The organism is Winogradskyella maritima, assembly GCF_042650215.1.
Classification (GTDB): Bacteria; Bacteroidota; Bacteroidia; order Flavobacteriales; family Flavobacteriaceae; genus Winogradskyella; species Winogradskyella maritima.
Window position 1 is genome coordinate 461,374 of sequence record NZ_JBHSAT010000004.1, and the last position, 230,686, is coordinate 692,059.

The following is a 230,686-nucleotide window of genomic DNA, read 5'->3' on the forward strand; positions in this document are numbered from 1 at the left end:
CACCGGTATTGCCGGATAAGGCAATGACTTCTCCAGCTTTTACTAAATCGCCTTGGCTTTTGGTGATGGCACCGTTGTGTTTGTATACCGAAATCAGCTCATTGGCATGTTCTAAAATCACCACAAAGCCTGTTTCTAAAGTCCACTCGGCAAAAATTACGGTTCCGTCAGCAGTAGCTTTCACGGGAGTTTCTTCTGCCAAAACCACGTCTACGGCGTAGTGCTTGTCTTTAATGCTGTAGCCTTCAGAAATAATACCATTGACAGGTGGAAACAAAACAAAACTTGACAGGTCATTTTCCGACGCAAATAGGTTATACTTATCTTCTTTGCTGACTTTTTCGCGTAAAAGGGAGTCCTGTTCGTTAGGAACAATATCATCTAAATCGCCTTCATTCCTTGATGCGTTTGCAATAGAATCTCGATTTAATTCAATTTCTGAAACATCACCTGTCAACACTTTTCTAATCGAGGCATAGTAGCGTTCATTAACTAAAATTTCCTGCTGTAGTGAATCCGTTTTGTAATTCAACTCAGTCGCCTTCTTCTTCAAAGCTGTTGAAGAATAACCAGGAATATATTCTCGCAAAGGCGTAAAGGCAATTAGAAAAATAGTGCCAACAATCAGGAAAATTGAAGTCAGGGAGGTCAAAACAAATACGTTGAGGCGCGTTAATTTAATTGTAAAGCGTTCTTCAAAAGTGTCTTCATTGAGAATGACCAAGCGGTACTTGTGCAGTAATTTCTTAGCAATTCTCTTTTTCTTTTTTTTCTGTTCTGCCATGTCGAACAAATTTAAATAAAAATTCTGCTCTGATGCTTAACACGAAAGTGATAATCCATAATATTACATGTAGAAACAGAATCCATCCCGACACTTCGGTACAGAGACACAATATTTAATGTGAGTAAAGCCTAAAGTTGCCTCTAGAACGCAATTATTTAAGTTTAATTACTAAATTTGCCCTCTAAACCTAATGTTATGATTTTAAGTACAATTCCTTTATGGATTGGATGGCCACAGGTAGTGTTGATTGCTGTGGTAGTGTTATTATTGTTCGGAGGTCGTAAAATCCCTGAACTTATGAGAGGTCTTGGTAGCGGATTAAAGGAATTTAAAGATGCTTCAAAAGACGAAAATTCTGAAAAAGAAAAGAACTAAAAACCAGTTCTCAAACCCATAAAAAAGCCTCGCAATGCGAGGCTTTTTGTTTACTTTATATTAATGGACCTTATAATGGCCTCCAATTCAAAAATATATTTTCGTTTGTCTAGTCGTGGTGCATAAACATAACCTTCAGCGACAAGCCAACGCTTGTTGACTTCGTCTTTAATAGCGTAGTTTACAAATGGGCCCGCCATATAAGCGCCTTCGATACGCCACATACCACGAGTTTCAATGGTTTCTTTGTTATCAATGCTGGTTTTAAATTGCGAGGGCGCATAATCTTGTTGTGTTGTCATGACGATACCATCTTCTCCTGGAATTTTTGTTGCTGATATCTCGTCCCTTAAGGTTACAACATCAACAATAGTGCTATCGCCCATGCTGATACGCTCTAGTGGCACTTCATAAAACATTAGCGCCATGTTTTCATTACTGCTGAGGTTTTTACGCACCCAGAAAAACTTGTCGTCGTTAATGGCGATTCTGTAGGCCGAAGGAATATCAATGGTAAAACCAAGTGCAGACTCCATTTCCTCGTCTTTCAATAAGGATTTATTGATGCGTCTTAATTTCTCTTTGACCTCTTCTTTTTTGAAAGCGTCAATGATTCTAGCTGAATTCTCATTCAATTGGTCAATGATATCTTGGTCAGTTTTGCCTTTTACTTCGACAACGGTTTGAGGCTTAGCATACACATCTCTGTAAATGGCAACGCCAGATGAATCAGTTTTTTCAACCTTTAAAACCAATCGGCTTCGTCTTGCAAATCCTGTAAATACCTGTGTTGGGATTTGACGTAAATTGAATTGTGGTTCATCTTGAGGCAAACCTAAAACGGGAGCTGTCAACACCTCACGAATACCCTCACCTACACGGTCATTCCACAATAAATTATCGGCAACGACCGACACATTGTTAAGGTTTCCGTTTGAAGCTGAAAGGTATTTTTGATTGTCCTTGGTGCCCTCACAAGATGATAAAATAAGGCAAAGACAGAATAAAGAAAATAGATATTTCATTTTAAAAAGGTGGTTTTTTATTATTTTGAAACGATTAGTTTCATACCAATTTTTAGCTTGTTACTGCTAATATCGTTCCAATCTTTAATATTCTGAACAGAAACACCCGAAAATTTTTGCGCAATACTCCATAGCGAATCGCCTTTAGAAACGGTGTAGGTTTTTTTGCCTTCGGTGTTGACTACCGTTTTTGTTGTTTTGTTTGAAGCGCTCGCAGAAGCCACAGGGTTTCTTGGATAGATGGTAAGACGTTGTCCTATCTTGAGGTTATTGCTTCGTAAACCATTCCAACGTTTAATATTACTCACACGAACACCATATTTTCTTGCAATCTTCCCCAAATAGTCACCGCTTCTAACACTGTATCTAATTTTACTGTCATTTTCAATGAGCTGAGGCAAGGGTTTTTCGCGTTTATCCAATTCAGCTTTCGCGAAAGCGTAAATCTCTTTTTCGTTGTTGACAAAACGACCAATGGCGTAACGCGGTAGTCTTAACGTGTAGTTTTCACCTTCTACTACCGGGATAATATCCAATTTATACGAAGGATTAAGATATTGTAGTTCCTCAATTTTAAGGTCGGTCACTTCGGCTACTTGGTCTAGAGTAATCATCTGCTTTACCCTTACCGTATCGGTTTCCACATATTGATATTTTGGTCGCTCGGGTTTAAAACCGTGTTCTTCGGCAAATTCAAAAATATACATCGTGGCCAAAAACGCTGGTACATATCCCGCGGTTTCACGAGGTAAATTAGCTCTAATATTCCAGTAATTTTTATAACCACCTGAACGTCTTATAGCTTTATTGACGTTGCCCGGACCAGAATTATAGGCTGCCAAAGCCAAGTCCCAATCCCCAAAAATGCGATATAAACTTGCCAAATATTTCGCCGCCGCTTCCGTGGATTTAATGGGGTCACGACGTTCGTCCACATAGCTACTTACGTCTAAACCAAATTGCTTTCCTGTAGCAAACATAAACTGCCAAAGTCCAGTGGCGCCTACCCTAGAACGCGCTCTTGGTTTTAATGCTGACTCCACAATGGCAAGGTATTTTATCTCAAGAGGGATGTTGTAGTTGTCTAATTCTCGCTCAAACATGGGAAAATAGTAGTGACTCAAACCCATTAAGCGTTCCATGGAGGAGCGCCTGTTTTTTAAATAATTCTTGATAACACTTTCTAAAGACGGATTATATTCTACATTGAAAGGTGTACGTGCATTAAGCCGTTTTAAGCGTGCCTTTAAGGTATCTGTGGGTAACTCTGAATAATCTACCGGTGTGTATTTGAGCTCTGTCACTGACTTGTAAATGGTGTCGTACAAGGAACCGCTATACAATTCTGTCAGCCATTTTTCATCAATTTTTGCCGCCAATTCCATGTCTTCAAACGAACGGATGATGAGGCTATCGACCTGCTCTGGTTTAATATTGGCTTTTACCATTTTTTGCCCATCAATAATCGTGTCAACCACAACTTTGTTAGACGTACTGTCTTTCGCAACCTGAGACCAACTCAGATTTAAAATAGACAGCATTAAAATGGTGAATTTCAATTTCATTATAAATAGGATATCATTATAAAAACGCTTTTGAAAGCGTCATCGTATGTTATTGCATAATCGCCGCGATACCTGGCAGGGTCTTTCCTTCTAAGCTTTCTAGCATGGCGCCTCCTCCTGTACTAACATAACTTACTTTATCTTCAAATCCAAATTGTTTTACAGCTGCAACGGAATCGCCTCCCCCAACGAGTGAAAACGCACCATTTTTAGTCGCCTCGGCAATGGAGTCTCCTAGTGCGATGGTGCCTTCAGAAAAATTCTCTAATTCAAAAACACCGAGCGGTCCGTTCCAAAGTATGGTTTTGCATTGTTGCACCACTGCATCAAAATTCTTTAACGACTCTGGTCCGGCATCCAAGCCTTGCCAGCCATCTGGAATTTGACGAACATCGCAAACCTGCATATTAGCATCGTTACTAAACGCATCTGCCGCAACAACATCAACTGGCAAATGAATATGTACGTTCTTTTTCTTAGCCTTCTCCCAGATCTCCAAAGCGAGTTCCATTTTATCATCCTCGCAAATTGAATCACCGATTAAACCTCCCATAGCTTTAATAAACGTGAAGGTCATTCCACCACCAATAATCAGATGGTCTACCTTATCTAGGATATTTTCAATCACAGTAATTTTTGAAGACACTTTTGCGCCGCCCAATACGGCTAAAACAGGAGATTCGCCATCTTCCATCACTTTTTTAATGCTTTCTATTTCCTTGGCCAACATCAATCCGAAACACTTGTTTTCTGGGAAAAAATCAGCAACAATAGTTGTAGAAGCGTGTGCTCTGTGCGCCGTTCCGAAGGCATCATTGACATAAATGTCTCCTAAACGCGAAAGTTTCTCTGCAAAATCTCGGTTGCCTTCGGTTTCTTCATTATAGAATCTTAAGTTCTCCAGCAGTAGGATTTCCCCTGGTTTTAAGTTTTCGGCTTTCTCTTCTGTGTTATCGCCAACGCAATCTTCAGCAAATTTCACTTCTACTCCCATAGAATCTTCGAGTTGATTAATGATGTGCTTAAGGGAAAATTCCTCTTGTTTCCCTTTGGGTCTACCTAAATGCGACATAAGTATACAGCTCCCACCATCTTCAAGTATTTTAATTATGGTAGGTTTTGCGGCCTCGATTCTAGTCGCATCGGTAACGTTGAAATCATCGTCTAGGGGCACATTAAAATCAACTCGGATTAAGGCTTTTTTATCTTTAAAATTATAGTCGTTTATAGTCTTCATTTGGATTATTTTGAAGAACAAATATAAAGATTCAAAAGCATAAAAAATTTACATAGTTTTGCCACATGCTGTTTAAGGACATCCTTGGTCAAAACCATATAAAACATCATCTTACAACAAGCGTTGATGCAGGACGTATTCCGCACGCACAATTGTTTGTTGGCCCAGAGGGTTCGGGGACTTTGCCCATGGCCATTGCCTATGCACAGTATATTCTATGTGGCAATACCAATGCTGAAAATACTGGTGGTAATGAAGCGTGCAATTTAAAGTTTAACAAATTGGCGCATCCCGATTTGCACTTTGCATTCCCTGTCTTTAAAAATGACAAAGTCAAAAAGCATCCTGTTTCCAGCTTATTTTTGGAAGAATGGCGACAGCTTTTAGACCAACAGCCTTATGGCAATCTGTTTGATTGGTACCGTATTTTGGGGGTTGACAATAAGCAAGGGCAAATCGGCGTGGATGAGGCGCATGATATCGTAAAATCCTTGGCCTTAAAGGCCTTTGACGGTGGTCATAAAGTGATGATTATTTGGATGGCCGAGAAGATGAATACTCAAGCTGCCAACAAGCTTTTAAAGCTGATTGAAGAACCGCCAGAAAAAACTGTTTTTATATTAATTGCTGAGGACGAAGAGCAAATTATCAATACCATTCGCTCACGTTGCCAAATTTTACATTTTCCACCCTTAGCTGAAGATGCTATTTCTGAAGCCTTAGTGGCCAAATATCATATCGATGCGCGTGTGGCACAAAAAATTGCGATTCAAGCTAATGGAAATTTTAATAAGGCTTGCGATTTAGTGTATCAAGACAGCGAAGATATTCAGTTTGAAAAATGGTTTGTCTTCTGGATTCGTTCCGCATTTAAAGCTAAGGGCAATAAAGCGGCAATTCACGACTTAATCTCATGGTCGGAAGAAATTGCAAAGACTGGGCGAGAAACCCAAAAGCAATTTCTTCATTTTTGCATTGATTACTTTAGACAAGCGATGCTTTTGAATTATAAAGCGAATTCCCTAGTGTATTTAGAACCAAAATCCGATGATTTTAAACTTGAAAAGTTTGCACCTTTTGTTCATGATTCTAACATCATGGATATTTCTGAAGCCTTGCAAGACGCCATTTACCATATAGAACGTAACGGTAATTCTAAAATAATTCTAACCGATTTGTCGATTAAATTAACGCGTTTGTTGCACAAAAAAAGCCAAGCAAACGCTTGACTTTTAATAAGTTGCGTTTTAAATTGATTATTCAGACTTTTTAAGGTCCTTGTTAATCGCTTCAATTACTTCTTTGGTAATATCCTTGGCTTCTTCGCCATATATTACACTTCCGGCTTGGTTCTTTCCTAGAATAAAACTGTAACCATTGGCCTTTCCATAGTCGCCAACCAATTTATTCATTTTAACCAAAACAGAGTCCATTTCTTCATTGAAAGCCCCTGTCATAGATTGTTGCTCCATTTGCACACGTTGCTCTAAAATCTGACGCTTCTGCCCTAATTCGGCATAACGTTGCTGTGCTTTCTTTTGTGACATCTTTTGAGATTCCAACTGAAAAGCCTGTGTCTCCAATTGAAAATCTTTGCTAAGACTGTCGATACGTTTTTTGAATTTATCATCGATACCTTTGTATTTGGCCTCAACATCAATTTTTAGTTGAAACTTTTCAATGACCTCGCCGTTATCTATAAATCCGATTTTTTGAGGTTCTTGACAAGACGAAACTAAAAGCACTAGCGCTAAAATTTTAAATATTTTTTTCATGATTCATTTTTAATGTAAGACTGCAAAAGTAAAAAAGAAGGTGACTAAATGAATATAATTTACCTGTATAGCGAAAATTAATAATTCTGTAATTTTATATTGTAAACACCTATTACAATCAGCGCTTTTTGGCGGGTTAAAGCGCCTTTTGAAAAGTCACGCCCATAAATTCCCTTTGTAAACACAAGAAATGCTCTTAAAACGGCTTATTTTAAGTTTTCGATGTTTTTAAGCACATATATGAGGCTCGATGCTTCTTTTGAACGTATGGCCTTCCAATTTGAACAAAGACCGACCCAAAACCCGTTAATGAAATTCATTTTGCCTGTTTTATATTTTTCAGAAAGAAGGCTGACATAAAATGCATCAAACCACATGGGTTTGGTTTTGATGACTTTTATATCAACTTGCTGGAACAATTTTGAAATTCCTTCTTGTGAAAAGTGCCAAAGATGCCTGGGTACATCATAAGCCGCCCAAAACTGTTTGTAATATCTTGCATCATAGCTCTGATAATTTGGAACAGCTACGACCACTCGTCCATTTGGTTTTAACAACTGTTGTATCACTTTTGCATGATTATCTAAGTTTGGTAAATGTTCCAAGACATGCCAAAGCGTAATGACGTCAAAACTGTGTTTTGGTAGATTAAGTAATTCCGTAGTATGAAAAATTTCTGGGCTTTTCGTTTTTGTTTTGGCTAAAGTCCTTGCGTTTTGGTCGGGCTCTATTCCGGTTATTGTCCAGCCGTTTTTTTTACAGATTTGAAGAAAGTCACCTGTGCCACATCCAATATCCAAAAGTGTTTTTGATTCCGTTCTAAAAGAATTAATCAAACGCAATTTCTGATTTAACGCTACGGATTTAATTTGATGGTAAACCTTTTCGAAAAGGTTTCGCCTCCCGTCCGTGTGAGAAATGTAGTCTTCGCTTTGATAATATTTAGGAAGACTTTCCAGAGAGGGTTGCGGTGAAGTTTCCAAACGACACATTCCTTCGTTGTGGATTAGCTCAAAAGATTCACCAGAAACAGAGTGGTCTTTAAGCTGAATAAAAACAGAATTATGGTCGGGATTTGTATTCAATATTTTGTTCGTTCCACGTGGAACATTTTTGTTTGTAAAACAGGTTTAGCGTCCTAAGTAGACTAACAAAACAGAAATATCGGCTGGCGAAACACCACTTATCCGTGATGCTTGAGACACCGTTACGGGTTGTATTTTATTCAACTTACCGCGTGCTTCAAGACTCATCGACTTTAGTTTTGAATAATCAAAATCAGCAGGAATCTTAACGTTTTCTAGACGTGTTAACTTGTCTGCATTGTTCTTTTCCTTTTCGATATACCCTGAATATTTAACTTGAATTTCAGATTGCTCCAAAACCTCAGCGTCTAAGTCGTTGGATTGTACAAACTGCTCCACGCTCTCAACTTTACGCATATCGTCCATCGTTACATTAGGTCTCGCAAACAATTTAAACATCTTATCCTGTTGTTTTACGAGTGCCGAATTTTTGGTCTCAAGAATGGGGTTTATCTCCTCTGGTGTAACGCTGGTATCTTTAAAAAATTGAACAAAAGCTTCGGACTTAGACTGCTTTTCTTCCATGCGTCTCAACCGTGTTACGGAAGCTAAACCTAATTTATAACCTTTCGGGGTTAATCGAAAATCGGCGTTATCTTGTCGCAACAAGGTTCTATATTCAGCTCGAGATGTAAACATGCGATAAGGTTCTTCCGTTCCCTTAGTGATTAAATCATCTATCAAAACACCAATATAAGCTTCGTCTCGCTGTAGAGTGAACGCTTCTTTCTCTTGTACTTTTAAACTGGCATTTATTCCCGCCATCAAGCCTTGAGACGCCGCTTCTTCATAACCTGTTGTGCCATTAATCTGACCAGCAAAATAAAGGCCATCGACCAATTTGGTTTCGAGCGTATGCTTTAATTGCGTTGGTGGGAAATAATCATATTCAATGGCATAGCCTGGTCTGAAAAACTTCACATTTTCAAAACCTGCTACAGAACGTAATGCTTTAAATTGAACATCCTCAGGAAGCGAAGTTGAGAATCCGTTGACATAAACCTCTACGGTATTCCAACCTTCAGGCTCAACGAAAAGTTGATGCCTATCCTTATCCGCAAAGCGATTGATTTTATCTTCAATTGAAGGGCAATACCTCGGCCCAACACTTTTAATTCGTCCATTAAACATTGGGGAGCGATCGAAGCCTTCTCGCAATAAATCATGCACCTCCGTACTTGTATAAGTCATGTGGCAAGACCGCTGATTCTTTAAGGGTGAGGTTATGTCTAAATAAGAGAACTTTTCGGGTCGCGCATCACCAGGTTGTTCCGTCATTTTTGAATAATCAAGTGAGCGACCATCGACACGAGGTGGTGTTCCTGTTTTCATTCGGCCCGACTCAAATCCTAATTCACGAAGCTCTTCTGTAATTCCTGTCGCCGCTCTTTCACCTGCTCTTCCACCACCAAAGTTTTTGTCACCAATATGAATCAATCCATTTAAAAATGTTCCATTGGTCAACACTACAGATTTCGCTTTAACCTCAATTCCCAATGACGTTTTTACACCGACAACCTTATCCCTTTCTATAATTAATCCCGAAACCATTTCTTGGTAGAAGTCTAGGTTTGGGGTGCCCTCTAAAAGCAATCGCCAATCCTCAGCAAAACGCATTCGGTCACTTTGAACTCTTGGGCTCCACATTGCGGGACCCTTAGATTTGTTAAGCATCTTGAATTGAATCGCAGAGGTGTCTGAAACAATACCACTGTAACCGCCAAGCGCATCAATCTCTCGCACAATTTGGCCCTTTGCAATACCACCCATAGCCGGGTTGCAGGACATTTGTGCAATATTCTGAAGATTCATAGTAATCAACAAGGTTTTACTGCCCATGTTCGCGGCAGCGGCGGCGGCTTCACTACCAGCGTGACCCGCGCCAACGACTATAACATCATACACCTCGTTAAACATATCAAAAATATTCAGTGTTCCACGTGGAACAAATTAAAAGTTTGCAAATATACGCTGAATTAAAGATAATTACGAACGCTTAGCCAAGTAGAAATCTTCCTTTGATCGCATTGCTTTTTCTTCATCTTCAGACTTATCCTTGTAACCACAAAAATGAAGTATACCGTGAATGATAACCCGCGCCATTTCATTAGTAAATTCCGTGGCGAATGTTTCTGCATTTTCTTTTACGCGATCCACTGAAACATAAATATCACCGTGTAGTTCTTTTCCTGCCGAATAATCAAAACTAATAATATCCGTAAGGGTGTCATGATTCAAAAATTCAACGTTGATTTTATGCAGATAGTCATCCGAACAGAAGATATAATTGATTTCCCCCTCCTTAAGGTTTTCACTCAAAATGGTTTCAGAAATCCAATCAGACACTTGCTTTTCGTTGTCTAAATTAAATGGTATTTCGTAATGGAAATTAATCATCCTTCTTTTTAAAATAGTCCTGCACTTTCTTCTTGTAGCGCTCGCGCAAAGGTAAGGCTTGTCTATTTAAAATCTCTGTAGTATTAAAATAGGATTTTGCTGTTGGAATTTGGCTTCCGTTGGTAGAATTATAGTTTTTTCTGTTGGTTTTCGATTCGCGCTTATCGTCTTGGCCTTGTGTAAAGTTCGCTTCATTCAACTTCAGTAACTGATGCTGTAAATCCATCATTTTTTGAAGGGTTTGGTTGGTGAAACCTTGGTTGATTAAATCGAGCTCCACCTCTTCCATTTTCTGAATTAAATCACCCACATTGCCTTTACTTCCTTCTTTTCCAATCTTATCCTGTAAAGCTTGGCGCAACTGCTGTTGCTGTTGATAAATCTTATACAGTTCTCCATTTAACTCTTCATTACCGCCTTCACCATAACCATTTTTTTCACCGTCTTTACCATCTTGTTTTCCATCTTTTCCGTCACCTTCGCCCTCGCCATTTCCTTCTCCATTCTGCTGGCCAGATTGCCCTTCTCCCTGCTGTTTTCCATTTTGTCCCTGCTGACCGTTTTGACCATCTTTACCCTGTTGGCCTTTTTCGCCTTGTTCACCTTCTTTGCCCTCTTTGCCCTTTTCACCAGGCATTTCTCCAGGTTGTTCTCCCGGCTTCTCTCCGGGTTTTTCGCCTTCCTCGCCCTCTTGTCCCTCTTGACTTTTCTTGACAGCCTCCTCCATTTTTTTGTTTAGCTCTTCCTGCGTCATAATGATATCTGGCAACTGCATGTCACCCTCTCCTCTCTGTCCTGGTTGCATGTTCATGGACATTTCCATGTTATCCAGCGTGTTGCTTAAGAAATCTGCAAGCTCGTTGGTTGCTGTAATCGTATATTGTTGCGCCGCCGTACCTTGGTAAAGGCGATTCTCAGCCAATTGCTCTAAAGCTTTATCTATATTAAAATAAACCTCCGTTATTTGCTTGTTGACATTCTCAGACAGTTTGGGATTGCGCAAAGACAACGCAAATAGGCTGTCATCGATATGTTCAAAATGCTCTCTTAACGTGTTTTGACGAATAACAAATTTGCCAAACTGATTATGGCCGATATCGATATCCTTAAATTGGTCCATCAAACCTTCTTGGTCAAAGGAAAACCGAATAAGGTTATCTAAAATTTGACGCAACATTTCAGCATCTTCTTGCATTTGGGAGCCTCCGCCTCCACCGCCACCAGATTCCATCATTTTTTTGAACTCCTGGCTCATTTGCTTCATTTTCTTTGAGGCATTCTGTTGCTTTTGCTGTGCGTTCTGCTCTTGCTTTTGGCCCTCTTGCTGTTCTTCTGGTTCCGGGCTATTTTGCTTCTCTTGCTTTTCTTTTAATGATTCTTTAGCTTCCTTCTGATCCTTTTTAATGCTTTCTTCTAACGACTTGTCGCTTGGCACGTCTAAAGGCTTTCTTAGTTTGCGATTCTCGCTCTTAAGCTCCTCTATGGCTTTCTGTATGTCTTCAAACTTTTTATTGAGTTCTTCTTGTTGCTTCTCGGTATTCTCGTCGCCTTTCTTTTTTGATAATTCTTCCTGCTCCTTGGCTAGCTCTTCAAGCTGATTGGTGATTTTTTCAGCCTTCTTAGTCACATAAAAACGCTTGGTCAACTCCAACAGTTGTTCCATACTGCGCTTTTTATTTTTATTCTGTTTGGCCAATTCTTCCAGCTTTTGCGAAAATTCTTCCTTGCTGATTTTATCACGAAGTTTCTCTAACTCCTCCAACAATTTTTCGTCCTTCTTTAGCTGTTCCTCATTATCCTTTAATCGCTCTTTGAGGTCTTCCTTAAATTGGTCCTTTTCTTCCTTTTCATTTTGAAATTCTTCCAAGTTCTCCTGCAACTTCTTGTTGAAATTCTTCATCAACTGCTCCTGTTGCTTCTGGCGCTTTAAGAAGTCTTCAAACTTCTTTTTGTCATTAAAATTTAAGGCTTCTTTTTCCTTTTGAGTCTTGGATAACTCTTGAAGGTTTTTGTCTTGCTCCTGAAGTTTTTCAAAGGTTTCGTTAATCCCCTCAATCGTTTCGTTTTGCTCCTGAAGTTGCTTCTCCTCCGTCTCCTCTTGCGTTAGCTTTCGATAGCCAAAAACAGAACTTTTTATGCGCTTGTAATTATGAACGGCGTCGTTATCGAACACTTCAAAATACAATTCGTAAGACACCCCGTCCTTAAGGTTCAACTGGTCTGGAAATGCCGATACAAACTCGACAAACGTAAACTTAGATGTGGTAATTGGTTCTACCACCCTCTGGTCTTCCTTACCCACCGGATAATAGACCAGATTCACTTTGCTGATACCATAATCATCACTTGCCTGACCGTAGAAATACAGGGACTGATTGTCTAGCGAATCCTTTTGCATTTTTAAATCCAGCTCTGGGTAAGCGTCTTTCACGACATTCAATGAAAAGGCCAGGTTTTCGTAATCTTTTAAGTTGGAATTGCTTGTCGCCAGGTTGTAATTGTAGTTTTTATAGATACGTTTTGAAGCCGTGTATTTAGCTTGGTCTTCCGTCTGAAAGCCAATCGTGTCTTCGGCATAGATGCGAACGTCGGTCGTGGATTTTGTATTGACTTCCCAACGGACTTTGGTGCCTTCAGGTATAGTCGCACTTCCTGAACTTTTTAGTGTCTCGTCTATTTTTCTGGTATGTGACGGGTAATCCAAAACCATATCAAAGCTCAATAAGGTCGGCACATCAGTCACTTCTAAGGTGTATTCTTTTGAAGTAATGCCGTTTGCCGTGAGAGAAAAGGTAATGGCCTCCGACGGACGCTCAAAAACATACTGAAATTCGCCTTGAACAATCTGTTGTAGATAAAAATTCTGGTCGTTGAATTGAATCATGGCATTCTCTGGAATCACTGTCCCGGCTGTTTTTGCCAATAGCCTGAAATCTTTGTTTTCAATGGCTTGTAAGTTATCGTTCAATACAAAAAACAGGAACGGTGCTGGTGGTTCATAAGCCGTTTTGTAATTCACAACACGTTCATAGCTATCGCTAAACCAATCAATCTTCCCCGAAACAAAAGAGAGTAAAATAATAGCCACAGGAATGGCGGCATACTTCAGATATTTAATATTCGACTTGAAATTTACAGCCATCTGAAACGGAACCGGCGACAGCTCTTGCGACTTCTGTTCTATTGAGGCTAACAGCAAATCCGACTGACGCTTGCTTTGGTTTAGCTGAAGTACGTTCAATAATTTATCATTAACCTGAGGAAAATGGCCGCCTATGATTTGCGAGGCTTTTTCATTATTGATGCCTTCCCTTAAATTGAATAATTTCAGCAGCGGAAAAGCAATAAATCTTATGAAGAGTCCTAGTTCTACAGCAATGAACGTCCAAAAAAGGATGGTTCTTAGTGTAGGACCCAACCATAGGAAATACTCAATCAACAAGGTGAAAATGAGATACAGCAAGCCAATGGCAAAAAATAATATGACGCCCTTAAGTAATTCATTGACGTAAAATTTACGGATAAACTGCTCTAACTTAGACTGTATAGTTTTAAAATTGCTCATGGATATCTCTAGAACTCACTAATCTACAATATATTTTGTTTTACAATTTGTTAAAATTGGCAAGATTCTGTTAATTTAGTACGTTTTCACTGAGAATGAGCCGAAAATTGAGCAACTTCCCTACATCTACAAACCGTAAACTCTAGAGCGATATGAGAATACCATTAATTAGCTTACTCGTCCTTGTTTCAAGTTTTGTTTTAGGGCAAGATAAAAGTCCTGAAATATGGACTGAAAATGATAACGCTCAATACGCTAAACTAAAAGGGCTAGCAAATTACATATATAAAAAAGAGCGTGCTCAAATTTCAAGGGACACACTTTTCACAAACTATGTCTATTTTGAAAATGTCTTAAATGATACTGACACTGAAAGAAAAGAAAGACGTGTTATCGCTTTCGACACGCTTTTTTGTTTTTTTAAAAAAACCGTCGACAGCATTGGGTTAAGGAATCTTGAAGCAAAACCCGTCAGATTTTATAAAAACCATAAAATATATGAACCCTTCGATGCGGAAAAATCTAAACAAAAGACTTTGGCCGGAGAAAAAATGTATGCAAAGCATGATAATGTTTTTGCCTATTACCGTAAGGAAGACCCTAAAGAACCTTTAGGCGTTCTATTATTTGAGCCTGATACTGACAAATTAGCAGCATGGATTATGTTAAGCCAAGGGGGTTATCGATACTTTTTGACGTTCAACTTGTTGTAAATAATGACAAAAAACACCTACTAAATGAAAGATTTAAAATACTTAGCGGCCTTTTCCATTCCTATCGTCGCTATTTTGGGTTTAAGTTTGAAAGGACCTTTTGCTTGGGCAACAGTTGTCTTTGCATTTGGCGTTATTCCTATTCTAGAATTGATTTTTCCCGTAGATACAGAGAATCTGGACGCTGAAGAAGTGTCTTCAAAATTGAAAAAGCGAGTGTTTGATTGGTTGCTGTATCTAAATCTACCATTGGTTTACGGCGTTTTAATATACGGATTGTATGTAGTGTTTAGTTCAGACTTGAGTATGCCTGAATTTATCGGTTTTGTGTTTTCCGTCGGTATCGTTTTGGGGGTTAACGGCATCAATGTGGCACACGAACTGGGCCATCGTCAAACTACCAACGAACGTTTTTTAGGAAAGGCTTTGCTCCTGCCTTCGTTCTACATGCACTTTTATATTGAACATAATTTTGGTCATCACTTACACGCCGCAACACCAGAAGACCCAGCAACGGCACGTTATAATCAATCCGTCTATTCCTTTTGGGTGACATCTACGTTTCGGCAATATCGTAATGCGTGGAAGCTCCAAACTAAATTATTGAAATCTCAAAACCATGGTTTTTTCAGTTTTAAAAATGATATGCTCTGGTATTCTGTTTTTCAAACAACCTATCTGGCTGTGATTTTTATAGTCTTAGGACCAAAATCGTTGCTTTTTGCTGTGCTTTCAGGTTTTGTTGGGTTCTTGTTATTAGAAACCGTAAATTATATTGAGCATTATGGATTGCTTCGTCATAAAACCAAATCGGGGCGTTACGAGCGTGTCCGCGAGATGCATAGCTGGAACTCAAATCACGTCATCGGGCGCATTGTTCTCTATGAATTGACCCGTCATAGCGACCACCATTATAAGTCTTCCAAAAAATATCAGGTTTTGGATTGCCATGATGAAAGTCCGCAAATGCCTTATGGTTATCCGACATCTATGGTTATTTCGCTTTTGCCTCCGCTTTGGTTTAAGATTATGAATAAGCGAGTTCCGGAGAGCATGATTACTTCGAGAGATTAGAAATAAGATGTTAGACTACTTAGTTTTTGGTGTGAGGCAACGCGCTGCTTCTTATCGCTTATTTCTTGATTCTTCCTTTTGATGGATTATCTTTGCGGGAGATTCTGAAACAATCTTGATGCTTCGGACCCAGAAACCAAAAATCAGTCATTTTCCATGTCAAAAAACATTCGTGTACGATTTGCGCCAAGTCCAACAGGACCTTTACATATCGGCGGTGTAAGAACCGCTCTATTCAACTATTTATTTGCTAAAAAACACGGTGGGGCTTTTATTTTAAGGATTGAGGATACCGACCAAAATCGCTATGTTGAAGGTGCTGAAGATTATATTGTCAAAGCTTTGGATTGGTGTGGGATGACTTTTGAAGAATCACCTGAAAAAGGAGGCCAATACGGTCCTTACCGTCAAAGTGAGCGAAAGCATTTATATAAAGCCTACGCCGATGAATTGGTTGCTTCAGGGAGAGCGTATTACGCCTTTGACACTTCTGAAGCTTTAGGCGCAGAACGAAAAAACCACGAAGCCGAAGGGAAAACCTTTATCTATAATTGGCATAATCGTGAGAAAGGACGGCTGGTCAATTCTTTGGTGCTTTCAGAAGACGAAACACAAGTAAAATTGGATGCTGGCGAAGATTATGTCATTCGTTTTAAGTCCCCTCAAGACGAAACACTTCAGTTAAAGGATATTATCCGTGGAGACATCAGTATAGACACCAATATTTTGGACGACAAGGTGCTGTTTAAAAGTGACGGTATGCCAACTTATCATTTGGCCAACATTGTGGACGACCATTTAATGGAAATCACGCATGTCATTCGTGGTGAAGAGTGGTTGCCAAGTTTGGCCCTGCACCAACAACTATATGATGCCTTTGGTTGGCAAGCTCCTGAATTTGCGCATTTACCACTCATCCTTAAACCAACCGGAAAAGGAAAGCTCAGTAAACGTGATGGCGACAAATTAGGTTTCCCAGTATTTCCTTTAGAATGGAAAGACCCTAAAACGGGTGATATTGCCCGTGGTTATAAAGAGGATGGTTACTTCTCGGGTGCTGTAGTGAATTTCTTGGCCTTTTTGGGCTGGAATCCAGGAACTGAACAAGAGTTGTTCTCTATGGAGGAATTAATCAATGCCTTCGATTTAAACCGTGTGAATAAAGCTGGTGCACGCTTCGACCCTGATAAAACTAAGTGGTTTAACCACCAATACATGCAACAGCAGTTGGATTTGGAATTGGCTAAGGCGTTTCAACCTATTTTAAATCAAAAATTAAACGTTATTGCGAGTAGAACGAAGCAATCTGTTTCTAATGATGAGATTGCCACGTCACGCGAAAATGGCGTGACTCGCAATGACAGTGCTATTGACATTAATTACGTTTCTTTGGTTGTTGAGCTAATAAAAGAACGTGCCACCTTTGTCAGTGACTTTTGGGATTTAAGCCATTTCTTTTTTGAAGCGCCTTCAACTTATGATGAAAAAGCGTTCAAAAAAGCCATAAAAGAAGATACACTTGATCTTTTATCAACTGTAAAAAACTTAATTTCTGAAGTTGATGATTTTACCGTAGAAGCCCTTCAAACTAAAATAAAAGGCTGGATAACGGATAATGGTATTGGCTTCGGAAAAGTAATGATGCCATTACGAATCGCCCTAGTTGGCGCCTTACAAGGTCCGGATGTGTTTGATATTATGTATTTAATCGGAAAGGCAGAAGCCCTAAAACGATTGGATGCGCTTTTGGCTAAACTCTAAAAGGAGACCATAAGGGAGAAGACCAACATACTGATATTCCCTTTAAAATTGTTGTCGTTCTCAACATTCAAATCCTGCTTATTCAGTTTATTTAGAGTGTTGGTAAAGCCGTAAATATACTGGGCACGAACCTTAAAATTGTCGATCCCCGCGGTAAGACCAACAGTTCCGTTGATGTTAAATTGGTTAATGTCCAAAATATCATCGGCGCGCAATGCCGTGTAGCCGTCAATAATATAGCTTTCCTGGCTTTCGTCCACCAATTGCATATTTCCGTTGTACTGAATCATAGGGCCTAAGTCCGCGGTCAAGTATTTTCCAGCTAGTTTCACATGCATCACAAGTGCGGCCTGGGCCATAAAAAGTTTGTACTCTACAAATTCTGAAGGTCCAATAGCAGGGGTTGCCGCGACATCAAACTTGTTTTCGGACAACTGAATGTTATAGCTCAAATTATAAAACTTGTGGGGTAAATCAACGGTTGCCGCCATACCGCCTAAAAAGCCATTATTGCTTTGGGTGGTGAAATTATCCGTCTTTAAATCAAACTGGGTTAAACCCCCGTAAATACCAATGCCGTTCTGGATATTATAGCGCTGTGCGTGGCTTGTTGTAACAAAAAGACTAGTTAGTGCTACTAATAAATAAAGTTGCTTAAGTTTCATCGGTTGTGCTTTGAGTCGAAAACAAACCTAAGTAAAAAAAATTAATCGGGTTAACACGATTGGTTTTTCGTCGAGAAACCTAAATAATAGCGTAACTTTATAACTCAATTTATAACCATTAATTCTAACATTTATGCCGTATTTGTATATCCCTTTTGTGTTTCTTGGAATAATCATTCTACTGTCTTCCTTTTTTATAGTTAAACAACAGAGCGCGGCCATTATTGAGCGCTTTGGAAGATTCCATAGTATAAGGCAATCTGGGCTTCAGATGAAGATTCCATTAATTGACCGTGTAGCAGGCCGTTTAAGCCTTAAGATCCAGCAATTGGATGTTATTATTGAAACCAAAACCCTAGATGATGTGTTTGTACGCCTTAAAGTTTCCGTGCAATACAAAGTCATTAAAGAAAAAGTTTATGACGCTTTTTATAAGCTCGATTATCCGCACGACCAGATTACTTCTTATGTTTTTGATGTGGTCCGTGCCGAAGTCCCAAAAATGAAATTGGATGATGTCTTTGTGAAAAAAGATGACATCGCTTTAGCGGTTAAAGCTGAATTGAATGACGCTATGTCTGACTATGGTTTTGACATCATTAAAACATTGGTAACAGATATAGATCCAGATGCTCAGGTAAAACAAGCCATGAACAGAATTAATGCTTCTGAGCGTGAAAAAATCGCCGCTCAGTTTGAAGGTGATGCTCAACGTATTCTTATTGTTGAAAAAGCTAAAGCCGAAGCTGAAAGCAAGCGCTTACAGGGACAAGGTATTGCCGACCAGCGTCGTGAAATTGCTCGTGGTTTAGAGGAGTCTGTAGAAGTTCTAAACCGTGTCGGTATCAACTCTCAGGAAGCTTCTGCCCTTATCGTTGTAACCCAACATTATGACACGTTGCAGTCGCTCGGTGAAGAAACTAATAGCAATCTTATTTTATTACCAAACGCTCCACAAGCCGGAAGCAACATGTTGAATGAAATGGTCGCTAGTTTTACGGCAAGTAATCAAATTGGTGAAGCCATGAAAGAAGCGAAGAAGAAAAACGGAAACAAAGATTCTTAACTTTTCTAAAATAAAAAACTTATAGATTTTAAGTTCTGTGATTTTTATTCAAAATTAAAGCCCGAAAAACATATTGGTTTTCGGGCTTTTATAATTCTATCCTTTAGAACTACACCCAACCGCCAACAATAGCGCCCATAATGGCTAGGCTTAACGTCCAGTAACCTACATTTATAAAAATGTGTTTCCAGCTTTGGCGTTCAAACAATCCGTTGATGGCAAATAGTGGTAATACCATAAAAATACCGGCCATAGCGCCATGCAATGCACCATGTTTAAAGGTTCTATATGCATTTCCGTAATCCGCTAAGAAAGCTTCATATGAGGGCTTAGCCAACTCTACTTCCGCCCCGACCATACCTAAAGCACCTAATTGGTGTATGACCAAAAACTGTGTAAAAAACGCTAATAAAAGAGACATTAAAATAGAAACTCCAAAAATAACGGCCATATTACCGCCTTTCATTTTTTCTTCGGTCATACCCGATTCGCGCATCCAAGCATTCCCAAAAAGCATGGGATTATACCATAAAAAACCTAAAACAATAGGTACAATTGCGGCAACCAAAATTGCCATAACATTAATTTCCATGTGACTTTATTTATTAGTTAGTATGAAATAAATGTACAAAAAACCCTGTAATAGTGTTAATTACAGGGTCCAATTTTGATATTCTAAAAGTGTTCAAATAGCTTTTGCTTCTTCAGAAAGCAAGACGTTTTCATCTAAAACCACATCGTTTATAAACGCGTTGATTTTGTCATTTCGCTCCAGTCCATTTTTAAGCAATACTTTCAGGGTTAAAAGCGTAGCGATACGTGTACCTGATTTTTTGGCTGATGTTCCAAATAAGGGCTCTAAATCTTCGTAAGAGACTTTTTCTGCTAATCCTAAAATGTCTGATTTGGTTTTTTCGCGTTTAGCATCGGGTAGGTTTGTATACTTTTTTCCCAATTGTTTGATAACTTCTATAGCAGGGCGCTCTTTTTGAGACTGTTGTTTTTGCTGTTGCTGTTGTTGGGGTTTTGGCTTTTGCTTGGCCCAACTATCACGCAAACCAACAGTTTTATTGAATACTAAGTTTTCGGCTGTGGAGTCGTCATCAACATTATAATAACCTAAACGTTGAAACTGAAACCGCTCCCCTACCTTTGCTTCTTTTAAACTCGGTTCCACATAACCCGTGGATACTTTTAGCGAATTAGGATTAATGAACTCCATAAAATCTTTATCCTTATGGCTGTCTGGCGCTTCGTCCATAAACAATCTATCGTAACTTCTAATTTCTGCGGGAATCGCATGAGTCACAGACACCCAATGCAAAGTTCCTTTGACTTTACGTTTACTGGCTTCCGTACCGCTACCGCTTAAGGTTTCTGGGTCGTAAGTACAATGAATTTCAGAAATTAAGCCATAGGCATCTTTTACCACGCTTTCTGCTTTGATGAAATACGCATTTTTCAATCGGACTTCCTGGCCTAAAGTTAATCTGAAAAACTTGTTCCCAGCTTCTTCCTTAAAGTCTTCGCGTTCAATATAAAGTTCTCTTGAAAACGGTACTTTTCGATATCCAGCAGAATCATCTTCGGGATTATTCTCAGCGTCCAACCATTCTTCTTTTCCTTCAGGATAATTGGTAATAATCACTTTTACAGGATTAACCACAGCCATCACGCGTTCCGCCGTTTTATTTAAATCTTCACGGATACAGAATTCCAATAAGGATACATCGATAACATTTTCGCGCTTAGCAACCCCTACTTTATCAATAAACATTCGGATGGATGCTGGTGTATAGCCACGTCTTCTTAAGCCCGAAATCGTTGGCATCCTTGGGTCATCCCAGCCTGTTACAATACCTTCTTCCACTAAACGCAATAGTTTCCGTTTGCTCATTATGGTGTAACTTAAATTTAAACGTGCAAACTCGCGTTGTTTGGGTAGCATCGGAAGTTTATCCTTGGCATAATCGTAAACATTTTCCTTAAACCAATCGTAGAGCTTACGGTGTGGCTTAAACTCCAATGAACATAAGGAATGTGAAATCTGCTCAATGTAATCGCTTTCGCCGTGCGTCCAATCGTACATAGGATAAATGCACCACTCATCACCCGTTCTGTGATGATGCGCATAGAGAATGCGGTACATAATTGGGTCACGCATCAGCATATTAGGGTCTTCCATATCTATTTTAGCCCGAAGCACATGCTCGCCTTGCTTAAACCTTCCCTCCTTCATGCCTTGAAAAAGCTCAAGATTTTCTTCAATAGTTCTATCTCTGTATGGCGAATTGGTCCCGACTTGTGTCGGCGTTCCTTTTTGTTCGGCCATCGCCTCAGAAGGTTGGCTGTCGACATAGGCCAAACCTTCTTTTATCATTAAAACCGCCCAATCATAAAGCGTTTGAAAGTAATCTGAAGAATACAATTCATTCGCCCATTCATAGCCCAACCACGCAATATCGCGCTTAATAGCATCCACATATTCTTGCTCTTCCTTGGCGGGATTGGTATCATCAAACCGAAGATTCACTGGGGCATCATACTTCTCACCTAGCCCGAAACTAATCCCAATAGCCTTGGTGTGACCAATATGTAAATAACCGTTGGGCTCTGGTGGAAATCGGAAGCGGAGCTTATCCTTTTCCAATCCATTTTGAAGGTCTTCTTCTATGATATGCTCAATAAAATTGAGTGATTTTGTATCGTCTGACATGGTATGTTTACTGCATTTTATAGCGCTGTAAAATTACGTAAAATTGTAACATTTACAGTGTTTTCACTACCTATAGATTGAATATAAAACCATACAACTGATGAATTATCAATGCCCAAAATGCAGTAATACCACTTATGAAGTTGGACAAATGCGAGCTACCGGAGGTACATTATCTAAGATTTTTGATGTTCAGAATAAAAAATTTACGTCGGTGACCTGTAAAAAATGCACCTATACTGAATTTTATAAAACGAAAACGAGCGCTATTAGTAACGTCTTTGATTTTTTTACGAGTTAAAATAAAATTCAAGTATCTGTCTTCTCGAGCGGAGTTGAGAGGTTTTGGTTAAATTTTTTTAGGTCTCGACTCCGCTCGACCCGACAGTGGTTTTATCTCTTTAATAAAAGTGAATTAAAAACTACCTTTGCTAAATGGGACAGATTAAACTCGAAAACATTAGGGTATTTGCTAATCATGGCTGTTTACCTGAAGAAACCAAAATAGGAAGCGACTACCGTGTGGACTTAAAAGTGACTACCGATTTAAAGCCTTCGGCCTTGTCCGATGCTCTCAATGATACTGTCGATTACGTCTTTCTAAATAAGGTTGTCCGTGATGAAATGGCTATTCCTGCAAAACTGCTGGAAACTGTAGCCCAACGTATTTTAGATAACGTGATGAATGGCGCACCAACTGTATCTAAAGCTTCGATTTGGGTTAGTAAAATAAATCCGCCAATTGGTGGCGATGTGGCACAAGTTACCATTAAAATGACTCAATCTCGAAAAAACAATAGCTAAGGCGTGTAAAAACTATATAATTTTTATATTTGCCCAAGCAATACGGTGTCGTGGCCGAGTGGCTAGGCAGTGGTCTGCAACACCATCTACAGCGGTTCGAATCCGCTCGACACCTCAAGAGAGAGATACTGAAAAGTATCTCTTTTTTATTTATAATTTTTATAAAAATTAATTAAAACATACACACCATCTACAGCGATTCTCCCGATTACTATCGGGGGCGCGACACCTCAAGAGAGATACTGAAAAGCATTTCTTTTTTTATTTTTAAATTTTGGAAAAATTTAGATTAAGACAAGTGGTTCGAATCCTATTGAAACTCTGAACCCTCTAGGTTTACTTATGTATATTTAATTCTAATTTTTAGAAATAATAATTAAAAATACCAGCACCATCTACTGCGGTTCTCCCGATTGCTATCGGGAGCGCAACACCTCAAGAGAGATACTGAAAAGTATCTCTTTTTTATTTATACTTTTTATAAAAAATTAATTAAATATTTCAACACCATCTACTGCGATTCTCCCGATTACTATCGGGGGCGCGAAACCTCAAGTTAAAAGATATCTTTAGTCATACACGAAGGACTTTTTTGTTTTTAAATTTTAAGAAAATTTAGATTTATACCTCAATTAATAATCTATTCATAAATTAGTATCAATCCCTTAGCTTGTACAATGAAAAACTTTGTAAAAACTATACTTCTGTCTTTAATCTTAACTTCTTGTGGTCAAGAGATAGACCTTGATAAAGAAAATAAAACTGAGTTAGGTTTTAATCAACTACCAGAAGAATTAAAAGAAATTTATAGTACAAAATTTAGTCTAAGACGCGATACAGTTGACTACTATATTTATTCGCTTGACACCGATTATGAACTATCACATTATTGGTCTGGAATGAACAATGACCTTATTTCAAAAGGCTTTAATCATCATTTTACCATTAATCAAAAAGAATTCAAATTAGGAGCTAATCAAGGAGACCCTTTTGTATTGAAGGATAAAAAGCTCTATTACACAACCGAATTAAACTTGGATTCTATAAATTTTACTAATGCAACATATATTGTAATCGACTTAAAGAATCATTTAGAGTAGACTTTAAATTAATCTCGAATATTTGGAACAGCATAACAAGTGTTGTAAATATTAAAACAAAAAGTCATTACGAGGACCCCGACACTTCGGGGGACGTAGTAATCTGTTAGATAGTATCTTGAATTCAAAAGATTGCCACATCACGCTTTGGCGCGATTCGCAATGACATATTTTTAATACTCGAAAATACAAATTGAAACGTCATTACGAGGACGCCGACACTTCGGGGAACGTGGTAATCTGTTAGATAGTATCTTGAATTCAAAAGATTGCCACATCACGCTTTAACGCGATTCGCAATGACATATTTTTAATACTAATAAACATAAATTGGAACGCCATTACGAGGAGTATAGCGACGTGGTAATCTCTTCAAATAAGTAACTTATAGTCTAAAGATTGCCACAACCGACGATAAATGTCGGTTTCGCAATGACTAAAATAAATTAGGTTTTAACGCACCTCAACAGAATCCTTTGGTAATGGGTTTATGCGGTCTATTTGTTCCTTGCTTTTCTCGTAGATTTCTGGAAAGAGGCCTTCGGTCAATAGGATAACACCGAATATCAATATAGCGATAGACACTATTTTTTTAGTTTTAAAAATGCGTCTCGGCGTAAGTTTACTTCTCAAGCGTTTTGCTAGAGCAATTTTAATCAAATCACATACAAAATAGGTAACTAGCATGGATATGATGAAAATCAATACACCATTTTCAGAAGATGTTAAAGACGTTCCGATAACAATAAAACCAAGCCATCCAAGAAGAACACCGATATTAATGAAGTTTAATAAAAAGCCTTTAATAAATAACTTTCCGTAATCTTTTTGAAGTTCAACTTTGTGATATTCTCTGACAATTGCTCGGAAGGATTTACGGGTTTTAATAAAGGATATCAAGCCATAGACAATCAGCAACATGCCTCCAAAAATGAGGAAACTAGGGTCGTCCTTCACTTTATCAATAATACTATTGGTGCTGTAAAAGGCAACGGCTATAAAGATAATATCAGCCAAAATCACACCTAAATCAAAAATAACAGCTGATGTAAATCCTTTGGTGGCGCTGGTTTCTAACAATACAAAAAATACCGGCCCAATAGTGAAGGCAAGAATTATCCCGAAGGGAATGGCCGATAAAATATCATCTAACATGTAAGAAAAGCGGTTTCAAACAAATGTAAGAAAAGTGTGAGGATAACGGAAAACACCGTCTATTTAAAAACGATGATTCTTCGACTGAACATCCATTTCATGTGGTATTCAGTGCCCGATTGTTTTTTTACAACTTGTCGTTTTGGTGTAAATACAAAAGCACTGAACACAATCATTAAAGTTCGGATTAGGTCCATCTCAGCTGGAACATGTTTTTCTAAAATCAAGCTAAAAACTACAAGGCTAATTGCAAAACTAACAATACTTAAGACAATAGATTTTGAATTTGCCGTCATCCCTACACTTGCACTTTTACTGCTGTTCCTGTAACCGACGCTGTTATAGAGCCTGACGTTGATATTTCTACATCAACTGAAATCCCAACAACGGCATTAGCCTTAAGTTCTGAAGCGTGTTGCTTTAGTTCTTGAAAGGCTTGCTCCTTCAATACCTTTACCTCGTCAGACAAGGCGGAATAAAACTTTTTCATATTGAAGGTCATGGCACCTTTCTGATAGTTCATGCTTACGCCTGAAACAATCCCTAAATAGTCGATGATAGGATGGCCTTCAATTGAATTGGTCGTTGTTAAAATCATAAAGACTTCGCTTTTAAATGCGCTTGCCAAAGCTCGTGTGGATTATTAACGGATAGTTCCGTATGTCCACAAGAGCCACAGATGTCTGCTTTTAACTGGCCTCTTTCAAATTTATTAAAAAAGGTTTTATCCGTAGTTTTAATTCTAACAGATAGGTCTTTTTGAGCGTTTCCATGACCAAAATCCACAATTTTGGTATTGTGAATGATTTTATTGGAACCACATTTTGAACAGGTTTCGGATTTCATATCTGATGGTTTTAATGATTAGTAGGGAAATCACCTCACCTGTTACATATTTGATTTAAAAGATTTTGAATCAATCCAGATACTTCGGGACAGAATGATAAAAATTATGGCTTTCCAATTAAATGAAAATCGAGATGTTTTTTGACTAAATCGGTATCCTTCACTTTAACCAAAACCTCATCACCCAACTGATACATTTTGTTGGATTTTTTTCCAATCAAAGCATAATGGTCTTCATCAAAATAGTAATGGTCGTCCTTCATATCCCTAACACTGACCATACCTTCGCATTTATTCGAAATGATTTCCACATAAATTCCCCAATCGGTAACACCTGAAATAACACCCAAAAATTCTTCGTCTTCATGGTCTTGCATAAAGCGAATTTGCATGTATTTAATAGAATCACGCTCAGCTTTGGTCGCTAAATATTCCATGTTACTGGAGTGTTGGCATTTAACTTCGTATTCTTCTTCATTCGCAGACTTTCCACCATCTAAATAACGTTGTAATAAACGATGCGCCATCACATCCGGGTAACGACGAATTGGTGAGGTAAAATGGCTATAATAATCGAAGGCTAAACCGTAATGTCCAATATTGTTAGTCGTGTATTCTGCCTTACTCATTGTTCGGATGGTTAAAGTATCCACCAAGTTTTGCTCTTTTTTTCCTTGAACATCCTTTAATAAGTTATTCAAAGAGTTTGAGACGGAGTTTCTATCCTTAAAGTTGAGCTTATACCCAAATCGACTGACAACGTTCTGTAGAGACGCTAATTTGGCTTCGTCTGGCTCATCGTGCACTCGGTAGATAAATGTTTTCTTTGGATTTTGCTTCCCGACAAATTCTGATACTTTTCGATTGGCCAATAACATGAATTCTTCAATCAATTTATTAGCATCCTTACTGGTTTTGAAAAACACACCTACTGGATTGGCCTCTTCATCCAAATCGAATTTAACTTCAACCTTATCGAACGAAATGGCTCCAGAACGCATGCGCTTACTTCGCATTTTTTTGGCGAGTCGGTCTAGGACCATGACGGCTTCTGCGATTTCTGGTGTGGTTTTATAGAGTTTTCCAGTTAGGGAGACTTCGGCGGGAATTGACGTTTCAAGTGATGAGATTCCTGCCTTTGCAGGAATGACAAACTTGGGGTTATTCTCTATTATCGCTTGTGCTTCTTCGTAGGCAAATCGCGCATCAGAATAGGTTACAGTTCTACCAAACCATTGATGTTTAATTTCGCACTTATCATTCATTTTAAAGACAGCAGAGAAGGTATATTTCTCTTCGTGAGGTCTTAAGGAACAAGCGCCGTTAGATAAAATTTCTGGCAACATTGGTACAACTCTATCGACTAAATATACCGACGTGGCACGCTCATAAGCTTCATCATCTAAAACCGTATCAGGTTGTAAATAGTGAGATACATCGGCGATATGGATTCCTATTTCGTAAAGGCCATTTTCCAAGACTTTAAATGATAAAGCATCATCAAAATCCTTGGCGTCTTTTGGGTCGATGGTGAAGGTTAAATCCTTTCGCATGTCACGTCGCTTAGCGATTTCTTCAGAAGTTATCGACGTATCTAATTGATTGGCAAACTCTTCAACCTCATGAGGAAACTCTGCTGGTAAGCCGTAGTCCGCCAATATTGCATGGATTTCCGTACTGTGTTCACCTGGTTTTCCAAGAATTTTAGTCACTTTTCCGTAAGGTGAATCGGCTTTTTCTGGCCAATCTTCCAAAGTGACTAGGACTTTATCACCGTCTTCAGCTTTTAAGGTTTTGTTGATGGGTACAAAAATATCGGTATGCATCTTCGTGTTATCCACAACCACAAAAGCATAGCTTTTATGAATTTGAATCACGCCAACATAATCGCTCTTTGCTCGTTTTAAGATTTTAGTTACTTCACCTTCGAGCTTACCGCGTTTTCGCCTTTTGTAGGCATAAAATTCTACTTCATCACCGTGAAGCGCTTTGTTCATATTATTGGAAGTGATGTAAACATCATCTTCAAAATCATCGGAAATAATATAGCCCGAACCACGGGATGCCATATCTACTCTACCAGTGTAATATTCTGCAGTAACAATGGCTTTGTATTTACCGCGCTCTACTTCTTCAATCTCTTGCTTTGCCTTTAAACGCTGGAGTGTTTTAATTATCTGATTGCGACTGCTCGCATCATTAACGCCTAATTTTGAAGCAATTTGTTTATAGTTGAAGCTTTGGTTTCGTTCTTGTTTTAGTAGGCTTAAAATAGTATTGGTAAGGTTAGAAATCTTGTTTGGTGATTTCTTTTTTTTCTTTCTTGTCATGTGTATTTGTAATCATTCATCATCCTGTTTTCTATAAGTTTAAATGCAACAGGAATTCATTTAATCGACTCAGTAAAAGTGAAGTCTGTACTACTGAGTACTCTACAAATTTACGTTTAATAAATTTAAGAGCATCATTTCAAGGTTAAATTCAGATTAAAAAACAGTTATCCACATTTATAACATATATATCTTTTTTCTTTTTAAAATTTAAAATAAAAATGATGGTTATTATAGTCTGTTCATAACAGGGATAACTTTTTTAGGAAGGGCTTGTGGATATGACTTAGCTGTTTCTATCAACAGGTTATACACTTTTTAAATCCTTTGTTTTAAATGGATTACGTAGTTCTACACACAGGTGTTGATAACCTGAATTAACGACTAAATTTTAATAAGTAAATCTGAATTTTGTGTTAGTAGCTTCTACATTTGGTCTGAAAACTTATCCAGAAAAAGAGACTAACTTTTTTGGTGGTCTGATTGTTATTTTGGTTTGGAAAATTTTATGGATAAATCTAATTTTTCTTCTCAGAAGTTGTGAACAGATATTAACAAGTGATGAGTAGGCTTACTAACGGGTTTAAATATTTGTAACTTTACAAAGTGTAAATAATAGAAATAAGATTTCCGCTATTACGGAAGCAATTAAAAAACTAAATAGATGACTATCTCCATCGGAAACGACCACGCCGGACCAGACTATAAACAAGCTATTGTAAATCATCTCGAAGCTAAAGGCATCACGGTTAACAACTACGGTACCGACACTTTAGATAGTGTAGATTATCCTGATTTTGTACATCCTGTAGCCAAGGATGTTAATGATGGGAGAGTCAATTTTGGCATATTAATCTGCGGGAGTGCCAACGGTGTGGCTATGACAGCAAATAAATATCCTAATGTACGTGCTGGTATTTGTTGGATGAATGAAATCACAGAGCTTACGAGACAGCATAATAATGCAAATATAATTTGTATCCCGGCCCGATATACGGCAATTCCGCAAGCTATAAAGATGGTAGATACGTTTTTGAATACTCAATTTGAAGGCGGACGCCACCAAAAGCGTGTGGATAAGATTCCGATGTCTTGTTAATTTTTAGAAACTAACTAAACTATAAGTATTGGGCCATAACCATTCACATCATCACCATCATTCCCATAAAAATGTGAACGGGCGGAATCTGCTGATTTCTATATTTCTGAATATTCTAATTACGGTTGCTCAAGTTATTGGTGGTATAATTTCGGGGAGTTTAGCTTTATTGAGTGATGCGCTTCATAATTTTAGTGATGTACTCTCATTGATTGTTAGTTACATCGCTAATAAACTAGCGGGAAAAGAAGCTTCATTTCGTAAAACCTTTGGTTATAAACGAGCCGAAATCTTGGCCGCTTTTATCAATGCATCGACCTTAATAATTGTTGCTGTACTATTGATTGTAGAAGCGATTGAACGTTTTCAAAATCCACCAAAAATTGAATCTGGTTTAGTGATTTGGTTGTCTATTATTGCCATAGCGGGTAACGGATTTAGCGTCTTGTTATTAAAGGCGAATGCCAACGATAACATGAATATGAAAAGTGCATATCTACATTTACTAACAGATATGATGGCAAGCGTCGCGGTATTAATTGGAGGTTTAATTATGAAGTATTATCAAATCTATTGGGTAGACGCCGGACTGACTTTAGCCATTGCACTTTACCTAATAGTAATGGGTTATGGGTTGTTACGCGATTCTTACCGTGTGCTGATGCTCTTTACGCCCGAAGATTTAAATCTCGAAGAGGTTGTTGCTGATATTCAAACCGTTGAAAAGGTGGCTAATGTTCATCATGTTCATATTTGGCAATTGAATGAAGAGGAAATTCATTTTGAAGCACATATCGATTTCACGGAAGACATTTCCCTATCAGAGTTTGATATGATTCTAAATAAAATTGAAGACCTCATTTTCCATAAGTACGACATTAACCACATTAACATTCAACCCGAGTTTAATAAGGATGATGCTAAGGATGTGATAGTTCAGGATTAAAACACTTATAATTAACTTCGCTTGGTATTTTAGTTAAAAGCATTCACTTTATTTTCAATTCTCTTCAAGAATACATTAGTAATAATTGTAACTCGTGGATTGTCCCCTTGAGGGGACTTTAGGGGTGTAAAAAAATCATTGTATTTTTACTTTGAAATTATCCTTATGCTCACTATAACCACAAAACCCTTTAAAGCCTTAACTACACAGGAACTTTACGACTTACTTCAACTCCGCTCAGAAGTCTTTGTTGTAGAACAAGATTGCGTCTATCAAGATTTAGATGGAAAAGACCGTAAAGCACTGCACGTCCTAGGTTATAAAGACAGTGAACTTGTAGCTTACACACGATTATTTAATGCAGGCGATTATTTTGAAGAAGCCAGTATCGGTAGAGTAGTGGTGCGCCAAACGGAACGCCAACACAAATACGGTTATGATATCATGAAGGCTTCAATCGACGCCATTAAGTTGAATCACAATACTAGCGTTATCCGAATTTCAGCACAATGCTATCTTATAAAATTCTACAATAATCTAGGCTTTGAAGAAGTAGGAGAGGAGTACTTAGAGGATGGTATTCCACATGTTAATATGGTATTTAACGGATTAAACTAAAATAATATATTTAGTCTATTTTTTATTAATGCCAGTAACTCGTATTTCTACGCGTCGATCTAATTCTGGCCGACCTCCAAGAGGATAACGCCTTCTTAAACCAATAAACTTCATCCTGTCTGGATCAATTCCTTTGTCCACCAAATAATTATAAACATAACGAGCTCTGGCGTGAGAAAGATTTCTTATTTCAGTTTTTCTATCTATAGCATCTCGTTCTCCGCTCGTACAACAAACATGACCCTCTATACTAAAGCGAATTTCTTTCCGCTCAATCAATATTTCTGCAATGTCATCCAAAACTGGCTTAGAACGCTCCATGAGATAACTGTAACCGGTTTGGAAAAGTAGATTTTCAATTAAAATCTTATCACCAACTTCTAAATTTCCCCTGAGTCTATCGGTTGTTGTATTACGTTTCTCGACTTTAGGTCGCGGTGGAAAAACGGGCTTAACTATAATTTCTACTTTACGGTTTAAGCCTCTAATTTTATTGATTTCATCTTCTTTGACTATATTTAAAAGTATTTCGCCCCTACCATCAGTATTAGTAATTAAGGATTCATTAATCTCATTATTGGTAAATACTTCCTTTATGGCATCCGCTCTTTTTTGGGAGAGTTTCAAATTGTAAGAATCACTTCCACGGTCATCACAAAAACCATAAATCGAAATTTTTTCAATATCCTGAATCGCTTCAATCTCTTGTAAAAACTGTAGTAATCGGTACTGTTCGGTTTCAGGAATATCGTACTTATCCGTTTCAAAATAAACGACATGTTTCATCTCCTGTTGGGCAACGGAGAGTTGAAAAAAGCAAAGAAAACCAAGTAGCAACGATTTCATGCTTTTAGCTTTAGGGTTAGTGCTACGTCATTTAGAGGGATAGATGGACGTTGCTGTTACAGCTATAAGTTGCTACAATATATACAAATAACTGACCTAATTGAGAATTTTACGATATTCTGTAGGATTTCCTAGAACATCGAGCGCTTTTCTTATCTCAGGGTTGTTGCTTTTGTAATAATCGTACAAACCTTCACTATAGAAATAACGCTTAATAATTTCATCTGTTATAAGCGAAGACAGTTTTTCCTTATTGGCATCAATAGCTGAAGATTTATAATTTTCTAAGGCCGAAACTAAACTATTGTATTCTGAATTAATAGCGCCGTTCAATTCCTCTTCTTTTGCAACGTTTAGAGCTTCATTAAATGCCGTTTCTGTCTTTGTTTCGAAGCTGAAATTATTTGTGCTCAAAAACGATTTGAAAGCTTTAAAGTCCGCATCAGAAAGTTTAAAGCTGTTTAAGTCCGAAACCTGATTCTTGTAATAATAATCGGTTGAAAAATTGAAGATGAGGTTTTCGTTTTCAATCGCTTTTGAAATAGGTGTTTGCTTGGCGCTAGCGATTTCAATATCGGGTTGAACGCCTCCGCCATCAAAAACCGAACGTCCATTCCGGGTTTTAAATTCGTTGTAATTCTCTCTTTTGGTGCGCGTGGCTTTACCTTTTTCATCCCGATTCCAATAATCCAATGCCTGAATACAGCGACCCGAAGGTGTGTAGTAGCGAGAAATGGTAATCTTCATCTGCGTTCCGTAGGTCAATGGTTTTGGACGTTGTACCAAGCCTTTCCCGAAACTACGAGCTCCGACCACAACCCCGCGGTCCATGTCTTGTAAGGCTCCCGAAACAATCTCACTTGCCGAAGCACTTTTACCGTCAATTAGAACAACCACTGGGATTTCTGTGTCAATAGCATTACGCTTGGTATAATAGGTTCTATTATATTTTTTGACACGTGATTTGGTTGTAACTACCAATTGGTCTTTTGGCACAAAGATATTCACGATGTTAACCGCCTCGCTGAGCAAACCACCAGGGTTTCCCCTTAAATCTAAAATTATTTTTTCCGCACCCTGGGCTTTCAAAGAATTTAGCGCACTAATGGTTTCAGAAGAGGCTTTTCGAGTAAATTTTCGTAAAACAATATATCCCGTATCATCACCAATCATCGAAAAATGTGGTACGGCGTCAATGTCTAGAGACTCTCGTGTAATCTTAGCGGTATTGGTTTTCCCTTGGCGCTTATAGGTAACGTTAACTTCGGTCCCCGCCGCACCTTGCAGTAAATTACCCGCATCCTCCTTAAAATCGGCAACCACAACATTGTCCACTTTTATGATTTCGTCACCCGCTTTCATACCCGCTTTGTCCGCCGCATAACCTTTATAAGGCTCTACAATAACGAGTTTGTCTTTTAGTGTTAATACTTTGGCGCCAATCCCCGTGTAATCGCCCGCATTGTTTAAACGTGATGTTTGTACGTCTTGTTCGTTATAAAAGCGTGTGTAGGGGTCTAAATCGTCCATCATGCTTTTAATTGCGGTGTCCATCAATTCCGCCGGATTGGTATCATCCACATAATTAATGTTCAGTTCCTTAAACATGGTGGTGAATATTTCAATCTGCTTTGCGATTTCAAAGAAGTCGTTTTTATAGGCAGACGCACTTAGAAAAAGCACAATTGCCAAAACAGGAACTATGATTTTCGTTCTTAAAATTTGCTTCAATTTCATGATTTGTTACGTTTTTTTAGCCATCGCCTCAAGAGCCAGGCGCCGAGAATTAATAATAAAATAAATGGCCAGATGTATAATATGCCCAGGAAAAACATGGAAATACCATCAAAACCAGAGCTAATGGCTTTCCACATTTTAGACCCGTAAGATTGTGTGACGCCAGTTTCCGTAGTAACCTTATAAAATTCAATGGTCAGGGTACTTAGTGACACTTTATTTTGAAGGTAATTCAATCGTCCTTGCTTGGCTTCAATATCTTCTCTAATGCTTGAAAGTTCTCGCTCAATTTCCAGAATTTCCTTAACATTTTTAGCTTTTGAAAGCAATTGTAAATAGCGTTCTTCAAGCGTACGTTTGGCTTTTAAACGTGCTTCCAAATCGATAAATTCCTCGGTAACATCTCGAGAGGTGATGCGTTTTGAATCGAAATACTCTACATTATCGTCAATAGCATCAATGGTACTTTCAAAATTTGTGGTAGGAATACGCGCCACAATACGCCTTGAAACGCGATTATACCCTTTGTTTGAAGAATCATCTTGAATATAGCCTTTGTTTGAGGAAATCGCGGAAACCACCGCCTTGTGCGATTCCTCTAAATCCTGGGTTTCAAAACTTAAAAACGATTCTTTTATGAGTTTTTGTTCTTGAACCTCAGCATCGTCCGATTGTGGTTGCACTTTGAAACTCTCTGCAACTTCCATATCTAAGGCTACAGCATCCATTTCAGAAACAGCATAGGATTCATTGCCAGAATCATTAGAACAAGCCAAAGGAATCGCCAAAATATAAAGGGCTAACAAATATTTCATATCTACTATTTTGAAATTGCCTTTTCAAACTTCCCAAACAACTTTTGAGTTGCTTTTTCTACGGTTTCATAATCAGGCATCGTGTTACCAATGTACAAAATCATAAACGCAAATTGCTCGTCCTTAGTGTTAATTTGGGGTTTATTTAACCTATAGGCCTCACGTAATAAACGCTTTATGCGATTGCGGTCAACCGCTTTTTTGAAATAGCGCTTACTCACAGAAACTCCTGTTTTGACTGGTGAGTTGTCTTCAAATTCAGTTTTAAGATAAACTAAACGCAAAGGATAGGCCGCTACCGATTGCCCTTCTGTAAAGAGCTGGTCAATGGTACGCTTGCTTTTAAGCTTTTCTTGTTTTGGATATTTAAATGACATCAGACGAAAAAACCTCGCCATACGTGACGAGGTTTTAAAAATAAGATTTAAATCCTATTTACAACTTGTTATTATCTCTATTGATATCTGCCATGAGTTGCGAAGGGTCTATTTCTACACTTGAAACAGCTTTACCAGCATCAAAACTGTAGGTTGGATAGGCCCAAGCCCAATCATCAACAATAGTTGCTGGGGTTGGTTTTTCGCCACGCATCATCTGTAGAGGAATATAAAAATCCTTAGTAGAACCATCAGTGTAGGTCACCGTGACATCTAATGGCATTGGCATTAATCCAATTCGCTCTAAAGTAACTGAGTTGCCATCAACACTTTTAACACCATAATCAATAGTGTTTGTGGTTTGGGCAAAATCAATAAGGTACCAATCTAATTCAAAATTTGTGATTCGCTCGGCCGTTCTTACGATATCCATTGGTTTAGGATGCTTAAATGCGAAATCATTAAAATACTTTTTAATGGTTTTGTCTAAATTTTCCTCACCGATAATGTAACCTAGTTGTGCCATGAACACAGCACCTTTACTATATGCGGCCGCACCATAGGCGCCATTTAAAGCGTATCGGTCTGCATGTGTTGTTAAGGGTTGCTCAAAACCAGATTTTGCTAAGCCAATATAACCACGATAAGAGCCTGCAAACGGATTATCGGCATTACGCCCAGTGACTTTATTCATGGCTCTAGCTGATATATAACTTGTAAAACCTTCATCTAACCACTCGTGTTTGGCTTCGTTGGTGGCCAATAAAAATTGAAACCAGGTATGTGCCAACTCGTGCGATGTAACACCCAAGAGACTACCAAAACTACGCTCTCCTGTGATTAATGTAGACATGGCATATTCCATACCGCCATCACCACCTTGGATTACCGAGTATTGCTCGTAAGGATATTTACCAATATTTTCAGAGAAAAACTGCATTAATTCTACGGTTTTTGGCTGAAGATCTTTCCAGTTTTTCTTTTGTTCGTCGGTTAAGGTATTCTGATAGTAAAAATGAAGCATTGGCCCATTAGGTACCTGCATGGTATCGTGAATATAATCTGGATCCGCGGCCCAGGTAAAATCGTGTACATTCGGTGCCACAAAATGAAGCATCTTTTTGTTTCCAGAGACTTTTGGTTCGCCTTGAAGATAACCTGTGCCTCCAACAACATAGTCTTTGTGTATGTTTAATTTAACATCAAAATCACCCCAAACCCCATGAAACTCACGTCCAATGTAAGGGTCTGCATGCCAGCCTTCATCATCGTACTCCGCTAACTTAGGGTACCATTGTGTCATACTCAAGGAAACACCTTCCTTATTGTTGCGACCAGAACGTCTAATTTGAACTGGCACTTGTGCGTCCCATTCCATATCAAAGGTTACTTTTTCGCCTGGTTGAATCGGTTTTGCCAATTCAACTTCTAGAACGGTTCCTACAGTTTCGTGATTTAAAGTTGTTCCGTTTTGCTTCAAGGAATTCACTTTGATATAACCAATCTCGTTAGGCTGTAATTTACTGATACGATCTCCCACTCTAGCATCTGGGTCTTGGATGGTTCTTGATCGCACATCCATTTCACTACCTGGTTGAAATGCATTGAAATATAAATGATAATAAACACGATAGAGTACGTCAGGCGAATTATTGGTGTACACCAAATTCTGTTTGCCCTTGTATTGATAGGTGTCCACATCCATATCAATTTCCATTTTGTAGTCTACGCGTTGTAGCCAATCACAATCAGCCGATGCCATTACTGGTGGTGGTGGAGGTGGCGGTGGAACGTCTGATGGGGTTTGGGCCGCTGAGCCACATGACCAAAATAGACCTAAGCTCAAGAGAGCGACATATACTTTTTTCATACTGTAAATTTATAATTTAGACGCCATAACTAGCGCGTTGTAGGCATTTGCAATTTTTCCTGATTTTGAAAGTTCTGAGAATGGTCTAACATCTGAAGCGTCACCACCTACAATAACTTTAGTGCTTAAAGGTATTCCTGAGTCTAAAATAACCGCCTTGACTTGCTTTGCAGAAAGGTTAGGATATTGAGAACGAATCAATGCAGCTAAACCAGCAACTGCAGGAGCCGCCATTGACGTCCCGCTATTTTTTTCATACTCATTCTCTGGGACTGTAGAGTAAATTTGTCCTCCTGGCGCGTAGATGTCTACATTTTTCTTCCCGTAGTTAGAAAAACTAGCTACCACTTTACTACCGTATTTTGGAGATAACGCACCAACGGAAATGTAAGTATCTGAAACTTCAGCGCCGTTAAGGTTATCTGCCGGATAATTAGGCTCCACGTCAATATCTTTACTGTCGTTACCAGCTGCGTGAACAAAAACCACATCTTTTGAAGCCGCATATTTAATGGCATCTCTTACCCACTCACTTCTAGGGGAGAAAGATTTTCCGAAACTTCCATTTATTACTTTGGCGCCGTTGTCGACCGCGTAACGTATTGCTAAAGCCACATCTTTATCATATTCATCACCATTTGGTACGGTTCTAATGGACATGATTTCCACATTATTGGCCACACCGTTAGCACCTTTGCCGTTATTTCGTTCTGCGGCAATAATTCCCGCAACATGTGTTCCGTGAGCTTCGGAAGCTTTTACAGGAGAGACATTGCCATTTCCATAACCAGTATCCGTGATGTCATTAATATCGTCACCTGTTTTTCTTCCTGAAAACTCCTTATTTAAATTAAAATTTAAACGTTCGTTAATGCTTTCTAGAGCGTCATTAATTTCTTCAACTGCAGAACTCATGGATTCAATGCCGTTGGCTTGTACGTTTTGAGCCAAGCCTTTTGCTTGTAACAAAGCTTGATTTTCAGTTTTTATGGCACTAACCTCATCAAAGGTGTAATCGCTTTTACCTAAGTGAGCGGTCAGCGTTTCGTGAGCACCTTTTACTGCCTGAAAGATTTGCTCATACTGCGTTTTACGCCCTAACCACACCTGATATTGCTCATCATATTCCCTTTGAGCACTAGCGTACAAAGGATTATTGGTGTCGCCACTAGCAATTATTCTTACATATTCCAACTGTTCATCATAACCATCACCGAGAAAATTCCAGCCATGGATATCATCCACATAACCATTGTTATCGTCGTCTTTTCCGTTGTTTGGGATTTCATCTTTGTTGGTCCAAATTACGCCGTCTAGGTCTTCATGATCAATATCAATTCCTGAATCAATTACCGCAACAATAACCTTGGTTCCTTTTTTGTTTTTTATTAATTCAGAATAAGCTCTGTCTACACTCATTCCCGGAATAGTGTCTTTTACTAAGTCTAAATGTCCCCAGTTTTTTGCTTCAGCGTCACTTAAGTCAGAAACTTTTAAGGGAAGCGTGTCTATATTCTCTATCGGCGTAGAAATAATAGGCGCTGGACTTCCACAGCCCACAGCTAGTAACGTTCCTGCTACTAGTCCAAAAATCATTTTTTTATTCATTTTCATAAATTCGAAGGTTAAAATATATCATCACAGCGGAAGGTCTCGTTTAATCTCACGCCTTTCTCTGTGTGTTTTACGGTTATTATTTCATTATGAGCATCGTGTTCCAAAAAGAGATACAGATTATCGTCTGCAGCTTTTTTCAAAAACAGCTCTTTTTCATCGAGTGTAAGTAAGGGCCTTGTATCATAACCCATTACAAAAGGTATGGACAAATGTCCGGCAGTTGGCAAAAGGTCTGCCATAAAGCAAAAGGTTTTACCCTTATAGTCAATCATTGGAATCATTTGCTTGTCTGTGTGGCCATTGGCAAAGAAAATATTGAAGCCCAATTCGGAATTATTCAAAAAATGACCATCTGGCAAGCCCGTAAATTTTAATTGTCCCGAGTCTTCCATGGGTAGAATATTCTCTTTTAAAAAAGAAGCCTTTTCACGCTTATTAGGGTTTGTCGCCCACGCCCAATGATCCATATTAGTCCAAAAGTGGGCGTTTTTAAATGCGGGTTCATAGCCTGTTTGGTCTTTATTCCACTGAACACTACCACCACAATGGTCAAAATGCAAATGTGTCATAAACACATCGGTAATATCGTCACGGTGAAACCCATGGGCAGCCAAGGATTTGCCTAGCGTGTGGTCGCCCCACAAATGGTAATAGCCAAAAAACTTATCACTTTGCTTATTGCCCATACCTGTATCAATAAGAATCAGCCGATTTTCATCCTCAACCAACAAGCATCTTGCCGCAATATCTATCATATTATTGCTATCCGCAGGATTGGTTCGTTGCCATAAAGATTTTGGCACAACGCCAAACATGGCTCCGCCGTCTAGCTTAAAATGTCCTGCTTGTATGGGGTATAATTGCATAGGTCACGCAAATTAACAAATATCAAGGATTTGATTGAGGCTATTTAGAATTAATTAAGATGGATAAATTGTTGTTTAATGACCTCTTAATTTTTACCGAGCGCTTATATATGATTCAGAAATTAGTATTTTCACGCTAAATAAATCAGCGATGTTAGAACTAGGAGGCATAATTATTTTGGGGATTTTAGCACAATGGGTGGCTTGGAAGTTTAAGATTCCGGCGATTTTACCTTTGATTTTAATCGGACTGCTTGTTGGCCCAATTGCTGCTGAATTTTTAAGTGATGACGGTACCAAGTGGATTGAACCCATTTGGAATGGGGAAGAAGGATTATTCCCAGGGGAGAGTCTGTTCTATTTTGTCTCCCTGGCTATTAGTATTATTCTTTTTGAAGGTGGCTTGACCCTAAAAATGGGAGAAATAAAGAATGTTGGTCCCGTTATTACAAAGCTTATATCTATTGGCGCTTTAGTTACTTTCATTGGCGCTGCTGTTGCCGAACACTTTATATATGGACTGTCTTGGGAAGTGTCTTTCCTGTTTTCGGGATTGATTATTGTAACAGGACCAACGGTGATTACCCCGATCCTTAGAAATATTCCATTGAAGAAAGATGTCTCTGCCGTTCTTAAATGGGAAGGTATACTCATAGACCCTATCGGCGCTTTGGTAGCGGTATTGGTCTTTGAGTTTATCAGTGTTGATGCCGGTAGTGAGTTTACTAAAACCGCATTAATTGAGTTCGGAAAGATTGTGCTTTTTGGAGCAACCTTCGGTTTTACCTTTGCCCATGGCTTAAATTTCATTCTGAACAAAAAATTGGTGCCACACTATCTTATGAATGTGTTTACCTTGGCTATTGTTCTTGGTGTTTTTGTTTTGTCTGAAAACTTTGCACACGAGTCTGGCTTATTGGCTGTAGTGGTTATGGGAATGGTTATGGGGAACTCCAATTCGCCTTATCTAAAAGACATCCTATATTTTAAAGAATCGCTCAGTGTTTTACTGATTTCCATACTTTTTATACTATTGGCCGCCAACATTAATATGGCTGAGTTGTATTCGATTTATAACTGGAAAACGGCCGCTTTATTCGCCGTAATCGTCTTTATTGTTAGGCCTTTGGGCGTTTTTTTAAGTACTATGGGTTCATCCTTAAAACTCAATGAAAAACTGTTTATCAGTTGGGTAGGCCCTCGTGGTATTGTTGCCGCTGGTATCGCGTCTTTATTTGGGTTGAAGTTGGTCAAAGAAGGTGTTCCAGATGCTGAATTTATTACACCCTTGGTGTTTGTGGTTGTTTTAGGCACTGTATTATTGAATGCGACGACAGCCAGAATGTTCGCCAAACTCGTTGGTGTATTCTTGGATAAATCGGACGGTATTTTAATCGTCGGAGCGTCAAAACTATCACGTTTATTAGGACATTATCTTGAAACAAACGGTCGCCATGTAGTGCTCATCGACAGCAATCAGACGAATATCGAAAAAGCCAAAGAACTCGGTCTTGAGGCGATAACAACCAATATTTATTCAGACAATCTTATCGATAATATCGAATTAAATGACGTCGGATTTTTGATGGCCTTGACCGGAAATTCAGAAATCAATAAATACGCCATTAATAAGTACGGCAAACAATTTGGAGAAAACGGATCGTATCGACTGATAACCTCAACCGAAATGCGTGACGAAAATGACAACCCAAGAGAAGGCTTGTTCTCCCATACAGATGATTACAGCGCTTTATCGGGCTTAGTGCGTAAATATCCTAGCATACAAGAAATTAAGCTAAGAGACCGCGATCATTATAATCAGCTCATTCAGATTACCAATGAGGACAAGGATATTGTTCCTGTGTTCCTCCGTGATCCCGATGGTGAGTTTAGAATTATCACCAGCTTTAGCGTGGATATGGAATTAGAGTTTGAGCAGTCGAGCCTCGTGTACCTAGGTAAGCCTTTTGATGTAGAGACTATGGCAGCAAAGGATGCACTAACAGCACCGCAAAACGAAAATGCCGAGGACAATACAGAAAGCAGAGAGGACTAAGGCTTAGTTTTTCGATGCCTTTCGTAGGCTTCGATCGCGTCAAGATAGTTTTGTGCACCTTGCATGCTTAAATCGTGAATAAATCCATCTAAGTCTGGGTGATTTTTTTCAATAAATTGAACCAGTGAATCCACACGTTGACCCCAAAGAGGCCAATCGGCAGTTGGGCAATCCAACTCTTTTATTTTTGAAATTTTCCCGTCCACAAACGAAAACTCATAGCTACAAGACATCGCATTGTTTTGAAGAAATTTAATCTTCATGGAGTTTAAAGAGACTTTCGCAATACGTTTTTTATGTTGAACTGTAATGGAATTCAATTTATATTTCGGTTGAAATACGGAATCCCACTTAAATTGTTTGTAATAACTTTCAGGATTAAAAGGCATCACATTATCTCCCGAAATCAGAGTAACACTGTCAGCTAAAACAGCTTTAATTTTTGAATAATCCCCGTCTTGAAACCCGCTGTAGTAACGTTTTATCTGCTGTGTTTCTGAATCCGTTGAGATACATGAAACAGCTAACAATAAACCCAAACCTAAAAGCAGTCGCTTCATGGGTCTTAATCATTCAACTTTAAAACAGCCATAAACGCTTGTTGCGGTATTTCTACATTACCGACTTGGCGCATACGTTTCTTACCTTTTTTCTGCTTCTCCAATAGTTTTCGCTTACGCGAAATATCACCACCATAACATTTGGCTGTAACATCCTTACGTAACGCTTTAATGGTTTCTCGTGCAATGATTTTTGCACCAATGGCGGCTTGCACTGGGATATCAAATTGTTGTCTCGGAATAAGCTCCTTTAATTTTTCGGTCATTTTCTTCCCAATCGTATACGCATTGTCTGCATGGACTAAAGCAGAAAGGGCATCAACTGTTTGAGCATTTAAAAGAATATCCACTCGTACTAATTTCGATGCACGCAAACCAATTGGCGCATAATCAAAAGAAGCATAACCTTTTGATACGGTTTTTAATCGGTCGTAAAAATCGAAGACGATTTCCGCCAATGGCATATCAAAACTTAATTCTACACGCTCGGTCGTCAAATACGTTTGGTTCGTAATCTGGCCGCGCTTTTCTATACAGAGGCTCATTACGTTACCAACAAAGTCAGACTTCGTAATAATTGTTGCTTTGATGTAAGGCTCCTCAACACGATTTAAGGTAGAAGGCTCAGGCAAATCCGATGGATTGTTTACAATCACAACTTCATCTGGATTTTTATTGGTAAAGGCGTGATAACTTACGTTAGGTACCGTGGTAATCACGGTCATATCAAACTCACGTTCCAAACGTTCTTGGATGATTTCCAAATGCAACATACCTAAGAACCCACAACGGAAGCCAAAACCTAAAGCGGCAGAACTTTCTGGTAGAAAAACCAATGACGCATCGTTCAGCTGTAATTTTTCCATGGAAGCTCTAAGCTCTTCGTAATCCTCGGTGTCCACGGGATAAATTCCTGCAAAAACCATAGGCTTTACGTCTTCAAACCCTTCAATAGCATTGGTGGTTGGGTTTTTGGCATCGGTAATGGTATCGCCAACCTTAACTTCTTTGGCTTCTTTTATTCCTGTGATCACATAGCCTACATCACCAGCTTTTATTTCTTTTCTTGGGAATTGCTTTAATTTAAGTGTCCCAATTTCATCAGCGAAGTAATTCTTTCCTGTGGCGATGAATTTTATGTTTTGGCCTTTGGTGATTTTACCGTTTAAGACTCTAAAGTAGGTTTCAACACCTCTAAATGGGTTATAAACCGAATCAAAAATCAAAGCTTGTAACGGCTCGTCCACATTACCTTTTGGCGCGGGAATCCTATCTATAATAGCGTCTAAAATATCCTGAATACCTAAACCGGTTTTTGCGCTTGCAGGAATCACTTCCGACGCATCGCAACCTAATAAATCTACGATATCGTCCGTCACTTCTTCAGGACTAGCACTTGGCAAATCGATTTTATTAAGAACCGGAATGATTTCCAAGTCATTCTCCAGAGCCAGATATAAATTAGAAATCGTCTGCGCCTGAATACTTTGCGCCGCATCCACAATCAGCAAAGCGCCTTCACAAGCAACAATAGAACGCGATACTTCGTAGGAGAAATCCACGTGACCTGGCGTGTCAATTAAATTCAAGATATACGGCTCCCCATTGTGTACATATTCCATTTGTATGGCATGCGATTTAATGGTAATACCACGCTCACGCTCCAAATCCATATTGTCTAGCAACTGGTCCTGTTTCTCGCGATCGGTGACCGATCCTGTAAAATCCAACAAGCGATCCGCAAGGGTACTTTTACCATGATCAATATGCGCAATAATGCAAAAATTACGAATGTTCTTCATAAGTGGGTTCTAAGCCGTTTCAATTTGCAAATATACGTGAATTTAAGCCGTTTTATAACTTAAAAAACCCTGATATTATGTGCTCAACCTTACGGTTTTTCCATAATAAGAAGTAAAAAACTATTTATATATTGCGGACAAACCCTAAAGTCTTGATTACATTTAAGCACATACTGTGCGTCTTTTTTTGTTTTTGTAGCTGGAACGCGCTTTCTCAGGAATATAAAATCTCGGGCAAAGTCGTCGATCAGAATAACAGCCCAATTTCTTTTGCCAATGTTTTAATCTTAAATTCTGAAGACGACAGCTTCGTAAGCGGCACAAGTACAAGTGATGATGGTGAGTTTGTGTTTGAAGCGATTGCAGAAGGTCAATACAAATTGAAGGTTACCTTCATTGGCTTTAAAACTGTGGAGCAAGACTTAAATCTCGTTGCCGACGCCAATCTTGAAACCATTATACTCATAGAAGATTCTGAAACCTTAGGGGAAGTCAGTGTCATTGCCAGAAAACCTAAGGTAACCCGAAAAGCGGATCGCCTAACCTTTAACATCGCAAATACAGCATTAACGGAAGGTAGTACGCTTCAGGTTTTGCGAAGTACACCTGGCGTTATTGTTACCGACGGAAGCATCAATATTAAAAGTTCGCCGGCAGTTATCTACATTAACGAGCGCCGTGTACAATTGACCATGCCAGAAGTGATTCAATTACTGGAAAGTGCACCCGCCAATAGTATAAAATCCGTGGACGTGATTACCAATCCACCCGCAAGTTACGATGCGGATAGCGGTGCAGTCATCAACATTACTATGGATAAAAACCTGATTGCAGGTTACAGAGGAAGTATTGCAACGAGCTACACACAAGGAGTGTATCCGCGCTATGATATAGGGACTAGTCATTTCTTTAAAAACGATAAGATTGATTTAAACATCAATTATAATTTCAACAAGCAGAAGATTAATAGAGATGATGTTGACCAAATCAATTACTTGAATGACAACCTAACTTTAGACGAAATTTGGACCTCTGATGTAGATAGAACGACACGCTCTGAAACGCATAATTTGAGTCTTAACCTAGATGTAGACTTAAGCGACAAAACCGTTTTGAGTCTCAATTCTACAGGACTTTATACGCCAAAATTCAACTATAGCATTTTTAACAATACAGTGATTAAAGACGCCAATGGTGATTTTAATTCACGATTTACGGCAGACAATTTGTCTACCGACGATAAGTATAATGTTGGGACAGATATCGGGTTGCGCCATGAATTTAAAGATGCGTCTTCGTTAAATATCTCAGGGCATTACACTACTTATAATTACGAACGCAACCAAGGTGTGATCAGTAACTTCTTTGACGAAAACAATACGTTCGAGGGCGATTCAGAATTTAGAACGCTTGCTGAGCAGGCCACAGAAATCCTCAACGGTAAGGTGGATTACAGCCTACCCATGAGCGAATCAGCTTCTTTAGAAACTGGACTGAAGTATAGTAATGTTACCACTCAAAGTTCTATAGAACGCTTGGATGTCATCAATGGTCAAGAACAAATTAACCAAGCCAATAGCAATGCCTTTGATTATGGTGAAAAAGTGTTTGCTGGCTACATCAATTATACCAAATCTTGGGATAAATGGGATTTAACTTTAGGTCTCAGGGCGGAGCAAACCAATGTAGAAGGGTTTTCGGAAACTCTAAGCCAGACCAATACACAAGACTATTTAGAATGGTTTCCAAACCTTAGTCTTACGCATGCCGTGAGCGATAACACGAGTCTCTACGTTAATTATAAACGTAGCATTACAAGACCTAATTATACTGACCTTAATCCGTTTACGTTTTTTTTAAACGAAAATACGGTGGTTGAAGGCAATCCAAACCTAAATCCGACATTTATGGATCACGTCATATTGGGTTCGAGCGCCGGGAACTTTACGTTTGAATTTTATTATATCAATAATGATGGCGCCATCGCGGAGCTACCTATACAAGACAATCAGACCAATATCATTAGCTACACTCCTGTAAACCTCAATAAGGTTGTGGATTATGGCTTTGATGTATCTTATTATTACGGCGCAGACCGATGGACATTGTATTTATTGAATTCTGTCTTCAATATAACTGAGGAAGTCGACTTCGGCAGAGGATTCACTGAACAGAGCCAATGGTCTAACCTTACAATTTTATCGAACTCGTTCTCTTTTCTGAAGGACAGAAGCTTAAAAACCAATTTATCACTAACCTATTTCCAGGAGAATCAACAAGGGTTGTCCACTATTTCAGGTCGAGTGTGGTCAGATTTCAGTATAAGTAAAACGATCTTTGACAAAAAAGGAATTCTATCCTTGTCTTTCGGAGACATATTCAATAAGAACGATTACACGTTACGCTACAATTATTTAGACCAAAGCGGTCGGAGAGCCACTGACATAGACAATCGTTTCGTAAAACTAGGCTTCCGTTATAAATTTGGAAACACAGGGTTAAATACAAACGAACGCGGTACAGATGCTGAAGAGCGCGAGCGAATTAAAGACCTCTCCAACTAGTCGGGTGCATTCCGCAATAATTAAGAATGTTCTCTTTGGAATTTATATCAGGATTACGCTAATCTTGCCATTCTGCAATAAATAGGTTCGTGTCCCTTCCGCCACCGTTGTTTCGGTTAGACGAGAATGCTAAGTATTTACCATCATTTGAAAAGACCGGAAAGGCATCGAAGGTTTCTCCGTGAGTCACACGGGTTAAATTTTTACCATCAATATCTATCAAGTATAAGTTGAAAGGAAAACCGCGTTCCGCTTCAAAATTTGAAGAGAATAAGATTTTCTCGCCACTTGGATGAAAAAACGGACTCCAGTTGGCATTGCCTAATTCCGTTAATTGTCTTAAGCCAGACCCATCAGCGTTACAGATGTACAATTCCATTTCTGTTGGTTCTACCAAACCTTCAGCCAAAAGCGCTTTGTAATCTGTAATTTCTTTTTCCGTTTTTGGGCGCGATGACCTAAAAATGAGTTTTGTGCCGTCTGGCGAAAAGAATGCACCACCATCATAACCTAATTCGTTGGTAATTTGCTTTACATCACTGCCGTCAATGTTCATAGTGTATAATTCTAAGTCACCACTTCGGGTTGATGTGAATACTATTTTATCACCCTTTGGAGAAACTGTTGGTTCGGCATCGTAGCCAATTTCATTGGTAAGTTGCTTTACAATATTACCTTCTAAATCCGCTACAAAAATGTCATAACTGTCATAAATCGGCCAGATGTATTTTCCGTTTTTTCGTAATGGTGTGTCTGGGCATTTCTCATCACCCAAATGTGTTGAGGCATAAATAATATGTTTATTGTCTGGCAAAAAATAGGCGCAAGTGGTACGGCCTTTTCCTGTGCTAATCATAGGAGGTGTTTTGTCTTTAAAAGTTTCGTCGACATCCATTAAAAACATTTGGTCGCAACCAACGCCCCAAGCCGTGTTGTTAGATTGAAACACTAACTGTTTATCATCAAAACTCCAGTAGGCTTCGGCATTATCACCACCAAAGGTGACTTGTCTTATGGATTTAAAATGGGTTTCTTCAGGATAAATAAGCGAATCCTTTTCAACAATTTCCGAAGTAATTTCGTTGCCGTCAACCGCTTTTTTCTCATCCTTACAAGATGACATAAGAAACATGCATAATAGAATTCCAAAGATTGATTTCATAAGAGTACAATTATAAGAACTAGTGATTTATACCTAATTTTGGCAAAAATAAGTGTTAGAAATGAGAACCCTATTTCTTTTAGTGATTTTTGGCTTGGTTTTGTCTTGTAAAAACGAAGCTCCTGTTTATGAAAATAATATAAAATCGGACGTCGCTTTTTTAGCCAATGATGATTTAGAAGGACGCCAAACCGGAACGGATGGTGCAGAAAAAGCATCAGACTACATAGCTGAGCGTTTTAAAGCCATTGGATTGCTACCAAAAGGCACCGATGGCTTTTTACAAGCCTTCTCCTTTAAACCGAAAACTGACCCGCACAAAGAAGTTGAATTCACCGTGAATAGCGATAGTACCGTAACCGGAAAAAATGTCATTGGCTTTATTGATAATCAAGCTCAAAACACCATCGTTATCGGTGCGCATTACGACCATCTAGGTTATGGTGGTGAAGACTCATTATACATAGAAAACGATAAAGCCGTGCATAATGGTGCCGACGATAATGCGAGCGGTGTTGCCGTAATGCTCGATTTGGCTTCAAAATTAAACACCACTTCTGAAGAGGACCCATTAGCAAATAACAACTACTTATTTATTGCCTTTTCAGGCGAAGAAATGGGTTTGCTAGGGTCTAATTATTTTTCGAAAAACCCAACGATTCCGGCAGAAACTATTAACTATATGATTAATATGGATATGGTTGGAAGACTAAAAGAAGACCAAACGCTGGCGGTTTACGGTTTAGGTACGTCGCCGATATTGAAACAGACCATCAAATCGAATAACGATAAATTCAGGATTATTGAAAACGAAAGTGGTGTTGGTCCATCGGACCATACTTCGTTTTATCTGATTGATGTTCCGGTGTTGCACTTCTTTACGGGTCAGCATACGGATTATCACAAACCAGGAGACGATTCTGAAAAATTGAATTACGAAGGGATGGATTTGATTTCGGATTACATATTCAACATTATTTCAGACTTGGACAACAACGGAAAACTCCCGTTTAGAACCACTAAAAACGAAAGCGACGAAGTACCACGATTTAAAGTGGGGCTTGGTGTTGTGCCAGATTATATGTTCTCAGGAAAAGGGATGCGCATCGATGGGACAAGAGAAGACACACCAGCCTTTGAAGCAGGCTTGCAAAAAGGCGACGTTGTTGTAAAATTGGGCGATAGTACAGTCACAGACATGATGAGTTATATGCGTGCTTTGTCTGCATTTAATGAAGGCGATACAGCCGAAATTTCAGTAAAACGAAACGATTCCTTAATCAACACTAAGGTGAAGTTTTAGTAACATAACTTGAAGCTTTCAAAATATAATATCCACCTCTTTATATCAGCAATCATTGTGCTTTACGCAGGGATTTGCTATGGGTTTTTCCCAGATGTATTCTTGAAAATTCATCCGTCGACTGCGGATGAGTTTAATTTTCAAAAAGCCATTATGATGCTCTATCTGGGTTTTGCTTCGATTTGGCTTTTGGGCTTATTGAACGCTAGTTATTTAAAAACCGCAATGCTAAGCCAAGTCGTTTTTATGCTGGCTTTGGCACTTGGTCGGATGATGAGTATGGCTTTAGATGGAATACCTTCAAATTTTTATCTATATGGCGTTTTGGGAGAGTTGTTTTTGGGAGTTTATGGGGTTTGGGCGCTTATTACTAATCACGAACAGAATTAATTATACCCATTGCTTGGCCGAAATAATTTTCAAACAGATCGGCCCTTGCCATAAAACTATAGGATCTAAGAACTGAATTCTTTTTAGAGATAAATTCAACCTTTTTATATTTGTTGTTATTATAGTTTAAAAATATTTCATACTCGATCTTGTAAATAAATCGAGGATTATCTATAGTTTTTGAAATTAAGTAGTTTTTTTTGACCTCATGAGGTCTCAAGATATTGGCGTGGCTAACCAATATTTTTTCAATATTCTTTTCCTTGTAGACAGCACTTAATCTATTTGGATATACCACAATTTGATTGACACCAGTACTATCGAGGCGCTTTGAATCAATTGGCTTAATCAAAATATAGCCATAAAATTTTATCACTTTCCAAGTTTCGGGATGGCTAAATTGTAGCCCAGAGCCTTTAAAAGTTTTTATTTTAGCTTGCGAGTGAGAGAGGCTAAAAGAAATAATAAGAAAAAGGACAAGAATATATTTCACAGGTCTAAAGTATGAGATTAACTTTCAATTACCTAAAAAACCCTAATTTTGCACCAAATTTCAACACGTGGTTAAGATTGGCGACATAGAATTGGGGGACTTTCCACTGCTTTTGGCACCGATGGAGGATGTCAGTGACCCACCGTTTAGAGCCTTGTGCAAAGAACAGGGTGCGGATGTGGTGTACACGGAATTTGTCTCTAGTGAAGGCCTTATCCGTAATGCGGTCAAAAGCGTTATGAAGCTCGATATCTATGAGAAAGAGCGTCCTGTTGGTATTCAGATTTTTGGTGCCAATATGGAGAGCATGTTGCAGACCATTGATATTGTTGAAAAATCCAATCCAGATATCATCGACATTAACTTTGGTTGCCCTGTGAAAAAAGTAGTGAGCAAAGGTGCCGGCGCCGGAATCCTCAAAGACATTTGTCTTATGGAACAGCTCACAGCCGAAATGGTAAAGCGTACTAAGTTACCTGTAACCGTAAAAACCAGACTGGGCTGGGACCATGACTCTATAAAAATTGTTGAGGTAGCAGAGCGCTTACAGGATGTTGGCTGTAAAGCCATCGCCATCCACGGGAGAACACGAGCCCAAATGTACAAGGGTAATGCGGATTGGAAACCGATTGCAGAGGTTAAGAACAATCCGAGGATGCACATTCCTGTATTCGGGAATGGTGATGTCAATACACCAGAGCGTGCAGTAGAAATGCGCGATAGTTATGGACTTGATGGCGCGATGATTGGTAGAGCCACTATTGGAAATCCATGGTTTTTTAAACAAGTAAAGCATTTCTTTAAAACAGGTGAGCATTTAGAACCGATTTCCATGCCCGAACGTGTTGAAGCGGCGAGACGTCATTTAGAAATGTCCATTGCATGGAAGGGCGAACAACTCGGTGTTTTTGAAACCCGAAGACATTACACCAATTACTTTAAAGGCATTCCCAACTTTAAGGAATACCGCATGAAAATGGTCACAAGCGACGACTCCAAAGATGTATTTGCGGCTTTTGACGAGGTCTTGGAAAAGTTTGGGGATTACGCGTTCGCCTAGGTTTTGATCAAGTCTTTGGTAATTCGTTGGCTTGCAATTTTTGAAGCAATTATCCCCAGAAGAACAATGGTAAAAAGGACGATTATCAAATTAATAATTTCAATTTTCACAGGGTAGGCCAAAGAGGCCGTTAGCATAATCGGTTCAAACATTTGTTGTACCCAAACAATGAGCAAGCCCAATAACAACCCGACGATGCCGCTTAAAACAACCATTAGACTGCCTTGTAAGAAGAAAACCCGCTTAATAGATGTGGTTTCAGCCCCCAAGTTAAAGAGTGTATTTAGTGATGCTTTTTTATCTAAAATCATCATGATGATGGCGCCTATAACATTAAACAGCGCAATAATAATCACTAAGGTGAAGATGAGATAAATCGCTAAATTCTCTGTGTTCAACATTTTGAATAGCGCATCGTTCAATTGTTCTCTATTTTTTATGACGAATTTTCCACCAAAGGCCGTGTTGATTTGCTCTCTTATCTCTGATTCGTCAGCACCTGCGTTTAGTTTTAATTCTATGGCACTGAATTCATTAGTATCAAAACCGACCAATCGCCTTGCAAGGCTAATGTCTGAAAAGACATATTCGTTATTTAATTCTTCATTGATTTCAAACAGCCCTACATTGGTGACCACCGACGAATTATAAACGCTTTTTGCTGAGGTAATTTGCCCTTTTCCCGGTTTGGGAACATAGATCGTCAAAGGCGCCATAAAGTCAAAAACGCCAAAAGAGAGATCGTTGCTGATGCCCCAACCAGATACCACATCATTACTTCTGGGACGTATCCAATTTCCGCTAGTGACCATGGAATCGATATAAACGACAGACTGATAATTTTGGTCAACACCTTTTAAAGTAGCTAGTGTGTTTTTGTTTTCAGACCTAAGGACAACGCGTTCTTCGATGTTTTTTGAAAGGTTCGATATGCCTTCAATTTGAAGTAATTTCAAATTATCCGCATCCGTCCACATAAAGGATTTACCCTCTGAAGGCAATAGTTTTAAATCGGGATCCACAAAGCTTGAAAACTGAAGGCTAAAATCCTTCAAACCGGAAAAAACAGATAACACAATAAATAGTGCGGCGGATGCTACAATAACACCTCCAGAAGCAATCAGGGTCATAATATTTATGGCATTATTGCTACTTTTCGAAAAAAGATACCGCTTAGCGATGTAGAGTGAGATGTTCATGACTGCAATTCCGAAGTAAAAATAAGGATTTTAAACAGCCATGGAGACTTTAAAATGAGTTTAGGATTTTTTTCGCTTGTCCAGAAGGTCAGGATTTTCAAGCGGATTCTCTTCGCCCCTTAAGGAGCGCTCGATGTTGTCGATATACTCAAGGGAATCGTCGATAAAGAATTCGAGATTAGGCATACGACGCAATTGATGACGTGTGCGTTGAGCCAGTTCATGACGAATTAAAGGCGTGTTAGAGCGAATGCCATCTAACAAGGGTTTTGCTTCTTTATTCGGAAATATGGAAAGATACACCTTGGCGATAGATAAATCTACCGTGACATTAACCTTAGACACTGATATAATAACGCCACGCATACCACCATCTGTAGCGGAACGCTGTAATACATCCACCAAATCTTGCTGAAGGATGCCTGCTATTTTTTTCTGTCTATTACTTTCCATTTTGCAAAAGTAGGCCATATTTCACTATTATCTTACTTTTGATGAAGATTTTAGACCATTACTAATGAAAGAGAAACCATCACATTTAACCAAAATAGAGCACATTGGCATTGCCGTAAAAGATATTGAAGCGTCTAATGTCGTTTTTAAAGCGATGCTGGGCGAAGCACATTATAAAATTGAAGAGGTTGAAAGCGAAGGGGTAACCACATCGTTTTTTCAAAGTGGCCCTAATAAAATAGAGTTGTTGCAAGCGACTAGAGATGATAGTCCTATTGCGAAGTTTATTGAAAAACGCGGGGAAGGCATTCATCACATTGCCTTTGCGGTTAATGATATTGAAAGCGAAATAGAACGTCTTAAAAACGAAGGTTTTAAGATGATACATGATGTGCCCAAAAAAGGTGCTGATAATAAACTCATTGCCTTCTTGCATCCTAAGTCTAGCAACGGTGTTTTGGTGGAATTATGCCAAGACATAAGCGATTAAATGCTTGTGGAGTTTTAAAATAAATATTAATATTGCAGACTGTTTAATCACAAAAGGTACTGTGATTATACTGGTCCTATAGCTCATCCCGAAGCGTCGGGAGGTTAGAGCACCAGAAACTCTCGGTTTTTTTGAGAAGCACAGTAAATATTGGTCCTATAGCTCAGTTGGTTAGAGCACCTGACTCATAATCAGGTGGTCCATGGTTCGAGTCCATGTGGGACCACAAAGAGGAACTTCAAAAGAGTTCCTCTTTTTTTGTTTTAAGCCCTTTTGCGTATTGAAAACCTTGTGATAACATTTCCTATTTTATCACATCTTTTTTATTAGACTTTTTATCTTGCAGAGGCTAACCAGAGCAACCGAATTCTGTGCAAAACATAAACGATTTATTAGAACACGTAGACGATTTAAATTTGAATATTGAAAACATTCAAAAGGAGAATCTGCAACAGGCAATCTTTTCACACTACTTGCACAATCACAGTAATGGCGTGTCATTGGCATACAAAGATGGTGCGTTCAATTATGTTGAAGACTTATTACAGGATAAAAACAGGGACAGAGAGATTTCTGAAGAGATGGCCAAATCAACTCTAAGCCACATTCTAAAATCGTATAAATCTGAAGTACCTTTTCCAGCACCAAAAAAACCAACCTTCAAGTTTATAGATTTATTTGCCGGGATAGGAGGCTTCCGCTTGGCGCTTCAAAATCTAAAAGGCAAGTGCGTATATACCAGCGAGTGGAACACTAATGCGCAATATACCTACAAGGCCAATTTTGGGGAGATTCCGTTTGGAGATATTACGGAGAAAAAGGTAAAAGGGTTTATCCCAGAGAAATTTGATGTTTTGTGTGCCGGATTTCCTTGCCAGGCTTTTTCAATTGCTGGCTATCGTAAAGGGTTTTCGGATACGAGAGGCACACTTTTTTTTGATGTGGAGCAAATCATTGCCAAGCACAGGCCAAAGGTTGTATTTTTAGAAAATGTAAAGAATTTAGTGTCACATGACAAAGGAAATACCTTCAAGATTATTTTGGAGATTTTAGAGCAAAAACTAGGGTACAAAGTCTTTCATAAAGTGCTAAATTCCATGACGCATGCTAATGTACCTCAAAACAGAGAGCGAATATTTATTGTGGCTTTTGATCCTGATCAAGTGCCGAATTACAGTAGCTTCAAATTTCCTGAAAAGGTAAAATTAACCAAGACTATTCATGATTTCATCGACTATGAAAAACAGGAAGACCGCTACTATTATTCTAAAGATCACAAGTACTATCCGGAATTAGATAAAACCATGACCAATCCAGATACCATGTACCAATGGCGAAGGGTTTACGTGCGCGAAAACAAAAGTAATGTGTGTCCAACACTCACTGCAAATATGGGAACCGGTGGTCATAATGTGCCTTTGATTAGAGATACTTTCGGTATACGAAAACTTACCCCAAAAGAGTGTTTTGCTTTACAGGGATATCCAATGGATAGCTATGTGCTTCCTTCATTAGCAAATAGTAAATTGTATATGCAAGCGGGTAATTCTGTAACGACAACACTAATTCAACGCATTGGCAAAGAGATCTTAAACGTGTTGTAATTTGAAACCACTGACCTACAAAGCGCCAAACACTTATGTTATAAATAGCAAAAGAGCATTTTTGGGAAATGGGATTTTAAAGGCGTCGTCCATAAAAAATGCTTTTGAATTTGCTTATGAGATGACGTTCGGCAAGGGTCATCACCGCGATTATCGCAGTGGCGGGCAAAGCAAAAGACGACAGGGTGAATTGTTTAGCAATGTCTTTCAAGGGAAATTGGCAGAAGAAGCATTGTATCATTTTCTGATACCACAAGGCGTTACTATTTCCGAAATTGATTATCGTGTCATGGGAAAATCTGCTTGGGACGACAGTGATTTTGTAGTCAATAATAAATATATCAATGTGAAGTCCGCGGCGTTTTTTTCAAACTTATTACTGCTTGAAGAAAAGGATTGGAACAAAGAAGGGCAGTACATTCCAAATCTTGAAAACGGTTCAAAAGCCCAATACGACATTTTTGTTTTGATCCGTTTAAAACCGGACATCAAAGGTCTGTTACGCAGGGAGAAACTGATGTTTTCGGGCCGTATTGAGAAGGAAAAATTAAAACACTTTGTCAATGCTGAAATGTGGCACTATGATATCCCTGGTTTTATGACGCATTCAGACTTTGTGAACAATGTAATAGCAAAAAATCAAAGTCTGCCACAGAACGCCATGTTGAATGGTAAAATAAAAATGGACGCTTCAAATTATTATGTGCAGTGTGGTGAATTGAGGAAACTAGAAGAGCTGTATAAATTTCTGTAAGCGATCAGTCTTCTATCTGTTGCAAATGCTGAAACCCTACAAATTCCATCAACTCATCAGTGGAAGACGTCTCAACCAAAGTCTCTACCAAATGCTCATTTACAACAGTCTTGGGTGCGTAACCGCAGAGCAAAAATGTTAGGCTATCTTTTTGGATGATAAAATATATAGGATTATTAACCTCTTTGACTTTTACCATCGGTAATTGCCCAAACTCAAAGACGTTGATATCAATGCGCTGACCATCTACTTTAATGTAAGGCAAAAAATCCTTTAGATTGGCATTGTTGAAATCAAAAGGGCTTACCTTTAAATGTTTTTGAAGCGCCATAAGCCCGCCAATGTTTCTCATGGTTTTTTCAAAAAAAGCTTGACCTTCAAAGCGGTCGCGCAACTGATTTAAATTATCATGGCCCAAGTGTGATATGGCAGAATCCCTAATTAGGATTTCGTCATTTTTTGTAAATCGTATCTGTGGATAAGACCGCAACGACTCACCAAGGTGCCTTAAAAATAATTTCATTGAAAAGATTTACGCACAAATCTAACAATTAAAAGAAAATTATGGATTTTTGTTTTTTGGTGTGGAAACCAAACCATTATAAATTACGTTAGTTATATATATGGATGTTTATGATATGTTAATAGTTTTTTTATTAGGACTATAAAAACAGATTGTAATTCAATATTTTTGATGGGATTAATTTTAAAAGAAAATAACGGGATTTAAAAGAATAAAGAAAAAAGCTACATAATTACGCTATTAACACAATATTAGTGTATTTAAACGATAAAACCACACCTTTTAAAGATGCTTTTCATCGAGTTTATTTGGCTGGCATACTTTTTTTAATACTTTTACCGTTAATTATAATCATATAATGACAGTTGCCTCAATACTAGTTACTATGATCACCCTATTTCAGGGAGGCGGACCTTGTGGACCTACAGGCCCAAACCCTCCTTGTTGCAACAATAATCCACCTTGTGGTGGTGGACCGCCACCGCCGCCGGGTTTAGATATAGATATGTATGTTTATGTATTATTTGCGGTTGCTTTGGCTTACGGCTTTTTTACCTTTAAAAAGCTATCCAAAAGAGAATTAATGTCTTAAGTCGTTAAGACGTTTCACATATTTTCCAATAACATCAAATTCCAAGTTTACCTCCGAGCCTTCATTAAGTTGGTGAAATGTTGTGTGCTCATAAGTATATGGTATTATGGCGACTGAAAAGCTGTCTTTTTCAGAATTTACAACGGTTAAGCTTACGCCGTTAAGGGTTATCGAACCTTTTTCAATAGTGACGTTATTTAAAGAAGAGTCATACTCAAACGTAAAAACCCAGCTTCCATTTTCATCCTTAACAGAAACACATCGGCCTGTTTGGTCAACGTGACCTTGAACAATGTGACCATCGAGACGGTCACCCAATTTCATAGCGCGTTCCAAATTGACTTTATCGCCAACAGTCCAATGTTTTAGAGCGGTTTTATCTAGAGTTTCCTTAATTGCCGTTACGACATAGACATCATTTTCAATGGCTACAACAGTAAGGCAAACACCATTATGAGCTACGCTTTGGTCTATTTTTAATTCTGAAGTAATATTGCTTTTAACTGTAATATGAAGGTTGCTTTCTTCATTTTTAAGTTGAACAATTTCTCCTAAATCTTCAATAATACCCGTAAACATAGGTTCTCATTTTAATGGTTAAATTTGTGGGATAAATTTACGGACAAAAGCTTGCTTTAGATTAAGCGCCTGTAAATAATTTTTGATTTCATATGGATTTTTTTAGGCGTTCTATGTGACTCTCAAGAAAAATTAAAAAACAACTCATGAAAAACGAAGAGAAAATACGTGTAGGGATTTCAATAGGAGATCTCAATGGCATTGGTTCAGAAATTGTAATCAAAACCTTTGAGGATCCACGTATGCTAGAGCTTTGTACGCCAGTTATTTTTGCTTCTACAAGAGTCATGAATTTCTACCGTAAGCACTTTTCAAGTAAAATAAATTTCCACGAAGCCAAGTCTTTGGACAAAATTGCACACGGAAAAGTCAACGTTGTTAACGCATGGCAAGACAACGTGAAAATTGAATTTGGCACAGAAGACAAAACCATTGGTGAGTACTCCATTAAGTCTTTAGAGGCCGCTACCGATGCGCTTAAAAAAGAGTTTATTGACGTGTTGGTTACGGCACCGATTCACAAGCACAACATCCAGTCAGACACCTTTAAATTCCCTGGACATACCGATTATTTAGCACAACAGTTAGAAGGAAATAGCCTAATGTTTATGGTTACCGATACTTTGAAAGTGGGACTATTGACAGACCACGTGCCTGTAAAGGATGTGCCCAGCCATATTACCAAGGATTTAATAAAACAAAAGATTGAAACCGTTTCAAAATCCTTGAAGCAAGACTTCGCGGTTAGCAAACCCAAGATTGCAGTATTGGCTATTAATCCACATGCAGGAGACAATGGCGTAATCGGTAATGAAGACGATACTATTTTAAAACCAACACTAGAAGAACTTAATGGCAAAGGACAAATTGTTATGGGGCCGTATTCCGCAGATAGTTTCTTTGGCTCAAAAAATTACAAAAACTTTGATGCAGTTGTCGCGTCTTATCACGACCAAGGTTTAATTCCGTTTAAGACTATCGCGTTTGGGTCTGGTGTCAATTTTACTGCGGGACTGTCGCGAGTGAGAACTTCTCCCGACCATGGTACGGCCTTTGAAATTGCGGGAAAAGGTGAAGCAGACGCGAGTTCATTTCTACAAGCAGTATATATGGCAATTAAGATTTTTAGGAATCGTTCTGAGTATCTGCATTATTCAAAAAATCCGCTTCGGAAGGCATCAAAATAACGGAGTCGCATTTATCAACATTTTTTGTTCATATCTACTTTTAAATCAATTAAAAAGTTCTATATTTGCACGCTCAAAATATGTGTGGGATGAAAACAATGAAGGCATATACAATTCAATTTGTAGGGCTAAAGTTAGGAAAGCATAATTTTGATTATCAGATTGACAATTCGTTCTTTGACCATTTTGAATATGATGAATTTAATGCAGTAAATATTAATGTCAACCTTCTTTTACAAAAGAAAACGACACTGATGGAGTTGCATTTTAAGGCCAAAGGCACGGTAAACGTTAATTGTGATGTCACTAATGAGCCTTTTGACCAACCGATAGAAGACGCATTTTCATTGGTGGTTAAATTTGGAGAGGAATACAATGATGAGAATGAAGAGATTTTAATCATTCCTAATGGCGAATACGAAATCAATGTGGCTCAATATATATATGAGCTTATTGTTTTAGCCTTGCCGGCAAAGAAAATTCATCCAGGTATTGAAGACGGCACATTGCAGTCTGACATCCTTGAAAAATTGGAAGAACTAAGTCCGAGTGCGTCGGATGATAAGAATAAAGAAGAAGATATAGACCCTCGTTGGGATAAATTAAAAAACCTATTAACGGATAAATAACATTTAAGATGGCACATCCAAAGCGTAAAATATCAAAAACAAGAAGAGACAAGAGAAGAACGCATTACAAAGCAACTGTTCCTCAAATAGCAACTTGCCCAACAACTGGTGAGCCACACTTGTACCATAGAGCACACTGGCACGAAGGGAAGTTATACTACAGAGGTCAGGTTTTAATCGACAATTCTTCTGAAGAAAACGTAGCATAAGTATTATGCACGCATACAATAAAACGCTCAGCTTTGAGCGTTTTTTTTGTTTAAATCCATCAAATCAGGCAATTTCTACTTAATTTCGCATAATTATTTGCCGAAAAATGCACGAAAACATACAAAACATATTGATTTTGAATGGTTTTCGATATTTTTAATCCATATAAAAGCTAATAATGAGTAAAATCACAGCGGCAATTACAGCTGTAGGCGGTTATGTTCCGGAGTATGTTCTTTCGAACAAAATCCTAGAAACTATGGTTGATACCAATGATGAATGGATTACCACAAGAACCGGAATTAAGGAACGCCGTATTCTCAAAGAACCAGGAGAGGGCACTTCATTTTTAGCTATCAAAGCAGCCGAAGATTTAATTGCCAAACGCGGTATTGACCCAAAAGACATTGAGCTAGTTATTGTTGCTACGGCGACGCCAGATATGAAGGCAGCCTCCACAGCAGCCTATACAGCAACTAAAATTGGAGCGGTCAATGCGTTTTCTTACGATTTAGAAGCAGCTTGTTCTAGCTTTCTTTTTGGGATGTCAACAGCCTCAGCTTTTATAGAGTCTGGTAAATATAAAAATGTTCTTTTAATCGGAGCTGATAAAAACTCGTCTTTTATCAATTATAAAGACAGAGCAACTTGTATTATTTTCGGTGATGGCGCCGGTGCCGTTTTGTTTGAACCTAATAAAGATGGCTTAGGTCTTCAAGATGAAATATTACGAAGTAACGGTGATGGACGTGAGTTTTTACAAGCAACCTACGGAGGATCTTCAAACCCAATAACGGCGGACACCTTTGAAGAAGGTTCGCATTACGTTTTTCAAGACGGAAAAACGGTTTTCAAGAATGCCGTTTTCAATATGGCCGATGTCTCTGAACGTATTTTAAAACGAAACAATCTAACAAACGAAGATATTTCTTGGCTAGTAGCACACCAAGCTAACAAACGTATTATTGATGCGACGGCTAACCGCATCAATTTGCATGAAGATAAAGTGATGATGAATATTGAAAAATATGGCAATACCACATCAGCAACTTTACCCTTATTGCTTAATGATTATGAATCTCAGCTTAAAAAAGGAGATAAGTTAATCTTTGCCGCTTTTGGAGGCGGGTTTACATGGGGTTCTATTTATTTTAAGTGGGCTTATGACGGCTCAAACAACTAACTAAAAACTTTTGAAAATTATGGATATTAAAGAAATTCAAAACTTAATAAAATTTGTGGCCAAGTCTGGCGCGAGTGAAGTTAAGTTAGAAATGGATGACGTTAAAATTACCATTAAAACGGGTTCTGATAACGAAACCACTATCTTACAGCAGATGCCAATGGCACAACAGCCAATGATGCAAGCACCAGCACCTGCAGCTCCGGCTGCGCCAGCTCCAGCAGCGCCTCAAGCTACAGAACCAGCGGCTGATGAAAATTCAAAATATATAACTATTAAGTCACCAATCATCGGTACTTTCTATCGTAAGCCGTCTCCAGACAAACCCGTTTTTGTTGAGGTTGGTTCAGAAATTAAAGAAGGTGATGTGCTTTGTGTTATTGAAGCCATGAAGTTATTCAACGAAATAGAATCTGAAGTCTCAGGAAAAATCGTTAAGGTTTTAGTCGACGATTCATCTCCAGTTGAGTTTGACCAGCCACTTTTCTTAGTTGACCCATCGTAATGTAAATCCCAATTTTCAATTTCCAAATTCCAACCAGATTAATTTTGGAATTTAGTTGTTGAATATTGAAAATTTGAAGAATTTATGTTTAAAAAAATATTAGTTGCCAATCGTGGTGAGATTGCTCTTAGAGTCATCAGAACCTGCAAAGAAATGGGCATAAAAACCGTAGCAGTATACTCTACTGCAGATGCGGATAGCTTACACGTAAAGTTTGCTGATGAAGCGGTTTGCATAGGACCTGCTCCGAGTAGTGAATCGTATTTAAAAGTGGCCAATATCATTGCCGCAGCAGAAATAACGAATGCAGATGCTATTCATCCAGGCTATGGTTTCCTATCGGAGAACGCTAAGTTTTCTAAAATCTGTGAAGAACACGATATTAAATTTATCGGCGCTTCTCCTGAGATGATCGATAAAATGGGAGATAAGGCCAATGCCAAAGCGACCATGAAAGCGGCTGGAGTACCATGTGTGCCAGGTAGCGATGGCGTTATTACTGATTTTAAGCAGTGCGAGAAAGTGGCCAAAGAAACGGGTTACCCAGTGATGCTTAAAGCCTCTGCCGGTGGTGGTGGAAAAGGTATGCGTGCTGTATGGAAACCTGAAAACCTAAAAGATGCATGGGATTCTGCCAGACAAGAATCTAAAGCAGCTTTCGGCAATGACGACATGTACATGGAAAAACTGATTGAAGAACCGCGCCATATTGAAATTCAAGTGGTTGGTGATTCTTCAGGAAAAGCTTGTCATTTATCTGAGCGTGACTGTTCCGTACAACGCCGTCACCAAAAATTAACTGAGGAAGTACCTTCTCCGTTTATGACGGATGAGCTTCGTGATAAAATGGGTAAAGCGGCCGTAAAAGCAGCAGAATACATCAATTACGAAGGCGCAGGAACCGTAGAATTCTTGGTGGACAAACATCGAAATTTTTATTTTATGGAGATGAATACACGTATACAGGTTGAGCACCCAATTACTGAACAGGTGATTGATTTCGATTTGATTCGTGAGCAAATCCTAGTTGCTGCAGGCGTTAAGATTTCAGGTAAAAATTATACCCCAAACCTAAATTCTATTGAGTGTAGAATCAACGCTGAAGACCCCTATAATGATTTTAGACCTTCACCAGGAAAAATCACCGTATTGCATGCACCAGGCGGACACGGTGTGCGTTTAGACACGCATGTTTATGCAGGATACAGTATTCCACCAAATTATGATTCTATGATTGCCAAGTTGATTACAACAGCGCAAACCAGGGAAGAGGCTATAAATAAAATGAAGCGTGCCTTGGATGAATTCGTGATAGAAGGTATCAAAACCACAATTCCATTCCACAGACAATTGATGGACCATCCGGATTATGTGTCTGGAAACTACACCACCAAGTTTATGGAAGATTTTAAAATGGAAAAACCACAAGATTAGTTATATAAAGACCGTTTCAATTGAAACGGTCTTTTTAATTTGTAGCATGAATTTATCCTACTGGGAACAGAAAAGCTATATCTCCAATATCGATTTTACCATTGTTGGTAGTGGCATTGTTGGGCTGAACTGCGCACTTCAGCTTAAGACAAAATACCCCAAAGCAAAAATCCTGATTTTGGAACGCGGTATTTTACCACAAGGTGCAAGTACCAAGAACGCAGGTTTTGCTTGCTTTGGAAGTGTTAGCGAAATTTTGTCCGATTTAGAATCACATTCTGAAACAGAAGTGCTACAATTGGTAAAGCAACGTATTGATGGCCTAAATCTATTACGAAACACTTTAGGTGATACTCAAATGAACTTTCAAAACCACGGCGGTTTTGAGTTGTTTAAAAGCTCTGATGCTGAATTATACCAAAAGTGTCTAAATAAATACGAAGACATCAATAAACTGCTAAACCCCATTTTTAAAGCTGATGTTTTTAGTCTTCAGGATAATCCATTTGGTTTTCAGAATATAAAACCTAAGGTGCTATTTAATCAGTTTGAAGGTCAAATAGATACGGGAAAAATGATGCAGGCCTTAGTAAATTTGGTTCAGTCTAAAGGCATACAGATTTTGAATAACATAGCGCTTGAATCTTATTCCGAAGATCAAAATTCAGTCAAACTGAAAACAAACCATTTCGAATTTACAACCCGAAAACTTTTTATTGCAACCAACGGTTTCGCTTCAAAACTAATTGACGAAAATGTAAAACCAGCTAGGGCACAAGTGCTGATTACCAAACCAATTAAAAACCTAAAAGTCAAGGGAACGTTTCATTTGGACGAAGGCTATTATTACTTCCGGAATATCGATGATAGAATTCTCCTCGGTGGTGGTAGAAACCTAGATTTTAAGGGCGAAGAGACGATGGTTATGTCACAAACGGAAGAAATTCAGAATGCTTTGGAGGCCTTGCTTAATAAAACAATTTTACCAAACACAAATATTGAAATAGACCAACGTTGGTCAGGCATTATGGGTGTTGGCGCACAGAAAAAACCAGTGATTAAAGCCCTGAGCGAGAAGGTGTTTTGTGGTGTTAGATTGGGCGGTATGGGCATAGCGATTGGCAGTAGTGTCGGGCAATCTTTGGCAAATTTGGTTGAATGACAGTAAAGGAAAAATTATATCAGTTATGTGTAGAGGCTTTGGAGATGCGTCTAAAAACCATCAAATCCAAAGTAGAGGATATTCAGCAAAGTCTTACATCGGAAACAAAAAGTACCGCTGGCGATAAGCATGAAACCGGTAGAGCCATGCTTCAATTAGAGCGCGAAAAAGCCGGTCAACAATTGAGCGAACTCCAGAAATTGCAAAACACCCTCTCTCGCATAAACCCAAAATCAACACATGAGATTGTGGCTTTGGGAACCATTGTTCAAACTACTAATGCGTATTACTTTATATCCATCAGTGTTGGAGAACTATCTTGCGACGGACAATTGGTTTACGCCATCTCTGCAAACACGCCAATGGCTAAGGTTCTCTTTGGTAAATGTGTCGGAGACACTGTAACGTTTAGAAATGACACTTTTGAAATCATAAGCCTCCATTAATAACCTCAATTCCGTTATTATTTCCTCACAACTCTACGTAACTTCATCATTTAAATGAGACGAAGAGCATCAAGGCGCAAAAGCAAATAGTAATTATCGGTGGCGGTTTAGCTGGTTTAACAAGCGCTTTGCACTTGGCTAATACTGGCGTTTCGGATATTTTGCTTATGGAAAAAATCAGCTACCCTAATCATAAGGTCTGTGGCGAATATGTTTCTAACGAAGTTTTGCCCTATTTAAAATCATTCGGATTTAATCCGTTTGATTTCGGCGCAAAAGATATTTCTAAGTTTGAATTAACCACGCACAACAACAAGACCATAACCGCACAATTACCTTTAGGGGGCTTTGGGATGAGTCGTTACGAGCTCGATTTTCAACTCTATAAACTCGTGATAAAAGCTGGAGTGGAAGTGCTTCAAGATGTAGTTGAAAATGTTGAATATGAAGATGATTATTTCAAAATTAAAACGCAGAAGAATGGAGTTGTAACATCTCATTTGGTTATCGGTGCTTATGGAAAACGCTCTAGCTTGGATGTAAAGTTTCAGCGAAAATTCATTCAAAAAAAATCGCCATATCTAGCTGTTAAGACACATGTCGCAGGAGATTTCCCCGAAGATAAAGTAGCGCTTCATAATTTTGAAGGCGGTTATTGCGGGGTTTCAAAAGTGGAAAACAACCATATTAATTTGTGCTACATCACGTCGTTTGAAGCCTTCAAAAAATTCAAGACTATTGAAGATTTTCAAGAGCAAGTACTGTTTAAAAACAAGGAATTGAACGCCCTGTTTTCAGAATCAAAACCTCAGTTTGAAAACCCATTGACTATTAGTCAGATTTCGTTCGAAACCAAACCAACCATTGAAAACCATATGTTGATGTGTGGCGACACCGCAGGGATGATTCACCCGCTTTGTGGCAATGGTATGGGTATGGCAATTAGAAGCGCACAATTAGCCTCTAGCGTAATTATTGATTATCTTCAAGGAAAAATTAAAACCCGAAAGCAACTAGAAAATACCTACAGCAAAGCATGGAAGCAACAATTTTCATTTCGGCTAAACGTGGGGCATGGTATAGCCTACCTATTTCGCCAAAATTGGTTGGCCCCTAAGCTATTGTTGGTGTTGCGCTGGTTTCCATTTCTGTTGCCAAAAATTATAAGAATGACGCATGGGTCCATAATGAGACCTGTGAGGTTTTCAGAACCAATTATGTCTGACATTAAAGAATAGATATGCTCATAGACACCTCATACCGAAGTAACGAAACCGAAATTATGGATGACTTTTCCATGAAAGGTGATGTGTTGCGCGACACGTTGGATAAGCTAGGGCAAATCAATAAATGGCTAGGAGGTAATCGCATTACCTTAGATGGCTTAAAGCAACTTTTAAAAGGCCAGCCTAAAGACAACACGTATACGATTGTAGATTTGGGATGCGGTCATGGAGATATCCTTAGATTGATTGCAGATTACGGGCGAAAGAAGGACTATAAGTTTCAATTAATAGGAATTGACGCCAACCAAGACGCTATTGACTATGCATCTGAACTGTCAACAGAGTATCCTGAAATCACTTTTAAAAACAAGGATATTTTCTCAGAGTCTTTTAAAGAATTGAGATATGATATCGCTCTAGCGACCTTGTTTCTACATCATTTTGAGACAGCGGATTTAAAAAAACTATCGAAACAATTAGCCAACAGTGCGGTATTGGGCGTAGTCGTTAATGACTTGCACAGAAGTAAGATAGCTTATGTTTTATTTAAGTTGTTGGGGCTAACTATTTCAAACGAAATGATTAAACAAGATGGATTAACCTCAATTTTGCGAGCATTTAAACGTGAAGATTTAGAGCAATTATCCAAACAGATAGATTCAGAATCACAAATCCGCTGGAAATGGGCATTCCGATATCAGTGGTTGATTTGGAGTTAAATTTTAATACCTCTAGTGTCCCCTCGAGCGGACTTTAGGGGTGTTTTTGATAATACAAATATTAATTAATAAGACTGTTGCTCCCGAAGCTTCGGGGCGCAGGAAATACATATGGCAGTACGCATCACATCAGTAGCCAAACAGCTACCAAAACATACAAGAGAAACAAAGGACATATTGCCGTTTGTTGAGTTTTGGCTTCAAGGTCAAGAAGAACGCTTTAAGCGTAAAGTGCTGAAGATTTTTGAGAATGCCGCAGTGGACAGGCGCTATTCCATTATGGATGCGGAAGAGGTTTTTCTAAAGACGTCGTTTGAAGAAAAAAATGACATCTATATCAGGGAAAGCATTAAGCTGGCAGAAAAAAGTTTGATTAAAGCTTTAGACAAAGCCAATCTGAAACCAACGGATATAGATTACATAATTACGGTAAGTTGCACAGGAATCATGATTCCTTCGCTAGACGCATATTTAATCAATAGCTTAAAGATGAAGCAAGATGTCGTCAGACTTCCAGTGACTGAAATGGGATGCGCAGCAGGAGTTTCAGGAATTATTTATGCGAAAAATTTTTTAAAGGCAAACCTAAATAAGCGGGCGGCGGTTATTGCTGTTGAATCGCCCACAGCCACATTTCAGCTAGACGATTATTCCATGGTGAATATTGTGAGTGCAGCCATTTTTGGGGACGGATGCGCCAGTGTTATTTTGTCCTCGCATGAAGATGAGTCTGGACCGGAAATCAAAGACGAAGCCATGTATCATTTTTATGACGCGAATCACATGATGGGGTTTAAACTGAGAAACACTGGCCTGCAAATGGTGCTAGACCAATCGGTACCACAGACTATTGCGGATCATTTTCCAAAAATCATTCATCCATTTTTGGAAAAAAATGATTTGACTATAGAAGACATAGACCATTTGGTATTTCATCCAGGAGGCAAAAAAATTGTACAGACGGTGGAAGATTTGTTCGGGGATTTAGGGAAAAATATAGACGACACCAAAGAAGTTTTACGCTTGTACGGTAACATGAGTAGCGCAACAGTCTTATACGTTTTAGAACGTTTTATAGATAAAGATTTGCCAAAAGGAGACAAAGGGATTATGCTGAGTTTTGGACCAGGCTTTTCCGCACAACGCATATTGTTGGAATGGTAACAACATTAGTCTTGTCATGCTGTCCCGAAATGTCGGGATCGTTTCAGCATCTTATAATTAGAACGTAAATGATAAAAGAATTTCAAAATAAAAATCAATGGGCGCTCATCCTTGGCGGAAGCTCTGGTTTAGGCTTGGCAACAGCAAAAAAGCTAGCCAGGCACGGGATGAATATTTGCATTATTCACCGCAATCCTAGACTGCAAGAAGAAGCCATTCAATCCGAATTTGAGATTATAAAACAAGAAGGCATACGGTTTAAATCCTTTAACGTTGACGCTTTTAAATCTGAAAAACGAGAAGCCATCATCAATGAGTTAAAATCTGAATTTGGAGACCAACATAAAATAAAAACATTAGTTCACAGCGTTGCCAAAGGCAATTTGAAACCTATGACCTCAGAAAGCAAGCCTGAATTAAAATATGATGATTTCGTTTTAACTATAAGCGCTATGGGCATCAGTTTATACGATTGGACAAAAGCAATTTTTGACGCCAACTTTTTTGCATCCGACACAAGAATCATAAGCTTTACAAGTGAAGGCAATTCAAAAGCATGGCAAAACTATGCGGCGGTTTCAGCAGCAAAAGTTACGCTTGAGGCAATTACAAGAAATATCGCACTAGAATTTGCGCCTTTTGGAATAAAGGCAAATTGTATACAAGCAGGTGTTACGGATACCTCATCATTACGTCTGATTCCGGGTAGCGACAAAATTATTGAACACACCTTAAAACGAAACCCAAACCATCGGTTAACACAGCCTGAGGACATTGCCAATGCCGTTTATTTGTTGTGTAAAAATGAAGCGGCTTGGATTACCGGAGCTTTAATCCCTGTGGATGGCGGAGAGCATTTATCGTAAAACAACCAATGTCTGTAATTCCTGCGAAAGCAGGAATCCATTTTTGAAGAAGACTTATGAATACAAACGAAATCATAGCATTATTACCCTACGAAAAACCATTTCTATTCGTAGACGGCATTGACACCATTTCAGAAGACAGTATCACGGGATATTACACCTTTAATAAAGACGAATCATTCTATAAAGGCCATTTTAAAAATAATCCTGTTACGCCTGGCGTCATCCTCACCGAGTGTATGGCACAAATCGGGTTGGTTTGTTTGGGTATTTATCTCTTGAAGGATGATCTCAAAGAAGACATTAATCCTCAAATCGCATTGACCTCCCATCAAATGGATTTCTACTTGCCTGTACTACCTGAAGAAAAAGTAATGGTGGTTTCCGAAAAGGAGGTTTTTCGATTCAATAAGTTAAAATGCAAAGTCAAAATGCGGAATGAAGAAGGCAAGTTGGTGGCACGAGGATTCATTTCAGGAATGTTTAAAGTCTAAAGTAAAGTATGTCAGAACAAAGAGTCGTCATTACGGGATTAGGCGTTGTTGCACCAAACGGTGTTGGCAATTCGGAATTTACTGAAGCCCTCAAACAAGGCAAATCAGGCATACGTTTTTATCAAGAATTGAAGGATTTAAACTTCTCCTGTCAAATAGGAGGAATTCCCGAAGTCACGGACGACCTCAAATCAAACTATTTTACTGATTTACAATTGCGAGGCTTCAATAGCTCTGGGATTCTATATGGATGTATGGCGGGAATTGATGCCTGGAAAGACGCAGGATTTGATATGAATCCCCACAGCGAATTAGATTACGAAACAGGTCTCATTTTTGGCACGGGAACATCAGGTGTTGAAAAATTCAGGGAAGCAATTTACAAGCTAGATGATGGCCGGGTAAAGCGTTTGGGAAGCACAGTAGTTGTTCAGACCATGACCAGTGGTGTGAGCGCTTTTCTATCTGGCATGTTGGGACTGGGAAATCAAGTGACCACGAACTCATCGGCATGCTCAACAGGTACGGAAGCCCTGATTATGGGTTTTGACCGCATTCAATCTGGTAAAGCCAAGCGTATGTTAGTGGGGAGTTGTAGTGACCATGGCCCATATATTTGGGGCGGATTTGATGCCATGCGAGTAATGACCTATAAACATAATAATTCACCTCAGGAGGCTTCACGCCCTATGAGTGAAAGTGCTTCGGGTTTTGTGCCAGGAAGTGGTTCGGGAGCGCTAGTTATTGAAACTTTGGAAAGCGCATCAGAGCGTGGTGCAAAAATCTATGCTGAGGTGTTGGGTGGTGAAGTCAATTCTGGTGGGCAACGCCAAGGCGGTACTTTGACAGCGCCAAATGCAGAGGCCGTGATACGGTGTATTTCTAAAGCCTTAGAAAATTCGGGCATTAGCGCTTCTAAAATTGATGTAATTAACGGTCACCTTACAGCCACCTCAAAAGACGCCTTAGAAATTGAAAACTGGACCAAAGCTTTGGGTAGAAAAGGCGATGATTTCCCGTACATCAATTCTACAAAATCAATGACAGGCCATTGTCTGGCGGCGGCAGGTGCTATAGAGTGTGTTGCTTCGGTTATTCAATTACACAAGCAATTTGTAGCCCCGAGTATCAATTGTGACGACATTCACCCAGATATTGAAGCCCAAATAGATAAACGTAAAATTCCAATCATAGCAAAAGCGCTTAATTTCAATACAATGGCTAAGGCGAGTTTCGGATTTGGAGATGTCAACGCCTGTGTCATTTTAAAAACATTTAAACCTTAACTTTACCCTTAAAAATCGCTCATGACGAACGAAGACCTTATTGCCAAACTTAAAACCATAGTAGCGCCTTATATCCAAGATGAAGAGGCGTTTGCAAACCTCAACGAAGACACAGATTTTGTCAACGACCTTAAAATCAATTCGGCGAATCTGGTAGATATCATTCTCGATATTGAAGACGAGTTCGATATTAGATTGGAGAACGAAGACATGGAAAAAATGCTCGATGTAAAATCAGCCATGGCCATCGTAAATTCTAAAATTGAAGCCTAATGATTGGTAACGATATTGTGGACCTAAAACTCGCACAATCGCAATCCAATTGGAAACGGCCTCGATATCTCGATAAAATTTTCACACGAAAAGAACAAGGTTATATTACTAATTCCACCGAAAAAGAACAAATGGTTTGGCGCCTGTGGAGCATGAAGGAGTCAGCGTATAAATTATACACACAGTGTTATCCAAGTCGCTTTTATAATCCGAAACGTTTTGAATGTTATATTGAAAAGCAGTCAGGAACAGTAAAATTCAAAGATTTTGAATGCTATGTAAATTCGAAAATTACAGAAGATTATGTCTTGTCTGAAGCGTCGTTTGAAAAGAAATCAATGACATCGAAAGTTCTTCAGTTTGAAAACGAATCTGTAAAAACCAAAAGCAGAATTTTGAAAGCTAAGGTTTTAAAATCGGTAACTCAGGCACATTCAATTCCAAAAAAACAATTCGAAATTTTGAAGGACAACTTTGGAATTCCATCTATAGATCTAGGAACCCATAAATTGAATTTGAGCCTTTCGCACCATGGGCGTTTTGGTGCTTATGTGATTGGAAATAGTGTCATTCCTAGGCAGATAGAAACCTTATGAGTCTCGCAAGGTTTTAAAACCTGGCGGGTATAGAATTTAGTATCCAGAAAAAAAGCATGAAAACACTTAAACCCATAGTAGCATTTATTATAAGATTCAGGTTAGCTATTATTACTATCCTAGCCATTGCTATGGGATTTTCTGGTTATCAAACGCTGAATAAACTGAGCGTAGATAATTCCCTCAGCATATGGTTTTTAGAAGACGACCCAAGTTACAAGGCGTATATCGATTTTCAGGAACGCTTTGGGTCCGACGAAATTTTTGTGGTTATGCTTCCATCGGAAAACGCCCTTTCAGAAAAAGCTGTAAATAAACTCAAAAAGCTTCACAAGGACATGGATGCCTTGCATTATGTAGAGACCACGTTTAGTTTGGCGAAGGCGAAATACCCTATTTACGCGAATAATTCCATTCGATTTGATGACCTCTACAATCCTAAACGAAGCGAAAAAGGGATGAAAAATCTCTTTTCAAAATTACCGAACATTACCGCACAATTGGTTACCCACGATAATAAAAACCTACTTTTTTATATTCAGATGAAACCAACGCCAATCATAGAGCAAGAGCGCCAGGCCATTGCGGCAGAAGTAAAGTCGATTATCGATAAATCCTATTCAAACTACTACCTCACGGGTCCGCCCGTTCTCAATGAGGCGTATAGTAAAGGCATTTATAAAGAGAGTTTAACCTTTGGGATTTTAACGGTTCTAGTGATTACATTGTTGTTGCTGTTTCTTTTACCGAGTAGAAAATATCTTCTCATTGCTTTGCTATCGGTAGCCGTGCCAGTGAGCTTACTTTTTGGGTTAATTACGTCGCTTGGTTTTGCCTTGAATATGATTTCGATGCTTATCCCCACGATACTGTTGGTGTATAGTGTTAGTGACGCAGTGCATGTCATAAATATTTACCATAGAGAAGGGCTTTCACAAAGTAATGAACTCTCTAAAATTGATTTGATTACACTAGCTATTCGCAAAAGTCTAACACCTTGCTTTTATACTACATTGACCACATTTGTTGGTTATTTTGCGTTGTACATTTCTCCATTGCCTGCCTTTAAAAACATGGGCATTTTCACCTGTATCGGCTTAATATTTAGCTTTTTCCTGGTCTACGTGATTACAATCATTGGCTTTAGCTTTATCAGTTTGAATTTTGAAAAATCCAAACCTATCCTTCAACTTAAGACCATTTCACAAACCAAATTCGTTAATTGGTTAAACGCATTCACATCACGCTATAAAACCTCGTTGATTGTTGGGTTCACGGCTTTGCTTTTATTTGGTATTTATTCTGTTTTTCAAGTTAAGATTGACACTAATTCTAGAGACCTTCTTGCCGAAGGAAAAGCCAAGGACGATTTGAGGGCGGTAGAAACCCAGCTTGGTGGTAGTAATAGACTTCAAGTTAATATTACAGCTAAAAATGGCACGGTCTTGAGTAAAGAGGCGATAAAGCAGATTGAAGCTTTTCAAACTCAATTGGAGGAAAATCCGTTGATTTCAAACCCTGTTTCTATCATCTCCATTAAATCGTTTTTGGAACAGCGCACTCCGGTGTTGTTTCAATCTAACGTCTCGGAGGCGGAAATTAAAAGCACCTTGGCCGAAGTGGACGCCAGTGACAATAGCTTCTTTAAATTATTATCTGAAGACACGTCCTCAGCGGGCGTCACCATGACCCTGATGGAAATGCGTACTTCGGAATTGGAGCAGGTTCTCGAAGATATCGAAACTGCGTTTCAATCTACATTCAACGCGGAAAAGTATAGCTTAAAAATCAACGGTTTTGCAGTCGTTTTTGCGCAGTTGAATAATTTTATTTTGGAAACCCAATTCAAGTCGTTCTTTGCGGCCTTTTTTGTGGCCTTTTTGTGTCTTTGGATTTTCATTAAAAATCTGAGAACAACCTTACTTGTGCTTATTCCTAATATTTTGCCTTTAGCAATTCTGGCAATTTTTATGAGTCTATTGGATATTCCCTTAGATGTAACCACAGCCATGATTACACCGATCATGCTGGGGATTGCTATGGACGATACAATTCACTTGGTTCATAAATATAGGCGCAGTAAATATATTTCGGGAACGCCTGAAGAGCGAATGAACAATGCCATGCATTACACCGGTGGCGCTTTAATCTCTACAACCATTGCCTTAGTCGGCGGTTTTTTAATTATCGCATCGAGTGCCGTACCATCGGTTAGAGATTTCGGATTACTGTGTGCCGTAACTGTAGCGATTGCCTTGATTACGGACATCTTTTATTTGCCGGCTTTGTTGAAGCGGTTTGATAAATAATGTTAGTAAGAGAAATAGTGTAGAGAATTGATTTCAAGACAATCTGAGTGTTCCACAATGCGCATTTCATTATTAACATCCAATTCAACCAACCAACCCCGACCATTAAAATAACAGCCCTTTACCACACCCTGCATGTTTGAAGACTCCACAATCTTTAACTGATGGGCATAGTAAATCTCGCCGTCAATGACATTAAATTCCTCAAAAAAGGCAGCAATTTTTGGATGTTTAGGAGACTGATACAGCTGTTGCGGCGTGTCTTGTCTTAGAACGGTTTGATTATGCAACACCAAAACCTCATCAGCAAAACCAAGCACATCATTGCGGTCATGTGTGGCGACGATACAGGCAATGTTTTTGGATTTCAGAAAGTTGAAAATGCTTCGCCGGAGTGACTGTTTTTTAAAATTATCGATATGACTGAAGGGTTCATCGAGGAGTAGGATTTCGGGTTGTTTGGCTAGGGCACGTGCCAGAGCCACACGTTGTTTTTGACCACCGCTTAGGTTTTTAACTTTGGTCTGTGCAAATTCTTCGAGCTCTACAACTTTTATAAGTTCATGGGCGCGCTCTAAGCGTTCTTCAGGATAAAAACGAGACAGGTGTTTGGCGATGTTGTCTTCAACTGAAATAAAGGGCATCAAATCGAATTCTTGAGTGACGTACTTCATAAAGTCATAGCCCACAACGAGGTTATGACTTGGCCCGAGGATTTCGGTGTCTCTCCAAAATACTTGCCCTTTGTTGGCGTCCAATTCGCCATAAATTAACTTCAGAAGTGTACTTTTTCCCGAGCCACTTTCGCCAATGATGGACATATGCCGCCTCGCTTTCAAATTGAAATTAATAGACTTTAGGATTTCGGTTTTCCCGTAACTAAAATGAAGGTTGTCGACACGAAGCATAATTCAAAAATAACAAGACCTCTCTGGTTATAAAAACAAGAGAGGTCTAAAGTCTAAAATAATAATCGCGTAACCCTCAAAATTAATAGCTAGACTTTATTCTTTAATGATTTTTTTTAAGACTTTACCATTAGATGTATTTATTTCTAATACGTATGTGCCAGGGGAGAGTTTATTTAAATTTAGGTTTGATTTTTTACTATGCAATACTTTTTGGCCCAAACTATTAAAGATGTTAATACCTTCTAATTCTAGACCAATGGGTAAGGAAATCGTTTGAACGTCTTTGGTGGGATTAGGATAGATTCTTACTGTTTCTAACAAGAAACTATTTATGTCTAATGTGGGTTGGGGAAGATCAAAAACACGAGCGTGGCCTTGAAATGAACCAGAACCAGAATTTTGAATGGCACCAATAATTATCCGCTCACCATCAGATGACATTTCAAGGTATTGCCCGAAAAAGTCTTCTGGAGCTTCACCATCGATATAAGTACCGACTTGTGTCCAACTGTTATTTTGAAAATCATATATAGTTACACGACCAGACGCATCTCCTAAGCTGTCATTGAATGGTGCACCAATAGCTATTCGGTTACCGCTGTCAGATAAACTAAGGGCTTCCCCAAATAAATCTGATGCAAGTTCTCCATCTATATCTTGACCTAATTGAACCCAATTATTAGACTGCAATTTAAAAACCCTAACGTGCCCTGCGTTTGAACCATTACCATCATTGCGATTTGCGCCTATAGCAACAATATTACCATTAGCTGAAAGGCTCAATGAGAAACCTGACTGATCTTGTTCTCCTTCTCCATTAATACTGCCACCTAATTGTATCCAATCATTGTCATGAAACTCAAAAACCCTAACTTGACCAGAATTGGACCCGTTAGTATCATTGTTGATAGCACTAGCTGCGACACGGGAACCATCGGACGAAATAGAGACCGACCAACCGAAAAAATCAAGCGTAGCTTGCCCATCAATATCTGCTCCTAGCTGCACCCAATTATTGGATTGTAATTCGTAAATTCTAATTTGACCCGAGCGATCCCCATTTCCGTCGTTTTGCCTTGCTCCTATAGCTACGCGATTACCATCCCCCGAAATACTCACGGCTTCGCCAGAATCATCCCCTGAAGATTCGCCATCGATATCTTGTCCTATCTGCACCCAAGTGTTGGTCTGTAGCTCATAAACCCTCACGTGTCCAGCGCTTGTACCAGAACTACTGTTTTGAGGGGCGCCAATAGCAATTCTGTTTCCATTATGAGATAGACTCAAAGCTGTTCCAGACAAATCATTACTCGCTTCGCCGTCTATATCTTGCCCCATTTGCACCCAATTGCCGGATTGAAGTTCATAAACTCTAACGTGCCCCGCATTGAAACCTGTACCATCGTTTCTTGAGGCACCCACGGCAATTCGATTGCCATCTCCTGAAATGGAACATACTCCTGATCTATCTCCGTCGAACTCTCCATCAATATCGCTTCCAATTTGAGTTTGGTTAAAACCTATTAAAGGAATTAATATAAAAAGTAAACATATTTTCATAGTGAGGGGATTTATAAATCTTGTGATATTGAGACTACGTCACCATTAGCATCAAGTATAATTTTTATAGCCTCATACTGCACTATTTCATTACCAAGCATGCTATACTCATACCCTCTAATTTGAGCATAAAGGATTCTTTTAGTGTCCTCATAAGGATGCTTGTGGTGAGTGACGAAGCGATATTCAAATCCGTTGTCAAATCCGCTAGGTTGTTTTTCTTTTAGATAGTTGTTTATTTCTGTATCAATGGTTTGCCAGTTCAGCAAATAGGCGTTGTCGTACTCTTCGGTATATATAGGAATAGATTCTAGTTTTACCTCTTCTATATGCAGAATATCTTTTGTTGAAATTCTGTTGCTTAAACCGTAAACAGGTATAAGGTCCTCTTTTTCTGAGTCTTTTGGCATAATCACGGCATAATCGTTGAGTTGTAAACGGTGATAGCCATTGTTCAACCAGGTAAAAACGACGGTGTTAGACCTTGTAAAATCGAGCTTATGGTCTCCATCAAAAGAGACGGTATCATGAAACCCATCATTATCCCTGTAGCCAACTACTGGGTGTCCGTTGTTATCAATCATTAGGTAGGTATATCCCTTTGGGGAATTACCTAGCATTACCATAATTGGCCAGCCTTCTTTAGCCTTAAAACTCTCTTGCTCAACGCTAAAGGTCATTTCAAAACGGAAGGCGTTGGTTAAATTTTGCCCCGTGAGGTCTACTGGTAAGTTGGCGAGCCACAGATTGGTACCGCAATCTGTGGCACCTGTTAAGGTAAATGATTTTTTATTAAAGCCTCCACATCCTTTGAGCATGGGGAAGTGACGATGGTGGTAAAATTTTGTCGCATCTAAGGTTTCATTATGCATATATGTAATAGGGATGCGAAGCGCTTCTGTCTCTGTGTCTTCTATAGTGTTTAAAAGCGTAATGAAAAAATCATGTTCTTGGCTGTTGGCGCATAAGAATGTACAGAAGATTAGAATGTAAGTGTATATGGTTTTCATAACAATTATTTTAGAAACAATTTTTTAGATTAGTTGTTGCGTGGTTAGTCGCGCTTAAAAAAGGTGGTATCAACGATATTAATTCCATTCTTCTTTGTATAACTTGACGCTAGAAATAGTCATATGCTCCATTTTTAATTAAACCTTTTGATGGGTATATTTATTTAGGAACATACTTAATAAATTTTCTTAGCATATCTTGTTTGTCCGAATTTATATGGTCATACACGCTAGTTGTTACATCAAAACTTTCAAAATTTTCTATAGTGATAGTTCTTATTTTGCCCTTACAATATGCAGTAGATTCAGAATAAAGCCCATATCCTTTAGCCTTTCCCATAACATCGTCTGCTGTATTTCCAAGAAAAACAACGCCTCTACTATTTGCATTTGAATTTTTTAGCAGTTTGAAGTTCTCCCTATCATACTCATATAGCCAGTTAAGAAATTGTGTTTCTAAAGAAAATTTTATGATGTTTTTATTACCATCCAATGAAATTGGCACAGGTTGACTTACCAGATTTATGACACCGTTTTCACAGGTCAATGCACCGTTTGTAGTGAATGATACGACTGCATAACCGGTATTTTCCTGGGTAAACAGTGAAGTTGAAACAGTAAAAATGAGTAAGGTTACTAAAATCTTTGTTGTTTTCATTTTATTTAGATTAATTGTTTTTAAACCTATACCAAGCCCAAACCTGAGCCAAGATTGTTTTTTAAAATTTTTCTCCACTTGCTTCTCGTTCTTTCTTTCTTTTTTCTGTTGCTAGATAGGCAAGGTGTTTGAAGGCTTTATTTAATCTATCCTTCAAGTCTGCATCATCAAAACCAGTAATTTTGAAGCTTTTTAACTTTTCATCGTGTGTAAAGTCCATATTTCCTGAAACGTTATTTTTCCCATTAATCGTGACCAATTGGCTTTTTCTGAAATGTAAATACATCCATTTTGAACTAACTAAATCTGTAAGGTTATAATTTAATTGAGTTCTATAAATCTTATGCGTCCTGTCATATCCGTATTTAAAAGATTCTTTACTATACTGATTAATTGTAATTTTAAGCAGGTCATTATTTATGCTGACATTAAAATTGTTAATCTTGTAAGTATTGTTCATCGCATTTAATTCCAATAAAGAAGCTTTCGCTATATATTTATCAATAAATGCAACTGTTTCCTCCCAAGTAGCATGGTTCTGTTTTTCCTGGGGAAAAACTGTTAAACTTGTTAGTATCACATATATAACTACGAAGGCTTTTTTCATTAAAATCAGATTTTAAGGATGTTTATGTTATTATTTAAAGAAAATAAAAATGCTTTAACAAGCGTTGATGAATTTAAATTTGCATTATTTGTTTAGTCAATAAACTTTTTAGATAATACTATACACTTATTATATAATTTTTTTCCTCCATAGCAATCCCCGTTTTTAAAATGCTGTAAATATTGTCTTTTATGGGGTATTACTATTTTAGTTTTTATAGTTTCTATTGGTTCTCCATTACATTTATCTGTGATTAGTTTGTACTCAATAATTACTTTTTTATTGTGTTTATTAACAGCAAACCAAGCGATTCTCCCATCATAATCTTGTTTTTCTATTCCTGCACTGGCTTGTCCTAAACATGTAAAAACTGTCATTAGAAATAAAAGTGTTAGTGTGTTTTTCATCTTGTTTTATTTAGGTAACAGATATTTTTTAATCGCATAAATATTTAAAGTCATCAATTTTAGTATTGGACTTATATAATTTCATGGTTTCTCTTCTTGATTTTACGGCATCCGCCTCGCTAAATGTCCAACTGTTGTATACCTTTCCTTCAACTTTGTAGATGATACCATTGTATTCTGCCTTTATGTAGTCATTGAATTGATTGCTAATACCATATTCAGACCTGGGGTCTTCCATATCGCATTTAGATTTTGGGATAAACAAAACTGGTGTAATGTACACGTGTTTATAGTCTTTATCAAGACTGGCATAAGCGTAGTAATAATAACCGTCTGCTGTTTCTTTGTTTGTATTTTTGGTAGTGTAAGATAAGCTAATGGCTACCGTTAAAAGGATTAATAGGTGTTTCATAATATGTTTGGTTTTAAAATTTATCTCCGCTTGCTTCTCGTTCTTGTTTTCTTTTCTCTGTTGCTAGGTAGGCAAGGTGTTTAAAAGCCTTAATTAGACGTGGCACTAGTTCTGAATCTTCATGAAAAGTGATACGAAAAGAATCATACATTTCGTTTTGCCATCCTTCTTCTATCTTGCCCTTATTATAATAATTCGTTTTCTCATAAAATTTAATAGGAATTTTTTTCGACAACTTCAACGTTAGACCATTAGAACCCAAATTCTCTGCTGCAGTTAGAAATTTAAAAGGGAAAATACCATCTTCTAATTGATAATACCTTTTGTAGTAAGCATTAGTTCCTCCACTCATGGACCAAGTGTCATAATGTCTGTCTAAAATTAGGCTAGGATTACCGTAAGGAATACCAGTAGACCAGATAATCAACCTTCCATTTTTGAGATATTTCTCATCTAACCCATAAAAATATACGCTTTCGATTTGGTAAATGTATTTTTGAAGAAACTCTATCGTCTCCTCCCAGGTCGGATTATTTTGTTTGTCTTGGGCAAAAAGTGAGTTTGAAATCACAAGGAAGAGTGTAATGGTTAAAATTTTTATTTTTTTCATTTTATTTAGTTTTAAATATTTATAAATCTATGCCTAAACCAAACCCAATCCACGGTTGGTTTTTAAAGTTCCATCCATCTGCTTGGTACTAATACGGAAGTGCTTAGAGAAATCTGTCTTTTGTGCATAAACAAGCGAGAAGCTGAAAGCAGATATGAAAATCAGATTTTTTTTCATCATGATAAATTTGGACTCTGGCAATATAGAGTAATGTGACTATGCCGCTCAATACCCAAAAGTGGGTATTTTACAAGAAGCCGTCCGCATAGTCTCTCCAGTCTTGTGAGTTATTAATATTCAGTTTTTTAATTATTGATTTTCGATGCGTTGCTACCGTGTTTTCAGACAAAAACAAATCCTCTGCAATTTGTTTTGTTGTCTTTCCTCTACAGATGTCCTTAAGGACTTCAAGCTCACGCAGCGTCAAGTCATCGAATTGGGATTTCCGCTCCATTCTAAATACAAATTGGGATTTCAGCTTGTCTAAATGCCTTATGGCGTGCGGTAAATGTTTGTGATCTACCTGCAGCGTAATTTCGGTTTTGTCAATGGTTCTGTTTACGGAGTAATTGGGGCTGATTATCGTATCTTTTTCTTTCTCTGAATTTATGTATTGTATCGCTTTGTCTTTGCTGAGAAAGTAACGCGGTTGCAATACGGAATTGACTTCATTAAAGGAATCAATAATTGAAAGGTGGGCGTGCTGCGCTTTAGGTATGGTAAAGGCTAGTTTCCGTAATCCGGCTTTGTATTGAGGCACCAATATGTGTTTTTCAATCCAGAAGTAAAGGTCTTCTGGAATTTCTAAATCAAAATGTTCCTGTAACCAAAGTACGCCTCTGGGCTTAATCTGCTTAAAGTATTGTAGGAAAATGTTTAGCTCCTCTTTAAAAATGCTTTCAGTCAATGGTGTTTTGGTCCACTCTTGAACCATAATATCATTGTCTTGCACTATAGATAGAAACTCTGATTTGTATTTGGGGATCATTGTTGTCAATTGATTTGTTAAAAGTAGAGCGTGCGGTTTGTCAAAAAGCCATACTTTAGTGTGGTTTTTTAAAATAAATGAAGCGACTCCTATTTCTAAACCTACTGTTATTATGTGTTTATTCTTGCTCAAAGAAAAGCATTGACGACTACGACATACAGCAACACGCTTTTTTACTTAATAGTAAGGAAGAGATTACAGATAAGGATGTGGCCTTCAGACTTCTTAAAGACGGAAAATTTAATATAAGTACGGGTAAGAAGGTTTACCATAGTTTCGAAAAGAACAAAACCGTTTGGCTCTATATAAAATTGCCCAAAGAACTAGAAAACACTCATTACTTTACAATTTGGCATCAGTATTTTAATTCTTCTCAGGCCTTCATGATAGAGAAGGACTCGCTTATTGATTTGTATAGATATAACAGATACGAACGTAATTTTAACGATCATATTAATTTTCGTTTGCCTACGTGGCGTATTGAAAAAGGGACAAATTTGGGCTTGCTCATAAAGCTGAATAACAGTGTTTCTCTTTTCACCTTCAAATTCTTATTTCTAGGAGAATATCAATTTGTAGAATTTTTGAAGCAAGATGCCTACACAACATCTAGTCTCACAATGTTTCTGATGATACTTTTGGCCATAAACCTACTTATATTCTTCAACGAAAATCGCCAAAGCTACTTTTGGTACGGTTTGCTTATTCTATGTTCAATCATAGATCTATTGGCTTATAAGGATGTAGGCGCTAAATATTTTTGGGGTAATACTTACTTCTTTGTGGTTTATTTTAAAAGCCTTATTCAGGTCATAGGGATTACTAGTCTAGTTCTCTTTCTTTTAAAATTTTACGGGAAAAAGAAAATGCCAAATTATGTTGTGCTATCTCTAAAGACAGTCATTGTCATCAATTGTAGTCTTATTGTTTTGTTTATGGTAACATATTTTGACTTTGAAGTAAACAACCTTAAGGTTTATACATGGATTATTTTAAGCTTGGAGTTGATCTTTCTTGTTGTTATGCATATTTTATTATCATTTAAAAATAGAGTTCCGAAATACCTCACCTTAGCTTTTATTGCCCCATTATTTATCTATCAATTAAGAAATTTCTATAATCCTAGCGTGGATATGTCCATTTCCTACGGTCTTTTGATCGACTCAGCTCAGTACGTGGCAACGTCTATTGAGCTTTTCATAATAACGTATTACATACTTTCTGAAATTCTGAGAAAGAAGAAGTTGGCGGAAGTTCTTCAGGTACAGAATTTACAACTACAATCAGATTTTTCAAACAAAACACTACTTATACAACAGCAAGAGAGAAACACCATGCTGAATAATGTACATGATACATTTGGCGGTTATTTGGAAGCTATTAGATTAAGATTAAACCAAAAAACGCAACGAAGCTCGGAAAAAATAGAGGAGATCATTACCATGTTCTATAAAGATTACCGAACCTTGCTCAACAATCTGTATGCGCCTAAAATAAATGCGGAAAATCTCAATGCGAATCTTACAGAACTATCTGAGAAACTCAGTGCTATCACGGATATTGATATCAATAGTAATTTTGCCATAGAGAATAAAAAATTGCCTCAGCCTTTTAGCTATCAAATCTATCTCATCATTTCTGAATTGTTAACCAATGCTATTAAACATGCTCAAGCCACAGAAATAAGCTTGCTGATGCAAAATACCAATTCAACCGAAATAGAAATCAGTGTTAGAGATAATGGCGTCGGTTTTGAGATTAAGGAAAAGAGAAGTAATTCCTACGGATTAAGCGGAATAAAAAAAAGAGTTCATAATTTAAATGGCGAATTTGAAATTAGTTCATCAAAAAAAACAGGAACACTAGTAACAATTAAAATACCTATTGATGAAGTTGATTAAAATTATGGTAGCAGATGATAATAGGCTTTTTTGTGAGGCTCTAAGTGAAAGCTTAAATCAGTATGAAGAAATGTCTGTTATATGTCAATGCTATACTATTGAGGCGTTATTGGAGCGGTGCTCAACCAGCTCATTTGACGTCCTTATTCTCGATGTCAATTTTAAAGGCAAAAGCGCCTTAGACTATATTTCAGAAATGAAGAGTAGTGCTTTTTCGTTTTCTATAATTGCCCTAAGCTCGATGAATCGAAGCTATTTTAAAAATGTCGCACTTCAAAAAGGGGTTGATGTTTTTTTGGGAAAGGACAGTTCTCTTTCACTTATCAAATCAACCATTATAGATTGTTATAATTTTAAAAATAAGGTTTTAGGCAATGGGAGCACTTCAAAAATAAGAGTTAATAATATGGTCTTCACCCAACGAAAACTTGATTTGCTTCAGGCTTTCTATACACACGCAGACAAAAATGATGATGAGTTAGCTGAGGCTTTAAACGTGTCTTTAAATACCATTAAAAGCCATAAGCGAGAACTATTTGATATCACGGACACCAAAAATATTAAAGAGCTGATCCGTTTTGGAATTGACAGCGGTTTAATTCTTACGAATTAGGGGTAATTGTTTAGAACCAAATAGAAATATATTAGTTCATTTAAACAAGAGAATAAAGAGAAAACCCACTTAGTTAAGTGGGTTTTCAGTTTTCTATTAAGATTGTGGGTTGTTAATCTTTAACCTTCTCATTGGTCTTGCTCGGAAGAACATCAAAGCCCATATTATATAAAGTAAAGCCATAGATATCTGCAAACTGCTCTATAGTTTTACTTACTGGAGTTCCGGCGCCGTGACCCGCATCGGTCTCAATACGGATAAGCGTTGGATTGCCTCCTGCTTGTTTACTTTGTAGTTCAGCGGCAAATTTAAAACTATGTGCCGGCACAACACGGTCATCGTGGTCACCTGTTGTGACTAAAGTTGCTGGATATTCAACACCTTTTTTGACGTTATGTACCGGAGAATAGCCCTTAAGGTAATTGAACATTTCCTTACTGTCTTCAGCTGTACCGTAGTCGTAGGCCCAACCAGCTCCTGCAGTGAATGTATGGTAACGCAACATATCCAATACGCCAACTGCTGGTAGAGCTACTTTCATAAGGTCTGGACGTTGGGTCATAGTGGCACCGACTAACAAACCTCCGTTTGAACCACCACGTATAGCGAGATAATCGGATGAGGTATAATTTTCTGAAATAAGATATTCGGCTGCAGCAATAAAATCATCAAACACGTTCTGTTTCTTCATTTGGGTACCCGCATCGTGCCATGCTTTTCCGTATTCGCCACCACCTCTAAGATTGGCCACGGCATAGATACCGCCTTGCTCCATCCAAACGGCGTTCGTGATACTAAATCCAGGCGTGAGTGAGATATTGAAACCACCATATCCGTAAAGAATAGTCGGGTTTTTACCATTCAGTTCAATTCCTTTTTTGTGCGTGATTATCATCGGTACCTTTGTTCCGTCTTTAGACGTGTAAAACACCTGAGTGCTTTCGTAATTGTCTGGATTGAAATCGATATCTGGCTTTCTGAATAATTCTGAAGTACCTTCAGCAATATTGTATTTATATATACTTCCTGGAGTTACATAATTAGTAAATGAATAATACAACTCTTTGTCATCATCCTCAGCGCCGAAACCTCCAGCTGAACCAACACCTGGCAGTTTTACTTCGCGGACTAATTTTCCGTCGTAATCATATTGAAGGACTTTTGAAACCGCATCGACCATATAGGTTGCAAAGAAATAACTACCACCAGTTGACGGGCTAAGGACGTTTTCGGTTTCAGGAATAAAATCCACCCAATTTTCAGGTTGAGGGTTCGATGCATCTACGGTCACCACCTTTTGATTTGGTGCTCCAAGATTGGTCATTATGTAGAGTTTAGACCCAACGTTTTCAATGATGTTTGAATCACTGTCCGTGTGGTCTAAAATGGTCACAAAATCGGAGTTAGGCTTCGTTAAATCTTTAATCAATAGCTTATTTCCCGAGGTAGACACACGAGGTGTAATAATGAGATAGCGATTGTCTTCCGTAACACCACCATAGATGTAGCGGTGTTTTTGTTCTGGCGTGCCTCCGTAAATTAATTCATCATTAGATTGTTTTGTACCTAATTTGTGGTAGTACACTTTATGTTGGTCGGTCTTTGCTGATAATTCACTGCCTTTAGGTTTGTCGTAGCTGGAGTAGTAGAACCCTTCATTTTTATACCACGACATACCACTGAATTTTACATCGACCAAGGTGTCTTCGACAAGTTCTCTCGTTTCTGTATCCATAACGAGGATTTTTCGCCAATCGCTACCGCCTTCAGAAATGGCATAAGCCAATAATTTTCCATTTTTAGAAAAACTTGCGCCTCCCAAAGAAATGGTACCGTCTTCCTTAAATGTGTTAGGGTCTAAAAATACTTCAGCAGTACTTGGGTCGTCACCCGATTTATAGCGATAAATCACATACTGATTTTGAAGACCATCATTTTTATAATAATAGGTATAATCCCCTTCTTTAAATGGCGCTCCGATTTTTTCGTAGTTCCATAATTTTGATAGACGGTCTTTTAACTCGTCTCGATAAGGGATATTAGCTAAATAGTCTTGAGTTACGGCATTTTGTCGCTTAACCCAATCTTCAGTTTCAGCACTTCTGTCATCCTCTAACCAACGATAAGGGTCTTTTACCTCAGTCCCGAAGTATGTATTTACTGTATCTACCGTGGCAGTTTCAGGATAAGACATAACTATGGGTTCTCTTTGGTTTTCAGGTTCGTTCTTACAAGACATAAGCAATACGAGCACTAATAGTGCTACAAGTAAATTTTTCATTTTTGGTTCGGTTTAAAATCCTCTAAAATTAACCAAAAAAGCACCCTTGGATGAGTCAAGCGTGCTTTTTTAAGATATTTTTTAGAATTGAAATGCTTTAAACCAGATTGTGATTTACCAAATACTCAGCAATTTGAACCGTATTGGTAGCGGCGCCTTTTCTTAAATTGTCACTAACAATCCACATATTTAACGTATTGGGTTGGGAGCCATCTCGTCGTAGTCGTCCAACAAACACATCATCTTTACCGTTGGCGTACATTGGCATCGGATAGGTATTGGACTCTAAATTATCTTGAACAGTAACACCGTCGGTTTCTCTGAGTAATGTTCTAATAGTCGCTAAATCAAAATCGTTTTCAAACTCTACGTTCACAGCCTCACTGTGACCGCCCGCGGTTGGGATTCTTACTGCTGTTGCCGTAACAGCAATTGTTCGGTCATCTAGAATCTTTTGTGTTTCGCGCACAAGTTTCATTTCCTCTTTGGTGTAGCCGTTCTCTTCAAACACATCACAATGTGGAATGGCATTTTTTGCAATAGGATATGGATAAGCCATTTCGCCTTTAACGCCTGCAATTTCATTTTCCAATTGTTCAACGGCTTTTACACCTGTACCCGAAACAGATTGATAGGTAGACACTACAATCCGTTTGATTTTATATTTACGATGCAATGGGGCCAAAGCCATGACCATTTGAATAGTAGAGCAATTAGGATTGGCAATAATCTTGTCGTTTTTTGTTAATTCCGAAGCATTAATTTCTGGAACCACTAATTTTTTACCGTGGTCCATACGCCAAGCTGAGGAATTGTCAATTACCGTAGTCCCAGCTTCGGCAAACTTTGGCGCCCATTCTAACGACGTGTTTCCTCCAGCTGAAAACAAAGCAATGTCTGGTTTCTGTTTAATAGCATCGGGAATGCTAATGACATCAATAGGTTGTCCTTTAAATTGCATCTGTTTCCCAACAGAACGCTCTGAGGCAACCAATAATAATTCATTAAGTGGAAAATTGCGTTCTTCCAGTACTTTAAGCATAACGCCACCTACTAAACCCGTGGCACCAACGACGGCTATTTTCATGTCATTTTTTGTTTTAAAGTGTAAAAATATAGTTTTGATTATCGATTTGTTTGTTCTTTTAAAAATTATAACAAAAAAGACCCTGACTGTTAAGTCAGGGTTTGATTAAACATGTAGTGTAGCGGTTGCTAAACTCTATTATTTTTTCAGGGAATCCCTGATTTCTTGCAATAATTCAATTTCTGTTGGTCCTGCAGGAGCTTCTGGAGCTGGCTCTTCTTTCTTCTTCATGCGGTTAACGCCTTTTACGACCATAAACATAACGAATGCTACGATGATAAAATCCAACACGTTGGTTAAAAACTCTCCGTATAAAAGAGCAACTTCTCCAACGGTCTCACCGGCTTCGTTTACTGTGCCTTCTTCCATAATGTATTTCATGTCTTTGAAATCTGTATCGAACAGCAATCCAATAAGAGGAGAGACTATTCCTCCTGTAAATGAAGCGACCACCTTATTAAACGCGGCGCCCATTACAAAACCGACAGCGATGTCGACAAGATTGCCCTTCATGGCAAACTCTTTAAATTCTTTAAGCATAATTTTACGGGTTTTGTTAGTTAATGGTGTTCAATTTAGTTAAAATTTTAACACAATTGATTGAAATTAACATTTTACCTCGAGAAATTAATGGAGAAAGGTTCTCTTAACACGCTGAGAAATCGCTGTAAGAATTTCGTAAGAAATGGTATTTGCAGTTGAGGCAAACTCAGAAGCAGTATGGTTGGCATTAAAAACAATGACTTCATCACCTTCTGTACAGTCAATACCTGTAACATTGACCATAATCATATCCATACACACATTCCCGATAATTGGAGCACTTTTTCCTTGTATAAAAACGGCTCCTTTTTCTAATCCAAATTGCCTTGAAATACCATCAGCATGGCCAATTGGAATGGTCGCTGTTTTCTCATAGCCATTTGAGGTGTAAGCACGATTATACCCAACAGACTCCTCAGGCTCAATCTTATGAATTTGCGAAATCACAGACTTTAAGGTTGCTATTGGTTTTAGTTCTGTATTGTATTCCGGAGCATTGCCAAAACCATATAAACCAATCCCACAACGCACCATGTCAAAATGGGCTTCAGGATAATTGAGAACGCCAGATGTGTTGCACAAATGTCTCCAAAGCGTATGGCCTAATTTTGAAGACAAATCATCGGCTATTGCTGTGAAATTTTTGATTTGGGTTTTGGTAAAATCGATTTCAGTTAAATCTTCACTTGCGGCCAAATGCGAAAAGACAGAAATTGCTTTTACAGCCTTTGTTGCCTTTAAATGTTCCGAAATATAATCGGTATCAGATTCCCAAAAGCCTAATCGATTTAAGCCCGTATTAAATTTTATATGAACTGGATAATTGGTTTGATTTTCCGCATCAGCAACGGCTATAAATTCTTTTAAAATCTTGGCATTGTAAAGACTTGGCTCTAGACAACGTTCAATCAATGTTTTAAAATTTACGGGCTGAGGATGCAGAACTAAAATGGGTTTTGTAATACCAGAGTCTCGTAAAACAACACCTTCATTAACGTAGGCTACGGCAAAGTAATCGACATCCAAATCCTGAAGCTTTTTTGCCACAGTAGCTGAATCACTTCCATAGGCAAAAGCCTTAACGACAGCTAAAAACTTCGTGTTCGGCTTAAGTTTAGATTTTAAAAAATGGTAGTTGTGCTCAAGTGCTTTGAGGTCAATTTCCAATACAGTTTCCTTCGCCTTAGGCATTGGTTTTCTTTTCGTCTTTGGTTACTTCCTGCGCGTCATTGACTTTCATATTACGCAGTTTTTCACGCAACATGCTTTTGTAAAAAGCGGCACGGCTTAGAGGTTCATATTCATCAACTTCACCCAACAAAACAAGGTCGTCACTTTGGGCTTTTCTGTAACTGTATTGCGCTAAATTTCCAGTCTTGGTACAAATGGCGTGGACTTTGGTCACGTACTCGGCAGTAGCCATGAGATTTGGCATGGGCCCAAAAGGATTGCCTTTAAAATCCATGTCCAATCCAGCAACAATAACACGTACGCCTTTATTGGCTAGGTCATTGCATACACGTACTATTTCATCATCAAAAAACTGAGCCTCATCAATACCAACAACATCACAGCCATCGGCAAGGATAGGAATATTGTCGGCGGCAGGCACTGGCGTAGACCTAATCTCATTGGCGTCGTGAGAAATGACCATCTCTTCATCATAACGTGTATCTACCGCGGGCTTAAAGATTTCAACTTTCTGACGCGCAAATTTTGCCCGCTTCAATCGACGAATTAATTCTTCGGTTTTACCAGAGAACATGGAGCCACAGATGACTTCAATCCAACCAAATTGTTCTTTATGATTTACCGTATTTTCAAGAAACATTTCGTAATTTTAGCACTAAATGGGTGTTGTTTTTCGTTTGCATAAAGGTGGGTCAAATTTATTAAATATCAAAAGTAAATCCGACGAAACCAAAGCATAAATTTAAAACGAACGAGACATCAAATCAGATATAAAAATGAAAAAGAAATTAGAATCAGAATTAGTCAGTATTGCACATAGGATTCTAAAGTTGAAAGGCCGAGAAGATGTTGACCGCATGCATGAGGAAGTTGCCAAATTGTACGAGAAACTGACGGTACTAAAGTTTGCACAAGAGAATTTTGAAGACGACATGCCAACCATTGGCAACGACTCGTCATTCTTTGATATGCTAGACACGGCTTTTAACAACAAAGTCAGTGATAATATCACGGTAGACGACCGTACCTATATTAATATGGACGAGTCTGAAAACGAAGAAATCATTGAGCCTTTGATGGAAAAAATAAAGGATATGGTGGCGCAAATGCCTGAGGAATCCCAAGCCGTCGACCATTTGGTAGAGACGGCCGTTTCTGAAGAAAAGCCAAACGAAATTCAGTTTGAACATCTTACACAAGACTTCGCCAATATTCCAGAATTTGAACCGATAGAGGATGCCATCAAACGTAAAAAGGAAAAAAAGGCAAAATCATTAAATGATAAACTGAAAGGTAAAGGTCTTCAAATTGGTTTGAATGATAAATTAGCCTTTATCAAACATCTTTTCGATGGAAAAAGCGAAGATTATGACCGTGTTATTGGGCAAATCAACACATCGAGTTCGTCTGAAGAGGCTGTTAATTTTATCAATCAAATGGTAAAACCAGAGTACAATAACTGGGATGACAAAGCCGTCTACGAGGAGCGGTTTATGGAAATCGTTGAGAATAAATTCAACTAAACAAAGTTTATGACCTTTAAAAAAGTGTTGTACTGGGCAAGTACCACGGTGCTTTGTGGCATTATGCTTTATTCGGCCTACATGTATTTTAGCAATACAGACATGGTCAAGGGCTTTTTTAAGGGTTTCAATTATCCCGAATATATTGTTATTCCACTGGCCGTTGCCAAAGTTTTAGGCGTTATTATGGTTTTATGGCGCGGGAGCAAATGGCTGACTGAATGGGCTTATGCGGGTTTCTTTTTCGACTTGGTGCTGGCAACCATGGCACATTACCATGCCGGGCATAACCTTGTTGACTTTTCGCTTTATGGACTTGTTGCACTTTTCCCATCTTACTTTTTGGGTAAATATTTTAGAGACCCCGTATAACTATGTCAAAACTCTACCTCGTACCGACACCTATCGGAAACCTTGGCGACATGACCTTTAGAGCTGTAGAGGTTCTAAAAGATGTAGACCTTATTTTGGCCGAAGACACACGAACGTCGGGCAAGCTTTTAAAGCATTTTGAAATCGCTACCCAAATGCAAAGTCACCACATGCACAACGAGCATAAAACGGTGCAAGGCCTTATCAATAAATTAAAATCAGGAATGAGTATTGCCGTGATTAGTGATGCAGGAACGCCGGCCATTTCAGACCCTGGATTTTTATTGACGCGCGCCTGTTTAGAAGCAGATATTGAAGTGGAATGTTTGCCTGGAGCTACAGCTTTTGTCCCGGCTTTGGTCAATTCTGGATTACCAAATGATAAATTTGTGTTCGAAGGATTTCTGCCCGTAAAAAAGGGGCGTCAAACAAGATTAACGCTTTTGTCTGAAGAAAATAGAACCATGATTTTCTACGAAAGTCCTCATAAATTAGTCAAAACCTTAGGTCACTTTTGCGAGTATTTCGGCGAAGACCGTTTGGTCTCGGTGTCTCGCGAACTGACCAAACTGTTTGAAGAAACCGTTAGGGGAACAGCCAAAGAAGTACTCGACTATTACACCAACAAACCTCCAAAAGGCGAGATTGTCATTGTCGTCGCCGGAAAAAAATAACATCATGTTAAAGCAATTCTCTTTTCTTATTCTATTGGTATCTTTAATAAGTTCGTGCCAGATTCAGAAACAAAAAAACACCAATTATTCTGAGGTAATGAACGAACAATTCACGGGCGACTTGGCCTATGAAACCACTGCCTTTGTCGAGCAATTTTGGCGTGTCGTCGGTAACGAAGGCTTCAATAAAAGCATCTATTTTGTTGAAGATAAACTGAAAGAAGCTGGCTATGCTTTGGAAAGCGAAGCCAAGCCCGAAGACCGATTTACCTACCGCATTGAGAAGCGACCACTAGAACGTCCAACATGGGAATCTGTCAATGCATCGGTGACCATCATCGGCGATACAAAAACACTGCTAAAGCATGACACCAATCGCAACATGATTGCGCTGAATTCGTTCAGCACACCAGCGGAAGGCATTACAGCTGAAGTCGTTTATATTGACAATCCACGCAATATTTCAAAGGTGGATGTCGAAGGCAAAATAGTGTTTGTGGAAAGCAGTCCGGGTCGCGTCTTTAATTCGGCTGTTGTCGAAGGTGGCGCTTTGGGAATTCTCTCGTACAGCAATCCCGATTATCTAAAGCCAGACATCAACGTAACGTCCATTCAGTTTCGGTCCATTCCTTATAATGAAGAGGTCAAAGGCTGGGGAATCGCCCTGTCTTACGAAGCTAAAGAAGCATTAAAAAAGGCCTTAGACGCTGGTAAAGTTGAAGTTAAAGTGAATATAGAAACCAAAATCTATGAGTCTGAAGAATTGACGATTGTTGCCGATATTAAAGGTTCAAAAATACCAGAAGAACGTTTGGTATTTAGCGCACATGTTCAAGAGCCTGGTGCCAATGATAATGCATCTGGCGTTGGTGTGGCTTTGGAAATGGCCAAGCTTTCTGCAGAACTGATTAAAAATGAAACTTTTGATATCGACCGTACGCTAACCTTTTTATGGGGCGATGAAATCATTTCTACCAAGCGTTATGTCGAAGAAGATTCCCTTCGCGCCAAAAACATCAAATGGGGCATCAGTCTAGATATGGTGGGCGAAAACACCGAACTGACGGGCGGAAGTTTTCTTATTGAAAAAATGCCTGACCCAAGCGCCATTTGGACGCGAGGCAATGACAAACATACAGAATGGGGAGGCAGTAAAATGAGCCTTGATGATATGACACCACATTATCTGAATGATTTTTTAATTGGGAAGTTCAAAGCCCAAGGTGCTCGTGCCAAATGGGAAGTAAATGTGAATCCGTTTGAAGGTGGTAGCGACCACGTTCCATTTTTGCGCAATGGCATTCCGAGTGTATTGTTTTGGCATTTTACGGACCAATTTTACCATACCGATAATGACCGTATTGATAAGGTGTCGCAAACCACCCTGAAAAATGTCGGCACTGCAGGATTGGCGTCAGCTTTTTCGCTGTTGAATGCGGATGAAAACACCGCCAAAACCGTTATACTTAATATTGAAAAAGTGGCTAAGGAACGTCTCGATGAAGAGTTAAAGCAAGGGCAAATCGCACTGACTAATGGCGAAGCATTATCGCTTCAAATTGAAATCCTTCAAACGTGGGAGAACTGGTATATCGACGCTTTGAAAACTACTGAAGATATGGTTGAAAATCCTGAAACGCTTTCAGATGCCATTCAAAATTCTGAAACCGTCATCAAAACGCATACAAAGGAACTTATTGAAACCCTAAAATCGCGATAAACCATGAAACCAAAGCACTACGACGTTTTTGTTATCGGTTCTGGCATTGCGGGGCAAACCACTGCAGAATATTGTGCTAAGCATGGGAAATCGGTTGCAGTAGCCGATGACAGGGAATTTGGCGGGACTTGCGCGAATAGGGGTTGTGACCCCAAAAAAGTATTGATGCAATTTGCGGACATCTGTCATCACATCGACAATTTACAAGGCTTGGGTATTGACGAAAAGCCTAAAATTAATTGGAAAGATGTTCAGAAATTTAAAAAGCAATTCACGCAAGATGTTCCTGTCAATACTGAAAAAAATCTGAAAACCATAGGCATAGATTTGTACCATCAATCCCCGAAGTTTATTGATGAAAACACGATTGAAGTTGAAGGAGAAAGAGTGACGGCAGACTATTTTGTAATAGCCACTGGCCGTGTTCCTCGACTCCTTCATTTTAAAGGCGCTCAGTTTTTAGGCACCAGCGATGACGTCCTTAATTTGAAGAAAGTCCCAAAATCAGCCGTATTCATTGGCTCGGGATATGTGGGGATGGAAATGGCGTATTTGTTGTCTAGTTTGGGCTCTAAAGTAACTGTGATTGACCAAGGCACTCACGCGCTTTCGCAATTCGATGCTTTTTTAACGGAGAAGTTGGTTAAGAGTTTAGAACAACGAGGCATCACTTTCATATTTGAAGCGCAAGTTGAAAATATTGAATCCCTACGAAAAAATTTAAAAGTCACTTATATATCGAAAGGAGAAGAACACAGCATCAAAGCACGAAAGGTATTCAATTCTGCAGGTCGTATTCCGGCGACGGAGCGCCTTCAAATCAATAATGCCAATATAGATGCAAATGGCGATGGGATTGCGGTAAATTCCTTTCTACAAAGCGTGTCCAATCCTAAAGTCTATGCCTGTGGTGACGTGGCGAGTTTTGGTGTGCCATTAACACCGTTATCTGGGTTGCAGGGCCATATTGTGGGAAAAAATATAGTTGAAGGCAATACCAAAGAAACCAAGGACAGATTGGTACCATCGGTTGTTTTTACCCAGCCGAATATTGCTATGGTTGGCCTATCGGAAGACGAAGCTAAAAGTCGCTATAAAAATATAAAGGTCTATAAAGGCGATGCTTCAGACTGGTTCAGTTCCAAAAAAATAAACGAAGATACCTACGCCTATATAATCATAACTAATGCACGAACGGAAGAGATTGTAGGCGGACAATTACTAAGTTCTCATGGAAATGAAACCATTAATTTACTGAGCCTGGCCATTCATCAAGGCTTAACGGTTTCAGAGTTTCAAAGTCTAATTTTTACCTATCCTTCTTTTACAAACGACCTTAAATACATGCTCAGCGATTAGTGGGTTTATTTGAAGACATCCGCGCTTGTGACATTTGCTCGAAGGACTTGCCCCTTGGTCCAGAGCCCATAGTGGCATTCAGCCCAAAAAGCAAAATAGTATTGGCGAGTCAAGCACCCGGTCGCTTAGCTCACTTGGCCAATGTTGCCTGGAAAGACCCAAGTGGTAAGCAATTACGACGATGGCTGGGCGTCACTGAAGACCAATTTTATAACACGGATAACTTTGCGATTTTACCCATGGGATTCTGCTATCCCGGTAAGGCTAAGACAGGTGACTTGCCTCCTCGAAAAGAATGTGCTCCGCAATGGCACGCCAAAATTTGGGAGCAACTGAAAAATGTAGAACTTATTTTACTTATTGGCGCTTATTCTCAACAGTATTATCTAGGAAAAGACGCAAGGCCAACGCTCACCGAAACCGTAAGTAATTACCAAGATTATTTGCCTAAGTATTTCCCCATGCCACATCCCTCACCGACTAATCGCTTTTGGAAGGCCAAAAACTCTTGGTTTGAGGAATTGGTGGTGCCGGAGCTTCAAGAGATAATTAAAACGATAATATAAAAACCTCACCATCTCTGGCAAGGTTTAATCTAATCCATCTAAAAATCTAGAAGTCTAACTCATCTAATACTTCGACCCATCATGCTTTCCAACCTCAAAACCGTGCTTTCCTAAATACTGGTTACCACTTTCAATGGCACCTTCTTCCATGGTGGTTCCCATAGAATCGTTCCAACGGTTAAGATATCCGAATAACGAGATAACACCGAGCATTTCTACAATTTCACCTTCGTTCCAATGTTTGTATAATTCGTTTTTGATATCAGCATCTACTGCATTTGGGACTTGACTGGCGGCCAAACTGAAATCCAAAGCAGCGCGTTCTGCGTCCGAAAACGAAGGATGTGTTCTGTATTCCCAAATATTGTCTAGTTGTTCCTGCTCGGCGCCATAACGCTCTGCCGCCCTAATGGCATGTGCTTGGCAATAACGGCATCCAGTAGCGTTGCTACTTACCCAAGCAATCATACGTTTTAAGGCTGAGGTTACACGACCTTCATTAGCCATTACCGCCTTATTTAAATTGATAAATGCTTTTGAAATCGCTGGGCGCCTTTGCATCGTCAATACAGAATTTGGGCAAAACCCTAAGGTTTCATTAAAGAATTCTGCCAATTCCTTGGTTTCTAAGTCGTGTTCAGGGGATAGCGGAGTAACTAGTGCCATATGTTGTGTTTTTAATAGTATTTTTGAAAGGACAAGATAACATTAAAGTTCAAAACATGGCAGATAAAATCACGACACACTGGAAAGGTGGCTTAACCTTTGAATCTGACAATCCCAGTGGAAAGACCGTAAAGATGGACACTGATATCGAAGGACAGACGCAACGTTTTGGACTCAGTCCCAAAGCCATGATGCTGTCTTCTTTGGCAGGTTGTTCGGCATTAGATGTGATTTCAATTTTAGATAAAATGAAATCAAAAATTGAGGACTTTAAGATTGAAGTCTCAGGCGAACTCACTGATGAACACCCAAGATTCTACCATACTGTTAAGGTAGATTACCATTTTTATGGAGCTGAAGATGAAATAAAGTGCAAGCGTGCCGTTCAATTATCCATTGACAAATATTGTGGCGTCATGGAAATGTTTAGACGTTTTACAGACCTTGAAACAGCCAATCACTTTCATTAAGAAATGATAAAGGGGATAACCCTCTGATTTTAAAAAAGTCTTCCCCAATCGGGAAGGCTTTTTTTATAGCATGACTTGTCAAAAAACCTTTAAAATTAGCCTAGGATACAAAGGTTTATCAAACATAATGCTGTTGAGCGTCATAAATAATATGCCTCAAATAACTGAAAATCAAATAAATAAAAACAAATATCAGCTATTGAATCTAGCGATACGGAAAAACATAAGCTGAAAGAGCTTTAGACAACCATTAATTTTAACAAGATTTTTTTCTAACAAACCATATGGGAAACCTCAATAAATATAGTAAAACCGTAACCCAAGACCCTACCCAACCAGCAGCGCAAGCCATGTTGCATGCGATTGGACTAACCAAGGAAGACTTTTTTAAGCCTATTGTTGGTATTGCCAGCACAGGTTATGAGGGTAATCCCTGTAACATGCATCTCAATGATTTGGCCAAGCTAGTAAAGGAAGGCACTAAGAATGAAGATGTAGTTGGCTTAATTTTCAACACCATTGGAGTTAGTGATGGAATTTCTATGGGAACACCAGGGATGCGCTATTCATTGCCATCTCGAGATATTATTGCAGACTCCATGGAAACCGTTGTACAAGCAATGAGTTATGATGGTTTGGTAACGGTTGTGGGCTGTGATAAAAACATGCCTGGTGCGTTAATGGCTATGATTCGTTTAGATCGGCCGTCAATTTTAGTTTATGGCGGCACAATAGATTCTGGGTGTCATAATGGAAAAAAGTTAGATGTGGTTTCGGCCTTTGAAGCTTGGGGAAGTAAGGTTGCGGGCACTATAAAAGAGCAAGAGTATCAGAGTATTGTTGAGAAAGCCTGTCCAGGAGCAGGTGCTTGTGGCGGTATGTATACAGCTAATACCATGGCATCGGCAATTGAAGCTTTAGGCATGACATTACCCTATAATTCGTCTAATCCTGCCTTGAGTGAGGAGAAGAAACAAGAGTCAGTGAATGCTGGTGAAGCACTGAAAACATTATTGGAAAGAGATATTAAACCTTCAGATATCATTACTCGTAAGTCACTAGAAAACGCTATTCGTTTAGTCACTATTTTAGGTGGATCTACCAATGCCGTGTTACACTTTTTGGCCATTGCTAGGGCAGCACAAATTGACTTTACGCTAAAGGATTTTCAAAAGATTAGTGATAGCACCCCGTTTTTAGCAGACTTAAAACCTAGTGGTAAGTACCTGATGGAAGATGTTCATGCCGTTGGTGGAATACCCGCAGTATTAAAATATCTTCTCAAAAAAGGCCTAATTCATGGAGATTGTCTTACCGTAACCGGGAAAACCATGGCAGAAAATCTATTGGACGTTCCCGATTTGTCGGAAGGCCAAGATGTGATAAAGCCAATAGAGAAACCCATAAAAATCTCAGGGCATTTAAGAATGCTCTATGGCAATTTGGCTTCAGAAGGCAGTGTTGCAAAAATAACAGGCAAAGAAGGCTTAAGCTTTAAAGGAAAAGCAAAAGTGTTTGAAGGTGAATACGCAGCAAATGACGGCATCCGTGAAGGCAAAGTACAAAAAGGCGACGTAGTGGTAATTCGCTACGAAGGCCCGAAAGGTGGACCAGGTATGCCCGAAATGCTTAAACCAACAGCAGCAATTATAGGCGCTGGATTGGGAAAAGATGTAGCCTTAATTACCGATGGAAGATTTTCAGGTGGCACTCACGGTTTTGTGGTTGGGCATATTACACCAGAAGCTCAAGAAGGCGGAAACATAGCATTGGTTAAGGATGGTGATGTTATTACCATAGATGCGGAAACCAATACCATTTCATTGGAAGTGTCCAACGAAGAACTTCAAAATAGAAGAAAAACATGGACGGCACCAAAGCTAAAGTTTGAGCGAGGTGTTCTCTACAAATACGCAAAAACAGTATCCTCAGCCTCAAAAGGCTGTGTAACGGATGAATTTTAAAAACAAGGCTTATGAAAGTAACTCAAACCATTTTAAAATCGCAAACCACGACCCTGAAAACAGAGCGTATTTCAGGGAGTGAAGCCATTATTAAATGTTTGTTGGCAGAGGATGTCGATATTTTGTACGGCTATCCCGGTGGCGCAATTATGCCTGTTTACGATGAACTTTACAAGTATCAAGATAAGATTCATCACGTGCTAACGCGGCACGAACAAGGTGCAACACATGCGGCTCAAGGTTATGCGCGTATTTCTGGACGAACGGGAGTTGCCATTGCTACCTCAGGTCCAGGCGCCACAAATTTCATTACGGGTATAGCTGATGCCCAAATAGATTCTACGCCAATGGTCTGTATCACTGGGCAAGTCGGATCCCATTTGTTGGGAACAGATGCTTTTCAAGAAACAGATATTGTGGGGATTTCTACGCCCGTCACAAAATGGAATCATCAAATCACCAAGGCTTCTGAAATTCCCGAGGTTTTTGCAAAGGCTTTTTACATTGCCAAAAGCGGTCGGCCAGGACCTGTTTTAATTGATGTGACTAAAGATGCACAGCTCGAAGAGTTCGATTTTTCATACCAAAAGTGTACCGGGATTAGAAGCTATAACCCTGTTCCAAAATTAGATGTTTCAAAATTGAAAACAGCTGCAGAACTTATCAATTCGGCTCAAAAACCGTTAGTGGTTTGGGGACAAGGAGTCATTTTAGGAAATGCTGAAGAAGAGTTTAAAGCGGTCATTGAAAAAGCAGGAATACCTTCAGCCTGGACTATACTCGGCGCATCTGCAATACCGTCATCACACCCGCTTAATGTTGGTATGGTCGGTATGCACGGCAACTATGCGCCAAATGTGTTGACCAATGAGTGTGATGTTTTGATTGCTATCGGTATGCGATTTGACGACCGGGTTACTGGGAATCTAGAAAGTTATGCAAAACAGGCAAAAATTATTCATTTTGAAATTGACCCTGCCGAAGTCGATAAAAACGTAAAGACTGATGTTGCCGTTTTGGGAGACGCCAAAGAAAGCCTCAAATCGTTGTTACCGCTTTTAAAGGCGAATAGCCACAACGCGTGGCATGAAAAATTTAAAGCCTATTATAAAATAGAGTTTGAAAAAGTTATAAAAAATGACATCCACCCGGTTAAAGAAGGTTTAACTATGGGTGAAATTTTAAAAGAAATAAATACCCAAACAAATGGAGAAGCAGCGATTGTAAGTGACGTTGGGCAACACCAAATGATTGCTTGTCGATATGCGGATTTCAATACTACCAAAAGTAATATTACTTCAGGTGGTCTAGGCACTATGGGTTTTGCCTTACCCGCGGCCATTGGTGCTAAAATGGCAGCACCAGATCGTGAGGTTATTGCAATCATTGGTGATGGAGGCTACCAAATGACTATTCAAGAATTGGGAACTATTTTTCAACAGCAGGTTCCCTTAAAAATCGTGGTATTGAATAACGAATTCTTAGGCATGGTACGCCAATGGCAACAACTGTTTTTTGATAAACGATATGCGTCAACCGAAATGGTCAACCCAGATTTCGTCGCCATCGCAAAAGGCTATCACATTAATGCAAATAAGGTTACCAAACGACATGAGTTAAAAGATGCCATTAAAGAGATGGTCGCTTCCAAAAGTGCATATTTCCTAGAAGTATGTGTAGAAAAAGAAGACTGCGTTTTTCCAATGATTGCTAGTGGAGCCAGCGTTTCAGACATCAGATTAGAATAACTAAAGCCGAAAATAATGACTACAGATAAACAAGTATTTACCGTTTCGGTTTACACTGAAAACAACATAGGATTGCTAAACCGTATTTCGGCAATTTTTCAAAGAAGACACATCAACATTGAAAGTATAAACTCTTCCGTTTCAGAAATCGAAGGCGTTTCAAAATTCACCATATTGGTCAATGTTCCTGAAGACCAAATGAAAAAAATCATTGGTCAGATTGAAAAGCAAGTCGAGGTTATAAAAGCCTACTATCATTCTGAAGACGATACCATTTATCAAGAGTCGGGGTTATTCAAGATTAAATCCGATTTATTGTTTGAAGAGCGACAAATTCAAAATATAATAAAGGAAAGCAACGCTAGAATTGTGACAGTAAACAAGGAATTCTTTGTGCTAGAAAAATCCGGAAGAACCCAAGAAATAGAATTACTATATAGAGAATTAGCTGCTTTTGGCATTATGCAATTTACCCGTTCTGGTCGCATTGCCGTGACTAAAGATGAGATGAAAATATCAACATTGCTAGAAGCATTTCAAAATTAAAACAAACAAATCATGTCTAATTATTTTAATACGTTACCCTTAAGAGAACAGTTGGAACAACTCGGAAAATGCCGTTTTATGAAAGCCGACGAGTTTAAAGACGGTGTCAATGCTCTTAAAGGAAAGAAAATTGTCATTGTTGGTTGTGGCGCACAAGGTCTAAACCAAGGCTTAAATATGCGCGATTCTGGCTTGGACATTTCCTACACCTTAAGACAGGCTGCGATAGATGAAAAGCGCGATTCTTATAAAAATGCAACCACCAACGGATTTAATGTTGGCACCTATGAAGAACTCATTCCTTCGGCGGATGTCGTCTTAAACCTAACGCCAGACAAACAACACACCAATGTGGTTAAGGCGATTATGCCATTGATGAAAAAAGGGGCTACACTCAGCTATTCCCATGGATTCAATATCGTGGAGGAAGGCAACAAAATCCGAGAAGATATTACAGTGATAATGGTGGCGCCAAAATGTCCAGGAACGGAGGTCCGCGAAGAGTTTAAACGTGGTTTTGGTGTACCAACCCTAACAGCGGTACATCCAGAAAATGACCCCGAAGGTAAAGGATGGGCACAGGCAAAAGCCTATGCCGCAGCAACTGGTGGCCACCGTGCTGGGGTTTTAGAATCTTCATTTATTGCTGAGGTTAAATCTGATTTAATGGGAGAGCAAACCATTTTATGTGGCTTGTTACAAACCGGAGCTATTTTATCGTTTGACAAAATGGTAGAAGAAGGGACAGAGCCTGGTTATGCCGCAAAATTGATTCAATTTGGTTGGGAAACTATCACTGAAGCCTTAAAACATGGAGGTATTACAAACATGATGGATCGTTTGTCCAATCCTGCTAAAATTAAAGCATTTCAATTATCGGAAGAATTAAAAGAAATAATGCGCCCATTATTTAATAAGCATATGGATGATATCATCTCTGGTCATTTTTCTAAAACCATGATGGAAGATTGGGCAAATGATGATGTTAACTTATTAAAATGGAGAGCGGCAACCGGCGAGACGGCTTTTGAAAAAACAGCTTTAACAACTGACCATATTTCTGAACAAGAGTATTTCGATAATGGCTTGTTGCTTGTTGCTTTTGTAAAATCGGGCGTAGAACTTGCTTTTGAAACTATGGTAAGCGCAGGGATTATTGAAGACTCTGCTTATTATGAATCCTTGCACGAGTTGCCATTGATAGCAAATACCATTGCGAGAAAAAAATTATTTGAAATGAACCGCGTGATTTCTGACACGGCAGAATACGGTTGTTATTTATTTGATCATGCTTGCAAACCGTTACTTACAGAATTTATGAAAACCGTTGACACCTCTGTCATCGGGAAACCATTTTCAGGTACAACAGGTGTTGATAACATTGAACTTATAGCCGTTAATGATGCAATTAGAAACCATCCTATTGAGAGTGTTGGGAAACGTCTGCGAGCTGCAATGAAAGCAATGAAAGTCATTAAAAGCAAGCCAACTGAAGAAACAGTTTTAGCCTAATCTGTCATTACCATGCAGGTAGGGATCCACATTACAAATGATATTTCCGCTTTTGTGGGAAACACCATGGAAAATATAACAACTACATATAAGCCAACATTAAAAGCCATTGAATCTGTGGCACAAAAACTAAAAGGTATTGCATCTGTTACCCCTTTGATTAAAAATTCTCAGTATTCAAAAAAGTTTGGCGCTAACATCTTTTTTAAAAGAGAGGATTTGCAAGAAGTCCGCTCCTATAAAATCAGAGGCGCTTATAATAAAATCTCGTCGTTAAGTGCTTCTCAAATTGAGAATGAGATTGTTTGTGCAAGTGCTGGCAATCATGCACAGGGTGTTGCACTATCATGTAAACTCTTAAAGATAAAAGGAACCATCTTTATGCCTTCGCCAACACCAAATCAAAAGATTGATCAGGTAAAAATGTTTGGCGAAGACTATATAGATGTGGTATTGATAGGAGACACGTTTGATGACGCGTACCATGCCGCAATGACAGAATGTGAGCGCCTTAACAAAACGTTTATTCACCCTTTTGATGATGAAAAAGTAATAGAAGGTCAAGCCACAGTTGGCTTAGAAATTATAGAACAAGCTAAATCGTATCCAATACACTATGTGTTTGTCCCTATTGGCGGCGGCGGCTTACTTGCAGGTCTCTCTAGTGTTTTTAAAACATTATCACCTCAAACTAAAATTATTGGTGTTGAGCCTAAAGGCGCTCCATCAATGTTGACCTCTATTAAGAACAATAAAAACACAACATTAAAATCAATAGAAAATTTTGTAGATGGCGCAGCTGTAAAACGTGTTGGAGACTTAAATTTTGCCATTTGTAAAGAAACATTAGATGAGGTTGTTACTGTTGATGAGGGTAAAATTTGTCAAACCATATTAGACTTATATAATAAAGATGCCATTGTGGTAGAACCGGCTGGCGCCTTAAGTCTTTCCGCCTTGGAGCAGTTTTCTGATGAAATTAAAGACAAGAATGTAGTATGCGTAATTAGTGGTAGTAATAATGATATTACGCGTACGCCGGAGATTAAAGAACGTGCACTTTTATATGCAAATCTTAAGCATTATTTTATAATAAAATTCCCGCAGCGTGCTGGTGCATTGAGGGAATTTGTTGCTGAAATTTTAGGCCCAACGGATGATATCACTCATTTTCAGTATACCAAGAAGGTCAACCGAGAAAATGACGTCGCCGTTGTTGGACTAGAACTTAAATCCCCAAAGGATTTAGAACCTTTAATAACTAAAATGAAGCTTCACAATTTTTATGGAGATTATCTAAATAACAAACCTGATTTATTTCAGTTTTTAGTGTAGGTTTTCAACACTATATTGAATCACGTATGAAAATAGCAATTATTGGAGCAGGTAATTTAGGCATTTCTATTGCCAAAGGCATTTTGAAGAATAGTATTGCCTCATCTCTGTATTTAACGAAACGTCATGTAGATTCACTTGAGGCTTTTAATGTTGAGGAATTTGTGGTTATTACCAAGGACAATAAACTAGCTATTGAAAATTCTGATGTTGTAATTTTCGCCGTTCAACCCAATCATTTGGAAGCAATTTTTATTGAAAACAAGCCATTTTTTAAGGATAAGCACATACTCATTTCTACCGTAACAGGATTTTCAATTCAAAATATTACTGAGATTTTGGGTTCTTCAAACGGTGTTGTTAGGGCAATGCCCAATACAGCTATTGCAGTCGGGAAATCCATGACTTGTATCAGTACAATGGACGGTGAACACACCAAATTAAAAAGTGCTGTAAAAATCTTTAGCGTATTGGGACAGGTTTTGGTTATTCCAGAGCACTTAATGCAAGCAGCAACGGTTGTCTGCGCAAGTGGTATAGCGTTTTGGATGCGTATGATAAGAGCTTCGACTCAAGCGGCAATTCAATTAGGATTTGATGCAAAGGAAGCACAGCAATTAGCCATGTATACTGCAGAAGGTGCTGCACATCTACTAATTGCTACAGGGAATCATCCCGAAGAAGAGATAGATAAGGTTACCACTCCAAAAGGGTGTACTATTGAAGGCTTAAACGAGATGGAACACCAAGGTTTAAGCTCATCGGTCATTAAAGGCATGATGGCATCTTATCATAAAATTGATGGTATTAAAGATATGCCTTAGAGACCAACTAAATCTCCATCTTCATTTTTAGTGGCCAAATCAGATTTACCCATTAAATAAATATCTGCTTGCCTCGCTGCTTCTCTCCCCTCAGATATGGCCCAAACAATTAAGGATTGCCCTCTACGCATATCTCCGGCAGTAAAAATATTAGGAATATTGGTTTGGTATGTTGCATTAGTAGCTTTGTAATTTGAACGCCCATCTTTTTCAATTCCTAATAGGTCTGCTAAATTATTTTCTGGCCCTGTAAATCCTAAAGCAAGCAAGGCTAAATCGCATGGCCATGTTTTTTCTGTTCCAGCGATTTCTATCAATTTTGGGCGTTCTCCAGGTATCATTTTCCACTCCACATTCACCGTTTGTAAAGCAATAAGTTTTCCATCTTCATCGGTAACAAACTCTTTTGTATTTATCAGCCAATTCCGCTCTACACCCTCTTTATGAGAGGACGAAGTTTTTAACTGTAATGGCCAATAGGGCCAAGGTGTGGTTGGCGAACGATGCCCAGGAGGCTTTGGCATAATTTCAAAATTAACCACAGATGTTGCCCCTTGTCTGTTAGCAGTTCCAATACAATCTGATCCCGTATCACCACCACCAATAACAATAACATTTTTGTCGGTTGCCAGGATTTGATCTTTTATATCTTGTCCAAATACAACCTTGGTTTGCTGCGTTAAAAAATCCATGGCTTGCACTACACCATCGGCATTAATTCCTGGTATTGGCAAACTTCGTTTTTCTGTAGCCCCGCCACAAAGAACTATGGCATCAAAAGCGTTTAATTCTTCAACATTATAATTTACCCCAACATTTACATTAGTTTTAAACTCAATACCTTCAGCCTCTAAGATGGCGAGACGTCGGTCTATAATGTTTTTTTCAAGCTTAAAATTAGGAATACCATATCGTAAAAGTCCGCCAATAGCATCATCTCGTTCAAAAACTGTAACAGTATGGCCCGATCTATTTAATTGTTGTGCTGCCGCCAAGCCTGCCGGCCCAGAACCAACCACCGCAATGGTTTTTCCAGTTCTAACTTTAGGGGGTTGTGGTTTAATCCAGCCTTCTTTAAAGGCGCGCTCTACAATATTTTTTTCAATATTTTCAATAGACACAGGATCTTCGATAATGCCTAGGACACAAGCTTGCTCGCAAGGCGCCGGACATAATCGTCCAGTAAATTCCGGGAAATTATTGGTGGAATGTAAAATCCAAGATGCTTTTTGCCATTCGCCTTGGTGAACCATATGGTTAAAGTCTGGAATTAAATTGCCCAAAGGACACCCGCTATGACAAAATGGAATACCACAATCCATACAACGAGAGCCTTGTTTAACGAGCTCTTTATCTGTTAACGGCTTTGTAAATTCTTTATAATGTTTTACACGATCCTCTACTGGCGCGTAGATTTCATCTTTTCTTTTAAATTCCTTAAATCCTGTGGTTTTCCCCATAATACCTATACTGTTTCTAATGCTTCTACCATTGCTTCCTCGGTCTCCAAACGTTTTAATGCCCGCTTGTATTCTGTAGGCATAACCTTTACAAAATGACTCAAACTTGTTTTCCAGTCTGCTAATAATTGACGGCCTTTTTGGCTGTTTGTGTATTTGAGGTGATTTTCAATTAGTGCTTTTAAATCTAGAATATCACCCTTTTCTAGAGTTTCAAATTCAATAGTTTCTGTATTGCATAAGCCGTTTACAAAGGTGTTATCTGGGTCATAGACATAGGCGATACCCCCGCTCATTCCGGCCGCAAAATTCCGCCCTGTTTTACCTAGAACAACAACTTTTCCACCAGTCATATACTCACAACAATGATCACCAACGCCCTCAACAACCGCTATAGCTCCTGAATTTCTAACGGCGAAACGCTCACCAGCAATTCCGTTGATATAAGCTTGTCCGTTAACCGCTCCAAAAAGGCAAACATTCCCAACAATGATATTATCCTCGGCAAGGAAATTTGCTTTTTCTGGTTTTTTTACAATTATTTTGGCTCCTGATAAGCCTTTGCCTAGATAATCATTACTGTTGCCTTCGAGCGTAAAACGTAAACCTGGGGCCCCAAATGCACCAAAGCTTTGCCCGCCAGAACCCTCAAAATTGATGTTTAAAGTATCTTCGGGTAAGCCTAAATGACCATATATTTTTGAAATTTCATTGCTAACAATGGCGCCAACCGTTCTATTGGTGTTTTTTATTGGGTAAGATAAATTCATCTGCTCTTTTCGGTATAAAGCGCGATGAGAATCTTTAAGAATTTTGAAATCCAAAACACCATCAAGATTGTGATTTTGCCTCTCAATATTTCTTACAGTCATTTGATTATAGTTGACTGGTTTGTGTAAAATAGCAGATAGATCCAAGCCTTTAGCTTTGTAATGCTTTATAGCTTTATTTGCGTTAATCTTGTGGGTCTGCCCAACCATTTCGGACAGGGTTCTAAACCCTAGTTCTGCCATAATACCACGTAATTCTTCAGCCACATAATAGAAGAAGTTGATGACGTGCTCTGGAGTACCTTTAAAATTTTTGCGAAGCTCTTTGTCTTGCGTTGCAATACCAACAGGGCAAGTGTTTAAATGACATTTGCGCATCATAATACAACCAGAAGCGACTAAAGGAGCTGTTGCAAAACCAAATTCTTCTGCACCTAATAATGCGGCAATGGCCACGTCTCTTCCGGTTTTTAATTGCCCATCACACTCAATGACAATTCTACTTCTTAAATTATTGAGTACTAGAGTTTGTTGGGCTTCGGCCAATCCAAGCTCCCATGGTAGGCCTGCATGTTTTAATGATGTTAAAGGTGATGCTCCAGTACCACCGTCATAACCAGAAATTAAAACGACATCTGCTTTGGCTTTAGCAACTCCAGCTGCTATGGTGCCAACGCCGACCTCTGATACTAATTTCACATTTATTCTAGCCTCTCTATTGGCATTTTTTAAATCATAAATTAACTGTGCTAAATCTTCAATAGAGTAAATGTCGTGATGAGGAGGCGGTGATATTAAACCTACAAAAGGTGTAGAGTTTCTGGCCGCAGCAATCCAAGGCAATACTTTTTCTCCAGGCAACTGACCACCTTCACCAGGTTTGGCACCTTGGGCCATTTTTATTTGAATTTCTTTAGCATTAGTGAGGTAATGAGAGGTTACACCAAATCGGCCAGATGCCACTTGTTTTATTGCTGAGTTGCGACTATCTCCATTAGCGTCTGGTTGAAAACGATTTCTATCTTCTCCGCCTTCACCCGAGTTGGATTTACCTCCAATTCTATTCATAGCAATAGCAAGATTCTCATGAGCTTCACGAGAAATTGAACCATAAGACATGGCGCCCGTTTTAAAACGTTTTACAATTTCGGTCCATGGTTCTACCTCTTCAATTGGGATCGGATCAATATTATTAAATTCGAATAAGCCTCGAATAGTCATCAAATTTTCGGACTGTTCGTTAATGGCTTTGGCATAGACATCATAACTTGCTTGGTCGCTCAATCTTACAGCTTGCTGTAATTTTGCTACCGTAGTGGGGTTAAACAAATGGCGCTCTCCATTACGTCTCCAACGGTATTCACCACCAATATTTAAGCCCAAACGCTTATCAATGAGTTTATCTGGGTAAGCGTAAGAATAGCGCTTATCTATTTCTTTTTCAATTTCATATAAGCCAATACCTTCAATTCTAGATGTGGTGTAAGGAAAGTATTTTTCAACAAATTGAGAGTTAAATCCAACGATTTCAAAAATTTGAGACCCTCTGTAAGAATGCAAGGTGGAGATGCCTATTTTATTCATTACTTTTAAAATACCCTTGCCTATAGCCTTATTGAAATTGTTTACAGCTTTTTGCTCGTCCATGTCAGTTATGAATCCTTCTTTTACCTGCATCCTAATAATTTCATTAACCATATAAGGATTTACAGCACTGACGCAATAACCAAATAAGGTGGCAAAATGATGCGGTTCACGCGGTTCTGCAGACTCTATGATAATATCAAAATAGGAGCGTTTGCGTAAACGATTAAGTTGATGATTCACGTAAGAACAAGCAAGTAGAGGTGGTATAGGGGCTTTGTCTTTACTAACTCCACGGTCCGATAAAATTATGATATTGGTCTTTCTTTCTAAAGCCTTTTCAATTTGAAGCACGATGCTATCTAAAGCATCTTCAAGACCATTAAGCCCTTTGGTTTTAGGGTAGAGCATTTCAATAGTTTCTGCCTTAAAGCTTTCTACGGTAATGTTTCTAATTTTTTCTAAATCATCATTAGAAATAACGGGGTTTTGAATTTTTAGTTTTCTACATTGCCGCTCTGTTATGCTAAATATATTTCTGTCTTTACCCAACGACAAACTAATGTCGGTGACAAGCTCTTCTCTAATACCGTCTAAAGGCGGATTAGTCACTTGCGCAAATAGCTGTTTAAAGTAACTAGATATCAATTGAGGCTTATCTGATAAAACCGCAAGAGGCGTATCTATACCCATGGAGCCTAAGGCCTCCTTAGCATTTTGTGCCATTGGGGTTATGACTTCCTGTATATCTTCAAACGTATAGTTAAATAATCGCTGTCTTGTTTTTATGTCTAACGTTTCTACCGGACAACTTGTTCCGGTATAAGGAATGTCCTTGAGATGTAACCGTGTTTTATTTAGCCAATCTTGATAGGGTCTTTCTTTTACAATTTTGCTCTTAATTTCTTCATCATTAATAATTCTTCCCTGGTTCATATCTACCAGAAACATTTTTCCTGGTTCTAAACGCCCATGACGTTCTACATCTTCGGGGGCAATATCTATAACTCCAATTTCGGAAGACATAATAAGTTTTCCGCTTTTGGTAACCGTATATCTAGAGGGGCGCAATCCATTTCTATCGAGTAAAGCACCAATATAATTTCCGTCGGTAAAAGGCACAGAGGCGGGACCGTCCCACGGCTCCATTATACAAGCATTATACTCGTAAAACGCTTTACGTTCTGGAGACATGGTTTTATGTTTTTCCCAAGCTTCTGGGATCATCATCATCATAATTTCTGGTAAGGACCGGCCCGTATGTGTAAGTAATTCTACAACCATATCCATAGATGCTGAGTCTGACTTACCTGGTAAAATTATTGGGAATAATTTATCTATCTGTGGTCCAAAGACATCACTTTTCATAATCTCTTCTCTTACACGCATTCGGCTTACATTTCCTCGTAGGGTGTTTATTTCTCCGTTTTGACACATAAATCGAAAGGGTTGTGCTAATTCCCAAGTAGGCATAGTATTGGTTGAGAAACGTTGATGAACCAAGGCAAGACGGGTTACTAAATCTTCTTCTTGTAAATCCTTATAATATGGCCCTATATCCTCAGGCATTATAATACCTTTATAGATTAAGGTAGTAGTAGATAAACTACTTACATAGAAATATGAGCTTTGAGACATTTTAGACTTCCGTATGGTGTGCTCCGTAATTTTACGTGCCGCATAAAGCTTTGCATTAAAAACTTCCTCTGAGATTTCATTGGATTTGCCTATAAACACTTGCTCTATATTAGGCTCTGAGGCTAAGGCAATTTCTCCCAATTGGGTTGAATCTACAGGGACTTCTCTCCAACCAATTACAGAGAGACCTTGAGCTTTAATTTCAGTTTCAAAAGTTGATTTGCAGAAGATATACTGATTTCTGTTTTTGGGCAAAAACACCATGCCAACGGCATACTTACCTTCAACTGGCACATCAAACCCGCAAACACGTTTAAAATAGGCGTGAGGTATATCTATTAAAATTCCGGCACCATCTCCAGTTTTTCCATCAGAACTTACGCCGCCTCTGTGTTTTAATTTCACAAGAATTTCTAGAGCGTCGTGAATGATTTGATTGGTCTTTTCGCCCTTGAGATTACATATAAATCCGGCGCCACAATTTTCATGTTCAAATTCTGGTAAATAAAGGCCTTGTTTCTTCAACATAAATCAGAAATTTTATGGGCTTTCACACCCTATAATTAGCCTAATATAGAAGCAACAACTCGATTAAAAAAAAAGTAAAATCACTTTTTCCATATCTATAATTAAGTGCTTGTTAAATGAATATTTGATAAAATTATTGAGATATAATATGAAATAAGCAAATAAAGATATTTCAGTAATAATAGCTATTCGTTGCGAAAACGTTTTCGAAAAACGCCTATTTGTAATAATTAGTTATCAAAAATTGAAAAATGATGATTTTTTTAAAATTCCAATTATCAACATCTTAAAAAAAATGCAAATAATTAATTAACCCCTATTTTTTTAGGGTTAAAAATTTAAAAACAATAAAAATAAAACATTAACCCCTATAATTTTTGGGGTTAATAATTTTAAAAATAGATTTGATGATGAATTAACGTAACAAATTTAATTATGAAAAAACTTTTAACCCTATTGATGTTTTTTATGGCCATCAGTTTATATGCCCAAGAAGAACAGAAAAAGAAATCATTTAATTTTAGCGGTAGTATAGACGCCTATTATAGAGCTAATATTACTGCACCTAATGATGAAAATGCAATTGCTCCAGGATCATCATTTGCCAATTTACCAGGTTTTGCTCTGGGTATGGTCAATTTAATTGTATCGCATGAGGGTGAAAAAGTAGGCTTTGTTGCAGATTTAGTGTTTGGGCCAAGAGGAACCGATGCCACGTTTGCATCTCCAATGTATCCTATAGGTGATGAAGAAATTGGTACAGGCAATATCATCAACCAATTATATGCCTATTGGAATGTAAGTGAAAATGTAAAATTAACCTTGGGTAACTTTAATACCTTTTTAGGCTACGAGGTGATCTCGCCACTAGCCAATTTCAATTATAGTACTTCTTACCTATTCTCTTACGGGCCATTTAGCCATACTGGTTTAAAAGCAGACTTTGCATTATCTGAAGATTTCAGCCTAATGTTAGGCGTATTTAATGACACAGACCTCACTGAATTCAACCCTACAGGAGATTATGCCGCTGGCGCACAGTTAGGCTATAAAGGTCAATTTTTAAATTTACTTTACGACCCGTCTTTCTTTGAAATTGATTTCACAGGCGGATTTGATTTGTCTGATACATTTTACTTAGGAATAAATGCCGCCTATTTAGACCTAGAAGATGATACTGGAGGATTTTTAGGAGTAGCGCTTTACCCGCAATATACAGTCTCAGATACTTTTGCCCTTGGACTAAGAGGGGAATACTTCGCTGAAGACGGAAATTTTGGCGCCATAGGTTCTGGTGTAGAAGACACTAGTGTCTTTACAGCAACACTTACTGGTAACTTTACCATTGCGGAGGACTTATTAATTAAACCAGAGCTACGATTAGATAGCGCCTCTGACGATGCATTTATTGATCACGATCTGGTAGCAACTAAAAGCTTAGCGTCTTTTCTGGTTGCCGCAGTTTATAAATTTTAACTAACACTAAATACAATGAAAAAAGTTGAAGCAATTATTAGAAAATCCAAGTTTTCTAATGTGAAAAGAGCATTACATGAAGTCGGTGTAAACTTCTTCTCTTATTGGGATGTCACAGGACTTGGAAATGAAAAGGAAGGCCACGTATATAGAGGTGTTTCTTACAGCACAAGTGATATACAGAGAAGATATCTATCTATCGTTGTCAATGATGATTTCGAAGATATCACGGTAAAAACTATTATAGAGTCTGCATCTACTGGTGATGTAGGCGATGGTAAAATCTTTGTATCAAATATCGATGAAGTCTACAGAATTCGAACAGGTGAAAAAGGAGGACAAACTTTAAAATAAAACTAATGGAATTACTTACTACAAATAATGTATGGATGATGATCTGTACGGCACTCGTTTTCTTTATGCATTTAGGATTTGCATTTTTGGAAATTGGCCTTACACGCCAAAAAAATACAATTAACATATTATTTAAAAATATTTTTATTATCAGTGTAGGCTTACTGCTTTATTGCCTAGTTGGATTTAATTTAATGTATCCTGGAGAGTTCAATGGATTCTTAGGTTTTGCAGGCTTTGGATTAGATGCACCTTTAACTGACTCGGGTACTTTAGATTTAGCCTATAACGAAGGTTACACCTATTGGACAGATTTCTTGTTTCAAGGGATGTTCGCAGCAACAGCGGCCACTATTGTATCTGGTGCAGTTGCAGAACGAATGAAAATTGGACCATTTATGGTATTTACCCTAATCTATGTAGGGTTTATATACCCAATTGCTGGGTCATGGAAATGGGGAGGTGGATTTTTACAAACTTTAGAAACACCTTTTTATGATTTTGCAGGTTCTACTTTAGTACATTCTGTTGGTGGTTGGGCGGCCTTGGTAGCTGTATGCTTATTAGGGGCTAGAATCGGCAAATTTAAAAATGGTAAACTCTATGCAATACCAGGCCACAACATTCCATTAGCGACTGCCGGAGTTATTATCCTATGGTTAGGATGGTTTGGATTTAATGGAGGCTCAGTATTATCTGCAGATCCCGAATTAACATCACTAACTTTAGTAACGACATGCTTGGCCGCTGCCTCCGGAGGTGTTGTTGCCGCATTAGTCTCTGCAATAAAATATAAAAATTTAGATTTAACCATGTTCCTTAATGGTATATTAGGAGGCTTAGTGGGTATTACAGCTGGTGCAGACCAAATGAGCCCTACAGACGCTATCATTATAGGTGCTATTGCTGGCGCGATTATTGTATTTGCGGTTTCATTAATTGACCGATTAAAATTAGATGACCCTGTTGGGGCTATTGCTGTACATTTAGTTTGTGGTATTTGGGGAACTCTTGCCGTAGGTCTCTTCGGAAAACTTGCCGGAGGAGCACAAGTTTTAAGTCAACTCATTGGCGTTGTCTCTTATGCGGCAATTAGTTTTATTTCTGCTTTCATAATTCTATCCATTTTGAAGAAAACCGTGGGAATCAGAGTATCTGAACGTGAAGAGCTTGAAGGATTAGATGCCCATGAACATGGCATGGACGCATACCCAGACTTTAGATTAAATGAGCAATAATAATAAAGTATTGTTTTAATGGATTATCCTTAATTAGATAAGTTGTTTATTGAAGAAAACCTTCTATGTAATGAGCATAGAAGGTTTTTGGGTTTTAAGAATAAATAAAGACTTATCTGGTTTTCTAAATTAGAAGGGTTAGCCGTTTTAATAAAAACCTCATAAGTCACTAATTTTTTAATTATGATTTAAATCTGTGAAGCTAGGCTCTAAATTTCATAAATATGTTCCATTGTAATTTTAAATTATTAGCTATATATTGATAATAATTTTAAATTACTATAGTGTTAATAGTTTAAATTATGAAAAAATACATTTTTAGTTCAGTTTTTGCATTTATAATTTCTGCTTTTTCCTACTCTCAAAGCTCGTCTTCAACGTACAACGTTGATGATGTTTTTGAAATAGGAAACGTTAAAGACAACAATTACAAATACATTAATTTTCCAAAAGCAAATTTTATAATTAAGAAAGGAGGAATTGTTAATTATGACAACCTAAAGGGCAGTAAAGTCGTTATAACATCTATCGAAAAAAAGGAAAACGGCAAACAAGTGGCAACAATAAAACTTACAGATTCAAGACGGTTTTTTAATAGCCACAAATATGTTACCGTTGATATTGATAAAGCAATAGAGAATAAAGAGTTATATTTTTTAAACAAAAACCTCTAAGCAATTATTTAGAGGTTTTTATTGATATACAATTTGTTTTTATTACAAAGTTGCATCTTTATATTACGGTCTATGCCGAGTTTCTACTGGCATTAATATTCCCAAATAAGGAACGGGTGACCATCTTTTCAAAAATGGCAATTTGTTCTTTATCTTTAGGGTGTTCCTTTTCCAAAGCTTGAATTTTCTTTAAAGCATACTGTTGAATGGTCAGTAATGGTAAGACAATTTGCTCTCTCACGTGTATAGACGCTTTTGAAACCGGTTCATCCTGCATTAAGTTTTCAAATCCAGTCAGTTTTAAGATAAGGCGTTTACTTCTCTCGTATTCAGCATGGATCAATTGCCAAAACTCTCCGTATTCTTCATCTTCGGACATATAACGTGTTAAATCAAAAAATGATTTAGACAGAGACATCATACTATTGGCGATGAGTGTTCTGAAAAACCGGGATGATTGAAACAACTGTTGTACGTCTTCAAATTTATTGTGGTCTTCATAATACTGTAACGCCGTACCCACTCCAAAAAAACCAGGAACATTCTGTTTTAATTGGCTCCAAGATCCTACAAACGGAATTGCCCTTAAGTCTGAAAATACTAAGCCATCAGATTTGCCGCGCTTGGATGGGCGGCTTCCAATATTCGTTTTAGCATAATACTTTAGGGTACTCATGTGCTCTAAATAAGAAAGAAATTTTGGATGGCTTTTAAAGTCTACGTAGGCTTTATAGCTGATGTTTGCCAAATCATTCATTACTTTTCTATCACTCTCCGTTATGCTTAACGCATTAGTGTTTAAATGATTTGAAATACCAGAACTGATTAACTGTTCCATATTATATCTGGATGAGTCTACAGTTCCAAAATTAGAACTGATGGTCTGGCCTTGTATGGTGAGTTGTATTTCTTTGTCTTCAATCTGTGGGCCTAACGAGGCATAAAATTGATGTGTTTTGCCACCACCACGGGCTGGTGGGCCGCCACGTCCATCAAAGAAGATTACTTCTATGCCGTTGGCTCTAGACAATTTGGTCAGTGCTTCCTTGGCTTTATAAATTGCCCAATTGGCCATGAGATATCCTCCATCTTTTGTGCCGTCACTAAAGCCCAGCATTATGGTTTGCTTATTGTCGCGACGTTGCAAGTGTTGTCTGTAGTTAGGATTAGCATACAATTCGCCCATCACTTTTGGTGAGGCTTCTAAATCTGTAACCGTTTCAAACAATGGTACGACGTCTGCAGTCAGTTCATCATTAAATGCTATGATTTTGAGCATAGCGTACAACTGAAGCACATTTAGCGTGGATTGGTTGTTACTTATGATGTAACGATTACAAGCAATTTCGCCATTTTTTTGTTGAATGGATTTCATGGCTTTTACGGTATCAATCATTTTAACTGCATCCTCATTTTTAAAGGTAATACCCGAAATTGTACCCGAAATTTCGGATAAATGCTTGCATTGTTCCTTTATAGTGAGCTGAAAGAAATCTTCGGGAAATAAGTCGCTTCCGTTATCAATCAATTCCTTTACTAAAGCAGTGAACATAGCGTCATGAACACGGCTGTCTTGCCTAATGTCCAAGCTAGCGAAGTGATATCCAAACAACGTAGTTTTGTTGATTAGCGAGGTCACATTATCCACAAACAAAGACTGATGCTCACGTATAAGCGTTTCTCTTATACCCATAAGTTCAGACCTAAAGTCGTCAAGCGATAAATGATCTGAGCGGTCTGGGTTTAGAAGGGCGTCAACAAGTTTTTCGTTTAGTTCTGCTACACGATGTTCTATACCTTTAAAAGTGAGTCGTCTTTTGAGGTATTTGATGTCCGCAATGTAGTTTTTAAGGATAGCCTCTTTAAGTTTTTGTGCCACATCAAGGGTAATCTGAGAAGTAACAAACGGGTTTCCGTCCCGATCACCACCTGGCCAAAACCCAACGTTTATAATAGGGTTTGAGGTATTTTTTTCATCAAAAATATTGTATTGTACATAGTCGTAAATACTTCCGAAAGACTTATAAAACACATTCTTTAGATACCAAATAAGGTTGACAGCTTCATCGTAAGGCGTCGGTTTCTTTTCCTTAAAAAATGGTGTTTTACCTAGTTGACCAAGTAGACTTCGGATCTCAATAAGGTTATCTTCCTTTATGGCTTTGGCCAAATCGGTTATGATGCCCAATACTGAGCCTGGATAAAATTGCGTGGGGTGCGCCGTTAATACAATTCTTACCTTAAAGGCTTCAAGATATTCCTGTAAAAGGTGTTTTTTATTTTCGGCTTGAGCGCTTTCTTTCAGGTTCCTTAAGGTTCCGATACCTTCCATATTATTCACGATGGAAAAGGCGGCATCTTCAACAGCATCAAACAAAACCACCTGACGTTCTATATATTGAATAAACCGAAACAACAGATTAATCTGGCTTTGGGATGAGCGTCTTGCCTGATATTTTTTGAAAAAAGTATCGACGATGGTTGTTGGGTCATCGTTATTATCAAATCCTTTTTTACAGGTTTCATAAAACAAAGGCAATAAGGCCACGGTTTTTGAAAGCGAATCAAAAGGCAAGGTCATAAATATACTATTGTATATCTGATATTTTGAAAGAACGTTTTGATTAAAACGTTTCAGTTTGGGTTCTTGGGACATGACTTATATGATTGTGGATTGCCCCAAATGTATATTAATAAAATTATGATTGGTGTCTTTTGGGTTGTAAATGAAGTCTTCTATAAAATCGCCAACATTAGATGTTGTAATAGAGTTAGATTCTGGATTGATATCTGGGGTTGTAATTTTCAGTTTTAAGGCTTTTTCTACCCCAAGACGAATTAATTCGGCCTCATTGTTAAGCCCAAAGTGTTCTAAGAGCATGGCCGCCGATAAAATCGAGGCAATGGGATTGGCAATACCTTTTCCTGTTGCCTGTGGGAACGAGCCATGGATAGGCTCAAACAAGGCGTGTTTAGCGCCTACTGATGCTGATGCCAATAATCCGATTGATCCCCCAATGACACTGGCTTCATCACTGATAATGTCCCCAAATAGATTTTCTGTAAGGATGACATCAAACTGCTTAGGGTTAAGAATGAGTTGCATGGCGGCATTGTCTACAAATAAAAAGTCTAATTCAACATCCGGGTAGTCTTTTGAAATTTCAGTAACAACACGTCTCCAAAGTCTTGAGCTTTCAAGCACGTTAGCCTTATCTACCAAAGTGACTTTATTCTTACGACTTTGGGCAGCTTCAAAGGCCAATACGGCTATACGTTCAATTTCCTTCTTGGAATATTCACACAAATCTGAAGCAATTTCTCCGTCATCGCTGAGGTATTTTTTTCCGAAGTAGATGCCTCCGGTTAATTCACGATAAATGCAAATATCCGTTCCTTTAATGATGTGTCTCTTTAAAGGTGATTTATCTAGCAGCGCATCATAAGCCTTCACAGGTCTAATATTAGCATAAAGCCCTAGTTCTTTCCTAAGTTTTAGTAAACCTTGTTCTGGTCTTACCTTAGCATTAGGATCGTTGTCGTACTTAGGATGGCCAATGGCGCCAAATAATATGGCATCACTTTTTTTACATAGCTCAACAGTTGCGTAAGGTAACGGGTTATTGTATTTTTCAATAGCAACAGCTCCGACATCAGCATATACAAATTGAAAATGATGATTAAACTCAGTAGCGATAGATTTTAATGCCTTTACGGCTTGACCTGTAACTTCAGGGCCGATTCCATCACCAGGTAAAACAGCTATTTTTAGTTTCATTTAGTTTAAGCTTAATAGTTTCGAGCTTCGAAAGCTTCAATCAGTGGTTTATTATTAATAAGATAGTCGATATCATCATAGCCATTGATAAGGCAAGTCTTTTTATAGGCATCGATATCAAAATGTTCGTTTAGGTTTGAATTAACTAGTGCTATGGTCTGTTCTTCTAGGTTAACCTCTATTTCGGTTTCGGGATACGCTTCAATTGTTTGAAAAAGAATATTTAGAAAGTTCTCCGAAACTTGAACAGGAAGCAATCCGTTATTTAAGGCATTACCCTTAAAAATATCAGCAAAAAAGCTAGAAACCACAACCTTAAAACCATAGCCGGCAAGAGCCCAAGCCGCATGTTCCCTGCTTGAACCACAGCCGAAATTATTGCCAGCTACAAGGATTTCACCTGAAAACTTTGAATTGTTCAATACAAAATCTGCGTTTAGACTTCCGTTTTTATGGTAACGCCAATCTCTGAAGACGTTGTCACCAAACCCTTTCTTGTTCGTTGCTTTTAAAAAGCGCGCCGGAATGATTTGGTCGGTATCCACATTCTCAATATTCACGGGAATGGCTCTGGATGTTATGGTGTTAAATTTTTCCATTGAGTTTTATAAGATAAAAGTATCAGTTACGATTTTAGACTGCCAAAGGTTCTAAGGCGACTTTTTCTTTGGTCACATCAACAATTTTACCGGCAATTGCAGATGCTGCAGCAACTAAAGGGCTGGCTAAAATAGTTCGTGCGCCTTGGCCTTGACGGCCTTCAAAGTTTCTGTTTGAGGTTGAGACACAATAGGCACCTTCAGGAATTTTGTCATCATTCATAGCTAAACAGGCAGAACAGCCTGGTTGCCGAAGTTCAAAGCCCGCATCATTAAAAACGGTTTTTAATCCTTCTGCAATAATCTGCTTTTCAACTTGTTTACTTCCTGGTACCAGCCAAGCAGTAACGTGAGCTGCTTTTTGTTTGCCTTTTATGTAATCGGCGGCAATTCTAAAATCTTCAATCCTAGAATTGGTGCAACTACCAATAAAAACATAATCAATGGGTTTGTTGATTAGCCTTTCTCCGGCTTCAAAATTCATGTAGTTTAATGCCTTGTTAAAAGAGTTGCCTCTTTCCATAGGAATATGCCCAGAAATTTTAATTCCCATACCTGGATTGGTACCATAGGTTATCATCGGTTCTATGTCTTCTGCATCAAAGTGGTATTCTTTATCAAATACGGCATTGTCATCCGTGGGTAAGGTTTTCCATTTGGCGACTTTCTTTTTAAAGCCATCACCTTTTGGGGCAAATTTCCGCCCCTTCAAATAATTAAAAGTGGTTTCATCCGGGGCAATTATACCGCCACGCGCGCCCATTTCAATGCTCATATTACAAACCGTCATACGGCCTTCCATACTCATGTCTTCAAACACATTACCTGCATATTCGCAAAAATAACCCGTGCCAGCATTGGTGCCTATTTTTGATATGATATACAAAATAACATCCTTGGGAAGCACACCCTTCTTTAATTTTCCATTTACCGTCACCCTCAAACTTTTTGGCTTGGTTAAGAGAAGGCATTGACTGGCAAAAACCTGGGCGACCTGGCTGGTGCCAATACCAAAAGCAATGGCTCCGAAAGCACCATGGGTGGAGGTATGACTGTCGCCACAGACCATGGTTAATCCGGGCTGGGTAATACCTAATTCTGGAGCCATTACATGCACAATTCCATTGTATTTATGACCTAATTCATAAAGCTTAATATTATTTTTATTACAGTTTTTTGAAAGCTGTTCTAACTGAAGTTTGGAGAGCGCATCCTTTATGGGTTGATCTTGATTTAATGTTGGCGTATTGTGGTCGGCCGTAGCAATAATTTGCTTGGGTCTGAACACAGGGATACCGCGTTGCTCTAATTCATTAAAAGCTTGCGGGCTGGTGACCTCGTGAATGAGGTGTTTGTCTATGTATAAAATCTGTGGACCATTTTTAATAGTGCTCACCACGTGGGCGTCCCAAACTTTGTCAAATAATGTTTTTGGTTTCATCTAGGCGCTGATTTCATTATAAATTTTACTAGTCTCAATGATTTGGTGAATGTCATTGTCATTAACTTCTTTCTTTTTATCTGCGAAATCGAGGAATTTGGCATAGACTTCATCCAACTGCAGTTTGGTTAAATCATATCCTACTTTTTTAGAACGATAGGCCAAAGCCGCCCGACCACTGCGTGCCGTTAAAACGATAGCAGACTCTGTAACCCCAACATCCTTAGGATCAATAATTTCATATGTCTCTCTATTTTTTATAACACCATCTTGGTGGATACCAGAGCTATGTGCAAAGGCATTGGCACCTACAATAGCTTTATTGGGTTGAGTAAAAATGCCCATATTATCACTAACTAATTGACTTATGCCGTAAAGCATGGATGTATTAATGGCGGTGTCTAATTTTAAATCCGGATGTTGTTTTAAAACCATGACTACTTCTTCTAATGCAGTGTTGCCTGCACGCTCACCGATGCCGTTTATAGTACACTCAATCTGTCTGGCACCGTTAATTGCGCCAGCAATAGAGTTGGCTGTGGCCAAGCCAAGGTCGTTATGGCAATGCACGGAAAGAATAGCCTTGTCAATACCATTTACATTTTCCTTTAGGTATTTTATTTTTTCGCCATATTCATGTGGCAAGCAATAGCCCGTAGTATCTGGAATATTTAATACGGTGGCTCCTGCTTTAATTGCGGTTTCACAGACTCGAGCTAAAAATTCATTATCTGTACGACCTGCATCCTCGGCATAAAACTCTACGTCTTCAACAAAGGATTTGGCATACTTTACGGCGTCATAAGCACGCTCTAGAATAGCACCTTGCGTGGATTGAAATTTGTGAACGATGTGAAAATCTGAAGTCCCTATACCAGTATGAATACGTGGCCTAACGGCATATTGCAATGCTTCTGAAGCGACTCTAATGTCCTTTTGCAAGGAACGGGTTAGTCCACAAACTGTCGCATTTTTGACTAATTTTGAAATAGCCTCGACCGATTTGAAATCTCCTGGACTAGAAACAGGAAACCCAGCTTCTATAACATCTACGCCCAATGCATCTAGTTGCTCAGCAATAACCAGTTTTTGTTCTGTATTTAATTTACAGCCTGGCACCTGCTCGCCATCACGAAGCGTTGTATCGAAGATTTGAATTCTGTTATCTGACATTTTTGAAAATAAAGGTTTCTATTTCTTACGAATTTATACCTTGGTATTATCTAAATCCATTCAAAGCGATTTGATTTTACGATGTTCAAAATCGAATAAGGATTTTACAAAACTGATTTACAGGATGTTAAACTTATTTTTTGGTGATAACTAAGACACATAAAGACCATTTATTCTCTTTGGTAAAATCCTTGACCAAGTCCGAAAAGCGCCAATTCAAGTTGTACGTGGGCCGTCTCGATGTTAATTCTGATTCAAAATTTTTGAATTTATTCAACCTTCTAGATAAGTCAAAAACCTATAATGAAAGGGACATTCTAAAATCGGGATTCATAAAAAAGCAACAGTTGGCTAATGTTAAAGCCCATTTGTACAAGCAGATTTTAATCAGTTTAAAATTGAATCCGTCCCATCACAATGTGCGTTCACAGATTAGGGAACAATTAGATTTTGCATCAATTTTATACCATAAAGGACTGTACAAGCAGAGTTTAAAGATTTTAGACAAAGCTAAGGGCGTTGCTATAATCAACGAAGAAAAAAACATGGCTTTTGAGATTGTGGAGTTAGAGAAGGTTATTGAGTCACAGTACATTACCCATAGTGTATCTACCCGTGCCGATGAATTGGCTAGAGAAGCGAAACAGCTCAGCCAGGAAAATGTAATCACTAGTAGATTATCTAACTTATCCCTGCAATTGTACAGTTACATCCTAAAATCTGGATACATAAAAGATGAGGCAGAAAGTGCTAAAATTAAGAGCTTTTTTGAGAGCCATCTGCCCGAATTCGATATTTCTAAAGCAGGGTTTAGAGAAAAGTTTTGGTACTTCAAGGCACACGTGTGGTATAGCTTTTTGATGCAAGACTTTTTGAGTTGTTACAAGTTTGCTTCAAAATGGGTAGACTTGTTTCATGAAAGCGAAGCCATGATTCAGTTAAACCCTGTATTTTTCTTAAAAGGGAATAACTATCTATTGGAGTCCTTGTTTTTTCTTCAGGATAAAAAACGGTTTGATTTGCATTACCAGACGTTTGAGAATACGTTGGCCTCCAAAAGCTTTCCGAAAGATGAAAATGTTACCACACTGTCATTTCTGTATCTTAATTTTCATAAAATAAATGCCCATTTTATAGATGGTAGTTTTTCTGAAGGCATATATCTTATCCCTAAGATTGAAGACGCTTTAAAAGCCCACAACACCTATATTACTGAGCATCATAAAATGGTGTTTTATTATAAGTTTGCCAGCCTTCATTTTGGCGCCGGAAACAATAAAAAAACAATTTTTTATCTCGATAAAATCATTTCGAACAAAGCCATAATAATTAGGGAAGACCTGCTTTGCTTTTCACGCGTGCTCAATTTGGTGGCTCATTATGAAGCCGGAATTGATTATCATTTGGAAAGTCTTTTAAAAAGCACCTATAAATTCCTTATTAAAATGAATGATTTGCACAAAGTTCAAAAGGAAATGATTGCTTTTATTCGAAGGCTTCAAGATATTTACCCACATCAATTAAAGAGCGCCTTTAAAGATTTGCACGAGCGTTTAAAGGCTTATGAACATCATCCATACGAGCGACGCGCCTTTCTCTATTTGGACATTTTGTCTTGGTTAGAAAGTAAAATCGAAAATAAATCGGTACAAGAAATAATTCAATCTAAATTTGAAGCAAGGCAAAATTAGAACACTATGCGTTGGACCTTAAAATCAAAACCCAATCCTGAAACTGTAAGCGCCATAAAAAATGCGCTTAATGTCGATGCTATTGTGGCCACGCTTTTAGTGCAACGTGGTATTGATACGTACGAGAAAGCCAAGACCTTTTTTAGACCTAGTTTTGAGCATTTGCACGACCCATTTTTGATGAAGGATATGGATAAAGCCGTCTCCCGTATTGAAAGCGCCATTGCCAATAACGAAAATATTTTGGTTTATGGCGATTATGATGTGGACGGAACAACGTCTGTAGCCCTGATGTCTTCCTATTTAAAAACGAAAATACAACAAGTTGCCACGTACATTCCAGATCGCTATGATGAAGGTTATGGGATTTCGTACAAAGGCATAGACTTTGCGCACGATAATGATTTTACACTGATAATAGCCTTGGATTGTGGCGTAAAAGCGATTGAAAAAGTAGCGTATGCCAAGGAAAAAGGTATTGATTTTATCATTTGTGACCATCACCGACCTGGAGAAACTATGCCTGATGCAGTTGCTGTTTTAGACCCTAAACGCTCTGATTGCAATTATCCATTTAAAGAACTCTGTGGTTGTGGGGTTGGCTTTAAATTGATATCTGCATTGGCGCAAAAAGATGGTCAGACGCCTGAAGATTTGATGGAGTATTTGGATTTAGTTGCGACAGCCATAGGAGCAGATATTGTGCCTATTGTTGATGAGAATCGGGCTTTGGCGTATTTGGGGCTTCAAGTGATTAATACTAATCCCAGAGCTGGGATGAAAGCCATTATAGCTGAAGTCAAAAAAGATGAATTAACCATCACGGATGTGGTGTTTATCATTGCTCCACGAATCAATGCCGCAGGTCGCATGAAACATGGTAATCATGCAGTAAGTCTACTCACTGAAACGGATTTTAATATGGCTGCGCAATATGCCGTTGATATAGATGAATTTAACACAGACCGACGAGAAACGGACAAACGCATTACCGAAGAGGCTTTAGCACTTATTGAAAAGAATAATGAGCAAGAAGGCTATACAACTGTGGTGTATCAAGAGGATTGGCACAAAGGTGTTATTGGTATTGTCGCTTCCCGATTGATTGAAACTTACTATCGCCCCACATTGGTGTTTACTAAAAGTGGTGATAAGCTAGCGGCCTCTGCACGGTCTGTATCAGGATTTGATGTGTATAATGCTCTTGAAGAATGTTCAGACTATATTGAACAGTTTGGTGGGCATAAATATGCTGCCGGATTGACCTTATTACCTGAAAATTATGAAAAATTCAAAGCCAAGTTTGAAGCGGTAGTCGCCAATAGCATAGATCCTAAACTGCTGACACCAGAATTGAAGATTGATGCTGAAATTGGTTTGAATCAAATAGATCAAAGACTGTATAGAATACTCAGTCAGTTTGCTCCATTTGGTCCAGGGAATATGTCGCCTGTATTTATGTCATCCAACTTAAGGGATACAGGCTACGGCAAATGTGTTGGCGAGGATGATAAACATTTACGGTTAACAGCAACCCAAAAAGGACTAGGCAAAATAGTTGCAATAGGTTTCGGGTTGGGCGATAAATGCGATTTAATTACGAATGGAAAATCATTTTCTGCCGCTTATAGTATTGACGAAAACCATTGGAATGGTAATGTAAGCCTTCAACTTAAATTGAAGGATATAAAATAAAAATAAGACCTGTCAGGTTTCCAAAACCTGACAGGTCTGAAAATTAAACCTGTGAGTAAAACCGACCCATACCAAGCCTTACGCCACAAAGAATTCAACATTTTTTTATTGGCGCGCTTTGCTTTAGTATTTGGTTGGTCCATGCAGTTTGTTGTTATAGAATGGCAGGTATATGCCATGACTAACGATGAATTAAGTCTCGGAATTATTGGGCTATGTGAGTTTGTCCCCGCCTTTCTTCTAGCGCCGTTTGCTGGTCATATCGTTGATAAAAAAGAAAAACGAAACTTGTTTGTGCTCTGTATCGCTCTATTTTCTTTGATAAGTTTCGGGCTGTATTGGCTGACGTCTGAAACCATTGAGTTGCAGTGGAAAACCAACCGAATTTTATACTGTATTTATGGGTTGATCTTTTTTGGAGGTGTACTGCGTGCTTTTTTCGGACCAACCATATTTTCATTAATTGCACTAATTGTTCCTAAAAAGGCTTATCCCAATGCAGCCACATGGAGTAGTAGTACTTGGAAAGGTGCAAGCGTGTTTGGTGCACTTTGCGGGGGATTTTTAATTGCTTGGATTGGGGCGCATCATACATTAGGCATCATTTTCGCTTTGGTAATGTTAGCCTTGTTCTTAGTGTTTTTCATTTCCAAAAAACCAATACTGAACAAGCGCATCGGAGAATCTGTTGGCGATAGTTTAAAAGCAGGTTTGCGATTTGTCTTTAATGACAAAGTGATTTTAGGCGCTTTAACTCTGGACATGATTGCCGTTTTGTTTGGAGGTGCTGTTGCTATTTTTGCTGTCTTTGCCAAAGATGTTTTAGATGCAGGGCCTAAAGGCTTCGGATTGCTGAATGCGGCGCTTTCAACAGGAAGCATTGTTGCCATGCTTGCAACAACTTATCTTCCGATTACAAAAAGTACGGGAAAAAAGCTATTGATTTCCGTATTTGGGTTTGGCCTCTTTATGATCGTTTTTGGCGCTTCAAAATTATTATGGCTGAGTGTTTTGGCCTTGTTCTTTTCAGGAGTGTTTGATGGTATTTCAATGGTAGTGCGTCAAACCATTTTGCAGATTAAAACACCAGATGAAATGCGTGGCCGTGTTGGTGCTGTTAATTCTATGTTTGTAGGGTCGTCTAACGAATTGGGTGCCCTAGAAAGTGGCATTGCTGCCAAGATTTTTGGGGCGCCTTTAGCCGTTATGTTGGGCGGTACGGTAACACTAATTGTTGTTGGGGTAATTGGTATTAAAAACACAGCGTTAAGGGAACTCGATTTAACCAAAGATGTTAAAGAACATCAGGCGTCTCCTTCAGAATAAGTTTTCAATTCTAATGTTTTCCCATCGAATTCGCCATAGGTGAAATACTGAATCCAGTCGCCGAGATTTACGTATTTTGAACGCTCGTTCAATTGAATTTCTAATGGTAAATGGCGATGGCCAAATACAAAATAATCCCGATGCTGTTGTTCTAGTTTTCGTTTGGAGTATTGAGCTAACCATTCGTTGTCTTCACCAAGAAATTTAGCATCGTCATCGCCCGAAATCATTTTGTTCTTTACAGAAAAGTACTGTGCAATACGCATTCCAATATCAGGATGCCCCCATCGGAACAACCAGTTGAAAAACGGACTTTTGAAGACCTTTTTCATACGTTTGTAACCTTTGTCATGTGGTCCCAAGCCATCACCGTGTCCTATAAAAAAAGAAGTGCTCCCTGAGATGAAATCTTTTGGGCCGTGATAAACAGGAATGCCTAACTCTTCTTCAAAATAACCATTCATCCATAAATCGTGATTACCAACAAAATAGTGGATGGGAATACCTGAATCAGCAATTTCGGCAAGTTTACCTAATGTACGTGTAAAGCCTTTTGGAACAACGGTTTTATATTCAAACCAAAAATCGAACAAATCGCCTAGAAGAAATATAGCTGCTGCATCTTTTTTGATCTCGTCCAACCAAGCCACGAATTTTTTTTCGCGCGGTAGCGAAGCCTTAAAATCTGGAGCGCCTAAATGATTGTCAGATGCAAAATAAATTTTCTTGCCTTCAGGAATTGTTATGTGTGTGGCTTCAATCATTATCACTGGCAAACCATTCTGCGAATGATGTTGCGGTCTCTTGAAGTTTTAAGGAGTGAAGGTAAATATTAGCTGGTAGGTGTTTCTTGATTTTTTTAGCAAAGTCAATGACCATCATTTCGCTAGTCGGCTGGTAATCTACCAAAAGAACGTTGTGTCCGCGGTCCTGGAGTTCCTTGGCAAGTTGAACATGGGGTGTATTTTTATTGAAAACCGTAGCGTGGTCAAAGACATCTACAATTTCTTGTTTTACGATTTTCTTTAAATCTCCAAAGTCTATGACCATTCCAAACTTTACGTTAGTGATATCGTTGATAGGTGTTCCGATAACAGTAACATCTAGGCGGTAACTGTGTCCGTGGACGTTTTTGCATTTACCGTCATAACCGTAAAGGGCGTGGCCAGTTTCAAATGAAAACTGCTTTGTAATCCTAATGTTACTCATTAACGTCTGCGATTTCGATTTACAAAATACACGACAATCAAGACGATTGCCAAGACTAAAAACAACATGTTATCCATAATCCAAATAATTGAAACGTTAGTTACTGCCGTAAATTTAAGGGTTTTGGGCTAGTGGTCGGAAGGTTTTGTAAAATTTTATAAGCAAAGGCACGCCTCGCGCAACAATCCAGAGAGTGAACGCGATGAAGATGCCGTAAAGTTGTAGCTCAAGACTATCTAGCCAGAGCAACAAGGGCACAAAAACCAAAAAGGTAGCGCCCAATAGTATGTTACGCAGGTATTTCATCCAGCCTAGACCTTTAAACATACCATCAAAAATAAAGGCGATAGCACAGAGGGGTTGCATGGCTAAGACAATCCAGAAGATATCATAAAAGGCGTTTAAGACTTCGGGTTCGTTAGTGAAAATTCGGCCTATAGGATAGTAAAATAGTGCGCCAACCAAGGCCATAAGTAATCCTGAAATCACGCCAAATTTTATTAACTTTTTGCTAAGTTTTATTAATTCTGAATACGATTTGGCACCATACAACCGACCTGACAAAATGTTTCCCGCACTGGCATAACCATCAATTAAAAAGGCGCCAAAGAACCACAGATTTATTGCGATAGTATAAGCGGCGATGTAGACCGTTCCGTAGTCGGTGGCATAACTTGTCGCAAAATACAAGGTTGTATTTAAAGCCAATGTTCTAACAAAGAGATTTAAAATCATTAATGAAAAACGCTTGATTTCCTTGTTAAACGGAAATGAGACAATGACTGGAATATCCGTTTTTTTCAAAATATAATAGAGCGATAAAAGCGCCATTAAAAGTTGGGCAAATACGCTGGCATAAGCTGCACCTTTTATGTTCATGGGGTCGATATAGCCTTCAATACCATAGACCAGAATGACATCTAAAATAATATTGGCCACAGCCCCGATGATAGCAATAATCATGGGGTGAAAGGTGTTCTGTAAACCTCTAAACGTTCCGAAAACGGCTATGGTAAATAAGGTAAATGGAAATCCAAACACCCTAATTTTATAATAGTCATTACAATAAGCAAGTGTGGTGCCTTCAGCATTGTAAAAGCCAAAAATCTGTTCCGAAAATGGATAGGTTAATAGAATGATAAGGACACTTAAGCTGGTTATTAAAAAAATAGCTTGGCTTGGTAAGTTTTTCACTGCTTCTAATTTTCCAGCGCCGAGGTATTGTGAAATAATGGATGAAATTGCGCTTCGGGTTTGGCCCAATACCCAAATCAGCATCGATAAAAAGGTGCTGACTATACCAACAGCGGCCAAAGATTCTGTGGCATTAAAGTCTATATTTCCAACGATGGCGGCGTCAGTTAAGGATAAAATAGGCTCTGAAATTCCAGAAATCAAAGCAGGAATGGCCAATTTGTTAATCTGCTTTGTGCTTAAGATAGTCATAAAACCAATTCGTAACAGTAGAATGGATGTTCACTCTGTTTCGGGAAATAGATATTCCCCAATCGCTGATATCCGCGATGTTCATAGAACTTTTGATTTCTTGTATTTTGAGAAAAAGTATCGAGACGAACAGAATCAAAAAAATGCTTTTCAGCATACGCTTCAGCAAAATTCATAAGTTGTTGCGCGTAGCCTTGACCTTGATAATTAGGATGAACGGCTAGACGATGGATATACAGATTTTTGTCATTGGGAGTTAACCATTGTATGGGAATGTACTCATCATCCATATGGGTGGAGCAGACTAAAGTACCTATAATCTGTTCTTTGTTTAAAAGTACATAGAGTTCTGAGCGTTCCACATCGTTTTCAAAAGCAGACCGGCTTGGGTAATGTTCGTTCCATTGAAATATGCCCTTGCTTATCATGTGTTTAGCACAAGCCTTGGTCAGTTCTAAGATGGGTTCGATATCGGCTTGGTTGGCCTTTCGTATCATTAAATAATCGTACTTTTGCCACCAAAGTTAGACCTTAATTTCGGAATTATGAAAAATATACTCGTTCCTGTTGGCTCCTCAAAAAATGCACAAAGTCATTTGCAATATGCTATTGATTTTGCTTCAGAATTTGATGCTAAAGTTTATGTGGTTCAGATTTACAATGTGTACACCAAAGCGGGTACCATGATAAAAGTTGACCATATTTTGGAGCGTGAAAGCCAGAGCTTTTTAGACGGCCACGTTGCTTCCGTAGACAAAAAAGGCGTTGAGGTGATTACTAGAGTCTTTAAAGGGAAATTGATTGACACCTTAGAGCTAGCCTGCAAAGCATTGGATATTGATTTAATTGTGCTCGAACCGAGAACCAATTCCATTAAGGATGAAGTTTATCTCGGAAAAACGTCTGGAAAAATCGTGAAGCAAACGCAAATCCCAGCATTGATTGTTCCAGAAAATTATAGTTTCAAACCGATTGAATCTATTTTAATGGCCGTTAAATCAGCCATCATCAAAAAGGACAATGCTTTAAATCCGTTGTTATCCATCAGGTCTAGATTTAATTCAACATTGAATTTATTATTGGTAAAAACACCGTTTTATAATGAAGGTGATTTTGATATAGATGATGCTTTAAAGAGTTCAGTTTCTGACACAAAAATTACGGAGAACGCAACGACCTTTCAAGGGTTGTTGGAACATAAAATAAGTTTTGACCCAGGTTTAATTTGTGTAGTGAGACGCCAGCGTGGGTTTTTCACCAAACTTTGGGAAGACAACACCATTCTAAAAAAAGATTTTCACAGCTCTACTTTACCGGTTTTGGTATTGCGAGGTTTAAAATAGATAGTATATTTACGACTGAATTTTGGGGATGTAGCTCAGTTGGCTAGAGTGCTTGACTGGCAGTCAAGAGGTCACGGGTTCGAATCCCGTCTTCTCCACAAAAAATCCGCTATAAGCAATTATGGCGGATTTTATATTTAATAAAACTCTGAAAATCAATAGATTAAATCGTAACTTATTGATTTACAGTTTTTTTCTTATGTTAGCAGTCCCAAATCTAGACTAACCATGAAGCTTATACTTCTAATCACCTACGTATTAGCGGGTAATTTGCTGGCACAAAATGAAGCTTTTGACCCCGAAAAAAGTAAGGGCCAACTGTACGAGTATGCCCAATATGTTAATACAGGAAATCATCAGTATTCTATTGATGATATTCGCTCTAATTCCATACTTGAATTTAAAGAACTTAATTCCGAAAACCACAGTTTCGGCTTTACGTCGGATGAGTATTGGGTGACTTTCCAACTTAAAAATAGTTCTAACGAAAAGTCGACATATTATCTCGAAACAGCCAGACCAATTACCGATGTCGTAGATTTATTTCAGATTAATGGCGCCAAAATTGAGCGTTTTAGAAGTGGTGACCAAATTGATTTTGAAGACCGCCAAGTTCAACAGCGACAGACGGTCTTTAAGTTAGAGTTGCCTGCAAATTCTACACTGCAATTTTACATTAATACCACAAGTGACGGCGAAACTATCAATATGCCGTTGACCTTATATTCGCAAGATGAGTTTCTCAACGTCAATTACAAGCAACAGCTATTTATGGGCTTGTTCTACGGTTTACTGTTTTTGGCAGGGCTTATTTACCTGTTTTTCTATAGTAGTTTACGCGAAAAAACCTTTTTGTATTATTCGCTTTATGTGTTTTCCATCGGATTTATGCAATCTGCCTTAGACGGATATATCTATCAGTATTTTTTACCAAGTGGCGGGTTTTTAAATAGTAGAATGGTATTGATTACGGCCTTGAGTTCCAATTTTTTCTTACTGAAGTATTGCGAATATTTCCTGAAAATAAATGTGCAGTTAAAGTCCTTTAAAAAAGGCTATAACATTGCCTATGGTATCATAGCTGTACTGTTTGCTATGGTGTTTATTAGCCCAAGAACCTTAGAATTAACCTATCCTATAAGCAATGTCAATGGGCTATTTAGCCTGGTTTTAATTTTAGCATCTTTATTTACGTTGCGCTTTAAGAAAATTGAAATAGACCGGTATTTCTCCATCGGAATTTTCTTTTTGGTTGTGGGGCTTCTCGGGTTTGTTTTAAATAACCTAAGTGTTATCCCAAACAATTTTTACACTTTGAACAGCGCCAAATTTGGCTCGGGCTTTGAGGTTATTTTCCTATCCTTATCGATGACGAATTTAATTCGAAAACTGCGAGAGAATCACGAGCACTCACAAGAATTGGCACTTCAAAAGTCTGAAGAAATCAGTGAAATGAAGACCTTTTTTATGTCTAACATCAGTCACGAGTTTAGAACGCCAATTAATGCCATTATGGGTATTGTCCAAGCCGAAATAGGAAATTCCAATAACTCATTAGAACAACGCAAACAATACGAAATCATTAAAAATGCTTCGGTAAGTCTCTTAAGTAACGTCAATGATGTTTTGGATTTTGAGCGGATTGAAAAGAACCAATTGGAGCTCAATAAGAGCTATTTTAATCCATCAATTTTACTGAACCAAATCAGTAATAATTGGAAAACAGAAGCCCAAAATAAAGGTCTGAATTATTCATTTGAAATGGACCATGAAATCCCAACGTCTATTTATGGTGACCCTGATAGGTTTATTCAAATCATCAATAACATCCTGGCGAACGCCGTAAAATTCACTAATGAAGGTTCGGTAAAATTCAAACTAAAATGTTTGATTCAACCAGATGAGATGTGCCGATTTTCGTTTCAGGTTTCCGATACGGGTATTGGTATGGACGAGGAGAGTAAGAAGACTTTGTTTGAAAGTTTCAACCAAATGCGCCATAACCATAAGCGAAATTTTGGAGGTATCGGCCTAGGATTGACTATTGTTAAACATCTTATTTTCTTGTTTGACGGCCAACTTAAAATCGATAGTGAAATAGGTAAAGGCACAGATGTGTTTATTGACATCCCGATGAAATACAAGAAAAAAGAAGTAACAGCGCCACAAGAAGTCAATAATGAACAGGCATATCATATCTTGGTTGTGGAGGACAACAAGATGAATCAATTGGTAATGCGTAAGATGCTAGGGAGCGTGCCTAATGTTACTTTTGTTGTCGTAAATAATGGACAAGAGGCTTTAGATGCCCTTAAAACCGAAGTTTATGACGTTATTCTTATGGATTTGCAGATGCCAATAATGGACGGCTACGAAGCTACTGAAAAAATTAGAAGCGGTTTCCTTGGTGCGGATATTGAAAACCTGCCGATTATCGCTGTTACGGCCGATGCCATGCAAGAAACCAAGCAACGCGTGTTTGAGTTGGGTATGAATGATTATCTGACTAAGCCAGTAGACAAGGCACTTTTATTCGAAAAAATCCATCAAACAAAGTATAAGTCTAAACTTCAGATTGCTTAAGAAAGTGTGTGATTTCTTCACATACGGTTTTGAGTTCAGGCGATAAATCATCCGATTCCCAAGGCTGTTTTGTGTTGAACACATGGTCAGCATTTTCAATGATTACCAGTTTACTATCTGGTTTCCATTCATATAAGTTCAAAGCTTCATCCATTGAAATAGATGTGTCTTTATTGCCATGAATGATTAGCGTTGGAATCGTCAACCGTTTTACAGCAGATTCAATATGAAGGCGTTCTTCATTCGCTTTAAAATCCTCGTAAAATTGAAAATAATGTGGCATATCTTGGTTTGTTCGCCCATTTCTCACATATTTTACGCCATCTTTTTGCCAACGTTCCAAGTCGCCGATGGTTGAAGAGCGCTTTCCGAAATTACAAACGCTGGCGAGCGTAATTACACGTTTTATTCTAGAATCTTCTGAAGCATGAAGCAGTACTATTCCACCACCACGACTGTGACCAATGGTAGAAATCTGACTAACATCAATATGATTGTCATGCTTGAATTCATTTTGAACCCAATCCACAACACCGTGCAAATCCTCTAACTCTTTGGTGTAATTATTATTCCCAAAAGCCTCTAAATCCGGAAAGTCAATCGGGTTTTCCATTGTTCCGCCATTGTGTGAAAAATTGAATTTTATAACACAAAACCCTGCATTAGCAATAGCATCCGCCATGAGATTCCAAGCACCCCAATCTTTGTAGCCTTTATAACCGTGACAAAAAATGACTATGGGTTGCGTTTCGGATTCATTATGCCTTAGGTCAATTAAAATGGGCTTTTTATTCGGACGTTCAAGAATGTGTTCTATAAATATCATCGGTCGAGTTCTTTTTCAATAAAATCAATGTTAGGATTACAGATTTCTGAAATCAAAGTTTTAAGTTGAATCGTGAATCGGTCTAAGATAGCTTCAGAAATTTCGGTTTGCGTATTTCCTTTTTCAGACTTGTCGGTAAATTTTAAGAATCCTGATTTCAAGTTTTTAAATGAAATAATACCGCCTTCAACCGGGAGCGTTAATCGATTGGCGTTTTTCATCATCAGCGCATAACTCAAGACCTGAAAGGATTTGCTGTACTTGTCGTAATCCGTAATGAGCGCGTCCCAATCTGCAACGGTTACTTTGGCTTGGTCGACTCTACCCGATTTGTAGTCGATAATTCTGGTTATTCCATTTAGCTTATCGATTCGGTCCACTTTCCCTGTTAAGTAAACAGGAAAATCAAGATGTTCAATATCTATTTTTATACGTTCTTCGGTTTCAATGGCAACGATTTCGATGACATTACCCTTTTTAAGGAGGTCCAATTCCTGTTCTAAAAAATTCGACACGTAACGCTTAGCAATTTCATAGATGATAAGGTTCTTTCCGTACTTTATAGCTTGAAGATTGTAAAGCTGTTCAAAATGAAATTTCACTTTAGAATCCAAGCGTTTTTTAAAGTCCTTGATATGGTCTTCGCTAAGAAGTTCACCTTCTAATGGCTTATAAAAATCTTCGAGTGTATTGTGAATCACAGACCCCAAAGTATTTGAAGCGACGGTTTCTTCAACCTCGTTCATGTCTGAAACACCTAATATTTTCTGATGATAAAAATCAATCGGATTACGGATGTAATTAGTCAGCGACGAGGATGAAAACCCTTTTTCAGCAATGGCTTTTAAACTGGTTATGACCGCTTCGGTTTTTTGAATTTGTTTTAATTCAGAAACGGATTGCGGTACAGGAACGATGGTGTTTTTCAGTTTCACATCATGAATACCTTCCAAGCTCAACTGTTTTACAAAACGGCTCGGTTCGCCACCTTTTAAAACATCTGGCTCAGTATTATAAAGAATGTAGATGTTTTTGGCGCGTTGTAAGAGCCTATAAAAGTGATAGGTGTAGACCGCATCTTTTTCTTTATAGGTCGGTAGGGCATTTTCTAATTTTACATCGTATGGAATAAACGAATTCTGACTTTTCCCTGCTGGAAGTAAGCCTTCATTAACGGATGTAATGATGAGGTTTTCGAAGTCGAGTACGCGAGTTTCCAGCATACCCATAATCTGTAGGCCCTGAAACGGTTCTCCAATAAAATCTAAGGTTTCAGAATTCAACAATTCATTAAAAATAAGCTGTAAACTCTTTAGGTCTTTTAGGTAGGGATAAGTCTTGTTGAGGTTTGAAAGCTCGTTAAAAAGCGTGTAAAATCTATAGCAATATTCCAACGGAAGACGGTCTTCTTTGGATTCTTCATTAAGCGAGGCCTTTAGCGTATAGATAAGCGATAAAACGTTTTCTAAAGCAGTGCCTGTTTGGTTGTTCCAATCGCCGAATAGAAGTTTGAGAAGTGTTTTATCAGCTTTGTTCTGGCTGAGAATATCTCCAATGCTTAATCGTGTTAAGTTGTTTTTATAGATATAGGATTTTAGTGCGTGCTGTCCAACAAGAAGGCGTTGTATGGACTCGTGCGAAATAATATCAATAACATCTTTGTAATAGATGCTTTCTGAACGGTTGCTTTGTAAGCTAAAAAGTTTGTGAAACAAACTGGCCAAAGGGGTTGCGCGTAAAGGAAATCCCATAGTGACATTGGCGGATTTCACTTCTTTAGGTATAGAGTTTAAAACTGGAATCAACAAGCTTTCCTCGCCTAGCACAACGGCTGTGTTGGCAAGTGTTTTGTGTTTTAAGGTCAGGACTTTTAATAGTTGCCCTACCTGTTTGGCCTGCCCGATAGATTTGGCGCAACCAATGATTTCTATATGTTTTTGGTGACTATAGTATTGTGATTTCCAATGAAAGGGATTTTCGTCAAAATAGGACCAAGACTTAAGGTGTCCCCTGATGAAATATCCTGCATCATGAATTTCATTCTCTAAAAAATGGGCGTCAACATCCCAATAAATATTTGCAGAATCTGACTTTAGAAGATGCTGTATGATTTGAGATTCAGCGGTATTTAAGGCATTAAATCCTAAGAAAATATGATGGCTTTTTGTGCCTTCAGAATACGACTTCAAATTTGAAACAGCTTCTCGATACATTAAGCCTTGATAAGCAACACCTTTTTCAATAAGCGTATCTTTTAGTGAATTATAATAGGTTTTGAGGTTGGCCCAAAAGGAGAGATATCGTGCTATAAGTTGAGTTCTGTTATCTTCATTGGCCCAATGTGATTTCAGTTCTTGAATGTCCTTTAGATAGTCAAAAATTTGATTAGATTCTATAAGATACCGGTCTATCTCATTAAAATCCTGAATGATAATCTGTGCCCATTTTGCAAAGCTTTCAAACGATTCAACATCTTTTTGGGGCGTGACCTTAAGATAGACCTTATAGAACTCAAAAAGAAGTTCTGTATTTGAAATTGGGTTTAGTTCCGATAGTTGTTCCACAAACTCTTCAATACTTAAAATTAAAGGTGAAAATGTGGTTTCAGTAACGGATTCGGCTAAGCTTTTTTTTAGTTGGGTTCCAGCACGTTTACTAGGGAGCACAAAAATGAGATTTTTAAAATCAAAGGATTTTGATAGTACTGATTTTAAGACCTCATCTATGAATGTTTGCATTGTATAAAAATAAAAAACGCTTCGGATTCCCGAAGCGTTTTTCTTAATCTATATGAGTTAGTTACAACTTATTCTTTTACCAAGTTGATTTCTACACGTCTGTTTTGAGCTCTACCAGCTGCAGTGTTATTAGAAGCGATTGGACGCTCTTCACCGAAACCTCTAGAGTTTAATCTAAATGGATCTACACCGTTAGCAGTTAAATAATCTTTAACAGAAGCTGCTCTTCTATCAGATAAGCCCATGTTGTAAGAATCAGAACCTCTACTATCAGTATGACCTTCTACTTGGAATTTCGCAGATGGGTACTCGTTTAAGATTTTGATAATATCATTAAGTGTTTGTGCAGACTCAGGCTTGATTGTTGCTTTAGCAGTATCAAATAAGATTGTTCTTGCATATTCATTCAATTGATCTTGTACTTCTTGAGTAACGATTTCTGGACATCCGTTATTTGCAGCTGTACCAGCTTCGTTAGGACATTCATCATCTTTGTCTAATATCCCGTCACCATCAGAATCTGGCCAAGGACATCCATTGTTAGCAGCAGGTCCTGCTTCGTTTGGACACTTGTCGTCACCATCAGCAACACCATCGCCGTCAGCATCTGGACAACCCATTAAAGATTTTAAACCTGTAACAGTAGGACATTTATCGTCCTTATCCATTACACCATCACCGTCAGTATCTGGGCAACCGTTAAATTCAGCTAAACCTGGAGTATTTGGACAATCGTCTTTAGAATCTTGGATTCCATCGCCGTCTGTATCAGGACATCCGTTAAATGCTTCTAATCCAGCAACTTCTGGACATGCATCATCTTGATCGTAAATGCCGTCGCCGTCAGTGTCTTTTCCACCGAATTTAAATGTCACACCAGCAGAATGTTGAAAATGTTTTGGCAAATAATCCTCAAATGAATGTTTGTATGCAGATTGTAAATCAATAGCAACTTTTTCACTAACCCAAAATCTAAGACCCAGAGTTCCGTTTAAAGTACCTGCGCCAATATTATCAACCCAGGTATAACCACCACCGACTCCTAAATATGGGTCGAAGACATTCGAGTTAAGCAAATTTTGGAAACTATAACTCACTGCCCCATCAACTGCGTAATAAGTTAAATCATCAACTCGATTAACAGTTTCTTCACCAGTCAAAGGATTTCTGTTTTCACCAAATTTGTCTATACGATTTAATGATCCTGCGGCAGTAAAAGTAAATCCGTCACTTAAATAACGAGAGACCGCTAGCCTAGAGACGAATGGAAGAAAATTCCAGTGATCGTTTGCATTAAAAAATTCATCGAAGTAATCACCCTGTGGAAGATCTTCACCTACAGGATAAACGTCTACGGCATTTACACCAAGACTAACCGCCCAAGGGTTGTTTGCATCCTGAGCATTTGCAGTAGTAAAGCTTAATGCTAACAATGCTACAAATAATAATCTGCTAAGATTTTTCATATTCTAATTAATTTTGATTTTAAGTGTTAATTAAAGACAAATGTAAGTTGTTAAATATTATTAACAAAGATAATTTCGCAAAAAAAATGAAATAAGGTACTATTTTTGGGCATTGAGCACAATTATGTCTAACTGATTATTTCTAGAATTCGCCCAACTTTAACAAAAGCATGTATAGCTTTATCTAAATGTTCTTTATCGTGCGCTGCTGATAATTGTACTCTTATTCTTGCTTTTTCTTTAGGTACAACAGGAAAGAAGAATCCGATGACATAGATGCCTTCTTCCAATAACATATTCGCCATTGTCTGGGAAAGTTTGGCATCATATAGCATAACAGGCACAATCGCCGAGTCGCCATCAATGATGTCAAATCCAGCATCTTTCATGCCTTGCTTAAAGTAATTTGTGTTTTCTTCCAATTTATCTCTTAATGAGGTATCGTTTGAAAGCATATCAAACACCTTTAGCGAAGCACCAACAATAGCAGGGGCCAATGAATTCGAGAATAAATAAGGTCTAGAACGCTGTCTTAAAATCTCAATGATTTCTTTTTTAGCCGTGGTATAGCCACCCATAGCTCCACCCATGGCCTTACCAAGTGTTCCGGTAATGATATCTATTCGGCCTAATACACCTTTTGCTTCCAAAGTTCCGATACCAGTCTCTCCAATAAATCCTGTAGCATGGCATTCGTCTATCATTACCATAGCATCATATTTATCGGCCAAGTCGCAAATGTCATCTAAGGGCGCTACTAATCCGTCCATGGAAAAAACACCATCGGTAACAATTATTTTATGACGGGCACCATTTTTATTGGCTTCTTGTAGTTGCACCTCCAAATCAGCCATATTATTATTTTTATAACGATAACGAGCCGCCTTGCATAAGCGCACACCGTCAATTATTGAAGCATGATTTAAAGAATCTGAAATTATAGCATCTTCTTTCCCAAGCAAAGGTTCAAAAACACCACCATTGGCGTCAAAGGCTGCGGCATATAGAATAGTGTCTTCTGTGCCATAGAAGTCGGCAATCTTTTGTTCCAATTGTTTATGGATATCTTGAGTTCCACAAATAAACCGCACGGACGACATCCCAAAACCATGTGTTTCCATAGTATCTTGAGCGGCTTTTATCACGTCTGGATGCGAAGAAAGCCCCAAATAATTGTTAGCACAAAAGTTAAGTACTTTTTCCCCTGTAGAAAGTGTAATTTCAGCACCCTGAGGGGATGTTATAATGCGCTCTTCCTTAAAAAGCCCCGCCTCTTTGATATCTTGAATTTCGTTTTGTAAATGTTGTTTTATAGAACCGTACATAGTGTGTTTTAATGTGATTTCACAAAGTTAGCATTAAAAGTGCACAATCTCAATCTCATCGGAGACATAGACTAAAATTTTATGTTTTACCGAATAACCCATTTTTTCAATTGTAGTAGTGTAGGCGTCTAATTGCGATTTGTGCTCCACCTTATCTTGACCTGTTTTATAATCGATGAGTACGGCTTCCTTGCTAGAGATAACCAAACGGTCGGGTCGTAGAATGATACCATCTTCTGAAAAGATATCACGTTCATTATAAATATCGTAATCTTTTGAAAAATAGGACGACAAATCAGGATGCGTAATAATTTTTTTTAATGTTAATTTGAAAGTATCGCTATCTTCAGACTTAAACTCACCTTTATTCAAAAATTTTTGAATCGTTTTATCCAAGTCCTCTATGGTAACAATTTCAGCCATCATATCATGGATAAGTGTTCCATAGGCTTTTGCTTCTTGTTGTTCAGAATCCCATAATCGGCCTGCATTGGTGGCGATATCCAGCTTATGGTCCGCTTTATTTGAAGAGACAAACTCATCAAGTAAAACTGTATTTGAAACCTCTTCTTTATAGTCTGAAACTTTGGTGCTATCCCCAAAAGTGTAGTTCATTTGGCTATCATTCCACAAACCAGAATGCTGTAAAAACCGAATCAACCATCCTGAATACGATTTATCGCTAACCACGCCTTTTGAAGACACATCATGCTTTGCCAACACATAAAGTTGTTCCACAGCTCTGGTCAAAGTGACATATAGCAGATTGATACTATCCAACCGCAATTCTGCCTGACGTCGGTCATATATCGCTTTTCCGATGTCGCCAAAGCTTTCAAAATCTTTGTTGAGATTCAGGAGAAATTCATCAAATCCGCAATAGGTTTCTGCATCTAAAGGATGCCACGCTTTGGCTTCAATGTCTTCGTATATATTCTGATTGGCAAACGGAAAAATCACAACAGGGAACTCCAAACCCTTGGATTTGTGGATGGTCATAATTCGTACTGCATCCTGGTTTTCTGGAGACACAATGCTCGCCGAATCCTTCTGCTCATCGTAGTAGTCCAAAAAGTCATTAAGCGTGGATAATTGCTTTTGGTTGAATTCTAGAACCATTTCCAGAATGCCCTGAACGTAAGCATCAGCTTTTTCCATAAACCCGAAAGCCCTTAGAATGGCTTCAGAAAGTTCGAATAAATTAGTTTGCAATAACGCTTCAAACGACAGGTGAATGTTGTGTTCTTTCAGTAATTCGAATATGTGATTCGTATCTGAATCAACAATGATTTTCAAAAATTGATGCTTGTTTTCAATTTTAAAACTATCAGCCAAAAAGTAAGCGAGCTGTAATTTGTGGTTTGGTTCTTCGGGTTGATTTAAAAACCGTAAAAATGCAATCAGAAACTGAACACTCTTGGCGTTGGATAGCAACAACGTTTCAGATGAAATTATCGGAATGTCATTAGCACTCAAATGCTCGGCAATGGCAACACCTTCTTTCTTTTTTCGGATTAAAACACAAATGTCACCAAGTTTGAAACCTTTGTCTTGGCAGTCGTCAATAATCTCTAAAACCCGAACGGGGTTGACTTCAAATTCTTCGGTTTTGTCAGCAAAGTCCAAAAATTCCAAAGCGACAAAACCCTCTTTTTCAATCCTCTTCTGTTGCTTGGCTTTGCGGTAAAGATTGGCGTAGGAGTCCGTTTCAAAAAAATGCTGAGCTAAAAATGAAAACAAGTCGTTATTGAAGTCTACAACGGCTTTAAAACTTCTATAGTTGGTATCTAAAGGCTCCAACTCTGGCATAACCTGAAACGGTTGTGCAGTACCATCTATGATATCCATAAATTGTTCGGCCTTTCCACCTCGCCAACGATAAATGGATTGTTTGGCATCACCCAAAAGCATAGTGCTTCCGTAGGTTGAGGAAATAGCGTTGTCTAGCAAGGGCACCAAATTTTGCCACTGGCTGACAGAAGTATCCTGAAATTCATCAATAAAATAATGACGAAATTTTTCACCTAAACGCTCATAAATAAACGGAGTCGGCTGGTCTTTGATTTCATTGCCGATAAGTGTATTAAATTCTGAAATAAGGATTTTATTCTCGTCGAGTTTTATGAGTTCCACTTCGTTCTGAATGGCGCTCAACACAGAGAGCGGAACGATATTTTTGTAAATCGCTTTTTGAAATTTTAATTGAGACACATCTTGTTTTGTCTGCTCAAAAGCAGAAATTAAATCTTCGGCAATGGCATCGATACTGGCCTTTGTGTCTTCGGACTTTGAAGCGGGATATAATGACTTCTCTCTTAAACTCAATGCCCAGCCTGCTTCATAATTTATGGTGAGGATTAATTGGCTTAGTTTCAAAAAATAGTTGGGCAAATAAGCGCGAGAGCCTCCTGCAAAATCTTCAAACTGTAAATCTGCTGAAGCTATTTTTTCTAATGCACTTTCAGCAGTTTTAATAATTTCAGATTCTAGCGACTTGGTTTGCTTGATGATTTCAGACTTTAGACAATCAAAATCAGCGAGCGATTTGTCTTTTAAGGCTTTGACCGATTCTTGCGAATTGGCATCTATAAGTAGTTTTGCAATTTTATTGAAGTCGTAGCTAATGTCCCAACTTTTGTCGTCATCCGCTTTTTCAATGGCAAAGGCAACAAGTAGGTTAGTGAGTTTTTGGTCCGTTCCGGCTTTGGCAATGAGATTATCAACAGCCTTGTTGAGCAGGTCATCGACTTTAGTTTCTACTTCAAAATTAACAGGTAATTTAAGGTCGTATGCAAACGTGCGAATTACCCGATGCGTAAACCCATCGATGGTAGAAATATCGAAACCACCATAATTATGTAAAATATAGTAAAGTGTGTCTTTGGCTCTTTTTTTTAATTCGCTGTGCGAAATATTGAGTGTTTCGCTTAACTCCGAGAACATGGGGTGCGGTTCTGAACCAATTTCAAATTTTGAAAAAAGGCTCAGCATATCAATGATTCTGGTTTTCATTTCCCCAACCGCCTTGTGGGTAAATGTAATGGCCAGCATATGCTTAAACGTGTTGGGGTTGGTGGATTCTAAAATTCTTCTAAGATAAGAACGCGCTAAGGTGTAGGTTTTTCCGCTTCCGGCGGAAGCATCATAGATTTTGAAAGCAGAAGATGAGCTCAAAAGATAAAATTTATAGCAAAATAGGGAATCTTAATATTTTATTTAGATAATACAGAGGTCAAAATCGTAAATTTGAAAGAATTGAAATATTAACCAGCAAAACATAATCATTATGGCTTTTGAATTACCAGAATTAAAATATGCATACGATGCACTAGAACCACATATTGATGCGAGAACGATGGAAATCCATCATTCTAAACATCATAATGGGTATACTACAAAATTAAATGCGGCGCTTGAAGGGACAGACCATGAAGGTAAAACCATTGAAAATATCTTGATGAATCTAGATATGGACAATAAAGCTATTAGAAATAACGGTGGTGGTTTTTATAACCACAGCTTATTTTGGGAGGTTATGAATCCTGAGGATAGAGGTTACTTGTCTGGCGAGTTAAAGGATGCCATTGAAGCCAAGTTTGGCTCAAAAGAAGCTTTTATGGATGCGTTTAGCAAAGCGGCTGCAACACAGTTTGGTTCTGGTTGGGCTTGGCTGTGCGTACACGAAGGTGGCAAAGTTGAAGTTTGTGCGACACCTAACCAAGATAACCCAATGATGCCAGGTGTTGGTTGCGGTGGGACACCAATCTTAGGAATTGACGTATGGGAGCATGCGTATTACCTAAATTACCAAAACAGACGTCCAGATTATATTGATGCATTTTTTAAAGTCATCAATTGGAATGAAGTAGAAAGACGCTACGCAGAGGCGAAATAAGAGAACTTACAATTCCTGCATGGTTTTAAAAACCATGTAGGTCTATTTTAGAATATTAAATCCAAGTCTAAAAGCTTGGATTTTTTTATATAGTAATATGAAGTGTAATGATTATTGTAAAGAAGCTGAATGGTTGTTTGTGGAGACATCCGCCTTTAGAATAGATTCCCATATTCATGGGAATAAAATGAAAAAGGATGAACAGAAGTTCACCCTTTTTGCCCCAAATCTACCATAAACTTAACCTACTTATGTTATGGTAAGCGCAAATATACGCACTGCATATCTATATTTGAAACATTTTTAGACAAACTGCTTAGAAATCAGCCTAAGAGAGAAAATCTTTCGTTAAACCTATTATATTACACTTAATCCTGAAAAATTATTATAATAAAGGCTTCTCTTTGAAAACCAATAAATTGATAAGTAATAAAAATAAAAAAAGGTGATCGAAAGATCACCTTTTTTTGCCCCAAATCTACCATGAACTTAACCTACTTATGTTATGGTGGCTCTAAAGTAATTTTAATTGTTGGATACAGATCCAATTATTAGACGAACGGCAAAATTTTAAGCTAAAATGTTAAAAATCTTCGATAAATTAACAAATAACGATCAATAGGCTCGCTCGTTAACCCCTTCATAGAAATTAATAAATGCTTTATTGACAACTCTGTTTCCTCCATTTGTAGGATAATTTCCTGTAAAATACCAATCGCCTAAATTCTTAGGACACGCTTTATGAAGATTTTTAACCGGTTGAAAAATTATTTTTACTTCAGCATTAACATCTTCATCACTTAGTAATTCTGAAATCTTCTCAGAAATTTGCTCATCAGTAAATGGCGCGTAAATCTCTTTAACGAAGTTTTTCACGTCTACATCTTTGAGCTCAAGCTGAGATTTACACTTTTTATACACGTCATTAACAATATGGTATTGGTCATTCTCTTTTAAGAGCGCCAATGCGGCCTGAAAGGCCACTAACGTTTCTAAATTAGCCATATCTATACCGTAACAATCCGGATAACGAATTTGTGGCGCAGAGGATACAACAACAATCTTTTTAGGTTTTAAACGGTCCATCATTTTAATGATACTCTTTTTCAGTGTCGTTCCACGTACAATACTATCATCTATAATGACGAGATTGTCCTTTGGTTTAATAACTCCGTAAGTCACATCATAAACGTGGGCAACCAAATCATCCCTGCTGCTATCCTCAGTAATGAACGTTCTTAGCTTAACATCTTTGATTGCTATTTTTTCAATACGCGGGCGTTCTTCCAAGATTTCAGTAACACGTTCTGATGATAGTTTGCCTTCGCCAGCTAAAATAGCTTTTGTTTTTCGCTCGTTGAGGTATTCTTCTACGGTTTCAATCATGCCGTAAAACGAAGTTTCAGCTGTATTGGGAATATACGAGAACACCGAATTTGCCGTATCATTATCAATGGCTTTCAGTACTTCTGGCATAAGCAATCGCCCGAGCATCTTACGTTCTTGATAGATTTCAGCATCACTACCCCGAGAGAAATAAATACGTTCAAAAGAACAGGCTTTCCGTTCTAAGGGTTCAAGGATTTTCTTAATGGATGTCTCTCCAGATTTTTTAGTGATTATGGCATGTCCGGGCTCTAACTCCTGTACTTCGTCAAAATCAACATTAAAAACCGTTTGAATCACAGGGCGCTCAGAAGCCACAACAACAACTTCATCATCTTTATAATAGTATGCAGGCCGTATTCCCGCAGGATCACGTAATACAAAAGAATCTCCGTGACCCAATAAACCAGCCATGGCATAACCACCATCCCAATTCTTAGCTGCCTTTCTCAAAATTTTTGCAACGTTAAGACGTTCTGCAATAAGTGGTGAACATTCGCTTTTGCTGTAACCTTCTTTTTTTAAGTCTTTATATATTTTCCGAACGGCATCATCCAAAAAATGACCAATCTTCTCCATAATGGTAATCGTGTCCGCCTTCTCTTTTGGATGTTGACCAAGCCTTATGAGGTTTTCAAACAGTTCGTTTACATTGGTCATGTTAAAATTACCTGCAACAATAAGATTACGATGCATCCAATTGTTCTGTCTTAAAAACGGATGTACACTCTCTACGCTATTCTTTCCGAAGGTGCCATAACGCACATGGCCCAAAAACAGTTCACCTATATATGGGATATTCTTTTTCTGTGCTTCAACATCATGTTGATATTCAGGATGCATGGTCAACTCCTCGTTGATGCGCTCATTGATTTGAGCAAAAATGTCTTGTATGGGTTGTTGCGCAATTGACCGTACTCGGCTGATATAACGTTCGCCAGGATGCGTATCTAATTTAATACTTGCAAAACCAGCACCATCCTGTCCACGGTTATGCTGTTTCTCCATCATGAGGTACATTTTGTTTACACCGTAAAATGCACTGCCATATTTTTCTTTATAATACTCTAGCGGTTTTAGTAATCTAATAAGTGCAATACCACACTCATGTTTTAAAGCGTCACTCATTGTTGTGTTGTGCGTATAATGTTCTAATAAAAATAAAAAACGCGCTCGATAAGGAGCGCGCTTGTTGCTATGTTAATTCAATTTCAAATTGTGTTAGTTGTTTAAAAGCATGCAAACGCTTTCGGACGTCGTCTGCTTTTAAATTGACCATCCGCTCTGTCCCAAATTTCTCCACACAGAATGATGCCAGTGCAGAGCCGTAGATAACGGCTTTCTTCATGTTTTCAAAAGAGTAGTCTTCGGTTTTAGCTAAAAACCCTGCAAAGCCACCCGCAAACGTATCGCCAGCACCTGTTGGGTCAAAAACCTCTTCTAACGGTAAGGCTGGCGCATAAAACATATGCTCATCATGAAACAGTAACGCACCATGCTCTCCTTTTTTAATTACTACATATTGTGGCCCCATGGTATGGATTTTCCGTGCGGCGGCAACTAAAGAATATTCTCCAGACAACTGTCTTGCTTCTTCATCATTGATAGTAATAACATCGATATGCTTCATAACAGTATACAAATCGTCCAAGGCGCAATCCATCCAAAAATTCATGGTATCCAAAATGGCCAATTTTGGCTTTTTGTTCATTTGCTTTAACACGCTCAATTGTGTCATTGGATGAAGGTTGCCCAACATTACAACTTCTGCATCTTTATAAGATTCTGGAACAACAGGATTAAAATGTTCTAAGACATTTAGTTCTGTCACTAAAGTGTCACGAGAATTCATGTCATTATGGTATTTACCACTCCAAAAGAAAGTTTTACCATCTTGAACGATTTCAATACCAGAAGTATCAACATTTCTGTCGGATAAAAGGTCTAGATAATCTTGAGGAAAGTCGCCTCCAACGACTGAAACTACAGCTGAATCTACATTGAATTGAGAAGCGGCCAAACCTATAAAGGTTCCAGCGCCACCTAAAATCTTGTCGGTTTTGCCGAAAGGCGTTTCAATTGCATCAAAAGCCACGGTTCCAACAATCACTAATTTGCTCATAAATATCTTTGCAATTAAGGGGCAAATTTACGTAAAATTAATTCCTAAAAGAAAGGTATGTGAAATTGTAAATATGAATATTATTTGCGCCCAAAATCCGCAGGGATTTCACCCCAGACTTTGGTTTCCCATTTGACGATTGTGGTTTTGTAAGTGTTGGTGTTTAACCAATCCACTGCCCGTTTTACCAAATCAAAAACAGGTTTGTTCTTTTCGTTGAGTTGCAACTTGGTATTACAGTTTTTTTTACGAACCCAGCTCATTGCGGTTTTAGAGTCGGTATAAATAATACGGTTGCTATTATTCTTTTTTAAGAAAGCTAAGGCATGCACTATGGCCAAAAACTCACCGATGTTGTTGGTGCCTTCTTCAAATGGGCCTTGAATAAAGAGTTGTTTTTTGCTTTTTGTGTCAACGCCACGGTATTCCATTTTACCGGGATTACCAGATGAGGCAGCGTCTACGGAAATGGAGTTGTAATTTGGTTGCCCAATTTTCTTTAGTTGTGCTTCAGAGAGTTCGCTTTTAAAGGTTTTGGATTTGCCGATATAGTCTTTGTAATTGCCTTTCAGCGCTTTTTTAGCGGCATCAAAAGTGACGAAAGATTTGTACTGTGCCCCATCAAAACCTTTAATCTGCGCTTTACAATCGTCCCAGGTTTCAAAGACGCCTGTGTGATGGCCTTTCCAAACGGTGTAGTATTTCTTTTTCTTTGTCATACCTGCGAAGGCAGGTATCTCTATCTGCCTTTATACTAAATTTGAATTTAATTATTTTGAGTTTAGTATATCATCCACAACCTTCGGAAAATGCTTCATCTCCAACTCATGAATCTTCTTTGCCACATCATCAGCGGAATCGGTAGGTAAAACCTTGCATTTTGCTTGGAAAATAATGGCACCTTCATCATATTTTTCGTTGACATAATGAATAGTGATACCAGTTTCGGGCTCATTGTTTTCAACAACCGCATTGTGAACATGCATCCCATACATGCCTTTACCACCATATTTTGGTAACAGTGCTGGGTGAATATTGATGACCTTATTTTCAAAATGTTTCAAAATAAATTCTGGGAATTTCCATAGAAATCCAGCGAGGATAATCAAATCGGGATTAGTGACTTTAAGGATATTCAATACATCATCAGATTTTGAAAATGCTTGCCGGTTAAAGGATAAGGCACTCACAGTCAAAATTTTACATCGATCCAGAACTTTGGCATAAGGATTGTTAGTCAACACCTGAACAACGGAAGCGCTGTCACTGTTGTGAAAAAACTTAATTAAATTTTCAGCATTTGTTCCAGACCCGGACGCAAAGATTACAATACGCTTCATTTACAGTTATAAAGGTTCCCGTTTTCCAAACAAAAAAAAGAATAATAAATTACAATTAGAGTACAATTGAGATTTAGTTGAAGCAATAAGGTTTTATTAAACCACATTTTAACGCTAAATCTACATTTTAAAATAAAATATTTTATTTTTGCCTTCTAATTAAAACTTAAAATTAAAAGATTATGTCAGACATTGCATCAAGAGTAAAAGCGATTATCGTAGACAAATTGGGCGTTGATGAAAACGAAGTTGTAACTGAAGCGAGCTTTACTAATGATTTAGGAGCAGACTCATTAGATACAGTGGAGTTAATTATGGAGTTCGAAAAAGAATTCGATATTCAAATCCCAGACGATCAAGCTGAAAACATTGCAACAGTTGGTCAAGCAGTTTCTTATATAGAAGAAGCAAAATAAGACACAGGTTTTTATGGAATTAAAGCGAGTTGTAGTAACAGGTCTTGGCGCACTTACTCCTATAGGCAATACCAAAGATGAATATTGGGATGGTCTTGTAAATGGAAAAAGCGGTGCTGCGCCTATTACCTATTTTGATGCTGAAAAGTTCAAAACACAGTTTGCTTGTGAGATTAAAAACTTTGAAGTCACAGACTTTATAGATAGGAAACTATCAAATAGAATGGATAAATTTTCGCAATATGCTATGGTAGCTTCGGATGAAGCTATCATAGATGCGAAATTAGACGTTGACAGCCTTAATAAATTAAGGGTTGGCGTTATTTGGGGAGCCGGTATCGGTGGCTTGGAGACCTTTCAAGATGAAGTGCTCAATTACGCCAAGGGTGACGGCACACCTCGATTTAACCCATTCTTTATTCCTAAAATGATTGCAGATATTGCACCAGGTAATATTTCCATTAAATATGGATTTATGGGGCCAAACTATACTACGGTTTCGGCTTGTGCCTCTTCTGCAAATTCCATGATAGATGCATTAAACACCATTCGCCTTGGCCATTGTGATGTTATTATTACTGGTGGAAGTGAAGCTGCCGTGACCATTGCTGGTATGGGTGGATTTAATGCTATGCACGCTATGTCAACTAGAAATGAAAGTCCTGAAACAGCATCGAGACCTTTTGATGCTAACAGAGACGGTTTTGTTCTAGGAGAAGGCGCAGGCGCTATTGTTTTGGAAGAATACGAACACGCCAAAGCACGAGGCGCTAAAATTTACGCTGAGGTTGTTGGTGGTGGATTATCTTCGGATGCCTACCATATGACGGCACCACATCCTGATGGGATTGGTGTTATGGCCGTAATGCGTAATTGTTTGGAAAACGCAGGTCTTAAGCCAGAAGACGTTGACCATATAAACACACACGGTACGTCAACACCTTTGGGTGACGTTGCCGAATTGAAAGCGATTTCTGAAGTATTTGGTGAACATGCCAAAAACATCAGTATTAATTCTACAAAATCCATGACCGGACACCTATTGGGTGCTGCCGGAGCGGTTGAAGCAATCGCTTCTATCTTAGCTATGGAAAACGGAATTGTACCACCAACTATTAATCACGAAACCGTGGATGAGAATATTGACCCAGAGTTGAATTTGGTGCTCAATACGCCAGAAAAACGCAAAATCAATGTTGCCATGAGTAACACCTTTGGTTTCGGTGGTCATAATGCTTGTGTACTTTTCAAAAAACTAGATTAAATCCATAAAATATGGGTTTTATCAGCAATATTCTTAAGTCTCGATCTCCTGAAGATGGAGATTTTTTTTTAAAGCTAAAAGACGTTTTAGGCTACACTCCTAAAAATAAATCACTTTACCTTAAAGCCTTTACACATCGTTCCATGAACCTTAGGGATAAGAAAGGCAATTCCATTAATTACGAACGTTTAGAATTTGTAGGTGATGCTATGTTAGGTGCTGTTATTGCGTCACATTTATTCAGTGAAGTGCCTCAGGGTGACGAAGGTTATCTTACTAAAATGCGTTCTAAAGTGGTAAGTCGGGAGCATCTCAATGAGCTCGGAAAAGACTTGGGCTTAATTGATTTGGTGATTAGTCGCATACCCAAATCTAACTTTGGCAATAATATTCACGGCAATTTGTTTGAGTCCTTGGTCGGAGCCATTTATTTGGATAAAGGCTTTAAAACCTGCGAACGGTTCATCTATAATAATGTCATCAATCCATACGTAGACATTGAAAAGCTTGAAGGTAAAGTCATTAGTTATAAAAGTTTACTAATTGAATGGTGCCAGAAGGAAAAAAATTCGTTTGATTATGATGTTTATGAAGACACGGGAAAAGACGAGTTAAAGCACTTTTCCGTAAAGCTGAGTATTAATGAAAAAGTGGTGTCCAAAGCAAGGGCAACCTCCAAAAAGAAAGCTGAGGAAAAGGCGTCTAAGCGTGCATTTTTTGCCTTTCAAAAGCAAATGACGAAGCTGATTTAACCTCCGCTTTCTGTCTTTTTAAATTATTTCCCCAACTAAAACGTTTTCGTAATATATTGAAGTTAAGTTTCATATAAACTTCATCTTTAAACATCTTTTAAATGCTATATTTACTTTTGAAATAGTTGTAAATATGGCAATGCACAAGCTATTAATGGATGATTTTTACGACGCTACCTACACGTTGTTTGCCGTGCATTGTCGATTGGAAGATTACAGATTAGCCTATCTTTTAAACAGACATTTGGATTTAAAATTAAAGCGAAAACCTCAAGATTTGGACTTTAATTATTTCTCTACCTACCCGATTTACGAATGGGATAATGCCCAAGAATATATGACTTGGAATTTAGTGTCTAATGTGTGTAAAAAGGAAGAAGCGAGTTTGTATAGTACGGGAGTTTTGTTTGGTGAGGAAGACCGAACAATTAAAACCTATAATCTTATTTCAGAATTTAAGCGTGTTGACTTTTTCATTAAAATCTCTAGTGAAGCAAAGGCAGTTAATGAGAAATTAATTCTGAATAAATTACAAGCCATTCCCCAAATCATCACAAGTTACGAAGTAGACCTTGCGTCTATAAAACATAAAGAATATTTAATTTTTTAAGACTTATGGTCAATAAAAAAACAAAAATAGTTGCGACACTCGGTCCTGCAACGAGCACCAAGGAAACGCTGAAAGCCATGTTGGAAGAAGGCGCAAATGTCTTTAGAATCAACTTCTCACATGCGGATTATGAAGGCGTTAAGGAACGAATTAAAATGATTCGTGAATTGAATGAAGAGCTTGACTACAATGCCTCAATCTTAGCTGATTTACAAGGCCCAAAATTGAGGGTTGGGATGATGAAGGGTGATGTTATTGTTAACGAAGGTGATGAAATTATCTTCGCTACCGGAAAACGTTTCACGGGAACAAAAGACCGTGTCTACATGACCTATGACAACTTTCCACAAGATGCCAAAAAAGGAGAACGTATTCTTTTGGATGACGGGAAGCTGATTTTTGAAGTCGTTTCTTCCGATAAAAAATCTGAAGTCAAAGCAAAGGTCATTCAAGGTGGGCCATTAAAATCTAAGAAAGGCGTTAACCTCCCAAACACCAATATTTCACAACCTGCATTGACTGAAAAAGATATTGAAGACGCCCTCTTTGCAATTGAACAACAAGTCGATTGGATTGCTTTGTCGTTTGTGAGACACGCTGAAGATTTAATGCAATTGGAAAAAATCATTAGCGAAAATAGCGATCACAAAATTCCAATTATTGCCAAGATTGAGAAACCCGAAGCTGTAGCGAATATTGATAAGATTGTAGCGTATTGTGATGGTTTAATGGTAGCTCGTGGCGATTTGGGTGTGGAGATTCCAGCGGAAGAAGTGCCTCTGATTCAGAAGCAATTGGTCCATCGTGCCAAGCGTGCTCGTATTCCTGTTATTATTGCCACACAGATGATGGAAACCATGATTACAAGTTTAACACCAACACGAGCAGAAGTTAATGACGTTGCTAATTCCGTGATGGATGGCGCTGATGCCGTGATGCTTTCTGGAGAAACCTCTGTGGGGCAGTATCCGGTGCAAGTGATTCGTCAAATGGCTAATATTATTAGAAGTGTTGAAGATTCTTCGTTAATTGAAGTGCCGCATGAACCACCACATATTAGAACCAAGCGCTACATTACAAAATCCATTTGTTATCATGCGGCAACCATGGCCAATGAAATCAATGCCAAGGCCATTTCAACATTGACCAATAGTGGCTATACAGCGTTTCAAATTTCGGCATGGCGACCGTCATCACATATTTTGGTATTTACATCTAATCGACGGATTTTAACCCAATTGAGTTTGCTGTGGGGTGTTAGAGCCTTTTACTATGACAAATTTGTAAGCACCGACGAAACGATTGAAGATGTTAATGCCATAGCTTGCAAACGTGGCTACCTCGAAGTGGGTGATATGCTCATCAGTTTGGCGGCTATGCCAATACAAGCTAAAGGGATGGTTAATACCTTACGTGTTACTGAGATTGAGAGTTGTAATTTTTAAAGTGCGTCTAAAACCCTCTTAAAGTCTGTTTTATAGATTTTACTTGAGCCATCATCATAACGGTTAATGATTCTAAGCAGCTCTTCAGTATTTTGAAATCCAGAGTCTGGCCCTTCAACCCAGACCGTCTACTTGTAAAATATAAGGTGTTTGTTTCTGTATTAACAAAAGGACAATAATCCGTGTTTTCAGAATTTAAAGGTATACCAAGGTTTTTGGCCTTCTGCCAAATACCATTTTTCTTTTCGCTGATATAAATGTCACCAGCACCGATACCGTCGGGTCGTCGCCACCCGCCAAATAAAATATAAGACTCATCGGGTGATACATAGGCATTAAATTCCGCACCTTTAGTATTGATGGAATCACTGAGCTGTTTTGGGGTTTCATACCTGTTACCATTCCATGTACTCACAAATATGTCATCACCAGGACCGGTTTCTTCTGTAATAGCGGTAAAGTATAGACTTTTAGATAAGGTTATTGCGGGATAAAATTCATCTGCTTTTGTGTTTACTGGTGTACCAACATTAACGGGTTGACTCCATTCTTCCATAACAGATGAACGTTCTACATACCAAATGTCAAAATCTTTAATGTTAGAACTATCTTTTGAAACAGGACGATTTGATGAAAAATATAAACGTAAGTAATCGGGTGAAAAGAAAGGTTCTAAATCCGAATAACGTCCTGAAAAGGAAGCCATTTCTGGTGAAGACCAGCCGTTTTCAGATTTGGACAACTTCATAATAACTGATATTTCATTTAAAGGCGACTGTAAGGTAAAATAAGCTTCGTCTTCTACACCATTTATAGTAAAATCTCGAATACTTTTAAATTTTGAAAGTATTTCAGGAATGACGGGTTGAATCGTATCTTGAGAATAATCAACTGAAGCTGTTTTGGATGTGTTTGCCGATTCTTTTCCGTCCTGGCAAGAAACAACACAGAGCATAATTAAAGCAAGTTGAAAAAATTTCATGATGTATGTTTAATTGATGAATACACTAAAAGTAATAAAATAAGTCCTTGAATCAGAACGTTTAAAACTCAAACCGCAACTGAACACTAACATCTTTCGGTGGTAACTCCTCTTTTTTAAGACGGTCTTCCGTATTGAGATTAGACATGGAAATCCCAAGCAAGCGCACCGAATTTTTCAAGTTGTCTTGGTAAAGTAGCTCCTTGGCGGTTTCTAAAATCACAGAAGCGTCGCTCAAAAAATAAGGCAGGGTTTTGCTTCGGGTTTGAAGTGTAAAGTCACTGTATTTAATCTTAAGCGTTACCGTTTTTCCGGCCACGTTACTTTTGGTTAAACGTCGCGACACTTCTTCTGCAATATGCTCTAGTTTTTCTAGCATAAAAATTTCAGAAGATAGATTTTCACTAAAAGTACGCTCGGCTGCTAAAGATTTTCGGATGCGATTGGGTTTTACTTCAGACGTATGAATACCTCGTACGACATGATAATAATAGCGCCCCGACTTCCCAAATTTGTCATCCAAAAACTCAATCGGTTTTGCTTTTAAATCCTTACCTGTGAAAATACCAAGTTGATACATTTTTTCGGCGGTCACCTTTCCGACACCATAGAATTTTCGAATATCCAAGTCTTCTAAAAACTGTAAAACGTCTTCAGGGTTTACGGTTTTTTGTCCATTCGGTTTGTTGTAATCACTGGCCACCTTGGCTATGAATTTATTGACGGAAATTCCAGCGGAAGCTGTTAAGCCCGTTTCTTCAAAAATACGCCGTCTTATGTCTTTTGCGATGAGTGATGCACTAGGATGGCCCTTTTTATTTTGTGTAACATCCAGATAGGCTTCGTCTAAAGAAAGAGGCTCTACCAAATCGGTGTAGTCTAGGAAAATACTTCGGATTTTATTCGAAATTTCCCGATACCGATCAAAGCGAGTTTTAACAAAAATGAGTTCTGGACATAGCTTTTCGGCCAAGCGACCAGACATTGCACTTTTCACGCCAAATTTACGGGCTTCATAACTCGCCGCACTAATGACACCACGTTTGCCACCACCGCCAACAGCAATCGGTTTTCCCTTTAACTCTGGGTCGTCCAACTGCTCCACAGAGGCATAAAAGGCATCCATATCTACATGGATTATTTTTCGGATTGGAAGTAGCTCGTCCATCATTCAAATTTACCATATCTTTGGTAAAGCCAATCGCACTATGGGAAAAACAGCCATTATTTTAGGGTCAACAGGATTAACTGGTGGGATACTTTTAGAGAAGTTATTGGAAGACGTCCGCTATTCTGAAATCAAAGTCTTTAACAGAAATTCAGTCGGAAAATCACACCCCAGATTGAAAGAATATATCGTTGATTTAATACAATTTGACACCTTTGCTCCCAACTTTAAAGCCGATGAGGTGTTTTGTTGTATTGGCACGACTTTGAAGAAAACGCCGGACAAGGAACTCTATCGAAGAATTGATTATGGCATTCCTGTTGAAGCCGCAAAGACCGCTAAGGCGAATATTGTTTCTAAATTCTTGGTGATGTCATCTATGGGTGCAAATCCAAATAGTTCTGTCTTTTATAACAAAACGAAGGGTGAGATGGAGCGTGATGTCTTGGCTCAGAATATTGAAAACACCTACGTGCTTCAACCCTCATTAATTGGTGGTAAGCGTGACGAAAAGCGAACTGGAGAGTACATCGGAAAACTCTTTATGAGCATTATCAATCCTTTGCTTTTTGGACCTTTAAAGAAATATCAATCTATTAAACCTGAAACCATTGCAAACGCCATGTTGTTTTTGGCAAATTCTGAAGAGCCTTCAGGACGTTACGAGTCTGATCAATTAAAAACCTTTGGAAACTAATGGCGGTTGAAATAGAACGAAAATTTTTGGTTAAGTCCGAAGCCTTTAAACAAGATGCTTTGACAAGTTATAGTATAAAACAAGGCTTTTTAAACCGGGATCCAGAACGGACGGTACGTGTGCGACTGAAAAGAGGCAAAGGCTTTCTAACTATAAAAGGAAAGTCTACAGATGGTGGCCTCTCACGTTTTGAATGGGAAACCGAAATCAATCCAAAAGATGCCGAAGCCTTACTTCAACGATGCGAAAAAGGCATTATTTACAAAACCAGATACGAACTAAAATCAGGACATCATATTTTTGAAGTCGATGTCTTCCATGGGGAAAATGAAGGTTTGGTTGTAGCGGAAATAGAGTTACAGTCTGCGGACGAAGCATTTATAAAACCAGAGTGGTTGGGTGAGGAAGTGACTGGTGATAAGCGGTATTACAATTCGTATTTGAGTCAGTACCCGTTTAAAGATTGGTGATTAAAAAAACCGAGGGGACTTAATCCGGCGATCTTTCGGTTTTGTAAGGAAGCGATAGGTCACAAATATTTCATGAGAGGACGGCGCAAATGGTCGTAATCTCGAAGTGATGGCATCATAAGCGTATCCAATTTTTAAATCAATGGTTATTGCAAAATTGACTAGTGCGGATACTGAGTCATCATAACGATAACTAGCGCCAAGTTCTAGTTTTTCGTAAAATAGGGCATTCAAGTTGATATCAAAAGAGGTGGATGCATTAAATGCAGATTTCACTAAAAACGATGGTTTTAATTTTAGGGTTTTAGTAAGTTCAAACACATAGCCACCGGTAATGAATAAATGTTGCCGTTCCGTTCCCAACTGACTGCCGTTGGCATTGAGATGCACGGACTCCAAAAGGTTAGGAATTGAAACACCGAGATAATAGCTATCCGAATATAAGAATGCTCCAGCACCCAAATTAGGGGTTGTGCTATTTACATTTTCAGAAAAAAATGGGTCGTTAGGGTCAAAAACCGTGAGGTTATTAAGACCAATATCATGAAACGTTGCACCCACTTTAAAACCCAAGCCCAAATGGTGCGTATCATCCAGCTTCAATTGATACGCAATATCCGCATAGAGATTGGTTTCTTTAACCGGGCCGAGTTCATCGGCAATTAAGGAGAGGCCCAAACCGAGATGTCCACCTAATTTAGAATGCCCGAACAGTGTTGCCGTTTCTGGAGCTCCATCAAATCCTGTCCATTGGTTTCGGTATAATAGACCCAAAGAAATCCCCTCGTCGCTACCAGCATAGGCAGGATTCAATACCGCCATATTGTACATGTATTGGGTATACTGTGGATCTTGTTGACCTTGAAGTGTCATTACGCCAAATAAAAATACAATGAGGCAATAACATTTCATATTCAGGATGTAATGTCTAGTTTAAGATATACAGGAAAATGATCACTATACCCACCCTTGTAGCGCTTTCCTGCATAGGTTCTAAAGGGTTCGCCCTTGTATTTCCCTTGGTATTGCGTCAAAAATTTTGAATCGAAAATAGCGGCTTTTTCAAAGTCTATGTCTGATTCTGGACTAAACACCGAATTTGAAATTAATACTTGGTCAAAGAGATTCCATTCAAAATAATGCGTATTACTGCCTTTGTCTTTAGTCCAAATGGTTTTAAACGGATTGTAAAGTTGGGATTGCAACTCTAGGGATTTCAAACTATTGGAATCTGGATTATCATTAAAATCACCCATTACTACAACTGTTGCTTTGGGGTCTTCATCTTTCAGGTTGCGAATAATAGAATTAACCACATCTGCGGCGCCCAAACGTTTGTATTCCGTGGCTTCGGTACCTTCTCGGCGAGAGGACCAATGGTTAACAATGACATGAAGCGGTTTGCCTTCCAATTCTCCCGAAACCAAAAGAATATCCCTGGTGTAGTCTCTTAAACCTTCAGGATTTACCAAGAATACATTAAAGGTTTCAGAATGGGTGACGGTAAACTTGGTTTGGTCATAAATCAATGCGACATCTATACCGCGCTCGTCCGACGAATCGTAATGGACAATACCATAATTATACTCTTTGAGATGTTGACTATTCACTAAATCTTCAACGACCTTATAATTTTCCACCTCTGCCAGCCCAACGATTGCAGGATGTCCATCTTCAATAGATTCCCCAATCTGCGCAATAACCAATCCCAATTTTCGTAGTTTGTTTTGATAGCGTTTCTCTGTCCAACGTTTTTGTGAATTAGGCAGAAAATCATCATCATTGGTTAAGGGGTCGTTTTCTATATCGAAAAGATTTTCAATATTATAAAAAGCTATGGTATGCTCCATAAGGTCGGTGTTAAGGATAAATATAAGATTTATACAGTTAACCGACCGTTTGCAATTCACTAACTTTGCGCTTTAATTCAGTTCATGCTAGAGAAAAAAGATATTAGTTTAGAGAAGGTCGTTTTGGTAGGGATTATCAACCAACAACAAGACGAAGAAACGTCCAAGGAATATTTGGACGAGCTTGAATTTTTAACCTACACAGCGGGTGGCGAAGTTGTAAAACGCTACACCCAAAAATTGGATATGCCCAACTCTAAAACATTTATCGGAAGCGGTAAAATGAATGAAGTCATGGAGTTTGTTAAGGAGCATGACGTTGGCACCGTGATTTTTGATGATGAATTATCCCCAGCCCAAGAACGAAACATCAGTAAAATCCTTAACTGTAAGATATTAGATAGAACCAATCTTATACTCGATATTTTTGCACAACGCGCCCAAACTAGTTATGCACGTACCCAAGTAGAATTGGCGCAGTGCGAATATTTACTACCACGATTGAAGGGTATGTGGACGCATTTGGAACGTCAAAAAGGGGGCATCGGGATGCGTGGACCAGGGGAAACAGAGATTGAAACCGACAGACGTATTGTCCGTGATAAGATTGCCTTGCTCAAGGCCAAGATAAAAACCATTGACAAGCAAATGGCCGTGCAACGGGGTAACCGAGGTAAATTGGTGCGTGTTGCTTTGGTCGGTTATACTAATGTGGGGAAGTCGACCTTGATGAATGTCATTTCAAAAAGTGATGTTTTTGCAGAAAATAAGTTGTTCGCCACGCTTGATACCACTGTTCGTAAAGTGGTTATTGGCAACCTGCCTTTTTTGGTCAGTGATACCGTAGGGTTTATTCGGAAGTTGCCGACGCAGTTGGTAGAATCCTTCAAAAGTACATTAGATGAGGTTAGGGAGGCTGATTTGTTGTTGCACGTCGTAGATATTTCACATTCTAATTTCGAAGAACATATCGATTCGGTTAATCAGATTTTAGATGATATCGAAAGCAAAGACAAGCCAACCATAATGGTCTTTAATAAAATTGATGCTTACCAACCTGAACCTTATGATGATGATGACCTGATTGAAGAACGTTCAGAAATCCATTATTCTATAGAAGAGTGGAAACGTACTTGGATGAGCCGTATTGGCGATAATGCCCTATTTATTTCGGCATTGAATAAAGAAAACATGGAAGATTTTAGAAAACGGGTTTATAAAGAAGTTAGGGAAATCCATGTGACACGCTTTCCATACAATGAATTTCTGTATCCCGATGTTGAAGATATTGAATAATAGAAATGAGTAAATTTCAGCCCTATATTAATAAGATTAAGCCCATCTTTAGCAAATTCGAACGCGGTATAGCTAAAGCCCATATTTTAACCCGAAAGCGTTGGATTAAATGGCCTTTGATTTTGGGATGTATGGTCGTATTATTCTTTACAGGACTCTATTTCAGTATATTTTTTGGTGCTTTTGGGCATGTTCCAAGTTCTGAGGAATTGCGCGATATCAGAAACGAACAATCTACCCAAGTTCTAGATAGAAACGGACAACTCATCGGTAAGTTCTATATCTATGACCGACAACCTTCAGAATTTAAGGATTTTCCAAAACATTTAGTTGACGCCTTGGTTTCGACGGAAGATACACGATTTTTTGAGCACAGAGGGATTGATAATGTGAGTTTAGCGAGGGTTTTTGTCAAAACGATTTTAATGCAAGACAAATCGTCTGGAGGAGGAAGTACAATTACGCTTCAACTCGCTAAAAATCTCTACGGACGAAAGCATTATCCAGTATTGGGCATTGTGGTTAATAAATTTAAGGAAGCCATTATTGCGAATCGTTTAGAGCGAAATTATACTAAGGAAGAGATTTTAGAAATGTATCTGAATACAGTGCCATTTCCAGATAATACCTTCGGGATTGAAAGTGCCTCAAGACGGTTTTTTAATAAATCGGTTTCAGACTTAACTGTCGACGAATCTGCATTACTGATAGGTAGTTTAAAGGCCAATACCTATTACAACCCTAGAACCAATACGGAGCGAAGCGTGGAACGCCGTAACGTGGTTTTAAGTCAAATGGCGAAGTACAACTACATTCCATCAGATTCTTTAGAATCTTACATGGCCAGAGAACCTCAGTTCAATTTTAGGTCTTTTAACCAGAATGACGGTATTGCCCCTTATTTTAGACAACATGTAAAGCGCGAATTGGCCTCGATTTTAGACACCTTAAAATCCCCAACAGGGCGACCATACGATTTATATAAAGACGGTCTCATTGTACATACGACTCTAGATTACACCATGCAGAGTTATGCCGAAGCCTCAATGGAAGAGCACTTATCTAAACTTCAAAAAGATTTTGAACGCTCCTACGGTAAATGGGCGCCTTGGTTTAGAGATAAAAAATTATTAGAGCCACTGATAAAAATTATGCCTCAGTACAAGATGTATAAAGAACGTGGCTTAAGCGAAGAACAAATCAAGGATTCCTTAAACGTAAAACGAGACATTCAACTGTGGTCTTGGGAGAATGATACCATAAGAAAAGCAAGTGCCATGGATAGTCTGCGTAATTACCTAAAGTTATTGAACACAGGCATGGTTTCTATTGAGCCCTCTTCGGGCGCCATTAGAAGCTACATCGGTGGGATAAATTACAATTATTTTAAGTACGACCATGTTTCCCAGGCTGAACGTCAAGTAGGTTCTACATTTAAACCTATTGTTTATACTACAGCGATTGAAAGTGGTATGGACCCCTGTAACTATTACGAGGCAAAACCCGTGAAATATCCAGAGTATAATAATTGGATGCCAAAAAATTCTGGTGGTATGGGAGAGGAGGAAGATTCATTGTCTGAATATAGTTTGAAGTACGCACTGAGTCGCTCCGTAAATACGGTAGCCGTGAAATTAATCAATGATGTAGGGATAACAAGGTCTATAGAACAGGCGAATACTATGGGAATTAGCAAGGCCATCCCCAAAGAGCCTTCAATTGCTTTAGGAACGGCTCAAATCACCATGTTAGACATGGCCAAAGCCTACACCACTTACGTTAACAATGGTAAGTTTGTACAGCCCTACAGCATTAGCAAAATATTAGATAGGCGCGGTAATGTTTTGGTGTCCATTGAAGCCAAGCAGAGTAAAAAACCTGCGTTTAGGGAATATACGCGCCAAGTGATGCTAGAAATGATGAAAGAAACTGTAAATAGTGGCACGGCATCTCGCTTACGTTATACTTATGGTGTTAGAAATGATGTTGCAGGAAAAACAGGAACAACCCAAGACAACAAGGATGGCTGGTTTGTCGGGTTAACTCCCTCTTTGGTAACATTAACTTGGGTGGGGAACGACAATCATGCCATCGGTTTTCGTTCAACGAGTCAAGGACAAGGGGCAAATTCGGCTTTACCTATGTTTGCTAAATTTTATCAAAAATTGAATAATGATAAAAACTACGACAGTATCACCTCTGCAAAATTTGATTCCCCTTGGAAGCAAGTCCGAGAGGATTTAGAATGTGCCAACGTTATTAGACCTTTACCAGAAAACTTCTTCGATAAGATTTTTGGTAGAAAAACACCGAGATACGAAGAGCTTGAAGATGAAAGCAAATAAAAAAACCAACAATCTTTCAACTGTTGGTTTTCGTACTAAAATATAATGTTTCTCTAGAAATTATAACTCAATCCTAAAGTCCAGTAGGTTTGAAGGTCATTATCCACATTGTCAAACGTAGCATCAGTATCGCCTAAAGTATTGATTGCGTAGTCTAAAGCTTCCTGTTTATTGTTTCTTAAACCAAAATCGAATCCAACACCAATAGCTTTCCAAAGTTTGTAACTGAATGAATTAATCCATGTCCAGTTAGACAAGTCGGAAGATTCATAACTCTGAAACAAAGAAAGGTTTGATTTAAAATTAATCTTGCCTAATTGTCTCGTGTAATCTGCCACAACTTTAGCACCCAAGGACGACTCAAAAATGGCATCGTTTTCAGCAAATACAAAGTTGTAGTTTAATGGGTGAATAACCACAACCAAATTATTGGTCGGTGTCCAAGTAAAACCAACACCAACGTCGAGGTAACCTGGGTTATTAAAGTTGTTAAGGATTGTTGTACGGTATTCTACCAAACCTGAAGCGGCCCATTTTTCGTTTAGTCGTCTTCCGTATAAGGAGGTTAAATTAAAAACATCTGTGGTTGGTTGAAAACTGTCGTCATCATCTGGGTTGTCCTTGTCATCTAGCTTTACCCAATTGAGATTAAGATTTAAAGCATTTCTCCAAAAATACTTGTCTTCAATTTTATTGGCAAAACCATTGAGCGTAAAGCCAATATTACCAGAGCTGTTGTTTGGTGCGCCCTGCGCATACCAATTATTGAAGTTTGAAATACTTCCGCCAATAACCCCAAAGGCACCAGTGCGCCAACCGGGAAGGGCATCAATTTGTGCTTGAAGTGCATTGGCCTCCGCTTGATACTTGTCGGCTTCGGCTTGTTTTTCAGCTTTTTGAGCTTCGAGTTCTTCTTTGGTCTGTGCAAACGAGAGACTAGTCACAACAAAAAAGAAACACAGTAATAGACTTAATTTTTTCATGTGATTAATGATTATAAGTTTTAAAATGTATGGATTGGTAACTGTTTTAGTTGCGTAAATTTATAAAAAGGAATTTAATTACTTGGCTCTCTTGTAAAGTGGCACAGAAGAACAGGCCTCCCCAAACATTATGGAACGGGCAATAGGCCTCAGTTTTGTAGTAAGTAATAACATGGCGTTTAATGGAATGGGTTTATTAGAACACCCCTTTATAATCACGGGAGCATCTTGATAAGCTTCGAGATTTAAATCTGCTATGACGTCTGAAAAAATCAGGGATTCTAAAGTCTCCAAATCACCAAAGACCACTTTTTTGGCGAAAGGTTCTAGTGCAATACTAACGAGCATAAACGCCCAATCTGGCACTATGGCGTCGGAAGAACAGTGTAAGGTTACGTAAGCATCTTTATATTGTGACCAATCGTGCCCAGAGACATGAGCTCTGAAGTCTTTTTCGCGTAAAACCAATTCCTGAAATAGCCAATCCTTGAGGTCAAAAACAATGCGTTTTCCTTCAGGATATACCTGCTCCAAATCAATAACCTTGAGCTTGCTATTGGCGACTCTATTCACAATTTCTTCTGCCATATTACAGCATGCCTAATTCTAATTTGGCTTCTTCGCTCATCAGGTCTTGCGTCCAAGGTGGGTCAAACGTTATTTCTACCTCAGCATCCTTAACGTCTTTTAGGGACTTGACCTTTTCTTCAACTTCCAAAGGCAAAGTTTCTGCAACCGGACAGTTAGGTGTGGTTAAAGTCATCAGGATTTTTACATCGTAGTCCTCGTTGACAAATACGTCGTAAATCAGGCCCAATTCGTAAATATCTACAGGGATTTCTGGGTCGTAAATGGTTTTTATAACATTTACTATTTTTTCACCTAATGCGTTTATATCTATTGTGGTATCGCTCATTAATTCAATTGTGTTTGGTATGCAATGGCATACATTTTTAGTTGTTTTATCATACTCACCAAGCCATTGGCTCTAGTGGGTGACAAGTGTTCTTTTAATCCGATTTCATCAATGAAAGCCGTGTCTGCTTCTAAGATGTCTTTGGGGTGCTGGTTAGAAAATACACGGATGAGAATTGCAATGATGCCCTTTGTAATTATAGCGTCACTATCTGCAGTAAATTTAACTTTGTCATCGTCCATTTCTGCATGCACCCAAACCTTGCTCTGGCATCCTTTAATGATGTTGTCTTCGGTTTTGTATTGTTCTTCAATCAAAGGCAAAGACTTGCCTAAATCTATCATATATTGGTAGCGGTCTTCCCAGTTATCAAACATGGAAAACTCGTCAATTATTTCATTTTGTATGGCTTCAATTGTCATGCTTCAAAATTTCTGCAAAGTTACGAATCTCTAGTCTTTTGTCGCCGTTTCCTTAAGACTTAACACTTTATTCACTAAGTCTTCAATCATGGCTGGTGGATGGCCATGGTCAAAGGTTGGTGTTTCAATAGATTTCCCGTCGCGTTCTAATTTTAAGGTTGCCATTGGAGCCCCGTCGTAAAGGCGTTTGTCAGTAGGTGCTTTGAGTTGTGATAATTTTTCTAAATTAAGTTGTGATACCAATTGTTGTAGACGTTGCCATTCTGCCTCTGGTAGTGCTGATGCTTTAGAATTGCTTTCATCTCTTCCAGAAACTTTAATAGTTTCATTGGTTATGGTCACTGCTTCATACATTCCCCGACTTTGCATTGTATAATTAATAATCAGGTTATCCATCTGTTCAATTTTTGAAGACGCTTTAACTTCGTCATTTAATTGTTCTTTTTTATTGGAATCACACTCCTTAACAACAAGCATTAAGGCAAAAAGGCTAAATAGAAATTTCATGATAAATGGCTTTTAGTAAAGATATTACAATTTGAAGACTATCATGTATAATGCCATAAACAAAAAAAGAGCGCCATTTGGCGCTCTTATTCTTAATTTTATTTTTTTCTTAATTAATTTAAGTAAGATGCTCTTGGAGAGGTACTGGTTTGGAAAAGAGCACGCATTCTGTTACGTTGACCATCTGTAAACATATACATGCACGCATCGTTGACGTAATCCATGTAATTCATAGTCATGTCAGGAGTCTTACAGTTAACCGTTGGATAGCTTGGGCAACCATAGTTTGGTCCGTCGGAAGATGGTGTGTCAGCAACAAAATCATCTTGACGACATCTTCCATCGCCCCAAATGTGACGTAGGTTTAGCCAGTGACCAATTTCATGAGTCATGGTTCTTCCAAGACCGAAGTTACCTCCAGTATTTCCAAAATAAGCTGGGTCTACAACAACCCCGTCTGTTGAAGAATTTCCTCCTGGGAATTGGGCATAGCCAAGAATACCACCGCCTATTGGACAAATCCACATAGTTAAGCGGTTAGCATTTGGTCGTGGATACGCAGATTTAACAGCGTTGTTAGTTCCCCAAGATGTTCTAGGGTCATCATATCTGTAAACGTCTCTCAATGTGAAAGAGAAGCCAGCATCAGTAGCGTCATTAGCAAATGTAGTGCCGCTTGGCAACTGATTTACGTTTGTGTCTCTAAAATCCGCGTTTAAAGTCGCCATCTGAGAATTAACTTGTTGAGACGACACAGAACTAGAATTTGGAGCAACTATGATAATATCTACGTCAATATTAATAACTCCTAGGTTGTCTGCGATTGGTTGCACATCGACATCGTCGCCACCAGAACCGCCATCACCACCTCCAGGGCCACCTGGTCCGCCACCGTTACCACCTTTAGGCTTAGCAGTTGCCATAAAACGACGAGATTGCTCTTCAATCTCAAACATCTTTTTGTAAAGACCTGGATTCTCATTCAATTGACGATTAAGAACATCCATAGATGCACAATTTTTTCCAGAAACAGCTGCTCTAGACGTAGAACCGTTTTCTCCAGCTTCTGTGTAGAGGTAAAAGTCGCTCATGTCCACTTTTGCTTGCTCTTCTTGTAACTCATTGTTGTCATTGTTACAACCTGTGAAAAGTAGCGCCATCACTGCCATTCCTAATAGGGATTTTTTCATTTTATATTGTCTTTTGGGTTAAAATTCCGTCGAATATATAATAAATTTTAAAATATTTTAAGAAAATCTTAACTATTACGGAAATTTTTCGATGAACTGTATAAACACAAAAAAAGCCTGTAAGAATATTCTCTTTCAGGCTTTTTTGATTTTTGAATTATGCAAGAATTAACTCAACATGAGAATCGATTTTTTGAGTGATGCCACAAATTGGTCGATTTCCTCTTTCGTATTGTAGAACATAAACGACGCTCTAATGGTACCAGGGATTTTAAAGAAATCCATAATCGGTTGAGCGCAGTGATGTCCTGTCCGCACGGCAATACCCATTTTATCGAGTAGGGTGCCAATATCGTATGGATGTATATTTCTGACATTAAAGGAAATAACAGACGTTTTATGGGTTAACTCTTTTGGGCCATAGATTTTAAGACCTTCAATCTCCAGAAGTTGTTCTGTGGCGTAGTGGAGTAGTTCGTTTTCGTAATTGGCGATGTTATCAAAGCCGATAGAATTCATATAATCTATAGCGGCGCCAAAAGCAATACCACCACAGACGTTTGGTGTACCAGCTTCAAACTTATGTGGTAGGCCGGCATAGGTTGTCTTTTCAAAAGATACTTGGTCTATCATTTCACCACCACCACGGTAAGGTTCCATTTTGTTGAGCCATTCTTCCTTTCCGTAAAGCATCCCGACACCCGTAGGGCCACAAATTTTATGGGCTGAGCAAACGTAGAAGTCGACATCTAAATCTTGTACATCTGGTTTTATGTGCGGACAAGACTGGGCTCCATCAATTAGGACAGCGGCGCCAACCTTATGGGCTTTGTCAATAATGGTCTTAATGGGGTTGATAGTTCCCAATGCATTGGAAATATGATTGACAAACACCAACTTGGTTTTATTGCTCAAGAGATTATCTAACTCATCGATAAGGAGTTCACCATTTTCATCCATTGGTAGCACCTTCAAGCGTGCTCCCGTTCGTTCACAAAGCATTTGCCAAGGCACAATATTGCTATGGTGTTCTAGGGCAGAAACGATGATTTCGTCTTCCGATTCTAATATTGAAGAAAAACCATTTGCGACTAAATTGATGCTGTCGGTAGTACCGGAAGTGAAAATAATTTCGTGGGATTTCTTCGCATTAAAATGCGCTCTAATTTTCTCACGTGCTTGCTCGTAAGCATCCGTTGCCTCTTGACTCAGACTATGCACACCGCGATGGATATTAGCGTTGTAATTGCTGTAATAATCTACAATAACATCAATCACCTGTTGTGGTGTTTGCGAGGTTGCGGCGTTGTCTAAATAAATGAGCGGTCTGCCGTTGACTTCGCGTTGAAGTATGGGGAAATCTTTGCGTATGTTGTCTACGTTAAACATTAAAGATTAAACCCAATATTTACACCTAACTTGTTAGCGATTAGCTTAGTAATACGTTGTTTGATTTCAGGAATTTTTACCGAGTTCAAAACATTGTTACTAAAGGCATACATCAGTAAACCTCTAGCTTCGTTTTCTGGAATACCGCGAGAACGCAAATAAAACATGGCGCTTTCGTCCAATTGGCCAATGGTACAACCATGAGAGCATTTTACGTCGTCCGCAAAAATTTCAAGTTGAGGTTTGGTGTTGATAGTTGCTTTGTCGCTAATTAAAATATTATTGTTGGCCTGAAACGCATTGGTTTTCTGCGCTTCTTTTTCAACCACCACTTTTCCATTGAAAACACCAGTTGAATTACCGGAGAAAATACCTTTATAATCTTGATGGCTTTCACAATTAGGCTCAATATGATGCACCAAGGTGTTGTGGTCTACATGTTGCTTATCGCCAATAATGGTAATACCTTTCATGGTAGAGTCTATGCGCTCACCGTTTTGGTAGAAATTCAGATTGTTTCTCGTCAGCTTTCCACCAAATGAAAAGGTGTGAACTTTTGCTAAACTTTCATCTTTTTGATTAATAAAGGTACTATCAATCAAGGATGCTGATTGTCGGTCATTCTGAATTTTATAATAATCCACAATAGCGCGTTTCTCCGCAAAAATCTCAGTCACACAGTTGGTTAAAACCGGATTATCCGTTAAACTCTGATGACGCTCAATAATCTGAACATGCGAATTCTCCTCAACCACCACTAAATTTCGAGGCTGTAACATCAAGGCAGACTCGTTTCCTGTTGAGAAATGAATGATTTGAATTGGCTTATCCACCAATTTATTCTTCGGGATATGGATGTAAGCGCCTTCTTGTGAAAATGCTGTATTTAAGGAGCTTATACTGTTTTTCGATGCAATTTTATTGAAATAATTATCAATAATCGGGCGGTATTTATCCTTGCTCAAAGCCGAAGACATCAAACAAACATCAATACCATCATGTGTGGTTTGCGATAAGTGCGACGAGTACTTTCCATCAATGAAAATAATCTTGTACGCATCAATATCGTGAATGAAATAACGCTTTACATCTTTGTAATCCAATGCTTCTTCGTGCTTAGGAAACACGCTGAAATCATTTTTCAATATAGCATTTAGCGATGTGTATTTCCAAGCCTCTTCCTTTTTTGTAGGGAAGCCTTCGTTTTCAAAGGTCTTAATCGCTTCGGAACGTATATCGTGAATAGGCGCATGTACATCTACCGTTTCTTCAAACGCTAAAAATGAGGCGACTAGTTTTTCTTTTAAATCCATGTTTTTGTTATTCCTGCGAAGGCAGGAATCTTTTTAAATTTTACATAATGTTCATGAGATTCCTGCCTGCGCAGGAATGACAGTCTATTACGCTTCAACTTCTTCTTTAATCCAATCGTAACCCTTGGCTTCTAGTTCGTGGGCCAATTCTTTTGTTCCTGATTTTACGATTTTTCCGTTGTACAAAACGTGTACGTAATCTGGAACAATATGGTCTAACAAACGCTGGTAGTGTGTAATAACGACCACAGCATTGTCTTTGCTTTTTAGTTTATTGACACCGCTAGCTACAATACGAAGGGCATCAATATCCAAACCTGAATCGGTTTCATCTAAAATCGCCAATTTCGGTTCTAGCATGGCCATTTGGAAAATCTCATTACGCTTCTTTTCCCCACCTGAAAAACCTTCATTGATTGAACGTGATAAAAACTTACGGTCAATCTCCAACATCTCAGATTTTTCACGAATCATTTTTAGCATTTCATTCGCTGGCATATCTTCCAAACCTTTAGCCTTACGGGTTTCGTTGATGGCTGTTTTCATAAAGTTGGTCACAGAAACCCCAGGGATTTCTACCGGATATTGAAAGGATAAAAAGATACCTTTGTGAGCGCGTTCTTCCGGGCCAAGCTCATCAATGTCTTCGCCTTCTAAAAGAATTTCGCCTTCTTCAACTTCATACTCTTCCTTCCCTGCAATAACAGAGGCCAAGGTACTTTTACCAGAGCCGTTCGGGCCCATGATGGCATGGACTTCCCCAGCTTTAACCTCAAGGTTAATCCCATTTAAAATACTTTTACCTTCTACGCTAGCGTGCAGATTTTTTATCTTTAACATAGTCTTAGTTTTCTAATTTTATAACATCATCCTGATTAGGATTCGGTGCTTCTACTTTTAAAATTTCTTTAATTTCAACTCTAAATGGCCAGCCTTCTTCACCTTCGGGTTTGGCAAACTTTTTCACACGTACCATAACTGGCACCATATCCGTAGCTTCTTTTTTAAAGGCTTTAGCTTTCTCATCTAATTTGTGCATGTTCTGGTCGATGACGACACCATAAATGTCGTTTGCTGTTTGCAAAACAGCGGCGTCAGCAAAATAGACAAACTCACCTTTCATAGTAATCAGCCCATCGTTTTGGTCGTAGGATGCTGTTGCTTCTCCTTCTTCTAAATTGGCTTCGGATTTAGGTTCATTTTTACAACCTAAACAAACAATAGCTAAAAAGCTAAATACAAATAGTCTCTTTATCATCTTAATCTAAATATGCAGGATATTTTGGTAATCTATTAAAGTCTTTTACGCTATGTTGAATGTAAACATCAGCATTGTTTTCTTTGGCAAAAGCTTCAAATTTCTCCATGCTTTTCAAGGTCATATCCACATCAAAATTGAAACTTGGAACGCCTCTGCTTTCACGGTTTTCTTCAAAATGGTATAAATCGCCAGTCAATAAAACATTACCAGAATTTTCTAATTTTAAGAATAAGACTTGATGTCCTGGTGTGTGGCCTGGCATGGATTTAATCATAACCGTTCCATCTCCGAAAACGTCAAAATCGCCGTTTAGTTTTTCAACCTTGGTTAGCGGTGCAATGGATGGGTAATTATCGCCTTTTTTCTGTTCTTCGCTTGTAATAAAATCATACTCCGTTTCTTGAACCAACCAAATAGCATTCGCAAATTTTGAAGCAGACCCCGTATGGTCAAAATGGGTGTGAGACACAGCAATAAAATCAAAATCGTTTGGCGTTAAATTCAATTGGGACAGTTGTGATACAACAGAATCCTTACGTGATACGGTAAATGCACCATCTGGTGTCGTATAAGGGTCTTGACCAACTAAACCTTCCGCTAAACCAGCATCCCATAACAGTCGTCCTTTAGGGTGTTCAATGATATAAAAGGCATCTGCGAAGGTTTTGCTTTGACCGGTATACGTTGTGTCTTGTGAAAATATTTCGAGCATATTGGCTTGTACGGTTCCTCCGTCTAAGGTGTATAATTTTACGCCTTCTTTCTTGGTTTCTTCTACGGTTTCGGTTTCTGAGTTTTCAGATTTGTCGTTTTTACATGAAGTAAACGTGAAGCCTAAAATTGCGAATAATAAAATGAGTTTTTTCATAATGAATAGTTTGTTGGTTAACCTACTGAGCCTTCCAATGAAATTTCCAATAGCTTTTGAGCTTCTACAGCAAATTCCATCGGTAATTTATTCAATACTTCTTTTGAAAAACCGTTGACGATTAAAGCAATGGCTTTCTCGGTATCAATACCACGTTGGTTACAATAGAAAATTTGGTCTTCCCCAATTTTACTGGTTGTGGCTTCGTGCTCTATTTGTGCGGTTTTGTTCTTTGCTTCAATATATGGGAAGGTGTGTGCGCCACATTCGTTACCCATCAATAAGCTATCACATTGTGAAAAATTTCGTGCGTTTTCGGCTCTGGAATTTATCTGAACCAAACCGCGATAGGAGTTTTGTGATTTTCCAGCAGAAATACCTTTAGATATAATTGTTGACTTGGTATTTTTCCCCAAGTGAATCATCTTCGTTCCTGTATCGGCTTGCTGATAGTTGTTGGTTACGGCAATAGAATAAAATTCCCCAACCGAGTTATCCCCTTTTAAAACGCATGATGGATATTTCCACGTAACCGCACTTCCGGTTTCTACTTGTGTCCACGAAATCTTGGCGTTGGTTTCACACAAACCTCGTTTGGTCACAAAATTGTAAACACCACCTTTACCTTCGGCATTTCCAGGATACCAGTTTTGGACGGTTGAATATTTAATTTCCGCATCATCCATGGCAATGAGCTCCACCACAGCGGCGTGTAATTGATTTTCGTCACGGCTCGGTGCTGTACAGCCTTCCAAGTATGATACATAAGACCCTTCATCTGCGATGACCAGTGTACGTTCAAATTGGCCCGTGCCTGCTTGGTTAATTCTAAAATATGTTGATAATTCCATAGGGCATCTTACGCCTTTAGGAATGTAACAGAAAGAGCCATCACTAAATACTGCCGAATTAAGAGCGGCGTAGTAATTGTCTTTTTGCGGAACGACGGTCCCCAGGTGTTTCTTTACAAGTTCCGGGTATTCCTTAATGGCTTCTGAGATACTCATAAAAATAATACCTTTTTCAGCCAAGGTCTTTTTGAATGTAGTAGCTACAGAAACTGAATCTACGACAACATCCATAGCAACACCAGCTAATTTCTTTTGTTCGTCTAGCGAAATACCCAACTTTTCAAAAGTGGCTAAAAGCTCCGGGTCAACCTCGTCAATACTATCGTACTTAGGTTTGCTGTTTGGTGCCGAATAGTAGGAGATGGCCTGGAAATCGGGCTTTTGATAGTTGACGTTTGCCCAGTCTGGCTCTACCATATCTTGCCAAATTTTAAAGGCTTCCAATCGCCATTCGGTCATCCATTCGGGCTCTTCCTTCTTCTTGGAAATCGCTCTTACAATATCTTCGTTAAGACCAACGGGGAAGGTGTCAGATTCAATATCTGTATAAAAACCATATTCGTATTCCTTGGTTTTTAATTCTTCCCGTAAATCGTCTTCGGTATACTTACTCATAGTTGAGTTTTAAATGTTATAATGAAAAAGACTCGCCACAACCACAAGTACGGTTGGCGTTTGGGTTGTTAAATACAAACCCGGTTCCGTTGAGTCCTCCAGAATATTCTAATGTGGTTCCTATTAAGTACAAGAAACTCTTTTTGTCGACGATGATTTTTACTTCATTGTCTTCAAAAACCTTATCGCCATCGATTTGTGATTTATCGAACTTCAAATCATACGATAAGCCAGAACACCCACCGCTCTTTACGCCTACGCGAACGTAGTCCGTTGTTGGGTCAAAGCCATCGTCTTTCATGAGTTCCACAACCTTGTTCTTGGCAGTGTCAGAAACTTTAATCATATACGTTAAATAGATTAGTTCTAAATAAAACGCAAATATACGATATAACTAGGCTTTAGCAATATTTACTAACATTATATTAGGATATACTTTGATAGGATTTGCCTATGAATTTGAAGATGTAGAACTACTAAATTGGAATGTTTATTTAAGTGCCAATCTCTTATTTAAAACGAATAACTGTTTCAAGGTATTTTGAAGTCTAAGGTTTGAAGACGCTTCTGTTTCAAAATCACCATTATCATCCAAATTGGTCTTGGTTTTGCAGTGTTTGCAAATGAGCAAGGCTTGTCCTCTTTCAGTTTCAAACTTGAAATAATTATGACCAAAAACAAGGCATGACAAGTCCGTGTTGGTTGAAGGTTGCATAGTTTGCTATTCAAAGATTTAGGGACGAACAATATAGACATCTAATTCAATCACTTGGTTAAAAAGCATATTTTTTCGATGAAATACACTTTTCTTTAAGATTTAAATCAGTTTGAAGGGTTTTTCAAATCTAATCGTTCTTATAAATCTTGAAGAAATATCACATTTAGGCCGGTCTCATGACTTAATCCGACAGGTTGCATATTCCTGGGGATTCAAATAAGAAAATTTGCTAATTCTGAAAATCTGGATTATCCATAAAGGACTGGTCATTCAAAGTCAGCAAAAAGGCTAGTAAATCGGCCTTGTCCTGGTCTGATAATTGTACGCCACCTTCGTCCACTTTCTTCATCAGCGGGTCAATTGTTGCTGAGGGCTGAAGACCTTCACTGTAATGGTTAATGACCTCTTCCAATGTGGCAAAACGCCCGTCATGCATGTACGGCGCCGTGAATGATAGATTTCTTAATGACGGTGAACGGAACTTACCACTGTCAGCAGGGTCGCCAGTTACAGCGCCCAAGCCTAAGTCCGTGAATTCTGAATCTAAGCCATTGTTATGAAAGGCATTGTCCGTCCATAGAGGATTGTTGGGACTTCCATGGCAATGAAAACAGTCGCCACGGGCTTCATCCATAAAAACATTTAACCCGTTCTGTTCTTGCGGGGTCAATTCTTCTTGACCAAGGGTTACTCTATCAAACTTTGAATTTGCAGAAATCAAGGTGCGCTCGAATTGCGCTATAGCCTTTGTGACTAATTCTGTCGTGATTGTTGATGTTGAAAAAGCGCCTTCAAATAAGTCCGGGTATTCTGAATGATTTTGAAGTCTTACCACAACATCTTCCCAATTACTATGCATTTCAACAGGGTTTTGTACGGGTTCCAAAGCCTGACGTTCTAAGCTCAGTTCCTTGCCATCCCAAGCAAAGCGTTCAGAGAAATTCCAAGCGAGATTAAACAGAGGCATGGAGTTTCTTGAACCAAGTGTTCCGTTAACGCCAGCGCTAAACTGTGCATTATCGGTAAAGGATTTTCTAGGGACATGGCACCTTGCACATGCAACGGAATTATCTGAGGAGAGAATTCGGTCAAAAAAGAGACGTTTTCCTAAGGCAACACCTTCAACGGTTTGTGGGTTATCATTGGGAATCAGTGGCGCCAAAAGATTGTCAGAAAAAATTTGAGGGACTTGTAATTCTAATGCTGTAGGGCCAACAGGTTGAACAGGCTCATAGCCTTCGTCCTTGCTGGAGCAAGAGGACAGAACTAGCAGTAAAATAAAAATACTATGTAACCGCCAGTTTTTCATGAGCTATTGTGTTACGGTTCCTAAACTAAACACGTTTCGCCCGTTTTCAGATATCACAATCTGTGCTGAGCTATTGGGCATTAAAACCGTATTCAGACTATTTAAATCCCAAGTATTAGGACTTTTAAACCACTCGGCGATATTCATTTCAACAGTTAGTGAAGCATCGTCAGTAAGGCTAATGGCGCCTAAATTGACTGTAAAAAATGTGTCTTGAGGAAAGGTTGGATTCATTCCAGGATTGTCTACAGCACGAATGGCATGATAATTAAAGCCTTGTTCTTCAGAATTACTGTTAAGGAATTTCCCGTCAAATTGCATGTAGTGGTAACCGCCACCCAACATATCCGGCACGTTGAATGAGGCCAAATTTAAATCCACATAGTTTTCAGCGTTGTCTTCGTTGTCAAATCCAAAATTGAAAGAAACATTGGTGTAATTGCCTTTAAGAACAGCTTCAGGAAGTGTTAAACTAAGGCTATTTTCGATAGATAAGTCAATGAGTTGATGAATATCGAAGGTTAGAAATTCGTTATTGCTATTCGAAAACCTGATGTCCGACACCAAATACCGCAGGCGTTCAATACTCAACATCTCGCCGTTGGCATTGGCGAATTTAATGGTGCTAAAATCAGCATCAGTTACCGTTTCTCCATCCCAATTGTGCGTAAAATTGAGAGTGACCATAGCATCTGTTGAAACGGTATCGTCTTCGTCCGTACCACAGGTATATAAAAGAAGCGCTATAATTAAAACGGGGGCAAATCTTGACATTAGTTCTGTAGTTTTATAAGGAGTAGGTCTGTAAATCCTTTATTCTCTAAGATGTCTTCATCATTGCTTGTGGTATCTCCAACCGCAATGATATTACCATCATTTAATTCTGTAACGCCGTAGGCAAAGTCAATATTGCTACCACCAACGGATGTTTCCCAATGAAGCTCTCCGTTTGAATTCACTTTTAAAACCCAGGCATCATTCTGTCCTTTATTATCCGATACATCGCCGTCACTGCTTCTTGAGCTTCCGGCCAATAAAAAGCCATTGTTTTGAGTTTTATAAATGGCTCTAGCGACATCAAAATCGGTGCCTCCAATATTTTTTTCCCAAAGTAATTCTCCTTCTGGAGCTATTTTAATAAGCCATAAATCGGCACCGCCATTGTTATTGGATATGTCGTTGGAGTTGCTTCTGGTATCGCCGGCAATGATAAAATTTCCATCTCCAGAGGCGACTATGGCTCTTGCTTCATCAATCTCAGAACCGCCAAAGGATTTTTCCCAGATAAGATTTCCTGTTGAAGAAATTCTTATAATCCAAAAATCGTAGGTTCCAAGGTTTGAAGAAATATCGGTGTCTTCGCTATCAGAGCCACCTGCGATAATATACCCACCATCGTCTGTTTGTACAACGCCTTCAGGAGTATCCGTGAAATTACCTCCATAATACTGGCTCCATTCTAAGTCGCCAGAAGCATCTAATTTTACAGCCCAATAATCACCACCTGCATGTCTTTCCGAAGACCTTGATGAGGTATTTCCTGCACCGCCAGAAGCCGTTACATCCAAAACTCCTGTGATTAAATACCCAGAGTCGTTAGTTTGAATGACAGAAATACCATTATCATTCCCTTGAAAACCATAAGATTTTTGCCATTGGAGGTTTCCTGAAGTATCCAACTTTGCCAACCAATAATCCTGAAACCCTGAGTTACCTGAAACATCACCATCATTGCTAGAACTCGTTCCTAGAATAGCAAAGCCACCATCTAGAGTTTGAATTATTGACCGACCCCTATCATCACCAGTACCACCGTATGTTTTTGACCATTGGAGTTCGTCAGTGGCATTGTATTTAAGCAGAAAATAATCAAAGTCTTCGGACGATTTATCACTGATATCACCATCCATACTTTGGGTAAATCCAAGGATAGCGTAACCGCCATCTGTCGTGGAAATTATAGACTGCCCGCTGTCATTTAAGCTCCCTCCAATGGTTTTCACAAAAGCGACTGACCCAGAAATATCGCTAGGTCCATTAGGGTCATCGCTTTTACAAGCCATGAGATTTATACTTATAAGAAGTACTGCTATTGAAATTCGGGACGCCATAAGCAAGTGTTATTGGCTCTTTCTTAGAATCAGTAAGCCTTGTTCAATATCACTCGCAATGATGATGCCACTCGAGAAATAAGGATAAACACTCCAAACCCCATTAAAGCTTGCACTATCACTACCCGGGAATGTATCCAAAAATGCTGTTTCACTCATAGGGTTGCTCGTAGAACTGATATTGGATATGTCTATCAAACGTACCCCAGCTCTATAATTGGCCATGTAGTATTCATTCCCCAAAACGTACCCATTATGATCTATGGCGTTTGTTGGGCCAAAGTAATTGGCATGCTCAACCGGGTTGTCTAAATCAGTAAAATCAAAGATTAATGTTTTGGTATTAAATCCAAAGGCCTGTTCGTCTGTTTCATCACCGAGGATGAAATACTTTTGATCCTCCGTAAACCAACCCTGGTGCGCATAAGATGTTTGTGGGTAGGTAAAATCACTAATAGGAATAATATTGTTTTTATCTGTTACATCAAGAATTACAACTTTATCAGTATTTCCATTACTTCCTATGTAAATCTCTCTATTAGTATAATCTGTGTCTGGCCCTTTGTAAGTCACAACTTGAGCATCGTGCGAATAACCTCCAGCCGTATAATCTCCTAAAAATGTTGGATTCACCGGATTTGATATATCCACAAAAATTGGACCGCCGCCATTAGTCGAAGAACAGCCTACAAGATATGCAACGGCCTCACTTTCGTTTATGACAATATTGTGGCAACTGCCAACACCATTATAAACGGCATCTGCTGTAAAGATCATTGGAGGTGATGTAACGTTTCTCAGTTTAGCAAGATTGAATACCTGCATACCGTGAGCACCAACACCATCAGCAACGATAAACGCATAATCGTTATATACCTTTACATCTCGCCAAAAATTTGTGCCTGCATTAGAGTTGAGTCGACCCAAAAACACTGGATTCATTGGGTCAGTAACGTCAACAAAGGCAGTACTATTAGTCATGGCAATAAGGGCATATTCATTTCCTGTTAAAGGATCGGTCCACCCCCAAATATCACTACCTTCCGTATTTGGGTTGCCTCCTAAAGTTTCAGCATCGATAGCGCCCATAACGTCCATGCCATTACATGGGTAAGGCCCTGCCATTCCGTCTTCACACGTGTAAAGCGGGAAATTATTTCCTACTATATCGTCACAGGTATCTCCTAAACCATCACCATCGCTGTCTGCTTGGCCTGGATTTGCTATGTCTGGGCAATTATCAGCATCGTTGGCAATACCGTCGCCATCTCTATCATCATCACAAACATCACCAATGTTATCGTTGTCTAGATCAGCCTGATCTGGGTTCGCTACTAATGGACAGTTGTCCATATCATCAATGATGCCATCACCATCATCATCGTCATCACATTCATTACCTAAACCGTCTCCGTCTGTATCAACCTGATCTGGGTTTGGTGTGTCAGGGCAGTTGTCTTCATCATTATCTCTTCCATCGTTATCCGTATCGTTATCGCAGATATCACCTTCCCCATCATTATCAGCATCTTCTTGGTCAGGATTAGCCATCATTGGACAGTTGTCTTGGGTATTTACTACACCATCGCCATCAATATCATCGTCACAAAGATCTCCGATACCGTCGTTATCTAAATCACTCTGATCAGGATTTGCAATATCTAAGCAATTATCATCTTCATCACTGATGCCATCACCATCCGTATCTAAAGGTGGAGGCGCTGGTTTATCGTCATCACCACAATTGGTTACACAAATAGATATAGAAAAAATGAGAAGGAAGAGGAAAAATTTGGAGCGTTTCATCAGTATTTTTTTTGCAATTTACTTGAATTTCTTCACATGCGATAAATCTATAACGAAATAACCCGATTAAAGTATATCAAAATCACAAAATCCGTAATACTTTTGCAAAATGATTGAAGACAAAAATCCACAGCGTACTCCTTTGAGTGAACTAGGTGAGTTTAAGCTCATTGAGCACCTAACCGAGCATTTTGAAGTGAAACAACAATCCACCATAAAAAGTGTCGGTGATGATGCGGCCGTTTTAAATCCTAAAGGTCAGATTGTAGTGACGACGGACATGCTAGTAGAAGGTGTACATTTTGATTTAAGCTACGTGCCATTGAAACACTTGGGTTACAAGGCTATTATGGTCAATCTATCAGACGTTTGTGCCATGAACGCGATACCGACTCAAGTTACCGTGTCAATTGCCGTTTCAAACCGTTTTCCGCTCGAAGCTTTGGAAGAGTTATACGCAGGGATTTTGCATGCGTCAAAAATTTATAATGTCGATGTTGTTGGTGGTGACACAACCTCGTCTACCTCTGGATTAATTATTTCAGTAACGGCCATTGGCGAAGTGAACGAAGATAATGTTGTTATGAGAAACGGTGCCAAACCAAATGATTTATTGGTCGTGTCTGGAGATTTGGGAGGTGCTTATATGGGACTTCAAGTATTGGAGCGCGAAAAGGAAGTTTTTAAAGTCAACCCTAATACTCAACCTGATTTATCAATGTATTCTTATATCATTGAGCGCCAACTGAAGCCTGAAGCCCGAAAAGATATTGTTGAATTGTTGGCGAAGTTAGAAGTAAAACCAACCAGTATGATTGATATTAGTGACGGCTTATCCTCCGAAATTATGCATCTCTGCAAACAAAGTAATGTGGGTTGTGATTTGTATGAAAATAAGATTCCATTAGACCCTCAGGTGATTTCAACTTGCGAAGAATTCAATATTGATAGTACAACAATTGCGCTGAATGGCGGTGAGGATTATGAATTATTGATGACTATAAGTCAAGAAGACTACCCTAAGATAAAGGGTAACCCTAATTTAACAGTAATTGGGTATATCACTGAGCCTGAAAAAGGGGCGCACTTGGTAACGCGTGCAGAAACTAAAATTCCGATAATAGCTAAAGGCTGGAAAAGCTTTAATTCCGAAACAGAGTAACTTAAGCGGCCGTTGTTTGAAAGGCGCGACTACGCATTCTGTTCATTTTATTGGCGTAGATGCGTGATAAAATTGAATTGATTTCCTTGAATTTAGGTGTCAGCTCGGTAAGCCTGCCGTTACCGTCAGTAGTCATTTGTTTTTTGCAACACTTACACGTGTATTCTTTAACGTGGTAAGTTACTTGTTTGCTCATTTCGTAGTTATGGCCAAAAATGTCGCAATACAGTTTAGTCGGGGTTAGGGCATTGGTAGAGTTATTCATGTCGGTAGATTTTGGTCTACTAACTTATTCAAAAAAAGGACAATAACAATTTTTTATGCAATATTATTCGATGTATTGTTTTAAAATGTAAGATAATTCTTCAATATTTTCAATATGACTCATGTGTCCTTCCGAAAGTTCCACGGTTTTAATGTCAGCATCTTTTGTTTTTTCTCTAATGGATTCTAAATCAACCACCCAATCCTTCAATCCTGAAATGATTAATTTTTTAGCTTGAAGGTTTTTCAAAACGTTGAATCTATCGGGTCGTAATCGCATGCCTTCTTGCAAAGCGATGTAGCCTTGCACTGTTGTTTTTAAAGCTTCGGACAATGCGAAATCATAGCTTGCCTTAAATTTTAACTTACTTTCTGGCGCGAATAAATTGGCGAAAGACATGCGTACCATGTTTTCAAAATTGGTCTGAACCATTTTATTGGCGCGTGCTCGGAGCGCTTTTCGTTCGTCATCGTCGGCTTCAAACGTAGAGTTCATCAAACATAAGCCTTCAAATAGTTGTGGCGCTTTTTCGGCCATGGCCAATGCTACATAACCTCCCATAGAATGCCCGATGACTTGGGCTGATTCAATATTTAAAGCATTCAGAATGAAAAGAACAAGTTCTGCCATGTCTTCCATAGTGCTCACGTAGCCTAGGTTTTCGCTTCTGCCATGCCCAGGAAAATCGATTCGGATGAATTGAAATCCTTCTGGAAGCGATACAATTACATCATCCCACATTCGGGTGTTTTCTAAAAAACCATGTAGTAGTACGACTGGTTTTCCGGTGCCATTGACTTCGTAATATATGCTCGCGTTTTTGTAGTCTATCGTCATGTTGCAAATATAAATTCAATGCGGAAGTGACCCTAGTTTTCATGACTAACATTTTGCTATATTTGGAATCTTACTAAATCAAATTCAAACATCACATGCTTTTAAAACGCTGGTTGACCCTCTGCCTTTTCGCTTTTTCATTGGTGCTCAATGCTCAAATCGACGATGCCCAACTCGATAAATTAATACAAGAAACCCTTACCACATTTGATATACCGGGTATCTCCGTTGGCATCTTAAAGGATGGCGAAATTATATATTCTGAAGGGCATGGCGTTCGTTCTTTGGAAACACAGAAGGATATGAATCCGAACACGCTAGTCGGTGTGGCGTCTAACAGCAAAGGATTTACCTGCTTTGCTTTGGCCATGCTTGTGGATGAAGGGGAATTGAGTTGGGATGACACGGTTAGAAAGCATATTCCCGAATTTCAACTCGCTGAACCTTGGGTGACCGAAAATTTTACGGTACGCGATTTGGTAACGCACCGAAGCGGGATGGCTTTGGGTGCAGGGGATTTAATGTTTTTTCCTGAAGGCAGTGATTTTACAACAGCTGACGTTATTGCCAATGTGAAACATTTGGAGCCCGAATCGTCATTCCGAAGTACTTTTCGCTATAACAACAACATGTACATCATTGCTGGTGAGGTTTTAAAACGCGTCAGTGGTTTGACTTGGGAAGAATTCATAGAAACCAAAATTATGAAACCCGTTGGGATGGTCAATAGTAAAGCCTCTTATTATCGGGTTAAGAATAAATCAAATATTATTGAAGCCCACACCAGAGCGGATGGCAAAGTGATTCAGATTCCCCACGACTGGTCGCCACTCGCAAATCCTGCTGGAGGGATTGTGAGTAATGTTCCTGATATGCTGACGTGGGCCGAATTTTTAATGAATGATGCCGTGACTAAAGATGGAGTTCGTCTACTGAGCAGTAGACAATTTCACGAGCTATGGCAATTACAAACCCCGTTGCGTGTTGGACCGAATGATTATTATAGCTCCAACTTTAGAGGCTATGGTCTGGGCTGGTTTTTAACCGATGTTAAAGGCGGTCATAAACAGGTCTACCATACAGGTGGTTTGTTGGGTACAGTAACGCAGTTTACGATGATTCCCGATTTGGATTTGGCAATTGTTGTGTTGACCAACCAAATGGTCGGTGGGGCTTTCAACACCATAACCAATACTATAAAGGACAGTTATTTGGGCTACGAGAATAGAAATTGGTTGGACAGGTATGGCAAACGTCGCAATGATTTCTTGGCGGAAACAGATTCTTTAAAAGTTGAAATTTTCAATCAGGTGGAAAAGGCTAAAGTAGATTCTTGCATTCCAAAACCAAATCAGATTACCGGGACTTACGGCGATGACTGGTTTGGGAATTTTGTTATTTCACACGAAGGAAAAACTTATACCATAAGAAGCGAGCGCTCCTCACAATTGGTGGGCGAATTACTGCCTTACAATGCAACGACATTTGTTGCCAAATGGAACAACCGCAGTTTTGATGCCGATGTATTCGTCAACTTTACCTTTGACACAAACGGGAAAGCACAAAGCGCAACAATGAGTTACATTACAGATATAACTGATTTCAGTTTCGATTTTGGGGACTTGGACTTAAAACGTGTGGATTAATGTATACGCGTCAAACACTCCTTGTCACCAGTTTCGGACTATTCTCTTTATTTTTTGGTGCAGGAAATTTATTGATTCCACCTTTATTAGGGTACAACGCTGGTGACAAATGGTTTTGGGTCACGCTTGGTTTTATGATTACGGCGGTTGTGATTCCTATCATCGGGATTATGGCACACGCCAAACTGCAAGGCACCATGTACGATTTTGGCAAGAAAGTCGCACCATGGTTTAGTTCTATTTATTGTATCATTGTTTACGCCATTTCTATTGCCATTCCTTCACCACGCACGGCATCCGCAACACACGAAATTGCCGTGCATCCAGCTTTTGGCACGAGTCCATTATTAACGAGTCTAATCTACTTTGCCTTGGTTTTGGTTTTTGTATTGAACCGTTCCAAAATCTTGAATATCATTGGGAAGTTCCTCACACCAATGATTGTGATTATGCTCTTATTAGTCATTGGCATTGGTTTGTATAACAGTAGTCTAGCAAATCCTGCAACGTTTGAAACACCAATGGTGAGCGGAATTTTGGAAGGCTACCAAACCTTTGACGCTATTGGCGCAGTTGTGGTTGGTGCCTTTTTGATTGTTTCCATCAACTTCAAAACGGTGGATGTTGAAGCCTATGAAGCCAAACGCTCCCTCATCCGAAAAGCAGGTCTCATTGCAGGTCTAGGGCTGTTTGTTATTTATGCAGGACTCATTTCTGTGGGTGCCTATTATGGCACGGAAATCAATGTAGACGATTCGCTAAGTAACGATATGCAACGCGCTAATTTGTTACGAGGCATAAGCAGCTCGGCGTTGGGGACCTTCGGAAATACGGTCTTGAGCATTCTCATTTCCTTGGCTTGTTTTACCACAGCTGTGGGTATTGTGGCGGGAACAGCCGACTATTTTAGAGGTTTGTTCAACAAATCGAACACTGCTTACATTATCACGGCGATTGTCGGTTGCTTGGCGGGTGTTGCTGTTGGGCAACTCGATTTTCATTCCATCATAGTCATTGCCTACCCGATATTACTGTTCATTTATCCGATAACCATTGTCTTAATTATTCTGAATATACTTTCTGAAAAATGGAGTTCGCCACTCGTATTTAGAGCCGTGGTGCTAACAACATTTATATTCAGTATTCCAGATGTGATTGGCTTTGTCAGTCCGTCTGAAGATTTAAAAACCGTCATTGAATACATCCCGTTAGCCAAATATAGTTTGGGTTGGGCGTTGCCAGCTTTGGTGATGTTTTTTGGAGTAAATACTTTTCAGAAGGGAAGAGGGATGTAATATTTTGCTTCAAGTGTTACAAAACTTTAGGTTATTCGTCTTTACGTCATACAGACGTATTATAATTAAAATGTTATGAAACCGACCTTTATCAACCAATGGCCGATAGTTTTTGGCACTTTTGTTTTAACCTTAATTTTTATTCTCTGGGAACATTTTAATGGAGGTGTTATTGAACATTATTTGTTGGCTGATGAAAATATGCCAAGCCTGTCCAATTGGTGGGGATTGCTGACCATTCCTGTATTTACCTATGTTTGTACATCTCTAATAAAACGAAGACATCAGAAAAAAATTAAGTCCGGTGATATTTCTCAAAATTTTGAAATCAATATCGTCAAACGATTTTTTTACGCTCTCATCTTCGGTGTGTTTGCGTCACTTCTGTGGGAGTTTGACATGGAGGAAATCCTACAATATTTCATACTTTCTCCTGTATTAATTGCGTTCTTTAAGCGAATCTATTTGCCAGAATACACGCTGGGATTCGTCTTAGGAATGATGTTTACCTTTGGTGGAATATTGCCAATTTTATTTGCAATTGTACTACTGATACTTTGCTTTATAGCCTACCAAATAAAAAGGGGTATCGTAGGTGTTTTTAAAAAACGAAATTAAACAGCAATTACTATACACTAGTCAGCATTCAAATTCTTAATCGCTGAAAACGCTTGGTCGACCAAATGGCTTTCTACCAAAACGGTAAATTCATTGGTGGTGGAAATGACTTCATAGAGCGAAATCCCTTCCCAAGCAAAGCGTTTAAATATCTGATAGTACAAGCCAGAAATCCTAGAGTTATCTTTAGGAAGACCAATACTAATGGCGGATAAATCATCCTGTGAATCAATCATTTTTTCAGATTGAAAGGCCTTTACAACCGCTTGTTTTTCCGAAGCTGATACTACGATATTGCTTTCATAAATGCCACGCGAAAAGCCGTAGAACGATTTAGAATCGAGAGTTTCAATCAGTTTCGCATGACTTTTAATCAGGCTTTCAGAATTTGAAAAGGTATAATCCACAAGATTGGAACGCACTGTAATATCGCCCAATTGTTTCATCACAGCCTTTAGTTTATGGGACTGTCGCAAATGCACCGGAGGCGCATAACGACGTAAGGCCATCATTATGGCACTAGTCTTAACATGCTTGCCGAGCATAGCACTAACAGGTGTTTGCAATTCTTCAGACAGAGCAGAAAAATTGATGATTTTCCGGAATAAGGCTTCCTCTAAAAAAGGTTGTTTAATAAGGATGTCCTCGACGCAAGAGGCTATGGTTTTCATATTCCAAAATGTTATATAATTAACAATTTGTGTAAAAATAAACTATTTCTTTCAAATTTTAGATAATAAAGACATATCACATCTATTTTTGTATTTCAAAAAAAATAAGAATACAATGTTGGTTTATAAGTTTGGAGGTACCTCTGTTGGGTCTGTGGTGAATATGCATCATGTTAAGGATATTATCAGCAATAGCGATAAAAAAGTGATTGTTTTATCAGCCATGTCTGGTACGACGAATGCTCTGGTGGAAATTTCAGAATATGTAAAATATGGGAACACTGAGGAAGCAAAACAGAAGATTAATGCACTCAGCGAAACCTACAATGCGGTCGTTTATGATTTGCTCCAAGATACTACATTAAGAAAAGATGTTAGCGCTTATGTCAACCGTATTTTTAAGGATTTAAGCGACTTGGTTTCTAGGGTATACACCAGCCAATGGCACAATAGCATTATTGCCAATGGCGAGTTATTATCTACCTACATGTTCAGTCGTTTTTTAGAACAGGAAGGCTTTAAAGTTGCCTTGTTGCCCGCTTTAGATTTTATGCGTTTAGATGGCAATAACGAACCGGATGAGTTTTACATTAAACAAAATCTGATGCGTCTACTTCATACGCAACCAAACGCCGACATCTATATCACACAAGGCTTTATTAGTTTAGATGTAGACGGTAACATTACGAACTTACAACGTGGCGGGAGTGATTACACGGCAACCATTATCGGGGCGGCGATTGACGCCGATGAAGTCCAGATTTGGACGGATATTGATGGTTTCCATAATAACGACCCACGCTACGTCAATGATACAAAAGCTTTATCTCATTTGTCTTATGATGAAGCGGCGGAACTGGCTTATTTTGGGGCTAAAATTCTACATCCACAAACCGTGATGCCAGTCCGCCGTTTAGATATTCCGTTGCGCTTAAAGAACACAATGGCACCCGAAGCACATGGTACGTTAATTACCAATCAAATCCATGGCGAAGGCATTAAAGCCATTGCGGCCAAAGATGGTATAACGGCCATTAAAATTAAGTCGGTCCGCATGTTGTTGGCACACGGGTTTTTAAAGAAAGTCTTTGAAATTTTTGAAACCTACGAAACGGCAATTGATATGGTAACAACCTCCGAAATCGCTGTATCCTTAACCATAGACGATACCAAAAATCTTGAAGCCATCGTCTCCGAACTTCAAAAATTTGCCGAAGTACATGTTGAAGATTACCTCAGTATTGTGTGTTTGGTAGGTAATCAGATTATTTACCACCCGGATACGCCGGAGCTTTTTCAGGTGTTACAAGACGTCAATGTTAGGATGATTGCTTATGGCGGTAGTAACAATAACATTTCACTATTGGTGAATTCTAGTGATAAGTTGGAAACCTTGCAGAAGTTACAGCGTTACGTGTTCGAGGGGAACGCTGTATTAATTTAATTTTAGTTAGAAAGGAAGCGCCAGAGATGGCGCTTTTTTTAATCTTTATAACTCACCCGCTCCCGAATCCCACCATGTGCTCTATGAATAATCACATCGGCTTTCTTGCGTTTTGCAATGGTCTTCGCTTTTCGGATAGCGGTGGATTGTTTTCGGTGTTTTGAAGTCACACGCTTATTGCCTTCTCTTCGAACTGCCCAACCATCTTCAAAAGGTACCACATGTTGATGCCAAGTCCTCGTCTTGCTTTTTTTGCCAAAGGCTTTTAAAATGACTTCGATGATATCGATAAGTGCGTCTTTCCAAGACATTTTATGTCGTGATTTTAGCTATTCATCAACGCCTCAATTTCCTCAACCTCAATTGGAATATTGCGCATTAAGTTAAACGGCTCTCCTGAATCTTGAATCACAACATCGTCTTCTAGTCGGATACCAAAACCTTCGTCTGGGATGTAAATGCCAGGCTCTACCGTAAAGACCATATTGGCTTGCATTGGCTCGTGTAATAAACCATAATCATGCGTGTCTAGACCAATATGGTGGCTCGTGCCATGCATAAAATAATTTTTGTAGGCAGGCCAATCTGGATTTTCGTTTTGTACATCGGCTTTATCCAATAAACCGAGACCCAATAATTCCGAGGTCATTAATTTTCCGACTTCCACATGATAGGCTTCCCAAAGTGTTCCCGGCACCAAAAGTTTTGTCGCTTCGTTCTTAACACGATTTACAGCATTGTAAACGTCTTTTTGTCGGTCTGTAAATCTTCCCGACACTGGAATGGTGCGTGTCATATCGCTAGAGTAATTCGCATATTCTGCACCAACATCCAAGAGGATTAAATCGCCCGCCTTGCATTGCTGGTTGTTTTCAATATAATGCAACACGTTGGCATTATTTCCCGAAGCGATAATTGGCGTGTAAGCAAAGCCTTTAGAACGGTTGTTTAAAAACTCGTGCATAAACTCGGCTTCAAGATTGTATTCCCAAACACCTGGCTTGGTAAACCCTAAAATGCGTCGGAAGCCTTTTTCAGTGATGTCGCAAGCCTGTTGCATGAGGTCTAACTCAATCTGGTCTTTTACCGAACGTAGACGTTGTAAAATGGGGTTGCTTTTGGCTACGGAATGAGCAGGATATTTTCCGAGTAACCATTTGGTAAACCGGTCTTCACGCGTTTCCGTCTCAACATTGGCTCGGTAATGCTCATTGGTATTGATGTACACCGTGTCGGATTGAGTCATCAACTCAAACATGATTTTCTCCATATCCTGAAGCCAATACACCGTCTTCACACCCGAAGTTTCAAAGGCTTTTTCCTTGGTCAATTTTTCGCCTTCCCAAACTGCTATATGTTCGTTAGTTTCCTTTAAGAAAAGAATTTCACGATGCTTTTCCTTTGGGCAATCTGGATATAACACCAAAATACTTTCCTCTTGGTCTACACCGCTGAGGTAAAAAATATCGCGGTGCTGAGCAAACGGCATAGTGCTGTCTGCACTTACCGGATAGATATCGTTGGAATTAAAAACTGCCAAACTATTAGGCTTCATTTGCGCCATAAAGTTCTTTCGGTTTTTTATAAAAAGGTTGCGGTCTATGGGATTGTATTTCATTGGAAAATAGTGTTTTTCATTCTCTGTCCCGACGCTTCGGGAGTGAGAATCTCATTAATCAAAAATATTATGTCACTCCCGAAATTTCGGGACTGACATTAGTGATAATAAAAATAAGCGTTTCCAAAAATAAACAAACTACACGGCAACATTCAAATTAAACTTTAAATTCAATTCAAATCCTTCCAAGTTCCGAAATTAGAAATTTGGTTCTTCTTCCCTTTGGGAAGATGTCCGACCAAGCGGACAGATGGGAGTCTTTTGTGTTAAACTTTCCCAACCCATTTTGAAGCCCCGTGGATATTAATTAATTTTCGAGAACGATTTAACTATCCATCAAAACCAACTCCTTATGAACCGTTCTTCTATTCTCGGTATTGCCTTTCTTTCCCTTTTTACTATGGCATTTGCCCAACAGCCAGCGACTTCAAGCTCAGAGCTTAAGTCGGCTTTAGAGCAAAAACGTGCCATGGCAGAAAACTCCATTGTAAAAAACGTGCCTTTTAAAAATATTGGACCAACCATTATGAGTGGTCGTGTGGTGGATGTTGATGTAAATCCGGAGCAACCTTCAGAATTTTATGTCGGTTATGCGTCTGGTGGGGTTTGGCATACCGTAAATAACGGCACAACTTTTACGCCGATTTTAGACAATTCCGATACCCAAAACGTCGGCGATATCGCAGTGCACTGGCCAACGCGAACTATTTATGTCGGGACTGGCGAAAACAACGCCTCACGCTCATCTTATGCAGGGATTGGCTTGTTAAAATCAACCGATAATGGAAAAACGTGGGAGGATTTAGGATTGATGGACGCGCATCACTTTGCTCCGATTTTAATTCATCCGAAAAATCCAGACGTGTTGGTCGTCGGTGCAACGGGCCATTTATATTCGCCAAATACAGAACGCGGTATTTACAAAACAACAGATGGCGGAAAAACATGGAACAAAACCTTGTTTGTGGACGATATGAGTGGGATTATTGATTTACAACACAGTCCTTCAAACTATAATGTGATGTTCGCCACCTCATGGACCAAAGACCGAAAAGCATGGAATTTTACGGGGAATGGCGAGAATTCTGGCATCTATAAAAGTACGGATGCTGGAGACACTTGGACGAAGGTTTCCGTAGCCGGAAGCGGTTTCCCAACGGGCGAAGGTGTCGGTAGAATTGGTGTGGCGGTATATGATGACAATACAGTTTATGCTATCCACGATAGCCAATTCCGAAGACCAGATGATGGAAAAGCTTCCGAAAGACGTGGTCTTCAAAAGGATGATTTCAAAACTATGAGCACGCAAGATTTCCTTAATCTTGATGATAAAAAACTGAATACCTTTTTAAAATCGAATGGCTTTCAAGAAAAATACCGTGCTCAAAATGTAAAGCAAATGATGCGTTCGGGGAATGTAAAACCGATTGACATCGCCAAGTATTTGGAAGATGCCAATAGCATGCTTTTTGACACGCCTGTGGTTGGCGCTGAGGTTTACAAAAGTACCGACGGCGGAAAGAATTGGAGCAAGACCCACAAGGACTTTTTAGACGGCATTTACTTTAGTTATGGGTATTATTTTGGTCATATCCATGTGGCGCCAAACAATCCGGATAACATCTACATTTATGGTGTCCCAATTTTAAAATCGAAGGATGGTGGCGCAACATTCACGTCTATTTCGGCGGAAAATGTTCATGCCGACCATCACGCACTTTGGATAAATCCCAAAAACCCAAATCATTTGGTTAATGGAAATGATGGTGGGGTAAATATTTCGTACGATGATGGTGAAAACTGGATTAAGAATAACTCGCCTTCCGTTGGGCAATTCTATGCGATAAACGTAGACAATGAAAAACCATATAACGTGTACGGAGGTCTTCAGGATAACGGCGTTTGGAAAGGTGCACACACGGCTCGGGAGGATAAAGGCTGGGAGCAGAACGGTCAATATCCTTGGAAATCTATTATGGGTGGCGACGGCATGCAAGTTCAGATTGACAACCGGAATTCTGATGTGGTATATACTGGATTTCAATTTGGGAATTACTTCAGACTGAATTTAGATACCGGAGAGCAAACCTACATTCAGCCAAAGCATACGTTGGGCGAAAATCCATACCGTTTCAATTGGCAAACGCCGATTTTACTGTCTTCGCACAATCAGGATATTTTGTATTTGGGAGGTAATAAATTAATGCGAAGCATGAATCAAGGTACCGATTGGCAAGCCATTAGTGGCGATTTAACCAACGGCGGTAAAAAAGGAAACGTGGCCTATGGCACATTGGCTTCGATAAGTGAAAGTCCTTTTGAATTTGGCTTAATCTACACCGGAAGTGATGACGGCTTGGTGCACGTCACCAAAAATGGCGGTGGCGATTGGACGAACATTTCGTCTAGCTTTCCTAAGGATTTGTGGGTCAGTCGTGTTATAGCTTCAGAACATAAAAAAGAACGTGTATACGTCACCTTGAATGGCTATCGTTGGGACGATTTTAAAACCTATGTGTACAAAAGTGATAACTACGGACAGACATGGACGGACATTTCGAGCAATTTGCCATTGTCGCCCGTTAATGTGATTCGAGAAGATTCCGAAAATGAAAATATCCTCTATTTAGGAACGGATAACGGTGCTTACGTGTCAATGGATATGGGCCAAAGCTGGAATGCCTTTTCCAATGGATTGCCGAATGTTGCGGTACACGATATTGTACTTCAAACGGATGCCAAAGACCTATTAATTGGTACACACGGCCGAAGCATTTACAAAGCCAATGTGAGGCCATTACAGACCTTCGGAAATAAAAATGCATCTCAAGATGTCGTCTTTTTTGATGTAGAGCCTATCCGAGAATCATCACGTTGGGGAAGTTCCTGGAGTCAGTGGTTAGACGCTTACGAGCCAGAAGTGACCTTGCAATTTTACAGCAAGTCTGAAGGGTCTAAAACATTGAAAATCCTATCTGAAGACGGCAAGGAACTCAACCAAATGACAGTCGATGTAGACAAAGGTTTCAATTATGTGGATTACCATTTAGATATCACTGAAAAAGGCAGAAAAGCGTTGATGAAGGCGGATACCACTATTGATATTTTGGAACGAAGCAACGGAAAATATTATCTACCAAAAGGCGTTTATACTATTGAGCTAGCTGGAAATTCTACCAAGCTTGAAATAAAATAGTATATTTCAAATCCAAATCTTAATCTTATGAAATCTACAAAAGTTATACTTTGTGTGTTGGCACTAAGCCTGTTTGCCTGCAATTCAGACGATGGTAACGCCCCTTTGGAAAACGAAGCAAAACTCATTATTAAGTTGAATTTTGACGCCAATCAAACCCGATTGAACAATCTTGGTCAGCCTGCAACTATCCCAGCCGGAAATGCAACTCAGACACCGAACATAAGACAAATGAGTGCCAATTATATTGAGTTTGCGCCAAATGCCACCTCGCTATTAGGTCAGGGCGAAATTATTTACGAAGGCCCAGAAACCAATGCCGGCGGGGACTTGGCGATTGATTTTCAGCAAGCCATTTTAGCAGGGCAAGACGATACGTTTTTAGAAGTACCCCTTAGCTCTGTTTCAGCAGGCAATTATGATTGGGTGAGAGTGTCCCTTTCATATCAGGAAGGAGATATAATGATACGCCAGAGCAACACGGATATTACCGCTACGTTAGCCAGTTTTCTAGGATACAACAACTACATTACATCTTTTGATTTAAATGGAAATACTTTCAACGTTAATGACGATGTACTACAAGGATTTTGGGCGGTTGAAGCCTTCGGTTTTACAGCGCAAGGTCAAGCGCCAGAAGGTGCAACTACGGTTCCTAATCCATTGTTTGATACCTCGCCAGTGCCTCAAGGCTCTTGTGTAGTCACTGGACAATTTGAAAATGGATTAAGCATTTCGGGTGACGAAACCGAGGATGTGGTCGTGACTTTATCCTTTTCCATCAACAACAGTTTTGAATGGACCGAGGTCAATTCCGACGGAAAATTTGAACCTTCAGCAGGCGAGCAAGTGGTGGATATGGGACTGAGAGGGTTAATTCCTCTGGTTGGGAACTAAACGTTTGTCAAAAAAGTGTCAAAAGCTATTAAATCTTGTTAAAATAAACTAAAACAGAATAACGGACGTTTTGGTAAGGCTACATTTGCTAGCCTAACTAATTCATCAATCACTATGCTAAGGACAAGACTTTCCGCTTTGGTCTTTTCGTTATTTACATGTTGTTTTCTTTTTTCTCAAGACGATTCATCTTCAGACGATTTAAAGATTTTTCTAGATTGTAATGTTTGCGATAACACTTATATGCGTCAAAATCTGGGGAACGTTCAGTTTGTGCGAGACCAAGATTTAAGTGATGTACACCTATTCTTTACAACACAGCGCAACGGCAGTGGAGGTCGAAGCTATGAGGTGGATTATATTGGCAAAGGGGAGTTTTCGGAGATTAACTTTAGAATGAGTTTTAACTCTGATGTGAATATGACTGATGATGATGAACGAAAACTCATCTTAGAACAGTTGAAACTGGGTCTAGTTCGTTTTTGGATTGCAAAGGGAAGAACGGATGTTGTAACAGTCTCCGTGCCTTCGCCCGAAAATGAAGAAGAGCAAGCGGAAGAGGAGGATCCTTGGAATTATTGGTTATTTAGGCTGGGTGCTCGGGGCTTTTTTGATGGTCAGGAAACAGTTAGTTCTAGTAACATCAACTTTAATTTTTCAGCACGACGCGTTACCGAAAAAAATAAATTTTTCTTTAGAATAGGTTATGGCGAGAATAAAAGAGTGTTTACGTTTGATGGTGAGGATATCGAAAACATTAATAACAACAAAAACCTAAATATCAGTGACGTTTTGAGCATCAATGACCATTGGTCTTATGGTTTTTTTGGAAATATTGGAACGTCTACTTTCAGCAACCGCGATTTGTTTTGGGGTTTTAAACCGGCGATAGAGTATGATTTTTTTAAATACAATGAGTCCGCTAAAAAGATTTTAACGCTATCCTATCGTAATGGTATTGTCTTCAATGATTATATAGAGCGAACGGTCTTTAACGAAACTGAAGAGTACCTTTGGGAACACAATGTTGTTCTTGGTGGTTCTATCAATCAAGAATGGGGAAATTTAAATGCTGAAGCACGATTTGACCAATTTTTGCATGATACCGAATTGTACTCCGTAGGCTTTTCTTTGGGGGCCAATATCAGAATCTTTAAGGGCTTCAATTTTGATATTTTCGGACGTTATAACATTACTAGAAACCAGATTGCTATTTCAGGTGGTGGTGTTTCACTCGAAGAGTTGTTGCTACAACAACAACAGTTGCAATCGGGTTACAACTACTTCGTAAGTATGGGCTTTAGCTATTCTTTTGGGTCTATTTACAATACTGTAGTTAATCCTCGCTTTAATCGATAGCTTATATCCATTCTAAATATTTCACAAAAGAACTGTAGCTTTTGTAGAAACACGTTCTGCACCGTATCTTTGTAGTAACTAACTTTTAGATTATTGCTACAATGAGCGGAATTTTAAATTCTTCGGTAGGTAGAAAGTTTGCCATGGCGCTTTCAGCTTTCTTCCTAATGGTTTTCTTACTGCAACATTTTTCAATTAATATTTTGTCCGTTTTTAGTCCTGAAACATTCAATGATGTTTCGCACTTTATGGGAACCTTTTGGGTGGTACAATATCTGTTGCAACCTGTGTTGATTTTTGGTGTGGTCTTTCACTTTGTGATGGGTTTCATACTAGATATTAAAAATAGAAGCGCCAGAAAAGTAGGCTATGTAAAGAATAATGGCTCGGCCAATTCAACTTGGATGAGCCGAAATATGGTGGTTTCAGGATTGGTGATTTTGGCCTTTATGGTCTTGCACTTTATTGATTTTTGGATTCCAGAATTGAATGTAAAATACGTTCAAGGCGACATGAGCGGTTTGGTTGACCCAAACAATGCTGAAAGCGGTTACCGTTATTACGAAGAATTAGTGCATAAGTTTGAAAGCCCTCTGCGTGTCGGTGCTTATGTCATCGCATTTGTCCTTTTAGCATTACACTTATTACATGGGTTTAGCTCTGCATTTCAATCAGTTGGTGCAAATAATAAATACACTAGAGGATTAAAAGGATTTGGTAAGGTTTACGCCATAGGCATTCCTTTAGGCTTTATTTTCATTGCACTTTATCATCATTTTAATCACTAAATCATAGATACTATGGCTTTAGATTCAAAAGTACCTTCAGGTCCATTAGCAGATAAGTGGACAAAGCATAAAAACGAAATTAATCTGGTAAACCCAGCCAACAAGCGTCTTATAGATGTCATTGTTGTGGGTACGGGTTTAGCAGGTGGTTCTGCAGCAGCGACGCTCGCAGAATTGGGCTATAATGTAAAAGCATTTTGCTTTCAGGATTCGCCGAGACGCGCGCACTCTATTGCAGCTCAAGGTGGTATCAATGCTGCAAAAAACTATCAAGGAGATGGAGATTCTACCTATCGATTATTTTATGATACAGTAAAAGGTGGCGACTATCGCTCGCGAGAAGCTAACGTATATCGTTTGGCTGAGGTGTCTGCAAACATCATTGACCAATGCGTCGCACAAGGCGTACCTTTTGCTAGAGACTATGGCGGACTGCTAGATAACCGTTCGTTTGGTGGTGTTTTGGTGTCTAGAACATTCTATGCCAAAGGACAAACTGGTCAACAATTACTTCTTGGTGCGTATTCAGCCATGAACCGTCAGATTGGCCGTGGAAAGATTAAAATGTACAACAGACACGAAATGTTGGATGTTGTGATTGTCGATGGAAAAGCTAGAGGCATCATTGCACGAGATTTAGTCACGGGAAAAATTGAACGTCATTCAGCACACGCCGTAGTTTTAGGAACTGGGGGCTATGGAAACGTATTTTTCTTATCCACTAACGCTATGGGAAGTAATGTAACGGCCGCATGGAAAGCACACAAGCGTGGTGCTTATTTTGCTAACCCATGTTATACTCAAATTCACCCGACGTGTATTCCCGTTTCTGGAGATCATCAGTCTAAGCTGACATTGATGTCAGAGTCTCTTCGAAATGACGGACGCATCTGGGTACCAAAGCATAAAAAAGATGTTGAAGCCATTAGAGCGAAAACCTTAAAACCTACAGATCTTAAAGAAGAAGACCGCGATTACTACTTAGAACGTCGTTATCCTGCCTTCGGAAATCTAGTGCCTCGTGATGTTGCTTCTCGTGCGGCTAAAGAACGCTGTGACGCTGGTTTCGGTGTTAATGCCACAGGTGAAGCAGTTTACCTAGATTTTGCTTCGGCTATTAAGCGTTACGGAAAAGAACAAGCCCACGTCAAAGGCTTAAACGAAAGCGACGAAAAATTAGTGAAAGAACTCGGACAGGAAGTGGTGCGTAACAAGTATGGAAACCTATTTCAGATGTATGAGAAAATCGTTGATGAAAATCCATATGAAACACCAATGATGATCTATCCGGCTGTTCACTATACCATGGGAGGCGTTTGGGTAGATTATAATCTTCAAACTACAGTGCCAGGATTATACGCTATCGGAGAAGCAAATTTTTCAGATCATGGCGCCAATAGATTAGGAGCGTCAGCCTTGATGCAAGGTTTAGCTGATGGTTATTTTGTGTTACCGTATACGATAGGCGATTATTTATCGGACGATATCAGAACTGGACCAATTTCTACGGATCTTCCGGAGTTTGAAGCTGCTGAGAAAAATGTGACGGATAACATCAATCATCTAATCAATAATGAAGGATCAAAACCTGTTGATTATTTCCATAAGAAATTAGGGAAAATAATGTGGAATAAATGTGGTATGGCCAGAAATGCTGAAGGCTTAAAAGAGGCTATTCAAGAGATTTCAGACTTAAGAAAAGAGTTTTGGAACGATGTGAGAGTGCCGGGTACTGCTGATGAATTCAATGAGGAGTTGGCTAAAGCAGGTCGTGTTGCCGATTTCTTGGAGTTAGGTGAATTGTTTGCCAAGGACGCTTTAGTGAGAGAAGAGTCGGCAGGAGGTCACTTTAGAGAAGAACACCAAACCGAAGAAGGCGAAGCGCAAAGACGCAAAGAATTCCAGTTTGTATCCGCTTGGGAATATAAAGGAGAGCCAAAAGATGCCGTCTTACACAAAGAAGATTTAGTGTACGAGAATATTGAGGTAAAAGAAAGAAGTTATAAATAACTTAAATATCACAAGATGAATTTAACGTTAAAAATATGGCGCCAAAAAGGTGCAAATGACAAAGGAAAAATGGTGGATTATCAAATCGCCGATGTGTCACCCGACATGTCTTTCCTTGAAATGTTAGACGTATTAAATAACCAATTGATTGAAAAAGGCGATGAGCCTGTGGCTTTTGATCATGACTGTAGAGAAGGTATTTGCGGATCTTGTTCATTATACATCAATGGCGAAGCACATGGTCCTGACCGATTGGTGACCACTTGTCAATTACACATGCGAAAGTTTAATGATGGCGATACCATACATATTGAACCATTCAGAGCCAATGCCTTTCCGGTGATTAAGGATTTAATTGTAGATCGATCTTCATTTGACCGTATTCAGCATGCTGGTGGATTTGTATCTGTAAATACTTCAGGAAACACGCAAGACGCCAATGCTATTCCTATCGAAAAAGCTAACGCAGATATGGCTTTTGATGCCGCAACATGTATCGGATGTGGCGCTTGTGTAGCTAGCTGTAAAAACTCCAGTGCTATGTTATTTGTCTCGGCAAAGGTGTCTCAGTTTGCGTTGTTGCCTCAAGGCCAAGTTGAAGCGACAGACCGTGTCATGAATATGGTTAACCAAATGGACGCTGAAGGCTTCGGAAACTGTACCAATACTGGCGCTTGTGAGGTAGAATGTCCTAAAGGTATTTCCCTTGAAAATATAGCAAGAATGAATCGCGAATACATGGCAGCAACCTTAAAAGGTTAAGTGACTGCTACTTAAATAATAAATGCCCAAGTCGTGTAAATGGCTTGGGTTTTTTAATTAGTTTTATCATCCTTTTGATACACTATGAAACAACTTTTACAATTCAGTTTTATCCTTTGCGCTAGCCTAATCATCCAATCGTGTAAAGGCCACCAACCAGAATCTCAAACAGCAACTTCTGAAGACACAGCAGTTGTTGAAACTATCTATGATTTCGATGATTCTGAATTAATAAAGAATATAAAGACCCTTTCTGAAGACCGATTTGAAGGTCGTAGAACAGATACGGAAGGCGGTAAGATGGCTAGGGCTTATGTCATTGAAGCATTCAAATCTAGAGATGTAAACCCACTCGATGAGTCTTTTGAACAAGCCTTTTCGTTTACACGGAGAGAAAAAGACTATAATGGAACTAACGTTCTCGGGCTTATAGAAGGTTCAGTACATAAAGATAAATACATTGTGATTTCAGCCCATTACGATCACGTGGGAATCAACGATGGCAAAATATTCAACGGTGCCGATGATGATGCTTCAGGGACCAGTGCGTTGTTTGCTTTTGCGGAATACTTTAAAGCCAATCCACCAAAACACAATGTCATTTTAGCGGCCTTTGATGCCGAAGAATTAGGATTAAAAGGGGCGTATCATTTTGTGGATAATTCTATTGTTCCAAAAGACCAATTAGTATTGAACTTAAATATGGATATGGTCAGCAGAAGCGAAAAAAACGAATTATTCGCCGTGGGTACGCGCTATTATCCGCAGTTGAAACCTGTTATAGAAAATTATAAAAGGTCTGGGGATGTAAAGGTTCTGATTGGTCATGAAGGGTTGGATAAAGCGCAAGACTGGACCAATTCTAGTGACCACGCTGCGTTCCATAAAGCAGAAATCCCATTTGTATATTTCGGTGTACCAGATCATGAAGATTACCATAAACCGACGGACGATTTCGAAAATATAGATCAAACCTTCTACAAAAATGCCGTACAAACAATTATCAATACCTTTAAGGCCTTTGATAATCTAGAATTGTAAAGCAAATGTCTCAACAACGGGAATTTTATCAATCCCAACGTCACACCCATAAAACGGAAGCTCAACGCTTACGGAAACTATTATTGAGCTTAAGCTCGGCGCGCTTAGTGGTGTTTTTGGCAATGGGTTTGGGAATTTATTTTTTCTTCGGAAAATGGCAAGTTGCGGTTACTATTGGAATTCTTGGAACTGCTATCTTCTTATATCTATTATCACGTTACACCGATGCCAAACAAAAACGAGAGCTGTCGCAACGCTTAGCTACTATTAATGAAGAAGAACTTCAGATTTTAGACGGCAATTTTCACAATCGGTTGTCAGGGCAAACGTTTGAAGATCCATCACATTTTTACAGTTTAGATATCGATTTATTTGGGAAAGGCTCCTTCTTTCAATATACCAATAGAACAGCTACTGAAGCAGGAAAACAGACATTTATAGACGCCTTATTGGCCAATAGGATTGATGATATTGAGGAGCGCCAAGAGGCAATAAAAGAACTTAGTGAGCATCAAGTATGGTCACAAAACTATACAGCCATTGCTCAGGGTGTAAAGGTTGAATATCCTGCTGGACAGATTTTAAATTGGTTAAAAAATTATCAGCCATTTCTGCACTCATGGGTGAAATGGGTGGGGCCACTCTTCAGTGTTATGTCTGTACTTTGCATTGTGTTGGGTAGTGCTCAGCTCATTCCTGTAGCTTATATCGGCTATTGGCTCCTCGCCGGACTTGGAATCACAGCCATCTATCTTAAAAAAATAAATAAGTTAGCAAGTAACACCGATAAGGTCAAAGAGACCATACGGCAATATGCGCTGTTATTAGAACAGATTGAAAGCATTTCATTTTCTTCGGAATTGCTTAAAACACAACAAACCACTATTGAAAATGAAGGCTTAAAAGCCTCGGAGATATTTTCAAAATTTTCAAAAGCACTCGATGCCTTAGACAACCGGAATAATCTGTTATCCGCCGTATTGGGCAACGGCTATTTTCTATGGGACATTTGGCAAAGCTATCGTGTAGAAAGATGGATTGTTAGCTATAGAGACAAGGTGGAAGATTGGTTTGATGTCATTCCGTTTTTCGACGCCTACAATACCTTAGGGACCTTTGCATACAACCATCCCGACTTCGTATTTCCTGAAATTAGCGATGCAGGGCAAACTATAGATGCCAAAGATTTAGGGCATCCATTATTAAACAAAGCGCAACGCGTAGATAGTGATTTGTCTATGGATAATGATGCATTTTTCATTGTTACTGGCGCCAATATGGCTGGGAAAAGTACGTTTTTAAGAACGGTTGCCTTACATATTGTTATGGCGAATATGGGCTTGCCGGTTTGTGCCTCATCGAGCAAATACAACCCAGTGAAACTCATCACCAGCATGCGTACCACAGATTCACTGACGGATGATAGCTCCTATTTCTTTTCAGAATTAACCCGATTAAAATACATTGTAGACCATCTTAAGAATGACCGCTATTTTGTGATTTTAGATGAAATTCTTAAAGGCACCAACAGTACCGACAAGGCTATTGGCTCACAGAAGTTTGTTCAGAAGTTAGTGACCTTAGATGCCACAGGAATTATTGCCACACACGACTTAAGCCTTACCGAAATAGAAGCCCAATTAGAACCCGTTAAAAACTACTTCTTTGACGCGCGTATAGAAACCGACGAGCTATACTTCGACTACAAACTCAAAAAAGGCGTCTGCGAAAACATGAATGCGAGTTTTCTGCTGAAGAAGATGGAGATAGTATAATATGTAGATTTTCTTACTGCCCAATTGATTGTTTTGCTTTACTACAATTCTTGGCAATCAAAAGCGCTATTATACCTTACTTTTCAATTCCTGAGATTGTCTTTTTTAAGCAATCAATATCATTCAAATCTTTTAAAGTAAGCGTCCATGTTGCAAGTAAATCAAATTCAGAAATCGAAAAAGAGCTATCGGGTTAAGCGTCCGACACAAACTGGATTTTCTAGTCCGGCAACGCACTATAATGAACCACGGATTGATTTAAATGATGTCCTTATTAAGAATTCATCATCCACGTTTTTTGTCCGTGTTGGCGATGCTAATTTTATAGATTATAATATAAATGTTGATGATGTTTTAATTGTTGACCGTTCGTTAGTGCCACAACCAGGTCAACTGGCACTTGTTACAACCAATAATGGTTTTGAGATTTTACGTTTTTCACTAAATGGAGAAGAAGAAATGCAGTTGTGGGGCGTCATTACTTATATAATCCATGCCACGCTGTAATGATTGCATTGATTGATTGTAACAGTTTTTATGCGTCTTGTGAACAGGTCTTTAGACCAGAACTTAAAAATAAACCGGTTGTAGTATTGAGCAACAATGACGGTTGTATCATTGCCGCCAACAAGGAAGCAAAGGCCTTGGTTCACATTCCTATGTTTGAACCTGTTTTCAAAATAAAAAACATTTTGGATGCCAACAAGGTGACTTGCTTTTCATCAAACTACACCTTGTATAGCGATATGTCTCGACGTGTAATGGATACATTACAACAATTTTCACCTTTGGTAGAAGAGTACAGTATTGATGAAAGTTTCGTGGATTTGTCTCATTATGATTCTAGCGAACTTAGACAGATAGGCCTTGAGATTAAATCGACCATTCTTAGACATACCGGAATTCCCGTCGGTGTCGGTATCGCTAAAACAAAAGTCTTGGCTAAGATGGCGAATAAATTTGCAAAGAAAATGACGTGCGGTACTGCTGTTTATGTGGTGGATTCTGAAGAGAGACGGCAGTCATTGTTGCGAAGTGCCAAACCAAAAGATATTTGGGGTATAGGAAAAAAGCATGCTTTAAGATTAGAAAAGGCAGGGTGCAAAAATGCGCTCGATTTCACAAACCTTGAGGTGGCTTGGGCACGTAAAGAAATGACCGTTATTGGTGAACGCTTGTGGCGGGAGTTGAATAATAGTCCCTGTCTAGACCTAAAAACACAAACAGATCCCAAAAAAGGAATCGGCACTGCAAAATCGTTTGGGTATAAGTTGGAGGATTTTGGTCTTATTGAAGAAGCTTGTAGCTATTATGTTGCTGAAGTAGCAGATTTATTACGTCAACAAAAAAGTGCAGCGAGTCAAATAGAAGTTTTTCTAACCACCAATTACCATAGTGAATTTGACAACCAATACCACAATAAAATTATCCTCTCCTTAGACCAGCCGACAAATAGTACTATTACTTTGACTCAAATAGCTCTTAAAGGTCTGAGAAGAATCTACAGACCTGGATACCGATACAAAAAAGTGGGTGTGAATCTTTTTCATTTGGTGCCAGATGGTACTATCCAACTTGGGCTTTTTGAACAGTCTAAAAAGTCAGAAGACAAAGGCCTTACAAAAACGATTGACTTGTTGAACAGTAAATTTGGAAAGAATAAAATAAAATTGGCCACGGTAGGAAACAGAGAAAAGCAATGGGCTTTGATTAAAGAGCATAGGAGTCCAAGATATACGACGCAGTGGGAAGAGTTACTTACTGTTGGAAAACCTAATGACAAATAAAAAAACCCTATCTATTTCTAGAAAGGGCTTTTATACAATTATAAAGATTGTTTAATTAAGCATCAAAAGGCTCAATTGAAACATAAGACTTATTGTCTTTCTTCTTAGTAAATTTTACTAAACCATCTACTTTAGCATGTAAAGTGTGATCTTTTCCTTGGTATACGTTTTCACCTGGGTGATGCGTGTTACCACGTTGTCTAATGATAATGTTTCCTGCAACGGCAGCCTGTCCACCAAAAATCTTAACACCTAAGCGTTTCGATTCTGATTCTCTACCGTTTTTAGAACTACCAACTCCTTTTTTATGAGCCATTGTCTTTAGGTTTTATAAGTTATACTTAGGTGCGTAGCTTACGCCTTACCACCGTCTAATTCGTCTTGCCATTTCTTAAGCTCGTCCCACTTACCTTCTGCAGCCATTTCAGCTTGCTTTGGCCAAGTGTCAGTAACATGGTTACCACGAACGTCAGCAATAATTTCAGAAATTTTCTCAGGGCTAGTCTTAGCTAACTGAGCGAAAGTTGTGATTCCAGCTTCTGCAATAGTAGAAGCAATCTTTGGTCCAATACCTTCAATTTTCTTAAAATCATCTGCTTTAGCAGTAGCTTTCTTAGCAGGAGCAGCCTTCGGCGCTTCCTCTTTCTTAGTTACTGGTTTAGCTTCTGCCTTTTTTGGTTCAGCTTTTTTCGGAGCAGATTTTTTCTTTGCTCCAGAAGCTGTAATACCTTCGATTACGATTTCAGAAAGTGCCTGACGGTGACCATTCTTAACACGGTAACCTTTACGTCTCTTCTTTTTGAAAACAATAACCTTGTCACCTTTAAGGTGCTTAACGACTTTTGCACTAACTAGTGCTCCGTCTATAGCTGGGGCGCCTAAAGTAATATTGTCACCATCGCCGATTAAAAGAACGTTATCGAAATCTACTTTCTTACCTTCTTCCGTAGCTAAACGGTTAACAAAAACTTTTTGGTCTTTTTCAACTTTAAATTGATGCCCTGCTATCTCTACAATTGCGTACATAGCGTAACGTTTTTATTAATTTATTTTAAAAAACTATAATCACCTCTATTTAAGGCGGGTGCAAATATACTGCTAAATTCTAAATAAACAAACGTTTTATTTGGGCTAAATCGCGGGTTCAAAACGGAAAACTAATAAAGATTTTATATCAGTTTTAACGCATAGGGCTAAAGCAAGCAAAATGTCTTTTGTAAATTTGTGAGTTGCCTGTAACAATATGATTATAATGCAGACAAACAGAACGTAAAACAATTTAAAAATGAATATGAAAAAACGCTTTTTAAGCTTTGCACTTTTGGCATTGGTCGGTTCGGCGGCTACAGCCCAAAAGGTAGAATTTGAAGAATTTGACTTAGACAATGGTCTACACGTCATTCTTCATCAAGATAACACAGCACCATTAGTGGTGACCTCGGTAATGTACGATGTAGGAGGAAAAGATGGTGACCGCGAACGTACAGGCTTCGCACATTTTTTTGAACATTTATTATTCGAAGGTTCAGAAAATATTGAACGTGGTGAGTTTATGAAAATCATTCCGGCAAACGGAGGACGTTTCAATGCCAACACATCTCAAGACAGAACCTATTACTACGAAATTTTCCCATCTAATAAGCTGGAATTAGGCCTTTGGTTAGAGTCTGAACGTATGTTACACCCGGTAATTGATCAAGTTGGTGTGGATACTCAAAACGAAGTTGTGAAGGAAGAAAGACGCCAGAGTTATGATAACAGACCATACGGACAGATATTGAGTGCAATTGGTAGTAATCTATTCGATGTGCATCCATATAAAGATGAGAATATCGGTAAGATGGAACACTTAGATGCGGCAACGCTAGAAGAGTTCAATGCTTATTTCGATAAATATTATGTGCCAAACAATGCGGTGCTAATCGTTGCTGGAGATATCGATATCGATGACACTAAAGACATGGTAGAAGAGTATTTCGGAGCTGTGAAGAAAGGACCAGAAGTGGTTCGCAATTTTCCGAAAGAACAGCCACTTACTGAAACCAGAAAGGCAACAGTTTACGATAAGAACATTCAAATCCCTGCAATTATCGCAGCTTACAGATTACCAGGTCAGGCGACGCGTGATGCTTATGTATTAGACATGATTTCTACTTACCTAAGTGGAGGTAAAAGTTCTGTTTTAACTAAAAAGATTGTTGACGAGCAACAACAAGCATTGGCGGTACAAGCGGTAAATCTCGGTCAGGTAGACTATAATATTTTTGCCTTATTTGCATTACCTCAAGGCGATGTGACGTTAGAAACACTGCTTTCTGAAATGGACGAAGAAATCGTTAAGATGCAAAACGAATTGATTTCTGAGCGCGATTACCAAAAGCTTCAAAATCAGTTTGAAAGTCAGTTCGTCAGCCGTAATGCTAGTGTAGAAGGTATTGCAAGTTCTCTAGCAACTTACTACTTGTTGTATGGTGATGTCAACCTGATTAACAATCAGATTGATATTTACAGATCCATTACACGTGATGAGATTAGAGACGTTGCTAAAAAGTACCTAAGTCCTAATCAACGTGTAGAAATTGAATATTTACCTAAAAAAGATGATCAGTAAGATGAAGACAATTCAAAATAAAATAGTAGCATTTATCCTTTTGACTTTTGTCAGTTTTGGCGTAAATGCTCAGATAGACAGATCGCAAATGCCAGAAGGTGGCCCTGCCCCAAAAATTTCTATCGATGATCCTACCGAGTGGGAATTAAAGAACGGAATTAAGGTGCTGTTGGTCGAAAACAACAAATTGCCAAGAGTGTCTTATTCATTGAGTATTGACAACAAACCTTTAGTTGAAGGTGATAAAGCAGGTACGGCAAGTATCCTTTCGGCTATGTTAGGGAATGGAACCACAAGCATTTCAAAAGAGGATTTTAATGAGGAAGTTGACTTTTTAGGTGCAACGATGAGCTTTGGTTCTAGTGGTGGTTTTGCGAGTACACTTTCAAAATATTCAGACAGAATCGTAGAATTGATGGCCGATGCGGCGATGAACCCGTTATTAACGGAAGAAGAATTCAATAAAGAAAAAGACAAAGTAATTGAAGGCTTTAAAGCGGATGAGAAAAGTGTAGATGCTGCTGCTGGCCGTGTTGGTTCTGCTTTGGCTTATGGTAAGGATCATGCTTATGGTGAGTTTGCAACGGTAGAGACCGTAAATAATATTCAGTTTCAAGATGTATTGGATTTATACAAAAAGCGATATGCACCAAACAATGCCTATATCGTTATTGTAGGTGATATCGATGAAAAAACTGCGAAGAAGCAAGTGAAGGAACATTTTGGGAAATGGGCAAAAGTTGATCTTCCGGAAGTGGCATCACCAGCATTGACATCTAATGTTGACCAAACGCAAATCAATTTTATTGACATGCCAAATGCAGTACAATCCAATATAGCCATTACCAATAATGTTGATTTAAAAATGAACGATGAAGATTACCACGCAGCATTAATCACCAACAATATCCTTGGTGGCGGTGGCGAAGGTTATTTGTTTAAAAATCTTAGAGAAGATAAGGGTTATACCTACGGTGCCTATTCTAGTTTAGGGGCAAGCCGTTATGGTGTCTCTCGTTTTAACGCTAGCGCCAAAGTACGTAATGAAGTTACCGATAGTGCCGTTGTGGAGTTTGTAAAAGAAATCAAACGTATCCGTACAGAGCCTGTTGATCCACAAACCTTGAAGGATGCAAAAGCGAAATACGTTGGAAATTTTGTGATGGCCTTAGAGCGTCCACAAACCATTGCCAACTACGCATTGAACATTAAGCGTAACAATTTACCAGAAGATTTCTACGAAGATTATTTAGAAAACATCAACGAGGTTTCTGTCGAGGACGTTCAGCGTGTGGCACAGAAGTATTTTGATATTGACAATTCTAGAATCATCATCGTCGGAAAAGGGAGTGATGTCGTTCCTGCTTTAGAGCGATTGAACATGCCAATTAAATATTATACCAAATATGCAGAAGCTACAGAGAAACCTGTGTTTTCTAAACCGCTCCCTGCAGATTTAACTGCAGCCGATGTCCTTAAAAAATATGTGGATGCCATTGGTGGTGAAGCTAAATTAAAAGCTATTAAAACCACAATGACCAAAGCCAATGTAACAATACAAGGTATGCCCTTTAAGCCGGTAGCAACTATTAAGCGTATGGCGCCGAACAAAATGTCAATGGAAATGGAGATTGAAGGCATGGGAACCGTAATGGCTCAAAAGTTCGATGGGTCAACTGGATACATGGAACAACAAGGACAGCGAAGAGTTATGCCAGAAAATGAAATTAACGATAGCAAAGCACAGAAAGGCTTATTCCCTGAGTTGTATATGGATGCTGCCAAAGTAGAATTAGAAAGCCTTGTCGATGTAGAAGGAACAGATGCTTACAAAGTAAAAGTAACCAAGGATGATGGTAAAACAAGCTACCGTTTTTACGCGGCCGATACAGGGTATTTAATCCGTACTGAAGAAACGACAGAGCAATCAGGTCAATCTATTACTAGTGTTACTGAGTATGGTGACTATAAAGAAGTTGATGGCGTAATGATGGCAATGACAACTAAAATCACAGCCGGACCTCAAGTGTTAACGTTTGAAACCACCGAGTCTAAAACGAACGAAGGCGTTACTGAAGCAGATTTTAACTAATCTACAGTTATACAAATTTGAAAGAATCGAAGCTTAGGCTTCGGTTTTTTTGTTTTTTGATGCATTGGACAAATATACTCCAGAGAGAATAATAAGCGCACCCAGACCTTGAAGCCAGGTGAAGTTTTCGCCATCTATCAAACCCCAAATAAGGGCGACGACAGGCATCATATACGTTACCGATGACGCAAACACAGGATTAGAAATCTGAATCAGTTTGTTGTAGAATACTTTTGCCATAGCAGTTCCAAAAACGGCTAAAATCAATGTGTAAATCACTGCCCAGTTGAACTCTGGATTGGCCATAGTTTCAGATTTAAAAAAATCAGTAAAAATCAGAATAATTATTGCTGGAATGGTGATAAAGGCATAATGACCCGCAGCAATAGCCAATGGCTTTACATCATCCAAATAGCGTTTTATGATGTTCGCATTAGTGGCATACATCATGGTAGCTATAATTACAAAACCTGCAAACAAATAGTTCTGATTTGGATTTATGACAGCACCCTTCAAAATTAAAATAGCACAACCAATAAAACCGAGAGCCACACCAAGGATTTGACGCTTCGAAGAACCAATTTTAAAGAAGGTGATACCCAATAAAACCGTGTTTAAAGGGACTAGTGAATTTAGGATAGACGTTACGGCACTATCAATTTCGGTTTGGGCAATTGCAAATAAAAACGCCGGAAAAAAGGAGCCCACCAAAGACGACACGAAGATCCACGTCCAATGCTTTCTGGATAGGCCTTTCAGCTTGGTAAATCCAAAGAATAGAAGTACGATTCCTGCAAATACTGTGCGTAGTGCGCCCAACTGAAATGCTGTGAGACCTAAAAGTGATTTTTTTATGAGAATAAAAGAGCTTCCCCAAACCAAAGACAGTAAAATTAGATAAATCAACTTAGGGTTAAGGTTTTTCATACAAAGAGGTCACAAATCCGTCACAAATCCGTCACAAAATTCGTTAATTATCTTTCAAGAATCATCATAATTATTAGATTTGTTTTCTTAAAAATTACCAAGTTAGACTATGAAAACAATGCATAAAGTAATTGCTTTAGCGATTTGTATTACTGGATTTACATCGTGTAAGAACAATCAGGAAGCAGAGATAAAAACGATTGATACAGACGTCTCGTCCAAAGAGATTGCAGTCGCTGACGATGCTAATGTAGAGTATGCCAAGGTGCAATTTAATATTGAAGGGATGACCTGTGCCATGGGCTGTGCCAAAACCATTGAAAAGAAAATGGCGAAATTAGAAGGCGTAAAATCAGCAAAGGTTGATTTTGATAGCGAATTAGCCATGGTGGAGTATGATGCCAGTAAAGTTTCTCCAGAACGTTTAGAAGAAACTGTAACCTCTGTAGGTGGTGGTGATGTTTACGAAGTAAAAAACATTTCTACAGTTGGTTCGTTTGAAGCGCACACTAAACCCTGTAAGGAAGATTGTAAAATGGCATGCTGTAAAGACAAAAAAGAAGGCGAAAAAATGGCCTGTGAAAAAGATTGCAAAAAAGCCTGTTGCAAAATGAAAGCTTAGCCTTTTTATTAAAAATATATAGGAGCGCTGTCGGTAACGATGGCGCTTTTTTTATGCCGCTTGAAGAAACAATAAACCAAGACCAAAGGATACTAAGGGAACAACAATAAGTTGCCAAAACGGAATGGGCTTTAGCTTAGACTTAGCATTTAAAACGTTTCGCTTTTTACCTGTAAATTTCATCCAATTCTTAAACCAGATTAGTCCAGCAACCACTAAAATTATGACCCAAACACTGGATTTTGATATAACATCCAAGCGCATCTGATTTGAAAAGGCCGTAAAGAAGGTTAACAGCAACGTAAACATAGAGAGTTCTAAAAGCGTTATATAAATCTGCGTAAACAGGATAGCAGAACGTTTATAGCGTTTCTTAAAACGATTAAAAAATGAAATGTAGTAGTGGTCTGTAAACATGGCAAAAAGGTAAACAAAAAAACCACATCACTAGGATGTGGTTTCTTTATATCTAGGAGAAACTGATTAGTTTCCTGTAATTTCAATATTGTCAACATGGTATCTTGTTGTAGCACTAGGATCAGAGCCTTCGTAGAAGAAAGCAATATTAACCGTACCAGTAATACAATCTAAATTTACTGGGCCAACAGATTGGAAACTTCCAAAACCACTTGTAGGACCAGATGGAATACTTACATCCAATGGTCTCCAAGTTGCTGTTGTTGGGTCACCAGTATAGTCATCAGCAATCAACACACTTAAGATGTTTCCATTATCAAAGTTAGCTTGTACTTCAAATGTTAATTCTTCACCTGTAGTGCTATCCATATCAATAGCTGGAGTTACCAAATACACATCGATCTCATCTTCACCAGCATTAAACCCTGTGATTTGTGCATAAGAACTACCGCTAAAACTACCGATGATCCAGTCTCTGTTACCACCGCTAACATTGATGTTATCCCATCCTTCAGCGTCATATCCGGCAAACCCTTCAAAATTTTCAGAATAGAAAACGGCACCACCACCTGATGCTCCAGTACATTCTACGAAATCAGGATCACAACGCTCAGCGCTATCAAACATAATATCTGTTGGCGAATTCACTACAATGTTAAAGGTATCGCCAAAGAAGTTTTTAGATAGTACAGCATTCATGCTACCGCGACCTGAAGGCAAGGTTAAGCCTTTAAAATCGGCAAATGTACTTGTACTAAAGATAGTAGAAGAGGCAGAAGCACAGCTTTCCAAGATACGCTCACCATCAAACTGATCACTTCCTTCAGAAGCAAAAGACAATGCATTTTCACCTAAAGCTTGATTTCTATTAAACTGAACATCCTGTAACTGAATGTACAAGTTGGTTTTATCGTTTGTAAACTCAGAGATCATTAAGGGCATAGGAACCAATGTTGCCAATTCAGCAGAACGCTTAATGAATTCAGTTTCTACTGCAGCCGGTATTTTTCCGATGCGGTCTCCGTCTTGAGGACCAACAGTTAAAACACCGTTAGAAATTCCTGCAACCAAACCATTTAATTTTACGAATATCTTACGTCCTGGCTCGTAACGTGTAAACAATGGGTTAACATCTACAAGAACACGTACACCTACAGTAGGGTTTTCAGGGCTATCTTGTAAGATCAATTCTTCAAAATAGTTTCCAGCTTCATCAGAAGATACCACATAGCCGCTTAAGTACTGAATAGGGCCATCGAATCCGTAGGATACGCGAGCTTCATCGTCATCAAAATCAATTTCAGAGCCACCTTGCTCTTGAGCTAAAGCACCAGCAACACTACTGATCTCTATCGTTTGACCATCTAAAACTGGCTCAACTACCGCTGTGTCTGGAGTGTCAAAATCATCATCCTGTACACAGGCTGTAAATACTGCAAATCCAATAAGCAGCATTACTAATTTATTTAATTTAAAAGTTTTCATTATATCTGTATTATTTTGTTGTGTCATTTATTAAAATCTTACGTAAAGGTTGAGGTAGTATGTAGTGCCATTACCGTAGAAATAACGATTTCCGAAGATAGGCCCGTTAGGGTTACTTTGTTCGGTAATCTGGCTTCTGTAATCCACACGACGTGATTGCTCAAAACCACCAGTTCTATATTCTTTATTAAATACATTATTAATGGTTGCAAAGAAACCAATAAAGTAATCGTCAACTCTCCAAGACTTGCCACCTATAACGTTGACTAACATGTAATCTTCAAACTGCTCTTGTTTTAATAACTGCCTCGCGACCTCTTCGTCGTAATCATTAAATGGACTACCTTCAACAACTAAATCTCCAGCGTTATTGTTAGCGTTTCCAAAAAAATCATTTTCTAACAATGCTGTATCAGTATTAAAAGCACTTGTTCTTTTCAGAGCACTTGCATCTACATATGCATTAGAGAAGAAGTTGCTTGTTACACCAATGTTCCAATAGTCTGGATCACGGTACTCAAAACCGATTTGATAAGCGCGTTCTGGACCACCCGCAACATGTAAGTTTTTTAGAGCTGTCGTGCCATCTCCATAAGTTAAGGTTTGTATACCTACTGAATTTAAGTTTGCACTTGTATAGTAAATATTTGGATTATTGGAAAAAGTGTATTGCCCTACTGAAGCGGCACCTTTTAATTTAATGGTTGGTGTTACTTGTGCTTCGATACCTAACTCAGCACCGATATGTCTTCGGTCTATGTTAGTTTGTATCTCCTGTACAAAATTACTAGAGTTCTCAGTAAAAAAGAATCCAATATCCGTTCCATCTTGAAAACCTGTATAAAAACCAGTTAATCTTGCTTTTACGATAGGCGATCTGTAGATGTAACTTGCATCTATTGCCTGAATAGTTTCACTTTCTAATCCTCTTACCGTTTGATTACCTTGTCTAGCATTAGCAAAAGAGTTTCTAATGGTTGGAGCTTTGGTGAAATAACTTCCGTTAACATCCAATAAATGACGTCCCGTAATTTTATACGTCGCCCCAGCTTTAACACCAAAGTTGCTGAAATCTAATTTTTTACCTTTCCCAAAAGAACCTTCTGAGCCTTTGCCTAAATAATATCCATTTTCATAGAGTCCGTTTCTTTGGTAATTGGTCTGGGAGACATTGGCACCTAAATAGAAATCTACTTTGCTATACTGAAACTGAGCCTGTGCAAAAGCACCAAGAACGTCAGCATCAATTTCGTAGTTGTATTTGTAACGCTCCCCTTCGGTAGCAATACGATTTGGGTTACGCACATCACTCTGAGCCAAATTCTCAAATTCCTGGCCTTGGGCATCATCAGCAAAATTGTCCACATCTAAATAGCCAGTACCTCCTAAAAGATCGTCCAATCTTGCGTAGTTTTGGCTATTAAGATTTCTGTAGTTAATGCTGGCATTTAATCTTATATTCTCAGTTAGTTCCGCATCTAAAATAGAATTTATAGTCAGTTGTTGATCTTCAATGACGTCAGATTGAAGGGCGTAAACAGAATTACCACCTTGTGCTCTCAATGTAGCATTAGCTTCATACAAACGGTTCCAGTCTAACTGTCCGTCTTGCTGAAACTCTTGCTGTGCCAAGAAGGCTTGCTGGTAATCAAAAGCGGATGGTGTTTGGTCTTGCAAAAAGAAACTTGGGAGATTTTGATAGTACTCTGGCGTGGGGTTCCTTGCACCCCCTATATATCTAGGGACACCTTCGAAAATGACTAAACGAGACCCGTTGTTGTCTATCCTAGAATTGGCAATTTCTCCAAATTGATATGCAACGTTGGTATTCAACTTCACTTTTGAAGAGACATCCCAATAGTGATTCAACATTAAGATAGGCTCGTTGATTTCTCGCATACGGGAGTTTCTAATCTCACCATCTTGCTCACCCCAAAACGGGTTGTATTCTCTTCCTTTTAAATTGAAAACTTCTTCAGTAATCGCCGTAGAACGTCCACGTCTGTTCTGTGCGTAGATTCCTGTGAAGTTAATGCTGTGTTTGTCGTTGATTTTCTTTTCAACTGCCCCAAAGAAGGAATTAGCATCATATAAGGTACCATCAACAAAGCCTTCGTTGCCAAAACGTCTCGATCCTAAAACCGAGTAAGACCAACCACCTTCTAACAATCCTGAGCTATAACTAGCCATAACACGGCCCGTATAACTTCTGTTTGCCGAAGCGTAAGACACACGGCCGCCTTCACGGTATTTAGACGCTCGCATTACAATGTTGTTGGTACCTGCCAAATCACCAAAGTTGTAATCGTTGGCAGACATACCCATTGTAAACTCTTGGTTACGTTGTACATCATTTAAGCCACCCCAGTTACCCCATTGCGGGCGACCTGTAAATTGCTTGTTCATTTCAATACCGTTGATAAGTACTTTACCATTGGCGTTGTCCAAACCACGAGGTCTAAAGAATGTGGCGCTAAAATCAAACGCAGCAGCATTTAAAAAAACGTCTCTAGATGATTGTAATAATCCCGAAATATTATCGGTTAATCCATCATCCTCACTATTAAGGTTATCGTCCGAAATAGAGATGATGTACAAATCATCCTTGTCACTTTGGTTGTAATCTAAGGTCATACCACTAATATCAACAGTCTGCCCATCGTTAACAACGATAGGGTAACGCTTGGTTACATAACCTGTTTTTTCAACCAATAGCACCTGCTCACCTAGCGGTACGTCACTAGTAAAACTAAATTCACCCTTAGCATCGGTTTTTGTACTTTTTGAAGACCCTTCAAATGTGATAGTCACATCCGGAATAGGCTCTCCTGAAGTTCCGTCCAAAACACTACCCTTAACAACAGTCTGCGCAATAGCAACTGAAAGAGAGGCGGTTAAAAACAGAAGGAATAAAAAACTTTTCTTCATGCCCTTTTTTTAAATTAATTTTAAGTTTTCCTTAACCTTTCGGTTTTAAGGCGCACAAAGGTACATTATTTATAAGAAATACATACTTTTGGCATCCAATTTGCTAAATGCATAACGAAATCATAATATACAACGATGAAATTTGTAAAACCAATACTTGTAACACTGGCATTTTTTCTAACATTCATGGCCAATGCACAAGAAAAAAAGTTTAAAATCCATACGGTAGCTTTTTACAATCTCGAAAACCTTTTTGATACCGTAAACGACACCACTAAGTTTGATGAGGCCAGCCCAATTATGGAAATGAACGCCAATCGTGAAGAAGTCTACGCCAAAAAATTGAAAAATATGGCACGTGTTGTTGCTGATATTGGTAGTGATTTAACCAATAATGCACCAGCTATTATCGGTGTGGTTGAAATTGAAAACCGAAAAGTACTTGAAGACTTAGTGAACGACCCATTATTACTCTCAAAAGACTACGGCATTGTACACTATGATTCTCCAGATAGCAGAGGGATTGACGTGGCGTTGCTCTACCAAAAAGCGTTGTTTCAGCCGATAAATTCCAGTTCTCACGAATTGAAAATCTATGATGATGATACTAGAGAGCGAGTGAGAACACGTGATCAGTTATTGGTGACGGGTAAGCTAGAAGGCGATTTGGTACACGTTATTGTTAACCACTGGCCATCGCGTCGTGGAGGTGAAGCCCGAAGTCGACCAAAGCGTGTTGCGGCGGCCAAATTGAATAAGCATATTATTGATTCATTACAATCCAACGACCCGTACTCCAAGATTTTTATCATGGGCGATTTAAATGACGACCCAACAAACGCGAGTGTCAAGGATGTTTTAAAAGCACAAGACAAGCAAAACAAAGTGAAGCTAAAAGGAATTTACAACCCGTTTGAACGTCAATTCAAAAAAGATGGCTTAGGTACCACAGCTTATAGAGACAGTTGGAGTTTGTTCGACCAAATTATGGTCACAAAACCATTGATTGAAAAAGATTATTCCTCATTTAGATTTTATAAGGCCGGTATTTTCAACAAGCCTTACTTAGTCAACAAACGAGGACGTTATGCAGGTTATCCATTTAGGAGTTTTGCTGACGGAGGTTTTACGGACGGTTTTAGTGACCACTTCCCTGTATTTGTTTACGTGATTAAAGAAGTAGAAGAATAAGCGATTTTACAGTTCGAAATAAACAAAGGCTTCAAGATATCTTGAAGCCTTTATTTTGTTATTAAATTAACTAGACCTGTCAGGTTTTTAAAACCTGACAGGTCTGAAATTTAACTATATCTTGTCCTGCAAGGTTTTTAGCACCTTGTAGGTCTTTTTTAAAACTTCTCTAATCCATTTGGCTTTCATTCCTTCAAGGTTTGGAAAAACCTTGAAGGATTTCCAAACGATAAGCTATTTCAAAAGCCCCAATAATTAAAACCACTGACTCCAAGGAATCATATACAACACCAAAGCCAAGGCAATAGAATAGAAAATCGCCAACATCTTAAACTTAGGTTTAGATACCAGCTTTTTCTTGTGTTTAGAATAACCAATGGTAACAAGAGCCGTTGCAATTATCATTGTCGTTGGATGTTCCACCACGAGTTTTCTTAAAGCATCGTTTTTCATAATCTCGCCCATACTATTTTCATCAAAATACCCCTTGGTAAACCATAAAATTAGACCAATTAGCAACTGAATGTGCATGGTAATCAAGGCGAAAAGCGATATTCTAAAGTCTTTGGCGTCAAACTCTCTGTTTCCGAAGAATTTAAACAAGGCATTAAAGGTGGCCAATACCAAAACGATAAGTACCAAATACGCCCATCCCGAATGTATAAATTGAAGTGTGTCCATAATGTATAATTAGTTAGTGAAACAAAAATAGGAAAATAAGAAAGCAACGGCTTATTCGGCAATGGTAATTAATGTTGAAATTTCATTCCCCAAACTATCAACCACAGTTATGTGATGCGGTCCCAAAGACGGTTGTATCGCCATATCATGAATGTCTTTAGTTGTGCCAATATAAGTGTCATCCACATACCAAAAGAGATGTGCTTCCTGTTTGGAGTGTGCTACTTTTAAAACCACATCATTGGTTTTGCCATTGAAATCTTTAGGCAAAAAGAGCTTACTGTTCCGTGTAGGATAAACGAACTCCATAGCTGGTGCTTCTAAATCGATACAGTTAGATTTTAAAGGCGGTAAATCTTTATAAAATGGATGCTTAGGTGCATAATAATGCGCTTGTAACGGCGGTAAAAGAAACAACGATTTTTGTTTGATGTTTGAAATATCATCACAAGAGCTATTAACCCGAAACTGTTCCGAAGCATCCACATGCACTAACTGATGATATGGACAGGCCTTGGTTTTTAAACCCGCTTTCTGAATCCATCCATTTTGAACGTCATCACAGACCGATGAGGCTCTATGTCCACTTTTGGCGCATAAAGCGACTTTTTGCATTTCGTCATAAGGTTGAGAAAACCAAGGGCTATTCGGCAATACATCAAAAATGTTGAATAAAATCGGTGCCGAAGTTTCTACACCTACCAAGCCTGGTCGGCCTTCGCCATCCGCATTGCCAACCCAAACACCAACGACATAATCTTTGGTAGTACCAATGGCCCAAGCGTCTCTAAACCCAAAACTGGTTCCGGTTTTCCAGGCAATTGGCTTGCTCTCATCATAGAATTCCCAGTTAGCTTCGGAATTTGGGCGGTTGACTTGTTTCATACTTTCATAGGTTAGAAAAATTGAACCTGCATCAAATACTGGCTTTTCATTTTGAAGGGTTCCAAAGTCAATTTGATGCTCTGCCAATAGATTCGGTTCCACAAATTCGTTGGCGTAGTATTGGCTCGAGATTTCAGAAAAATGATTCAGCGTCGACGACATACCAGCATAGGCTTTGCACAAATCCCAAAGGTTACTTTCTGCACCACCCAAAATCAGGGATAGGCCATAATGTTCCACATTTTTATTGATGTTTTTCAAGTGCAAGGGCTTCAAATAACTATTGAAATGCTCCAAGCCAAAGGATTGCAACAACCGAACCGCAGGGACATTCAACGAGCGCGACAAGGCCAAACTTGCAGGCACAGCCCCATCATGAGTCTGATTGTAATTTTCGGGTTGGTAGCTTCCGTATTGTGTCGGGACGTCGGCTACAAGGGTGTTGGGTAATAACTCGCCAGCGTCCAACATCGCCGAATATAAAAACGGTTTTAAAATACTGCCAGTACTTCGAGGTTTGTTGATAATATCTACAGCTTTCTGATGGGCTTTGTCGGTTGGTGCGTTGCCGACATAGCTGAGGACATTTCGGGTTTTGACATCCAAAACCAAAACGGCGATATTGTGAATTTCATTCTGACGTAAATGCTTATGGTGCTCTGCAACAATGGCATTAACCTGAGTTTGTAAGTGGCTTTCGATTGTGGTTTTAATGCGTTCGCCTTTGTGTTTTCGACCCATGCGCTCCACCAAATGTGGTGCCAATTGAGGTAGTGGGTAAGGTTTTTGTGGCAAGTCTTCAGCAATGGATAACTTATAGGTAAGGTCATCAATAATCCCTTTGTCGCGAAGTTTCAACAACAAACGATTCCGCTTTTTGAGCAGTCGTTCTTGGTTTTTCCCTGGATAAATCAAACTCGGAGCATTTGGTAAAACGGCAAGGGTTGCGCTTTCAGACCATGACAAATCATGCGCATCCCTATTAAAATAGCGCCAAGCTCCTGCGTCCAATCCAACTACATTTCCGCCAAATGGTGCGTGACTTGCATAAAGTTCCAAAATCTCGTCCTTGCTATGTCGAAATTCCAAGCGCGTTGCTAGAATCAGTTCCTTAAATTTTTCAAAATAGGTACGCTTAGTCCCTTTTCGGGATAAGCGAATCACCTGTTGCGTGATAGTACTTCCTCCACGTTTGACCTTGCCCGAGGATACATTTTGCTTTAAGGCTTTGGCAATTGAAATAGGATTAAACCCAGGATGTTTGTAAAAGTATTCGTCTTCAAACTGAAGAACACAAATCTTGAATTTCTCCGGCAAACTATCACTTTGTGGAAATCGCCATTGGCCGTCATCCGCAATCTTTGCGCCCAAGAGCCTTTGGTCTTGGCTGGTCACCACGGTCGCCGTTGGGTCGGAAAATAAGTGTTTTGGCAAGCAGAAATAATAGGCTACAAGTAGGCTAAAGACGATTATCGTCTTGATTTTGTTTTGCTTTATGTATTTAATGATTCTCACCAATTACTTTTCAAACTCATATTCCCGTTCTACCTTACAAATTCTCACATTGTACCAATTATACCAATGCTCCCGCCCTTTTTGTTGCGCCAAGAGATGTTCTGAGTTAGCTTTCCAAGCTTTTATGGCGTCTAAAGTTTTCCAATAACTTACGGTAATCCCAACATCATTTCTTGCTGAGTCTATCCCTAAAAAACCTTCTTGTTTTTTAGCGAGTGTTTCCATGTGTTGTGCCATTTCAGCATAGCCTTCAATGGTTTCAGTTTGGGTTGAAGTGAAAATAACGGCGTAATAAGGTTTATGATTGTTCATGTTGATTTCCTAAAAATATAATTTTGTTGATGTGTCACTCCCGATGTTTCGGGATAGCGCAGTCGAAATGCATTAGAAAGAAAATTCCAGATTTCTCGACTCCGCTCGAAATGACTGAATAGACTGTTTTAAAAATGACAATCATTATTTTTCAACCGTTATCCATTGCCCTTTCGTTCTAACTAAAAAGTCATTATCATACATTGCTTCGGCTTGTATGCCTGGTAAATAATACCTACCCAAATACGACGCATTCAATAAAACGGTAAAGGTTTTACTACTTTGATTGTTGCTCTTCGCCTTTAAATCGAAATAGAAATTAACGCGGTCATCCCTGATATCGGTATGTCTCGCACTGCTCACTACCGTATCACCAAAATCATTAAATCGGGTATTGACAATCGTCCATCCCGAAGGGAAAATCTGTGACAACGCCACATTATCGACATCGTCATTTTTCAGATTGCTCACCGTAACACTTGCTACAAAATCCTGACCTTGTTTTAAATTTGAAATAGAAATCGGTTTCCCACTAAGGTCTTTAAATGCGGTATTCACCAAAAGGCCTCTCTGTACCGAGGTTTCTTGTCCTAAAGGCAATTTCCCCGAATATAACACACGGGCATACACCTGATTTTCACCCTTATTGGTAATCTTAATTTGGTTCTGACCACGACCTATAGACAATTCACGTTGCGCCATAGCATTTTTTGAATTGATAGTAAACGTTTCACCATCTAATTCGTAGGTGACATCAATCGCTTTACCACCGTTTGACTTTAGTAATTTCGCCATGGCCAATAAGGAATAAGCCGTAGTTTGTGTGCTCATCCACGTATCGCTAGACAGAGATTTACCCAGTGACACCGCTAATTCTCTTGCTTTTGGATTGTTGGTTAAGACCATCGTCTCCAAGGCCATCGCACGGTTTCGGTCTCTAGAGCCATAGTTGTAGTAGCCATATCTATTGGGATTGAAATCGAGATTCGCTGTTTTCGAAATCGCGTCACTAGCTTCTTTCTGTCCTGCTAATGCGTAAGCCAAGGCCAATCGCCATTTAGCATTGTTGGAAAGTTGGTCAAAATTCCGAAGTCTGTTCATAGAAGCTAGGTCGGCCTCCCCTACCAAAGCCAACGTATATAAGCGGTACGCCTGCGCCAAATCGTTGTTATATGAATTGTACCGTGGACGCCACTGACGAGCTTTCAATTTTTGATAACGTAACCAATTTGTCTTAAAACTTAGTGGCAACACATAGCCTTTTTGCTCGGCTTCTAGCATAAAATGCCCAGCATAAGTTGTTCCCCAATCATCCGCTGACGATTCGCCAATCCAATAACTTAAGCCACCATCGGGCCGTTGAAAATTCCCTAATCGACGGATGGCCGATTTTATGTTTTTCTGAATTTCAGCCTTACGTTGACCTGTTAAATCGAAGATATCCGATAAGAACAACTGTGGAAACGCACCCGAAGTCGTTTGCTCTACACAACCATGCGGATAGCGAATGAGATAGGCCAATCGTTTGGAGAAATCCATAGGTGGTAAGGTTGAAAATTCTATCTGAGCCGTGTTTGTCCCCATTTCCCCAAACGTGTTAAAACTTAGTGTTGATTCCGATTTAGCTTGAAGCGATTTGTCAATCAGTTTAGAAGTAATTGGATTGGGATTTTCAACATCGATTTCAACTTTATAAGAACTGCGTTCGCCGTTTCCAGAAGCTACAACTTCAATGGTTTGAATGCCTTTCGCCTGACTTACATCCAACTCAAAATAGGCCATTTGCTCGTCTGGCTTTTTAAAGGAAAGACGTTGGTTCTTATCACCAAGTACTTTGATGCCCTCGCTTGACTTTAAATCGATATCAACAGTTTTCACTTTGTTTTCCATCGCAAAAACGGTCACGGGAAGCGTCAATTTTTCTCCCGGACTTAAGGTTCTCGGTACCGTAGCCAAAACCATTAACGGTTGTTTTACGGGGACTGCTTTTTCCGCATTGCCATAGGCTTCCACCGAGTTGTTTCCAGCAATGACCATAGCTCGAACTGAGCCAATATAATTTGGCATTTTTAAGTTGTGGGTTTGAGTTTGTCCTGCCTTCAATACAAAAGGGCCGAGATAGGTCACCACAGGTTTAAAGCGGTTGGCTTTTTTGTTTTTACCTGCCGTTGCACTGCCGTCACCACCAATAGCAAAGACTTGGTCAATGCTACCCGAATAGGCGCCAATAACATCGTCAAAAACATCCCAGGTTTTAACACCTAGAGCTTCCTTGGCGTAAAAGCTGTCCCAAGGATTTGGAGTTTTGAATCGGGTTAAATCCAGCAGACCTTCTTCCACAACTGCTAAAGTGTAGGTCATCGGTTGACCATTCGCTTCTGAGACTTTTATGCTATAATCTTCCTTGGGTTTGATGCTCTTGGGCATCGAAATTTCAGGCTGAAGGATGGATTTAGGATTTTCAACCCCCATTGGAATCACTCCATACAAGCGTATCGGCAAATCATTGGCCGTAACGGCATGTGGTTGTAATAATGAAATATTCACAAAGACATTAGGCGCCATGGCTTCGGTCACGGGAATTTCAATGGTTGATTCGCCTTTTTCAGTTTTCACCCATTGATGAGACAGGACTTCAGAACCGTTTTCAATACTAATTAGTGCGCGTCCCGCTTCGCCTGAAGGAAACGTAATTTTTGCTGTGTCTCCGACATTGTAATTGTCCTTGTCTGAAGAAAAGACCAGCATCTTGGCCGATTCCTTGTCACCGTTGGTGGCACTTCCCCACCAGTTTTTATAAAAATAGGCGGTGCGTCCTGTGGAATGGCCACTTTCAGGGTTTGTGACTCGGATGAGGTAGCGTCCGCGTTCCTCTTCAGGAATGTTCAATTTAAAAGTTGCTCTACCTTGCGCATTGGTGTTGACATTAAACGCTTGCATTGGGCGATGGTAATCGCTAGACACGTAACTCGCTAAATCGTCGTAGGAAGAATTCCACCACCAGCGCCATTCAATTTTGTAGACTTTCACTTCCACAATATTTTGCGAAACGGGTTGGCCTTTAGGTGTTGTGGTGACGATGTCAAATGTGTGATTTTCGTCCGTAAAGTAAGCACCGTATTTACTCTCTTCGGGCGATTTTAACCCAACAAAAGTTTCATAAGGTGCAAAAGGCATTGTAAAGGCATCCATGGAAAAGTCGCCTCCCGTTTCAAAAGCACGGACTAAAAATTGGGCGCTCAGCATTCCAGGGGCATTACCGTTAATACTTAAGTCTTTTTCTATTTTTACGTTGCCTTCAGCATCTACCTTCCCGTCGAACAAAACACTTTCTTCGGAAGCGAAATTCTTGGTGGGGTCTGTGAACGTGTACGATTCGTAATTTTTAATAGACGCATTGGAAGCCGTGAATTTGGTCTTGATTTCTGCACGGACGTTTTTGGCAGGGGCAGCATGAAGCCAAGCGACATTCAAGGTGGCGTCCAACGGTTTTTTTATGGAAAGTAAATCATCTTCAACATCGATTTTCAATTTTAAACGGTTTGGTTTAATGGTTTCAATCTTTAGGGTTTTTGTGAATTTGGCGCCACCGACGGAAATGGTCGCGTTATAATTTCCTGTTTTGTAATTGGATGATGTGGGCACGTTAAAATCATAAAAGTGATTGACATTGTCAATACTCACTTTACGGTGAACCAATTTTCCGACGGGGTCTGTAATTTCTAGTTTAACCGGATGTCTTGAAGGAAGTTGGTTGGCATTATCGTTCAACACAAAAGTTAAGAACAAGCTGTCGCTTGGTCGCCAAACGCCTCGTTCGCCATAGATATAGCCTTTAAGACCGCGTTGTAGTTTTTGACCTGAAACATTGAATTTACTCAAGGATAGGGCATTGCCATCCATAAGTTTTACATAAGTCACATTTTTGCCTTGGGACACAATTGCAAAAGACGCACGTTGTTCAGTACCGATTTTAGCAATCCCTGTAGAATTGGTTGAGGTGCTTTTTAATTTTTGCTGTTGGTAATTATAAAGGCTAATGTTTACGCCCGATTTTGGTTGCGTTGTTAAAATATCGGTGACGGCGAAGAAATAATCACGCTCCGCACCTTGCTTGGCGATAACCCCTAAATTGGAAGCGATGAGGTTTTGCGCTACTGGATTTTTAGCCTTAAAATAAGAACTAGAACAAGGATTATTACGCTCGCGATAATCGTAATTGCGGTTTCGGTAACTGTAGTTGATATTGTCCCAATAGGCTTCTTCGCGCAGTTCTTCATCAATATCATCCTGTAGTGCCGTATAATAATTAAAATCCTCTTCGACGAAGTCGTCATCACTGTTATCGTCGGAATTGCCATTACATGCAAAAAGCGAATATTCTTGTTTAAAACTAAGTTCTACACGATAAATTGAACCCGCTTCAGCCTGCATATACTGTGACAAATCAATACTGTAGGCACGCCAATCGCCATTATTTTCCGAAGGACTTTCCATCAATGTAATGGTCTGTTTGGCAACGCGTCGCCCCACATTTTTTATAGCGTACTCATAATTGCTATCCAAATTGTTGGATTGCAGAAATTGAAGCACATTATCTTCAAATATTTTGATGATGCGTACATCGACTTTCTGAAGATTAACCGCTTCAAAATTGAAGGTCAGGTTTTTAGAATTAGGTAGAATGGTTCCGCTACTGATTAAACGGACTTCAGGTTTTAAGGCTTCAAACGAAATGGTTTCGGAATAGGGATTTTTCAAATTATAATTATCGGTACTCGTGATGCCATTAAAGATTTCTACCAAAACATCACCAACGATTTTTTCGGTGGGATAGACCTTCAAAATATTGCCATCTACAACGTATTTGAGATTTTTGACATTCTGAATGTTCACCAAACCATCAAAATTCTGTTGCTTTTTTAAAGGGTCTGAAAAGTTGATAGACAGGTGCTGTTCTGGAGCTTGATTGACCTCTACCTGAACAATACTAAAATTGTCTTTCCCAGGAATGCTAATATCATTTTCGCCTTTATTTTCAGCCTTAATGGCTTTGCCGTTCCAAGAGACGAGAAGTTTGCTTTCGCCTTCAAACCGCTGAATGCTATCGATTTTAAATTCGAAATATTTAGCGCTTTCCGACTTGGTATTCCAGACAATGTTGAGGTCTTTATCGTTCTGCTCTGCTTCAACAAGTTGTTTGGCGTCTGAGAGGGAAATCACATCCGCTGAACGGAGGACGCCATTCATATACTGCCAAGATTTGGAGTAGGATTGCAAGGCGTTGGTGGAGATATTAAAACTTGGCGTTATGGTCTTAAATTGAAAGGTGTAGTCTTTGTACTCTTTCGGTATGTTGGAGTAAATATCTTCAAGCTTAATGGTAATGCTGTACTCGGTGTCTGGTTGTAACGGCTCGTCTGGAATGAATTCCAAAATGTTAGAACTCTTTACTACAAGTCGCCCATCGGCTTTCGGTTTAATCTCAATGAGCTTTGTGTCGATTTCGGTTTCGGGTTTCCAACCTTCTACAGTTTCTGAAAAGGAAATCCTAATCGGGCTTGCAACAGAAACCACGCCAGACGTAGTGTAACTGATGTAGTCCCTAAAATTATAAATGTTGTCGGTTTCAATAGTTTTCTTTTTACAGCTGAAGGCAAAGGCCACAGCGAGGATAAGGCACACGCAGTTTTTGAAAGTCATAACGAGATTGATTTAATGAGTACAATTGAGCGAAAAAGAGGGGCAAGATATCGCTTGTCTATTTGGTACGCTCCCGAATGTAAGAATAGACGTGCCATCAGTGTTAAATTGCTCTTAAATTGATTTTTGACTCGATTTAAAGGTAGCCAAAATGCCGTTCGTTTTCAAAAGCTAAACCACTTTTAATTAGTATATTCGTGGCGCGAAAATGGCCTCTTAAATAGAGGTGTTTGAAATCACAAAAATTTTAAATTAAATACAGATTATGGAAGCAGTTGCAACTGATTTCGGGATAAAAGAAGCACTAAAAACATTAGGTGTAAATGATATAAATGATGGTACGTCCACAGGGTCTCAGTGGTTTTCTGGTGGGGAACTTATTGAAAGCTATTCGCCGGTAGATGGTCAGCTGATTGCTAAGGTTAAAAGTTCAACCAAAGAGGATTACGAGCGTGCTATGGCATCGGCGACGGAAGCTTTTAAGACATGGCGAACTATGCCAGCACCTCAGCGTGGAGAAATCGTACGTCAATTTGGAGAGAAATTAAGAGAGAAGAAAGAAGCCTTAGGGAAATTAGTCTCTTACGAGATGGGAAAATCGTACCAAGAAGGCTTGGGTGAAGTACAGGAAATGATTGACATCTGCGATTTTGCGGTTGGACTGTCGCGTCAGTTACATGGATTGACCATGCACTCAGAGCGTCCTGGGCACAGAATGTACGAACAGTACCACCCGTTAGGTGTGGTAGGGATTATCTCAGCCTTTAACTTCCCGGTGGCCGTTTGGTCTTGGAATACTGCTTTGGCTTGGATTTGTGGCGATGTTTGTATTTGGAAGCCGTCTGAAAAAACTCCAATATGCGGTGTGGCTTGCCAAAATATAGCTTCTGAAGTCTTTGCAGAAAACAACTTGCCAGAAGGTATTTCTTGCCTTATCAATGGCGATTACCGTGTTGGAGAATTTATGACAAAAGACACGCGTATTCCCTTAGTTTCTGCAACAGGTTCTACCCGAATGGGAAAAATCGTTGCTAAAGAAGTAGCAGGACGACTAGGAAAATCTTTATTGGAGTTAGGTGGTAACAATGCCATCATCGTAACTCCAGATGCTGATATAAAAATGACCGTTATTGGTGCCGTTTTCGGTGCTGTTGGAACAGCGGGTCAGCGTTGTACATCGACAAGACGATTGATTATTCACGATTCTATTTACGACAAAGTAAAAAATGCAGTAGTTGATGCGTATAAGCAATTACGTATTGGAAACCCATTAGACGAGAACAATCACGTTGGGCCGTTAATTGATACGGATGCGGTAGACATGTACAACCAGGCCTTGACCAAAGTGGTAGAAGAAGGTGGTAATATCGTAGTTGAAGGCGGGGTGCTTTCTGGCGAAGGTTATGAGTCAGGTTGCTATGTAAAACCAGCAATTGCAGAAGCGCAACCACATTTTGAAATCGTGCAACATGAAACATTTGCGCCAGTACTTTACTTATTGAAATATTCAGGTGATGTGGAGAATGCGATTGCTATTCAGAATGAAGTAGCGCAAGGCTTATCTTCAGCCATAATGACCAATAATTTGAGAGAAGCTGAACGGTTTTTATCTGTTCAAGGGTCTGACTGTGGAATTGCCAACGTCAACATCGGAACGTCTGGTGCTGAAATCGGAGGTGCTTTCGGTGGTGAAAAAGATACTGGTGGAGGCCGTGAGTCTGGCTCTGATGCTTGGAAAATCTACATGCGTCGCCAAACCAATACCATTAATTATACCACTGAGTTGCCACTGGCACAAGGAATTAAGTTTGATTTGTAATCAGTTGAAACTTTAAGTTTGAAAACGCTAATACATTCACTCGTTATATTTGGATTTGTTTTTAGTCTTCATGCTCAAAAGAGCTCCATTGACTATCAACAAATTGAAAACATAGGAAAGTCTTTCAATAGTAGGTTAAAGAGTGGCGATATAGAACATTTGAAAAAGATGACTCCTCCTGAAGGAACTTGGACCTATCCAAGATTACTTGATTATAAAAAAGAGCTTGAAGAAGATTCTCCAATAATTATTGGAAGTTATATTGAACCTTCTAGAAACAAAAATGTCTATGCATATAATTTGTTTGCATTAATTAATAGAGGTGAGATAGAAGGTTATGAATATTTCTTTTCTTCTATTTTAAGTATAGACATATCTAAGGAGAAATATAGAATTAAAAACGCTTTTTTATTTACGGAGAATGAAGCTTTAAAAAATTGGTGGATGCATACAATAGGGTTCTATGAAGGAGATGATATTAAGGATATTCCTGAAGAATTTGTTTATAAGGTTTGTCCACCTCCACCTTTCAAATAAGTTTCATTTAATAAACATCAAAAGCCGTATCATAATGATACGGCTTTTGTTTTGCCTAAACAAAAACCTTATTACAGTGCCGTGACTTTGCCGGGAGTAATAAGGTTGTATAACTTATTAATAGCGAGACTAATATAGAACGAATTTTAAAGATTTTTTTGAGTTTTCGACAAATGGATTAATTATTTGTCCATCTGGAATAATCTTGAAATAGAAAATCGATGAATTGCTAAATTTTATCGCTCTAATTGTATTTCACTTTACGTAAAATGCGCATCGTCTCTTTATAGAAAATGACGAATTGTTTGTTTTGACCTTTTACGAATGGTTTTAAGTCGAGCAACTTGTCTAAAGCAGAGTCAAATCCATTCAAATAACAAATGAGGTAAGTGGCGGGCAGATTGATTAAATCCTGCTGGTCTTGTGGTCGCAATGGCAGATGTTTTTGAAGCCGTTGCAAAATCACATTATTGCTGTTGTAGATATGATGTAGAATTTTTTTATCGAATTGTGGCGGTTCAAAAATCAGCTCGGATTCGATGGTGTATTTGGCGTTGTTTTCAAACTGAATGGTGGTTTCTTCCAACTTGTAATACTTAAAGGTATCATGAAGCCCGAGCTTTACATATTCAATAATTTTGAAGTCATTTTCAGAATACGAAATAGACACTTCATCCAAAGCCGAGTAGAACAAACGCTTTTGCTCGTTTATCATTTCAATATCCACGCGCGAGTAGAATACTTCGTCTTTGACCACCTTGCGATGACCCGCCCAGCATAGCACAAAATATTCTTTAAACACCTTGTATTGTGGATTAAAATCTCGACGTTTTTCCATAAAATCGAAAACGCCATTTAAGGTATGTTCAATGTTGTTTTGTGCATGACTTTCAATCGCCTCAACAATCTTAGAATTGACGTCCTTAATTTCGATATCAAACACCTTTGGCATGGAAATACTGCCATCCCGAAAGAAAACCGCACCGCCATAATACTTCCAAATGTTTTTTCTAAGCGAGGTTATTTGGTCGTTTGGCCGAATGGTCACCAAACCAACCACCTTATGGTCTGGCAGATGTGGAAAGGGAATGTTTTCGTATTGTACGATTGGCGGGTGAGTGAGGTAGGCATTGATGAGATTCTGGATTTTACTATCGTCAAAAAAATCAACCCCAATGATTTGATTGTCTTCATCCTCAACCCCAATCACGATATAGGAATTGTTCTTAGGATTACTGTTAGACAGCGCACAGACATGTTTTAAAAACTTGGCCTTACCTTCTTTATGGGAAATATCAATCTTTCGCTTTTTGTCATAGAAACTGTTCTCGTCATTATGTGCGAGTAGGTTTTTAATGAGTAGGCGTTTATTAATCAATTGGTATTAGGTATTGTCTATTGCTATTTTTTATTCAAATTAAATGAAAACTGTGTTTTACTAATCGAATTTTGGTCCTTTTCGTTCAGATTTTTTCAAAAATGTCATGAATTTTGAAAGTTGATTTATTAAATCTTCTGCTTGTGCATTCAATGCATCATAAGTCTCTTCATTTATATGTTTTCTTCTGAAAAATCGTGTTAATTGTGCTTTAGCTTCACTGCAAGAACCTCTTGAATAACCCATAAACATAATGAATTCTCTGTTTCCTCCACGACCAAAACCTTCAGCAATATTATCCATTACAGAACCTGAAGACCCGTTGATTTGCTCTCGTAATTTATAGTCTTTATTCAAGGTTGTGTTGCAAATGATATCCCAAATACCATCACAAAAAACGATTGAAGCTTTATAAACTTCTAAACTTTCAAATGAAGTATGATGCGCCATAACTAGAAAATAAAAAATAGAAATAAATAATAATTAGTTCTTCTTCACAATCGTAGAACTCGCCTGCGCCGTACAGAACATAAGTACATCCGCAATGTTTACATGTGCCGGACGCGTCACCGCAAAGTGAATAACTTCCGCAACATCCTCAGCCTGCAACGCTTTGTAGCCTTTGTAGACATTATCGGCTTGAGCACCACCTTTAAATCTAACGTCTGAAAACTCCGTTTCTACAAGTCCTGGGTTTATAGCGCTAACTTTAATACCATAAGGGTTGAGGTCGATGCGCATGCCTTCGGTGATGGCCAAAACGGCATGTTTGCTTCCGCAATAAACATTCCCTTTGGGGTAAACTTCCTTTCCTGCGGATGAACCAATATTAATGATATGTCCTGATTTGCGCTCGGTCATCCCTGGAATCACCGCTTTACTGACATAAAGCAAGCCTTTCACATTAATGTCCATCATGGCATCCCAATCGTCCAGATTGCCTGTTTCAATAGGGTCGAGACCGTGGGCGTTTCCAGCATTGTTGATAAGGATATCAATATTTTTGAAGTCTTCAGGCAAACTATCAATGGCCTTTAATACATCTTCACGATTACGAACATCAAAATTTAAGGTGTGTACATCCGTTTCGCGAGACAATGCTTTTTGGATGCTATCCAACCGCAGTTGCCGTCGTCCACAAAGGACGAGGTTGATATTGTGCTTGGCGAATTCGTGCGCGGTAGCTCTGCCGATACCACTCGTTGCGCCTGTAATTAAAGCTGTTCTTTTCATATAATATTTTCTTATTTCGTCTTCGGTTTCAACTTCAACTTTCTATGGCACCTTATGCCCTTGGCTCGCCACTAAAATCTTAAACCAATCCTCTAATTCTAAATCTATGCTTGTGGCATCCATCGCCTGTGATAATCGGGTTTTATTGGTGGTGCCAACAACCGGCAAAATACCCGCAGGATGTTTAAGCAACCAAGCCAAAAGCAATTGGTCTTCCGTAGCATTGTACTTATCTAACAATTCGCCCAATTGTTTGTGAATACGTCGTGTTTGCTCGGTATCTTCTTTAAAGACAGAACCCAAAGGGGACCAAGCCATTGGTTGAATATCATTTACAGTCAAATAATCCAATGTGCCGTTGTGCATCGCCGAATGTTGGGTTAGGGAAAATTCAATTTGATTAGCCTCTAAATCCACTTTAGTCTTGAGTAAATCCATTTGAGAAGGCGTAAAATTGGAAACCCCAAATGATTTTATTTTCCCCGATGTCTTCAAATGGTCTACGGCTTTTGCAATAGCATCAGGTTGCATCAAAGGACTTGGGCGATGCAACAAAAAAAGGTCCAAATAATCTGTTTGCAACTCTTTTAAAGAGCGTTCGGCCGACCAAACGATATAATTTGTACTATAATCATAATGCTTTACGGAATTATTTCGGGCGTCGCCCATATATTGAATGCCACATTTTGAAATAAGTTGAAAGTCTTCGCGCTTAACGCCAGATGCTTTAAATGCTTTTCCAAATTCGCCTTCGGTGGAATAATCGCCATAAATATCCGCATGGTCAAAAGTAGCGATGCCGATATCTATATTGTGTTCAATAAGTTCAGCCATTTCTGCCGTTGAGCATTGTTTACCCCAGCGACCCCAAGTCATGGCACCACTTATAATTTTAGAATAGGTTTTGGATGTCTTCATATTAAATTTTTCACTATAAAAATATCCATTTCAAGTTTAAGACCGTGAGGAAGACCCATTAATTTTTTTGGCAGAGAGACGCTTTGCAACATATCGGTTTCAATCAATAATAAATGGATATGAACTAATCCAAAAAGCACTTCCAAAGTATCTTGCAGTCCGATAAAAATGAAAGAGAAACGTCTATAAGTCACTTGTGGACGTATAATTACAAACCTTAAATCAAATAAAATGAAATTTTTAAAATCTTTTAAGCTATTAGGATTACTCGTTTTGGCCTTAATTTTTGCAAGTTGCAATGACAATGACAACCCAAGTAATGACACAGCGAATATCTCAGTAAAATTAGTAGATGAACCAGGTGATTATGACAATGTATTTGTAGAAGTGGTAGATGTTTTGGTAAAGTATGACAATGCTGATGACGACGCGCAAGAGGATATGGACCAAGATGGTGATGTAGATGAAGATGATGCAGGATGGGTATCATTAAACGCCATTAATACGGGTGTTTATGATTTATTAGAACTTACCGGTGGTGTAAGTCTAGACCTTGTAAATGACGAAGAAATCGAAGCCGGATTCATTAAAGACATCCGACTGGTATTGGGTGACGATAATACCGTTGTTATTGATGGAGAAACGTTTCCATTAAACACGCCAAGTGCACAGCAATCTGGTCTTAAAGTAAAAGTAGACCAAGCTATTGAAGGTGGATTTAATTACGACTTTATCTTAGATTTTGATGTTGACCGTTCTATCGTCATGGCAGGAAATTCAGGTAACATTAATTTAAAACCTGTATTGAGAGCGAGTTTGGAAATAAATTCTGGGACTTTAGCCGGAAGCATCACCAACGATGATGTAGCTGTTGTAATTACAGTATCAGACGGTGTAGACGATATTGCTACAACAACTATTGATGATATGGGTAATTTTGAAGTTCCTGGCTTATCTCCTGGAATCTATACAGTTTCCGTTACTCCTGAAGTGCCAGCTGAAGGTGAAGAAGGACCAGTGTATCTAGAAGTTGTTTTAACCGATGTTGAAATTGAAGTTGGAACAGTAACTACTTTAGAAGCTATTACGCTTGTAGAGTAGTCTCTTAAAAGCATTATAAAATGGGCGATTTTCATTGAAAATCGCCCATTTTTTTTAACCAATCGTTAACAGCGAAACAAGAATAATTTTAACAATTTGCGTGTCTGTAAAATTTGAATAGTATACGTTTGTAAAAACCGCTAAATATGGAAGACACTGGGACAATAGATATTGCCAGCATCAATCAAAAAATAGAAAAGGAAAGTGCGTTTATTGACCTTTTGACCATGGAAATGAACAAGGTCATTGTCGGTCAGCGCCACATGGTAGAACGTCTGTTGATTGGCCTTCTTGGTCAGGGACATATTTTGTTAGAAGGTGTGCCGGGACTCGCAAAGACACTAGCCATCAACACCTTATCACAAGCCGTTGCTGGAAGTTTTAGTCGAATTCAGTTTACACCAGATTTGCTTCCTGCCGATGTCGTCGGAACCTTGATTTACAACATCAAAGAGAATGATTTCTCTATTAAAAAAGGACCGATTTTCGCCAACTTTGTTTTGGCGGATGAGATAAACAGAGCACCAGCAAAAGTACAGTCAGCCTTGCTTGAAGCCATGCAAGAAAAGCAAGTGACTATCGGCGATGAGACCTTTATTCTAGATAGACCTTTTTTGGTTATGGCGACGCAAAACCCTGTGGAGCAAGAAGGAACCTATCCTCTGCCAGAAGCTCAGGTTGACCGTTTTATGTTGAAGACCGTAATCGATTATCCAAAATTAGACGAGGAGCAACTCATTATCAGAGCCAATCTTAAAGGTGGTTTTGAAAAAGTGAATCCTGTTGTTTCCGTAGAACAAATCCTGAATGCCCAAAAAGCAGTCAGAGAGGTCTACATGGACGAAAAGATTGAACGCTACATTCTAGATATCATTTTCGCTACACGTTATCCTGAAAAATACAATCTAGAAGACATAAAGCCGCTCATTTCATTTGGCGCGTCTCCTCGTGGAAGTATCAATTTGGCGACTGCCGCCAAATGCTACGCTTTTATTAAGCGTCGTGGCTATGTGATACCAGAAGATGTCCGAGCCGTGGTATACGATGTTCTAAGACATAGAATTGGGATTACCTACGAAGCCGAAGCAGAGAATGTGACTTCTGTAGATATTATTAACAAGATTGTCAATGAAATCGAAGTACCATAGAATTTTAGATTTTAGAATCGCGATTGACGATTTATAAAATCGTACATCAAAAATCTTCAATCCTAAATTGAAAAATGGACACCAAAGAACTTCTTAAAAAAGTACGGAAAATAGAGATAAAGACGCGTCGCCTGTCAGACCATATCTTTGGTGGCGAGTATCACTCTACGTTTAAGGGTCGTGGTATGACCTTCTCTGAAGTGCGCCAATACCAATTCGGCGATGATGTCCGTAATATCGATTGGAATGTGACCGCGCGTTATAACGAACCCTATGTCAAGGTTTTTGAAGAAGAACGTGAACTCACCATGATGCTCATGGCGGATGTTTCGGGCAGTAAACTCTTTGGAACACAGAATCAATTTAAGGATGAAATAGTCACGGAAATCAGTGCTACTTTGGCCTTTTCCGCAACTCAAAATAATGATAAAATTGGGCTGATTTTATTTTCAGATGAGGTAGAATTGTACATTCCGCCGAAGAAAGGCCGTTCCCACGTATTACGAATTATCCGTGAGTTATTAGAATTCAAACCGAAAAGTAAAAAGACCGATATCGCCGAAGCCATTAAGTTTTTATCCAACGTCATGAAGAAGAAAGCCATTGTTTTTATGCTTTCAGATTTTATGGCGGACGATTACGAGCAGAATCTAAAAATTGCTTCAGGCAAACACGATATTACCGGGATTCGTATTTACGATAAACACGAAGAGGCCATCCCAAATTTAGGGATGGTGCAAATGGAAGACGAAGAATCCGGCGAGCTGGTTTTAGTCAATACAGCTTCAAAAAAAGTACGTCAAAACTACAGCAAGTATTACAACGAGCGCGTCAATTATTTTAAGGAGGTCTTTACAAAATCGGGCTCTGGGACTATCGATTGCCGTGTGGATGAAAGCTATGTGAAAAAATTATTAGGATATTTTAAACGAAGAGGATAAGGGATTTATGATTTTCGAATTACGACATATGAACGTTCAGAAGCGCACCAATTTAGGTGTCTTCCTTCCTTTGTTCTTAATTCTCACGTCTTCATTTTCGTTCAGTCAGGTCACTACAGAAGTAGACACCACAAAAATTAGAATTGGGGAACAAATCAATTTTAAGATTAAAGTTGAAACCGATAGCACCAATTTGGTCATTTTTCCCGAAGGGCAAACCTTCACGCCTTTGGAAGTGGTTGAGATTTCAGAAATCGATACCTTAAAGAAGGATGCTAAGTTTCAATTACTTCGAAATTATGCGCTGACGCAATTCGATTCAGGGTCATATTACATCCCGAAGCAAAAACTACTGATTGGCGATACCGTTTTTATGACGGATTCGCTCAAAGTTTATGTGAATACTGTTGAAGTCGATACTACGAAGCAAGGCCTGTACGATATTAAACCGATTATTGAAGTTGAAAAATCATCAAGCAAATGGTGGTTGTATCTATTACTGATACTACTGGGATTGGGCTTAGTGGCTTTTTTAATTTGGTGGTTTATCTGGCGAAAAAAACCATTGACAGAGGAGGAAACCATTGCCTTGTTACCACCGTACGACCGTGCAAAACTGGCCTTGGAAAAACTCGATGAAAAAGCCTATCTCGAAAAAGACGACATCAAGAATTACTACGTAGAGTTGACTTTAATCCTAAGAAAGTATCTCGATGAAAAAGTCTACGACCGTGCGTTAGAAAGCACCACGGATGAATTGATTGCACGATTGAAATTGCTTCAAGACGCCAACGAATTGGAGTTGGATGATTCTACCATTTCAAGCTTTGAAAAAATATTAAAACGTGCCGATTTGGTAAAGTTCGCTAAGTCTGTACCAGATAAGACGCTCGCCGAAATGGATAAAGACACCATTTCAAAAGAAATAGATGCGGTAAGAGCGCAATTGCCAGAGCCTTCCGAAGAAGAAAAATTTATGGACCTTAAATACAAGGAGGCTGTTGAAAAGCGAAAGAAAACCAGAAAGATTTTACTAACTATCGGTATTGCCTTCTTCGTGTTAATGGCAACGACTGTGGGGCTTGGTATAAAATATGGTTTTGCGTACGTAAAAGATACCATCATCGGTCATGAGAGTAAAGAATTGTTAGAAGGCGATTGGGTCGATAGTGCTTATGGTTTTCCACCAGTTTATATTTCAACACCAAGAGTGCTAAAGCGTATTCAAGTTGATTTGCCAGAAGAGCAGAAAGCTAACATGACGATGACCACGTTCAACTACGGCACCATGCTCGATATTTTTAGCGTAACGGTCAACACTACAACTTTAAAGCGTCCGCAAAATCAAACTGGCTCGGACGAAGAGCTAGAAGAAAATGCTATTGACCTTTTAAAAGTGTCTGAAGGTGCTTTGCAAGGGTTTGAGCAACAAGGCGCCCAGGATATTACCGTTAAGCGTGAAACAGTTGAAACACCAAATGGTGCTGAGGGCTTAAAGACCTTTGGAGAATTTAAAGTTACGATTCCAAATACCGACAAACGTATTTCGGCTAAATATGACATGCTCATTTTCAAGAATAAAAATGTATTGCAACAAATCATCATTACGTATCCAGAAGATGATGATTATGCAGACCAAATGGTAGAGCGTATTGAGAATTCCATAGAGTTGATTAAACGAACCGATAGCGAGGAGGAGGAAGATGTTCAATAACATAGAATTTTTAAATAAAGAATTGTTTTGGCTCCTATTGCTTTTGCCTCTAGCGATTGTGTGGTATGTTTTTAAGTACCAACGCCAGACGGCTGAGCTTAGAATGTCAACAACACAAGGTTTTAAAGGCACTAGTTCGTTCTGGACGCTGTTTAAACATTTCCTTTTTGTATTAAGACTAATAGCCTTGGCTTTAATAATTACAGCCATTGCTCGACCACGCACTGTAGATGTTTCCACAAAAACCAAAACCACGAGCGGTATAGATATCGTTATGGCCATTGACGTTTCGGCAAGTATGTTGGCGCGCGACTTAAAACCTAGTCGATTAGATGCCCTTAAAAATGTGGCTTCAGAATTTATCGATGGTCGCCCAAATGACAGAATAGGTTTGGTGGAATATGCTGGTGAAGCTTATACCAAAACCCCGATTACCAGTGATAAAAACATTGTACAACGCGCACTAAGAGATATAAAATACAATACCATCATTGAGAGTGGAACGGCCATTGGCATGGGATTGGCAACCTCAGTCA

205 protein-coding genes and 3 tRNA genes (2 of these 208 running past the window's edge) are annotated in these 230,686 nt (G+C 38.9%); 101 read left to right on the top strand and 107 right to left on the bottom strand.

The features are described from left to right. Positions 1 to 784, bottom strand: partial view of a M23 family metallopeptidase gene (locus ACFOSX_RS03030; RefSeq protein WP_386096885.1) — the 5' portion only. The gene continues 86 nt to the left of window position 1, outside the view; only the first 784 of its 870 coding nucleotides appear in the window; it begins with the start codon at positions 782 to 784; its stop codon lies beyond the left edge, outside the window. A 198-nt stretch (positions 785 to 982) separates the two neighbouring features. Between ACFOSX_RS03030 and tatA the strand changes: the two genes are divergently transcribed. Next, positions 983 to 1,162 carry a twin-arginine translocase TatA/TatE family subunit gene (tatA, locus tag ACFOSX_RS03035; RefSeq protein ID WP_386096887.1) on the top strand — a complete coding sequence of 60 codons (180 nt, stop codon included), beginning with the start codon at positions 983 to 985 and terminating at the stop codon, positions 1,160 to 1,162. A gap of 50 nt (positions 1,163 to 1,212) precedes the next feature. On the opposite strand, the gene ACFOSX_RS03040 is transcribed toward tatA, so the two are convergent. The 3 genes from ACFOSX_RS03040 to ACFOSX_RS03050 are packed head-to-tail and all read right to left on the bottom strand — an operon-like array spanning position 1,213 to position 4,989. Further along, positions 1,213 to 2,187, bottom strand: coding sequence for a DUF4837 family protein (locus ACFOSX_RS03040; RefSeq protein ID WP_386096889.1), 975 nt, complete (start codon positions 2,185 to 2,187; stop codon positions 1,213 to 1,215). A gap of 20 nt (positions 2,188 to 2,207) precedes the next feature. Further along, on the bottom strand, positions 2,208 to 3,752 hold the full coding sequence (locus ACFOSX_RS03045) for a LysM peptidoglycan-binding domain-containing protein (RefSeq protein WP_386096891.1): 1,545 nt from the start codon (positions 3,750 to 3,752) through the stop codon (positions 2,208 to 2,210). Positions 3,753 to 3,801: 49 nt separating this feature from the next. Continuing rightward, complete coding sequence (locus ACFOSX_RS03050) at positions 3,802 to 4,989, bottom strand: phosphoglycerate kinase (RefSeq protein WP_386096893.1); 1,188 nt, start codon at positions 4,987 to 4,989, stop codon at positions 3,802 to 3,804. Between the two features lie 65 nt (positions 4,990 to 5,054). Between ACFOSX_RS03050 and ACFOSX_RS03055 the strand changes: the two genes are divergently transcribed. Beyond that, positions 5,055 to 6,218: a DNA polymerase III subunit gene (locus ACFOSX_RS03055; protein ID WP_386096895.1), complete on the top strand. Its 1,164-nt coding sequence runs from the start codon at positions 5,055 to 5,057 to the stop codon at positions 6,216 to 6,218. A 27-nt stretch (positions 6,219 to 6,245) separates the two neighbouring features. Here the strand turns inward: ACFOSX_RS03055 and ACFOSX_RS03060 are convergent, their stop codons facing one another. The 5 genes from ACFOSX_RS03060 to ACFOSX_RS03080 form a co-directional block, all read right to left on the bottom strand. Then, on the bottom strand, positions 6,246 to 6,764 hold the full coding sequence (locus ACFOSX_RS03060) for an OmpH family outer membrane protein (protein ID WP_386096897.1): 519 nt from the start codon (positions 6,762 to 6,764) through the stop codon (positions 6,246 to 6,248). Between the two features lie 206 nt (positions 6,765 to 6,970). After that, complete coding sequence (locus tag ACFOSX_RS03065; protein ID WP_386096899.1) at positions 6,971 to 7,849, bottom strand: class I SAM-dependent methyltransferase; 879 nt, start codon at positions 7,847 to 7,849, stop codon at positions 6,971 to 6,973. A 45-nt stretch (positions 7,850 to 7,894) separates the two neighbouring features. Continuing rightward, the gene (gene mnmG, locus ACFOSX_RS03070; RefSeq protein ID WP_386096901.1) at positions 7,895 to 9,766 is read right to left on the bottom strand and encodes a tRNA uridine-5-carboxymethylaminomethyl(34) synthesis enzyme MnmG; all 1,872 of its coding nucleotides are present in this window, start codon (positions 9,764 to 9,766) and stop codon (positions 7,895 to 7,897) included. A 69-nt stretch (positions 9,767 to 9,835) separates the two neighbouring features. Beyond that, the gene (ybeY, locus tag ACFOSX_RS03075; protein WP_386096903.1) at positions 9,836 to 10,246 is read right to left on the bottom strand and encodes an rRNA maturation RNase YbeY; all 411 of its coding nucleotides are present in this window, start codon (positions 10,244 to 10,246) and stop codon (positions 9,836 to 9,838) included. Beyond that, the gene (locus ACFOSX_RS03080) at positions 10,239 to 13,811 is read right to left on the bottom strand and encodes a hypothetical protein (RefSeq protein WP_386096905.1); all 3,573 of its coding nucleotides are present in this window, start codon (positions 13,809 to 13,811) and stop codon (positions 10,239 to 10,241) included. The genes ybeY and ACFOSX_RS03080 overlap by 8 nt, the downstream gene beginning before the upstream one ends. A gap of 152 nt (positions 13,812 to 13,963) precedes the next feature. Here ACFOSX_RS03080 and ACFOSX_RS03085 point away from each other — a divergent pair, with 152 nt between their 5' ends. From ACFOSX_RS03085 to gltX, 3 genes are all read left to right on the top strand, one after another. Then, positions 13,964 to 14,524: a hypothetical protein gene (locus ACFOSX_RS03085; RefSeq protein ID WP_386096907.1), complete on the top strand. Its 561-nt coding sequence runs from the start codon at positions 13,964 to 13,966 to the stop codon at positions 14,522 to 14,524. Between the two features lie 24 nt (positions 14,525 to 14,548). Further along, complete coding sequence (locus ACFOSX_RS03090) at positions 14,549 to 15,598, top strand: alkane 1-monooxygenase (protein ID WP_386096909.1); 1,050 nt, start codon at positions 14,549 to 14,551, stop codon at positions 15,596 to 15,598. Between the two features lie 156 nt (positions 15,599 to 15,754). Next, positions 15,755 to 17,359, top strand: coding sequence for a glutamate--tRNA ligase (gene gltX, locus ACFOSX_RS03095; RefSeq protein WP_386096911.1), 1,605 nt, complete (start codon positions 15,755 to 15,757; stop codon positions 17,357 to 17,359). On the opposite strand, the gene ACFOSX_RS03100 is transcribed toward gltX, so the two are convergent. Then, positions 17,356 to 18,024 carry a hypothetical protein gene (locus ACFOSX_RS03100; RefSeq protein ID WP_386096913.1) on the bottom strand — a complete coding sequence of 223 codons (669 nt, stop codon included), beginning with the start codon at positions 18,022 to 18,024 and terminating at the stop codon, positions 17,356 to 17,358. The genes gltX and ACFOSX_RS03100 overlap by 4 nt on opposite strands. Positions 18,025 to 18,157: 133 nt before the next feature. On the opposite strand from ACFOSX_RS03100, the gene ACFOSX_RS03105 reads away from it, so the two are divergent. Continuing rightward, entirely contained in the window at positions 18,158 to 19,090 is a 933-nt protein-coding gene (locus ACFOSX_RS03105) for an SPFH domain-containing protein (RefSeq protein ID WP_386096915.1), read from the top strand. A gap of 109 nt (positions 19,091 to 19,199) precedes the next feature. On the opposite strand, the gene ACFOSX_RS03110 is transcribed toward ACFOSX_RS03105, so the two are convergent. Both ACFOSX_RS03110 and ACFOSX_RS03115 read right to left on the bottom strand, forming a co-directional pair. Continuing rightward, the gene (locus ACFOSX_RS03110; protein ID WP_386096917.1) at positions 19,200 to 19,682 is read right to left on the bottom strand and encodes a DUF1761 domain-containing protein; all 483 of its coding nucleotides are present in this window, start codon (positions 19,680 to 19,682) and stop codon (positions 19,200 to 19,202) included. A gap of 93 nt (positions 19,683 to 19,775) precedes the next feature. Continuing rightward, entirely contained in the window at positions 19,776 to 21,806 is a 2,031-nt protein-coding gene (locus tag ACFOSX_RS03115; RefSeq protein WP_386096919.1) for a glutamine--tRNA ligase/YqeY domain fusion protein, read from the bottom strand. Between the two features lie 100 nt (positions 21,807 to 21,906). Here ACFOSX_RS03115 and ACFOSX_RS03120 point away from each other — a divergent pair, with 100 nt between their 5' ends. From ACFOSX_RS03120 to ACFOSX_RS03135, 4 genes are all read left to right on the top strand, one after another. Continuing rightward, on the top strand, positions 21,907 to 22,107 hold the full coding sequence (locus ACFOSX_RS03120) for a zinc ribbon domain-containing protein (RefSeq protein WP_386096920.1): 201 nt from the start codon (positions 21,907 to 21,909) through the stop codon (positions 22,105 to 22,107). Positions 22,108 to 22,241: 134 nt separating this feature from the next. Beyond that, on the top strand, positions 22,242 to 22,610 hold the full coding sequence (gene folB / locus ACFOSX_RS03125; protein WP_386096922.1) for a dihydroneopterin aldolase: 369 nt from the start codon (positions 22,242 to 22,244) through the stop codon (positions 22,608 to 22,610). Positions 22,611 to 22,654: 44 nt separating this feature from the next. Further along, positions 22,655 to 22,725, top strand: a tRNA-Cys gene (locus ACFOSX_RS03130). Between the two features lie 562 nt (positions 22,726 to 23,287). Then, complete coding sequence (locus ACFOSX_RS03135) at positions 23,288 to 23,710, top strand: hypothetical protein (protein ID WP_386096924.1); 423 nt, start codon at positions 23,288 to 23,290, stop codon at positions 23,708 to 23,710. A gap of 453 nt (positions 23,711 to 24,163) precedes the next feature. Here ACFOSX_RS03135 and ACFOSX_RS03140 read toward each other — a convergent pair whose 3' ends face one another. From ACFOSX_RS03140 to ACFOSX_RS03155, 4 genes are all read right to left on the bottom strand, one after another. Then, on the bottom strand, positions 24,164 to 24,865 hold the full coding sequence (locus ACFOSX_RS03140; RefSeq protein WP_386096926.1) for a LysE family translocator: 702 nt from the start codon (positions 24,863 to 24,865) through the stop codon (positions 24,164 to 24,166). A 298-nt stretch (positions 24,866 to 25,163) separates the two neighbouring features. Continuing rightward, the gene (locus ACFOSX_RS03145; RefSeq protein WP_386096928.1) at positions 25,164 to 25,463 is read right to left on the bottom strand and encodes a YbjQ family protein; all 300 of its coding nucleotides are present in this window, start codon (positions 25,461 to 25,463) and stop codon (positions 25,164 to 25,166) included. Continuing rightward, a complete protein-coding gene (locus ACFOSX_RS03150; protein ID WP_386096930.1) occupies positions 25,460 to 25,711 on the bottom strand; it encodes a hypothetical protein in 252 nt (83 codons plus the stop codon). The genes ACFOSX_RS03145 and ACFOSX_RS03150 overlap by 4 nt, the downstream gene beginning before the upstream one ends. Before the next feature lie 104 nt (positions 25,712 to 25,815). Next, positions 25,816 to 28,041, bottom strand: a complete 2,226-nt coding sequence (locus tag ACFOSX_RS03155) for a ribonuclease R family protein (RefSeq protein ID WP_386096932.1) — start codon at positions 28,039 to 28,041, stop codon at positions 25,816 to 25,818. Positions 28,042 to 28,705: 664 nt separating this feature from the next. Between ACFOSX_RS03155 and rpiB the strand changes: the two genes are divergently transcribed. From rpiB to ACFOSX_RS03170, 3 genes are all read left to right on the top strand, one after another. Then, complete coding sequence (gene rpiB, locus ACFOSX_RS03160) at positions 28,706 to 29,140, top strand: ribose 5-phosphate isomerase B (RefSeq protein ID WP_386096934.1); 435 nt, start codon at positions 28,706 to 28,708, stop codon at positions 29,138 to 29,140. A gap of 28 nt (positions 29,141 to 29,168) precedes the next feature. After that, positions 29,169 to 30,086 (top strand): cation diffusion facilitator family transporter, encoded by a 918-nt coding sequence (locus ACFOSX_RS03165; protein WP_386096936.1) that lies wholly within the window; start codon positions 29,169 to 29,171, stop codon positions 30,084 to 30,086. A 165-nt stretch (positions 30,087 to 30,251) separates the two neighbouring features. Then, positions 30,252 to 30,704, top strand: a complete 453-nt coding sequence (locus ACFOSX_RS03170) for a GNAT family N-acetyltransferase (RefSeq protein WP_386096938.1) — start codon at positions 30,252 to 30,254, stop codon at positions 30,702 to 30,704. Between the two features lie 15 nt (positions 30,705 to 30,719). Here ACFOSX_RS03170 and ACFOSX_RS03175 read toward each other — a convergent pair whose 3' ends face one another. From ACFOSX_RS03175 to ACFOSX_RS03205, 7 genes are all read right to left on the bottom strand, one after another. Next, the gene (locus ACFOSX_RS03175) at positions 30,720 to 31,550 is read right to left on the bottom strand and encodes an OmpA family protein (protein ID WP_386096940.1); all 831 of its coding nucleotides are present in this window, start codon (positions 31,548 to 31,550) and stop codon (positions 30,720 to 30,722) included. Between the two features lie 96 nt (positions 31,551 to 31,646). Further along, complete coding sequence (locus ACFOSX_RS03180; RefSeq protein WP_386096942.1) at positions 31,647 to 33,287, bottom strand: S41 family peptidase; 1,641 nt, start codon at positions 33,285 to 33,287, stop codon at positions 31,647 to 31,649. After that, entirely contained in the window at positions 33,284 to 34,102 is an 819-nt protein-coding gene (locus ACFOSX_RS03185) for a DUF4349 domain-containing protein (RefSeq protein WP_386096944.1), read from the bottom strand. The genes ACFOSX_RS03180 and ACFOSX_RS03185 overlap by 4 nt, the downstream gene beginning before the upstream one ends. 5 nt (positions 34,103 to 34,107) lie before the next feature. Next, positions 34,108 to 34,500, bottom strand: a complete 393-nt coding sequence (rnpA, locus tag ACFOSX_RS03190) for a ribonuclease P protein component (RefSeq protein WP_386096946.1) — start codon at positions 34,498 to 34,500, stop codon at positions 34,108 to 34,110. Between the two features lie 37 nt (positions 34,501 to 34,537). After that, positions 34,538 to 36,349: a M1 family metallopeptidase gene (locus ACFOSX_RS03195; RefSeq protein ID WP_386096948.1), complete on the bottom strand. Its 1,812-nt coding sequence runs from the start codon at positions 36,347 to 36,349 to the stop codon at positions 34,538 to 34,540. Positions 36,350 to 36,358: 9 nt separating this feature from the next. After that, positions 36,359 to 37,963 (bottom strand): S8 family peptidase, encoded by a 1,605-nt coding sequence (locus ACFOSX_RS03200; RefSeq protein WP_386096950.1) that lies wholly within the window; start codon positions 37,961 to 37,963, stop codon positions 36,359 to 36,361. Between the two features lie 11 nt (positions 37,964 to 37,974). Further along, positions 37,975 to 38,832, bottom strand: coding sequence for an MBL fold metallo-hydrolase (locus ACFOSX_RS03205; protein ID WP_386096952.1), 858 nt, complete (start codon positions 38,830 to 38,832; stop codon positions 37,975 to 37,977). Positions 38,833 to 38,983: 151 nt separating this feature from the next. Between ACFOSX_RS03205 and ACFOSX_RS03210 the strand changes: the two genes are divergently transcribed. Further along, positions 38,984 to 40,888, top strand: coding sequence for a cation:proton antiporter (locus tag ACFOSX_RS03210; protein ID WP_386096954.1), 1,905 nt, complete (start codon positions 38,984 to 38,986; stop codon positions 40,886 to 40,888). Here ACFOSX_RS03210 and ACFOSX_RS03215 read toward each other — a convergent pair. Both ACFOSX_RS03215 and lepA read right to left on the bottom strand, forming a co-directional pair. Then, a complete protein-coding gene (locus ACFOSX_RS03215) occupies positions 40,885 to 41,448 on the bottom strand; it encodes a hypothetical protein (protein WP_386096956.1) in 564 nt (187 codons plus the stop codon). The two genes, ACFOSX_RS03210 and ACFOSX_RS03215, sit on opposite strands and share 4 nt — an antisense overlap. 5 nt (positions 41,449 to 41,453) lie before the next feature. Continuing rightward, positions 41,454 to 43,250 (bottom strand): translation elongation factor 4, encoded by a 1,797-nt coding sequence (gene lepA / locus ACFOSX_RS03220; protein ID WP_386096958.1) that lies wholly within the window; start codon positions 43,248 to 43,250, stop codon positions 41,454 to 41,456. 152 nt (positions 43,251 to 43,402) lie between these two features. Here lepA and ACFOSX_RS03225 point away from each other — a divergent pair, with 152 nt between their 5' ends. After that, entirely contained in the window at positions 43,403 to 45,814 is a 2,412-nt protein-coding gene (locus ACFOSX_RS03225; protein WP_386096960.1) for a TonB-dependent receptor domain-containing protein, read from the top strand. Between the two features lie 58 nt (positions 45,815 to 45,872). Here ACFOSX_RS03225 and ACFOSX_RS03230 read toward each other — a convergent pair whose 3' ends face one another. Next, the gene (locus ACFOSX_RS03230) at positions 45,873 to 46,976 is read right to left on the bottom strand and encodes a TolB family protein (RefSeq protein WP_386096962.1); all 1,104 of its coding nucleotides are present in this window, start codon (positions 46,974 to 46,976) and stop codon (positions 45,873 to 45,875) included. Between the two features lie 61 nt (positions 46,977 to 47,037). Between ACFOSX_RS03230 and ACFOSX_RS03235 the strand changes: the two genes are divergently transcribed. Both ACFOSX_RS03235 and ACFOSX_RS03240 read left to right on the top strand, forming a co-directional pair. Continuing rightward, positions 47,038 to 48,279, top strand: a complete 1,242-nt coding sequence (locus tag ACFOSX_RS03235) for a M28 family peptidase (protein ID WP_386096964.1) — start codon at positions 47,038 to 47,040, stop codon at positions 48,277 to 48,279. Positions 48,280 to 48,288: 9 nt separating this feature from the next. Next, entirely contained in the window at positions 48,289 to 48,669 is a 381-nt protein-coding gene (locus ACFOSX_RS03240; protein WP_386096966.1) for a DUF4345 domain-containing protein, read from the top strand. Here ACFOSX_RS03240 and ACFOSX_RS03245 read toward each other — a convergent pair. Further along, on the bottom strand, positions 48,650 to 49,162 hold the full coding sequence (locus ACFOSX_RS03245; RefSeq protein ID WP_386096968.1) for a hypothetical protein: 513 nt from the start codon (positions 49,160 to 49,162) through the stop codon (positions 48,650 to 48,652). The genes ACFOSX_RS03240 and ACFOSX_RS03245 overlap by 20 nt on opposite strands. A gap of 67 nt (positions 49,163 to 49,229) precedes the next feature. Here ACFOSX_RS03245 and dusB point away from each other — a divergent pair, with 67 nt between their 5' ends. Continuing rightward, on the top strand, positions 49,230 to 50,222 hold the full coding sequence (gene dusB, locus ACFOSX_RS03250) for a tRNA dihydrouridine synthase DusB (protein ID WP_386096970.1): 993 nt from the start codon (positions 49,230 to 49,232) through the stop codon (positions 50,220 to 50,222). On the opposite strand, the gene ACFOSX_RS03255 is transcribed toward dusB, so the two are convergent. After that, positions 50,219 to 51,421 carry an ABC transporter permease gene (locus tag ACFOSX_RS03255; RefSeq protein WP_386096972.1) on the bottom strand — a complete coding sequence of 401 codons (1,203 nt, stop codon included), beginning with the start codon at positions 51,419 to 51,421 and terminating at the stop codon, positions 50,219 to 50,221. The two genes, dusB and ACFOSX_RS03255, sit on opposite strands and share 4 nt — an antisense overlap. A 60-nt stretch (positions 51,422 to 51,481) precedes the next feature. Next, positions 51,482 to 51,874, bottom strand: coding sequence for a 30S ribosome-binding factor RbfA (gene rbfA / locus ACFOSX_RS03260; RefSeq protein WP_386096974.1), 393 nt, complete (start codon positions 51,872 to 51,874; stop codon positions 51,482 to 51,484). 64 nt (positions 51,875 to 51,938) lie between these two features. Between rbfA and mce the strand changes: the two genes are divergently transcribed. The 4 genes from mce to ACFOSX_RS03280 all read left to right on the top strand — a co-directional run bounded on the left by mce (position 51,939) and on the right by ACFOSX_RS03280 (position 54,722). Further along, a complete protein-coding gene (gene mce, locus ACFOSX_RS03265; protein WP_386096976.1) occupies positions 51,939 to 52,364 on the top strand; it encodes a methylmalonyl-CoA epimerase in 426 nt (141 codons plus the stop codon). 152 nt (positions 52,365 to 52,516) lie between these two features. Beyond that, positions 52,517 to 52,590 (top strand) — tRNA-Ile (locus ACFOSX_RS03270). Between the two features lie 145 nt (positions 52,591 to 52,735). Further along, on the top strand, positions 52,736 to 53,968 hold the full coding sequence (gene dcm, locus ACFOSX_RS03275; RefSeq protein ID WP_386096978.1) for a DNA cytosine methyltransferase: 1,233 nt from the start codon (positions 52,736 to 52,738) through the stop codon (positions 53,966 to 53,968). Between the two features lies 1 nt (position 53,969). Next, positions 53,970 to 54,722 (top strand): hypothetical protein, encoded by a 753-nt coding sequence (locus ACFOSX_RS03280; protein WP_386096980.1) that lies wholly within the window; start codon positions 53,970 to 53,972, stop codon positions 54,720 to 54,722. A gap of 4 nt (positions 54,723 to 54,726) precedes the next feature. Here the strand turns inward: ACFOSX_RS03280 and ACFOSX_RS03285 are convergent, their stop codons facing one another. After that, complete coding sequence (locus ACFOSX_RS03285; RefSeq protein WP_386096981.1) at positions 54,727 to 55,245, bottom strand: hypothetical protein; 519 nt, start codon at positions 55,243 to 55,245, stop codon at positions 54,727 to 54,729. A 385-nt stretch (positions 55,246 to 55,630) separates the two neighbouring features. Here ACFOSX_RS03285 and ACFOSX_RS03290 point away from each other — a divergent pair, with 385 nt between their 5' ends. Next, entirely contained in the window at positions 55,631 to 55,837 is a 207-nt protein-coding gene (locus tag ACFOSX_RS03290) for a hypothetical protein (RefSeq protein WP_386096984.1), read from the top strand. Here ACFOSX_RS03290 and ACFOSX_RS03295 read toward each other — a convergent pair. Then, positions 55,826 to 56,416: a riboflavin synthase gene (locus ACFOSX_RS03295; RefSeq protein WP_386096986.1), complete on the bottom strand. Its 591-nt coding sequence runs from the start codon at positions 56,414 to 56,416 to the stop codon at positions 55,826 to 55,828. The genes ACFOSX_RS03290 and ACFOSX_RS03295 overlap by 12 nt on opposite strands. 146 nt (positions 56,417 to 56,562) lie before the next feature. On the opposite strand from ACFOSX_RS03295, the gene pdxA reads away from it, so the two are divergent. The 17 genes from pdxA to ACFOSX_RS03380 all read left to right on the top strand — a co-directional run bounded on the left by pdxA (position 56,563) and on the right by ACFOSX_RS03380 (position 72,105). Further along, positions 56,563 to 57,603, top strand: coding sequence for a 4-hydroxythreonine-4-phosphate dehydrogenase PdxA (gene pdxA, locus ACFOSX_RS03300; RefSeq protein WP_386096988.1), 1,041 nt, complete (start codon positions 56,563 to 56,565; stop codon positions 57,601 to 57,603). Between the two features lie 89 nt (positions 57,604 to 57,692). Beyond that, entirely contained in the window at positions 57,693 to 58,232 is a 540-nt protein-coding gene (locus ACFOSX_RS03305; RefSeq protein WP_386096990.1) for a YceD family protein, read from the top strand. 8 nt (positions 58,233 to 58,240) lie between these two features. Beyond that, positions 58,241 to 58,441, top strand: coding sequence for a 50S ribosomal protein L32 (gene rpmF / locus ACFOSX_RS03310; RefSeq protein WP_386096992.1), 201 nt, complete (start codon positions 58,241 to 58,243; stop codon positions 58,439 to 58,441). A 179-nt stretch (positions 58,442 to 58,620) separates the two neighbouring features. After that, a complete protein-coding gene (locus tag ACFOSX_RS03315; protein WP_386096994.1) occupies positions 58,621 to 59,625 on the top strand; it encodes a beta-ketoacyl-ACP synthase III in 1,005 nt (334 codons plus the stop codon). A 19-nt stretch (positions 59,626 to 59,644) separates the two neighbouring features. Beyond that, positions 59,645 to 60,130 (top strand): acetyl-CoA carboxylase biotin carboxyl carrier protein, encoded by a 486-nt coding sequence (accB, locus tag ACFOSX_RS03320; protein WP_386096996.1) that lies wholly within the window; start codon positions 59,645 to 59,647, stop codon positions 60,128 to 60,130. Positions 60,131 to 60,214: 84 nt separating this feature from the next. Next, positions 60,215 to 61,564, top strand: coding sequence for an acetyl-CoA carboxylase biotin carboxylase subunit (gene accC, locus ACFOSX_RS03325; protein ID WP_386096998.1), 1,350 nt, complete (start codon positions 60,215 to 60,217; stop codon positions 61,562 to 61,564). Between the two features lie 46 nt (positions 61,565 to 61,610). After that, positions 61,611 to 62,726, top strand: a complete 1,116-nt coding sequence (locus tag ACFOSX_RS03330; RefSeq protein WP_386096999.1) for an NAD(P)/FAD-dependent oxidoreductase — start codon at positions 61,611 to 61,613, stop codon at positions 62,724 to 62,726. Next, positions 62,723 to 63,172, top strand: a complete 450-nt coding sequence (locus tag ACFOSX_RS03335) for a 3-oxoacyl-ACP synthase (protein WP_386097001.1) — start codon at positions 62,723 to 62,725, stop codon at positions 63,170 to 63,172. Before ACFOSX_RS03330 ends, ACFOSX_RS03335 begins: the two co-directional genes overlap by 4 nt. A gap of 128 nt (positions 63,173 to 63,300) precedes the next feature. After that, positions 63,301 to 64,410 carry an NAD(P)/FAD-dependent oxidoreductase gene (locus ACFOSX_RS03340; RefSeq protein ID WP_386097003.1) on the top strand — a complete coding sequence of 370 codons (1,110 nt, stop codon included), beginning with the start codon at positions 63,301 to 63,303 and terminating at the stop codon, positions 64,408 to 64,410. A 2-nt stretch (positions 64,411 to 64,412) separates the two neighbouring features. After that, positions 64,413 to 65,117 (top strand): methyltransferase domain-containing protein, encoded by a 705-nt coding sequence (locus tag ACFOSX_RS03345; protein ID WP_386097005.1) that lies wholly within the window; start codon positions 64,413 to 64,415, stop codon positions 65,115 to 65,117. Between the two features lie 111 nt (positions 65,118 to 65,228). Continuing rightward, positions 65,229 to 66,281: a type III polyketide synthase gene (locus tag ACFOSX_RS03350; protein ID WP_386097007.1), complete on the top strand. Its 1,053-nt coding sequence runs from the start codon at positions 65,229 to 65,231 to the stop codon at positions 66,279 to 66,281. A 68-nt stretch (positions 66,282 to 66,349) separates the two neighbouring features. Continuing rightward, entirely contained in the window at positions 66,350 to 67,147 is a 798-nt protein-coding gene (locus ACFOSX_RS03355) for an SDR family oxidoreductase (RefSeq protein ID WP_386097009.1), read from the top strand. Positions 67,148 to 67,203: 56 nt separating this feature from the next. Then, positions 67,204 to 67,641 carry a 3-hydroxyacyl-ACP dehydratase FabZ family protein gene (locus ACFOSX_RS03360; RefSeq protein WP_386097011.1) on the top strand — a complete coding sequence of 146 codons (438 nt, stop codon included), beginning with the start codon at positions 67,204 to 67,206 and terminating at the stop codon, positions 67,639 to 67,641. An 8-nt stretch (positions 67,642 to 67,649) separates the two neighbouring features. Then, positions 67,650 to 68,927, top strand: a complete 1,278-nt coding sequence (locus ACFOSX_RS03365) for a beta-ketoacyl-[acyl-carrier-protein] synthase family protein (protein WP_386097013.1) — start codon at positions 67,650 to 67,652, stop codon at positions 68,925 to 68,927. 21 nt (positions 68,928 to 68,948) lie between these two features. Then, complete coding sequence (locus ACFOSX_RS03370; protein WP_386097015.1) at positions 68,949 to 69,200, top strand: acyl carrier protein; 252 nt, start codon at positions 68,949 to 68,951, stop codon at positions 69,198 to 69,200. Continuing rightward, positions 69,200 to 69,796 carry a 4'-phosphopantetheinyl transferase family protein gene (locus ACFOSX_RS03375; protein WP_386097017.1) on the top strand — a complete coding sequence of 199 codons (597 nt, stop codon included), beginning with the start codon at positions 69,200 to 69,202 and terminating at the stop codon, positions 69,794 to 69,796. Before ACFOSX_RS03370 ends, ACFOSX_RS03375 begins: the two co-directional genes overlap by 1 nt. A 56-nt stretch (positions 69,797 to 69,852) precedes the next feature. Then, positions 69,853 to 72,105 carry an efflux RND transporter permease subunit gene (locus ACFOSX_RS03380; protein WP_386097019.1) on the top strand — a complete coding sequence of 751 codons (2,253 nt, stop codon included), beginning with the start codon at positions 69,853 to 69,855 and terminating at the stop codon, positions 72,103 to 72,105. A gap of 2 nt (positions 72,106 to 72,107) precedes the next feature. On the opposite strand, the gene ACFOSX_RS03385 is transcribed toward ACFOSX_RS03380, so the two are convergent. The 9 genes from ACFOSX_RS03385 to ACFOSX_RS03425 form a co-directional block, all read right to left on the bottom strand. Then, positions 72,108 to 73,013: an ABC transporter ATP-binding protein gene (locus ACFOSX_RS03385; protein WP_386097021.1), complete on the bottom strand. Its 906-nt coding sequence runs from the start codon at positions 73,011 to 73,013 to the stop codon at positions 72,108 to 72,110. 96 nt (positions 73,014 to 73,109) lie between these two features. Then, positions 73,110 to 74,576, bottom strand: a complete 1,467-nt coding sequence (locus ACFOSX_RS03390) for a T9SS type A sorting domain-containing protein (RefSeq protein ID WP_386097023.1) — start codon at positions 74,574 to 74,576, stop codon at positions 73,110 to 73,112. 11 nt (positions 74,577 to 74,587) lie between these two features. Next, positions 74,588 to 75,586 carry a hypothetical protein gene (locus tag ACFOSX_RS03395; protein ID WP_386097025.1) on the bottom strand — a complete coding sequence of 333 codons (999 nt, stop codon included), beginning with the start codon at positions 75,584 to 75,586 and terminating at the stop codon, positions 74,588 to 74,590. A 160-nt stretch (positions 75,587 to 75,746) separates the two neighbouring features. Then, positions 75,747 to 76,244 carry a hypothetical protein gene (locus tag ACFOSX_RS03400; protein WP_386097027.1) on the bottom strand — a complete coding sequence of 166 codons (498 nt, stop codon included), beginning with the start codon at positions 76,242 to 76,244 and terminating at the stop codon, positions 75,747 to 75,749. 61 nt (positions 76,245 to 76,305) lie between these two features. Beyond that, positions 76,306 to 76,851, bottom strand: coding sequence for a hypothetical protein (locus ACFOSX_RS03405; protein WP_386097029.1), 546 nt, complete (start codon positions 76,849 to 76,851; stop codon positions 76,306 to 76,308). A 92-nt stretch (positions 76,852 to 76,943) separates the two neighbouring features. Continuing rightward, positions 76,944 to 77,258: a hypothetical protein gene (locus ACFOSX_RS03410; RefSeq protein ID WP_386097031.1), complete on the bottom strand. Its 315-nt coding sequence runs from the start codon at positions 77,256 to 77,258 to the stop codon at positions 76,944 to 76,946. Between the two features lie 28 nt (positions 77,259 to 77,286). Beyond that, the gene (locus ACFOSX_RS03415) at positions 77,287 to 77,670 is read right to left on the bottom strand and encodes a hypothetical protein (RefSeq protein ID WP_386097033.1); all 384 of its coding nucleotides are present in this window, start codon (positions 77,668 to 77,670) and stop codon (positions 77,287 to 77,289) included. A 13-nt stretch (positions 77,671 to 77,683) separates the two neighbouring features. Then, a complete protein-coding gene (locus ACFOSX_RS03420; RefSeq protein WP_386097035.1) occupies positions 77,684 to 78,280 on the bottom strand; it encodes a hypothetical protein in 597 nt (198 codons plus the stop codon). Between the two features lie 247 nt (positions 78,281 to 78,527). Then, on the bottom strand, positions 78,528 to 79,268 hold the full coding sequence (locus ACFOSX_RS03425; RefSeq protein ID WP_386097037.1) for a response regulator transcription factor: 741 nt from the start codon (positions 79,266 to 79,268) through the stop codon (positions 78,528 to 78,530). Between the two features lie 77 nt (positions 79,269 to 79,345). Between ACFOSX_RS03425 and ACFOSX_RS03430 the strand changes: the two genes are divergently transcribed. Both ACFOSX_RS03430 and ACFOSX_RS03435 read left to right on the top strand, forming a co-directional pair. Then, positions 79,346 to 81,169, top strand: coding sequence for a sensor histidine kinase (locus ACFOSX_RS03430; RefSeq protein ID WP_386097039.1), 1,824 nt, complete (start codon positions 79,346 to 79,348; stop codon positions 81,167 to 81,169). Then, entirely contained in the window at positions 81,156 to 81,782 is a 627-nt protein-coding gene (locus ACFOSX_RS03435; protein ID WP_386097041.1) for a response regulator transcription factor, read from the top strand. Before ACFOSX_RS03430 ends, ACFOSX_RS03435 begins: the two co-directional genes overlap by 14 nt. A gap of 112 nt (positions 81,783 to 81,894) precedes the next feature. On the opposite strand, the gene ACFOSX_RS03440 is transcribed toward ACFOSX_RS03435, so the two are convergent. From ACFOSX_RS03440 to ACFOSX_RS03460, 5 genes are all read right to left on the bottom strand, one after another. Further along, positions 81,895 to 84,063: a prolyl oligopeptidase family serine peptidase gene (locus tag ACFOSX_RS03440; protein ID WP_386097043.1), complete on the bottom strand. Its 2,169-nt coding sequence runs from the start codon at positions 84,061 to 84,063 to the stop codon at positions 81,895 to 81,897. A 97-nt stretch (positions 84,064 to 84,160) separates the two neighbouring features. Continuing rightward, complete coding sequence (locus ACFOSX_RS03445) at positions 84,161 to 85,150, bottom strand: aspartate-semialdehyde dehydrogenase (RefSeq protein ID WP_386097045.1); 990 nt, start codon at positions 85,148 to 85,150, stop codon at positions 84,161 to 84,163. Between the two features lie 138 nt (positions 85,151 to 85,288). Beyond that, positions 85,289 to 85,690, bottom strand: a complete 402-nt coding sequence (mscL, locus tag ACFOSX_RS03450; protein ID WP_386097047.1) for a large-conductance mechanosensitive channel protein MscL — start codon at positions 85,688 to 85,690, stop codon at positions 85,289 to 85,291. 87 nt (positions 85,691 to 85,777) lie between these two features. Next, a complete protein-coding gene (gene alr, locus ACFOSX_RS03455; protein ID WP_386097049.1) occupies positions 85,778 to 86,884 on the bottom strand; it encodes an alanine racemase in 1,107 nt (368 codons plus the stop codon). Then, on the bottom strand, positions 86,877 to 87,524 hold the full coding sequence (locus ACFOSX_RS03460) for a thymidine kinase (RefSeq protein WP_386097051.1): 648 nt from the start codon (positions 87,522 to 87,524) through the stop codon (positions 86,877 to 86,879). The genes alr and ACFOSX_RS03460 overlap by 8 nt, the downstream gene beginning before the upstream one ends. A gap of 136 nt (positions 87,525 to 87,660) precedes the next feature. Here ACFOSX_RS03460 and ACFOSX_RS03465 point away from each other — a divergent pair, with 136 nt between their 5' ends. The 6 genes from ACFOSX_RS03465 (at position 87,661) to ACFOSX_RS03490 (ending at position 93,098) form a co-directional block, all read left to right on the top strand. Then, positions 87,661 to 88,407, top strand: a complete 747-nt coding sequence (locus tag ACFOSX_RS03465) for a hypothetical protein (protein WP_386097053.1) — start codon at positions 87,661 to 87,663, stop codon at positions 88,405 to 88,407. 9 nt (positions 88,408 to 88,416) lie between these two features. Then, positions 88,417 to 88,779, top strand: a complete 363-nt coding sequence (locus ACFOSX_RS03470; protein ID WP_386097055.1) for a DoxX family protein — start codon at positions 88,417 to 88,419, stop codon at positions 88,777 to 88,779. Between the two features lie 2 nt (positions 88,780 to 88,781). Next, positions 88,782 to 89,453: a 16S rRNA (cytidine(1402)-2'-O)-methyltransferase gene (gene rsmI, locus ACFOSX_RS03475; RefSeq protein ID WP_386097057.1), complete on the top strand. Its 672-nt coding sequence runs from the start codon at positions 88,782 to 88,784 to the stop codon at positions 89,451 to 89,453. 97 nt (positions 89,454 to 89,550) lie between these two features. Then, positions 89,551 to 91,173, top strand: coding sequence for a M28 family peptidase (locus tag ACFOSX_RS03480; protein ID WP_386097059.1), 1,623 nt, complete (start codon positions 89,551 to 89,553; stop codon positions 91,171 to 91,173). Positions 91,174 to 91,176: 3 nt separating this feature from the next. Beyond that, complete coding sequence (locus ACFOSX_RS03485; protein ID WP_386097061.1) at positions 91,177 to 92,532, top strand: dihydrolipoyl dehydrogenase family protein; 1,356 nt, start codon at positions 91,177 to 91,179, stop codon at positions 92,530 to 92,532. Beyond that, on the top strand, positions 92,532 to 93,098 hold the full coding sequence (locus ACFOSX_RS03490; protein ID WP_386097063.1) for a uracil-DNA glycosylase family protein: 567 nt from the start codon (positions 92,532 to 92,534) through the stop codon (positions 93,096 to 93,098). Before ACFOSX_RS03485 ends, ACFOSX_RS03490 begins: the two co-directional genes overlap by 1 nt. Before the next feature lie 63 nt (positions 93,099 to 93,161). Here ACFOSX_RS03490 and ACFOSX_RS03495 read toward each other — a convergent pair whose 3' ends face one another. Next, positions 93,162 to 93,764, bottom strand: coding sequence for a carboxymuconolactone decarboxylase family protein (locus tag ACFOSX_RS03495; protein WP_386097065.1), 603 nt, complete (start codon positions 93,762 to 93,764; stop codon positions 93,162 to 93,164). 56 nt (positions 93,765 to 93,820) lie between these two features. Between ACFOSX_RS03495 and ACFOSX_RS03500 the strand changes: the two genes are divergently transcribed. From ACFOSX_RS03500 to proC, 7 genes are all read left to right on the top strand, one after another. Further along, on the top strand, positions 93,821 to 94,234 hold the full coding sequence (locus ACFOSX_RS03500; protein WP_386097067.1) for an OsmC family protein: 414 nt from the start codon (positions 93,821 to 93,823) through the stop codon (positions 94,232 to 94,234). Positions 94,235 to 94,518: 284 nt separating this feature from the next. Continuing rightward, the gene (gene ilvD / locus ACFOSX_RS03505; protein ID WP_386097069.1) at positions 94,519 to 96,198 is read left to right on the top strand and encodes a dihydroxy-acid dehydratase; all 1,680 of its coding nucleotides are present in this window, start codon (positions 94,519 to 94,521) and stop codon (positions 96,196 to 96,198) included. Between the two features lie 11 nt (positions 96,199 to 96,209). Then, the gene (ilvB, locus tag ACFOSX_RS03510; protein WP_386097071.1) at positions 96,210 to 97,946 is read left to right on the top strand and encodes a biosynthetic-type acetolactate synthase large subunit; all 1,737 of its coding nucleotides are present in this window, start codon (positions 96,210 to 96,212) and stop codon (positions 97,944 to 97,946) included. A 15-nt stretch (positions 97,947 to 97,961) separates the two neighbouring features. Continuing rightward, positions 97,962 to 98,492, top strand: coding sequence for an acetolactate synthase small subunit (ilvN, locus tag ACFOSX_RS03515; protein ID WP_386097073.1), 531 nt, complete (start codon positions 97,962 to 97,964; stop codon positions 98,490 to 98,492). 12 nt (positions 98,493 to 98,504) lie between these two features. Continuing rightward, positions 98,505 to 100,004: a ketol-acid reductoisomerase gene (gene ilvC, locus ACFOSX_RS03520; protein WP_386097075.1), complete on the top strand. Its 1,500-nt coding sequence runs from the start codon at positions 98,505 to 98,507 to the stop codon at positions 100,002 to 100,004. A gap of 66 nt (positions 100,005 to 100,070) precedes the next feature. After that, on the top strand, positions 100,071 to 101,339 hold the full coding sequence (gene ilvA / locus ACFOSX_RS03525; RefSeq protein WP_386100196.1) for a threonine ammonia-lyase: 1,269 nt from the start codon (positions 100,071 to 100,073) through the stop codon (positions 101,337 to 101,339). A 26-nt stretch (positions 101,340 to 101,365) separates the two neighbouring features. Beyond that, entirely contained in the window at positions 101,366 to 102,163 is a 798-nt protein-coding gene (gene proC / locus ACFOSX_RS03530; RefSeq protein WP_386097077.1) for a pyrroline-5-carboxylate reductase, read from the top strand. Here the strand turns inward: proC and ACFOSX_RS03535 are convergent. After that, positions 102,160 to 103,623, bottom strand: coding sequence for a glutamate synthase subunit beta (locus tag ACFOSX_RS03535; RefSeq protein ID WP_386097079.1), 1,464 nt, complete (start codon positions 103,621 to 103,623; stop codon positions 102,160 to 102,162). The two genes, proC and ACFOSX_RS03535, sit on opposite strands and share 4 nt — an antisense overlap. A 5-nt stretch (positions 103,624 to 103,628) precedes the next feature. After that, on the bottom strand, positions 103,629 to 108,143 hold the full coding sequence (gene gltB, locus ACFOSX_RS03540) for a glutamate synthase large subunit (protein WP_386097081.1): 4,515 nt from the start codon (positions 108,141 to 108,143) through the stop codon (positions 103,629 to 103,631). A gap of 435 nt (positions 108,144 to 108,578) precedes the next feature. On the opposite strand from gltB, the gene ACFOSX_RS03545 reads away from it, so the two are divergent. The 4 genes from ACFOSX_RS03545 to ACFOSX_RS03560 all read left to right on the top strand — a co-directional run bounded on the left by ACFOSX_RS03545 (position 108,579) and on the right by ACFOSX_RS03560 (position 111,885). Then, a complete protein-coding gene (locus ACFOSX_RS03545; RefSeq protein WP_386097083.1) occupies positions 108,579 to 109,619 on the top strand; it encodes a porin in 1,041 nt (346 codons plus the stop codon). Positions 109,620 to 109,634: 15 nt separating this feature from the next. Continuing rightward, positions 109,635 to 109,973 (top strand): P-II family nitrogen regulator, encoded by a 339-nt coding sequence (locus ACFOSX_RS03550; protein WP_386097085.1) that lies wholly within the window; start codon positions 109,635 to 109,637, stop codon positions 109,971 to 109,973. A gap of 5 nt (positions 109,974 to 109,978) precedes the next feature. After that, positions 109,979 to 111,211 carry an ammonium transporter gene (locus ACFOSX_RS03555; RefSeq protein WP_386097087.1) on the top strand — a complete coding sequence of 411 codons (1,233 nt, stop codon included), beginning with the start codon at positions 109,979 to 109,981 and terminating at the stop codon, positions 111,209 to 111,211. A gap of 302 nt (positions 111,212 to 111,513) precedes the next feature. Next, a complete protein-coding gene (locus ACFOSX_RS03560) occupies positions 111,514 to 111,885 on the top strand; it encodes a dihydroorotase (protein ID WP_386097089.1) in 372 nt (123 codons plus the stop codon). A 70-nt stretch (positions 111,886 to 111,955) separates the two neighbouring features. Here ACFOSX_RS03560 and ACFOSX_RS03565 read toward each other — a convergent pair whose 3' ends face one another. The 5 genes from ACFOSX_RS03565 to ACFOSX_RS03585 are packed head-to-tail and all read right to left on the bottom strand — an operon-like array spanning position 111,956 to position 118,876. Continuing rightward, complete coding sequence (locus ACFOSX_RS03565; RefSeq protein ID WP_386097091.1) at positions 111,956 to 114,541, bottom strand: phosphoenolpyruvate carboxylase; 2,586 nt, start codon at positions 114,539 to 114,541, stop codon at positions 111,956 to 111,958. 3 nt (positions 114,542 to 114,544) lie between these two features. Next, a complete protein-coding gene (leuB, locus tag ACFOSX_RS03570; protein ID WP_386097093.1) occupies positions 114,545 to 115,663 on the bottom strand; it encodes a 3-isopropylmalate dehydrogenase in 1,119 nt (372 codons plus the stop codon). Between the two features lie 11 nt (positions 115,664 to 115,674). Beyond that, positions 115,675 to 116,262, bottom strand: coding sequence for a 3-isopropylmalate dehydratase small subunit (gene leuD, locus ACFOSX_RS03575; protein ID WP_386097095.1), 588 nt, complete (start codon positions 116,260 to 116,262; stop codon positions 115,675 to 115,677). Positions 116,263 to 116,296: 34 nt separating this feature from the next. Further along, a complete protein-coding gene (gene leuC, locus ACFOSX_RS03580; RefSeq protein WP_386097097.1) occupies positions 116,297 to 117,703 on the bottom strand; it encodes a 3-isopropylmalate dehydratase large subunit in 1,407 nt (468 codons plus the stop codon). Continuing rightward, positions 117,704 to 118,876, bottom strand: a complete 1,173-nt coding sequence (locus ACFOSX_RS03585) for a 2-isopropylmalate synthase (RefSeq protein ID WP_386097099.1) — start codon at positions 118,874 to 118,876, stop codon at positions 117,704 to 117,706. It abuts the gene before it with no gap. Positions 118,877 to 119,022: 146 nt separating this feature from the next. Here ACFOSX_RS03585 and ACFOSX_RS03590 point away from each other — a divergent pair, with 146 nt between their 5' ends. Genes ACFOSX_RS03590 through ACFOSX_RS03600 form a run of 3 tightly spaced genes read left to right on the top strand, consistent with a single transcriptional unit; the run spans position 119,023 to position 123,588 of the window. Then, positions 119,023 to 120,567 carry a hypothetical protein gene (locus ACFOSX_RS03590; RefSeq protein WP_386100199.1) on the top strand — a complete coding sequence of 515 codons (1,545 nt, stop codon included), beginning with the start codon at positions 119,023 to 119,025 and terminating at the stop codon, positions 120,565 to 120,567. 6 nt (positions 120,568 to 120,573) lie between these two features. Next, a complete protein-coding gene (gene recJ / locus ACFOSX_RS03595) occupies positions 120,574 to 122,262 on the top strand; it encodes a single-stranded-DNA-specific exonuclease RecJ (protein WP_386097101.1) in 1,689 nt (562 codons plus the stop codon). 51 nt (positions 122,263 to 122,313) lie between these two features. Further along, complete coding sequence (locus tag ACFOSX_RS03600) at positions 122,314 to 123,588, top strand: MFS transporter (RefSeq protein WP_386097103.1); 1,275 nt, start codon at positions 122,314 to 122,316, stop codon at positions 123,586 to 123,588. Here the strand turns inward: ACFOSX_RS03600 and ACFOSX_RS03605 are convergent. The 4 genes from ACFOSX_RS03605 to ACFOSX_RS03620 form a co-directional block, all read right to left on the bottom strand. Continuing rightward, a complete protein-coding gene (locus ACFOSX_RS03605) occupies positions 123,567 to 124,334 on the bottom strand; it encodes a UDP-2,3-diacylglucosamine diphosphatase (protein ID WP_386100202.1) in 768 nt (255 codons plus the stop codon). The genes ACFOSX_RS03600 and ACFOSX_RS03605 overlap by 22 nt on opposite strands. 10 nt (positions 124,335 to 124,344) lie before the next feature. Further along, entirely contained in the window at positions 124,345 to 124,797 is a 453-nt protein-coding gene (locus ACFOSX_RS03610) for a 6-pyruvoyl trahydropterin synthase family protein (protein ID WP_386097105.1), read from the bottom strand. Positions 124,798 to 124,911: 114 nt separating this feature from the next. Next, complete coding sequence (locus tag ACFOSX_RS03615) at positions 124,912 to 126,243, bottom strand: MATE family efflux transporter (protein WP_386097107.1); 1,332 nt, start codon at positions 126,241 to 126,243, stop codon at positions 124,912 to 124,914. After that, on the bottom strand, positions 126,240 to 126,740 hold the full coding sequence (locus ACFOSX_RS03620) for a GNAT family N-acetyltransferase (RefSeq protein WP_386097109.1): 501 nt from the start codon (positions 126,738 to 126,740) through the stop codon (positions 126,240 to 126,242). The genes ACFOSX_RS03615 and ACFOSX_RS03620 overlap by 4 nt, the downstream gene beginning before the upstream one ends. Before the next feature lie 48 nt (positions 126,741 to 126,788). Here ACFOSX_RS03620 and ACFOSX_RS03625 point away from each other — a divergent pair, with 48 nt between their 5' ends. From ACFOSX_RS03625 to ACFOSX_RS03635, 3 genes are all read left to right on the top strand, one after another. Continuing rightward, positions 126,789 to 127,586 (top strand): universal stress protein, encoded by a 798-nt coding sequence (locus tag ACFOSX_RS03625; protein ID WP_386097111.1) that lies wholly within the window; start codon positions 126,789 to 126,791, stop codon positions 127,584 to 127,586. 24 nt (positions 127,587 to 127,610) lie between these two features. After that, positions 127,611 to 127,684, top strand: a tRNA-Ala gene (locus ACFOSX_RS03630). A gap of 130 nt (positions 127,685 to 127,814) precedes the next feature. After that, positions 127,815 to 130,169 carry a hybrid sensor histidine kinase/response regulator gene (locus ACFOSX_RS03635; protein WP_386097113.1) on the top strand — a complete coding sequence of 785 codons (2,355 nt, stop codon included), beginning with the start codon at positions 127,815 to 127,817 and terminating at the stop codon, positions 130,167 to 130,169. Here the strand turns inward: ACFOSX_RS03635 and ACFOSX_RS03640 are convergent. The 5 genes from ACFOSX_RS03640 to ACFOSX_RS03660 form a co-directional block, all read right to left on the bottom strand. Then, positions 130,150 to 130,995, bottom strand: coding sequence for an alpha/beta hydrolase family protein (locus ACFOSX_RS03640; protein ID WP_386097115.1), 846 nt, complete (start codon positions 130,993 to 130,995; stop codon positions 130,150 to 130,152). The two genes, ACFOSX_RS03635 and ACFOSX_RS03640, sit on opposite strands and share 20 nt — an antisense overlap. Then, complete coding sequence (locus ACFOSX_RS03645) at positions 130,992 to 133,733, bottom strand: PD-(D/E)XK nuclease family protein (RefSeq protein WP_386097117.1); 2,742 nt, start codon at positions 133,731 to 133,733, stop codon at positions 130,992 to 130,994. Before ACFOSX_RS03645 ends, ACFOSX_RS03640 begins: the two co-directional genes overlap by 4 nt. A gap of 68 nt (positions 133,734 to 133,801) precedes the next feature. Next, entirely contained in the window at positions 133,802 to 135,199 is a 1,398-nt protein-coding gene (locus ACFOSX_RS03650; protein ID WP_386097119.1) for an OmpA family protein, read from the bottom strand. A 128-nt stretch (positions 135,200 to 135,327) separates the two neighbouring features. Continuing rightward, positions 135,328 to 136,524, bottom strand: coding sequence for a glycine C-acetyltransferase (gene kbl, locus ACFOSX_RS03655; protein WP_386097121.1), 1,197 nt, complete (start codon positions 136,522 to 136,524; stop codon positions 135,328 to 135,330). A gap of 33 nt (positions 136,525 to 136,557) precedes the next feature. Beyond that, positions 136,558 to 139,698, bottom strand: coding sequence for a UvrD-helicase domain-containing protein (locus tag ACFOSX_RS03660; protein ID WP_386097123.1), 3,141 nt, complete (start codon positions 139,696 to 139,698; stop codon positions 136,558 to 136,560). Between the two features lie 112 nt (positions 139,699 to 139,810). Between ACFOSX_RS03660 and ACFOSX_RS03665 the strand changes: the two genes are divergently transcribed. Further along, on the top strand, positions 139,811 to 140,419 hold the full coding sequence (locus ACFOSX_RS03665; RefSeq protein WP_386097125.1) for a superoxide dismutase: 609 nt from the start codon (positions 139,811 to 139,813) through the stop codon (positions 140,417 to 140,419). 615 nt (positions 140,420 to 141,034) lie between these two features. Here ACFOSX_RS03665 and ACFOSX_RS03670 read toward each other — a convergent pair. The 4 genes from ACFOSX_RS03670 to purN form a co-directional block, all read right to left on the bottom strand. Next, on the bottom strand, positions 141,035 to 142,933 hold the full coding sequence (locus ACFOSX_RS03670; protein ID WP_386097127.1) for an amidophosphoribosyltransferase: 1,899 nt from the start codon (positions 142,931 to 142,933) through the stop codon (positions 141,035 to 141,037). A 67-nt stretch (positions 142,934 to 143,000) separates the two neighbouring features. Next, positions 143,001 to 143,927 (bottom strand): PfkB family carbohydrate kinase, encoded by a 927-nt coding sequence (locus tag ACFOSX_RS03675; RefSeq protein WP_386097129.1) that lies wholly within the window; start codon positions 143,925 to 143,927, stop codon positions 143,001 to 143,003. An 80-nt stretch (positions 143,928 to 144,007) separates the two neighbouring features. Further along, entirely contained in the window at positions 144,008 to 144,646 is a 639-nt protein-coding gene (locus ACFOSX_RS03680; protein ID WP_386097131.1) for a ribonuclease H1 domain-containing protein, read from the bottom strand. 51 nt (positions 144,647 to 144,697) lie between these two features. Then, positions 144,698 to 145,267 carry a phosphoribosylglycinamide formyltransferase gene (gene purN / locus ACFOSX_RS03685; protein ID WP_386097133.1) on the bottom strand — a complete coding sequence of 190 codons (570 nt, stop codon included), beginning with the start codon at positions 145,265 to 145,267 and terminating at the stop codon, positions 144,698 to 144,700. A 182-nt stretch (positions 145,268 to 145,449) separates the two neighbouring features. On the opposite strand from purN, the gene ACFOSX_RS03690 reads away from it, so the two are divergent. The 5 genes from ACFOSX_RS03690 to pyk all read left to right on the top strand — a co-directional run bounded on the left by ACFOSX_RS03690 (position 145,450) and on the right by pyk (position 149,754). After that, positions 145,450 to 145,683, top strand: a complete 234-nt coding sequence (locus ACFOSX_RS03690; protein ID WP_013750595.1) for an acyl carrier protein — start codon at positions 145,450 to 145,452, stop codon at positions 145,681 to 145,683. A gap of 13 nt (positions 145,684 to 145,696) precedes the next feature. After that, a complete protein-coding gene (gene fabF, locus ACFOSX_RS03695) occupies positions 145,697 to 146,947 on the top strand; it encodes a beta-ketoacyl-ACP synthase II (protein WP_386097136.1) in 1,251 nt (416 codons plus the stop codon). An 11-nt stretch (positions 146,948 to 146,958) separates the two neighbouring features. Then, positions 146,959 to 147,699 (top strand): ribonuclease III, encoded by a 741-nt coding sequence (rnc, locus tag ACFOSX_RS03700; protein ID WP_386097138.1) that lies wholly within the window; start codon positions 146,959 to 146,961, stop codon positions 147,697 to 147,699. A gap of 139 nt (positions 147,700 to 147,838) precedes the next feature. Further along, positions 147,839 to 148,309 (top strand): IPExxxVDY family protein, encoded by a 471-nt coding sequence (locus tag ACFOSX_RS03705; RefSeq protein WP_386097140.1) that lies wholly within the window; start codon positions 147,839 to 147,841, stop codon positions 148,307 to 148,309. Positions 148,310 to 148,314: 5 nt separating this feature from the next. Next, positions 148,315 to 149,754, top strand: coding sequence for a pyruvate kinase (pyk, locus tag ACFOSX_RS03710; RefSeq protein ID WP_386097142.1), 1,440 nt, complete (start codon positions 148,315 to 148,317; stop codon positions 149,752 to 149,754). 7 nt (positions 149,755 to 149,761) lie between these two features. Here pyk and ACFOSX_RS03715 read toward each other — a convergent pair whose 3' ends face one another. Together ACFOSX_RS03715 and dinB are read right to left on the bottom strand one after the other, a co-directional pair. After that, the gene (locus ACFOSX_RS03715) at positions 149,762 to 150,736 is read right to left on the bottom strand and encodes a TolB family protein (protein WP_386097144.1); all 975 of its coding nucleotides are present in this window, start codon (positions 150,734 to 150,736) and stop codon (positions 149,762 to 149,764) included. A gap of 61 nt (positions 150,737 to 150,797) precedes the next feature. Beyond that, positions 150,798 to 151,904: a DNA polymerase IV gene (gene dinB / locus ACFOSX_RS03720; protein WP_386097146.1), complete on the bottom strand. Its 1,107-nt coding sequence runs from the start codon at positions 151,902 to 151,904 to the stop codon at positions 150,798 to 150,800. 40 nt (positions 151,905 to 151,944) lie between these two features. Between dinB and ACFOSX_RS03725 the strand changes: the two genes are divergently transcribed. Together ACFOSX_RS03725 and ACFOSX_RS03730 are read left to right on the top strand one after the other, a co-directional pair. Beyond that, positions 151,945 to 152,601 (top strand): nucleoside-diphosphate sugar epimerase, encoded by a 657-nt coding sequence (locus ACFOSX_RS03725; RefSeq protein ID WP_386097148.1) that lies wholly within the window; start codon positions 151,945 to 151,947, stop codon positions 152,599 to 152,601. Continuing rightward, on the top strand, positions 152,601 to 153,071 hold the full coding sequence (locus tag ACFOSX_RS03730; RefSeq protein WP_386097150.1) for a CYTH domain-containing protein: 471 nt from the start codon (positions 152,601 to 152,603) through the stop codon (positions 153,069 to 153,071). The genes ACFOSX_RS03725 and ACFOSX_RS03730 overlap by 1 nt, the downstream gene beginning before the upstream one ends. Here ACFOSX_RS03730 and ACFOSX_RS03735 read toward each other — a convergent pair whose 3' ends face one another. Together ACFOSX_RS03735 and ACFOSX_RS03740 are read right to left on the bottom strand one after the other, a co-directional pair. Beyond that, a complete protein-coding gene (locus tag ACFOSX_RS03735; RefSeq protein ID WP_386097152.1) occupies positions 153,072 to 153,983 on the bottom strand; it encodes a PorP/SprF family type IX secretion system membrane protein in 912 nt (303 codons plus the stop codon). It abuts the gene before it with no gap. Positions 153,984 to 153,985: 2 nt separating this feature from the next. Continuing rightward, positions 153,986 to 154,921: an endonuclease/exonuclease/phosphatase family protein gene (locus ACFOSX_RS03740; RefSeq protein ID WP_386097154.1), complete on the bottom strand. Its 936-nt coding sequence runs from the start codon at positions 154,919 to 154,921 to the stop codon at positions 153,986 to 153,988. Positions 154,922 to 155,005: 84 nt separating this feature from the next. Here ACFOSX_RS03740 and hflX point away from each other — a divergent pair, with 84 nt between their 5' ends. After that, a complete protein-coding gene (gene hflX / locus ACFOSX_RS03745; protein WP_386097156.1) occupies positions 155,006 to 156,217 on the top strand; it encodes a GTPase HflX in 1,212 nt (403 codons plus the stop codon). A 5-nt stretch (positions 156,218 to 156,222) separates the two neighbouring features. Further along, the gene (locus ACFOSX_RS03750) at positions 156,223 to 158,562 is read left to right on the top strand and encodes a transglycosylase domain-containing protein (RefSeq protein ID WP_386097158.1); all 2,340 of its coding nucleotides are present in this window, start codon (positions 156,223 to 156,225) and stop codon (positions 158,560 to 158,562) included. Between the two features lie 53 nt (positions 158,563 to 158,615). Here ACFOSX_RS03750 and ACFOSX_RS03755 read toward each other — a convergent pair whose 3' ends face one another. The 18 genes from ACFOSX_RS03755 to ACFOSX_RS03840 all read right to left on the bottom strand — a co-directional run bounded on the left by ACFOSX_RS03755 (position 158,616) and on the right by ACFOSX_RS03840 (position 174,821). Beyond that, on the bottom strand, positions 158,616 to 159,545 hold the full coding sequence (locus tag ACFOSX_RS03755; protein WP_386097160.1) for a DUF3078 domain-containing protein: 930 nt from the start codon (positions 159,543 to 159,545) through the stop codon (positions 158,616 to 158,618). A 78-nt stretch (positions 159,546 to 159,623) separates the two neighbouring features. Next, positions 159,624 to 160,133, bottom strand: a complete 510-nt coding sequence (locus ACFOSX_RS03760; protein ID WP_386097162.1) for a DUF2480 family protein — start codon at positions 160,131 to 160,133, stop codon at positions 159,624 to 159,626. Between the two features lies 1 nt (position 160,134). Then, a complete protein-coding gene (locus tag ACFOSX_RS03765) occupies positions 160,135 to 160,461 on the bottom strand; it encodes a DUF59 domain-containing protein (RefSeq protein ID WP_386097164.1) in 327 nt (108 codons plus the stop codon). Continuing rightward, entirely contained in the window at positions 160,461 to 160,883 is a 423-nt protein-coding gene (locus ACFOSX_RS03770; RefSeq protein WP_386097166.1) for a SufE family protein, read from the bottom strand. Before ACFOSX_RS03770 ends, ACFOSX_RS03765 begins: the two co-directional genes overlap by 1 nt. Positions 160,884 to 160,913: 30 nt before the next feature. Further along, a complete protein-coding gene (locus tag ACFOSX_RS03775; protein WP_386097168.1) occupies positions 160,914 to 161,390 on the bottom strand; it encodes a hypothetical protein in 477 nt (158 codons plus the stop codon). 113 nt (positions 161,391 to 161,503) lie between these two features. Beyond that, positions 161,504 to 162,580: a M43 family zinc metalloprotease gene (locus ACFOSX_RS03780; protein WP_386097170.1), complete on the bottom strand. Its 1,077-nt coding sequence runs from the start codon at positions 162,578 to 162,580 to the stop codon at positions 161,504 to 161,506. Between the two features lie 168 nt (positions 162,581 to 162,748). After that, on the bottom strand, positions 162,749 to 163,969 hold the full coding sequence (locus ACFOSX_RS03785; protein WP_386097172.1) for an aminotransferase class V-fold PLP-dependent enzyme: 1,221 nt from the start codon (positions 163,967 to 163,969) through the stop codon (positions 162,749 to 162,751). Further along, positions 163,969 to 165,282: a Fe-S cluster assembly protein SufD gene (gene sufD, locus ACFOSX_RS03790; RefSeq protein WP_386097174.1), complete on the bottom strand. Its 1,314-nt coding sequence runs from the start codon at positions 165,280 to 165,282 to the stop codon at positions 163,969 to 163,971. Before sufD ends, ACFOSX_RS03785 begins: the two co-directional genes overlap by 1 nt. Before the next feature lie 87 nt (positions 165,283 to 165,369). Beyond that, positions 165,370 to 166,122, bottom strand: a complete 753-nt coding sequence (gene sufC / locus ACFOSX_RS03795) for a Fe-S cluster assembly ATPase SufC (protein WP_386097176.1) — start codon at positions 166,120 to 166,122, stop codon at positions 165,370 to 165,372. A gap of 4 nt (positions 166,123 to 166,126) precedes the next feature. Next, a complete protein-coding gene (locus ACFOSX_RS03800) occupies positions 166,127 to 166,540 on the bottom strand; it encodes a hypothetical protein (protein ID WP_386097178.1) in 414 nt (137 codons plus the stop codon). Between the two features lies 1 nt (position 166,541). Continuing rightward, complete coding sequence (locus ACFOSX_RS03805; RefSeq protein WP_386097180.1) at positions 166,542 to 167,411, bottom strand: N-acyl homoserine lactonase family protein; 870 nt, start codon at positions 167,409 to 167,411, stop codon at positions 166,542 to 166,544. Positions 167,412 to 167,428: 17 nt separating this feature from the next. Beyond that, positions 167,429 to 168,877: a Fe-S cluster assembly protein SufB gene (sufB, locus tag ACFOSX_RS03810; RefSeq protein ID WP_386097182.1), complete on the bottom strand. Its 1,449-nt coding sequence runs from the start codon at positions 168,875 to 168,877 to the stop codon at positions 167,429 to 167,431. A gap of 16 nt (positions 168,878 to 168,893) precedes the next feature. Further along, positions 168,894 to 169,223: a HesB/IscA family protein gene (locus ACFOSX_RS03815; RefSeq protein WP_386097184.1), complete on the bottom strand. Its 330-nt coding sequence runs from the start codon at positions 169,221 to 169,223 to the stop codon at positions 168,894 to 168,896. 144 nt (positions 169,224 to 169,367) lie between these two features. Continuing rightward, positions 169,368 to 169,592 (bottom strand): hypothetical protein, encoded by a 225-nt coding sequence (locus tag ACFOSX_RS03820; protein ID WP_386097186.1) that lies wholly within the window; start codon positions 169,590 to 169,592, stop codon positions 169,368 to 169,370. 232 nt (positions 169,593 to 169,824) lie between these two features. After that, the gene (locus ACFOSX_RS03825) at positions 169,825 to 170,904 is read right to left on the bottom strand and encodes a cytochrome-c peroxidase (protein WP_386097188.1); all 1,080 of its coding nucleotides are present in this window, start codon (positions 170,902 to 170,904) and stop codon (positions 169,825 to 169,827) included. 3 nt (positions 170,905 to 170,907) lie between these two features. Beyond that, positions 170,908 to 171,678 carry an MbnP family protein gene (locus ACFOSX_RS03830; protein WP_386097190.1) on the bottom strand — a complete coding sequence of 257 codons (771 nt, stop codon included), beginning with the start codon at positions 171,676 to 171,678 and terminating at the stop codon, positions 170,908 to 170,910. Next, positions 171,678 to 172,967, bottom strand: coding sequence for a hypothetical protein (locus tag ACFOSX_RS03835; RefSeq protein ID WP_386097192.1), 1,290 nt, complete (start codon positions 172,965 to 172,967; stop codon positions 171,678 to 171,680). Before ACFOSX_RS03835 ends, ACFOSX_RS03830 begins: the two co-directional genes overlap by 1 nt. A 57-nt stretch (positions 172,968 to 173,024) precedes the next feature. Then, a complete protein-coding gene (locus ACFOSX_RS03840) occupies positions 173,025 to 174,821 on the bottom strand; it encodes a choice-of-anchor B family protein (RefSeq protein ID WP_386097194.1) in 1,797 nt (598 codons plus the stop codon). 109 nt (positions 174,822 to 174,930) lie between these two features. Here ACFOSX_RS03840 and thiL point away from each other — a divergent pair, with 109 nt between their 5' ends. Next, entirely contained in the window at positions 174,931 to 175,983 is a 1,053-nt protein-coding gene (gene thiL, locus ACFOSX_RS03845) for a thiamine-phosphate kinase (protein ID WP_386097196.1), read from the top strand. A gap of 1 nt (position 175,984) precedes the next feature. On the opposite strand, the gene ACFOSX_RS03850 is transcribed toward thiL, so the two are convergent. Beyond that, the gene (locus tag ACFOSX_RS03850) at positions 175,985 to 176,248 is read right to left on the bottom strand and encodes a hypothetical protein (protein ID WP_386097198.1); all 264 of its coding nucleotides are present in this window, start codon (positions 176,246 to 176,248) and stop codon (positions 175,985 to 175,987) included. Between the two features lie 63 nt (positions 176,249 to 176,311). After that, positions 176,312 to 177,085: an alpha/beta fold hydrolase gene (locus ACFOSX_RS03855; RefSeq protein WP_386097200.1), complete on the bottom strand. Its 774-nt coding sequence runs from the start codon at positions 177,083 to 177,085 to the stop codon at positions 176,312 to 176,314. Positions 177,086 to 177,180: 95 nt separating this feature from the next. Here ACFOSX_RS03855 and ACFOSX_RS03860 point away from each other — a divergent pair, with 95 nt between their 5' ends. From ACFOSX_RS03860 to ACFOSX_RS03870, 3 genes are all read left to right on the top strand, one after another. Next, a complete protein-coding gene (locus ACFOSX_RS03860) occupies positions 177,181 to 178,731 on the top strand; it encodes a serine hydrolase (RefSeq protein WP_386097202.1) in 1,551 nt (516 codons plus the stop codon). Further along, positions 178,731 to 180,026, top strand: a complete 1,296-nt coding sequence (brnQ, locus tag ACFOSX_RS03865; RefSeq protein ID WP_386097204.1) for a branched-chain amino acid transport system II carrier protein — start codon at positions 178,731 to 178,733, stop codon at positions 180,024 to 180,026. Before ACFOSX_RS03860 ends, brnQ begins: the two co-directional genes overlap by 1 nt. Positions 180,027 to 180,101: 75 nt before the next feature. Then, positions 180,102 to 180,644, top strand: a complete 543-nt coding sequence (locus ACFOSX_RS03870) for a hypothetical protein (protein WP_386097206.1) — start codon at positions 180,102 to 180,104, stop codon at positions 180,642 to 180,644. A gap of 17 nt (positions 180,645 to 180,661) precedes the next feature. Here the strand turns inward: ACFOSX_RS03870 and ACFOSX_RS03875 are convergent, their stop codons facing one another. Further along, positions 180,662 to 181,315: a hypothetical protein gene (locus ACFOSX_RS03875; protein WP_386097208.1), complete on the bottom strand. Its 654-nt coding sequence runs from the start codon at positions 181,313 to 181,315 to the stop codon at positions 180,662 to 180,664. 115 nt (positions 181,316 to 181,430) lie between these two features. On the opposite strand from ACFOSX_RS03875, the gene ACFOSX_RS03880 reads away from it, so the two are divergent. Beyond that, on the top strand, positions 181,431 to 182,759 hold the full coding sequence (locus tag ACFOSX_RS03880; protein ID WP_386097210.1) for an aspartate kinase: 1,329 nt from the start codon (positions 181,431 to 181,433) through the stop codon (positions 182,757 to 182,759). A 38-nt stretch (positions 182,760 to 182,797) separates the two neighbouring features. Here ACFOSX_RS03880 and ACFOSX_RS03885 read toward each other — a convergent pair whose 3' ends face one another. Beyond that, a complete protein-coding gene (locus ACFOSX_RS03885; RefSeq protein ID WP_386097212.1) occupies positions 182,798 to 183,070 on the bottom strand; it encodes a DUF2188 domain-containing protein in 273 nt (90 codons plus the stop codon). 14 nt (positions 183,071 to 183,084) lie between these two features. After that, the gene (locus tag ACFOSX_RS03890) at positions 183,085 to 184,377 is read right to left on the bottom strand and encodes an aminopeptidase P family protein (protein ID WP_386097214.1); all 1,293 of its coding nucleotides are present in this window, start codon (positions 184,375 to 184,377) and stop codon (positions 183,085 to 183,087) included. Between the two features lie 352 nt (positions 184,378 to 184,729). Between ACFOSX_RS03890 and ACFOSX_RS03895 the strand changes: the two genes are divergently transcribed. The 10 genes from ACFOSX_RS03895 to ACFOSX_RS03940 all read left to right on the top strand — a co-directional run bounded on the left by ACFOSX_RS03895 (position 184,730) and on the right by ACFOSX_RS03940 (position 197,992). Next, positions 184,730 to 187,573 (top strand): VPS10 domain-containing protein, encoded by a 2,844-nt coding sequence (locus ACFOSX_RS03895; protein WP_386097216.1) that lies wholly within the window; start codon positions 184,730 to 184,732, stop codon positions 187,571 to 187,573. A gap of 27 nt (positions 187,574 to 187,600) precedes the next feature. Then, on the top strand, positions 187,601 to 188,470 hold the full coding sequence (locus ACFOSX_RS03900; protein WP_386097218.1) for a hypothetical protein: 870 nt from the start codon (positions 187,601 to 187,603) through the stop codon (positions 188,468 to 188,470). Between the two features lie 114 nt (positions 188,471 to 188,584). Next, a complete protein-coding gene (locus ACFOSX_RS03905) occupies positions 188,585 to 189,829 on the top strand; it encodes a hypothetical protein (protein ID WP_386097220.1) in 1,245 nt (414 codons plus the stop codon). Positions 189,830 to 189,930: 101 nt separating this feature from the next. Then, complete coding sequence (locus ACFOSX_RS03910; RefSeq protein WP_386097222.1) at positions 189,931 to 190,617, top strand: succinate dehydrogenase cytochrome b subunit; 687 nt, start codon at positions 189,931 to 189,933, stop codon at positions 190,615 to 190,617. 12 nt (positions 190,618 to 190,629) lie between these two features. Then, a complete protein-coding gene (locus ACFOSX_RS03915) occupies positions 190,630 to 192,627 on the top strand; it encodes a fumarate reductase/succinate dehydrogenase flavoprotein subunit (RefSeq protein ID WP_386097224.1) in 1,998 nt (665 codons plus the stop codon). A 15-nt stretch (positions 192,628 to 192,642) separates the two neighbouring features. Next, positions 192,643 to 193,389 (top strand): succinate dehydrogenase/fumarate reductase iron-sulfur subunit, encoded by a 747-nt coding sequence (locus ACFOSX_RS03920; protein ID WP_386097226.1) that lies wholly within the window; start codon positions 192,643 to 192,645, stop codon positions 193,387 to 193,389. Positions 193,390 to 193,473: 84 nt separating this feature from the next. Continuing rightward, positions 193,474 to 194,430 carry a M28 family peptidase gene (locus tag ACFOSX_RS03925; protein WP_386097228.1) on the top strand — a complete coding sequence of 319 codons (957 nt, stop codon included), beginning with the start codon at positions 193,474 to 193,476 and terminating at the stop codon, positions 194,428 to 194,430. A gap of 5 nt (positions 194,431 to 194,435) precedes the next feature. Next, entirely contained in the window at positions 194,436 to 196,205 is a 1,770-nt protein-coding gene (locus ACFOSX_RS03930) for a MutS-related protein (RefSeq protein WP_386097230.1), read from the top strand. 147 nt (positions 196,206 to 196,352) lie between these two features. After that, complete coding sequence (locus ACFOSX_RS03935; RefSeq protein ID WP_386097232.1) at positions 196,353 to 196,712, top strand: S24 family peptidase; 360 nt, start codon at positions 196,353 to 196,355, stop codon at positions 196,710 to 196,712. Continuing rightward, positions 196,712 to 197,992: a Y-family DNA polymerase gene (locus tag ACFOSX_RS03940; RefSeq protein ID WP_386097234.1), complete on the top strand. Its 1,281-nt coding sequence runs from the start codon at positions 196,712 to 196,714 to the stop codon at positions 197,990 to 197,992. The genes ACFOSX_RS03935 and ACFOSX_RS03940 overlap by 1 nt, the downstream gene beginning before the upstream one ends. A 55-nt stretch (positions 197,993 to 198,047) precedes the next feature. Here ACFOSX_RS03940 and rpmA read toward each other — a convergent pair whose 3' ends face one another. Together rpmA and rplU are read right to left on the bottom strand one after the other, a co-directional pair. Next, positions 198,048 to 198,308 (bottom strand): 50S ribosomal protein L27, encoded by a 261-nt coding sequence (gene rpmA, locus ACFOSX_RS03945; RefSeq protein WP_386097236.1) that lies wholly within the window; start codon positions 198,306 to 198,308, stop codon positions 198,048 to 198,050. A gap of 38 nt (positions 198,309 to 198,346) precedes the next feature. Beyond that, positions 198,347 to 199,018, bottom strand: coding sequence for a 50S ribosomal protein L21 (gene rplU / locus ACFOSX_RS03950; protein ID WP_386097238.1), 672 nt, complete (start codon positions 199,016 to 199,018; stop codon positions 198,347 to 198,349). A 265-nt stretch (positions 199,019 to 199,283) separates the two neighbouring features. Here rplU and ACFOSX_RS03955 point away from each other — a divergent pair, with 265 nt between their 5' ends. Both ACFOSX_RS03955 and ACFOSX_RS03960 read left to right on the top strand, forming a co-directional pair. Beyond that, the gene (locus ACFOSX_RS03955; protein ID WP_386097240.1) at positions 199,284 to 200,603 is read left to right on the top strand and encodes a M16 family metallopeptidase; all 1,320 of its coding nucleotides are present in this window, start codon (positions 199,284 to 199,286) and stop codon (positions 200,601 to 200,603) included. Position 200,604: 1 nt separating this feature from the next. Next, positions 200,605 to 202,695 carry a M16 family metallopeptidase gene (locus tag ACFOSX_RS03960; protein WP_386097242.1) on the top strand — a complete coding sequence of 697 codons (2,091 nt, stop codon included), beginning with the start codon at positions 200,605 to 200,607 and terminating at the stop codon, positions 202,693 to 202,695. Between the two features lie 33 nt (positions 202,696 to 202,728). On the opposite strand, the gene ACFOSX_RS03965 is transcribed toward ACFOSX_RS03960, so the two are convergent. Next, complete coding sequence (locus ACFOSX_RS03965) at positions 202,729 to 203,622, bottom strand: DMT family transporter (protein WP_386097244.1); 894 nt, start codon at positions 203,620 to 203,622, stop codon at positions 202,729 to 202,731. A 118-nt stretch (positions 203,623 to 203,740) separates the two neighbouring features. Here ACFOSX_RS03965 and ACFOSX_RS03970 point away from each other — a divergent pair, with 118 nt between their 5' ends. Continuing rightward, on the top strand, positions 203,741 to 204,244 hold the full coding sequence (locus ACFOSX_RS03970) for a cation transporter (RefSeq protein ID WP_386097245.1): 504 nt from the start codon (positions 203,741 to 203,743) through the stop codon (positions 204,242 to 204,244). Between the two features lie 51 nt (positions 204,245 to 204,295). Here the strand turns inward: ACFOSX_RS03970 and ACFOSX_RS03975 are convergent, their stop codons facing one another. The 3 genes from ACFOSX_RS03975 to ACFOSX_RS03985 form a co-directional block, all read right to left on the bottom strand. Next, positions 204,296 to 204,661 (bottom strand): hypothetical protein, encoded by a 366-nt coding sequence (locus tag ACFOSX_RS03975; RefSeq protein WP_386097246.1) that lies wholly within the window; start codon positions 204,659 to 204,661, stop codon positions 204,296 to 204,298. 66 nt (positions 204,662 to 204,727) lie between these two features. Then, the gene (locus tag ACFOSX_RS03980; RefSeq protein ID WP_386097247.1) at positions 204,728 to 206,146 is read right to left on the bottom strand and encodes a DUF5689 domain-containing protein; all 1,419 of its coding nucleotides are present in this window, start codon (positions 206,144 to 206,146) and stop codon (positions 204,728 to 204,730) included. A 30-nt stretch (positions 206,147 to 206,176) separates the two neighbouring features. Then, a complete protein-coding gene (locus tag ACFOSX_RS03985) occupies positions 206,177 to 209,074 on the bottom strand; it encodes a carboxypeptidase regulatory-like domain-containing protein (protein WP_386097248.1) in 2,898 nt (965 codons plus the stop codon). Positions 209,075 to 209,209: 135 nt separating this feature from the next. On the opposite strand from ACFOSX_RS03985, the gene ACFOSX_RS03990 reads away from it, so the two are divergent. Continuing rightward, positions 209,210 to 210,265, top strand: a complete 1,056-nt coding sequence (locus tag ACFOSX_RS03990) for an endonuclease/exonuclease/phosphatase family protein (RefSeq protein WP_386097249.1) — start codon at positions 209,210 to 209,212, stop codon at positions 210,263 to 210,265. A 255-nt stretch (positions 210,266 to 210,520) separates the two neighbouring features. Here ACFOSX_RS03990 and ACFOSX_RS03995 read toward each other — a convergent pair whose 3' ends face one another. The 4 genes from ACFOSX_RS03995 to ACFOSX_RS04010 all read right to left on the bottom strand — a co-directional run bounded on the left by ACFOSX_RS03995 (position 210,521) and on the right by ACFOSX_RS04010 (position 219,361). Further along, the gene (locus ACFOSX_RS03995) at positions 210,521 to 210,949 is read right to left on the bottom strand and encodes a hypothetical protein (protein WP_386100205.1); all 429 of its coding nucleotides are present in this window, start codon (positions 210,947 to 210,949) and stop codon (positions 210,521 to 210,523) included. A gap of 48 nt (positions 210,950 to 210,997) precedes the next feature. Beyond that, entirely contained in the window at positions 210,998 to 213,349 is a 2,352-nt protein-coding gene (gene pbpC, locus ACFOSX_RS04000; protein ID WP_386097250.1) for a penicillin-binding protein 1C, read from the bottom strand. Next, on the bottom strand, positions 213,350 to 213,658 hold the full coding sequence (locus tag ACFOSX_RS04005; protein WP_386097251.1) for an antibiotic biosynthesis monooxygenase family protein: 309 nt from the start codon (positions 213,656 to 213,658) through the stop codon (positions 213,350 to 213,352). Positions 213,659 to 213,802: 144 nt separating this feature from the next. Then, positions 213,803 to 219,361, bottom strand: a complete 5,559-nt coding sequence (locus ACFOSX_RS04010; RefSeq protein WP_386097252.1) for an MG2 domain-containing protein — start codon at positions 219,359 to 219,361, stop codon at positions 213,803 to 213,805. Between the two features lie 265 nt (positions 219,362 to 219,626). Between ACFOSX_RS04010 and amaB the strand changes: the two genes are divergently transcribed. Together amaB and ACFOSX_RS04020 are read left to right on the top strand one after the other, a co-directional pair. Beyond that, a complete protein-coding gene (gene amaB, locus ACFOSX_RS04015; protein WP_386097254.1) occupies positions 219,627 to 221,180 on the top strand; it encodes an L-piperidine-6-carboxylate dehydrogenase in 1,554 nt (517 codons plus the stop codon). 18 nt (positions 221,181 to 221,198) lie between these two features. Then, complete coding sequence (locus ACFOSX_RS04020; protein WP_386097256.1) at positions 221,199 to 221,717, top strand: hypothetical protein; 519 nt, start codon at positions 221,199 to 221,201, stop codon at positions 221,715 to 221,717. A gap of 244 nt (positions 221,718 to 221,961) precedes the next feature. On the opposite strand, the gene ACFOSX_RS04025 is transcribed toward ACFOSX_RS04020, so the two are convergent. The 4 genes from ACFOSX_RS04025 to ACFOSX_RS04040 are packed head-to-tail and all read right to left on the bottom strand — an operon-like array spanning position 221,962 to position 225,246. After that, positions 221,962 to 223,095, bottom strand: a complete 1,134-nt coding sequence (locus ACFOSX_RS04025) for an ATP-binding protein (RefSeq protein WP_386097258.1) — start codon at positions 223,093 to 223,095, stop codon at positions 221,962 to 221,964. A 60-nt stretch (positions 223,096 to 223,155) separates the two neighbouring features. Next, positions 223,156 to 223,545, bottom strand: a complete 390-nt coding sequence (locus tag ACFOSX_RS04030; RefSeq protein ID WP_386097260.1) for a four helix bundle protein — start codon at positions 223,543 to 223,545, stop codon at positions 223,156 to 223,158. Positions 223,546 to 223,578: 33 nt separating this feature from the next. Beyond that, positions 223,579 to 224,328, bottom strand: coding sequence for an SDR family NAD(P)-dependent oxidoreductase (locus ACFOSX_RS04035; RefSeq protein ID WP_386097262.1), 750 nt, complete (start codon positions 224,326 to 224,328; stop codon positions 223,579 to 223,581). A 42-nt stretch (positions 224,329 to 224,370) separates the two neighbouring features. After that, entirely contained in the window at positions 224,371 to 225,246 is an 876-nt protein-coding gene (locus ACFOSX_RS04040; protein ID WP_386097264.1) for an aldo/keto reductase, read from the bottom strand. A 231-nt stretch (positions 225,247 to 225,477) separates the two neighbouring features. Here ACFOSX_RS04040 and ACFOSX_RS04045 point away from each other — a divergent pair, with 231 nt between their 5' ends. The 5 genes from ACFOSX_RS04045 to ACFOSX_RS04065 all read left to right on the top strand — a co-directional run. Next, positions 225,478 to 226,347 carry a DUF4382 domain-containing protein gene (locus ACFOSX_RS04045; RefSeq protein WP_386097266.1) on the top strand — a complete coding sequence of 290 codons (870 nt, stop codon included), beginning with the start codon at positions 225,478 to 225,480 and terminating at the stop codon, positions 226,345 to 226,347. 146 nt (positions 226,348 to 226,493) lie between these two features. Continuing rightward, the gene (locus ACFOSX_RS04050) at positions 226,494 to 227,495 is read left to right on the top strand and encodes an AAA family ATPase (protein ID WP_386097268.1); all 1,002 of its coding nucleotides are present in this window, start codon (positions 226,494 to 226,496) and stop codon (positions 227,493 to 227,495) included. A gap of 74 nt (positions 227,496 to 227,569) precedes the next feature. Continuing rightward, positions 227,570 to 228,436 carry a DUF58 domain-containing protein gene (locus ACFOSX_RS04055; protein ID WP_386097270.1) on the top strand — a complete coding sequence of 289 codons (867 nt, stop codon included), beginning with the start codon at positions 227,570 to 227,572 and terminating at the stop codon, positions 228,434 to 228,436. A gap of 7 nt (positions 228,437 to 228,443) precedes the next feature. Further along, positions 228,444 to 230,150 (top strand): hypothetical protein, encoded by a 1,707-nt coding sequence (locus ACFOSX_RS04060; RefSeq protein WP_386097272.1) that lies wholly within the window; start codon positions 228,444 to 228,446, stop codon positions 230,148 to 230,150. Beyond that, positions 230,140 to 230,686: the 5' portion of a vWA domain-containing protein gene (locus tag ACFOSX_RS04065; protein ID WP_386097274.1), read on the top strand. The gene runs 458 nt beyond the window's last position; the window shows 547 of its 1,005 coding nt (coding positions 1-547); the start codon lies at positions 230,140 to 230,142; its stop codon lies off the right edge, out of view. Before ACFOSX_RS04060 ends, ACFOSX_RS04065 begins: the two co-directional genes overlap by 11 nt.

Coding starts and splice junctions, on each gene's coding strand:
- ACFOSX_RS03085 (WP_386096907.1), top strand. CDS start 13,964: ATGAGAATACCATTAATTAGCTTACTCGTCCTTGTTTCAAGTTTTGTT.
- ACFOSX_RS03105 (WP_386096915.1), top strand. CDS start 18,158: ATGCCGTATTTGTATATCCCTTTTGTGTTTCTTGGAATAATCATTCTA.
- ACFOSX_RS03195 (WP_386096948.1), bottom strand. CDS start 36,349: ATGAAAAAAGTATATGTCGCTCTCTTGAGCTTAGGTCTATTTTGGTCA.
- ACFOSX_RS03390 (WP_386097023.1), bottom strand. CDS start 74,576: ATGAAAATATGTTTACTTTTTATATTAATTCCTTTAATAGGTTTTAAC.
- ACFOSX_RS03850 (WP_386097198.1), bottom strand. CDS start 176,248: ATGAATAACTCTACCAATGCCCTAACCCCGACTAAACTGTATTGCGAC.
- ACFOSX_RS03400 (WP_386097027.1), bottom strand. CDS start 76,244: ATGAAAACAACAAAGATTTTAGTAACCTTACTCATTTTTACTGTTTCA.
- ACFOSX_RS03445 (WP_386097045.1), bottom strand. CDS start 85,150: ATGAAAATAGCCGTCGTTGGTGCCACGGGTTTAGTAGGTGGCGTTATG.
- ACFOSX_RS03380 (WP_386097019.1), top strand. CDS start 69,853: ATGAAAACACTTAAACCCATAGTAGCATTTATTATAAGATTCAGGTTA.
- gltX (WP_386096911.1), top strand. CDS start 15,755: ATGTCAAAAAACATTCGTGTACGATTTGCGCCAAGTCCAACAGGACCT.
- mce (WP_386096976.1), top strand. CDS start 51,939: ATGAAAGAGAAACCATCACATTTAACCAAAATAGAGCACATTGGCATT.
- accB (WP_386096996.1), top strand. CDS start 59,645: ATGGATATTAAAGAAATTCAAAACTTAATAAAATTTGTGGCCAAGTCT.
- ACFOSX_RS03100 (WP_386096913.1), bottom strand. CDS start 18,024: ATGAAACTTAAGCAACTTTATTTATTAGTAGCACTAACTAGTCTTTTT.
- mscL (WP_386097047.1), bottom strand. CDS start 85,690: ATGCTTAAAGAATTTAAAGAGTTTGCCATGAAGGGCAATCTTGTCGAC.
- rnpA (WP_386096946.1), bottom strand. CDS start 34,500: ATGGCGAGGTTTTTTCGTCTGATGTCATTTAAATATCCAAAACAAGAA.
- alr (WP_386097049.1), bottom strand. CDS start 86,884: ATGCCTAAGGCGAAGGAAACTGTATTGGAAATTGACCTCAAAGCACTT.
- ACFOSX_RS03640 (WP_386097115.1), bottom strand. CDS start 130,995: ATGATATTTATAGAACACATTCTTGAACGTCCGAATAAAAAGCCCATT.
- fabF (WP_386097136.1), top strand. CDS start 145,697: ATGGAATTAAAGCGAGTTGTAGTAACAGGTCTTGGCGCACTTACTCCT.
- ACFOSX_RS03420 (WP_386097035.1), bottom strand. CDS start 78,280: ATGAAAAAAATAAAAATTTTAACCATTACACTCTTCCTTGTGATTTCA.
- ACFOSX_RS04050 (WP_386097268.1), top strand. CDS start 226,494: ATGGAAGACACTGGGACAATAGATATTGCCAGCATCAATCAAAAAATA.
- ACFOSX_RS03410 (WP_386097031.1), bottom strand. CDS start 77,258: ATGAAAAACACACTAACACTTTTATTTCTAATGACAGTTTTTACATGT.
- ACFOSX_RS03895 (WP_386097216.1), top strand. CDS start 184,730: ATGAACCGTTCTTCTATTCTCGGTATTGCCTTTCTTTCCCTTTTTACT.
- ACFOSX_RS03970 (WP_386097245.1), top strand. CDS start 203,741: ATGCATAAAGTAATTGCTTTAGCGATTTGTATTACTGGATTTACATCG.
- ACFOSX_RS03155 (WP_386096932.1), bottom strand. CDS start 28,041: ATGACAAGAAAGAAAAAAAAGAAATCACCAAACAAGATTTCTAACCTT.
- ACFOSX_RS03440 (WP_386097043.1), bottom strand. CDS start 84,063: ATGAAAAATTTACTTGTAGCACTATTAGTGCTCGTATTGCTTATGTCT.
- ACFOSX_RS03465 (WP_386097053.1), top strand. CDS start 87,661: ATGAAAAAGAAATTAGAATCAGAATTAGTCAGTATTGCACATAGGATT.
- ACFOSX_RS03620 (WP_386097109.1), bottom strand. CDS start 126,740: ATGATACGAAAGGCCAACCAAGCCGATATCGAACCCATCTTAGAACTG.
- rpmF (WP_386096992.1), top strand. CDS start 58,241: ATGGCACATCCAAAGCGTAAAATATCAAAAACAAGAAGAGACAAGAGA.
- ACFOSX_RS03785 (WP_386097172.1), bottom strand. CDS start 163,969: ATGTTTAACGTAGACAACATACGCAAAGATTTCCCCATACTTCAACGC.
- rplU (WP_386097238.1), bottom strand. CDS start 199,018: ATGTACGCAATTGTAGAGATAGCAGGGCATCAATTTAAAGTTGAAAAA.
- ACFOSX_RS03180 (WP_386096942.1), bottom strand. CDS start 33,287: ATGAAATTGAAGCAAATTTTAAGAACGAAAATCATAGTTCCTGTTTTG.
- ACFOSX_RS03705 (WP_386097140.1), top strand. CDS start 147,839: ATGCACAAGCTATTAATGGATGATTTTTACGACGCTACCTACACGTTG.
- ACFOSX_RS03235 (WP_386096964.1), top strand. CDS start 47,038: ATGAGAACCCTATTTCTTTTAGTGATTTTTGGCTTGGTTTTGTCTTGT.
- ACFOSX_RS03875 (WP_386097208.1), bottom strand. CDS start 181,315: ATGAAAACCATAGCCTCTTGCGTCGAGGACATCCTTATTAAACAACCT.
- ACFOSX_RS03750 (WP_386097158.1), top strand. CDS start 156,223: ATGAGTAAATTTCAGCCCTATATTAATAAGATTAAGCCCATCTTTAGC.
- ACFOSX_RS03480 (WP_386097059.1), top strand. CDS start 89,551: ATGAACGAACAATTCACGGGCGACTTGGCCTATGAAACCACTGCCTTT.
- ACFOSX_RS03625 (WP_386097111.1), top strand. CDS start 126,789: ATGAAAAATATACTCGTTCCTGTTGGCTCCTCAAAAAATGCACAAAGT.
- ACFOSX_RS04060 (WP_386097272.1), top strand. CDS start 228,444: ATGATTTTCGAATTACGACATATGAACGTTCAGAAGCGCACCAATTTA.
- sufD (WP_386097174.1), bottom strand. CDS start 165,282: ATGGATTTAAAAGAAAAACTAGTCGCCTCATTTTTAGCGTTTGAAGAA.
- ACFOSX_RS03825 (WP_386097188.1), bottom strand. CDS start 170,904: ATGAAAAACTGGCGGTTACATAGTATTTTTATTTTACTGCTAGTTCTG.
- ACFOSX_RS03840 (WP_386097194.1), bottom strand. CDS start 174,821: ATGAAACGCTCCAAATTTTTCCTCTTCCTTCTCATTTTTTCTATATCT.
- ACFOSX_RS03770 (WP_386097166.1), bottom strand. CDS start 160,883: ATGACAATTGAAGCCATACAAAATGAAATAATTGACGAGTTTTCCATG.
- ACFOSX_RS03150 (WP_386096930.1), bottom strand. CDS start 25,711: ATGAAATCCGAAACCTGTTCAAAATGTGGTTCCAATAAAATCATTCAC.
- ilvD (WP_386097069.1), top strand. CDS start 94,519: ATGGGAAACCTCAATAAATATAGTAAAACCGTAACCCAAGACCCTACC.
- leuB (WP_386097093.1), bottom strand. CDS start 115,663: ATGAAACTAAAAATAGCTGTTTTACCTGGTGATGGAATCGGCCCTGAA.
- ACFOSX_RS03870 (WP_386097206.1), top strand. CDS start 180,102: ATGAAACCGACCTTTATCAACCAATGGCCGATAGTTTTTGGCACTTTT.
- ACFOSX_RS03210 (WP_386096954.1), top strand. CDS start 38,984: ATGTTAGAACTAGGAGGCATAATTATTTTGGGGATTTTAGCACAATGG.
- ACFOSX_RS03365 (WP_386097013.1), top strand. CDS start 67,650: ATGTCAGAACAAAGAGTCGTCATTACGGGATTAGGCGTTGTTGCACCA.
- ACFOSX_RS03285 (WP_386096981.1), bottom strand. CDS start 55,245: ATGAAATTATTTTTAAGGCACCTTGGTGAGTCGTTGCGGTCTTATCCA.
- ACFOSX_RS03415 (WP_386097033.1), bottom strand. CDS start 77,670: ATGAAACACCTATTAATCCTTTTAACGGTAGCCATTAGCTTATCTTAC.
- ACFOSX_RS03295 (WP_386096986.1), bottom strand. CDS start 56,416: ATGTTTACGGGTATTATTGAAGATTTAGGAGAAATTGTTCAACTTAAA.
- ACFOSX_RS03200 (WP_386096950.1), bottom strand. CDS start 37,963: ATGAAAATGAATAAAAAAATGATTTTTGGACTAGTAGCAGGAACGTTA.
- ACFOSX_RS03610 (WP_386097105.1), bottom strand. CDS start 124,797: ATGAGTAACATTAGGATTACAAAGCAGTTTTCATTTGAAACTGGCCAC.
- ACFOSX_RS03135 (WP_386096924.1), top strand. CDS start 23,288: ATGAAAAACTTTGTAAAAACTATACTTCTGTCTTTAATCTTAACTTCT.
- ACFOSX_RS03955 (WP_386097240.1), top strand. CDS start 199,284: ATGAAAAAACGCTTTTTAAGCTTTGCACTTTTGGCATTGGTCGGTTCG.
- ACFOSX_RS03585 (WP_386097099.1), bottom strand. CDS start 118,876: ATGTCAGATAACAGAATTCAAATCTTCGATACAACGCTTCGTGATGGC.
- ACFOSX_RS03205 (WP_386096952.1), bottom strand. CDS start 38,832: ATGCAATTATACCCCATACAAGCAGGACATTTTAAGCTAGACGGCGGA.
- ACFOSX_RS04005 (WP_386097251.1), bottom strand. CDS start 213,658: ATGAACAATCATAAACCTTATTACGCCGTTATTTTCACTTCAACCCAA.
- ACFOSX_RS03965 (WP_386097244.1), bottom strand. CDS start 203,622: ATGAAAAACCTTAACCCTAAGTTGATTTATCTAATTTTACTGTCTTTG.
- ACFOSX_RS03780 (WP_386097170.1), bottom strand. CDS start 162,580: ATGAAAAAATCCCTATTAGGAATGGCAGTGATGGCGCTACTTTTCACA.
- ACFOSX_RS03460 (WP_386097051.1), bottom strand. CDS start 87,524: ATGTTTCTTGAAAATACGGTAAATCATAAAGAACAATTTGGTTGGATT.
- ACFOSX_RS03615 (WP_386097107.1), bottom strand. CDS start 126,243: ATGACTATCTTAAGCACAAAGCAGATTAACAAATTGGCCATTCCTGCT.
- ACFOSX_RS03535 (WP_386097079.1), bottom strand. CDS start 103,623: ATGGGGAAAACCACAGGATTTAAGGAATTTAAAAGAAAAGATGAAATC.
- ACFOSX_RS03835 (WP_386097192.1), bottom strand. CDS start 172,967: ATGGCTTGTAAAAGCGATGACCCTAATGGACCTAGCGATATTTCTGGG.
- ACFOSX_RS03330 (WP_386096999.1), top strand. CDS start 61,611: ATGAATTTATCCTACTGGGAACAGAAAAGCTATATCTCCAATATCGAT.
- ACFOSX_RS03470 (WP_386097055.1), top strand. CDS start 88,417: ATGACCTTTAAAAAAGTGTTGTACTGGGCAAGTACCACGGTGCTTTGT.
- lepA (WP_386096958.1), bottom strand. CDS start 43,250: ATGAAGAACATTCGTAATTTTTGCATTATTGCGCATATTGATCATGGT.
- ACFOSX_RS03650 (WP_386097119.1), bottom strand. CDS start 135,199: ATGAAAAATCTTAGCAGATTATTATTTGTAGCATTGTTAGCATTAAGC.
- ACFOSX_RS03170 (WP_386096938.1), top strand. CDS start 30,252: ATGCTCACTATAACCACAAAACCCTTTAAAGCCTTAACTACACAGGAA.
- ACFOSX_RS04045 (WP_386097266.1), top strand. CDS start 225,478: ATGAAATTTTTAAAATCTTTTAAGCTATTAGGATTACTCGTTTTGGCC.
- ACFOSX_RS03045 (WP_386096891.1), bottom strand. CDS start 3,752: ATGAAATTGAAATTCACCATTTTAATGCTGTCTATTTTAAATCTGAGT.
- brnQ (WP_386097204.1), top strand. CDS start 178,731: ATGTATACGCGTCAAACACTCCTTGTCACCAGTTTCGGACTATTCTCT.
- rpmA (WP_386097236.1), bottom strand. CDS start 198,308: ATGGCTCATAAAAAAGGAGTTGGTAGTTCTAAAAACGGTAGAGAATCA.
- rbfA (WP_386096974.1), bottom strand. CDS start 51,874: ATGGAAAGTAATAGACAGAAAAAAATAGCAGGCATCCTTCAGCAAGAT.
- pdxA (WP_386096988.1), top strand. CDS start 56,563: ATGAAAAACGAAGAGAAAATACGTGTAGGGATTTCAATAGGAGATCTC.
- ACFOSX_RS03635 (WP_386097113.1), top strand. CDS start 127,815: ATGAAGCTTATACTTCTAATCACCTACGTATTAGCGGGTAATTTGCTG.
- ACFOSX_RS03905 (WP_386097220.1), top strand. CDS start 188,585: ATGCTAAGGACAAGACTTTCCGCTTTGGTCTTTTCGTTATTTACATGT.
- ACFOSX_RS03645 (WP_386097117.1), bottom strand. CDS start 133,733: ATGCAAACATTCATAGATGAGGTCTTAAAATCAGTACTATCAAAATCC.
- rsmI (WP_386097057.1), top strand. CDS start 88,782: ATGTCAAAACTCTACCTCGTACCGACACCTATCGGAAACCTTGGCGAC.
- ybeY (WP_386096903.1), bottom strand. CDS start 10,246: ATGATTAATTTCCATTACGAAATACCATTTAATTTAGACAACGAAAAG.
- ACFOSX_RS03545 (WP_386097083.1), top strand. CDS start 108,579: ATGAAAAAACTTTTAACCCTATTGATGTTTTTTATGGCCATCAGTTTA.
- folB (WP_386096922.1), top strand. CDS start 22,242: ATGGGACAGATTAAACTCGAAAACATTAGGGTATTTGCTAATCATGGC.
- ACFOSX_RS03900 (WP_386097218.1), top strand. CDS start 187,601: ATGAAATCTACAAAAGTTATACTTTGTGTGTTGGCACTAAGCCTGTTT.
- ACFOSX_RS03930 (WP_386097230.1), top strand. CDS start 194,436: ATGTCTCAACAACGGGAATTTTATCAATCCCAACGTCACACCCATAAA.
- ACFOSX_RS03815 (WP_386097184.1), bottom strand. CDS start 169,223: ATGATTAAAGTTTCTGACACTGCCAAGAACAAGGTTGTGGAACTCATG.
- ACFOSX_RS03405 (WP_386097029.1), bottom strand. CDS start 76,851: ATGAAAAAAGCCTTCGTAGTTATATATGTGATACTAACAAGTTTAACA.
- proC (WP_386097077.1), top strand. CDS start 101,366: ATGAAAATAGCAATTATTGGAGCAGGTAATTTAGGCATTTCTATTGCC.
- ACFOSX_RS03830 (WP_386097190.1), bottom strand. CDS start 171,678: ATGTCAAGATTTGCCCCCGTTTTAATTATAGCGCTTCTTTTATATACC.
- ACFOSX_RS03565 (WP_386097091.1), bottom strand. CDS start 114,541: ATGTCCCAAGAACCCAAACTGAAACGTTTTAATCAAAACGTTCTTTCA.
- ACFOSX_RS03360 (WP_386097011.1), top strand. CDS start 67,204: ATGAATACAAACGAAATCATAGCATTATTACCCTACGAAAAACCATTT.
- ACFOSX_RS03680 (WP_386097131.1), bottom strand. CDS start 144,646: ATGACAAAGAAAAAGAAATACTACACCGTTTGGAAAGGCCATCACACA.
- ACFOSX_RS03690 (WP_013750595.1), top strand. CDS start 145,450: ATGTCAGACATTGCATCAAGAGTAAAAGCGATTATCGTAGACAAATTG.
- sufC (WP_386097176.1), bottom strand. CDS start 166,122: ATGTTAAAGATAAAAAATCTGCACGCTAGCGTAGAAGGTAAAAGTATT.
- ACFOSX_RS03915 (WP_386097224.1), top strand. CDS start 190,630: ATGGCTTTAGATTCAAAAGTACCTTCAGGTCCATTAGCAGATAAGTGG.
- ACFOSX_RS03890 (WP_386097214.1), bottom strand. CDS start 184,377: ATGAAATACAATCCCATAGACCGCAACCTTTTTATAAAAAACCGAAAG.
- ACFOSX_RS03550 (WP_386097085.1), top strand. CDS start 109,635: ATGAAAAAAGTTGAAGCAATTATTAGAAAATCCAAGTTTTCTAATGTG.
- ACFOSX_RS03740 (WP_386097154.1), bottom strand. CDS start 154,921: ATGGAGCATACCATAGCTTTTTATAATATTGAAAATCTTTTCGATATA.
- ACFOSX_RS03110 (WP_386096917.1), bottom strand. CDS start 19,682: ATGGAAATTAATGTTATGGCAATTTTGGTTGCCGCAATTGTACCTATT.
- sufB (WP_386097182.1), bottom strand. CDS start 168,877: ATGAGTAAGTATACCGAAGACGATTTACGGGAAGAATTAAAAACCAAG.
- ACFOSX_RS03435 (WP_386097041.1), top strand. CDS start 81,156: ATGAAGTTGATTAAAATTATGGTAGCAGATGATAATAGGCTTTTTTGT.
- ACFOSX_RS03855 (WP_386097200.1), bottom strand. CDS start 177,085: ATGACGATAGACTACAAAAACGCGAGCATATATTACGAAGTCAATGGC.
- ilvB (WP_386097071.1), top strand. CDS start 96,210: ATGAAAGTAACTCAAACCATTTTAAAATCGCAAACCACGACCCTGAAA.
- ACFOSX_RS03560 (WP_386097089.1), top strand. CDS start 111,514: ATGAAAAAATACATTTTTAGTTCAGTTTTTGCATTTATAATTTCTGCT.
- rpiB (WP_386096934.1), top strand. CDS start 28,706: ATGACTATCTCCATCGGAAACGACCACGCCGGACCAGACTATAAACAA.
- ACFOSX_RS03940 (WP_386097234.1), top strand. CDS start 196,712: ATGATTGCATTGATTGATTGTAACAGTTTTTATGCGTCTTGTGAACAG.
- leuD (WP_386097095.1), bottom strand. CDS start 116,262: ATGGAAAAATTTAACACCATAACATCCAGAGCCATTCCCGTGAATATT.
- ACFOSX_RS03960 (WP_386097242.1), top strand. CDS start 200,605: ATGAAGACAATTCAAAATAAAATAGTAGCATTTATCCTTTTGACTTTT.
- ACFOSX_RS03495 (WP_386097065.1), bottom strand. CDS start 93,764: ATGGCACTAGTTACTCCGCTATCCCCTGAACACGACTTAGAAACCAAG.
- ilvN (WP_386097073.1), top strand. CDS start 97,962: ATGACTACAGATAAACAAGTATTTACCGTTTCGGTTTACACTGAAAAC.
- ACFOSX_RS03880 (WP_386097210.1), top strand. CDS start 181,431: ATGTTGGTTTATAAGTTTGGAGGTACCTCTGTTGGGTCTGTGGTGAAT.
- ACFOSX_RS03335 (WP_386097001.1), top strand. CDS start 62,723: ATGACAGTAAAGGAAAAATTATATCAGTTATGTGTAGAGGCTTTGGAG.
- hflX (WP_386097156.1), top strand. CDS start 155,006: ATGCTAGAGAAAAAAGATATTAGTTTAGAGAAGGTCGTTTTGGTAGGG.
- ilvA (WP_386100196.1), top strand. CDS start 100,071: ATGGAAAATATAACAACTACATATAAGCCAACATTAAAAGCCATTGAA.
- ACFOSX_RS03080 (WP_386096905.1), bottom strand. CDS start 13,811: ATGAGCAATTTTAAAACTATACAGTCTAAGTTAGAGCAGTTTATCCGT.
- dinB (WP_386097146.1), bottom strand. CDS start 151,904: ATGGACGAGCTACTTCCAATCCGAAAAATAATCCATGTAGATATGGAT.
- ACFOSX_RS03805 (WP_386097180.1), bottom strand. CDS start 167,411: ATGAAAAAACTCATTTTATTATTCGCAATTTTAGGCTTCACGTTTACT.
- ACFOSX_RS03305 (WP_386096990.1), top strand. CDS start 57,693: ATGAAAACAATGAAGGCATATACAATTCAATTTGTAGGGCTAAAGTTA.
- ACFOSX_RS03055 (WP_386096895.1), top strand. CDS start 5,055: ATGCTGTTTAAGGACATCCTTGGTCAAAACCATATAAAACATCATCTT.
- ACFOSX_RS03500 (WP_386097067.1), top strand. CDS start 93,821: ATGGCAGATAAAATCACGACACACTGGAAAGGTGGCTTAACCTTTGAA.
- ACFOSX_RS03290 (WP_386096984.1), top strand. CDS start 55,631: ATGATCACCCTATTTCAGGGAGGCGGACCTTGTGGACCTACAGGCCCA.
- ACFOSX_RS03980 (WP_386097247.1), bottom strand. CDS start 206,146: ATGAAAACTTTTAAATTAAATAAATTAGTAATGCTGCTTATTGGATTT.
- ACFOSX_RS03555 (WP_386097087.1), top strand. CDS start 109,979: ATGGAATTACTTACTACAAATAATGTATGGATGATGATCTGTACGGCA.
- ACFOSX_RS03175 (WP_386096940.1), bottom strand. CDS start 31,550: ATGAAATCGTTGCTACTTGGTTTTCTTTGCTTTTTTCAACTCTCCGTT.
- ACFOSX_RS03425 (WP_386097037.1), bottom strand. CDS start 79,268: ATGATCCCCAAATACAAATCAGAGTTTCTATCTATAGTGCAAGACAAT.
- ACFOSX_RS03255 (WP_386096972.1), bottom strand. CDS start 51,421: ATGAACATCTCACTCTACATCGCTAAGCGGTATCTTTTTTCGAAAAGT.
- gltB (WP_386097081.1), bottom strand. CDS start 108,143: ATGTTGAAGAAACAAGGCCTTTATTTACCAGAATTTGAACATGAAAAT.
- ACFOSX_RS03765 (WP_386097164.1), bottom strand. CDS start 160,461: ATGAGCGATACCACAATAGATATAAACGCATTAGGTGAAAAAATAGTA.
- thiL (WP_386097196.1), top strand. CDS start 174,931: ATGATTGAAGACAAAAATCCACAGCGTACTCCTTTGAGTGAACTAGGT.
- ACFOSX_RS03975 (WP_386097246.1), bottom strand. CDS start 204,661: ATGTTTACAGACCACTACTACATTTCATTTTTTAATCGTTTTAAGAAA.
- ACFOSX_RS04010 (WP_386097252.1), bottom strand. CDS start 219,361: ATGACTTTCAAAAACTGCGTGTGCCTTATCCTCGCTGTGGCCTTTGCC.
- ACFOSX_RS03345 (WP_386097005.1), top strand. CDS start 64,413: ATGCTCATAGACACCTCATACCGAAGTAACGAAACCGAAATTATGGAT.
- ACFOSX_RS03430 (WP_386097039.1), top strand. CDS start 79,346: ATGAAGCGACTCCTATTTCTAAACCTACTGTTATTATGTGTTTATTCT.
- accC (WP_386096998.1), top strand. CDS start 60,215: ATGTTTAAAAAAATATTAGTTGCCAATCGTGGTGAGATTGCTCTTAGA.
- ACFOSX_RS03370 (WP_386097015.1), top strand. CDS start 68,949: ATGACGAACGAAGACCTTATTGCCAAACTTAAAACCATAGTAGCGCCT.
- ilvC (WP_386097075.1), top strand. CDS start 98,505: ATGTCTAATTATTTTAATACGTTACCCTTAAGAGAACAGTTGGAACAA.
- ACFOSX_RS03145 (WP_386096928.1), bottom strand. CDS start 25,463: ATGATTTTAACAACGACCAATTCAATTGAAGGCCATCCTATCATCGAC.
- ACFOSX_RS03375 (WP_386097017.1), top strand. CDS start 69,200: ATGATTGGTAACGATATTGTGGACCTAAAACTCGCACAATCGCAATCC.
- ACFOSX_RS03115 (WP_386096919.1), bottom strand. CDS start 21,806: ATGTCAGACGATACAAAATCACTCAATTTTATTGAGCATATCATAGAA.
- ACFOSX_RS03885 (WP_386097212.1), bottom strand. CDS start 183,070: ATGTCTTGGAAAGACGCACTTATCGATATCATCGAAGTCATTTTAAAA.
- ACFOSX_RS03755 (WP_386097160.1), bottom strand. CDS start 159,545: ATGAAAAAATTAAGTCTATTACTGTGTTTCTTTTTTGTTGTGACTAGT.
- ACFOSX_RS03090 (WP_386096909.1), top strand. CDS start 14,549: ATGAAAGATTTAAAATACTTAGCGGCCTTTTCCATTCCTATCGTCGCT.
- tatA (WP_386096887.1), top strand. CDS start 983: ATGATTTTAAGTACAATTCCTTTATGGATTGGATGGCCACAGGTAGTG.
- ACFOSX_RS03315 (WP_386096994.1), top strand. CDS start 58,621: ATGAGTAAAATCACAGCGGCAATTACAGCTGTAGGCGGTTATGTTCCG.
- ACFOSX_RS03040 (WP_386096889.1), bottom strand. CDS start 2,187: ATGAAATATCTATTTTCTTTATTCTGTCTTTGCCTTATTTTATCATCT.
- ACFOSX_RS03395 (WP_386097025.1), bottom strand. CDS start 75,586: ATGAAAACCATATACACTTACATTCTAATCTTCTGTACATTCTTATGC.
- ACFOSX_RS04040 (WP_386097264.1), bottom strand. CDS start 225,246: ATGAAGACATCCAAAACCTATTCTAAAATTATAAGTGGTGCCATGACT.
- leuC (WP_386097097.1), bottom strand. CDS start 117,703: ATGAAACCAAAAACATTATTTGACAAAGTTTGGGACGCCCACGTGGTG.
- ACFOSX_RS03730 (WP_386097150.1), top strand. CDS start 152,601: ATGGCGGTTGAAATAGAACGAAAATTTTTGGTTAAGTCCGAAGCCTTT.
- purN (WP_386097133.1), bottom strand. CDS start 145,267: ATGAAGCGTATTGTAATCTTTGCGTCCGGGTCTGGAACAAATGCTGAA.
- ACFOSX_RS04035 (WP_386097262.1), bottom strand. CDS start 224,328: ATGAAAAGAACAGCTTTAATTACAGGCGCAACGAGTGGTATCGGCAGA.
- ACFOSX_RS03670 (WP_386097127.1), bottom strand. CDS start 142,933: ATGAGTGACGCTTTAAAACATGAGTGTGGTATTGCACTTATTAGATTA.
- ACFOSX_RS03985 (WP_386097248.1), bottom strand. CDS start 209,074: ATGAAGAAAAGTTTTTTATTCCTTCTGTTTTTAACCGCCTCTCTTTCA.
- ACFOSX_RS03725 (WP_386097148.1), top strand. CDS start 151,945: ATGGGAAAAACAGCCATTATTTTAGGGTCAACAGGATTAACTGGTGGG.
- amaB (WP_386097254.1), top strand. CDS start 219,627: ATGGAAGCAGTTGCAACTGATTTCGGGATAAAAGAAGCACTAAAAACA.
- rnc (WP_386097138.1), top strand. CDS start 146,959: ATGGGTTTTATCAGCAATATTCTTAAGTCTCGATCTCCTGAAGATGGA.
- ACFOSX_RS03775 (WP_386097168.1), bottom strand. CDS start 161,390: ATGAAATTTCTATTTAGCCTTTTTGCCTTAATGCTTGTTGTTAAGGAG.
- ACFOSX_RS03060 (WP_386096897.1), bottom strand. CDS start 6,764: ATGAAAAAAATATTTAAAATTTTAGCGCTAGTGCTTTTAGTTTCGTCT.
- ACFOSX_RS03230 (WP_386096962.1), bottom strand. CDS start 46,976: ATGAAATCAATCTTTGGAATTCTATTATGCATGTTTCTTATGTCATCT.
- recJ (WP_386097101.1), top strand. CDS start 120,574: ATGCGTTGGACCTTAAAATCAAAACCCAATCCTGAAACTGTAAGCGCC.
- ACFOSX_RS03050 (WP_386096893.1), bottom strand. CDS start 4,989: ATGAAGACTATAAACGACTATAATTTTAAAGATAAAAAAGCCTTAATC.
- ACFOSX_RS03820 (WP_386097186.1), bottom strand. CDS start 169,592: ATGCAACCTTCAACCAACACGGACTTGTCATGCCTTGTTTTTGGTCAT.
- ACFOSX_RS03120 (WP_386096920.1), top strand. CDS start 21,907: ATGAATTATCAATGCCCAAAATGCAGTAATACCACTTATGAAGTTGGA.
- ACFOSX_RS03800 (WP_386097178.1), bottom strand. CDS start 166,540: ATGATAAAGAGACTATTTGTATTTAGCTTTTTAGCTATTGTTTGTTTA.
- ACFOSX_RS03485 (WP_386097061.1), top strand. CDS start 91,177: ATGAAACCAAAGCACTACGACGTTTTTGTTATCGGTTCTGGCATTGCG.
- ACFOSX_RS03735 (WP_386097152.1), bottom strand. CDS start 153,983: ATGAAATGTTATTGCCTCATTGTATTTTTATTTGGCGTAATGACACTT.
- ACFOSX_RS03140 (WP_386096926.1), bottom strand. CDS start 24,865: ATGTTAGATGATATTTTATCGGCCATTCCCTTCGGGATAATTCTTGCC.
- ACFOSX_RS03920 (WP_386097226.1), top strand. CDS start 192,643: ATGAATTTAACGTTAAAAATATGGCGCCAAAAAGGTGCAAATGACAAA.
- ACFOSX_RS03715 (WP_386097144.1), bottom strand. CDS start 150,736: ATGAAATTTTTTCAACTTGCTTTAATTATGCTCTGTGTTGTTTCTTGC.
- pyk (WP_386097142.1), top strand. CDS start 148,315: ATGGTCAATAAAAAAACAAAAATAGTTGCGACACTCGGTCCTGCAACG.
- ACFOSX_RS03860 (WP_386097202.1), top strand. CDS start 177,181: ATGCTTTTAAAACGCTGGTTGACCCTCTGCCTTTTCGCTTTTTCATTG.
- mnmG (WP_386096901.1), bottom strand. CDS start 9,766: ATGTTTAACGAGGTGTATGATGTTATAGTCGTTGGCGCGGGTCACGCT.
- ACFOSX_RS03925 (WP_386097228.1), top strand. CDS start 193,474: ATGAAACAACTTTTACAATTCAGTTTTATCCTTTGCGCTAGCCTAATC.
- ACFOSX_RS03350 (WP_386097007.1), top strand. CDS start 65,229: ATGGCAGTACGCATCACATCAGTAGCCAAACAGCTACCAAAACATACA.
- ACFOSX_RS03990 (WP_386097249.1), top strand. CDS start 209,210: ATGAAATTTGTAAAACCAATACTTGTAACACTGGCATTTTTTCTAACA.
- ACFOSX_RS03675 (WP_386097129.1), bottom strand. CDS start 143,927: ATGAGCAAATTAGTGATTGTTGGAACCGTGGCTTTTGATGCAATTGAA.
- ACFOSX_RS03760 (WP_386097162.1), bottom strand. CDS start 160,133: ATGGCAGAAGAAATTGTGAATAGAGTCGCCAATAGCAAGCTCAAGGTT.
- ACFOSX_RS04030 (WP_386097260.1), bottom strand. CDS start 223,545: ATGGCGCATCATACTTCATTTGAAAGTTTAGAAGTTTATAAAGCTTCA.
- ACFOSX_RS04055 (WP_386097270.1), top strand. CDS start 227,570: ATGGACACCAAAGAACTTCTTAAAAAAGTACGGAAAATAGAGATAAAG.
- ACFOSX_RS03355 (WP_386097009.1), top strand. CDS start 66,350: ATGATAAAAGAATTTCAAAATAAAAATCAATGGGCGCTCATCCTTGGC.
- ACFOSX_RS03935 (WP_386097232.1), top strand. CDS start 196,353: ATGTTGCAAGTAAATCAAATTCAGAAATCGAAAAAGAGCTATCGGGTT.
- ACFOSX_RS03910 (WP_386097222.1), top strand. CDS start 189,931: ATGAGCGGAATTTTAAATTCTTCGGTAGGTAGAAAGTTTGCCATGGCG.
- ACFOSX_RS03665 (WP_386097125.1), top strand. CDS start 139,811: ATGGCTTTTGAATTACCAGAATTAAAATATGCATACGATGCACTAGAA.
- ACFOSX_RS03185 (WP_386096944.1), bottom strand. CDS start 34,102: ATGAAATATTTGTTAGCCCTTTATATTTTGGCGATTCCTTTGGCTTGT.
- ACFOSX_RS03385 (WP_386097021.1), bottom strand. CDS start 73,013: ATGCTTCGTGTCGACAACCTTCATTTTAGTTACGGGAAAACCGAAATC.
- ACFOSX_RS03215 (WP_386096956.1), bottom strand. CDS start 41,448: ATGAAGCGACTGCTTTTAGGTTTGGGTTTATTGTTAGCTGTTTCATGT.
- kbl (WP_386097121.1), bottom strand. CDS start 136,524: ATGTACGGTTCTATAAAACAACATTTACAAAACGAAATTCAAGATATC.